This window comes from Eisenbergiella massiliensis (assembly GCF_003435485.1).
The window spans coordinates 131,543-310,723 of record NZ_QVLV01000007.1; the positions used below are offsets into that span (position 1 = coordinate 131,543).

General features: G+C 49.0%; 148 protein-coding genes, 4 tRNA genes, 1 other RNA gene, 2 pseudogenes, 1 CRISPR repeat array and 1 other annotated feature. Of the genes and pseudogenes, 25 read left to right on the plus strand and 130 right to left on the minus strand.

What is annotated here, in order from left to right:
* Positions 1 to 317 precede the first annotated feature (317 nt).
* From DXC51_RS12015 to DXC51_RS12035, 5 genes are all read right to left on the minus strand, one after another.
* Complete coding sequence (locus tag DXC51_RS12015) at positions 318 to 1,178, minus strand: hypothetical protein (protein ID WP_021639859.1); 861 nt, start codon at positions 1,176 to 1,178, stop codon at positions 318 to 320.
* A 101-nt stretch (positions 1,179 to 1,279) separates the two neighbouring features.
* Complete coding sequence (locus DXC51_RS12020) at positions 1,280 to 2,887, minus strand: ABC transporter substrate-binding protein (protein ID WP_117544668.1); 1,608 nt, start codon at positions 2,885 to 2,887, stop codon at positions 1,280 to 1,282.
* Positions 2,884 to 3,759 carry a carbohydrate ABC transporter permease gene (locus DXC51_RS12025; RefSeq protein ID WP_117544669.1) on the minus strand — a complete coding sequence of 292 codons (876 nt, stop codon included), beginning with the start codon at positions 3,757 to 3,759 and terminating at the stop codon, positions 2,884 to 2,886. The genes DXC51_RS12020 and DXC51_RS12025 overlap by 4 nt, the downstream gene beginning before the upstream one ends.
* Positions 3,760 to 3,772: 13 nt before the next feature.
* Entirely contained in the window at positions 3,773 to 4,663 is an 891-nt protein-coding gene (locus DXC51_RS12030; RefSeq protein ID WP_025491393.1) for a carbohydrate ABC transporter permease, read from the minus strand.
* A 12-nt stretch (positions 4,664 to 4,675) separates the two neighbouring features.
* Positions 4,676 to 5,779: an ABC transporter ATP-binding protein gene (locus DXC51_RS12035; protein ID WP_117544670.1), complete on the minus strand. Its 1,104-nt coding sequence runs from the start codon at positions 5,777 to 5,779 to the stop codon at positions 4,676 to 4,678.
* 225 nt (positions 5,780 to 6,004) lie between these two features.
* Between DXC51_RS12035 and DXC51_RS12040 the strand changes: the two genes are divergently transcribed.
* The gene (locus DXC51_RS12040) at positions 6,005 to 6,832 is read left to right on the plus strand and encodes a helix-turn-helix domain-containing protein (RefSeq protein ID WP_147332362.1); all 828 of its coding nucleotides are present in this window, start codon (positions 6,005 to 6,007) and stop codon (positions 6,830 to 6,832) included.
* Positions 6,833 to 6,852: 20 nt separating this feature from the next.
* On the opposite strand, the gene DXC51_RS12045 is transcribed toward DXC51_RS12040, so the two are convergent.
* The 10 genes from DXC51_RS12045 to rnpB all read right to left on the minus strand — a co-directional run bounded on the left by DXC51_RS12045 (position 6,853) and on the right by rnpB (position 16,269).
* Positions 6,853 to 7,671 carry a metal ABC transporter permease gene (locus DXC51_RS12045; protein WP_102289567.1) on the minus strand — a complete coding sequence of 273 codons (819 nt, stop codon included), beginning with the start codon at positions 7,669 to 7,671 and terminating at the stop codon, positions 6,853 to 6,855.
* Positions 7,664 to 8,374 carry a metal ABC transporter ATP-binding protein gene (locus DXC51_RS12050; protein ID WP_025491389.1) on the minus strand — a complete coding sequence of 237 codons (711 nt, stop codon included), beginning with the start codon at positions 8,372 to 8,374 and terminating at the stop codon, positions 7,664 to 7,666. The genes DXC51_RS12045 and DXC51_RS12050 overlap by 8 nt, the downstream gene beginning before the upstream one ends.
* Before the next feature lie 72 nt (positions 8,375 to 8,446).
* Entirely contained in the window at positions 8,447 to 9,514 is a 1,068-nt protein-coding gene (locus tag DXC51_RS12055) for a metal ABC transporter substrate-binding protein (RefSeq protein WP_117544672.1), read from the minus strand.
* Positions 9,515 to 9,551: 37 nt separating this feature from the next.
* On the minus strand, positions 9,552 to 10,469 hold the full coding sequence (locus DXC51_RS12060) for a putative ABC transporter permease (protein ID WP_117544673.1): 918 nt from the start codon (positions 10,467 to 10,469) through the stop codon (positions 9,552 to 9,554).
* Between the two features lie 30 nt (positions 10,470 to 10,499).
* A complete protein-coding gene (locus tag DXC51_RS12065) occupies positions 10,500 to 11,270 on the minus strand; it encodes a YlmH/Sll1252 family protein (protein ID WP_102289569.1) in 771 nt (256 codons plus the stop codon).
* Positions 11,271 to 11,282: 12 nt separating this feature from the next.
* Positions 11,283 to 12,212, minus strand: coding sequence for a TIGR03943 family putative permease subunit (locus DXC51_RS12070; RefSeq protein WP_021639848.1), 930 nt, complete (start codon positions 12,210 to 12,212; stop codon positions 11,283 to 11,285).
* A gap of 171 nt (positions 12,213 to 12,383) precedes the next feature.
* Positions 12,384 to 13,571: a CobW family GTP-binding protein gene (locus DXC51_RS12075; protein WP_117544674.1), complete on the minus strand. Its 1,188-nt coding sequence runs from the start codon at positions 13,569 to 13,571 to the stop codon at positions 12,384 to 12,386.
* Positions 13,572 to 13,828: 257 nt separating this feature from the next.
* Complete coding sequence (locus tag DXC51_RS12080; protein WP_117544675.1) at positions 13,829 to 14,692, minus strand: S1 family peptidase; 864 nt, start codon at positions 14,690 to 14,692, stop codon at positions 13,829 to 13,831.
* 632 nt (positions 14,693 to 15,324) lie between these two features.
* Positions 15,325 to 15,786 (minus strand): GNAT family N-acetyltransferase, encoded by a 462-nt coding sequence (locus tag DXC51_RS12085; protein ID WP_102289572.1) that lies wholly within the window; start codon positions 15,784 to 15,786, stop codon positions 15,325 to 15,327.
* 94 nt (positions 15,787 to 15,880) lie between these two features.
* An RNA gene (gene rnpB / locus DXC51_RS12090) (RNase P RNA component class A) lies at positions 15,881 to 16,269 on the minus strand.
* Between the two features lie 188 nt (positions 16,270 to 16,457).
* On the opposite strand from rnpB, the gene DXC51_RS12095 reads away from it, so the two are divergent.
* Positions 16,458 to 17,159, plus strand: coding sequence for a gamma-glutamyl-gamma-aminobutyrate hydrolase family protein (locus tag DXC51_RS12095; RefSeq protein ID WP_025491381.1), 702 nt, complete (start codon positions 16,458 to 16,460; stop codon positions 17,157 to 17,159).
* Positions 17,160 to 17,382: 223 nt separating this feature from the next.
* On the opposite strand, the gene DXC51_RS29285 is transcribed toward DXC51_RS12095, so the two are convergent.
* From DXC51_RS29285 to DXC51_RS12110, 4 genes are all read right to left on the minus strand, one after another.
* Positions 17,383 to 17,652, minus strand: a complete 270-nt coding sequence (locus DXC51_RS29285) for a DUF7010 family protein (RefSeq protein ID WP_408608864.1) — start codon at positions 17,650 to 17,652, stop codon at positions 17,383 to 17,385.
* 156 nt (positions 17,653 to 17,808) lie between these two features.
* Positions 17,809 to 19,029 carry a condensation domain-containing protein gene (locus DXC51_RS12100; RefSeq protein WP_025491380.1) on the minus strand — a complete coding sequence of 407 codons (1,221 nt, stop codon included), beginning with the start codon at positions 19,027 to 19,029 and terminating at the stop codon, positions 17,809 to 17,811.
* On the minus strand, positions 19,016 to 19,300 hold the full coding sequence (locus DXC51_RS12105) for a hypothetical protein (RefSeq protein WP_025491379.1): 285 nt from the start codon (positions 19,298 to 19,300) through the stop codon (positions 19,016 to 19,018). Before DXC51_RS12105 ends, DXC51_RS12100 begins: the two co-directional genes overlap by 14 nt.
* Positions 19,290 to 19,841 (minus strand): TetR/AcrR family transcriptional regulator, encoded by a 552-nt coding sequence (locus DXC51_RS12110; protein ID WP_025491378.1) that lies wholly within the window; start codon positions 19,839 to 19,841, stop codon positions 19,290 to 19,292. Before DXC51_RS12110 ends, DXC51_RS12105 begins: the two co-directional genes overlap by 11 nt.
* A gap of 228 nt (positions 19,842 to 20,069) precedes the next feature.
* Here DXC51_RS12110 and DXC51_RS12115 point away from each other — a divergent pair, with 228 nt between their 5' ends.
* Positions 20,070 to 20,756: a Dph6-related ATP pyrophosphatase gene (locus DXC51_RS12115; protein WP_044916422.1), complete on the plus strand. Its 687-nt coding sequence runs from the start codon at positions 20,070 to 20,072 to the stop codon at positions 20,754 to 20,756.
* Between the two features lie 82 nt (positions 20,757 to 20,838).
* On the opposite strand, the gene DXC51_RS12120 is transcribed toward DXC51_RS12115, so the two are convergent.
* The 13 genes from DXC51_RS12120 to DXC51_RS12180 all read right to left on the minus strand — a co-directional run bounded on the left by DXC51_RS12120 (position 20,839) and on the right by DXC51_RS12180 (position 35,369).
* Positions 20,839 to 21,600, minus strand: coding sequence for a WGR domain-containing protein (locus DXC51_RS12120; RefSeq protein ID WP_025491376.1), 762 nt, complete (start codon positions 21,598 to 21,600; stop codon positions 20,839 to 20,841).
* Between the two features lie 267 nt (positions 21,601 to 21,867).
* Complete coding sequence (locus DXC51_RS12125) at positions 21,868 to 22,752, minus strand: SPL family radical SAM protein (protein ID WP_025491375.1); 885 nt, start codon at positions 22,750 to 22,752, stop codon at positions 21,868 to 21,870.
* 57 nt (positions 22,753 to 22,809) lie between these two features.
* Complete coding sequence (locus DXC51_RS12130) at positions 22,810 to 24,504, minus strand: nucleoside kinase (RefSeq protein WP_021639832.1); 1,695 nt, start codon at positions 24,502 to 24,504, stop codon at positions 22,810 to 22,812.
* A 9-nt stretch (positions 24,505 to 24,513) separates the two neighbouring features.
* Positions 24,514 to 25,296 carry a Nif3-like dinuclear metal center hexameric protein gene (locus tag DXC51_RS12135; protein WP_025491374.1) on the minus strand — a complete coding sequence of 261 codons (783 nt, stop codon included), beginning with the start codon at positions 25,294 to 25,296 and terminating at the stop codon, positions 24,514 to 24,516.
* Positions 25,297 to 25,357: 61 nt separating this feature from the next.
* Entirely contained in the window at positions 25,358 to 26,173 is an 816-nt protein-coding gene (locus DXC51_RS12140; protein WP_025491373.1) for a class I SAM-dependent methyltransferase, read from the minus strand.
* Between the two features lie 12 nt (positions 26,174 to 26,185).
* Positions 26,186 to 27,379, minus strand: coding sequence for an RNA polymerase sigma factor RpoD (gene rpoD / locus DXC51_RS12145; RefSeq protein WP_025491372.1), 1,194 nt, complete (start codon positions 27,377 to 27,379; stop codon positions 26,186 to 26,188).
* Positions 27,380 to 27,419: 40 nt separating this feature from the next.
* Complete coding sequence (dnaG, locus tag DXC51_RS12150; RefSeq protein WP_025491371.1) at positions 27,420 to 29,192, minus strand: DNA primase; 1,773 nt, start codon at positions 29,190 to 29,192, stop codon at positions 27,420 to 27,422.
* A gap of 58 nt (positions 29,193 to 29,250) precedes the next feature.
* Positions 29,251 to 30,261, minus strand: coding sequence for a deoxyguanosinetriphosphate triphosphohydrolase (locus DXC51_RS12155; protein WP_021639827.1), 1,011 nt, complete (start codon positions 30,259 to 30,261; stop codon positions 29,251 to 29,253).
* A gap of 241 nt (positions 30,262 to 30,502) precedes the next feature.
* The gene (locus DXC51_RS12160; RefSeq protein ID WP_044916467.1) at positions 30,503 to 31,708 is read right to left on the minus strand and encodes an MFS transporter; all 1,206 of its coding nucleotides are present in this window, start codon (positions 31,706 to 31,708) and stop codon (positions 30,503 to 30,505) included.
* 324 nt (positions 31,709 to 32,032) lie between these two features.
* Complete coding sequence (locus DXC51_RS12165; RefSeq protein ID WP_025491369.1) at positions 32,033 to 33,064, minus strand: helix-turn-helix transcriptional regulator; 1,032 nt, start codon at positions 33,062 to 33,064, stop codon at positions 32,033 to 32,035.
* Positions 33,065 to 33,068: 4 nt separating this feature from the next.
* A complete protein-coding gene (locus tag DXC51_RS12170) occupies positions 33,069 to 33,578 on the minus strand; it encodes an NAD(+) diphosphatase (RefSeq protein WP_021639823.1) in 510 nt (169 codons plus the stop codon).
* 133 nt (positions 33,579 to 33,711) lie between these two features.
* Positions 33,712 to 34,809, minus strand: a complete 1,098-nt coding sequence (locus DXC51_RS12175) for a DUF4179 domain-containing protein (protein WP_025491368.1) — start codon at positions 34,807 to 34,809, stop codon at positions 33,712 to 33,714.
* 11 nt (positions 34,810 to 34,820) lie between these two features.
* The gene (locus DXC51_RS12180; protein WP_025491367.1) at positions 34,821 to 35,369 is read right to left on the minus strand and encodes a sigma-70 family RNA polymerase sigma factor; all 549 of its coding nucleotides are present in this window, start codon (positions 35,367 to 35,369) and stop codon (positions 34,821 to 34,823) included.
* Positions 35,370 to 35,792: 423 nt separating this feature from the next.
* Here DXC51_RS12180 and DXC51_RS12185 point away from each other — a divergent pair, with 423 nt between their 5' ends.
* Both DXC51_RS12185 and DXC51_RS12190 read left to right on the plus strand, forming a co-directional pair.
* Complete coding sequence (locus DXC51_RS12185) at positions 35,793 to 36,602, plus strand: LytTR family transcriptional regulator (RefSeq protein ID WP_025491366.1); 810 nt, start codon at positions 35,793 to 35,795, stop codon at positions 36,600 to 36,602.
* Positions 36,603 to 36,675: 73 nt separating this feature from the next.
* Positions 36,676 to 37,329: a hypothetical protein gene (locus tag DXC51_RS12190; protein WP_025491365.1), complete on the plus strand. Its 654-nt coding sequence runs from the start codon at positions 36,676 to 36,678 to the stop codon at positions 37,327 to 37,329.
* An 87-nt stretch (positions 37,330 to 37,416) separates the two neighbouring features.
* Here DXC51_RS12190 and DXC51_RS12195 read toward each other — a convergent pair whose 3' ends face one another.
* From DXC51_RS12195 to DXC51_RS12210, 4 genes are all read right to left on the minus strand, one after another.
* Positions 37,417 to 38,169, minus strand: a complete 753-nt coding sequence (locus DXC51_RS12195) for a helix-turn-helix domain-containing protein (RefSeq protein ID WP_025491364.1) — start codon at positions 38,167 to 38,169, stop codon at positions 37,417 to 37,419.
* Positions 38,170 to 38,365: 196 nt separating this feature from the next.
* Positions 38,366 to 39,249: direct repeats of the CRISPR family, unit length 32 nt; unit sequence ATTTCAATCCACGAGGCCACATAAGCCTCGAC.
* A gap of 273 nt (positions 39,250 to 39,522) precedes the next feature.
* Positions 39,523 to 40,245 (minus strand): class I SAM-dependent methyltransferase, encoded by a 723-nt coding sequence (locus DXC51_RS12200; RefSeq protein WP_025491363.1) that lies wholly within the window; start codon positions 40,243 to 40,245, stop codon positions 39,523 to 39,525.
* 270 nt (positions 40,246 to 40,515) lie between these two features.
* Complete coding sequence (locus tag DXC51_RS12205; RefSeq protein ID WP_025491362.1) at positions 40,516 to 41,391, minus strand: NAD-dependent epimerase/dehydratase family protein; 876 nt, start codon at positions 41,389 to 41,391, stop codon at positions 40,516 to 40,518.
* Positions 41,388 to 43,661 (minus strand): bifunctional diguanylate cyclase/phosphodiesterase, encoded by a 2,274-nt coding sequence (locus tag DXC51_RS12210; RefSeq protein ID WP_243003187.1) that lies wholly within the window; start codon positions 43,659 to 43,661, stop codon positions 41,388 to 41,390. The genes DXC51_RS12205 and DXC51_RS12210 overlap by 4 nt, the downstream gene beginning before the upstream one ends.
* A 179-nt stretch (positions 43,662 to 43,840) precedes the next feature.
* On the opposite strand from DXC51_RS12210, the gene DXC51_RS12215 reads away from it, so the two are divergent.
* Positions 43,841 to 45,328 carry a GntR family transcriptional regulator gene (locus DXC51_RS12215; protein WP_181970098.1) on the plus strand — a complete coding sequence of 496 codons (1,488 nt, stop codon included), beginning with the start codon at positions 43,841 to 43,843 and terminating at the stop codon, positions 45,326 to 45,328.
* Positions 45,329 to 45,377: 49 nt separating this feature from the next.
* On the opposite strand, the gene DXC51_RS12220 is transcribed toward DXC51_RS12215, so the two are convergent.
* The 9 genes from DXC51_RS12220 to DXC51_RS12260 all read right to left on the minus strand — a co-directional run bounded on the left by DXC51_RS12220 (position 45,378) and on the right by DXC51_RS12260 (position 52,781).
* Positions 45,378 to 45,833: a GNAT family N-acetyltransferase gene (locus tag DXC51_RS12220; protein WP_025491360.1), complete on the minus strand. Its 456-nt coding sequence runs from the start codon at positions 45,831 to 45,833 to the stop codon at positions 45,378 to 45,380.
* A 39-nt stretch (positions 45,834 to 45,872) separates the two neighbouring features.
* A complete protein-coding gene (locus DXC51_RS12225; RefSeq protein WP_117544677.1) occupies positions 45,873 to 46,631 on the minus strand; it encodes an alpha/beta fold hydrolase in 759 nt (252 codons plus the stop codon).
* A 51-nt stretch (positions 46,632 to 46,682) separates the two neighbouring features.
* The gene (locus tag DXC51_RS12230; RefSeq protein WP_117544734.1) at positions 46,683 to 47,480 is read right to left on the minus strand and encodes an alpha/beta fold hydrolase; all 798 of its coding nucleotides are present in this window, start codon (positions 47,478 to 47,480) and stop codon (positions 46,683 to 46,685) included.
* Positions 47,481 to 47,556: 76 nt separating this feature from the next.
* Positions 47,557 to 48,480, minus strand: a complete 924-nt coding sequence (locus DXC51_RS12235; protein WP_117544678.1) for a phosphotransferase family protein — start codon at positions 48,478 to 48,480, stop codon at positions 47,557 to 47,559.
* Entirely contained in the window at positions 48,477 to 48,833 is a 357-nt protein-coding gene (locus tag DXC51_RS12240) for a VOC family protein (RefSeq protein WP_117544679.1), read from the minus strand. The genes DXC51_RS12235 and DXC51_RS12240 overlap by 4 nt, the downstream gene beginning before the upstream one ends.
* A complete protein-coding gene (locus DXC51_RS12245; RefSeq protein WP_181970099.1) occupies positions 48,830 to 49,822 on the minus strand; it encodes a hypothetical protein in 993 nt (330 codons plus the stop codon). The genes DXC51_RS12240 and DXC51_RS12245 overlap by 4 nt, the downstream gene beginning before the upstream one ends.
* Before the next feature lie 2 nt (positions 49,823 to 49,824).
* Complete coding sequence (locus tag DXC51_RS12250; RefSeq protein WP_117544735.1) at positions 49,825 to 51,234, minus strand: radical SAM/SPASM domain-containing protein; 1,410 nt, start codon at positions 51,232 to 51,234, stop codon at positions 49,825 to 49,827.
* Between the two features lie 35 nt (positions 51,235 to 51,269).
* Positions 51,270 to 51,776 (minus strand): GNAT family N-acetyltransferase, encoded by a 507-nt coding sequence (locus DXC51_RS12255; RefSeq protein WP_117544736.1) that lies wholly within the window; start codon positions 51,774 to 51,776, stop codon positions 51,270 to 51,272.
* Between the two features lie 72 nt (positions 51,777 to 51,848).
* Positions 51,849 to 52,781, minus strand: coding sequence for an alpha/beta hydrolase (locus DXC51_RS12260; protein WP_051358488.1), 933 nt, complete (start codon positions 52,779 to 52,781; stop codon positions 51,849 to 51,851).
* A gap of 374 nt (positions 52,782 to 53,155) precedes the next feature.
* Here DXC51_RS12260 and DXC51_RS12270 point away from each other — a divergent pair, with 374 nt between their 5' ends.
* A complete protein-coding gene (locus tag DXC51_RS12270) occupies positions 53,156 to 54,496 on the plus strand; it encodes an alcohol acetyltransferase (protein WP_243003188.1) in 1,341 nt (446 codons plus the stop codon).
* A 126-nt stretch (positions 54,497 to 54,622) separates the two neighbouring features.
* Complete coding sequence (locus DXC51_RS12275; protein ID WP_021639797.1) at positions 54,623 to 55,327, plus strand: DUF6320 domain-containing protein; 705 nt, start codon at positions 54,623 to 54,625, stop codon at positions 55,325 to 55,327.
* A 49-nt stretch (positions 55,328 to 55,376) separates the two neighbouring features.
* Here the strand turns inward: DXC51_RS12275 and DXC51_RS12280 are convergent, their stop codons facing one another.
* The 4 genes from DXC51_RS12280 to DXC51_RS30270 form a co-directional block, all read right to left on the minus strand.
* Positions 55,377 to 55,931 (minus strand): GerMN domain-containing protein, encoded by a 555-nt coding sequence (locus DXC51_RS12280; protein WP_117544682.1) that lies wholly within the window; start codon positions 55,929 to 55,931, stop codon positions 55,377 to 55,379.
* A 305-nt stretch (positions 55,932 to 56,236) separates the two neighbouring features.
* Positions 56,237 to 57,109: an alpha/beta hydrolase gene (locus DXC51_RS12285; RefSeq protein ID WP_117544683.1), complete on the minus strand. Its 873-nt coding sequence runs from the start codon at positions 57,107 to 57,109 to the stop codon at positions 56,237 to 56,239.
* A 218-nt stretch (positions 57,110 to 57,327) separates the two neighbouring features.
* Positions 57,328 to 57,411, minus strand: a tRNA-Leu gene (locus DXC51_RS12290).
* A gap of 361 nt (positions 57,412 to 57,772) precedes the next feature.
* On the minus strand, positions 57,773 to 57,907 hold the full coding sequence (locus DXC51_RS30270; protein ID WP_270493536.1) for a hypothetical protein: 135 nt from the start codon (positions 57,905 to 57,907) through the stop codon (positions 57,773 to 57,775).
* A 503-nt stretch (positions 57,908 to 58,410) separates the two neighbouring features.
* On the opposite strand from DXC51_RS30270, the gene DXC51_RS12295 reads away from it, so the two are divergent.
* Positions 58,411 to 58,495, plus strand: a tRNA-Leu gene (locus DXC51_RS12295).
* 309 nt (positions 58,496 to 58,804) lie between these two features.
* Here DXC51_RS12295 and DXC51_RS12300 read toward each other — a convergent pair.
* From DXC51_RS12300 to DXC51_RS12345, 9 genes and pseudogenes are all read right to left on the minus strand, one after another.
* Positions 58,805 to 59,005 (minus strand): hypothetical protein, encoded by a 201-nt coding sequence (locus DXC51_RS12300; protein WP_117544684.1) that lies wholly within the window; start codon positions 59,003 to 59,005, stop codon positions 58,805 to 58,807.
* Positions 58,983 to 59,681, minus strand: coding sequence for a nucleotidyl transferase AbiEii/AbiGii toxin family protein (locus tag DXC51_RS12305; RefSeq protein WP_181970100.1), 699 nt, complete (start codon positions 59,679 to 59,681; stop codon positions 58,983 to 58,985). Before DXC51_RS12305 ends, DXC51_RS12300 begins: the two co-directional genes overlap by 23 nt.
* Complete coding sequence (locus DXC51_RS12310; protein WP_025491346.1) at positions 59,678 to 60,271, minus strand: type IV toxin-antitoxin system AbiEi family antitoxin domain-containing protein; 594 nt, start codon at positions 60,269 to 60,271, stop codon at positions 59,678 to 59,680. Before DXC51_RS12310 ends, DXC51_RS12305 begins: the two co-directional genes overlap by 4 nt.
* Positions 60,272 to 61,353: 1,082 nt before the next feature.
* Positions 61,354 to 61,677, minus strand: a complete 324-nt coding sequence (locus DXC51_RS12320) for a GNAT family N-acetyltransferase (RefSeq protein WP_117544687.1) — start codon at positions 61,675 to 61,677, stop codon at positions 61,354 to 61,356.
* Positions 61,678 to 61,715: 38 nt separating this feature from the next.
* Positions 61,716 to 62,558, minus strand: a complete 843-nt coding sequence (locus DXC51_RS12325) for a peptidoglycan-binding protein (RefSeq protein WP_117544688.1) — start codon at positions 62,556 to 62,558, stop codon at positions 61,716 to 61,718.
* 348 nt (positions 62,559 to 62,906) lie between these two features.
* Positions 62,907 to 64,019 carry a PD-(D/E)XK nuclease family transposase gene (locus DXC51_RS12330; RefSeq protein WP_117544689.1) on the minus strand — a complete coding sequence of 371 codons (1,113 nt, stop codon included), beginning with the start codon at positions 64,017 to 64,019 and terminating at the stop codon, positions 62,907 to 62,909.
* Between the two features lie 218 nt (positions 64,020 to 64,237).
* Positions 64,238 to 64,971 (minus strand): annotated as a pseudogene (locus tag DXC51_RS12335) (ABC transporter permease).
* A 1-nt stretch (position 64,972) separates the two neighbouring features.
* Positions 64,973 to 65,776: an ABC transporter permease gene (locus DXC51_RS12340; protein ID WP_117544690.1), complete on the minus strand. Its 804-nt coding sequence runs from the start codon at positions 65,774 to 65,776 to the stop codon at positions 64,973 to 64,975.
* Positions 65,769 to 66,692, minus strand: coding sequence for an ABC transporter ATP-binding protein (locus DXC51_RS12345; RefSeq protein ID WP_117544691.1), 924 nt, complete (start codon positions 66,690 to 66,692; stop codon positions 65,769 to 65,771). Before DXC51_RS12345 ends, DXC51_RS12340 begins: the two co-directional genes overlap by 8 nt.
* A 159-nt stretch (positions 66,693 to 66,851) precedes the next feature.
* On the opposite strand from DXC51_RS12345, the gene DXC51_RS12350 reads away from it, so the two are divergent.
* Positions 66,852 to 67,547, plus strand: coding sequence for a response regulator transcription factor (locus DXC51_RS12350; RefSeq protein ID WP_117544692.1), 696 nt, complete (start codon positions 66,852 to 66,854; stop codon positions 67,545 to 67,547).
* The gene (locus tag DXC51_RS12355; RefSeq protein WP_117544693.1) at positions 67,544 to 68,911 is read left to right on the plus strand and encodes a sensor histidine kinase; all 1,368 of its coding nucleotides are present in this window, start codon (positions 67,544 to 67,546) and stop codon (positions 68,909 to 68,911) included. Before DXC51_RS12350 ends, DXC51_RS12355 begins: the two co-directional genes overlap by 4 nt.
* 194 nt (positions 68,912 to 69,105) lie before the next feature.
* On the opposite strand, the gene DXC51_RS12360 is transcribed toward DXC51_RS12355, so the two are convergent.
* Positions 69,106 to 72,261: an alpha-mannosidase gene (locus DXC51_RS12360; protein WP_117544737.1), complete on the minus strand. Its 3,156-nt coding sequence runs from the start codon at positions 72,259 to 72,261 to the stop codon at positions 69,106 to 69,108.
* A 224-nt stretch (positions 72,262 to 72,485) separates the two neighbouring features.
* On the opposite strand from DXC51_RS12360, the gene DXC51_RS12365 reads away from it, so the two are divergent.
* A tRNA-Leu gene (locus DXC51_RS12365) sits at positions 72,486 to 72,569 on the plus strand.
* 118 nt (positions 72,570 to 72,687) lie between these two features.
* On the opposite strand, the gene DXC51_RS12370 is transcribed toward DXC51_RS12365, so the two are convergent.
* From DXC51_RS12370 to DXC51_RS12410, 9 genes are all read right to left on the minus strand, one after another.
* Positions 72,688 to 74,046 carry a metallophosphoesterase family protein gene (locus DXC51_RS12370; RefSeq protein ID WP_147332363.1) on the minus strand — a complete coding sequence of 453 codons (1,359 nt, stop codon included), beginning with the start codon at positions 74,044 to 74,046 and terminating at the stop codon, positions 72,688 to 72,690.
* 46 nt (positions 74,047 to 74,092) lie between these two features.
* Positions 74,093 to 75,367: a DNA polymerase Y family protein gene (locus tag DXC51_RS12375; protein ID WP_117544695.1), complete on the minus strand. Its 1,275-nt coding sequence runs from the start codon at positions 75,365 to 75,367 to the stop codon at positions 74,093 to 74,095.
* A 12-nt stretch (positions 75,368 to 75,379) separates the two neighbouring features.
* Positions 75,380 to 76,348: an alpha/beta hydrolase gene (locus DXC51_RS12380; protein WP_117544696.1), complete on the minus strand. Its 969-nt coding sequence runs from the start codon at positions 76,346 to 76,348 to the stop codon at positions 75,380 to 75,382.
* Positions 76,349 to 76,589: 241 nt separating this feature from the next.
* Positions 76,590 to 77,975 carry a TrpB-like pyridoxal phosphate-dependent enzyme gene (locus DXC51_RS12385; RefSeq protein ID WP_021639780.1) on the minus strand — a complete coding sequence of 462 codons (1,386 nt, stop codon included), beginning with the start codon at positions 77,973 to 77,975 and terminating at the stop codon, positions 76,590 to 76,592.
* A gap of 183 nt (positions 77,976 to 78,158) precedes the next feature.
* Positions 78,159 to 78,441: a binding site (T-box leader), on the minus strand.
* Between the two features lie 73 nt (positions 78,442 to 78,514).
* Positions 78,515 to 79,339, minus strand: coding sequence for an MBL fold metallo-hydrolase (locus DXC51_RS12390; RefSeq protein ID WP_117544697.1), 825 nt, complete (start codon positions 79,337 to 79,339; stop codon positions 78,515 to 78,517).
* Between the two features lie 68 nt (positions 79,340 to 79,407).
* A complete protein-coding gene (locus tag DXC51_RS12395) occupies positions 79,408 to 80,733 on the minus strand; it encodes a sodium-dependent transporter (protein WP_117544698.1) in 1,326 nt (441 codons plus the stop codon).
* Between the two features lie 203 nt (positions 80,734 to 80,936).
* A complete protein-coding gene (locus DXC51_RS12400) occupies positions 80,937 to 84,377 on the minus strand; it encodes an ATP-binding protein (protein WP_243003189.1) in 3,441 nt (1,146 codons plus the stop codon).
* Positions 84,378 to 84,393: 16 nt separating this feature from the next.
* A complete protein-coding gene (locus tag DXC51_RS12405; RefSeq protein ID WP_021639776.1) occupies positions 84,394 to 84,960 on the minus strand; it encodes a TetR/AcrR family transcriptional regulator in 567 nt (188 codons plus the stop codon).
* Positions 84,961 to 84,996: 36 nt separating this feature from the next.
* The gene (locus tag DXC51_RS12410; protein ID WP_021639775.1) at positions 84,997 to 85,413 is read right to left on the minus strand and encodes an RrF2 family transcriptional regulator; all 417 of its coding nucleotides are present in this window, start codon (positions 85,411 to 85,413) and stop codon (positions 84,997 to 84,999) included.
* A gap of 231 nt (positions 85,414 to 85,644) precedes the next feature.
* Between DXC51_RS12410 and DXC51_RS12415 the strand changes: the two genes are divergently transcribed.
* On the plus strand, positions 85,645 to 85,944 hold the full coding sequence (locus DXC51_RS12415) for a DUF3892 domain-containing protein (RefSeq protein WP_025491336.1): 300 nt from the start codon (positions 85,645 to 85,647) through the stop codon (positions 85,942 to 85,944).
* A 75-nt stretch (positions 85,945 to 86,019) separates the two neighbouring features.
* Here the strand turns inward: DXC51_RS12415 and DXC51_RS12420 are convergent, their stop codons facing one another.
* The 20 genes from DXC51_RS12420 to DXC51_RS12515 all read right to left on the minus strand — a co-directional run bounded on the left by DXC51_RS12420 (position 86,020) and on the right by DXC51_RS12515 (position 107,361).
* Positions 86,020 to 89,205 carry an EAL domain-containing protein gene (locus tag DXC51_RS12420; protein ID WP_117544699.1) on the minus strand — a complete coding sequence of 1,062 codons (3,186 nt, stop codon included), beginning with the start codon at positions 89,203 to 89,205 and terminating at the stop codon, positions 86,020 to 86,022.
* 293 nt (positions 89,206 to 89,498) lie between these two features.
* A complete protein-coding gene (locus DXC51_RS12425; RefSeq protein WP_117544700.1) occupies positions 89,499 to 89,954 on the minus strand; it encodes an 8-oxo-dGTP diphosphatase in 456 nt (151 codons plus the stop codon).
* A 64-nt stretch (positions 89,955 to 90,018) separates the two neighbouring features.
* Positions 90,019 to 90,855 carry an ATP-dependent sacrificial sulfur transferase LarE gene (gene larE / locus DXC51_RS12430; protein ID WP_117544701.1) on the minus strand — a complete coding sequence of 279 codons (837 nt, stop codon included), beginning with the start codon at positions 90,853 to 90,855 and terminating at the stop codon, positions 90,019 to 90,021.
* 89 nt (positions 90,856 to 90,944) lie between these two features.
* The gene (gene larC / locus DXC51_RS12435) at positions 90,945 to 92,324 is read right to left on the minus strand and encodes a nickel pincer cofactor biosynthesis protein LarC (protein WP_117544702.1); all 1,380 of its coding nucleotides are present in this window, start codon (positions 92,322 to 92,324) and stop codon (positions 90,945 to 90,947) included.
* Between the two features lie 56 nt (positions 92,325 to 92,380).
* The gene (gene larB / locus DXC51_RS12440) at positions 92,381 to 93,139 is read right to left on the minus strand and encodes a nickel pincer cofactor biosynthesis protein LarB (protein ID WP_117544703.1); all 759 of its coding nucleotides are present in this window, start codon (positions 93,137 to 93,139) and stop codon (positions 92,381 to 92,383) included.
* The gene (locus DXC51_RS12445) at positions 93,108 to 93,782 is read right to left on the minus strand and encodes an ABC transporter ATP-binding protein (RefSeq protein ID WP_117544704.1); all 675 of its coding nucleotides are present in this window, start codon (positions 93,780 to 93,782) and stop codon (positions 93,108 to 93,110) included. The genes larB and DXC51_RS12445 overlap by 32 nt, the downstream gene beginning before the upstream one ends.
* The gene (locus DXC51_RS12450) at positions 93,769 to 94,779 is read right to left on the minus strand and encodes an ABC transporter ATP-binding protein (protein WP_117544705.1); all 1,011 of its coding nucleotides are present in this window, start codon (positions 94,777 to 94,779) and stop codon (positions 93,769 to 93,771) included. Before DXC51_RS12450 ends, DXC51_RS12445 begins: the two co-directional genes overlap by 14 nt.
* 92 nt (positions 94,780 to 94,871) lie before the next feature.
* Positions 94,872 to 95,687: an ABC transporter permease gene (locus DXC51_RS12455; protein WP_117544706.1), complete on the minus strand. Its 816-nt coding sequence runs from the start codon at positions 95,685 to 95,687 to the stop codon at positions 94,872 to 94,874.
* The gene (locus DXC51_RS12460) at positions 95,684 to 96,634 is read right to left on the minus strand and encodes an ABC transporter permease (RefSeq protein ID WP_117544739.1); all 951 of its coding nucleotides are present in this window, start codon (positions 96,632 to 96,634) and stop codon (positions 95,684 to 95,686) included. The genes DXC51_RS12455 and DXC51_RS12460 overlap by 4 nt, the downstream gene beginning before the upstream one ends.
* Before the next feature lie 50 nt (positions 96,635 to 96,684).
* Entirely contained in the window at positions 96,685 to 98,394 is a 1,710-nt protein-coding gene (locus DXC51_RS12465; protein ID WP_117544707.1) for an ABC transporter substrate-binding protein, read from the minus strand.
* 556 nt (positions 98,395 to 98,950) lie between these two features.
* The gene (locus DXC51_RS12470; protein WP_117544708.1) at positions 98,951 to 99,847 is read right to left on the minus strand and encodes an alpha-hydroxy acid oxidase; all 897 of its coding nucleotides are present in this window, start codon (positions 99,845 to 99,847) and stop codon (positions 98,951 to 98,953) included.
* Between the two features lie 119 nt (positions 99,848 to 99,966).
* Complete coding sequence (locus tag DXC51_RS12475; RefSeq protein ID WP_117544709.1) at positions 99,967 to 100,683, minus strand: carbon-nitrogen hydrolase family protein; 717 nt, start codon at positions 100,681 to 100,683, stop codon at positions 99,967 to 99,969.
* 51 nt (positions 100,684 to 100,734) lie between these two features.
* On the minus strand, positions 100,735 to 101,148 hold the full coding sequence (locus DXC51_RS12480; protein WP_035324094.1) for a hypothetical protein: 414 nt from the start codon (positions 101,146 to 101,148) through the stop codon (positions 100,735 to 100,737).
* 41 nt (positions 101,149 to 101,189) lie between these two features.
* A complete protein-coding gene (locus DXC51_RS12485) occupies positions 101,190 to 101,735 on the minus strand; it encodes a methylated-DNA--[protein]-cysteine S-methyltransferase (protein ID WP_035324020.1) in 546 nt (181 codons plus the stop codon).
* Positions 101,736 to 101,775: 40 nt separating this feature from the next.
* Complete coding sequence (locus DXC51_RS12490; protein WP_117544710.1) at positions 101,776 to 102,366, minus strand: GNAT family N-acetyltransferase; 591 nt, start codon at positions 102,364 to 102,366, stop codon at positions 101,776 to 101,778.
* A gap of 108 nt (positions 102,367 to 102,474) precedes the next feature.
* Positions 102,475 to 103,659 carry a GGDEF domain-containing protein gene (locus DXC51_RS12495; protein WP_021639755.1) on the minus strand — a complete coding sequence of 395 codons (1,185 nt, stop codon included), beginning with the start codon at positions 103,657 to 103,659 and terminating at the stop codon, positions 102,475 to 102,477.
* Positions 103,660 to 103,968: 309 nt separating this feature from the next.
* Positions 103,969 to 104,670 carry an ABC transporter permease gene (locus tag DXC51_RS12500; RefSeq protein WP_025491323.1) on the minus strand — a complete coding sequence of 234 codons (702 nt, stop codon included), beginning with the start codon at positions 104,668 to 104,670 and terminating at the stop codon, positions 103,969 to 103,971.
* Complete coding sequence (locus DXC51_RS12505; protein ID WP_330413829.1) at positions 104,667 to 105,659, minus strand: ABC transporter ATP-binding protein; 993 nt, start codon at positions 105,657 to 105,659, stop codon at positions 104,667 to 104,669. Before DXC51_RS12505 ends, DXC51_RS12500 begins: the two co-directional genes overlap by 4 nt.
* A gap of 41 nt (positions 105,660 to 105,700) precedes the next feature.
* Positions 105,701 to 106,642 (minus strand): sensor histidine kinase, encoded by a 942-nt coding sequence (locus DXC51_RS12510; RefSeq protein WP_117544711.1) that lies wholly within the window; start codon positions 106,640 to 106,642, stop codon positions 105,701 to 105,703.
* Positions 106,639 to 107,361, minus strand: a complete 723-nt coding sequence (locus DXC51_RS12515) for a response regulator transcription factor (RefSeq protein WP_025491320.1) — start codon at positions 107,359 to 107,361, stop codon at positions 106,639 to 106,641. The genes DXC51_RS12510 and DXC51_RS12515 overlap by 4 nt, the downstream gene beginning before the upstream one ends.
* A 292-nt stretch (positions 107,362 to 107,653) precedes the next feature.
* On the opposite strand from DXC51_RS12515, the gene DXC51_RS12520 reads away from it, so the two are divergent.
* A complete protein-coding gene (locus DXC51_RS12520; RefSeq protein WP_021639748.1) occupies positions 107,654 to 110,494 on the plus strand; it encodes a transglycosylase domain-containing protein in 2,841 nt (946 codons plus the stop codon).
* Positions 110,495 to 110,623: 129 nt separating this feature from the next.
* On the opposite strand, the gene DXC51_RS12525 is transcribed toward DXC51_RS12520, so the two are convergent.
* The 5 genes and pseudogenes from DXC51_RS12525 to DXC51_RS30600 all read right to left on the minus strand — a co-directional run.
* Positions 110,624 to 112,096, minus strand: coding sequence for a glycoside hydrolase family 32 protein (locus DXC51_RS12525; protein ID WP_035324083.1), 1,473 nt, complete (start codon positions 112,094 to 112,096; stop codon positions 110,624 to 110,626).
* A gap of 67 nt (positions 112,097 to 112,163) precedes the next feature.
* A complete protein-coding gene (locus tag DXC51_RS12530; protein WP_021639746.1) occupies positions 112,164 to 113,264 on the minus strand; it encodes a glycoside hydrolase family 172 protein in 1,101 nt (366 codons plus the stop codon).
* 206 nt (positions 113,265 to 113,470) lie between these two features.
* Positions 113,471 to 113,932, minus strand: a complete 462-nt coding sequence (locus tag DXC51_RS12535; RefSeq protein WP_117544712.1) for a class I SAM-dependent methyltransferase — start codon at positions 113,930 to 113,932, stop codon at positions 113,471 to 113,473.
* A 914-nt stretch (positions 113,933 to 114,846) separates the two neighbouring features.
* Positions 114,847 to 115,590, minus strand: coding sequence for a flavin reductase family protein (locus tag DXC51_RS12540; RefSeq protein ID WP_330413830.1), 744 nt, complete (start codon positions 115,588 to 115,590; stop codon positions 114,847 to 114,849).
* Between the two features lie 3 nt (positions 115,591 to 115,593).
* Positions 115,594 to 115,881: pseudogene (locus DXC51_RS30600) on the minus strand (DUF3795 domain-containing protein); the annotation flags it as partial.
* A 143-nt stretch (positions 115,882 to 116,024) separates the two neighbouring features.
* On the opposite strand from DXC51_RS30600, the gene DXC51_RS12550 reads away from it, so the two are divergent.
* Positions 116,025 to 116,097: transfer RNA gene (locus DXC51_RS12550), tRNA-Thr, on the plus strand.
* 210 nt (positions 116,098 to 116,307) lie between these two features.
* Here the strand turns inward: DXC51_RS12550 and DXC51_RS12555 are convergent.
* The 4 genes from DXC51_RS12555 to DXC51_RS12570 form a co-directional block, all read right to left on the minus strand.
* Positions 116,308 to 118,185, minus strand: coding sequence for a hypothetical protein (locus DXC51_RS12555; RefSeq protein ID WP_147332364.1), 1,878 nt, complete (start codon positions 118,183 to 118,185; stop codon positions 116,308 to 116,310).
* A 189-nt stretch (positions 118,186 to 118,374) separates the two neighbouring features.
* A complete protein-coding gene (locus tag DXC51_RS12560; protein ID WP_243003190.1) occupies positions 118,375 to 120,258 on the minus strand; it encodes an ABC transporter ATP-binding protein in 1,884 nt (627 codons plus the stop codon).
* Entirely contained in the window at positions 120,255 to 121,991 is a 1,737-nt protein-coding gene (locus tag DXC51_RS12565) for an ABC transporter ATP-binding protein (protein WP_117544714.1), read from the minus strand. Before DXC51_RS12565 ends, DXC51_RS12560 begins: the two co-directional genes overlap by 4 nt.
* The gene (locus tag DXC51_RS12570; protein WP_021639735.1) at positions 121,988 to 122,452 is read right to left on the minus strand and encodes a MarR family winged helix-turn-helix transcriptional regulator; all 465 of its coding nucleotides are present in this window, start codon (positions 122,450 to 122,452) and stop codon (positions 121,988 to 121,990) included. Before DXC51_RS12570 ends, DXC51_RS12565 begins: the two co-directional genes overlap by 4 nt.
* Positions 122,453 to 122,877: 425 nt before the next feature.
* On the opposite strand from DXC51_RS12570, the gene DXC51_RS12575 reads away from it, so the two are divergent.
* Positions 122,878 to 125,394, plus strand: a complete 2,517-nt coding sequence (locus DXC51_RS12575) for a ribonucleoside-diphosphate reductase subunit alpha (RefSeq protein ID WP_117544715.1) — start codon at positions 122,878 to 122,880, stop codon at positions 125,392 to 125,394.
* A gap of 87 nt (positions 125,395 to 125,481) precedes the next feature.
* Positions 125,482 to 126,525, plus strand: a complete 1,044-nt coding sequence (locus tag DXC51_RS12580; RefSeq protein WP_025491314.1) for a ribonucleotide-diphosphate reductase subunit beta — start codon at positions 125,482 to 125,484, stop codon at positions 126,523 to 126,525.
* An 89-nt stretch (positions 126,526 to 126,614) separates the two neighbouring features.
* Here DXC51_RS12580 and DXC51_RS12585 read toward each other — a convergent pair whose 3' ends face one another.
* Genes DXC51_RS12585 through DXC51_RS12605 form a run of 5 tightly spaced genes read right to left on the minus strand, consistent with a single transcriptional unit; the run spans position 126,615 to position 132,589 of the window.
* Complete coding sequence (locus DXC51_RS12585) at positions 126,615 to 128,753, minus strand: beta-galactosidase (protein WP_243003191.1); 2,139 nt, start codon at positions 128,751 to 128,753, stop codon at positions 126,615 to 126,617.
* A gap of 8 nt (positions 128,754 to 128,761) precedes the next feature.
* Positions 128,762 to 130,453 (minus strand): extracellular solute-binding protein, encoded by a 1,692-nt coding sequence (locus DXC51_RS12590; RefSeq protein ID WP_025491312.1) that lies wholly within the window; start codon positions 130,451 to 130,453, stop codon positions 128,762 to 128,764.
* 33 nt (positions 130,454 to 130,486) lie between these two features.
* Positions 130,487 to 131,389 carry a carbohydrate ABC transporter permease gene (locus tag DXC51_RS12595; RefSeq protein WP_180998327.1) on the minus strand — a complete coding sequence of 301 codons (903 nt, stop codon included), beginning with the start codon at positions 131,387 to 131,389 and terminating at the stop codon, positions 130,487 to 130,489.
* 10 nt (positions 131,390 to 131,399) lie between these two features.
* Entirely contained in the window at positions 131,400 to 132,332 is a 933-nt protein-coding gene (locus DXC51_RS12600; protein WP_021639728.1) for an ABC transporter permease, read from the minus strand.
* Between the two features lie 41 nt (positions 132,333 to 132,373).
* Positions 132,374 to 132,589 carry a hypothetical protein gene (locus DXC51_RS12605; RefSeq protein ID WP_025491310.1) on the minus strand — a complete coding sequence of 72 codons (216 nt, stop codon included), beginning with the start codon at positions 132,587 to 132,589 and terminating at the stop codon, positions 132,374 to 132,376.
* Between the two features lie 148 nt (positions 132,590 to 132,737).
* Between DXC51_RS12605 and DXC51_RS12610 the strand changes: the two genes are divergently transcribed.
* Positions 132,738 to 133,070, plus strand: a complete 333-nt coding sequence (locus tag DXC51_RS12610; protein WP_021639726.1) for a helix-turn-helix transcriptional regulator — start codon at positions 132,738 to 132,740, stop codon at positions 133,068 to 133,070.
* Positions 133,071 to 133,336: 266 nt separating this feature from the next.
* Here the strand turns inward: DXC51_RS12610 and DXC51_RS12620 are convergent, their stop codons facing one another.
* On the minus strand, positions 133,337 to 134,041 hold the full coding sequence (locus DXC51_RS12620; RefSeq protein WP_117544717.1) for a metallophosphoesterase family protein: 705 nt from the start codon (positions 134,039 to 134,041) through the stop codon (positions 133,337 to 133,339).
* A gap of 41 nt (positions 134,042 to 134,082) precedes the next feature.
* Positions 134,083 to 134,217, minus strand: coding sequence for a hypothetical protein (locus tag DXC51_RS30275; RefSeq protein ID WP_278336975.1), 135 nt, complete (start codon positions 134,215 to 134,217; stop codon positions 134,083 to 134,085).
* A 168-nt stretch (positions 134,218 to 134,385) separates the two neighbouring features.
* On the opposite strand from DXC51_RS30275, the gene pdxS reads away from it, so the two are divergent.
* The 5 genes from pdxS (at position 134,386) to DXC51_RS12645 (ending at position 139,007) form a co-directional block, all read left to right on the plus strand.
* Positions 134,386 to 135,261, plus strand: a complete 876-nt coding sequence (gene pdxS / locus DXC51_RS12625) for a pyridoxal 5'-phosphate synthase lyase subunit PdxS (RefSeq protein WP_102289632.1) — start codon at positions 134,386 to 134,388, stop codon at positions 135,259 to 135,261.
* Between the two features lie 13 nt (positions 135,262 to 135,274).
* Positions 135,275 to 135,868: a pyridoxal 5'-phosphate synthase glutaminase subunit PdxT gene (gene pdxT / locus DXC51_RS12630; RefSeq protein ID WP_117544718.1), complete on the plus strand. Its 594-nt coding sequence runs from the start codon at positions 135,275 to 135,277 to the stop codon at positions 135,866 to 135,868.
* 18 nt (positions 135,869 to 135,886) lie between these two features.
* Positions 135,887 to 136,486, plus strand: coding sequence for an ECF transporter S component (locus DXC51_RS12635; RefSeq protein ID WP_025491307.1), 600 nt, complete (start codon positions 135,887 to 135,889; stop codon positions 136,484 to 136,486).
* 205 nt (positions 136,487 to 136,691) lie between these two features.
* A complete protein-coding gene (locus tag DXC51_RS12640; RefSeq protein ID WP_117544719.1) occupies positions 136,692 to 137,678 on the plus strand; it encodes a pyridoxamine kinase in 987 nt (328 codons plus the stop codon).
* 96 nt (positions 137,679 to 137,774) lie between these two features.
* Positions 137,775 to 139,007 (plus strand): DUF4317 domain-containing protein, encoded by a 1,233-nt coding sequence (locus DXC51_RS12645; protein WP_117544720.1) that lies wholly within the window; start codon positions 137,775 to 137,777, stop codon positions 139,005 to 139,007.
* 94 nt (positions 139,008 to 139,101) lie between these two features.
* Here DXC51_RS12645 and DXC51_RS12650 read toward each other — a convergent pair whose 3' ends face one another.
* The 10 genes from DXC51_RS12650 to DXC51_RS12700 all read right to left on the minus strand — a co-directional run bounded on the left by DXC51_RS12650 (position 139,102) and on the right by DXC51_RS12700 (position 155,576).
* Positions 139,102 to 139,827 (minus strand): response regulator, encoded by a 726-nt coding sequence (locus DXC51_RS12650; RefSeq protein ID WP_021639715.1) that lies wholly within the window; start codon positions 139,825 to 139,827, stop codon positions 139,102 to 139,104.
* Between the two features lie 51 nt (positions 139,828 to 139,878).
* Positions 139,879 to 141,000, minus strand: coding sequence for a sensor histidine kinase (locus DXC51_RS12655; RefSeq protein WP_025491304.1), 1,122 nt, complete (start codon positions 140,998 to 141,000; stop codon positions 139,879 to 139,881).
* A 184-nt stretch (positions 141,001 to 141,184) separates the two neighbouring features.
* The gene (locus tag DXC51_RS12660) at positions 141,185 to 141,691 is read right to left on the minus strand and encodes a flavin reductase family protein (protein ID WP_021639713.1); all 507 of its coding nucleotides are present in this window, start codon (positions 141,689 to 141,691) and stop codon (positions 141,185 to 141,187) included.
* A 22-nt stretch (positions 141,692 to 141,713) separates the two neighbouring features.
* Positions 141,714 to 142,127, minus strand: a complete 414-nt coding sequence (locus tag DXC51_RS30750) for a PspC domain-containing protein (protein WP_021639712.1) — start codon at positions 142,125 to 142,127, stop codon at positions 141,714 to 141,716.
* A gap of 57 nt (positions 142,128 to 142,184) precedes the next feature.
* The gene (locus DXC51_RS12670) at positions 142,185 to 143,210 is read right to left on the minus strand and encodes a DUF4097 family beta strand repeat-containing protein (protein ID WP_117544721.1); all 1,026 of its coding nucleotides are present in this window, start codon (positions 143,208 to 143,210) and stop codon (positions 142,185 to 142,187) included.
* Between the two features lie 141 nt (positions 143,211 to 143,351).
* The gene (locus DXC51_RS30015; RefSeq protein WP_243003192.1) at positions 143,352 to 144,905 is read right to left on the minus strand and encodes an HAAS signaling domain-containing protein; all 1,554 of its coding nucleotides are present in this window, start codon (positions 144,903 to 144,905) and stop codon (positions 143,352 to 143,354) included.
* Positions 144,902 to 145,225 carry a PadR family transcriptional regulator gene (locus tag DXC51_RS12685; RefSeq protein WP_021639709.1) on the minus strand — a complete coding sequence of 108 codons (324 nt, stop codon included), beginning with the start codon at positions 145,223 to 145,225 and terminating at the stop codon, positions 144,902 to 144,904. The genes DXC51_RS30015 and DXC51_RS12685 overlap by 4 nt, the downstream gene beginning before the upstream one ends.
* Positions 145,226 to 145,565: 340 nt before the next feature.
* Positions 145,566 to 153,530: an InlB B-repeat-containing protein gene (locus tag DXC51_RS12690; RefSeq protein ID WP_117544722.1), complete on the minus strand. Its 7,965-nt coding sequence runs from the start codon at positions 153,528 to 153,530 to the stop codon at positions 145,566 to 145,568.
* A gap of 47 nt (positions 153,531 to 153,577) precedes the next feature.
* Positions 153,578 to 154,039, minus strand: coding sequence for a hypothetical protein (locus tag DXC51_RS30020; protein WP_021639707.1), 462 nt, complete (start codon positions 154,037 to 154,039; stop codon positions 153,578 to 153,580).
* A gap of 286 nt (positions 154,040 to 154,325) precedes the next feature.
* Entirely contained in the window at positions 154,326 to 155,576 is a 1,251-nt protein-coding gene (locus tag DXC51_RS12700; protein WP_117544723.1) for an AfsR/SARP family transcriptional regulator, read from the minus strand.
* 223 nt (positions 155,577 to 155,799) lie between these two features.
* Between DXC51_RS12700 and gloA2 the strand changes: the two genes are divergently transcribed.
* Positions 155,800 to 156,180, plus strand: coding sequence for an SMU1112c/YaeR family gloxylase I-like metalloprotein (gene gloA2 / locus DXC51_RS12705; protein ID WP_021639705.1), 381 nt, complete (start codon positions 155,800 to 155,802; stop codon positions 156,178 to 156,180).
* A 25-nt stretch (positions 156,181 to 156,205) separates the two neighbouring features.
* Here the strand turns inward: gloA2 and DXC51_RS12710 are convergent, their stop codons facing one another.
* The 16 genes from DXC51_RS12710 to DXC51_RS12785 all read right to left on the minus strand — a co-directional run bounded on the left by DXC51_RS12710 (position 156,206) and on the right by DXC51_RS12785 (position 175,930).
* Positions 156,206 to 156,691, minus strand: a complete 486-nt coding sequence (locus tag DXC51_RS12710; RefSeq protein ID WP_117544724.1) for a DUF5680 domain-containing protein — start codon at positions 156,689 to 156,691, stop codon at positions 156,206 to 156,208.
* A gap of 122 nt (positions 156,692 to 156,813) precedes the next feature.
* Positions 156,814 to 158,823 carry a beta-galactosidase gene (locus DXC51_RS12715; RefSeq protein ID WP_117544725.1) on the minus strand — a complete coding sequence of 670 codons (2,010 nt, stop codon included), beginning with the start codon at positions 158,821 to 158,823 and terminating at the stop codon, positions 156,814 to 156,816.
* A 749-nt stretch (positions 158,824 to 159,572) separates the two neighbouring features.
* Complete coding sequence (gene rplT, locus DXC51_RS12720; RefSeq protein WP_021639701.1) at positions 159,573 to 159,929, minus strand: 50S ribosomal protein L20; 357 nt, start codon at positions 159,927 to 159,929, stop codon at positions 159,573 to 159,575.
* A gap of 22 nt (positions 159,930 to 159,951) precedes the next feature.
* Positions 159,952 to 160,149 carry a 50S ribosomal protein L35 gene (rpmI, locus tag DXC51_RS12725; RefSeq protein WP_021639700.1) on the minus strand — a complete coding sequence of 66 codons (198 nt, stop codon included), beginning with the start codon at positions 160,147 to 160,149 and terminating at the stop codon, positions 159,952 to 159,954.
* Positions 160,150 to 160,202: 53 nt separating this feature from the next.
* Positions 160,203 to 160,709, minus strand: coding sequence for a translation initiation factor IF-3 (infC, locus tag DXC51_RS12730; RefSeq protein ID WP_035324002.1), 507 nt, complete (start codon positions 160,707 to 160,709; stop codon positions 160,203 to 160,205).
* 353 nt (positions 160,710 to 161,062) lie between these two features.
* Positions 161,063 to 162,103: a galactose ABC transporter substrate-binding protein gene (locus tag DXC51_RS12735; protein WP_117544726.1), complete on the minus strand. Its 1,041-nt coding sequence runs from the start codon at positions 162,101 to 162,103 to the stop codon at positions 161,063 to 161,065.
* Between the two features lie 14 nt (positions 162,104 to 162,117).
* Positions 162,118 to 163,086 (minus strand): sugar ABC transporter substrate-binding protein, encoded by a 969-nt coding sequence (locus DXC51_RS12740; protein WP_102289643.1) that lies wholly within the window; start codon positions 163,084 to 163,086, stop codon positions 162,118 to 162,120.
* 34 nt (positions 163,087 to 163,120) lie between these two features.
* Positions 163,121 to 164,965, minus strand: coding sequence for a sensor histidine kinase family protein (locus DXC51_RS12745; protein WP_117544744.1), 1,845 nt, complete (start codon positions 164,963 to 164,965; stop codon positions 163,121 to 163,123).
* A complete protein-coding gene (locus DXC51_RS12750) occupies positions 164,955 to 166,565 on the minus strand; it encodes a response regulator (RefSeq protein WP_021639695.1) in 1,611 nt (536 codons plus the stop codon). The genes DXC51_RS12745 and DXC51_RS12750 overlap by 11 nt, the downstream gene beginning before the upstream one ends.
* A 139-nt stretch (positions 166,566 to 166,704) precedes the next feature.
* Positions 166,705 to 168,360 (minus strand): ABC transporter permease subunit, encoded by a 1,656-nt coding sequence (locus DXC51_RS12755; protein WP_021639693.1) that lies wholly within the window; start codon positions 168,358 to 168,360, stop codon positions 166,705 to 166,707.
* 15 nt (positions 168,361 to 168,375) lie between these two features.
* On the minus strand, positions 168,376 to 169,884 hold the full coding sequence (locus DXC51_RS12760) for a sugar ABC transporter ATP-binding protein (RefSeq protein ID WP_117544727.1): 1,509 nt from the start codon (positions 169,882 to 169,884) through the stop codon (positions 168,376 to 168,378).
* Positions 169,885 to 169,981: 97 nt separating this feature from the next.
* The gene (locus DXC51_RS12765; RefSeq protein WP_021639691.1) at positions 169,982 to 171,313 is read right to left on the minus strand and encodes a substrate-binding domain-containing protein; all 1,332 of its coding nucleotides are present in this window, start codon (positions 171,311 to 171,313) and stop codon (positions 169,982 to 169,984) included.
* Positions 171,314 to 171,659: 346 nt separating this feature from the next.
* Positions 171,660 to 171,971, minus strand: coding sequence for a DUF1540 domain-containing protein (locus tag DXC51_RS12770; protein WP_025491291.1), 312 nt, complete (start codon positions 171,969 to 171,971; stop codon positions 171,660 to 171,662).
* Between the two features lie 84 nt (positions 171,972 to 172,055).
* The gene (locus DXC51_RS12775; protein ID WP_117544728.1) at positions 172,056 to 173,582 is read right to left on the minus strand and encodes a hypothetical protein; all 1,527 of its coding nucleotides are present in this window, start codon (positions 173,580 to 173,582) and stop codon (positions 172,056 to 172,058) included.
* Positions 173,583 to 173,690: 108 nt separating this feature from the next.
* Complete coding sequence (thrS, locus tag DXC51_RS12780; RefSeq protein WP_102289645.1) at positions 173,691 to 175,661, minus strand: threonine--tRNA ligase; 1,971 nt, start codon at positions 175,659 to 175,661, stop codon at positions 173,691 to 173,693.
* Between the two features lie 2 nt (positions 175,662 to 175,663).
* Complete coding sequence (locus DXC51_RS12785) at positions 175,664 to 175,930, minus strand: hypothetical protein (RefSeq protein ID WP_021639686.1); 267 nt, start codon at positions 175,928 to 175,930, stop codon at positions 175,664 to 175,666.
* Between the two features lie 794 nt (positions 175,931 to 176,724).
* Between DXC51_RS12785 and ftsH the strand changes: the two genes are divergently transcribed.
* Positions 176,725 to 178,542 carry an ATP-dependent zinc metalloprotease FtsH gene (ftsH, locus tag DXC51_RS12795; RefSeq protein ID WP_021639684.1) on the plus strand — a complete coding sequence of 606 codons (1,818 nt, stop codon included), beginning with the start codon at positions 176,725 to 176,727 and terminating at the stop codon, positions 178,540 to 178,542.
* Positions 178,543 to 179,181 lie beyond the last annotated feature (639 nt).

The following is a 179,181-nucleotide window of genomic DNA, read 5'->3' on the forward strand; positions in this document are numbered from 1 at the left end:
CATCATATCATAAAGCGGGTATTTTTCTGCAACATTATTGGCAAAAACATTGCGTATCTTGACTTTATACTCTGACTATATATTTTTACTTTATATTCTGGCTTTATACTTTTACTTTATATTTACACTTTTATATTCACTTCGTACTTTGGCTTTGCAGCTTCAACCGCCTTCCCATTCATCCGCAGATTACCATCAGGGCTGCTCCTTCTCCCTGTTCCGGATCAAAAAACGCCTCCCGCCATATCCTTTCCGGCGAAAACCGGAAAATACGGCGGGAGGCGCATTATCTTACTGCTTAAGCCCCGGGCTTCTGTTTATTTAACTACAGTAAGGGAAGTGATATGGGGATTTACGCCCTCATACCAGTACAGGAAACCTTCCATGTCAACGGTCTGGCCGATTTCCAGAGACTGTACAGCCTTGTATACATCGGTTGTTTTGTCACACAGGTAGGATTCCACGGTGAAGGTGTAGGTTTCTCCGTTATAGGAAACGTTGAAATACAAGTCGTCGCCTTCTGTACCGGAACCGTCCCAGTTATACAGGTAAGCCACATCATTGCCGTCGGCATCCTGTCCGGCAGCCTCTACCGTCATGCCCTTAAAGGTAACAAACTGGTTCTGATGGTCGATCAGGCCGTCGGTTCCCAGCATATCGGTAACATCCAGCGCGTCGGCGATAAACTCATCCCCTTCCACGAATTCAAAGGTTGCATCCATCAGCTCGATTTCTCCGGACCATTCTGACTTGTAGCCTGTTACACGGATCTTGGTTCCCGGAACAAGACGCTCATAGTCTTCCTCTGAGCATGCCATATTGTACAGGAAATAAGCGCCGTCCTTATCCTGGCTATAAACGGTGGCCTTATCCTCCCACCAGGACTGCTTTGCCTGGACATAAGTCTCGATTACCACCTGGGAATCCAGATCGGCAGCCATATACTCTTCATAGGTCATAACCCCGGCAGCGGCGTCTGCGCTGTCTGTGGTGACCGTCTCAGCCACCGTTGTGGTTTCTTCCACTGCAGCCGCCGGCGTACTCTCTTCCTGAGCGGTCTCTGCTGTGGTGCTCACTGCTTCTGAAGCAGCGGTTGCCGCCGGCTCCCCTGTCTTTGCACAGCCGGCAACGGCCAGTGCCATGGAAAGCGCAAGCGCAAGAACGATAGTCTTTTTCATAATTCTCTCCTTTGTGAATAAAGTTTTAAAAGCTGCAGGAACTCAGGTTTTCCAAGCCCCTTCATGAGTTATTATAGCTTAAAAATAAAAGAAATCAATGGTCATGTCTCATTTTTTCTTCTCCATCCAACAATCAGATAGGCCAAAATCAGTATCCAGGCCGCCGCAAGGGAGGAAAGCAGCGCCACGGCAGTGCCCGGGAGCGGACCCAGATCGGTTTTTGCGGTGGTCTGTGAGGCGCGTTCATTTAAGTGGTAAAGGGCCGTCACGTCGGAAAAAAGCTTGTCCATGTAGGCATCGTTGATCTCTTCCTTCCTCCTGGCGGACTTTGCCACATTCTCAATCAGCTGTCCGGCAGCGTCCCGCAGGGAAGCGGAGCCGTTGAATACCGGCGTGGTGAAGGTATCGTCCGTATGGGAAAGCAAAAGCTGGGAAGCCTTGATTTTCACGTCATAATAATTATCATTGTCCTCACCGGCCCGGGACAGATAGTCCTGATACTCTTTGGATTCCCTCGCGGTTCTGGTAACCGGCACATACCCTTCCGTCTCCGCATAGGCCGTCTGTACCCCGTCGGAAAGCAGGTACTGGGCAAAAAGCCAGGACGCCAGGACCTCCTGGGGATCCTCCTTATTGAAGATACAGACGGAAGGCCCCTGGGAAATCATCTGCGGATTCGCGGGATCAAACTGCGGAATCATCATCACCTCGGTTTCAAAATCCACCAGGGCTTCTTCACTGATATCGGTAAGAGGCGCATCGGTCCCCATCCAGGTAGCGCCCGCAGTGGAATCTATGGCAAAAATGCACTGCCCGGCATTTAAGAAGTTAGCCGGATAGCTGGAAATTTTGAAGGTGGAAAAGGCGCCGCTTTTCACATGTCCCGCGATGGTATACAGAAGCTCTTTGGCCGTATCGTTAAACAGTTCAATCCGGCCGTCCTCCGTGGAATACCCCGCCCCCTTCTGTTTCAGCATCTGAATCATCATATTGTCCGTGGACTTATAGAGGAAGGGAATCATCACACTCTGTCCGTTGACGAGGAAATTCCCGTCCGCATCCTTTTTCGTGGCGGCCTCTGAAACCTCCCAGATGAAATCCCAGGTCAGCGTTTCCGGCAGGGTATAGCCCAGAGCCTCCACATAAGTCTTATTCACATAGCAGGCCTCGGTGGAGCGCATATAGGGAATGGCATAATGGCGGCCGCCAAAGGAACACTCCTCCAGGAACTGTGGTATCAGCTCCTCCTGCACTGGAGAATCAAACCTCACCTCACTGCCACCCAGCCCGTACTTTTCATCCGAAAACAGGCCGTCCAGGGGAACCACCACGTTGTCTCCGGTGAGATAGGTTGCAATGTGATCCGGGTAGCTGATGCAGACATTGGGGGTGGTCCCGGTGGAAATATTGGTTATGACATCGTTATATATTTTCCCGTAATCCGTGTACAGCCGCAGGTTTACCGTGATGTTGGGATAGAGCTCCTGAAAATCCTCAATCGCCTTTTTATAAATATCCGTCTGCCTCTTATTGGTATCGTTTTTCGCCCAAAAGGTAATCTCATGCTGCTTTGCGGCATCAAAGGCCTCCGGCACCGTAAAGTCCGTGTTTTCCCTGGAACCATGACAGCCGGTAAGCAGGAGCGCGGAGACTATCAGCACAGCCGCGGCAAGCGCACCCGCCCGGCCCTTCTTAAATAAGCGCTTCATCCCTTCAGCCCTCCCCGTGACACACCGGCCATAATTTTTTTCCGGAATACTAAAAACAGCAGGATCAGGGGAATGGAAACCACCACAACCGCCGCCATCATTGCCGGGATATTCTCGCGTCCGAAGCCGTTTTCCCGGATTTCCTGGATTCCGCCGCTGACCAGATAGTAAGCGGGATCGTCCGTAATCAGCCGCGGCCATACGTAGGAATTCCAGCACTCGATTACCTTCAGGATGATGATGGTTATCAGCGTCGGCCAGCACATGGGAATCATAACCTTCCAGAGGAACTTGAAATCCGAGGTGCCGTCCACCTTTGCCGCCCGGTACAGCTCATCGGGCACCTGCTCAAAATTTTCCTTCAGCAGATAGATGTAAAAAACCGACGTAACCGACGGCAGGATCAGTCCCATGAAAGTATTGCGCATCTCCCAGGAGGTGATGGTCGCAAAGTTGGTGATAACCACCAGCTCGCTGGGAATCATCATCAGGGAAAGAAAGAGCGTGAAAATTACGTTCTTCCCCCTGAATTCCAGCCGCGCGAAGGCGAAGGCCGCCAAAGTGATGACCACTACCATAAGCGCCGTAGTGATGACCGAAAAAATCACCGTATTCACGAGGTAGCCGCCCAGAGGCACCTGCGTAAATGCATCGGCGTAGTTTTCCATGGTCGGCGACAGGGTGAAAAAGGCGGGAATGCGCTCCGCATTATAGGAGCCATAGCTCTTCACTGAGGTCAGGAGCATCCAGTAAAAAGGAAACAGGACGATAACTCCCCACAGCGAAAGCAGTACATATGTCACGATCCGTCCGATCCGCGCCCGCCGTTCGGCCCTCAGTTCAATTTTTTCAAAATCAGTCTGATTATCCATAAATCCGGCCTCCTCAGTAATGAACGTGTTTTTTGCTCACCAGCAGATTGATGCAGGTAATGGTAAGGACGATGGCAAACAGAATAATGGCCGCCGCCGAGGCGTAGGAGGGGAAGCCGCCGCTGTCGCCATAGAGCATGTCGTAGACGTAGCCCACAATGGTATTCATGCCCGCCGCATTCAGATCCGTGCCGAACAGCGCCACCGCATCGCTGTACGCCTTGAACGCGCCGATGAAGCCGGTAATTACCAGATAAAAAACCATAGGGGAAATCATGGGCAGGGTTATCCGCGTAAAGGTACGCAGCTTTGAGGTGCCGTCCACCCGGGCCGCCTTATAATAATCCTGGTTTACGGAGGCCAGCGCGCTGGTCAGGATCAGGATTTTAAAGGGCATGACCACCCATATGGTATAAAAACACAGGACAAACATCTTGGCCCAGTAGGGGCCGTCGATAAAATCAACGGACGGGCCGCCGAACAAGCCAATCAGCAGGTTGATGAGCCCGTCGGTATATTCTGTCTTCTGGAACAGAATCATAAATACCAGGCCCACCGCCAGCGTATTGGTCACATAGGGCAGGAAAAAAACGGTCTGGTACAAATCCCGCAGCGCCCTGATGGAGCTTAAGCCCAGGGAAATCAGAAGAGCAAGCCCCGTGGAGAGGGGAACGGTGATGATAACCAGAAGGAAGGTGTTTTTTACGGCCTGCAGGAAATAAGGATCGTGCAGCACATAGGAATAATTATAAAGGCCTGTCCCGAAATAGGTCTGGGAGGCGAAATTATACCCCTCCTCCGCGGAATAGACGAACACGTCAATCAGCGGATAAATCATAAATATACTGAGAAATAAAAGCGCCGGCAGAAGATACAGCCAGGCTTTCATGCCATGTCGGTTCATAAGCGGCTCCTTTTATCTGACCTGAAAGGGAATACGTGCTTCCGTCTGCGGGTCGAATAAATATACTTTTTCAGGTTTCAGGGCAAAACGGACCTTCTCTGCATCCGGGTCAGCCAGCTGCGTGGCATCCACAATCGCACGGAAGGAAGCGGCTTCGCAGTCCGGGTGAGAAGCTACGACGCTGCTTTCACGGCCCATCACCTCCACGCCCGCAAGGCTGCAGCAAAGAGGCCCGTCCTCCCGGAGCAAAAAGCCCTCCGGACGGATTCCGGCCAGCACCTTACCATCCGCCGCCCCGGGCACTGAAAGCACCGGTATGCCGCCGATACAGAGCTTGCCGCTGCGGACTTCGCCCCGGAAAATACCGATGGGCGGTGTCCCCAGGAATTTTGCCACAAACAGGTTCTGCGGATTGTCATAGACCTCCTGGGGCTTTCCAATCTGCTGCAGAAGCCCGTCCTTCATGACCACTATCAGATCGGAAATGCTGATGGCCTCCTCCTGGTCATGGGTTACGAACACTGTGGTGATTTTCGTCGCTCTCTGTATTTTACGGATTTCCTCCCTGGTCTGCAGGCGCAGCCTGGCATCCAGGTTGGAAAGAGGTTCATCCAGCAAAAGCACCTGGGGCAGCTTTACCAGAGCCCTGGCGATGGCCACACGCTGCTGCTGGCCGCCGGACAGCTCCCCGGGCTTGCGGTCCATCAATTCGTCAATCTGCACCAGCCTGGCGGCATCCTCCGCCCTTTTGTTCATTTCAGCCTGGGGCAGCTTGTCCTTTCCCTTCAGATTTTCCAGGGGAAAAAGGATATTTTTCCGTACTGTCATATGGGGATAAAGCGCGTAATTCTGGAATACCATGCCCACGCCCCGCAGCTCCGGCGGCAGTGCGGTCACGTCCCGGCCGCCGAAGAATATCTTTCCGGCCGTAGGCTTTTCCAGGCCGCAGATCAGATTCAGCGTGGTGCTCTTCCCGCAGCCCGACGGTCCCAGCAGACCGATTAACTGTCCGTCGGGTATTTCAAAGGTAAAATCATTGACGGCGATGACCTCACCGGGATTTTTTCTGTTCCTGTTTGGAAATTTTTTAGTGAGATTCTGCAATTCGATTTTCATGCCTCTCCTCCCTTCACACATTCCGAAGATCATTATATCGCATCCTGCCAAACAATTCCAGTAACAGTTCCGCCATTTTCCCACCTGCTTGACTTTCATTTTCCCGTGTATCATACTGTTTTATTATAGCCGTGAAGCCGTCTGCGCCGGGAGGAGATATGCGTGTCCCTTTCGTTTTCCCTTGCAGCCAGGCGCGGCAGCCACTGCCGCAGGGAGGATATATGGATGGTCGATGAAATTATAACCGCATATTACCAGCTGGATTCCGAATTCGGCTATGATTTTGTATATAATATAGATAACACGCCGAAAAATGATGCGGAATTCAAGCTGCATAATCATGATAATCTGTATGAAATAAATCTGTTTCTTTCGGGGAATGCGGAATTCCATATAGAAGGGAATATTTACAGGGCGCATCCCCACGATATTTTTATTGCCAGGCCTTATGAAATGCACCATAACGTGTTTCTGTCTTCTGATAAATATGAAAGAATCGTTATTTTTATCAGCCTGGATTTTTTCCACAGGAACCGGTGCGGGGAGCTGGAGGCCTTCTTCCGGAATCGTTCCCTGGGCATGGGCTGCCAGATCCCTGCGGAAATTGTGGACAGGGAAATGTACCAGCTGCTTATGAAGGTCAACCGGTATCTTCAGGAGGGCGCCTTTGAAATTGCCAGATGTGTGCTGTTGGAATTCCTGTATCTGTTAAACCATATCGGTGAGCCGCTGACCCTCCCCACGGTTGAGGATGAGCGGGTAAAAAACATTCTGCTGCACATCAATGAAAACCTGACCGGGGATCTTTCCCTGGACTGCCTGGCGGAGACATTTTTTATCAATAAATATCATCTCTGCCGGATTTTCAAGACAATAACGGGCTACACCATCAACCAGTATGTGAACCACAAACGGCTGCTACTGGCAAACGAGCTGCACAAAAAAGGGCAGTCCCTGCTGGAAGCCAGCACCAACGCAGGCTTTAACAGTTATGCCCATTTCTACAGAATGCATAAAAAGGAATTCGGGACGAACCCGCGCTCCCAACGCTGAAAGGCGTCCGTAAAGCCCGATTATTTTCCCCGCACCGCGCCGGCCAGCCAGAAAATAAAGTACAGCACAATATCCACAATGACGATGCTCGCCCCCGCCGGCGTTGCCAGGAGGAAGGAGACGGTCATTCCCAGGATAAAGCTGACGACGGATACGGCCACCGCGCAAAGAATCACGCTGCGGTAGCGCTTGCACACCCGCATGGCGGTGAGCGCCGGGAAAATAATCAGGCTGGAAATCAGGAGCGCCCCCATCATCCGCATGCCCAGCACTACCGTCACCGAGGTGAGCACTGCCAGAAGCATGTTGTAAAGGCCGGTCCTGATTCCCGTAGCCCTGGCAAAAACCGCATCAAAGGTCACGGCAAAAATCTTATCGTAAAACAGCAGATAGAGCACCAGCACGATAACGGACAGCACTACGCTCAACACCACGTCGCTTTTGCTCATGGCAAGAATCGATCCGAACATATAGCTGTTCAAATCCGAATTCATTCCCGTGGTCACGGACACCACCATAACGCCCACCGCCAGCGCGCCCGTGGAAATCATCGCAATGGCGGCGTCTCCCTTCAGCCTTCCGTTGTCGCTTAAGCGAAGCAGGATAAAAGCGGCCAGGATTACCACCGGCACCGCCACAGCCAAAGGCGCCATATTCAGCGCGGAAGCCACGGCCAGCGCGCCGAAGCCCACATGGGACAGGCCGTCCCCAATCATGGAATAGCGCTTCAGCACCAGGCTGACTCCCAGAAGGGACGCGCACAACGACACCAGGATACCCACCAGGAACGCCCGCTGCATGAAAGGGTATGAGAACATTTCAACAATATATTCAAGCATCCGCCAGACCTCCCAGAAATTTTTTCCCGAAGCCGCTCTTCCCATAGTCCTGTGTGGTTCCGAAAAAGTAGCCGCCATGGGAAAGGTGCAGAATATGATCCGCATGCTCCACCGCTTCCCTGATATCATGGGAAACCATAATAATCGTAATATCGTGGTTTCCGTTCAGATCATCCAGCATGGCGTAAAATTCCTCCGTCGCCACCGGATCCAGCCCGGTAATCGGTTCGTCCAGTAAAAGCAGCCGCTTGGTGGCGCACAGAGAACGGGCCAGAAGCACTCGCTGCCGCTGGCCGCCGGAGAGATCCTGAAAGCTCTTGTTTTTCAAATCACCGATTTTCAGAAGCTCCATGTTATCAACCGCTCTTTTTTTCTCCGCCGCACCAAAGCCCGGCTTCATTCCACGGCTGTTCAGGCAGCCGGAAAGCACCACCTCATAGACGGATGCAGGAAAATCCTTCTGCACCGCGTCCTGCTGGGGCACATAGCCGATCTGCGTGGCCTTCAGCCCGTCTCCCGTGACAATTTCACCGCCCGCCGGTTTTTTCAATCCCAGAAGGCCCTTGATCAGCGTTGTTTTCCCGGTGCCGTTCTCTCCGATGATACACAGGTAATCTCCTGCGTTCACCTGAAAATCAAGGCCGGATACCACAATCTGGTTTTCATATGCAAATGATACATTTTTACAGGTTATATAAGACATTTTCATTCCTTTCGGCCGCCGCTTCAGGGCCGGCTGGCTGTCCTTCGCCGGATGCAGGCAGGGCCGCTACAATTATTCGTTAAGCGCCAGCTTAAGCTGCTCCAGATTCTGCCGCATCAGCGAAAGGTAATTTTCCCCCCGCTGCATTTCTTCCCTGGTAAGGGTATGGCAGGAGTGCAGCATGGCGGTCCTGGCTCCGGTTACCTCAGCTATGGCATCCGCCACCTTGGCATTGGAAAGCTCCAGATAAAATACCACCGGAATATGCTCCTCCTTCACCTCATCCGTAAGGAAGGCGATGGTCGCCGCACTCGGCTCCGTTTCAGAGCTGCAGCCGGGAAAAGCCGCATAATAATCCAGGCCATAGGTTTTCACCAGATAGAGAAAGGGGAAACGGTCCCCAAAGATTACCGTATGGCGCTTTGCCTCTCCTATTACCCGGCGGTAATCGCTGTCCAGACTGCGCAGCTGCTCCAGATAGGCCCTGGCATTCTCCTCATAAATTCCGGCGCGGTCAGGATCGATGGAAATGAGCGTATCCCGGATTTTTTCCACAATCAGAATGGCGTTGGCAGGGGAGGTCCATACATGCTCATCATATTCCCCTTCCTCCAGATGCACGCCTGCATCCTCTGCAAAAGCCTCTGTTCCGCCGGCTGTCTCTTCAGCCGCCCCATTTTTAAGCGCCTCTTCTTCATGGTCATGATCGTGCTCCCTGGACTGCATACCCTCCGCGGTTTCCTCTTCCAAAGGCTCCACCCATTCCAGAAGGCTGTGGGCGTGGACACGGGAATCATTGCCTTCCAGCAGCTCCTCCACCCATACGTCAGATTCTCCTCCGGCATACAGAAACAGATCACTCTCCGTTATCCTTATGATATCCCGGGGCGTAGGCTCATAGGAATGAGCCTCCATTCCCGGTTTGAGCAGCATATCCGCCTCCACATAATCCCCGCCTATCTGACGGACAAAGTCATATGGCGGAAATATAGTGGTAATTACCTGTATTTTGGGCCTGCCGTCGGGAGCCGTCCGGGCGTACTCCTTTTCCTGCCCTGCCGCGCCGCAGCCGGCCAGAGTCAGGACCGTAAGAAAACACAGAATCAGCGGGACTATTATCGCTGTCAGTCGTTTCTTCATTTTTTTCCTTTTCTGTAACTGTCCGTATTCTTTACAGTTACCGTTTTCTTCTATATTCAGAAGCAGATTTTTTCAGTTCCTCCAGTGTATCATGGAATTTATGGGAAGTCATGGTGGGGTTGCCCTTCAGCATGTTTCTCTTGATGAAGTTATGGATAAAGGACTGCTCCTTTTCCTCTCCCACCCGTTTGTTTCCGATAAATCTGTCACGCAGCTCCAGTATTTCTTCTCTCTTTTCCTTCAGCAGCTCGGAAGCAGGAAGCGCTTCACGAAGCTGGGCAAAGGCCTCTTCTATTGTCCCCACAAGCTCTTCCCTGCGCTCCAGGCGTTTTTCCTTCTTGGCTTCCCGTTCGTCGTTTGCCACGGCGATAAGTACGTCCAAACGCTTCTGCATCCGCTCCAGCTCCTGCTTGGCCTGTTCCGCCTTAACAAGGATATCACGCAGATCCATGGCAACCTGGAAGGAAGTAACGAAGTCGGCGATAAAGTATAGCGATATCACCGCAACAACAAGCAGCAGCACTTTATGCGGAATCAACATGGCGATATGCTCCACCGGCTTATGGATGAACTGTGTCATTAGAATCGTAAGAAGCCCCCAGCAAAGCGTGGATTCCAGGCATATCTGCCCCTGGAAATTTAATTTTTTATGGGAATAATCCCAGTAACGCACCTTAAACAGCGCCTCCATCACCACCCCTGTCACATATTCCAGTACGGTGGCGCCGATACAGCCGGCAATATATATCCCGACCAGATTTCCCTTCATGGGGCTGGATACCAGGAGCATCATAATCGCTCCTGAACCATACAGGGGAAGAAAAGGCCCGCGGATAAATCCCCGGTTCACCAGTTTTTTCTGACAGATAGATACATAGGTAGATTCAAAACACCATCCGAAAAAGCAGTAAAAATAAAAAAAGAAAAGCCACTGTGACAATGTATAGTGATACATGCTGTTTCCTCCCTCGTATTCTCAAGGCTTTCAGCGGTAAACTCCCGCCGCGGCATTCAGCCTGCCCTTTCTGGTTTCCCCGGCAGCACCATAGTAAAGGAACCGTCCGTAGCCTCTTGCGCTCACCATATCCCCGCTTTTGAGCTGGCAGCTGTTGTTTTCGCAAAGCCTTCCATTGATGTATACCTTTTTTGTCCGGAAGAGCTCCAGGCTCTGATTCCTGGACAGCTGGTACAGCTTGGCAAGAATGGCGTCCGCCCGTTCGCTGGAAATGATGAGGGAAACCCTTTCCGGCTCCCTCACCGGCGCTTCCATCCCCTCCGCCGCCGTCTCACAGCGCACATTGGTATGCTTTACCTTCGTCAGGTTCTCACAAAGCCAGGGCGCGATCCGCTGGGTGCAGTAAACCCACGCATGCCTGCCTTCCAAAAAAATATCGCCCACCGTACTTCTGTCAATTCCCAGGTTCATCACTGCGCCCAGGAAATCCCGGTGGGTAAAATTATCCGCAAATTTTTCCAATAACGGGCTGACCTTCAGTGTCTCTATGGGATATGGTTCCTCATATCCCAGCTCTTCCGGAGAGCCGAAGCGGGCCATCTGCCTTTCACAGCCTTCGCTGCCGCCCCACAGGCTGAAGGAATAGCCCTTCTGCGTATTCATCGCTTCAAATAAGGCTTCCTGCTCCGCCATGGACAGGAAGCCTGTAAAAGTAAAAATATTCTGTCTGTATGATTTTTCTGCCAGTTCCAGAAAACGTTTCTTTAACTGCTGCAGATCTTTTTCTGTTTCAGCCGACATTTGTCCCCCTGATTAAACAAAGCTGATGACTTTTTCCTTGGGCGCTTTGGCCTTCACCACGCTGGTGGCATGGAGCACAGGTCCCTCTCCGCCGTAATCAGCCCAGTATTCCTTTGAAACCTTCGCGGTCACCTTCACCCAGTCCTGTTCCTTAAAGCTGTCCGCATCCCTGGAAATGCAGACAAAGCCCAGGAAAGCCATATCTTCCGCACAGCAGGTCATCGCCATGCGGCCCGGCACGAAATGATCCTTGGGGAACCCGTCCGGCTTCATGACCATCGCCGTAAACTGCACATTTTTTCCCACATAACGGTCAAGATGATCCAGGGAATCAATATACCAGATTCCATATCCCATATCGTCCAGTACAATGGGATCGCTGTTTAAATCAAACGGAAGGTCTTCTTCGAAAATCTCGTCAATTTCACCATTGCTGTCTTCAAAAATAATGTCCGCCTGCTGGTTGATGGCCTTTACGTTGCGCTTATAGCTGTTCAGATCCTCCAGCCCGTCGCAGCGGTTGAAAATAATCATCTCCGAATTCCGGAGCATTTCCGCAAGCAGAGACTTCATGTTGGTAAAATACATGGAAAAGGTGGACGCGTCTATTGTGGTTATCTGCTGCTCCACACGCCAGTGCCAGGGAAGCTTCATATTTTTAAAGTTCCACATGCCGTTGTATTCTATGATGATGCGTTCCGGTTTGATTTTTTTCTCCAGGTTCAATAGGTTCTCCGGGGTAAAATCCTCCTCGTTTTCGATAAGCTCCATCACAGTGTTGCTGCGCTTTAACAGCGCCGGATCATATTCATTTTCGCCCTCTTCACAGAGAATGAGCAGCGTCTTTCCCTTGATCTGAAAATAAGACTGATCCAGCGTATACGTAATAAATTCTGTCTTTCCGCTTTCCAGAAAACCATTAATGATATATACAGGTTTCACAATTATCCCTCCTGCATACCGCAGGCCTGCCTGCGATACTGCATCAATCAGCAGGTTGAAGGGAACCCTTCAGGCCTGCCATTTTCTTATCTTAATTTTTTGTAACTGCCCGTTGCCTTCACAATTACTTTTTACAGCTGTTCCGTTCCTTCACAGTAATCGTACGTTGCTTTATTTTCTGTCAAAAAGCTCCGCCAGCGCCGCTTCGTTCAGCTTGGATCCGATTACGCAGAATTTTCCGGTTACGTCCGGCTTTCCTTCTCTTACATTGCTCTCGCCGGGCACATAATCAAAGTATACCCAGGTTCCGTCCCCTGCAGGTACCATGCCCTTTGCACGGAGTACGAAGCCGTATTTCTTCTCATCCTCCAACGCTTCCAGGATATCGGAAATCTCATCCCTCGTGTAGGATGCAGGCGTTTCGGTTCCCCAGCTGGTGAACACCTCGTCCGCATGATGGTGATCATGGTGGTCATGATCATGTCCGCAGCCGCAGCTGCAGCCTTCGCCGTGATCGTGATGGTGGCCGTGGTCATGGCCTTCGTGATCGTGGCCTTCATGACCATGCTCTTCATGATCGTGATCGCAATGCTCATGGCCTTCATGGTCATGTTCTTCATGCTCATGGCCTTCATGGTCATGCCCTTCATGATCGTGATCGCAATGCTCATGCTCTCCATGGCAGCACTCCCCGTCGTGATGATGGTGATGGCCGGACTCCTGTTCCTTCAGGACCGCCTCCATCAGCTCCTTTTCCAAATCCTCGCCGCCTTCAATTGTTTTGAGGATATCCTTTCCGTCCAGCTGCTCAATAGGAGTGGTAATAATCGTCGCTTTGCTGTTGTGCTCACGAATCAGCTCCACAGCCTGCTGTATCTTCGCTTCTGATGCCACATCCGTCCTGCTCAGGATAATGGTTCCCGCATGTTCTATCTGATTGATGAAAAATTCACCGAAGTTCTTAATATACAGCCTGCACTTGGAAGCATCCACCACTGCAACTGCGCTGTTGATTGTTACCTCGCTTCCCATGTCCACATTCTGTACCGCCTTCACCACATCGGAAAGCTTGCCCACACCGGAAGGCTCAATCAGGATCCGTTCCGGATGATACGTATCCATAACCTCCTTCAGGGATGTCCCAAAATCGCCTACCAGTGAACAGCAGATACATCCTGAATTCATCTCCTTGATTTCAATGCCGGATTCTTTCAGGAAACCGCCGTCAATGCCGATTTCACCAAATTCGTTTTCAATCAATACTACCTGGCTTCCTGCCAGGGCTTCCTTCAAAAGCTTCTTAATTAATGTAGTCTTTCCTGCTCCCAGAAAACCTGAGAAAATATCTATTTTTGTCATATTACACCTCTCTCTCCGCTGTGACGGCTCTTAAGCCTGCAAACACCTGGCCCGGGTCCCGGCCTGTATTACTCAGCTCAGCCTGCGGCTATTTTATATCATAAGGATGCCTTTGATCGCATCCTCTATATTTTGCCCCGTTTTCCTCAACTTGTCAACTCTCATGCATGCCCGAATTCGTGAACTGATAATAAAACGCAATAGTTCCACACATATTATAAAATTTATGTTAATTCCAGCTTTTCCCATCAGGCGGCTTAATATTCCTCAGTGTTCCTCATTCTTCCAAATACTTCCTCATATGCTTCATTTACCGTCTCCATAGAAAGCGCCGCCGCGTCATTTCCACTGCCGCCCCCCAGCATACCCACAAAATTTCCATTGCCATCAAAAACACCGCCCCCTGACATTCCGGGTTTTGCCTCACATTCCAGGACCATGATATCGCTTCCAAACTCCTCGCGGAACCATGCCTTATCCTTTAAAACAGCATGTCTGGCCTCATCTCCCACGCCGTCCTCAGAGCATCCCAGCACCACAAGGGGACTTTCCGCATCCAGAGTATCAAAAATCCTCTGATGCAGACTGACCACCAGCATTGTCTTTTCCGCTGCATCAGAGGAAGCTCCATTCACTTTTTCTTTTTCCGGTAAATCCTCCGGCACTACTACAAAACCAATATCCTTAACCTGACATAGGCCCTCCGTCTTCCCGGAAGTCTCCCTTCCGTCCGGAAGAACCACCCGGAGCAACTCCCCTTCTTCCAGCAAATGTCTGCTGGTCACAATAACTATCCCTTCCTCTGTAACATCCCAGATCACGCCGCTTCCGAAATACTCTGCACCGTTTCCCTGCACATCCAGCCGGACTACGCTTCGTTCCGCCTGTTCCTGTGCCTTTTCCACATTTTCACCATCCAGGCTTTTTGCAAACCCTACGTTGTTCAACCCGGCACCATCACCAACAATCGTGCCTTCAGCCGCTTCCTGACTCTCCACCATAGTTTCCTTTTCAGAATTATTTTCTTTTTTATTTGCACAGGCCCACGGAGTTACCATAGCCGCTGCTGCAGTGAAAGCCAGCAAAATCCAGAAAACTATAGTTTTTATTCGCTCCTTCATTAATTACCTGTTTCCTCCATTTTTATTATAGGTATGTGAGACTGTATATCTTAATGTATGAGGCTCTTGCAAGCCTCGACGTATTTACTTTTTCTCATGATTATCCATATAGTCCATTTCAATCCACGAGGCTCTTGCAAGCCTCGACTTTCAGGGGGAATGCGGTTAGGTGGTAGTATAAATTTCAATCCACGAGGCTCTTACAAGCCTCGACATAACTAACCTCGTAACAAACACAAATTTTGAGGGATTTCAATCCACGAGGCTCTTACAAGCCTCGACACTCTCGGCTTTCAACCGGATTTATTATATGTAATTTCAATCCACGAGGCTCTTACAAGCCTCGACAGCAATACTATACAACATCTATCTTATAAAGCCAAGTAATAACATCCTCATTATACAACTCTTCTAAAAAATTGTCATTATTATATTACTTTTTATTTGCATAAATCTCCATACTGCCAATTTTCAAGTGCGAATCTCCCGGCGAAATAATGTGCACTTATAATTCGCACCTTCCCAAATTTATAACCCCACTTAACACATGTAGGAATACACACAAATAATTATTTAATCTTTCTGCTCCCCCGGCCAACAGAAAAAAGATTATCAAACTTACCAAGGCTACCTCAGTTCAAATTTTTCCGGAACCTGTGCAGCACAAACCGCTGTACCGGATAATCAAATTCCATACACAGTTCCTCCGGCACAAAATTGAACCGCTGATATAATGCTCTTGGTGCAATTCCTTTTTCATCCCCTTCGCGGTATGTCGTAACGCTGATATCAACATCCGGCATAAGCCGGAGCATTTCCGAAATCAATGCGGATGCAACGCCCTGACGGCGGTATTGGGGATGGACCGCCATACAGGAAAGGCAGTGCTGGTTGGGCGAAAATAATAAAATACCAACAATATTTCCGTTGTCCTTTACGCAAAGAGCTGTCTGCCGGGCGATATTCTTAAGAAGTGTTTCCGTATAATCAGCAATTACAAGCCCCGGAAAGTCGTCAGCTACCATATTAACAAGTCCCAGCCAATCTGAAACACAGGCTTCATCGGCAAATTCTGCATGATATTGTTTCTTCATATATTTTACTTCCTCCTTTTAAACTCAGCCCATCCATACAAAAAAGAACAGAGCGTGGTGTACGTATATATCACCTGCCTGTTCTTCTGATAGGAAAATAAGCAAAACTGTAAGCCGGGTTATGTCGAGAATAATCATCTATCTAGTACTGCTGTTACCAGCAGTCTCAAGCGACCTACCTGAAAGCAGGCCGGGCAAGCCTGTTGCTCTCTGTTTGGTCTTGCTTCGGATGGGGTTTACATGTGCCCCGCCTGTTACCAGACGGGCGGTAGTCTCTTACACTGCCTTTCCACCCTTACCGGGGTCTGCACCCCAAAGGATTGCTCCTTTCCGCCAAAGGCGGGGCGGTATATTTCTGTTGCACTGGCCTTGGAGTCGCCTCCACCGGACGTTATCCGGCATCCTGCCCTGCGAAGCCCGGACTTTCCTCACCTGTCGCATCCCAAAAGGAATACGGACAGCCGCGATTATTCATCTTACTTATTTTCCTTTCAATACTATACCTTTTTTCTTCCACCTTGGCAAGTGCTAAATCAATGAAGAAAAGTCATTCCGCAGGGCAAATATAACCATTCTGCCAAAAAAGAAAGTTGACAGTCCAAAAAGCAGGGCTTAGGATGATAAAGGAACACATACCGCAAATCTAAAACTAAAAAAACACAGGAGGATTTATGAAACCTTTTATCGGACTGACTCCTTTATATGATGATGATAAAAAAAGCTACTGGATACTTCCTGGCTATATGGAAGAAATTGAACATGTCGGAGGAATCCCGGTAATGCTGCCTTTAACTGCGAACCGGGATATGCTGGAAAATATTTTATGCCGGATAGACGGGCTCGTCCTGACCGGCGGCCATGATGTGAACCCTGCGGTCTATGGGGAAAAGACAGAGGATTTCTGCGGAAGGCTCTGCCCGGAGCGGGATGAAATGGAGCTGGCCCTGATACAGCGGGCGCTTGAAAAGGATATGCCGGTGCTTGGGATCTGCAGGGGACTTCAGATCATGAATGCCGCGCTGGGAGGAACCCTGTATCAGGATTTAGGCGCTCAGAACGGTACCAAGACGGACCATGATATGAAAAAGCCCTATGACCGGGCCGCCCACAGCATAAACCTTGAAATGAAAGCGCCTCTTTTCGGACTGCTGGGACAGAAAAGTGTGGGTGTGAACAGCAGGCATCATCAGGCAATCAAGGATCTGGCGCCTTCTCTTAAGAGCATGGCGACCGCGGAAGACGGAATCATAGAAGCTGTTTATGTTCCTGATAAACGGTTTTTCTGGGGCCTCCAATGGCACCCGGAACATTGGGGCGACAACGAAACAAGCGTAAAAATATTACAGGCCTTTGTCAACGCCTGTAAAAACTGAGCATCCATAAAAAGGGGCAGGATAAAAGGGACGGCAGTTTCATATATATAGCAGATCCCATATGACAGCCATTTCATTAAAAACTATATATGGCAGAAAGTAAAAATATTACCATAAAAACAAGTCTGATAATATATGGTAAAAATATTGTGAAGCATTTTTTTCATTAACAATCCCAGTTTATCATACCAGCGAAACTGGGATTTGATAAAAAAGTGAACGTTTATTTACTTTGCGTTTCTTGCATAAGTTTTTTGTTTTCAATAAATAAACATCCTGTAAATACTATTTCATAAAGCAACATAAATAATGCAATAATATCAGGAGAGCATGTACATCCTATAATTAAAACACTGATTGTTACAATTATCGAAGAGTACATATAACTTTTGGATTTATAGAGCCAACCAAAAGGCAGTAAGTGACCGCCGAAAATCATTGCTAAAACCATAAGCATTTTCTCTGGTACTGCTGAATATACCAAGCAGACAATTAAATATAAAGTATTTCATTCAATTTAAAAAGGAAGCCTACTTTATTTAATGGATTGTCATTGCGCATATACTCAAACGCTTCTGTCATTTCCTTTAAAGACATCATTTTTACCTCCTGAATATTCACAACTGCAGACAATTTGTCACTTTGTTAATCAACTCCGCACAATTAAATTTGACACGCATACTTTCATACGGCTATTCACCGTTAGAACTCCCCAAGTTGTTTTATTGGCAGGCGAAGCAGGTGGTATAAAAATAGCTTCTTCAATTATATTGCTTTTGATTTTTCCTAAATTGGTTATGCTATAACCATTTTGGGAACCATATCCAAACATATTTCTTCCTACAAATGCTCCTGCTTTACTTCCAAACTCTCCTAATGTAGATATTGCAACAGCATCAATCAGCTCCGGGTGCATATGTATATAACAGGCAAGCACAAGCATTTCTTTCTGTGGGTGCTGACATATATTTGTGACAAGTGACGCTACGCGTTTTGCAAGAGAAATCACATTTTCCTCTTTCTTTTTCACAAAAATGCTAAAAGCAGTAGAATAATTTCCCATTGCCCCTTGTCTGTAACATTTTGTCTGATTACGAATATCGGCTGCAATAACCACCTTGTTTGTATTCTCTTCCAACATCATCTTTGCAATCAGCCAGTCATTTACAGTAACATTATGTTGTTTGCATAAAGTCAGTATTTTTTCTAACTCCTGATTGCAAACGGTGAAAATTTCCCGTTTCATTTTGTGTTTTTGAATATAGGCTCTTTCAAATGCGCTATATTTCTCATACATAACTTGTTGCCCCTCTTTTTTCCATCTTCTATTTGCGTCGCCTATTATCAATTTACTGATAAGAGGTAAATCGCTGTTTGAGGGAAGATCGTTTAAGCATTGAATTAAGCGTTCCGGGGCAAATTGCGGTATTACTCCGTTAGCATAATGCTCTGCAAATTCTTCTGCCAGTTGTAGAAGCCCTCTGCCGTCACACAAAAGATGGTGGGCGATAAAAAGTATTTGAAATTCATTTTCCTTTGGATAAACCACTACTTTTAGCAGACATTCATTCATGACATTCCACCCACGGACAGATATTTCCTCATAATCCTGTTGCCACAAAGCAGCTTCTTCTTTTATCATTACAGGAATATTCATATAATCTTGTATTTGATAATAAAATCTGCCAGTGTCCGTTTCCTCTGCAATTAAACTTTGCAGAAACGGGTGCGCTTTTTGAAGAGTGTCTATGCTTTGTTTTAGCCGCCCTTCATCATAATTGCTTTCTATTTTTGCCATAATCCCAAAGTGCATATTAGGACACATAAAATGCGCACGTTCTGTATACACATAATTTTTAACCGATTTCATATTTTTTCTCCAAGTCATTATTTTCCCGCATAGCAATATCATTCAACACCTTGTCCTGATGTGCTTCAATGGCTAACAAGATTAACAAAACAGCAAATACGGCTCCTGCCAAAAACAAAGTAATTGAAGAAAGCCAATGCCACCCTGCCACCCAAAATAAAATACCAGTTACAAATAATACGCCGATGAGTTTCATCATGGTAAGCCCCGGTTCAAGCATATTCAGTTTATATTTATAGCGGTTATCATAGTCCATATTCTTATGTTTCATTTGCCGAACCTCTCTTGTTTTCATTGTGGTATAATTTGAAACTGGCACATGCTTCTATAAGTAACTGCCTTATTTCTCCGGGCGCAATGTTCGTTGTGTTCGTAGAAACAATCGTTGCTATACCATGCGTAAATATCCATGTTTTCACAAACACTTCCGGTTCAATCGGAACAGGAACGTGCTTAGCCAAATCGTAAAGGCTTTCAAGTCTTGTTCCGCTATCTGACATACATAGTAGATGGAACAGATTTTTTTCATTTTGAGCCAGTTCCACATACTTTAGTCCCATGCTTAAAAAATAGGGGGTTTCGGTATCAAAAGGCTGTTGGAGCATGGTTTCTTCAAATAGTTTTTGCGTTCTTTTGTAAACTTCTTCCTTCAGTTCTTCCATGTTGCGAAAAGCATGAAACACTGGTTGAGTAGAGCATTTTAATTCACTGGCAAGCAAACGTGCGGTTACTTTTTCAAAGCCATATTCTTTTGTCAACTCAAATGCTTTTTCAATAATAGCTTCTCTGGGTATCTTAACTTTTGGCGGCATAATATTCTCCATAAAATAACTAAGTTATATATCAATGTTATTATACACTGCATAAAGATTCTTGTCAATTTATCTGGCTGATAGTTGACGCTTTGGTGCCAAAATGACGCCCGAATTTCCTATAGTGATATAAAACAATATGGGAAAATATTGAAAATGGTAGAAAAATTTATAATATGAGTGATACAATATAATCCAAATCGCTAAATCAATATTTGTGAGGGAATAATGAAGAAAGCATATTTTAACTGGAGCAGCGGGAAAGATTCCGCGTTAGCTCTTTATAAAGCCTTGCAATCGGGAATATATGATGTGCAAGCACTGTTCACCACAATAAAAAAAGATGGCTCTAAAATTGCTATGCACGAGATTGGTATAGAACTGCTCAAACAGCAAGCAGACTCTATCGGGATACCGTTAACGATTTTGGAGTTTGATTTAACTGCTCCATCAGACGAATATAAAAAGTCGATGGAAATGCACATAGAAAAACTCAAAGAGAAACAGCTCAACATCGCACTTTTTGGTGATTTATACCTGGAAAACTTGAGAAATCAAAGAATTGATAATTGTAGGCGACAGGGTATTCAAGCCGAGTTCCCATTGTGGAATAGTAAGCCGAGAGAATTGTTGCAGGAATTTATATCATTGGGCTTCAAAAGCATCGTAACTTGTGTAGATGGCTCTATGCTTGACGAATCTTTTGTTGGTAGAGTAATTGATGAATCCTTCCTGAATGATTTGCCCGACTATGTAGACATTTGTGGTGAAAACGGTGAGTATCATTCTTTTGTCTTTGATGGACCAATATTCAGGAAACCGGTTGAATTTGAAATAGTAAGCCGATACTACAGAGATTATCCAAATGAGACAAATACAATGCTGAACAGGTATTGGTATCTTGAGCTTAGATAATCTCCTCCGCCCAATTCCAATTTACCAAGCATGCCTTTTGCCAACATAGCGAATCGCACGGCGGCAAACGGTATATGTACAATCAACAATCACGATTTACAAATCGTTCTAAATCCCGTCTCATGATGGAAATATTATATGGTGGTTCCTCTTTATCCCAATTCCATAAGAGACGGTACATTCTTTCCATGCGCATAAGCGACCGGAACGCCAATACCTGTAATGCCCCGTCCAATTTTCCCATAATTTTAATCTGACCGAATACAGTCGCAAGGATAACCTGGTCTGTCTGCAAAAGTGTCTGATCACCTTTCAGTCCATGATAAGTTTGTGCTGCCTGTGTTTTCAGTTCGTCATCCGTCTGCTCCGGTTCAGGCGGCAAATAGGTTAAGTTCCACTCTTTTACGATTAATAATTCAGGGAAATCAGCAACACACATTTTGGGCCGTTTCCGTACAGATTCCTCTAAAAAATGCAATGTGTCATTCCCTTCATCACTGCCAAAAGGAGCTTCTTCATCGCCGCAGTCATAATACAGTTCTTCAGAAAAACAGGCCCGGAAAACAGGGTGGCTGGTCAGGGGATGTAAACCATATTCCTCTGTATCAAAGTAAAGGTGATGCACTGCGTCAAAGTCCTGCATGTCCGTGTAGCCCTTTTTTTCTTTAGACCGCACAAGCTTAAATGCCTGCTTCTCACATTCATCCTCTGTATCAAAATCTTTGATTTCGTAACGTCCTGTTGTGCCGGTTTTTCCCCAATTGATTACCAGTTCACAGCCTGCCGTTTCTATGCGCCAAAACTTGTCCGATTTTTCATCCGTATATCGTAATGCCTGCTGCATATCCTGCCCTCCAAATCTGTTCGCCTCCCCATCGGCTCATGGGGATTTGCTGCGTACGCTTTCTCCGCCTTAGATAGTCTTCAGACTCGCGGCAGAGTTCCCAAAAAACCTGTTGTTCATCCGCAATCTGCCCGAAGAAGATATTTTCCTCAGTGCAGACTCAGGTTCCTCATTTGCATATCATTATCTCTTCGTTGGAACCGGATGTATCGGTTATTTGCGATGACACCGGATACCCATTTTCATATCATTGCCACGACCACACTGTCAGGTAAAGTCAAACAACGACAGCTGCTCTCCCGCCAGCTTATCCTCAAAGCGGTTCATATAAGCAAAAATCCGATTCGTATTGTTTTCAATCCCGTGCTGCGCACAGGCTTTCCTGACCAGCCGCATAAGAGAGGCCTGGCTGGGGGAGGGTATCTCATAGGCATTCCCGTAGGTTTGTATGTATTTTTGCTTCATGCCCGGAAAATGCTCGTCCAGCTTGCGGTAAAAATACTGCCTGTCGCCGTCCCTGAGGGTCACTCCAATCCCGAAGGTCAGTATTCCATAGGTTTTTGCATGGATGCAGTAATCCAGTATGCCGTGGATATTTTCCTCCGTGTCATTGATAAAGGGAAGGATGGGCGTCATCCAGCAGACGGTGGGTATGCCTTCCTCCCGCAGGATATCAAGGACCTCCGCCCTCCGTTTTGTGGTGCACACATGAGGCTCCAGCTTCCGGCAAAGCGCCTCGTCATGGGTGGTAAGCGTTATCTGGACCACGCATTTTGTTTTTCGGTGAATGCTTTTGAGCAAATCCAGATCACGCAGTATGAGATCGGATTTTGTCTGGATGGCAAGGCCGAAGCCGTATTCGTCTATCAGCTCCAGACAGCGGCGGGTCAGTCCCAGCTCTTTTTCCAGAGGGATATAAGGATCGCTCATACCGCCTGTCCCAATCATACAGCGTTCCCTTTTCCTGCGCAGGGCAAGCTCTAAAAGCTGTGGCGCATTCTTTTTGATCTCGATATCCTCAAAAGGCCGGTCGGGATGAATCTGGTAACAGGTGCTCCTGGCATCGCAGTAAATACAGCCGTGGGAGCAGCCCCTGAACAGATTCATGCCGTTTCCGGCTGAAAGAATTGATTTTACATTCACTTCAAACATAACCGCTCCATTCCGGCCGCCTGTTTCTTCCCCGGGCAGGCAGCCCTCACGGCTTGTCTACACCCGGAAGCAGCTGCCTCCGACGAATTCACGTACAATGGAATTATTGGGAAGGTTTTCACTGCTCACGCCCAGGAAATATTCCAGGAATTTAAGCAGGCGCTTTGCTTCAAAATATTCCGGCTGATCCTTCCTCACGCTGTAAAGCAAAGGCTCTGCAAACTGCTTCAGCACCGCCAGTTCGTAAATCAGGGCAGAGTTGAACATGGCGTCAGCGCTTTCCTGGAATGGGAAAATATTTTCCTCCTCCCCTCTGCGCACGGAGGACCACATCCGCAGGGTATGGGTGGCGGAAGCGCCTCTTGTCCTGGCATCCCGCACCATGCGGCGGATCAGGCGGCTGTCCGTCGTTGCTATCCGGTTATGATCGTCCACATTCAGGCTGGTGAGGGCGCTGATATATATTTTATATTTGCTTTTCAGAGGAAGCGAATGGGAAAGCCTGTCGTTCAGGCCGTGGATGCCTTCAATAACCAGAATATCCTCCGGCCCGAGCTGCAGATAATCCCCTTTGTATTCACGAAGGCCTGTTTTAAAGTTAAAACGGGGCATTTCCACCCGTTTTCCCGCCAGCAGATCCGACATATCCTGATTGAATTTTTCCACATCAATGGCTTCCAGACATTCGAAATTATAGTTGCCCTCTTCGTCCAGCGGCGTCTTATCCCGGTCTACGAAATAATCGTCCACCGCGATGGGATGAGGTATCAGGCCATGGGTTTTCAGCTGGATGGCAAGACGATGGGAAAAGGTGGTCTTTCCTGAGGAGGAAGGCCCTGCAATCATGACGAATTTCACATTTCCGCGCCTGACGATATCTCCCGCAATTTCCGCAATCCTGCGCTCCTGCCGCGCTTCCTGGACCAGGATCATTTCCGCCAGATCGCCCTCGCAGATCTTGTCATTGAGATCCCCCACGGTTTCTATCTCCATCTTTTCTCCCCAGTCGTTGGAACGAAGAAGCGTATGGAACAGCTTTTCCCTGGGTTCAAAGGGAACCAGGGTTTCCGGTTCGCTCCTGTCGGGAAGCATCAGCATCAGCCCCGCTTTATAGGGGATCAGGTCAAAATATTGCAGATATCCGGTATCCGGCACCATATAGCCGTAGTTATAGTCATAATAACCGTCCAGACAATAGACATTGATATAGGAGCCGCGCCTGTAACGGAACAGCCTGACCTTATCCTCCATTCCCTGGGCATTGAAAATCTCGATTGCCTCGTCCGTGGGATAGGCTTTTTTACTGATGGGAAGCCTGCGTTCCACCAGCTCCCACATTCTTTTCCTGACCTGCTCCACGAAGCCGGCCTCTATCTGGCCGTCCTCTTCCCCGTCGGCGCAGATTACCTTTTCAGCCAGTTCTCCCCTGGGAATGCAGTAATAGCCCCTGCCGATGGAAAATTCCACGGAAACCTTGCCCGCCCTGGGGGAGCCGGCGATATCACTGATGGCCTTGATAAGAAGCATGATCGCACTGCGGATGTAGGTGTCGTGTCCCACCCTGTCCGCCAGCGTCTGAAAGGTAACGGCAGCATCACGGTCCACCGTTTTGTGAAGCTCTTTGATTTTTCCGTTGGCTATGGCAAGAATAATCCTGTGATCGTATTCTGCCTGATGCTCCTGTGCCAGTTTTTCATAGGTCACACCGTTTTCATATTCCCTGCATATCCCGTTTACCGTTACTTTTACCATAAATCGCTCCTATTCATACCAGAAGGGTTCCTGCTGCCTGGCTGTCAGCAAATGCAGCTGCGGCAGCTCCCTGCTTAAAAATTCCTTCATATAGGGGACAAAAATCTGTTCCAGCCCGTAATGTCCCGCATCTATGATAGTGATTCCCTGTTCCAGCGCATCTATACCATCATGATGACCGATATCCCCGCTGATAAAAACATCAGCGCCCGCGCGCACTGCCTGGGAGATATAATCCTTCCCGGAGCCAGGCACCACAGCCGCCTTCCTTATTTTCTGTTCCGCCTCTCCGAATACCCGGACAGTTTCCAGATCAAATATTTCCTTCACATAGGCCGCGCACTCGCGCAGCGTCATCTCCTCCGGGAAAATGCCCACCCGGCCGATTCCCTCCTTGGACAGCTCATCCTCAAAGGTAGTTTCCAACACCGTCCTGTCCGCCAGCGCCAGGCGGTCCGCCGCTTCGTCCGCCATTCCCATCACATCAAAATTGGTATGGCAGGCATAGTAGGATATATCATTTGCAATCAGCTTGATAATCCGCTTTCCCGTAAAATTCTCCGCCGTAATCCGCTTCATCGCAGAAAAAATCATGGGGTGATGGGTCAGAAGCATATCCGCTCCCGCCAGCACCGCCTGATCGATGACCGCGTCCGTGGCGTCCAGCGCAATCATAACCGATTCCACTTCTTTGTCCCTGCTCCCCACAAGCAGCCCCACATTATCCCAGCTTTCCGCAAAGGAACGCGGGGAAAGCTCTTCCAGCTTCGCCATTACCTCACTGCATTTCATGCGCCCTTCTCCTTATGTTTGCCGCCGCATCCCCCGATACGGCTTACCTGGCCGGGACGGTTCATTTCATTATGCCAATCAGCTGCTCCAGCAATTGCCCCTCCTTCGCAAGCTGTGCAAGGCGTCCCGCCGTTTTTTCTTTTTCCGGCGCCCCAGCCTCCCCGGCAGATGCGCTGTCTATCCCGGCACTTATCTGCCGGTTCTTCCTGAGGCTCTCCTTTAAATATTCCAGCAGCACAGGATTTTTCTCCAGAATCAGGCGGGAGCCGAAAATATCCGCCGCCCTTTCCCATTCATCCGATGAAAGCAGTCCCTGGGACTTACATTCCTCCAGAAAGCGTTTTTCCTGCGCCTCCAACGTTTTCTGGCAAAAACCTTCCGGCGGGTTCTGCAGGTTAACAGCCTTTATAACGGTATAGAATTTGCCCTCTTCCCAGATCATATTCTCTTCCGTAATAAAATATCCGTTCTTTTTCAAAGCCTCCCTTACCAGCCAGGCCTCCGACTGGGGCTGGAGAATGGCCCAGCGCATCTGTGCAAGCTTCTCGCGGCCCTCCTCCATGATCTTCACCATGAGGCGGCCGCCCATTCCCGCAGCCAGAAGCGTATCCGCTTCCGGCCTTCCCCCGCGACAGGGAAGGCCGGAAATTCCGTCGGAAAGCCTCACGTCTATGTATGCAGCAAGCCCGAATTCCTCCACGTGCTCCCTGGCCCTTTCCAGAGGGCCTTCATTAACATCCATGGCAAACACGCGGGGGCAGACGCCCTCCCGGATCAGGTATACCGCCACATACCCATGGTCACATCCCACATCCGCCGGGATACTTCCTTTTTCCACCATGGATGCGACCATATGAAGTCTTTTTGACAATTCCATATTCTTTTTTCCTTAATCCAGATAATCCTTCAGCTTGCGGCTGCGGCTGGGATGGCGGAGCTTGCGCAGCGCCTTGGCTTCAATCTGGCGGATACGCTCACGGGTTACGTTGAACTCCTTGCCTACCTCTTCCAGCGTCCTTGCACGGCCGTCGTCCAGGCCGAAACGCAGGCGCAGCACCTTCTGCTCTCTTTCCGTCAGGGTGCCCAGGACCTCATTCAGCTGTTCCTTCAGCAGGGAGAATGCTGCCGCATCCGCCGGTACCGGCACATTATCATCCTGGATGAAATCGCCCAGGTGGCTGTCTTCCTCCTCACCGATAGGGGTTTCCAGGGATACAGGCTCCTGGGAAATCTTGAGGATTTCACGCACTCTCTCCACCGGCATGCTCATTTCTTCAGCAATTTCCTCCGGAGTAGGTTCACGCCCCAGTTCCTGCAGCAGCTGTCTGCTCACGCGGATCAGCTTGTTGATCGTCTCTACCATATGGACCGGGATACGGATGGTTCTCGCCTGATCCGCAATGGCTCTTGTGATCGCCTGGCGGATCCACCAGGTAGCATAGGTGGAGAATTTATAACCCTTAGTATAATCGAATTTTTCCACAGCCTTAATCAGACCCAGATTTCCTTCCTGGATCAGATCCAGGAACAGCATGCCCCTTCCCACATATCTCTTGGCAATGCTGACCACCAGACGCAGGTTTGCTTCCGCCAGACGCTTTTTGGCTTCCTCATCCCCCACTTCCATCCTCTGGGCCAGGTCGATTTCCTCCTCCGCGGAAAGCAGGGGCACCTTGCCGATTTCCTTCAGGTACATACGCACCGGATCTTCAATGCTGATGCCATCGGGAACGGAGAGGTCGATACTCTCCATATCCACTTCTTCCTCTTCGGACAGGATAATTTCCTCATCGGGAATATCGTCATCATCCTCGGTGATACGCAGTACATCCACGTTGCTCTGCTCCAGCAGCTCCAGCAGCTTGTCAAACTGATCCTCATTCAGCTGCAGATCCGCAAAGTAATCGCTGATCTCCTGGTATTCCAGAATATTTTTTTTCTTTCTGGCAACGCCGATAAGTCCTCTTACTCTTTCCAGAAACTTCGCTTCCGCGGCCGCTCTTTCTTCCGGGGTCATTTCCGCTTCGTTCTGATTTGTTGTTTTTTTCGTCTCATCAGCTTTTTCCTGTGTCTTTTTGCCCATTCTTAGTCCATCCTTCCTGCGCATGTTAATATTGTTATCCTTAATTCAGGGAAATATGCGTTTTGCTAAGTTCTTCCAATGCCTTTTTTCCTTCAATGACGCGGTTTAATGCCTCCACATCAGTTCCCAGACGGCTCGTATTATATTCATAGCTGATTCTTTTTACAGAAACCAGGATATCGTGAAATGCTTTTTCTTTTTCCTGTATTGTCTCCGGTTCCATCAGCCTTGTGTTAAAAAGTGACGCCACCTCTCTCTGCTCCTCCTCATCGGGGAACAGGCTTATGATGGATGCCGCGTTGATTTCGCCCTTTTCAAGCCCTGCGAACAGCCTTTCGGCCACCCGCACATAAAGCTCTTCCGTAAAGTCCTCAGGTCCGATAAACCGCTCGATTTTTTTATATAACTGCGGTTCCTCCACCAGCCAGGTAAGCAGAAGCCTCTGGGTCTTTTTGCTGTTTTCCTCCGGGGTGGTTTTTTTATGGATTCCCGATTTGGGCCGTTCCACGGGTTTGGCAAGCCCTGTCTGGGCTGCAATGCTGCCCACCAGCTTCCTCAGGTTTTCGAAGCCGATATGGTATTTCTCCGCCACCGCTTCGATATAATTCTCCCGCTCCACCTCTTCGGAAAAATCACACAGCTTTCTGGCGATTTCCCTGTGGAACCTGGTCTTGTCCTCCGGATCAGAAAGGTTGTACTCCTTCTCCAGCATCCTGATCTCAAAAAGAAAGCTGTTTTCCGCGTGGTCGATGCGTTCCTGGAACGCTTCCTTCCCCAGATTTTTCATGAATTCATCCGGATCCTTGTACGGCTCCAGACTGATAATCTTCCCGGTAAGCCCCGCCTCCTTCAGTATGCCGATGGCCCGCAGCGCCGCTTTCACGCCCGCGCCGTCGCTGTCGTAGGAAAGCAGAACCTCCTTCGTATACCGCTTCAGCAGACTGGCCTGTCCCAGTGTAAACGCGGTGCCAAGAGACGCCACCGCCTGATCAAAGCCCGCCTGATGCATGGAAATAACGTCCATATAGCCCTCGCAGAGAATGATATTCCCCTTACGCGAGGTCCTTGCAAAATTCAGGCCGTAAAGATTCCTGCTTTTGTCAAAGATCGGCGTTTCGGGCGAGTTTAAGTACTTCGGGGTTCCATCCCCCATCACCCTGCCGCCGAAGCCGATAACCCGGTGGTTGATATCCTCAATAGGAAAAATCACCCGGTTCCAGAACTTGTCGTACATGCCGTGTTTTTCATCCACGTTGCACAGCCCGGCCTCCTTTATCAGCTCCGGGGGATACCCCTTGCTGCGCAGATACTGTACCAGGTCATTGCTGGTCTTATTGGCAAAGCCCAGCCCGAATTTCTTTATCGTCTCATCTGAGAGCTGCCTGTCCCTCAGATACCTGTACCCTATTTCACCCTGTCTGGCGCGAAGCTGAAAATAAAAATATTTCGCCGCCTCCTTATTGATTTCCAGCAGCTTGCTCCGCTTGCTTTCCGCCTTCTTCGCCTCTTCGGAATATTCGATTTCCGGCAGATTCACGCCGGCGCGGTCCGCCAGCATTTTCACCGCCTCCGGAAACGTGTAATTCTCATATTCCTGGATAAAGGTATATACATTCCCGCCCGCGCCGCAGCCGAAGCAATAATACATCTGCTTGCCGGGCGAAACGGAAAAGGAAGGCGACTTCTCATTGTGGAATGGGCACAGGCCGAAATAATTGGCGCCCTTTTTCTGAAGGCGCACATAGCCTGAAATCACATCCACAATATCATTTTTCATCCTGACTTCTTCTATCAGTTCATCCGGATAATACATGCCTTCTCTCACCTCAATCTGTAAGGCTCCCGGTTCCATCAGAACCGGAATCCGTTGATTACTTCACCGTCCAGCACTTGGGAATATAGATTTCCTCATACTGTGCAATGGCGAAACGGTCCGTCATTGCCCCTATATAGTCACAGCAAATCCTTTCCTTTGCTTCTCCCCTCTCCATCAAAACCAGCAGTTCGCCGGATATTTTATCAATATGATGGAGATAATAATCGTAGAGCGTTTCCACCAGCAGCTCGGCCTTGCCTTCCTCGCTTTTGGCCTGCTGGTTCGTGTAAACCCTCTCAAACATAAATGAACGCAGTTTTTTCATAGCGTCCTCCACCGGAGGGGACATGCATATGTCGTTCTTTCCGAAGCTGTTGGTCACAATATCATGGATAAAATGATCCAGCCGCTCGCCCGTGGTCCTGCCCGCCACCTCCTGCACCTGCTTCGGAATATCCTCCTCCCTCAGGATACCCGCCCGTATGGCGTCGTCGCAGTCATGGTGGATATAGGCGATTTTATCAGACAATCTGACGATTTTCCCTTCCAGCGTAGCCGGATTGCCTTTGGTCTGATGATTACGGATGCCGTCCCTGACCTCAAAGGTGAGATTCAGCCCCTGGCCGTCCTTCTCCAGGATATCCACGCAGCGCACGCTCTGTTCGCTGTGCTCAAAGCCATAGGGACAGACTTTGTCCAGCGCACGCTCTCCCGCATGGCCGAAGGGCGTGTGCCCCAAATCATGGCCCAGTGCAATAGCTTCCACCAGATCCTCGTTCAGCCTCAGCGCCTTGGCAATCGTCCTTGCATTCTGGGACACCTCCAGGGTATGGGTCAGCCTCGTCCTGTAATGATCTCCTTGCGGAGCGAGAAAGACCTGGGTCTTGTCCTTCAGTCTTCGGAAGGCTTTACAGTGCAGGATCCTGTCACGGTCCCGCTGGAACACGGGCCTGATATCACAGGGCTCCTCATCCCTCAGCCTTCCCAGGGAATTCTTGCTCAGAGAAGCATAGGGGCTTAAATAAACCTCCTCCCACTTCTCCAGATTCTCCCGAATTGTTGTCATCCGTCACCTTTCCGCCATACGGCAGCCACGAATATATGGCATTATAATGCCTGTTTCCGACACAGTACGTCAATCAAAAATATGCTCACTATCTTTATATTCTGCGCCGATTCCCGGAATCCTTTTATTTTTTTCAAAAAAATTATTTTTTGATGGCAAAAAAGGAAGAGAAGCGCTGGCCTGGCTCTCTTTTTATTCTGCGGGAACGCGAAATCAGACCGGACACTCTCCTTTTATCCTCTTATTTATGCCTGTGTGAATCCCGGTAAAACAATACTGTCATCACCAGCTGCAGCGCTCCCAGCAAAAGGAAGGTGCCAGACAGCCCAATCCGCTCCGCCGCCGCGCCTGCTGCCGGAAACAGCAGTATCATAATAACGGAAAACAGCATACTGCCCACAGAAATCAGCGTTGCCCTCTGGCCTGATGGGATCAGCCGGTTCAGGGAAATGGACTGTATCGGATACAGCAGGGCGTTGGAAAAGCATGCTGCCACAAACAAAACCACGGACACGGGCAGCCTGTGCAGGAAGAACCCGGCAAGCCCCGCCGCAATCACCAGCGCAGCCGCATACTGTGTCCTTTCCCCGGCTTTCCCGTATACCTTTTCACTGGCCAGCGCGCCAAGGCAGGAGGCCAGGCCGCCCAACAGCATGATCACGCTGATTTCCACCTTATTTAGTCCCATATCATAAAAATACTGCTGGCTGTAGAAAAACAGTACGGTATAAAAAGCAAAAACCATCTCAAAATACAGCATTATCCTGCGTATTTCCCTGTTTTCCGCCAGAATGCGGAAGCTTGTGACAAAATGCTGCTTTATCATGCCGCCGCTTTTTCTTATTTCCTGCGTTATTTCCGGCTCCTTCATCAGCACAGCCGGCAGCAAGGCCAGCAGGGCGATTATAACAGATGCGCCATAGCACCAGACATAGGATCTTTCTGCCAGGATACCGCCCGCCACCGTGGCAATGGACTGTGAGATTTCAATGAGCAGATTGATTCTGCCGTTCACCTTCAGGTACTCCGGCTCCCGCCCGCACTGCTTCATGCTGTCATAAACCAGAGCTTCCTCCGAACCGGAATTCAGGTTATTTCCCAGTGCCTGAATGACAAAGGACAGGGCAAAGCCCCAGAATTTACCTGAAAGCAGCATCAGGATACAGGAAATGGCCGTGCACAGCCGTCCCCAGACCACAGTCCTCTTGCGCCCCAGCAAATCCGCCGCCGCGCCGGAGGGAATTTCACAAATCATGCTTGTGATGTGGTACACTCCCTCCAGTATGCCTATCTGCCACAGGTTCATCCCCTTAAAGGCCAGATACAGCACCCAGACCGAGGTGGACATGTCAAGATTCTTAAGAAAGGTAAAAATATAATCCAAAGGGATATTTCTGTAAATATTCCAGCGTTCTGTATGCTTCTTCCCAGATTTATTACTGTTCATTTTCGTAACTCCTTTTTTATGGCAGCCATCGGTCCAATCCGAATCCGGACTGCTCTTTTTACTTAAAAACAGGCGCAAAAAAACCAGGAGCATGCTTCCACATGATTCCCGGTTCATATCGGAGTTACTGCTTAAACGGAACCGCCAGACGCAACAGTCCCTTAACTACAGACAGGCCCTGCCACAGTCTCTGTGTATGTCCGTTTCCCTGAAAAAGGGCGCAGTATCCCCGTAAAGCAAAAATAATCCTGCTTTCGTCCGACCGCTGCTGCTGTAAACCGGCACATATCCCAAACTGAACATGTCTGTCTCCTTCCTGAATAATTATGGTTCTAACTTATCACATACGTTCCCGGATGTCAAACTTGTTTCTTCCGGCTTTGTTTTCTCCGTCCCTGTTCCTTCCGGCTTTTCGGGATATTCCGTAACAGCCCGGTTATCCTCAACGTTACAATAGTTCTGAAGAATCCGGGCGGCCTCTCTTTTGATTTCCTCACGCAGCCGCTCCGGCGCAAGCACCTCCACGCTGCTGCCGAAGCTGAGCACCCATTCCAGCAAAACAGGATAGTTGGTAAAGCCCAGATTTTCCACCAAAAGTGTGCCGTCCTCCTGCTCCGTAAAGCTGGATGGTCCGTATTCCTCAATAAGACGGAACTTCACCTTCCCTGAAAATCTGGCCCGCAGCATGATTTCATCGGAAAACCAGTATTCGCTGTCCAGCTTTTCCTCCGGTACTTCCCGCGGCGCAAAGGCTTCCTCTTTTCCCGCAAGCTCCCACAGACGGTTCAGCTTGAACATGCGGAAATCCTCCCTCTGCCTGCAGTAGCCCAGCAGATACCAGGAAGACCACTGAAAAGCCACCCGGTAAGGCTCCACCAGACGGCGGCCCGTCCCTTTTCTGTAATAATAGGTAAATTCCACCAGCCTGCGCTCCTGGATTGCAGCCTTCAGGACCGCAATTTTTTCCGAAAGACTGTCCCTGTAATGGGAGGCCAGATTGATGGTTACCGCTTCTGCCGCAGCAGGCATATTTCCCTGCACGATGTGGAATTTCTCCTTCAGGCGCTCCTCCATGGGGTTTTTCATCACGCTGTCCATGCCGCGGATTCCTGCCAGCAGCGCTTCTCTCTCCTTTGCGGTTAAAAAGGAATTATCCATTTTAAAGCCCGGGGCCAGGGAAATCCCGCCGCCGAAGCCCTGTTCCGTAACGATTGGGATCCCCGCCTGGCACAGCGCCTCCAGATCCCTGCTGATGGTCCTCCTGGAAACCTCCAGCTTTTCAGAAAGCATTGGCGCTGTTACTTTATCCTGCTGCAGCAGGATGGTGAGAATGGCCATAAGCCGGTCTATTTTCATCCGGTCAATCCTTTCTATTCTTCTGTTCGTTCAGATAATATTCCACCAGCGTATGGGATACGCTTCCGGCCGGATGCACCATTTTGAGAGCCTGGGAAACAGGCACCCACACGGCCTCGTCTACTTCCCCGGACAGAACCAGCTCCCGCTTTTTCGCTTCTGCGATGAAGCCTATCATGAGCATGTCTTTCTTACCGAACCAATAGGTTCCCGTCATCCGAAGCCGTTCCACCGGAACGCCGATTTCCTCCTCTACCTCGCGCATAGCTGTGGTCTCCGCATTTTCACCGGGCTTCATGTAGCCGGAAACAAGATTATAATAGGTATCCGATATATATCCCTGGCGGAGCAGGGCCGCTTCGCCGTACTCGTTTACCACCAGCGCAATGATACAGGTGGAAAACATGTCAAACAGCGGCTTTTTGCAGCGGGTACAATAGGGCACCAGCCCTTCATCCCCGATTTCTTTTGGCGTCAGTGCGGTTCCACAGTCAGGGCAGTAGGTAAATTTCATAATATTTTTCCTTTCCAGAATAAAATGCAGGCAGCGCCGTTTTTCAGCGTCCGGCGCTGCCTGCGTGCTTTAGTAATTATAGCACTGGTTTTCCTGTAATGGAATTATATTTCTCAACTATTGTATTTCGCAGTTATTCGGCAGCTTCGGGCATTTGTCCGAAATCCACAAGGAAGCTTTCTCCAAGCTGCCGGAAATCATTGCTCATTTTTCCGCTCTGCTCAGGCATAGCGACCACATAGAACGTCATTTCCACCTGTCCCGCCGCTTCCGGCAGCATATCTCCCAAAAGGCGCATATACCCCTTTCTTGTGCTTCCGCCGCCGAAATAATTCATGTAGAAAGGATATTCCTTTCCGCTTTCATCCCTCGCAATCACCTTCATATCATACCGGGAGGCGTCTTTATCATCCGCCGAAAAATTAATCCGCTGCTCCAGGTCATTGCTTGTGAACTCATCCAATGTGACAGTTACGCCATTGGGAAGGGTAAACGTCCGGTTTAAAGCGATATGCCGTGTATCCTTCATCAGGGCGGAGGCGTCCGCTGTAAAAGAAAAATCCCATTTGCCCTTGATATTTTCCCATATATCCAGCTGACGGAATGAGATATCTATGGCTGTTTTTCCCACCAAATCAACGTTTTCACAGTTATAGCACATTTCTATGCCGACAATTGTCTGTTCCTCATCCAGATATTTTAAGCCTCCTCCGCCGCCCGCAAGCACACGTCTGCCGTTAACCTTTATGGAGGCAATGGGAGAAATTGCGCTGATGTCAAGCGGCTGCCCGTCCTCTCTGCGCACCGTCACATTGACCCACACTTCCGACTCTGTCACCACAACCTCATGCAGGGTCACCGCATAGCCGCCATCCATGGCTGTGGTGTTGACCACCTCTTTATAGTCCGCCAGATCCTCCTGCAGCCCCAGCGCATTTCCGATTGTCCACTGCAGCTGCTCCAGCGCCGCATGAACCTCACTGCTTGATGCGGCGATTCCTATCACAATTACAGCTGATGCCGCACAGACTGCCATTTTTAAGGAACGTCCTCTTTTTATGGATTTATTCCGGCATTTTCCTCTTCCGGCCGCTTCACTTTCCCTGGTCCTCAGCCTCTTTTGGAAGGCCGCCTCATACTTTTCAACCTCTTTCCGGGAAAGCTCCTGTTCCTCCGTTTTAGAAAAATCCGTAACAATATCATTTGCCATATCATATATTTTTTTATTCATATGCCTTCTCCTCATCTGCCGCTGCTTTCCGCAAAACGCCGCATTTTCCGTTTTCCCCTGGATACCTTGTTGTATACAGCTTCCCGCGGAATCCCCATCTGTGCGCTGACGGTTTCCACGTCCTGCTCCTGCAGGAACAGCCTTGTAAAAACTTCTCTGTCCTTCGGCTTCAGGCAGGCTAACAGAGCCTTTGTTTCTTCGGAAAGCTCCTGTTCCACCAGCTGCCGCAGGTTTTCATCCTCTTCGGCCAGCTCCACCTCTTCCAGCGCTGTCTGGTCAGGCTGTTTGCCGTATTTGCGCAGGTAGTCGATGGCGTGGAATCTGGCCACGCCCGCCGCCCAGCTTTTGAAGCTGCTCCTTTCCGGATCATAAGAGCCGATATTATTCCATATGCCGAAAAAAATATCATTCATGCACTCGTCTATCCTGTCCGGCATACAGTACAGTCTTTTTCCCACAATGGAAGCAAGCAGCCCTCCGTACCGTTCCATCACATATCTGATTCCCTCTTCCCGGCGCTTTTTTATCAGGGAAATAAAATTATCTTCATTTGCTTTCATACACCACTCCATCACAAACCGGAAATAAAGTCTGCAGCCTCTCTCCGGTTTTCTCCTTTCACTTATTAATTCGGAGGGAGGAGGGCAGGATCTATCCGTTTATGAAATTTTTTTAATATGCCCTGCTGCTGGTTTCTCTGGCAAAAAGGCCGCCTGGGAGTCAGGCAGAAAGGCATCAGTATTGTATCACGGGCAGGCGGCTTCGTCTATGGAGTTGGCGGCTGCATGGCGCCACCGGCGGTAGTGAACAGCGACGGACGGAATACATGCTGCGGCGGCTGAAGTCCAAGTTCGATATAAATCATAACGGATGCGGGAATGTGTTTTCACTGTTTTTACTAATAGTGCTTGTTGTTTTTTCATTCAACTGTTATACTGTTATGGATGGGGAGATATGGAATATTAATGTAAAGGGAGGGGCATATGAGAAGAGCCGGCATTACGGAAGCGGAAATAATTCAGCTGACGCTGGAAAATGTCCGCAGCTTTTATCACAGGAACCCGGAAGTTACCACCGCGCCTATGGCGGATAATTTCATGTGGATTGGTTCCAATGATTTTCAATGGTGTGAAGGGCTGGAGAATTTCCGGAGAACTATGGAAAAAGAATATGAAGAACCGCCTGTGTTGATATCGGATGAAGAATACCACCTGCTTTTTCATGACCGCAATGTATGGGTGGTCTGCGGCCGTTACAGGATCACCTCGGTCATGGAGGACGGCACCGCCATACATGCCCATGTACGGGGCACCTATGTATGGCGCATGATCAACGGGGAACTGAAGCTCGCCCATGTCCACGGATCCCATGCCCAGGACATTCCTTTAAACCGCATTGTCACGATGCCGGAACCGCTTACCGCGGACATGGATTATTTTGATTATCTGAAGCGCATGGACTCTATTACTTCAGATGTAAACAAAATTGCCTTCCGGGATACGAATAAGAATTACCGGTATCTGTTTCCCTCGGACATTCTTTACCTGAAAGCCGCCGCCCAGTGGTCCATTGTACATACCAAAACGGAAACCTTTCAGGTGTGGGGCCTTCTGGCTGACTATGAAAAAAGCCTTCCATATTCTTTCCGGCGCATTCATAAAAGCTATCTGGTCAACAGCCTTTACGTTGACAGCATTCACCGGTATAAGGCAGTTTTGAGGGACGGCCAGGAGCTGCCCATCGGCAAAGAACGCTACATGGATCTGAAGCATTATCTGCAGCATGCGGTTTAAGGCTTCCCCTGCGGCGAAGGCCTGGGCGCTGTCAGTCCAATTATCTTTAAGGTTATGAAAGAGGCTTCCTGGAATGGATGAAAAAATAGAAGAAATTGCGAGCAAGGCAAGGGAAATCCTCAGGAAAATACCTTTTGCCGAAAAAGAACAGATTGATTTTCAGACGGTGGAGTATGGAGATCCTACAGTCACTTATGAGAGCTCCGGCTGTGGCTTCGTGCAGGTGGTAAATGAACGGGGGCAGGAAAGACGCAGCGTCATAGCCGGCAGCTTTGAGGAAATGGTAAACTATTTCGTAGACAGTGCGATTACAGACTATGCATACCGCTATGAGCTTGCCCACCGCCGCCGCTTTGAATCAAACCTCCGTCAGACGGATGAAGTCCGTGAGGCCTGTTATCATTATATTGATCCCGGGAAAAAATGTATCCGCAGGGATTATGACGATACGCCCCATATTTATCTGGATCTTTTTGCTGCCTATCGCAGTATCTGTTTAAAATACAGGGAGGAAAACGTTATTTCCTGTCAGTCGCTTAAGGATGACATTGATTATATTGCCGACCGGAAATATACGGATACTCCCGGCGGCGGTATGTACAGTCTGAAGGCTTCCATGGAAAAGGTGAGGGAGCGGACAGAACGAATCAGCGCAAACAGCAGCGAGCTTAGGGAGGCTTTTTGGCAGTATGAAAAATATTACCGGCTTCTGAAGGAAATGAAATGAATGCAAATGCAGGAATGGTTGAAGGAAGCTTCAAATCAGCAGGCCGGCATCGAATATCATTTATTCTATTTCCTGCCGGCCGGATAGTTATCTGTTTAAAATCTGCTGCAGCATATCCCGGCTGACAAACGGGGCAAGGGGAATGATATCCTGCATGTTTTTTATGTTATGTTGGCAGGCTATTACCATTTTATCCACAATATCCCTGTTCACAAAGGGGGCTATGCTCACTATATCTTCCAGGGTGAGATTTTGATCTGCAAAAAGCTGTGCTGCCTGGCTTGCCGTTTTCCTGCTGATAAAGGGTACTATGGAAACGAGCTCCTGTATTGATGTGAATTTTCCCAGATTTTCCTCTACCAGCTCATCCATCAGCTTCCTTTCAATAAAGGGTGCAATTAAAATGAGCATTTCCACCTGGGTCAAAAGCTCTTTGTGGTTACCAGCCATTTCCGTTATCATTTCTCTTCCTACGAATGGCGCAAGATAAATGATATCTTCAAAACTTTCTATTTTAATCTTATATTTTCTTACATCGGATGGTTTTACAATCCCCTCCAGTTCCTGTAATTCCTTTACACTGATTTCCTGCTCCTGAGGATGCATCAGCATTTCTACGCACTTCGCCTTGTCCTGATAATCCAGCAGTTCATCAACGGTTATGTGAAAGAGTTCTGCAAGTTCTGTCATTCTGGATATATCCGGCATAGTTTCATTTCTTTCCCAACTACTGACAGCCTGGAAGCTGATACCCATTTTCTCCGCAAGCTCCATCTGCGTCATATCGGCGGCAATCCTGTATTTCTTAATCTGTTTTCCAACTCGGGCTAAGTCAAACATTTCTTGTCCTCCTGGACTTTTTCCTTTGATTATACTGTTTTTCGGGTGGGCGTGAAAGCAAGAAGTGCTTGAAAGGGATGCAGGGATGGGTTCAAGCGGCGCTTGAAAGGAGGAAGATGGATAGCGGGTTAAAAGATTATTTGAGGTGGTATGATCCTTGACCTGTTGTGGCCTATGAATATGTCACAAAGCAACTATTTCAATCCATAAGGCCGTATAAGCCTCGACGCGACGGATCCGGTGGTCATGTAGGACACTGCTATTATTTCAATCCACGAGGCCGTATAAGCCTCGACTGGAGGCGTTGAGCGCCTGTGGGCGAAAGTTAAAATTTCAATCCACGAGGCCGTATAAGCCTCGACCGCGGATCCAATCGCTGAAGCTTGGGAGGATGGATTTCAATCCACGAGGCCGTATAAGCCTCGACGTTTATAATGGAGTCATTGAAGGTGATTATCTCATTTCAATCCACGAGGCCACATAAGCCTCGACGCTGTTCATCCGTCTTTATCTGATGAATAAAGAATTTCAATCCACGAGGCCACATAAGCCTCGACTTTGGCTGGTGTTTGACATAGAGGATGTGGTCTATTTCAATCCACGAGGCCACATAAGCCTCGACAGGAAATTATGAATATATCGTCATATCGAATGATTTCAATCCACGAGGCCACATAAGCCTCGACCCGTTACAGCAGCAGAAGAAACAGTGTGTATAACATTTCAATCCACGAGGCCACATAAGCCTCGACTTTCCATCTTCTCCGCTCCCGTGGAAGATTTCATATTTCAATCCACGAGGCCACATAAGCCTCGACTGTGGTAACGTGTTCGCGTATCGGGACTATTCTGATTTCAATCCACGAGGCCACATAAGCCTCGACCGTCAGAAAGTACACCAATAGACAGATTAATAGCATTTCAATCCACGAGGCCACATAAGCCTCGACTTTTTCCTTCCTGCGGCCGGCCGTTGAGTTTGAATTTCAATCCACGAGGCCACATAAGCCTCGACGGATTCTTTTGCTACATTATCAACTTTGAAAGTATTTCAATCCACGAGGCCACATAAGCCTCGACAGCAAAAACATACAACAAATATTTTCAAACCACTATCTCAACGACACTATTATACAACTTCTCTAAAAATTTATCACTATATAATTACAATATATTTACCAAACCCATTACTATTTACAAAAAACTGGTGCGAATCCCCCGGTAAATTCATGTGCACTTCCGATTCGCACCCCCCTCCCCTTCCTTACTGCCGCATCCTTTCTCTCCTCCTCGCTGCTTCTTTCAACCATCAGCCGTACACTTCTCATTCCTCGTTACACATTTTTCATCCCATCACAGAATTTCTTTTTCCGCTCTGATAAACACTGCCCAATCAATGCATTCAATCATCTCAACCCGGGAAAAACCTGCATTTTCCAACAATTCCATTTCATGCTCTGCCGTAAGCGGCGTATCAAAATGCACGAACACCTCCTCTCCGATCCCCTCTTTTTCCCGCTTCGAATCACACAGCTCCATCAGAAGTTTTTCCTCGTCCTCACAGCATGCAATATAGTCAGCCTCTATGAAAATCCCTCCATTTTTCAGCGTATCATATATTTTCCGGTACAGCTCCAGCTTCTTCTCCGGTTTAAAATGATGAAGGGATTCAAAGGAAACAGCCATATCATAAGCTTCCTTACCGAAATCATACCTGAAGTAATCCGCCCTGATCGTATGTACCTGCGGATGCTTGGCGGACAGCCTGCCCAGCATATCCTCCGACAGATCTATCCCCGTCACCTCCAGTTTCGGACGCTTCTGCAGGATTTCATCCAGTTCAAGGCCTGTACCGCAGCCCAAATCCAAAAGCTTCTCCACATGCTCCGGAACCAATGTCCCCATATATTTATATGCCCTGCTCCACAAAGACATATGTTCCTCATATCCGTCCAGACGCGCCCTGAAAAAAGCAGCCATTTCCTCCAGCCCGGTGTCCTTCACCTCTTCCGTCCAGCTCCGAAGCTGCTGCATATACTCTGCCGTATTTTCTCTGATTACAATTTTCTTTTCCATAAATAAAAAACCTCCCAAACCTTTTATCCGCTGTCCGTCCACCCGATATTTCCATCAAAAAGGAGGAGGAAATCCTCTCTCCCCCTCCTCACACCGCTTCAGCAATGCAACCTACGACAAAAGGATGACAACCCCAACCAGTCTTTTTCGTATGAAGATAACCCGGAACAGCTTTCCTTTTCCATCATACCTGCCGCCCCGCAAAAAAGACACCTCATCCTCTGTTCATAAAAAAACCGGCGGAAATCCACCTGCATTTATTTTCACATTTTATAACGCTTCCTTCTCCGCCCTCTCCACATACCAATCCAACAATCCATAAAGCCAGCTACCAAGCTCCCTGCAGGAACAGCCTGCCTCCCTGGCTTTTTCCGTATTCAGGCTGTAGCTGTCCGCCCCATTATAGGGAGCCTCTTCCCCGTCATCCTCAAGCCGGGGCACCGCGCCAGTCTTTTTTCCCACATATTCTAAAATTTCCCTTACGGAAACCGTTCCCCCGCAGCAGGCATTCACCGGCCCGGTTACATCCTTATCCGCAAGGGACGCCAGGAAACGCCCGGCATCCTCCGAGCCTATAAAGCTCATCTGGCTATCTGGATTATCCACATACATGGGAATCCCTTTTACGGCATGCCGCACATAAAAATACAGCCGTTCCGTGTAATCATCCTTCCCTATGACGAAGGGGAAACGAACCATAACCGCATTCTGCCGGGGATAATTATGCACCAATGCGCACTCCGCGCTTCTTTTCCCCTCATCATAGGTAACATCAGTTCTGTTGCACCAAAGCAGCGCCTTCTGCTCCGGCCGGAAAGCCGTTTCCTGTATATCCGGGCAAAGCTCATATACCGAAGCAGAAGACACCATGACGTACCTTCCGCACCGAATGGCATCCAACGCTGTTTTTACATCCATAGAGCAATATGCCAAATCATCATAAACCACATCAAACCAAACATCCCGGAACGCCTCTTTCATAGCGTTCCCATCGGTCCGCTCCACAATAATACGTTCCACCCTGCTGCCGAAGGGATCCGCCGTCTGCCCCCTTGTTGCAATTGTTACCTCATGTCCGTCCTCCAGCAAAGCATTCACCAGATGGACGCCGAAAAAACGCGTTCCCCCAAGAACCAGTATTTTCATTGGTTTCCTTCTCCTTCCTGCCTCTTTTCCAGCCATTCCCAGAACTCCTCCACAGGCAGGGGCCTGGAATAAAAATAGCCCTGCACCATATCGCAGCGGACACGTTTCAGGAACGCAATCTGTTCCTGTTTTTCAATTCCCTCCGCCACAATCTGCACTCCCAGCCGCCGTCCAAGCTCAGTCAGGCATATCAGCACATCCTCTGCTTTTGGTTGGGATATATCCAGGAAAAAACGTCTGTCCAGCTTGATTGTATCCACGTCAAACTCACGCAGTAGCCCCAGCGAAGAATAGCCGGAGCCAAAATCGTCCAGAGAGCACTTAAAACCCAGCCTGTGCATTCTGCGGATGCATTTTCCCACAAATTCAATCCCCTGATCATCAAAAAATATCGATTCCGTCAGCTCCAGCTCCAGAATCCCGTCCGGGATATGGTATTTGTCCGCAATCTCAGAAAACTGCCGCAGGAAATCCGGATCCTTGAAATGCTGCCGCGACAGATTCACTGAAACAGGAAAAATCGCTTTCCCCTCCTGCATCCGACGCGCCAAAAGCTCACATACCTTTTCAAAAATATAACGGTCCAGCTTACAAATACTCCCGTTTTTCTCTAATACGGGAATAAAATCCGAGGGAAAAATCATACCTCTCTGCGGATTCCTCCAGCGCACCAGCGCTTCAGCGCCTGCCGTTTTACCATCCGAAAGCCTGACCTTAGGCTGAAGATATACCAGAAACTCGCCCCTGTCAAGCGCTCCCTGGAACAATGCGGTCAATTCATGCTCCTGACGCAGGCTCTGCATGAATCTGTTGTCATAAAATACACATTCTCCCAGCGTGTGATCCTGCTGCCAAAGACAGGCTGTCTTGGCACGATCCTGGATGATCGTAATATCCATCTGCGGCTCCTCAACCACATATGCCCCCTGACGGAAGGCCAGACAATAAGCCGTGTCCGCCTCTCTTTTTTTATTAAAAGAATTGATATCCTCCGTTATCCCCTCAAGCCGCGCCCTGACAGCAGACTCCTTGCTTTCCCTCAGGCACAGGTAGTAGCTGTCCTCCTCCCCTCTGCCTGCCAGCTCTCCCTGAAAAATATTCCGTTCCAGCACACGCATGCAATACCGAAGCGTATCGTCCCCCGCCCTGCTTCCAAAGCTTTCATTAATCAGCTTAAAATTCCGAATGTTGAGAAATACCACAGTATACCGGTCCGGCGGCGCATTTTCCAGCAGCGCCATCAGCCTGAGCCTGAAAGCCATACTGCTCATCCCTCCCGTCACCGCGTCCACAAACGCAATTTTTTCCAGTTGTTTCCGGTTGTTTTTCTGAATATAAAGCAGACAAAGCAGGAAAAAAAGAAACAAGACGATTGTCCCTGCCACAATGCAGAAGGTCTGCATAATATATTTATCCGTCTCATAGGATATGAGATCCGCAGGGACAAGGGTGAGCAGGACCCACCCATAAGATTTCAGTGTGTTATAGGAAAGAACCAGCTGCGTCCCGTCAACTGCGACAAATGAAAAAACACCGTCGCAGCCTATCTTCATATTTTCCTGCATCTGATAAATTTTCTGCGCCGTTTCACCTTCCGACTCTTTTTTGAAAATATCATCCAGCTGCAGAAAAGGCTCCAGCTCCGTAGGAGAAATAATGACTTTCCCGCCCTCATCCGCAATACAGGTGAGCCCCTGGCCGCCGAAGCTTTCAGCCTGTATCATCCTCTGCATATTTTCTTTTTCCCGGGAACCGGCCAGCGCCCCGACCACCTTTTCGCCCTCATAGAGAGGAACAGAGCACACTATTGTCTGACCGTCCAGAAAGGAAACACCTCTTCTGCCTGCAAGGGAATCCCTGATTCCCGGCAGCTCCCGCAGATTTTCCACAGCTTCCGAAGTTGAAACCACTGTTCCGTCCATACCGATGACCGCCATGAAATCAAGATCCAGGATGGCTGATTTTCTCTGCAGATAATCCCTCACTGCCTCATTTCCCCGGTCTTGCATCCGTATCAGGCTGTCTCCAACCAATTCCAGTTCATCGCTGTTGTTTTTCAGCCGCCCATCAATATCTGCCGCCAGCTGCGCCGCCACATCCTTTACATAGGACTGCGTGCTTCTGTCCATTGCCGCATGTAATCCCACTGCGCTGCCCACAGTTGCTGCCGCAATTACCCCAATAAGAACAGCCAGTATCAAAAACTGAATTCCCGTTTTCCTTTTCATGACGTATGCCGCCGGCCCTCCGGCGTTTTTTTCGTTTTTCATCTAAATAAAAAACTCCTTTTTCTCCGTTACAACACAGGAACATGTCAAAATACGCCTATTTTTCTATATTTTAATAGCAAATGTAACCATCGGCAATAATGAATCTGTGTACGTTTACATATAGCTTGAGAAAAAACTTTATGGTATGCTATCAATATAACCATGTGCCAGGAGAAAACATGCAGGAGAAGAAAACTTTATTCTATTTTTTATATGACAGTTTAAAACAGCAGATTCTTTCCGGCTGCCGTCAGTACGGCAGCCCGCTTCCCTCCCTTAGTCGGCTGTGCGAGACCTATCATGTGGGGCGGCGCACGGCCAGGGATGTTCTGGATGCACTCCGCCATGAGGGCCTGATCCATACGGAGGAACGCAAAACCGCGGTCGTCATCTATCGCCAGCCGGATTCCCCGGAAGAAAATACCGCTCTGCGTTTCGTTCTGCAGCGGAAATCCTCCCTTATCGAGGTTTATGAAACAATGGAGCTGCTGATACCCGCCCTGCTCACCTTTTCCGCAGTTCACTGCTGTACAGGTGAGCCGCACAGCCTCAGGGATCTGGAGCACTACAGCCTTTTCCAAAAATATGCGAAAAAAAAGAAACCCAACGATGATCTGGGAATCCCTTCTGTTTTTTTCCATGATTTGCTGAAGGAAACCGGAAGCCTGCTTTTGAACGACCTTTATGCAAGTCTTGAGGTTTATACCCGGGTTCCCCTGATTCTGATGAAGGAACAGTTCCCCGCATACAAAATCAGTTCAAATGACTATAAAATCCTTTCATCGATCCCTTTAATCCTGGAGAGCGGCCGGCAGGAAGATGTCGCATCCGTCTTTCGGGAGCTTTACAGCCATGCCACGGTCCTTGTGCGCCTTTATCTGGACAGCCTTTCTTCCCGTTTTCCGGATATCCCCGATGATCCTAAAGCCGTCTATACCTGGCAGGCACAAATGGGACGCGATCATTTTTACATGCAGCTTGCCAGGGCGCTCATAGATAAAATCGGCACCGGAGCCTGTCCGCCCGGGACACGCCTCCCCTCCGAAGCCGCCCTGTCAAAAAGCTGCCGGGTGTCCCTTTCCACGGTACGCAAGGCGCTTTCCACGCTAAATGACCTGGGCTTTGCCCGTACGGAAAACGGAAAAGGCACCGTAATATGCCTTCAGGATAACGAAACCGCCTTTCAGTGCATAAAAAACCCTTCCTACCGCCGAGACACCTTACTATATTTAAGCGCCGCACAGTTCATGGCCATTGCCGTCCGCCCCGCGGCACGCCTCGCCTTCCCCCGGCTGAACCGGGAAGTGCAGGCACAGCTTGGCCGGGAAATTTCCCTGCCCGACAGCAACCCACTGGCCTGTATTTTCCGCTGTATCATGGATAACCTCACTCTGCGGCCGCTGAAAAGCATCCTGGCTGAAACGGATCAGCTCCTGCTTTGGGGATATTATTTCGCCTTTTTTGAAAAAGGAACCGAAAGCAGTACGCCGCTGCATCAGCTTGCCGCGGAGGCCTTTCACCTCCTGCAGCAGGACGACGCAGAGGGCTTTTCCAGACAGCTCTCCCTTTGCTACTGCCATATCCTGCAGTTTGTACGCGACTTCATGATAAGCGGTGGGCTGACGGAAGCGAAGAAAATTATGGTTCCCTATCCTGAGGAAGGGTAAAATATCGTTCCTATTCTGAGAAAGATCGATGCCAGTCCTTCCTTCCCAGCTAAACAGTGCGGACCATCACGAGGCAGGGATTCCATTCATCCCAGTAAAGCGGGAAGCATTCCAGCTTGCAGAAGCCCAGGCTTTCATAAAACATCCGGGTCCTGTCATACACCTCAAAGTAACCTGCCTCCACCGTTTTCACCTGGATAAACCGATAGCCCTTTTCCTTCGCATATTTATGGAATTCGTCAAAAAGCTGATGTCCGATTCCTTTTCTATGATATTCCTTAAGAATCCCCATCACACAAATTTCAGCCGTATAAGGCCCTGTTTCCTTCAATGCAATAAATCCAACCGGCTTACCGTCCTCAATCGCCGCCCAGTAGGGCAGTTCCCGGCTGAGCCTGATATATTCATCCCTGCTTTCCTTGATGCCGAACCACTCCGGCAGGCTGCATAAAACATTTTCCGTAATCTTTTCTTTTTCATCCGCTTCCGTAATTACCTTAATCATTATCCCGTCCCTCTTCCATTAACAGTCCAGACGGGCGAACTATTCACACTTCGCCCTGCCCAGGAAATCAAATATCCTGTTATTAACCTCTATCGCTTTTTCCATAGGCATATGCGGCCTGTGCCCGCAGCCCTCCACAATCATTATCTCAGCCTGGGGACAGTGAGTCCGGATTGCCTCCAGATTCCGTTTTGTGGCAAAGCCATCGTTTTCTCCGGCAATAAGTAACATAGGCATGGTAATACGCCCCCACTCTTCGTCCGTCAGCGAAGGATGCAGGCGCCAATCCTTCACCTCCTGCCTGCAGTACTCCTGCCAGTTGCCCCTATGGGCCTGGGCGTGCAGGCATTTCACCTTTTCAATGAAATCGGTCTGTCCCCTTTCCTCCAGCGCCTCCGGCTCAAAATCCTCCGCTCCCGCATCGTCAACTATGCCGCCGTTTCCAATAGCTGTTACTGTTTTTATCCGCTCCGGATGCCGGGCCGCCATATAGTAGGCGACACCGCCGCCCGTGCTGTACCCGATAAGATGTATCCGCTCAATTCCGCAACGGTCAAGAAACCGTATCATATCCTCCGCTATCACCGCAGAATCCCATTCCAGACTTTCGCACATGGTCCTGCCATGCCCCCTGAAATCCGGATAAAAGCAGCGGTATCCCGCCGCATAAAAAGGCTGGAGCTGTCCGCTGAAGGCCAGAATCCCCCTGCTGTAGCCGCTGTGCAGAAACAGCACCGGCTCCCCATATCCTATCTCTTCATAAAATAACTGCAATTCTCCCAAATCAATATATGGCATTTCCCTTCCCCCGTTTCTTCCTTACTTCACGCCTTTGTCTCGTCCTGCTGCCTATAGCTGTTTTATAAACCCTTCTATCTCCGCGTTCACCTGTCCTGCGTTGTCCCCATTGGAAAAAAGCGCCGCATCCGCAATCATATGCAACGGATAGCCTGTCTTTTCCGCCCAGGCTCTGCAATAGGCCTTCACCTTACCCGTGGTGTCATATTCCCCTGCAAGGATGAGCACCGGACAGGAAAACCTCATGTCTTTATTTTCATCCAGAAATTTTCCGTAGGCGATATCCATCTGCTCTATTATCTGCGCCTTTGTCAGGGGCCGCAGCATTTCCAGTATTTTATTCCGGGAATAGGCCGTCCTGGAGACGGATTTTGCCATGCTGCTTCTGAGCAGGCCCTCAGGAAACCATTTTGCCATCGGCGCCGCCTGCTTCAGCCACCAGATATCCGATTTTGAATAATAACCGGTGCCGAAGGGCGTGGTGTCCAACGCGATAAAACCCTCCGTTTTTTCAGGATATCTGCAGGCAAATTCCTGGCTGGGATAGCCGCCCATAGACATGCCCACCAGAACCGCTTTCCCTATTTCCTCACGCTCCAGTATCTCATTCAGATCCTGCGCGCAATGCCCATAGGAAAAATCCCGGTATGGCCGGGAAATGCCATGCAGCGGGACATCCCAGGTAATCAGGGTACAGGCGCTCCGAAAATATTCCACCTGCTTTTCAAACATGGAATGATTGGCGGTCAGCCCATGGGTGAATACGATGCATTTTGCCCCGGGCGCTGCATTTTTTTCAATCCAGTAAAACACGCTCCCTCTCTCTGTTTTCAGCTCCTTCTTTTCCAACCCCCGTATCCTCCCATTTTTCCGGGCAGCCCCGGCTTCTTTTTTCCGCAGCCAAACCAGCCCGCGCCCTGCCGCCCTATCCGCATGCACCTTCCAGGTATTTTCCAATCCGCTCCACCGGATTGACGGCCTTTGGAAAATCACACAGCAGCTCCAGCTCATATACCAGGGAATACATGGCAATCCGAACATCGCTCTTGGGATAAGCGAACAGCTCGGGAGCATATTTCCTTACCCAGGTCATCAGAAAACGGTAATCCTCCGGCAGCGTCAGAGGATCGTCCTCCTCATTGGCATAGTTAAAAGGATGGATTTCCATCCGGTTCCACACATGCACCGCATAATCCGCAGGCGCCGCCTCCAGCATTTCAAAATCTATCATAAACAGCTTTCCGTCTTCTGCAACAATCAGGTTGTCAAAATGAAGATCCGGATTTACAAGGAACAATGCTTCCTCCTGCAAAAGTCCTGCATTCGCCCTGATAAATTCCGCAGCCCGCCTTCCCAGCTCCTCCGGAACACCCTGATTTAGGCGGAGCTTCCCCAACGCCGTCTCCATCCTCCCAAGAAGCTTTTTCCCCCAGTTTCTGCAGGGGTCAAACAAGGGCATCCCTTCCGGGAGCGCAGTCCGGTTCAGTTCCCTGTTGATTTCCGCAATGCAGCGGACCGTATCCTCCCTCTTCGCATCCGTCATATGCCTCCATGCGCGAAACAGACCTTCTCCTTTTATCCGTTCCAGAACCAGGTAATCCTCCCCGGCCCCCAACAGCTTCGGCGCATAGGAGGGGGCAATGTTCCCATAGAACCAGGATTCCTTTTGAAAGCCTGCGCCTCCCGGCTCCGTAAATATTTTGACCACTGCGTCTTCCGTGAGAAAAAGCGCATTGGTAAACCCGGACTTTGACTGCTGCAAACCGTCAGCCGAAAGCCCGTGCTTTCGCAAAATTTCCTCCGCCCCCATACTTTCCTCCGCCCTCATTCCTTCTCTCTTTCCTTTCATGTCGCCTCAGGTGGAAGGCTTCTTATATAAACCATATTTCCATCCGGATCATAGAAACTCATGTTTCTTGCGCCCCATGGCCGTGTCACCGGTTTTTCCAGAATCCTCACTCCCTGCTTTACAAGCCTGGCATATTCCCGGTCCACATCATCCGAGGTAAAAGCCAGGCTCATCTTCTGTACGCCATTCTCCCGGCTTTCCCCGTCATTGTAAACCGTAAGCATGGTTTCCCTGGAAAGAATGGTCTGATGAACCGTGTCCTCGCTCCCGTTATCCACGCCCAGAAGCATTTTGTAAAAATCCGCCAGCCTTACCACGTCATCCGTCAGCAGGCATACCTCACCCAAAGTCATTTTAACCCCTCCATGTTTTGCCGTAAGAAATGCGTTCCCCCTTCGGTCAGAGAAGGTTCTTCCGCCGTATAATAAAAATCCTTTTTGCTGCAGCCCGCTCTTCCGCCTCCTGCACAGGCGCAGGCACAGGCACACCCCGCACAGGCACAGGCGCATCCGCCATGTCCCCCATGTCCGCCGGGACGCCTTCCCCGGCCCCAGAATCCCCGGCCGTTAGCATACCAGTCCTTTCCCCAGGCCGCCTGATAGCCTATGTAGCCTGTACACAGGAGAATGAAAATAATTGCGGCGGGATCCAGGGATTTCTTTTCCCCGGGGCTGTCCGACACAGGCGCCCATTCCACCATATTGGCATCCCGGAATGTCTCCTTGTCGCAATAAACCTTCATATGCCGGCGCTCCCCTTCTTTTAACCCGCCCTCCCAGACGTAGAAGCCGCCTTCCTTTCTGTCCGCATTGGTTTCCATCACATAGGTCCCATCCTCCCAGACAAAAAGATAATGTTCCACCGCAATCTCATTAAACCATCCTGGCATAAAATCATAAAAGGGCAGGCCGCCGGCCTTTTTATTTCTGCAAAGCATATCCTCCTGGCGTATGGTGAAGCCAAACTCCGCCACCTCACCCTTTTTATAGGCCCTGTCCAGTTCAAACTCAATCAGCCCGTCCCCGTAAAATCCATTTTTCAGCCCACTGATCGCACCAGTATAGCCCAGCAGCTCACATCTGGAATTGGGAATTCCCAGGCTGACCCAGGTAAGAGGCCCCTCCTTGCTGTCATTAAGGACCTTCCACCGGTACTGATAGGTAATTACCAGAGCGCCGTCCTCCTGTGCCTTTACCTGGACGCGATAATCCAGAATTCTGTCCAGAGGCGTGAGAATATTTACGATATAGGCAATCAACACACAGATTCCCACCGCACATATACAGCTGAAAATCAACAGGCTTTTCTTCTTTTCCCCTGTTTCCGGAGTTTTCCCGTCCATCCTTAATCAGCCTCCCTTTCCGGCTCCGTTTTCGAAATTCTCAGAGGGCAGGACAAAGAGTCTTCTTCCTCCATTCCGCGTATGGCGCGGCAGGCAGGATGATTCCAGATACGCTTCCAGCTGTCCGTCAGCATATTTCCCAAAGGCGCGCTGCCGCTCAGCCAGCTCTGGCAGGGAACGACACTGCCGTCCGGAGCCACCGCCATATTGGAAAGACAGGCGCCGCACATGGGCACCGCCAGCCCAAGCTCCTTAAGCACCGCAGGATCAGCCCGGCCGGGCGAGGTAAAGCTCAGTTCCATCCCATGCTGGGAACAAAAAGCCATGGCCTCCCGCAGAAGCGCATTCATCTCCTCCACGGTCAGCTGGGAGGACAGGGAGGCTTCCGCCATAGCCTTGCCCGTTTCGATGAGTCCTGAACAGGTCACATACCGGACGCCGTTTTGATACAAAAAAGCCAGCGTCCTGATATACTCCCTGTTTTCCCTGCACAGGGGCGTATTGACGCTCACATTCAGCCCGGCCTCCAGAGCATTACGCAGTCCCAGAACCGTTTTCTTAAAGCTTCCTTCCGTATCGGGCAGATCCGCCCCGGTCAAATGGTTATGTATTTCCGCATTTTCAGAATAAAGGGTGATCTGCACGCTGTCCAGGCTGGCGTCATAGAGCTTTCTGCACAGCTCCCCCGTAAGCCTGGCCCCATTGGTATTCAGGCGGGTGACGAACCAGCGCGCATGCTCCACCAACTCCGGCAGATCCTCCCGCATGGTCGGCTCCCCTCCGGTAAAAGTAAGCTGGCAGATTCCGGCTCTGCGGCACCGGTCGATGATTTCAAACCATTCCTGGGCGGACAGCTCCTCTGTGCCTGCCGCTGGCTGTCCCGCCGCATAGCAGTGCCGGCATTTCAGGCTGCAGTTCCATTTTCCTTCCCTGTCGAGCATGGAGCTTACCATAAGATCCATCCGATGCGGCGCCGTCATATTCGCCGCATATTCCCGGAGGGAAAGAGGCCCGATATTGCCTGACGGCTCCCCTCCCCGCGCCACACCGTAAAGCAGGTCAAGCATCTCCTGAAGATCCTCCTGCAGCTCCTGCGTTTTTACATAATAAACCCTTTTCGTCCGGGACACTGCCTTATCCATAACCTGCTTCATCTGCGCCTCATTAATCGGCCGCCCGTCATAAACGTTTACCTCACGGATAAAATTCCTGAGGAGAATCGCCCAGGAATAGCCCAGCGGAAGGATATAATAGCCGTTTAATATCATCACATAGGGCGCATCCGAAAAAGGATGCCATTTGGGCGGAATCAGATGTATCCGCACCGCTCCCGGCCCCTTCGGATTCAGTGTGGTATGCACCACACCCTCCTTATAGGCCCTGTATTGGGCTGTTTTATGCAAAATTCCCATGATATTCCATTTCCTTCCCGGCTCCCCCGGCACTCCTATTCCCGGATACGCGCCATGGCGATTTCGTCCATATAAACCCCGTTCCTGACAGCCGCCTTCCGGCGGATGCCCTCACGTTCAAAGCCCAGGGACTCATACAGATGCACTGCTCTCTCGTTATCCGCAAAGACCGTCAGCTCCAGCCTTACCAACATCAGCCAGTTATCCGCCAGATCCAGAACCTTTTCCAGCATTGCCCGGCCTATCCCCTGATTCTGGAAATCCCGGCGGACCATCAGGCCGATTCCTGCCGCGTGGCGGGTTCTTGGGTTGGCGTTTACCTTCAGGCTGATGGAGCCAATCACCTTTTCCCCGCCCGCATCGTCGCAGGCTACCGCAACAAACATAAAATCGTTCGGTCCCAGCCCCGCGAGCATGTCCTCCGTCTTTTTCCTGCTTTCCCCGGGATTTCCCAGAATTGTCTCAAAAACGCCGGGCATCCGCCTTAACGCGCTGATATCCCCGGCATCCCGCGGCTCTACCGGCCGTATCGTATATTCCATAATTTTTTCTCCAATCATTTCAACTGGCAGCTGCCTGTTTCGCAGCTGCCGGCTTCCGGTTCCCGCCGCGCCTCAGCGGCAGATATCAAATATAAACTCCGCACACTTGTCCATGGCCTCATATGCCGTTTTAAAGGGGGACATCTGAAATACATGCCACATGCCCTTATAAACATCCAGCCGGGCCGGTACGTTGGCTTTAATCATTTTCTTGTGCAGCATGGTGGCATCGCTCAGGAGCACCTCATTGTCACCCACCTGGATATAGGTTGGGGGAAAATCCGTCACATCCGCAAAAAGCGGTGAAATCAACGGATTTTCATAGTCCTGCCCGGCAGCGTAGTTCTCGGTCATCTGCCTCAGGTATTCCTCATCCAGAACCGGATCCACCTCTGCTCTCGTCTCATGGGTTTTTCCTGACGCGGTCAGATCCGTCCAGGGGGACAGCAGCACAAGCCCTCTTGGCAGAAGACGCTCCTCCTCCTTCAGCTTAACCACCAGGGAAAGCGCCATATTTCCTCCTGCGGAATCCCCGATGACGATTACGTCCCTGGCGCCATAGCCCAGAACCATCAGGTAATTCCATGCTTTCATGGCATCCTCCATCGCCGCCGGATAAGGATATTCCGGGGCAAGGCGGTAGTCAAAGCAGAAAACATCCATGGAGGTGGAGCACGCCAACTTCGTGGTCAGCGTCCTTGCATAAACACAGCTTCCCGTGGAATAACCGCCGCCGTGACAATACAGGATTACGTACTTTTTCATATGCACCCGGTTGACCCGCACCCATTCGCCGTGCATCCCCTCCACATCCACGGAGGTGATGTCCATTTCCTTGCTGTTGCCCAGCAGCGCGCCGAAATAATCCTGGGACTGGCGGTGTTTCTCAATATCCGTATTTTCTACCACGCTGTGCACCCTTTTAATCAGCTTCATCAGGCTCTGGTTCTGCTCCTGCTCTTTGTTCTTTTTCAGTGCGTTTATGGATTTATCAAAAAGTGCCATATTTCCTCTCATTCCGCCGTATCCACAGCATGGTTTGCTTTTGTCCTGGTTGCCTGTCTTCATCCTATCATAGAAAGAAAATCACGTAAAGGGTTTACGGCACAGGTTTTCTTATTCCCCGCCGCTGCATAAAATGTGTATTTCTTGCATAAAGACGGGAATGATTCTATAATAGTATTTAGAAAGCGGCCGCGTTTCGGCAGGGCCTTCTGCATGGGAAATCCGCATTATGCCGCCCATGCCCAACCGCACGGACTGTAGGAAAGGAAACACTTCTCCGTTATAAATAAAAACAAACATTAGCTGTTCAGTATCCCTCACAGTTACAACAGACATTCTTTACTGACTTTATGCCAATCAGAACCGGGAAAGGAATGAAACCGATGACATCTCGTTTCCATATAAAAAAGGATGGCGTCAAACCGGCCGTCAGCAGCCCCAGGGACTGGTACCGGCTGGATCTGTCCGCCATCGTATATCCCACTCTGCAGAGACGGGATTTTTCGTCCGTATACAGACTGTCCGTCCTCCTCAAGGAGGATATCCGGCCGGAAGTGCTTCAGCAGGCGGTGGATATCGCGCTGAAACGCTTCCCCACCTATAAGGTATGTATCCACAAGGGACTTTTCTGGCGTTATCTGGAGCCTAACAACCGCCCCGGCCCTTTTGTCAGGCCGGATATCCACAACCCCTGTATGCCCATGCACTTTAAATCAGGCGGCCGTTATCTGCTGCGCGTTTATTATTATGGGAAAAGGATTTCCCTGGAATGCCACCACTGCCTTGGCGACGGTACCGGGGGCATGTGCGTGCTGCAGACAATTACCGCCGTATATCTGCGGCTCCTGGGCGCTGAAATATCCAACGGCTATTTTGTGCTGGATGTAAACGAAGCCCCCGATCCGGAAGAGCTGGAGGACGCCTACATGCGCTATGCAAACGCTCTTTACTGTCCGCCCAGGCCCGCGGAGAAGACCTACCGGGTGCGCGGAACCAAGGAACCGTTCCATACCTTCAACATCATTGACGGCATTATGTCCGTAAAGGAGGTAGCCGCCGTAGCCGCAAGGTACAACGCCACCATAACCGAATATCTGAATTCCGTGCTGCTGTACGCCCTGCTCAACAAGCAGAACATGGATTTTCATCTCAAGCTGTATCCGGTGAGAATCGCCATGCCGGTGAACCTGAGGCGTTTTTTTCCGTCCAAGACGCTGCGTAACTTTATCACCATGGTTTACCCCTCCATTGATCCCAGGCTGGGTAATTATACCTTTGAAGAAATCGTTGCCCAGGTGCACAATTACATGCGCTATTATATCAATGAAAAATTCCTTCGCGGCGACATCACCACAAACGCCGCCACCACCCGCAACCCTTTTATCCGCGTGGTGCCCCTCTTCCTGAAGGACATTGTGGTCAGGACCTTTTACAGGAAGGTGCAGGATAAAAATTCCTCGGCCGGCCTGACCAATATGGGAGCCATGAAGGTTCCCGAGGACATGAAGCCTTACATCGACCGGTTTGACATTTACATGGGCCAGCCCTTTTCCTCCCGCACCAACTGCGCCATCATCAGCTTTGACGATACGCTGACCATCAACTTTGCCAGCTGTATCATGGAGGCCGACGTGGAACGCCATTTTTTCCGTAAGCTGGTGGAGGACGGCATCCATGTAAAAATCGAAAGCAACCGTACCTTTGACGATGAGTAATTTTTCCTTCCTTTATAAAAAGAAAAGCCGGAGCCGCAAACAGCCGGCACCTCCGGCAGGTCCTTCCGGCAGATATCATTTTCCACAGTAAAAAAGCTGTATCCTTACAGCGGAATGGAGTTTAATATGTCATATTGTGTAAACTGCGGCGTAAAACTGGACGATACCCTGGAACGCTGTCCGCTCTGCAATACGCCGGTAATCAATCCGAATGAAATAACCTATACCCACTCCGTGCCCCCTTTTCCAAAGGAAAACGGTCAGGTGGAAACGGTAAAAAACAAGGATGTTGCCATTCTCTACTCTCTGGTGCTCATTGCTGCCGGAGCCGCCTGCGGGCTTCTGAACCTGCTGGTGTTCAACAGCAGCGCCTGGTCTTTGTATGTGATTGGGATATGCATTATCCTCTGGGTAGTGGCCATTCCTGTTTTTATCTATACCAAGCTTCCCATTTATGTTTCCCTGTTGTTTGACGGGCTTTCCATCGGACTTTACGAATACCTGATCACCTTTAACACTCCCAGCTCCCGCTGGTTCTACCAGCTGGCCCTGCCTATCACTGCGGTGGTCACGGTGCTAGCCATCCTGCTGGCCGCCCTGTGCAGAAAGGTTTCCTCTTCCTTCCTGGCATCGGCGCTCTATGTGTTCTCGGAAATCGCAGTCCTGTGTATTTCCATTGAACTGCTGATCCGTCGGTTCCTTTCCAGGCCGTTTCTGCTCACCTGGTCCGCCGTCGTCCTCACCGCCTGTGCAATCATTATTGTGGCGCTGATAACCATGCTTTCCAGAAAACGGCTGCGCGGCGCAGTAAGAAGAAGGCTGCATTTCTGAATTCAGAAATGCAGCCCTTTTTGTCCATATTACATTTTTATGGAAATTATTAATCCAGCATATCTACAAACCGGAGGCCTTCCTCATAAACCCGGTTCTTCGTCTCCAGGCGCTGGCCGTTGATCGTGACCACCATTTCCTGCGCGTCATATGCCGCCAGGAAGGAATTCGTCAGCGCCGCCATAATAACGGCTTCGCTTCCTTCCTCCATAGTCTTCAGATAGTCCCTGAAGCCTGCGGAAAGATCCAGCGTAAGCTTTTCCTTATCCTCTGATATTATAAAATCATTTACCCTGGTATCAACCGATACAATATTCTTCTTGCGCAGCTCGCCGATGATTGTCTCCGGCGTTTTCCGCGGAACCTCTACCTCCTCGGTGCTCAGCTCCTTACCCACGCTTGAACCATAATATATCGTCACTATCTCCGGCTCACCGGTTGCCGTAACCGATTCTGCCTCCAGCTCTTCCACCGTTTCCGCGCTGCCCGAAGAGGTGATTTCCAAAGCAGTGTAGTTTCCGGTTTCCGCAGTTCCTCCGCATGCCGCTAAAACGGCAGCTATACAGAGTATTCCTCCTAATATCGTAATGCTGCTCTTTTTCATGCCTGCTCCCTTCTGCGCATAGGCTTATCATGTTTCCGCAGAAACCTTCCCTGACGCCCTATGCTCCTCTGATTACAGTCTTCCTCCCCGAAAGTCCGCTCTTTCGTACAGCCGGCATGTCCGTTGTGCCGGTATATAAAAACCACGCTTCCTTCCTGCCGCCGATTAAAAGCAAGAAACAGCCCCTAACCTTAGTCGATTGTACTTTATTCCCTTCCCGCTGTCAAATACTTTTCCTGTCAGCCGCCGCGCTTTTATATATGACGCTGTTTTATAAATGTATCTCTTTTATAAACGCCTTTGTATTATAAACGTCTCTCTTTTATAAATGTCTCCATAATATCAAGTATCCGATCTGTCCAGAAGACCGCTCCTCCATGGCCGCCGCCCTCAATTTCATAATAAGCCGCATCCTTCCCGGCTCCTTTAAGCAGCGCAAACAGCTCCCGGCTGTGTTCCACAGAAACCTGCACGTCATCAATTCCATGAAATAACAGCACCGGCGGCAGTTCGGCAGCTTGGGAAATATATTTCCCGCAGGAAGCCGCTTCCGCCAGCTCCGGGCTTTCCAGGACCTCCTTCACTCCCAGCAGATCCCTGGTAGGCCTGAAGTTCTCCGGAAATCCGGGCGGCAGAGGCTCTTTGGCACATTTCATGATATTCGAAGGAGCCGACTGCGCAATCACACCCTTTATCCGACAGGGAGTCTCCTGATACAGGGGCGTATCAAATATCCCCTGCGATTCTGTAAAAGCCGTCATCAGGGCAATATGGCCGCCTGAAGAGTTTCCGGCAATAAAAATCCGTTCCGTATCTATATGGTAGTCCTCTGCCCTTGCCGCCAGAAACCGGAGCGCCGCCTTCGCGTCCTCCACCTGGGCGGGAAAAGGGGCAATCATTGACTCCCGAAACTGAAGTATAGCCGTAACTATACCTCTTTCCGCCAACCTGGAATAAGCAGGCAGGCTGTTATATACTTCCTGACGGTACCATGCGGAACCGGGTATGAATAAAACCAGCGGAAAGGTTTCTTCCGCCGCCAGGTTCTGTCGATAGGGTATAAAAAGCTGCAGACAGCGTTTGCAGCCGTCGTAATCCGCATATACCTCGTCAGGCACATAAAGCCATTCCAGATCATCACATTCTATCTTCAATTTCTGATACTGCTGATTCGCCATTGTTTTTCCCCCTGGCCTTACAATCAATTTACTATTTTCCAGCTAAAAGCATTCTCCGCCAAATGTATTGCCGCTTCAGAGAAGTTGATGCCGTATTACTGCAATACAGCCATAAATAGTGCCGGAGCATTGAAGCACCGATGTACAGCTCATCTGGCAGGAGTTTTAAACAAGAAAAAACGGAAAGTCTTCTTCAAACTTTCCGTTCTATCATTCAGTGCAGGAAAAGAGACTTGAACTCTCATGGTATTACTACCACACGGACCTGAACCGTGCGCGTCTGCCAATTCCGCCATTCCTGCGCGACAAAATGTATTTTATATGATCTGAGATAAAATGTCAATACATTAAAATAATTTTTTTGCATAAAAATTTTTTAAATTTTTTACGGTATTTTATCCTGATAATATTTCAAAAGGAACTCTAATAATCTATGGCACTTTTTCCCCTTTCCCAGCCCGTATAAATTGGCTGTGTGGCTACGAATGAGGCATTCCTCAAAGTACCCCAGCTACTCTCAGGGCTTTCTTACAAAAATACTGGCTGAATACGGACAGTGTTCGTTTACATCCATTTCCACAAATTCCTCTACTATAAATCCTGCGGCCTGCATTTCAGCAGTATAACCGTCTCGGTCGTTTGCCCTCGCGGGCACAAGAGGAATCAAGATTTCAGCTGTTGATTCAGGGCAGCAAAAAGGATTTCATCATCAGGAGTATGCCCCCAATGTTCAATGCCTGCTTCAAATATTTTCTGATATCTGTTTTCGTATGCATAATAGTATGGTTTGTTGTCCACTTTGCTTAACCTCCATAAACATTATTTCATGCCTGTATTGTTTTCTTGGGCCGAACAGTTTTTCACCAAAATCCCTAAATGCCTTTTATATTCATAAACCCATACTTTTCCGCTTGTATTGCTACCGCTTTTGCCAGTGCTATAGCTGCTTTGGCAACCACATAATTAAGTTATGAATTTACATGAATAATCTTTTATTGGAATATAAAGCAGCTTTAACAAATAAATACAACATTGATAAAATGATTTCACATATAGTTGAAAAAGATGGTTTCAACTTTATTATACTTCTTTGCTCCTTATAATCGCAATTAAACTTTGCGATGAAGCCGCATCAATTGCGGGGTGTGGACAATAAAAGATGTATGAAGCCCTGCCGTAAAATACCACTCCCAAAAATGTCTTACAAAAATATTTAAAAAAATGAAAAAAGTGTCTTGACGTATTCTTCTTAAGATGGTAATATATCTCTTGCAGCACGGAACACGTTCTGATGCAGGCATGCGGAAGTGTCGGAACTGGCAGACGAGCAAGACTAAGGATCTTGTGGGCAATGCGCTCGTGTGGGTTCAAGTCCCATCTTCCGCACTATAAAGTTGTTAATGAGAAACTTTGATAAAATCAAAGTTTCTCGTTTTTTTATTCAAAAAACAATTACATTAATCATATTACGATTTTTATTTGGTTCCCTATTTCTATGTTCTTATTGCCTGAAAGAGCAATCCGTACTAAATCATCTGTATCTTCATCGTTTTTAATATTATAAATATACTGACGCAAGTGGATTGCTCCATCGGCATGTCCCATGCATATCCTTAACAATGCTTATAATCACTCCGTTATGTAATAATGCTGATACATATGTTTTTCTTACCTTATGCATTGTCTTATACATTCTTATATTATTTTACCATGTATCTCGTTCCTGCTAATCTGTCGAATTTTTGTCCACAAAGAATGCACACTTATCATGACTTCTTCAAAATCTAACTCTCCAACATAAGGATTCTTTTTTCTATAGGAATTCCACAAATCTTTTAACTGGATATCTTTACAGACAGCATCCATATAACTATCACCATTTTTTAAAAAGTTCATGATATGTACTCCTTTTTTGGGCAGTTCCGGTAAAGGCCAAATTAAGCACTGGGATTTCAATACATGACTTCTTCAGATTTGACAGCAGCCATACATCGTAATAATCCCGCATACGTGTATTTACCACATTCCGAGACAAAATGGTTTCCAGTTTTTCTGCAAGCACTGTTTCCAGATTATAAGCCAGAACATTAATCTTTCTATCCTCAAACATCAGTTGGAATGGGTATTCAATCTCTGCCGGTGTAATCACATCACCTGTAGTAATATCAATTTTTATTGTCTGCTTCGTTTTATCCAATTGCGCACTAATAACGGCCCGCAGGCCAGGATAGTCAAAATCTTCATGTATATCATCAATTGAAATCAGATGCATTTCCACATTATCTTCTATATTACTTTCCATAATCTCCATCAATATGATATGCAGATTTTCTTTGGATAACGAGAATCCTGCTATTGTAGTATCGCAGTCCATCGTAGTCCTGTTATATAAGCCTGCGATGGAACCAATCAGCATGCCACCTTTCAGTATAAATTTGTCACGATACGGAGATACTGCAATTCTTTCCAGGAAACGCTCCAGGAAGAAATTACGCAGTATCACTTCAGGCTTTAATCCGTTTTGTACTGCCAGATTTCGGACTTTCGCCTTTAATTGTGTTGATGTTTTCAAATAAGTACCTCCATATAAAATCTCATCTGTTCTCCAACTTTTAACTTTCCTGCATACTCCATCAGATTTTTCAGATTTTTATCTTTTCTCTTTACATAACGTTTCAAAGCATCAGTTACAACCGCAATATCCTGATTTTTCTTATCCTTTACCATATCACAAAGTGTCCGTTCCATATCATAGACTTTTACAGGATTTCCCCACGTTGTTTTTAACTCTGTAATCCCCATGAACAACAGGTCTTTTCTGATGTTATGAACACAGATACTGTCTCTGAATAAAGTATGTGAATGATAACCTGTGGGAACCGTCACGCTAAGGACAAAGGGTTCTCTATCTGTCAAATCATGAAGATACAAGGCTGTCTCGTGGGAATAAATAACCTTATCTTTACGTCTCTGTAAAGTATATAATTCATCGTACAGCTCCTCCGAGAATGCATAAATACCATAAGCAACTTTTTCCAGCTCACCGCTTTTTACCATATTTGTTAAATATTCCGAATGAATTCCCGCCGCTCTTGCCTGTGCTGCTGTAAAAATACTATCTGGTGTCAGCGATAATTTTTCCATAATTTCTCTTTGTTCCATCCTTCTCTCCCTTATTTGTAACTTATACTAATATATTATTATATTTATGTATAAGTCACAATAAAGGTAGAACTTTAATTTTAGCTATTGATTATCATGTATTTTTCCCTGAAGGCCGATGTCTATTCCTTCCACACATTTTTTCAAATACGTATGTGAGGAATACCTTACTTTAACTGACTCCCGGAGCTGCTTCTTTCCAAAGCCTTTTCCTTTATAATCAATACGTATTCCATTATGTCCATTTTTAACATAGTCCGGGCGGTTTGTCGGATCCCAGGAAATAAATCCAACTGTTTTTCGTCAAGACAGGTAATAACACCATATTTCTTTTAAATCTCCGGCCAACTTCACTTATCCAGCATAATACGTACTGCAGGGAATTTCTGCTGACTTATTTAAAACAGCTTCTGGAACGTTTATATGGCACAAATAAGTTTTTTGAGGATTCTGCAGTGATTGCCAAAGAAAATGAGCGGGTACGGTCCATCCTTTCTGAAACAGAAGAATGTCTAATCTCCATGATGGAAAATTTCTTAAAAAAGCGGTATCCGGATAGACAGGAGGATTTTTATATCAGAGCCAGAATGCTTTACATGATTACCGACAGAGTTTCAAGGGACATACTCTGCGTCGGCACAGCACGGCAAAAGAAGGATTATATGGAGTTGCTTGCGGACGAAATTATGCATTATACTTTTGAGCTATAGGTATCCGGGCAGAGCCCCCAGTAATTTTGCTGCAGGTCTCATACATCGTTTTTATCCACTGTTTTGCGGTCGCCGGGACACCAATCAGACACAGAAAAAAATACAAAGAGACAGCCTTATAAGTCATAGACCGCAAGCACTGTCTCTTTTTTCTCCTGAACAATAACTTTTTTAAAGGCCTGGCCAGGAAAACACAGCACCTGGCTATGGCTATAGTTAATCTCAGTATTAACCTTTTTATAAGGTCCAATAATTAATACATAAAAATAGGATACTGACCATATCATTTTTTTGTTTCAGCTTGTTTATGTTTTTTCATTAGATATACACAACTTATTTCTAGCGAAAGCAGATATAATAAAGAGGTATAATTTACAGACAGTTTGTATTATTTGAAATTTCTTGATACATTTCTTTGCTAATAAAGAACAAAGGATCACCGTTCTCATCATAACAATCTTTAATCATACCTATTTTTTCCATCACCCGATATGATGCTATGTTATTCTTATCGCAACCTCCATTGACAAAGGGCACCTGTGCTACATCAAAAGCGTACGATAAGAGTTTTTCAGCACATTGTGTAGCATATCCCTTATTTCTGAAAGCTTTATCAATCGAGTAAAAAATGTGCAGCTTGCCTACAGTTTCTCCATCCAGACCACACCAACCTATAAAAGTATAATTTTCAACCACGCTCTAACTTCACACTACTTTGTATCTTTAAATTTTAACTATATTTGTATTCCCAACGCTGCGACAACTTGTTCATTAATAGTCCCATCGATTATAAGCCCATAAGCCGTTTGGAAATTAATTAATGCCTGCTGTGTTTCATTATCGAATATGCCATCTATTGCGCCTGTATAAAAACCCAGCTCATTTAATTTTGCCTGCGTTTGGGAAACCAATTTATAAAGCAGATCATCTTGGCTGGTATTTTCCTGTTGCAGTGCTGCTGGCGGTGTTTCCATCGTTTGCTGCTGTAATGCTGCTTGCGCTTGCTCCTGTGCAACCACCTGACTTAAAAATACCTCATATGCTCTCAGTACTATCAATCCATCGAAAATATCGGATTTTGCCTGGGTATTGAGCGGTAATAAATCTGTTTTTTCTTCAGAAGTCATTAAAGAAAGCATATATGCGTCGGCAGCATTTGGATCAGCAGCTATAAATTGATTTATAATAGCCAGCACATCATTCCTGAAATATCCACTTTTCTTTTTATTGCTGAAATCATCTGTGACACTTTTGTATTTTGCCCTAAGTGCGGCATCAGAATCCTGGACAGCCGTCTTCTGAATGTTCTTGCTTGATGAGGATGTCGCCGCAGAAGCGCCGGAATATGTACATACACCATTAGGATGTAAATGGGCAGGGTGCCCACCACAATGATAATGGTAAGAGCCAAGTCCACTTTTATTCTTGTAGTCATGATGCCCCCCACTGCCATCGGTTCTGCCGCTGTGTGCTTCTACAGTTAATACAGTATTGAACACCGGAACTAATGGAATACAAGTTGTAAGTATAAAAGTGGCCAATAAAATTGATATTACTTTCTTCATTTTCTTTTGCATGGTTAAATCCCCCTGTTAAATTATAATATTATAATTATGAATTAACTTTATCACAAAATAGTACCAGTCGAAACTATTATTTTTATAAAAGCTGATGTAACAGTTCAGCCTTCGGCCAAACTGTTACTGCTTCATTCCTTCAAAAGTAACATTCGCTTCCTCCATACTGTTCATTAACTGACTAAAAAAATAGCATCCCTACCCGCGTTGGCAGCATATCACGCAGAGTCTGGATGCTATTATTTACGTTTTTTCAACAAAAGAAAGAGGAATTCCATGTTCGACTGAGCATTTATAATATAAAATGCTCAGCAGCAAATATCAGGTTCCATCAAACATTTCTTCGGCTTATTCTGCAGGTTCAGAACCACTTTTCCTTTCCAGTTCTTCTATTCGCTTCAAAGCCTTCTCAAGTGAGACTGCCTGCGCAGCAATCAGCTCCTGCATTTCTTCCTCATGCCTTTTTTTCTCTTTCTCACGCCTTTTTTTCTCTTCCTCGTATCTTTTTTTCTCTTCCTCGTGCCTTTTTTTCTCTTCTTCCAATGCAGCAGCCTGTGCATCTATTGTTGCCTGCATCTCGTCAATCATATACTGCACTGTGTTCCGATCCAACTCTCTTAACTCTTCCGAAAACATTCCCATCACCTTCTCCACATTCCGGCAGACTTCATATACGTCTCCATACATCTGTATGAACATCGGGTATTTATTTATCAGCTCGATTATCCGTTCCGGATCCTGCGTGCTGTAAAACATCAGCCACGCCTCCAGCTCGTTATCTATACTTTTATTCTCCATGTTTTTTTGAAATATGTCAAGCGTTATAAAGATAAAATTTTGTAATAAATCCAGTTCCAGCCCCGTATCAAAGCTCCAGGCCGATTTATGCAGATATTCCTTCTCCATAGAATGGAATTCCACAGGGCTTTTCTCGAAAAGAACTATGACATATATATTCTTGATGTCTTTGTAACTGAACTTCCCCTTTTCCCTGTTTCTCTTATCCCGCGCCCTTTTATACTGTCTCAGCAGCAGATCCGCCGCATAACAGGCGCTGCGTTCTCCCGGGAAAGCGTAGCCCAGCTTCTGAATCTCCACATCCGCCAGGCTTCCGTCCTCGAATTCCACCAGGATATCCGTAACCAACAGCGTACTTTCGACTGCAATCCTTCCGCCCTCATTGGGCAGCACCTGACGGATTACCACCTTTTTCCCAAGCAGCAGGGACAGAAAACGGTTCAGCCTGTCAGGCGTATATTCCGGACTCATGATTTCCTTGAAAAAGGAATCATAGAGGATCTTTACGCCCTTCATACCTGTGCAGAAATCCAGAAATTCTTCCTGCCATTCAGGCGTCCAGTTCTGGTACAACGCCTGTAATCCGCTGTTCCCGCCGATTTCCTTCAACACCTCCTTTCTTTCCCTGATAAGCGGAAAATAATTTTTGAGCTTGTTTTCCATAAACATTCCTCCTGGTATTAAGTTTTTGCCATTTACGGATTGTTGCTTCGAAAGGGAAGCGCCGAAATGAAAGAACGGCCGGACGGCCGAATACTGCAGCAGCATAGATACTGCTGTGTGACGAAATAATAATAACATACTCATTTAATAATATCAACCAAAAACTTAACACTTACTGTTTTTATAAAAGCTGATATAAAATTACAGAGATGATGGCATCAAATTTCTTTTTCCTGCGGTTTTGATTTAATAAACATCAAAGCAATTCCGACAGCGCACATAGTAAGAACACTAATGAAGCATAATCCAATGTTCCAAGCAATGCCTTCTGCACCAGCCCGATAATTGATTATACCAAGGGCAGCAGTAACGGGATAAATAGATTGCAATGCTCCATTTGCAAACATTCCTATAAACCCATATACAAAAGCCACAATAACACCCACAAGGAAGCTGCCTTTCTGTCGGCTTGTCAGTACAATGATTGGAAGCATTGTTAAGTAGAGAAAAAAGCCTAATAATGTCATTTGCACAAGCCCGGTTATCGCAGGGAGTAATGCAAAGCCATTATATCCCATGATGAAGTTCGCAATGACTGTGAACGCAAAGCACACTGCTCCTAAAAAAGTGACAGGACTGCGGAGACAATCAATTTGCCCGCTAAAAGTTTCTGAAATGAAATTGGTAAGGTTTCAATATTTTTTAATGTGTCATCTGTATATTCGCGGGAAATCATATATCCGCTAATCAATGTGATACACATGGGAAAAATCATCGTTACAAAATTCTTAACTACCTGTTCAAAAAGAAACTGGAAATCCCATACCATTCCGTCATCGGCCATTGTGGTAAACAAAGTCAGCAAGACTGTAAGAAGCATAAGGGAAACGCCGATCCAGATAATAAAGTATCTTTTCAATTTTACAAACTCTGTCTTTATGATTGTCACCATTTCACTCACTCCTTTTCTTGTAAAGACAGACTGCCAGAAGAAGGGAAACAGCTCCAATTGCGCCCAGGGTTACAATCAGCTGAGGCGTGGAAGGAACCAGCTCCATTTGAACAAACTTTTGCAAATCCTCTGTGTCGCTGACTGTAATACGAGATGACATTTGCTCTGTTCCCCACATCATAATGCTCGGTGTAGGTAAAGTAAGCACAAGCCATTTCGGAAGCGCTGTCATAGAAAAAGCGGAAAGAAGATTGAATACACTATAAAACACACAAAGCATTATGGAAAAGATATAAGAGCGGCTGAAAAATATAATCAAAAGCACAAGCGGCAGCGCGCTAATTGCAATCAACAACCCATAAATGGCAGAAAACAGAAGCTTAAACAAAATATCTGTCACTCCGAAAAAGACAAAACCGCAAAGAATAGATGCTACAGTTGATGAAACACAAAATACGATACTGAGTAATAACTGTACAATACACTTTACGACAATCATCTGTAAACTCGTTATCGGAATTGTCCGCAGGTTCTTGAAGGTATCGTTGTCCCGTTCCATAAAAATAAGGATCGCTGCCACAATACCTAAGATACAAGGGAGAAGCAGCAGCATGCCCAAACCAATCACGGATTGCCAAAGAGCATCAAAGGCTGCCGCTTTCGTTACGTATTTATCCTGTGCCATGTTCAGATAATAGATAATGGCGGTCAATGGGATGGGAAACAAAAAAGAGGCTGCCAATACCAGCTGCACGAACTTTTTTCTCTTCAGTTTCCAAAACTCGCACCTTATCAAGTTAAGCAATTCCCTCACCTCCTGTTATTTCCTTGAAGTAATCCTCCAAAGTATTCTCACAAAGATGCGCTTCCTGAATATCAATGCCGGCCTCGATAAAAGAACGGTTTATCCTCGCTACCGGAAGAGCTGTATCATAGAGGTACAGATTATTGGCATCTGCAAGCTGAATGTCCTTGCTCCGAAATGCAGCGGCAATTACCTGCGCGGCTTTTTGCGCATCCGATACGCAGAAATGAATATATTTGGCGTTTTTAGCCTCCAATTCTTTCAGGCTTTCTTCCTCCAACAGCCTGCCGTGGCCGATAATCCCCACATCATCCGCCAGCAGGGAAATTTCTGAAAGAATGTGGCTGGAAATTAAAATGGTTTTACCGCCGGCATCACACAATTCCCGGATAAAATCGCGTACCTCTGCAATTCCGATGGGATCAAGGCCGTTAATCGGCTCGTCCAGAATCAGCAATTCCGGATTGTGCATGACTGCCAGCGCAATTGCCAACCGCTGTTTCATTCCGAGAGAATATTGTGAAAATAACTTTTTATCCCGGTAAGGCAGATTGACAAGTTCCAAAGCGCCTTTGATGCAATTGGGGTTCTTCAAGCCCCGTAACTCGGCAAATATTTTCAGATTTTCCGTGCCAGTCAAATTGGGATAAAAGCCCGGTGACTCGATCAGACTGCCAATGTGGGGAAGAATTTTCTTTTCGTTGCCTTTAAAGGGCATGCCCAAAACCACAGCTTCGCCGGAAGTGGGGGCCGTCAGCCCCACAAGCATCCGCATGGTGGTGGTTTTGCCTGCGCCATTGCGTCCCAGTAGGCCATAGATACGACCCTTTTTTACATGGATATTCAGCTGGGAAACGCTAGTCTGATTTCCGTATTTTTTCGTCAGATTATGCGTTTCAATAATGTAATCATTCATATAGCTTGCGCCTCCTTTTTGGTTTCGCAATCAGCATAGCACACCAACTTTGAGATAACTTTAAGCCAACCTTGAGTTTACTTTGAGATTTCAATGCCAGAATAGGCAATCAGCCTATCTTACGGTATAATTAGAGCAGTAAAGAAAAGGTGGTGCTTTATGAATGACAGAATGATTCTTATAGCGGACGATGAAGCCGAGCTATTGGAAATGGTGAAGTCCATTTTTGAGAGGGCAGGATTTACACAGGTGTTGACGGCAGTCTCTGGTGAAGCTGCATTAAAAATATGCAAAGAAAAACAACCGGATATGGTGATTCTTGATGTTATGATGCCGGGGATGGACGGTTTTACCACATTGAGGGAAATACGAAAGGTAAGCAAAGTCCCTGTCCTTATGCTAACCGCCCACGGTGAAGCAGAGGACAAATTTACAGGCTTTGAAAATGGTGCTGACGATTATCTCCTTAAACCATTCTTGCCTAAAGAATTGCTGCTTCGTGTACAGGCCATATTAAATCGGGTTTATCCTGAAAAAGAACGTAAGGTGTTTTTTGACACTGCTGTTGTTGATCTGGAAAAAGCAATAGTTCAGCGTAATGGGGGAGTTATTACATTGACTGCCAAAGAGTTTCAGCTTTTTGAAAAGTTGTATGAAAACGCAGGCCGGATAGTTACTGCCGGCGCATTATGTCAGGCCATTTGCGGCGACTTCTGGCAGGGATATGAAAGTACATTGGCAACTCACATCCGGCATTTGAGAGAAAAGATTGAAGAAAATCCCTCAAAGCCAGTTGCCCTTGTGACGATCAAAGGAATCGGATATCGTCTGAATATAAAGGGGGTACAGACTTGAACGTATCAGAACGGTTTTTCCGACGCTATGTCTTTTCTGCGATTGGCATTGTGGTCTTTTTTCTGGTTGTTAATATGCTTTTAATAGGCTCATATCTGGCAGTTGCTTATTTGGAGAATGTAGCAGACTCAAATTTTCCTATTGAAAATCTTTCAAATCATATTGTGTTGGAAGATGGGCAATTTGTGGGAGATGGGCAGGTAACAGAAATGCTAAATGAGGCAAATGCCTGGGCTATGATTTTAGACGGGGATGGCATGGTTGTTTGGGAGGAAAAACTGCCGGAAGAACTGCCGCGTCATTATTCATCTATGGACGTCGCCATGTTCAGCCGTTGGTATCTAAACGATTATCCGGTTAATATTTGGAACAGACAGGATAGCCTTTTGGTAGTTGGTTTTCCACAGGAAGACATAGTGAATTACTACATTTCAATCAAAGCTCAGTATGTTGGGCCGATAGCGTTTGGACTATTGGCCGCTATCAGTATTAACTTTTTTTTAATGCTGTATCTTTTTATCCGGAATGCTCATCGGGTGGAAAAAGCTATGGTGCCGATTTTGAACGGCATACGGCATCTCTCCGCCGGAAATCCTGTCTGCCTGGAAGAAAGCGGGGAGTTGGCAGAAATCAGTGCCAGTTTGAATAAAGCCGGGGATTACCTGCTGAAAAAGGACAACACACGTGCAGAGTGGATCCGGGGGATTTCCCATGATATACGAACACCTCTTTCCATTGTTTTAGGATATGCAAGTGAAATTGAGGACACGGTATCTTTACCGGAAGCTACCAGAAAGCAGGCAGGGATTATCCGAAGGTACAGTGAGAAATTAAAAAACCTGGTAGCAGATTTGAATTTGACAACAAAACTGGAATACTCAATACAGCCCCTGCAAAAACAAAAGATTGATCCGGTAGAGTTAGCCCGTCAGGTTGTGAGTGAAGTATTGAATGACGGAATATCAGAACTTTATGAATTGGAGTTGTCGGAAGATACTCCCGGTAAAAACCTCTCGCTTGTCGGGGATCAGGCTTTACTTAGTCGGATGCTGAATAATCTGATACGAAACTGTATCGTTCATAATCCTGATGGATGCACAATACAGGTGTCAGTGGGAAGTTGTGATGCAATGTGTACTTTTTCTGTGGCAGACAATGGATATGGGATAAGTGAGCCACAATTAAACGCATTGAACAGCGGCAAAGATATTTCCAGTACGCAAAAACAGACGGGAGAAACAGAACATGGGCTGGGGCTTAAAATCGTGATGCAAATTGTGAAAGCACATCAGGGAATAATCCAATTTGCAGATACAATTCCACATGGATTAAGTATTCATATTTCTTTGCCTATGAAGTTATAACATAATCATATTATCTATGCATTTAGGCCAGCGAAAAGCATGCTATTTCAGTTTTTCCACATGGCTGTCAAGCGGATGGGCCGGATATCAAATGTCCCACAGGACAGACTTCTGAATGCACAGAAAAACCACCAGTAGAAAGAACCGAGCGTGGGGCCAGCTGGCCGCCGCGTTCGGTTCTTCTCTATAGCACTTTATTTCCCTGCTCTTTTAAGTCTTACGGTCTTCACCTCAAAGGCCCTGAAATCCAGCAGCATGTCTCCGTTTTCCATCACAGCCTCTTCCTGCACATTTTCCAGCATATCGCACAGGTAAGCGCGGCAGCCTTCCAGTTCTACATGAACTCTTGCCGTAACCGCCGCTTTCTTGGATTCATAAAGTCTGAGGATAATATCGCCGCTTCCGTCCTCCGCAGGCTTCATGGTATCCAGAATAATGTTTTCCTTATCGATGGATGCCAGGCTGAAGCTCTCGCAGGCTCCGGGCATGGTCAGCGCGGGGACATTCAGCTCATAACCCTGGCGCACCACATCGCAGTCCGTAAAGGAACCTTCCCAGGCGGTAAACGCATAGGTAAACTGATGTACTCTGTTGTCCGCGCGCATTTCCGGCGCGGAAGGCGCACGCAGCAGCGTCAGCTCCAGGCTGTTTCCGTTCATGCTGATACCATACTTGCAGTCGTTCAGTACTGCCGCCCCGTGGGAGCCGTCACACAGCGCGCTGTAGCGGTGGTTGCACACTTCAAAACGATCCTTGTCATAGGCTTTGGAACGGTGGGCAGGTCTTTCCACGTAACCAAACTGCATTTCATTGATGCCATTTTCCGCATATACCTGTACGGGGAATGCGGTTTTCCACAGACGGTGAAGCTCCTTCCAGTCCACCTCGGTATCGAATACCAGCCTTCTGCTATCCGCAGCCAGGCGGATATACTGTGTATAAGAGGATTCGCTGATCCGGCCGGTCACCTTCAGGATGGCTTCCAGGCCCTGGGACTGGATTTCCACCTTCACGTCCACAGCTGCTTCCACTTCCTGTTCACGGTAGTTGGAATCAATATCCCAGGCGTCAAAAAGGCGGGGGACATCCTTATACAGGTGGAAACGGTTCATGGATTCTGCCGCAAACTCCCTGCCGGATTCCTTAAGGATAAAGGAGATCACCTCGCCGCACCTGTTTACGCAGGCCCTGATTTGCGTATTTTCCATCAGGAAGCCATCTTCTGTTTCCGTAACGGATGCCGCAGGGTTCTCTTCTGTTACAGCCGCTATGTATTCCGGTTCCGCAGGCTGCGTGGCTGGAATCAGGGCAACAGCGCCGCAGGAAGGAAGTTCAACCAGCGCCTTTACCGTTCCGTCCATCACCTGGACAGGCATCTTCCGGCCGTCTGCCGTTTCTGCACCCGTTGCAAAGGCCTCCGGAAGCGTTACCAGCGCTTTCCTGCCAAAGCTCAGGGAGTTGAATACCGTAACTGTGTCTTCGCTGCCGTCAAGAACTGCCTTCGCTGCATTTTGGGTAATGTCCGCCGCTCCCTTAAGTATCTCTGTAAAGGCCTCTTCCGCCTCCACATAAACCCTCGCGATGGAGGAGCCGGGAAGGATGTCGTGGAACTGATGCAGGAGCAGCTGTTTCCACAGCGCATCCGCTTTCTCAAGGGGATATTCCCAGCCCCTGGATGCCGCCAGGCAGCTCCACATTTCCATTTCACGCAATGCAAGCTCGCATCTTCTGTTGTTCTTCTTTACCATGGCCTGGGAGGTATAGGTTCCGCGGTGGGCGCTGAAATAAAGCTCTCCCACATAGGTGTTGGCGGGGCCTCCCTGCTCCTGCATTTCCTCGAAGAATTCCCTGGGGCCTTCCATTTTCACCTTCACGCCGCCCTCCAGGTCCTTCTGGCGCAGTGCATATTCCACGTAATCCCTGGACGGGCCGCCGCCTCCGTCCCCGTAGCCGAAGGGCAGGAGGAATGCATCCAGATCCTGGATCTGCGTCCTGTTTTTCCATACCTGGTTGATTTCTTTCGGGTCCGTGCGGTAGGTGTAGCTGGTGGGCAGGAAGGAATCCACGCGGGAGCCGTCCATGCCTTCCCATGTAAAATAGTGATAAGGGAACTGATCCCCTTCATTATAGGACCAGAATATCTTCTGGGTAACCAGGTATTTTACGCCGCAGCCGCGCAGGATCTGAGGAAGGGCCGCCGTGTAGCCAAAGGTATCCGGCAGCCAGAGAACCTGGCTGTCCACACCCAGCTCTTCCTTATAATAACGTTTTCCATGAATCAGCTGTCTGACCAGGGACTCGCCGCTGGTCATGTTGGTATCCGGCTCCACCCACATGGCGCCGTCCGCAATCCACTGTCCTGCGCGGATCGCTTCCTTAATCCGTTCAAACAGCTCCGGATAATATTTTCTGCACATTTCATAAGAGGCCGGCTGGCTCTGGATGAATTTATATTCCGGATATTCCTCCAGAAGACGGAGCTGTGCCGCAAAGGTACGCTCGGTTTTCCTGTGGGTTTCCGCCATGGGCCACAGCCATGCCAGATCCAGATGGGCGTTTCCCACCGCGTAAAAAACAGGCATGGTCGAACCGTTAACAGCTTCCATCGCCGGTTTCAGCGCTTCTCTGGCCGCCCGGTAGCTTTCCGTTCTTTTTTCCTTGTCCTGTTCAAAATCCACAATCAGGGTGAACTGCTCCAGCGCCTTAGCGATTTTTGCCGCGCGCAGGGAGGTCTCATCCAGAGTTTCCAGCAGCTTGACCAGTGTATCCACGTCCATGTACAGCTGGTAGGCATCCTCATCCCAGATGCCATAGGTGCATACTCCCAGCGTCCTTCTTGCCCCTTCCCTCAATGGATCCGCAAAGGAACCGGGAAGCACGGGGCCGGTTGCGCAGCCTCCGTCAGGGCATTCGGGATAATAATGCCCCGCATAGGTCTCCATGAGCACCTCATAGCTCTCTCCGGCTTTTCCCGACCGTGTCAGTGTATTGTCTTCCATGTAATGATGGGGTTCGGATACCCAGTCAGCCCTGTAGGTGCCGAAGGAACGTCCATTGACGAACAGGGTGGATTCCCCGCCCGGCTTCAGATTCATTACAATCCTTTTTCCCTCCGCCCGGCCAGGAAGCTCTATCCGGCTTCTGAACCAGCAGTATTCATAAGTATTCCCCCATGTGAATCCCGGCTGTACCTGCTCAAACGCAAGCCCCAGCGCCTGCTCAGGACTGATGTGCTCCATCGTCCTGTGTCCTTCCCACCGGAACTCTCCCAGCGGTTCGTAAAAATCGTCCTTCAGCGTCCTTATCCAATGCCGGATCCGGCCGCTCCATTCAGAATGCATGACTTTCATTTCTAAGCTCCTTTGCTTTCTCTGATAATTTTCCAGCTGCCGTCCTTTCATGACAGACAGCATTACCCCTCTCCCCTTTTCAGTGAAATAATCGGCAGGGTATGCTTTTGTTATATCAGGTTAAAGAGCTTATGACAATCTATAAAATTTTATTTTTTCTGTAAAAAAAATAAGAATTATGTATTGACATTTTATCTCAGATCATATAAAATACATTTTGTCGCGCAGGAATGGCGGAATTGGCAGACGCGCACGGTTCAGGTCCGTGTGGTAGCAATACCATGAGAGTTCAAGTCTCTTTTCCTGCACTGCTTAAAAACCGGAACGGTTATTCGTTCCGGTTTTTTTATTGCTTTTTAAAAGGCCCGGCAGGCGGCGCACTTACTGTGCCGGCCTTCCGGACCTTTTGCTCATTGTTGCGATGCATCATTGCAGGTAATCCGCAGCACTTTCCTCCTGCGCGGCAGGTTCCCGAATGGCTTCCGGCGCATCCCCGGTAACCGTAAGCAGAATTGCCTGCCCCAGATACCCCGGCGGCGCCGTATACTGGACAATTCCGCTGTTTTCCGCCACCACATCCGTCTCCCTCATATGGATATGTCCGGCCAGGACAGCCTTTACCGGGCTTGTGTCTCCCAGTACAAGCTTCATATATTCCAGGGATGCTTCATTCGGGTAAATGCCTCCCACCGCCCCCATTCCCAGCGAAACAGGATTCTTCCATACCTGGGCAGTCTCCCTCACCAGCTTCTCCGCGGCAAAAGGCACATGCTGGAGGATAATCACCGGCTTGCCCTTCTCCAACGCTTTTCTGACCGTCTCCAGCGCCGCGGGATCAATCTGGTTGCTGCTGTCATCCACTCCTAAAATTACAAGCTCCTCATTCTCCAGCACCTGCGCCGCAGGCGTACCCCGCATAAAGGGGGCCAGGGCCGTCAGATATTCGTTTTTGCCTTTTTCCGTCATATATTCCCAGGGATAGGTCCAGTCATGATTGCCCGGCACATAGAGCACGGGCATTTCCAGTTTCCCCAGGTTTTCTTCCAAAAAGTCCAGATTGGACTGAGACGGGAAATCAATGATGTCCCCGCCGAGCAGCACGCCGTCCACCTTCTGTTCATTGGCATATGCCATCCAGTCCGGAAAGGTTTCCTCAGGCTTTCTTCCCTGTGCATCCAGAAACAGCGTATCTCTTCTGGGAAGCGCATTTTCCAGCTGCTGCTGTGTCTCTTCCCCGTTCAGCGTAATGATATGGGTATCCGAAAGGAACAGATACCGGTAGGCGCCTTTCAGTCCGGGGACAATGATTGTCTGTTCCTCCACCTGCAGGGCGGCGGATTTTACTGAATCCTGCCTGTCTTCCTCCGGGCAGGGACCGTTTCCGGCTTCTTCCCTGTCCGTATCCTGCACATTTTCAGCTGCCGTCTCCCTGTTCCCGGCGTTTTCCTCATCCCCGGGCGCTTCCTCCGCAGGCTTTTCTTCCTTATCCGGCAGCAGCTTCTCTTCATTTCTTTCCTTTGCCGCCGGTTCCGCGGGAATCTCCTGCCTGGTTGAAATAATTTCCTCTCCGCCGATATCCTTCAGCTCCGGCTTTCTGTTCCCTGCTTTTTCAGGAGCAGACGTTACCTCTGCGTCAGACTGATTCTTCTTATTCCCCCGATCCGTCATTTCCGGCGCCGCCGCATTATTTCCGCAGCCCACCGTCAGCACCGCCAGCAAAACTGCCAGCAGTACCGCTGCCTGAGGCATTCCTCTCCTGAATTTTGATTTCATAAATCTTATCACTTTTTTTCTCCCCGGACGCTTCCTGCCGCCCGTTCTGCCTGACAGCTCATTCTTCCTTCTCCCAGTCCGTGCCTGAAATTGCCTCAGCCCGTTTCTCCTTATTCAGCCCGCGTCCCGTGTGGGCAACATTGCTTTTGAGAAAACTTGCCCTCATGACGGAATCCTCCCCGAATTTGGCGCGGATGCTGTCAATGGCGCGGTCACATTTTTCCAGCTTGTCGTATTTTTCCATATCGAACAGATTATACTGACGGTATTCCTCATGGGAAACCCGGGAGGTGGATACACCAATCAGCCGCAGCGGCCTTCCATCCCACAGCTCGTCATAAAGACGGCAGGCCGCCTCATAGATTTCCTCTGTCACATCCGTTGCGCTGCTCAGCTGCATCTGCCTGTTTCTGTTTTCAAAATTTGACGTACGAAGCGTGATGCTCACACAGCTTATTTTCACATGATCCGCCCGAAGGCGCATGCCCACGGTTTCACACAGGGATAAAAGGATCTGTCTGGCGTACTTCACATCCGTAACATTTACAGGCGTGGTCATGCTGTTTCCGTAGGCCTTATTGCCTTCCTTTGCTTCCAGTGTGTCCTCTTCCTCACGTCCCCATGCATAATTCCAGATAACCTCGCCATGCTTTTTCATGTGGGCCTTCAGAGCGTCCACATCCGAACGGGCCAGATCTCCTATCGTATAAATTCCCAGGCTGTGCAGCCGGTCCGCAGCTGCTTTTCCTACCAGAAACAGCCTTTCCACCGGGAGCGGCCACATTTTTTCTTCAATTTCCTCCGGGAACAGGGTATGTACCAAATCCGGTTTTTTGAAATCCCCGGCCATTTTGGCCAAAAGGCGGTTGCTGGACACACCGATGTTTACGGTGAAGCCCAGTTCCTCCCGGATCTGATCCTTCAGCTTCCAGGCAAATTCCACCGGATCCCCGTAAAGCATCTCATAGCCGGTAAAATCCGCCCAGGCTTCATCAATGCTGTACTGGACCACATGGTCGGAATAGCTTTTCAGCAGCGATATCAGAGCCTTCGAATTTTCCACATACAGATGGAAATCCGGAGGGATAATGATCAGGTTCGGGCATTTCTTCCGGGCTGCCACTATCGGCTCCCCTGTCTGAATCCCATATTTCTTGGCCGGCGTGCTCTTGGCAAGCACAATACCATGGCGAGCCTCCTGGTCGCCGCCCACAATGGACGGCACCGTCCTCAGGTCAGGCTCCTCTCCCAGCACATGGCGCCGGTATGCCGCGCTCCAGCTTAAAAAGGCGCTGTTAACATCTATATGGAAAATGATCGGTCGTGCACTCATATAACCACACTCTTATTTTTCGTATTTCTTCATAAATCTGAGAACCGTTTCACGATAACGCACCGGCTCCACAAAATTAGAGGTTCCATGGGCCGCTTCCGGCACAATAAGCAGTTCCTTCGGCCCTGCGCAGGCAGAATAATTATCCAGCGTCATCTGCGTGGGCACGAACTCATCCTTTCCTCCATGGATAAACAGAATCGGAATGCTGCAGTTTTTCAAAATATCCAACGTGGAAACATCCTTATAGCCAAAGCCCGCTTTCTTCCGGTTCACCGCCTCGGTCAGGTTCATCAGCGGAAACAGCGGCAGTTTAAACTGAAGCTGCATCACATGCCTGAAAATATCGTAAGGGCTGGTAAAGCCGCAGTCCGCAATTATGCCCCTCACATTCTCCGGCAGGCCCAGTCCCACGGCCATAAGCACCGTCGAACTGCCCATGGAAATTCCTGACATATACAGATTGCAGTCCTTTCCAAAACGGCGCACAGCGTATTCCGCCCACATCTTACAGTCAAACCGTTCCTTAACGCCAAAACAGATATATTTTCCTTCGCTGTCCGCATGGCTTCTCTGGTGGGGCACCAGAAGATGATACCCCTGGTCATGGTAAAATTTAAACAGCCCCGCAAAATCGGAATACCCGTCCGCCCGGTAGCCGTGCATAAGCAAAAGAACTTTATTGCTATCCATTTGTGCCGGAAGCAGATAGGCTGACAGCCTCAGCCCGTCATAGCTTGTGAGCGTGATTTTTTCCGGCTGCTGAGCCTTAAACCAGGCTATGCCTTCGTCTATCTTATCACGGAAGCAGTCAAAGGTCAGGCCCTGCCCGGCCTTAAGTTCAGGCACTTTTTTCTTTTTCTTCTTCTTTTTTTTCATTCTTACAACGGAATAATTGAAGAAAAAGGCCACGCCGCCGGCCATTACCGCCGCTGGCAGAGCTGCTGCCGCCGCTATCATCCCTGCTTTTTTCCTGTTCAATTAACTTGCCCTCCTTTTTTATGGCAGAATGTAACGGTTCCGTCCCTTCACAGCTGCTGCCAAAGGCCGGACCGCCGCAAACTGCGGTAATATTCTCCCGGCATTTCCGGTAGTCTTTGGTATTCAGTTTATCACTATGCTAAAATCCTTGCAAGCCATCCGTCCGGAATATAAACCACAAAAAAACGGCGCCGCCTCAATATTGACATGCTGCCAATATATGAGGGACGCCGTTTTTATATCAGATATTATTTCCCGGGAATCTGGGGATTCCGTCGAAACCAGCCTGCAGGTCGGCATCGGTGGGAATATAATCTTTCATTTCTCCATTATGGAATTTCTCATAGGCCACCATGTCAAAGTAGCCGGTTCCGGTAAGGCCGAATACGATGGTCTTTTCTTCCCCGGTTTCCTTGCACTTCATCGCCTCGTCAATAGCTACGCGGATCGCATGGCTGCTTTCCGGAGCGGGAAGGATACCTTCCACTCTTGCGAACTGCTCAGCCGCTTCGAATACCGCTGTCTGCTCCACGCTGCGGGCTTCGATATAGCCATCATCGTACAGCTGGGACAGGATAGAGCTCATGCCGTGGTAACGCAGGCCGCCTGCATGGTTGGCGGAAGGGATGAAACCGCTGCCCAGCGTATACATTTTAGCCAGGGGGCAGACCTTACCGGTATCACAGAAGTCATATACATATTTTCCTCTGGTAAGGCTGGGGCAGGAAGCAGGCTCTACTGCAATGAATTTATAATCCTTTTCCCCTCTGAGCACCTCTCCCACAAACGGGGAAATCAGGCCGCCCAGGTTGGAGCCGCCGCCGGCACATCCGATGATGATATCCGGCACGATATCGTATTTATCAAGCGCGGTCTTGGTTTCCAGACCGATAATCGTCTGATGAAGCAGTACCTGGGAGAGCACGCTTCCCAGTACGTAACGGTAGCCTTCCTGCTTGGTCGCCGCTTCCACCGCTTCGGAAATGGCACAGCCAAGGCTTCCTGAGGTTCCGGGATGCTCCATAAGAATCTTTCTTCCCACTTCGGTAAATTCGGAAGGGGAAGGGGTAACCTTTGCCCCATAGGTACGCATTACTTCACGGCGGAAGGGCTTCTGCTCATAGGATACCTTTACCATATATACCTGGCAGTCCAGTCCGAAATAGGAACAGGCCATGGAAAGCGCGGTGCCCCACTGTCCGGCTCCGGTTTCCGTGGTAACGCCCTTCAGTCCCTGCTGCTTTGCATAGTAGGCCTGGGCGATGGCGGAATTGAGCTTGTGGCTGCCGCTGGTGTTGTTTCCTTCAAATTTATAATAAATCTTGGCAGGCGTCTGCAGCTTCTCTTCCAGGCAGTACGCTCTTACCAGGGGTGACGGACGGTACATTTTATAAAATTTTCTGATTTCCTCCGGAATGTCGATGTAGGCATCCGTATCATTCAGCTCCTGCTTTACCAGCTCATCACAGAATACAGGACGCAGCTCCTCAAAGGTCATGGGCTGCAGGGTTGCTGGATTTAAAAGCGGCGCCGGCTTATTCTTCATGTCGGCTCTCACATTGTACCACTGCCTGGGCATCTCCGATTCTTCCAGATAGATTTTGTAGGGAATTTCTTTGTTTGCCATAGTTTTATCTCCTTTTCTTAAATAGACAGACAACCTGACAGGGGAAAGCGCCTTCTTCTTAAGGCGGGTTTTTGATAATGAAAGGGGCGGTATCATTCTGTACGCGAACCGGGTCTTGATTCCACAGGATCTGATTTCCTGTAAAAACAAAAAACCGCCTCAGGATCTCCCGACAAGGGAAATTCTTGAGGCGGTAATAATCCTATTATCGCGGTACCACTCAAATTGACGCTTCGTCCACTCTTTCCATACAGCCAGGACTGCAATCCTGCCATATGCATGCACAACTATGCACGCCGGTCTGATAACGGGTCCGGATTCCCGCCGGCGCCTACTGGGTAAATTACCATGTTCAGGCCGGCCTCAAAAGTCCATTCAGCATGAGTTCCTATACCGCATTTCCACCAGCTGCGGCTCTCTGGGATATTTCCTCTTGATGCTTACTACTCTTTCTCACAGGTTTTTTCTTTTCTGTTACTAATTAACTTATAGCAATTTCAGGAATATGTCAATAGGGAATTTATACTTATTGACTGTGCTTACAAAGAAAAATGCTTTCCCGCCTCCGCCATGAGGCAGCTCTTCCCGAATGCCATTTTCATCCGGGCAATGGCCAGCGTCCCGGTACAGTGCAGCGGTATCAGATACGTAAAGCCCGCTTCCTTTAAACCCGTAATGGTTTCCTCCACCCGTTCCTGCGGACAGCCGCGCAGATGCATCCCGGCAAGCAAAGAATAAAGCTTTTCTCCGGGAAAGGTCTTTTTTACCTTCTCCACACAGCTTAAAATCCCCGGATGGGCGCAGCCGGCAAAAACGGCCAGCCCCTGAGGCGTGCGGATCACAAGAAGCTGCTCATCTTCCATGGTATCCGGCAGATATCTGCCGTTCTGCAGGATACGGAAGGGCTTTTCTCCCATTTCCGAAGGCACTGTGGTGGAAATCTGTCCCAGCAGATAAATACCGGGAAAAATCTCCTCCTGTTCCCAGGTAAATATCAAAGGCAGCCGTTCCAGCTCCCGCGCATCCTCCCGCCAGGGCACGCCGATACAGCGGTTCCCTTTGCCATCCCCTGCCAGACACCATTTATCCTCCAGAGCCTTTCCGCTCAGATAGACCGGACAGCTGACCTCTCCGGGAAATTCCGGCAGGCCTCCCGTATGATCATAATGCCCGTGGCTTAATACGATGGCGTCAAGCCCCTCCAGGCTGATACCCAGCTGTTCTGCATTATGTATATAAACGCCGCTCTGCCCCGTGTCAAACAGGATGCGTTTCCCTCCCTCTTCCACCAGTACCGAAAGGCCATGCTCCGCGAGCAGGCCCCGGCGGCTTACCGTATTTTCCGTTAATACCGTAATTTCCATCCCCGCACCTTCTTTTTCTTTAAAATAATAAAGTTAAATTCTCACTTTACCTTATTTTTTAATAAAAATCATCCAATTCCCTTATATACATATCCAAGAATCAATACCAGTACTGTCAGCGGCACATAAATATACTTTGCCGTAAATCCAAAAGCTTCTGATAATTTTCCCTTATGTCCCTTTTCCAGTTCCTCCCGGATTTTCGGATAGCCCAGCACATAATAAACCGACACGGCCCCCAGGACGGCGCCCAGAGGCACGATGGCGATGGATACTGTATCCAGCCATTTTCCTGTCCTGCTTTCCTCCTCCAGAAATACTCCCACCAGAAAGGTAATGCCGCCGCACAGCAGTGTGGACAGGAACCTGGAAATCCGGAACTGTGTCTGCCAGCTTTCTATAACCGCCTCAAACATATTGATAAGGGAGGTGATTCCCGCAAAGCTGACGGAAAGGAAGAAAAAGGCCGCAAACAGCCTTCCCATGGGCATCTGCCGGAAAACGCCCGGAAGCGTGATAAAAATCAGGGACGGGCCGCTGCCCGCATCGATGCCGAAGGCAAACACCGCCGGCATTATAGCCAGCCCCGAAAGCAGCGCCGCCATCGTATCAAACAATGCCGTCCGCACCGAAGCCCCCGGAATATCCACCTTATCATCCAGATAAGCGCCGTATACAATCATGCCGGAGCCTGTAATCGAAAGGGAGAAAAAGGCCTGTCCCATGGCCATAACCCAGGTATCCACCTTCAGAAGCGCCTCCCATCTGGGCACAAACAGGAACTCATAGCCTTTGGCCGCCCCCGGCAGGAAGGCCACCCTCACCGCCAGTATCACAAATAATACAAAAAACAGGGGCATCATAACCTTGCTCACTTTTTCAATCCCTTTGGTCACTCCCGTCAGAAGAATCACGGAAACCACCGCCACAATGATAAAATGCCAGGGAACGCTTCCAAAGGCCCCCGTGGCCTGTGCAAAATACTCCGCAGCATCCGTTTCAAACAGGCTTCCCGTTACCGCCCCCGCAAGGGAACGCAGCACCCAGCCCAGTACAATGGAATAGCCGATGGCAATTCCAAGAGAGCCAAGCAGCGGGAACCAGCCCAGTACCTTTCCTGTCTTTTCCCTGTCCCTGGCCGCGAAACAATAGCCATAGGCCCCTATAGTCCCGGTCCGCGCTTTTCTGCCCACTGCAAACTCCGCCGACAGCCCGACCCAGCCGAACAACAGGATAAACAGCAGATAGGGTATCAGGAAGGCCGCCCCTCCGTACTGTCCCAGGCGGTAGGGAAACATCCAGATATTTCCCAGCCCTACTGCCGATCCCACACAGGCAATCACAAAGCCTAACGTTGATGTAAAATTCCCGTTTTTATGTTGTCCGTTACTCATAAATCCTCCGTATTTGAATAGTTGTAACTGTTCAGTACCCCTCACAGTTACTGCTAAAATCCATCCTAAATCGCCTTTGGCGATGGATTTTAGCACTCCTGAATCACTTTCTTACGGTCAGCGCAAAGCGCTGGCCTGCGCAGCTAAATGCGCTGACCTGCTGAACAGTTACGAATAGTTACAATATTTTTTCTGCAAGCTGCTTATTTTATGCATTTTTCCAGCAGCTTCCTCGTTTTCTCCACCTCGATGGGCTTCACAAGATGGCCGTTCATGCCGCTTTCCATGGACTTTTTCATATCCTCGCTGAAGGCATTGGCGCTCATGGCGATAATAGGGATGCTCACGCTGTCTTCCTTTTCCGACATGCGGATAAACCTTGTTGCCTGCAGGCCGTCCATAACCGGCATTTTGATGTCCATCAGAATACCGTCATAATAATATGGAGGAGCGTCCAGGAATTTTTCCACCGCTTCTTTTCCATTCACAGCTTCCTCGGCCATAAATCCCCATCCTTCCAGAAGGGTTACCGCAATCTCCCGGTTAATATCATTGTCCTCCACAACCAGAATTCGTTTTCCGGAAAAATCCGCAGCGGCGCCGGACTTTTCCATCCCTGCATCCCCTCCGCGTTCTCCGGCAAAGGGCATGGAAAGCGTAAAATAGAAGCAGGATCCTTTACCCGGCTCGCTTTCCACCTCCAGCTTGCCGCCCATCATCTGTACCAGACGGCTGGATATGGAAAGGCCCAGGCCCGTCCCTCCGTATTGTGAGGCCGTGCTGGCCTCTGCCTGTTCAAAAGCATTAAAAATGGATTTCTGCCGCTCCTTCTGGATGCCGATCCCATCGTCCGTCACACTGAAACGGAGCCGCAGCAGCTCTTCATCAGCATCTGTCTGCTCAACCCGCAGCGTCACATGGCCTCCCGGAGGCGTAAACTTCACCGCATTTCCCAGAATATTAATCAATATCTGGTTCAGGCGCAGATCGTCTGCCATAATCGGCCGTTTTTCCTCACAGCTTACTTCCGTACTGAAAATAATGCCTTTTGCTTCCGCCTGAGGCTCAATAAGAATTTTCAGGCTGTTTATGATTTCATGCAAATCGTTTCTCTGGATATTCAGCTCCACCTTGCCGCTTTCAATGCGGGACATATCAAGAATATCGTTGATAAGCTGCAGCAGATAGGTATTGGCCGTTTCTATTTTATGAAGGCATTCCGCCATCTTTTCCTTATCCTCCAGAACCGTCTTCGCAATCGCAGTCATCCCCATAATGGCATTCATGGGCGTACGGATCTCATGGGACATACGGGAAAGGAAATCCGTCTTAGCCTGGCTGACGGCATCCGCCCTCGCTTTCATGGTAAAGGAGCTGATAATCCGGGCCAGTTCCTTGATAAGCCGCTTCTCCTCATCCGTCCATTCATAGCCCTCTTCCTTCTTTTCCCAGCAGAAAGCGCCTGCATACGTCCCCTCATTCCAGAACGCGGCGTGCAGCACGCTGGGCATCATATGCTGATGGAAAATAAGCTTTTCCGTACTGGTTCCGTCTGCCGAGTAAACACTGAGGATATGCTCCAGATCCTCCCGGCTTAAGTAAAACGGCTCCGTCTCATGATACCCCACAGCCTTGTCCGCCCACTGGTAAATGCAGGAGACATTCCGGTATTCATGGTTGACTTCACTGATGCATACCCTGTCCAGCTTCATCCGTTTTCCAATCCGGACAAGCAGCAGGTTCATGGCGTCGGAGATGTTCCTGGCTTTTCCGAGAAGCTCCAGCGCAAAGGTGGTCAGTTCTTCATCAGCGCTCAGATTGCTGCTGCCGACACTGTTGATCAGCAGTTCGTCCGGGTACAGGCTGGTCAGCCAGCTGCCCAGCTCATTAGAGGTATCCAGATAACAGGCCGCCCGGCCCTTGCCGTTTTTCTTCAAATATTGAAGCGTGCTCTCCGCACAGCGGTAAAGCCCGCTGTAATCCTCTACAACAGAGGTGACGCACATGCCGATGCTGGCGGAAATGCCCGATTCCCCTTCCATATCGGGAAAAAGGCCGCGTATCCTTTCGGCAATTGCCTTTCCCTGCACCACTGCTTCCGCCTTGGTACAGTTTTCCACAAAAACCATGAACTCATCGCCGCCCAGCCGGATGAGGATATCCTCATCCTTCGTTTCCCGCCGCAATACATCCGCCGTTTCCTGAAGCAGCACATCCGCAAAAACGCTGCCGGAAACGTCGTTGATTTTCTGAAAGTTATCCATATCCAGAAGCATCAGGCCGCAGACCTGATCCGCCCTCTTATGCTCCAGCCGTTCCTTTACAAGCGCAATGCCTGCTTCCCTGGTATAAAGCCCGGTCAGGGGATCCTGCGTCCTGGCTTTTCTCAGGGCGATTTCCATCTCCTTTTCCTTGGTAATATCCTCTGTGATGCCCACCACGTAGCCAGGTTTCCCCGTACTGTCATACCGGAGGACGGAAAGCGTAATGCGCCGCCAGTTCTTCCGGTCCTGATCCATAAATTCGCCTGTGGCGGTCCGTTCCCCCCTGTCAATGGCCCGGAACATCTGAAGAAACGCATCATGATATTCCGGCGCCGCATATTCCCTGGCAAAGGTTTCCGCCATATTGATGCAAACCGGCGTTTCCCGCCCATAGAATTCTCTGGTGCGCTCAGGCAGCGTCCCTATACCGCTGACAGGATCATAATAAAACTCATATATGGATGTATGCTCCAGGGAAAGGCGGAGGAACTCATTCCCGGCCTCCAGCTGCTTCTCCAGCAGCCGATTCTTCTGCTCGATTTCCTTACGTCTGTTAATATCCAGAAATACGCTCTGCACCACCAGCTCATCGTCCAGATCCCGGATAAGCTCAGCGCTTCCGATAACCCAGCATTTTCTTCCGTCCCTGCACTTTACGCGGTATTCATAAAAGAACTTATCCCCGGCTTCCTTCAGTTCGTCAATCCCCTTAATGATCCGCTCCCTGTCTTCCTCACAAACGGTGGACGTAAGATCCCATTCCTGCTTCTCCCAGAATTCCTGTTCCTCATATCCCAGAATCCGTATGGCTTCTTTGTTGGCATTTTTAAACCGCGCCAGCCCGTTATCCATCATGGAATACTGGATAATGCCGCAGAGCACCGACTGAAAAAGATTGTTATACCGCTGCTTTTGCCTTTCTGTTTCCTTCAGCTGCTGTCCTTGCACAAGGTTTGTCTTTCTCAGCCGCACCAGTTCCGTGATATCCTGATGATACCCTCTGATACGGTAAATCTGCCCTTCCCTTTCATAGACCTTGCCGCTGCATCTGACAAAAATTTTTCCCATCTGCGGATGGTTCCAGTAGTACTCCACCTCCGCCAGTTCTCCCGTTTTCAGCATTCTGTCCGTGTAATCCTGGACCGCTTTCTCGTAGCCAGGCTCAATCCGCTCCTGGAAAAAGGCAAACTGCTCCTTTGGTGTAAGCTCCATATGCTCCGTTCCCAGCAGGACGTGCATCTGCTCATCCGGATACATCCGGAACTCTCCCGTCTCATTATCCACTTCCACGATCCACATGCCAATCCGGCCGGTCTGCAGTACTTCCTTCAGCCAGTCGGCCTTATAGAGCTGATTTTCCAACCCGTCCCTGTTATCCATTGCCCCTCACCTTTTCCTACCGTATCTGTCCTGCAACAAACTTTCTGATCCTCTCCGCTTTCTGGAGGCCGCTGATATCTTCACGGAATAATATCCCCAGCTGCCCGTAGACACAAAAGGAAGCTACCGTTTCCGGATCCTCCACCGCAGTGAGACGCCCCAGCTTCATCTCCTCCGTGATCGCATCCGTCACATGAGGCACCAGCCGCTCCGCCACCTTCAGTGAAAGCTTCTGATAGACGCCTTTTTTGTCCGGGCTGTTAAAAATTTTATAATAATAGCTGTCGTCATCCTCAATATGGATGAAAGACTGCGTACTCATAATCTTTTCCCGCAGCGTTGTCCGACCGTCCCTGATCGCTTCCCCCATCTGCTCAGCCAGCCGTCCGGCATAATTTTCCAACGCCCCGTCAAAAAGTGCCTCCTTTGATTTGAAATACCTGTAAATCAGCCCCTGCGCCACCCCCAGCTTCAACGCAATGTCACTGATGGACGTCTTTTCATACCCCTTCTCATAAAAAACCCGCATTGCCGCGTCCAGTATCTCCTGCCTTCTTTCCTCCGATGCCTTTGAAACGCGCATTTCCCCTTCCCTCCTTACAAGGTAAAGCCAGGCTCGTCACCCGGCTCCGAAAATTTTTCCGTTTATGTCTTCAATTGTCAGTTTTTCCAGCCTTTCATAGCAGCGGCGATCCAGCTGATCATAAATTCCGTCAAGAAGGCCGGCCATCCCCGAAGCCACAAGGCAGTCCATATCCTGGTTCCCGCTCTTCCAGGAGGAAGAAACAAACCTGGCCTCCACCGCCTGCGCAATCATGCTAAGCGTCACCTTATCCGCAGGCCCGTTGAATAAATAGCCTCCATCCAGCCCTTCCCTGGTGGTTACCAGCCCCGCTCTTTTCAGCTTCGCCATAACCTTGCGCACACGGGCCGGATTGGTACATATATTTTCCGCCAGCACCTCGCTGGAAACCATTTCCCCCTTATGGTTTAAAAAGGTAAGCGCATGAACCGCCATGCCAAACTCACTTGTCATATCTGCTCCCTCACATTTTTTAATATCTGGGATAACTGTTTTGTACCTTTACAGTTATTACCTGAAAACAATATCATATCACATTCCGCCGGTTATCTGAATAACTTTTTTTGCACTGCGGATACTAATTGTCACAGTTCATCCGGGACTGTATTGTAACTGCCGGCAACTGAGAAAAAACACCGCGGCCCCTATATGGCAGGCCGCCTTGGAAAGAAAGGACATTTGACCATGGATAATAACGAGATACCGGATTCTGCACTGGCAAAAAATGCGCTGGACAGCATTCCGCAGACCAAAAGTGATGCAAAGGATATCGTGGGTCTTGTAAAGGAAAGCGGCCGTATCACCGGCTATCAGCTCTCCGACGGCTCCACGGTTTCCAAGGAAGAAGGCGTTGCCCTGGCAAAGGACGGAGAAATCAGGGGAGTCGGCATCGCCCACCGAAAGGATACCGAATATCTGAAATCCATCCCTGACGAAACAGAAAACAACAACTTAAGCTCCCTTCCCTCCGTTACCCCGGAATAAAATACTTCCTGGCAGGACAACGCTTCACTGATTAAGGCGCGCGGGCTTTATGCCCGCCGCCGGGTTCCCGGCGTTTTACCTATCCGTCCTTGTTCCATACGGCCTGGAAAAGCAATAACAGTTTTTCCCTTTCCTTTTTGCCTCATACATGGCGCGATCCGCCGCATTAAACAGATCCACAAACTGACTCCCGTCCTCCGGGCACCTGGAAATCCCTATGCTCACGGATAATGGCGGTATCCCCTGCTCCATGCCCAGCTTCAGGTGCTGCATCAAAAGCTCTGCCTTCTTTCCTGCCAGTTCCCGGCTGTTCGTGGAATTAAGAAATACCATCCACTCATCCCCGCCGATGCGGCCGATCACATCATCGGCCCTGAACACCTTCTGCAGGCAGCTTCCCACAAAGCAGAGGGCTTCATCGCCTCCGGCATGCCCATAAGAATCATTCACCAGCTTGAAGTTATCCAAATCAATCATGAACAGCAGTCCGATGCATTCCTCCTGAAGCCGCCTGCGGATTTCAACCTCTGTGGCCAGCTTGTTGCGCAGACCGGTCAGGCCGTCTGTCTCCGACATTTCCAGAAGATACTCCTCATGCCTTTTTTGTTCCTCAATGTCCGTAATCTTACCAACTACGGAAGAAACGGTTCCCTTTTTGTAATCATAGCGGTACTGGATCAGCGTCCAGAAATAATTATCCCTGTCAGGATACATCAGCCTGACGCGGACTTCCTTTTTATCCTTCTTCAGCCGGCCGGAAAACAGCTGGCTGACTTCCTCAATATCACCGCCGTAAATATATCTGTTCCCCATATTTTTCAGGAAATCCTTCTGCACCAGGCCATGAATTCTGAAAAGCCTGTCCGCATTGGGAGTAAACCGGATAATATCACGCCGGATATCATAATCAAACAGCACCGTATCGGAAAACTGCTCCAGCAGCAAATACCGCCGTTCCTCCACACCGATATGCTTTGCCATTTTCAGGAAAAGCGAAAAGAGGAAAACGCAGAAGACGGCTACTGCCACCAGAAGAGCCACAGTTCCGCACATGGTACGGTAAACAATCCTTTCCATATGGATGTTGGCCATATCCGCCTGGAAGCATACCACATAATGCCAGTCGTTAATTCCCAGATCCACTACAGAAAAGTAAATCGGCACGCCTTCTCTTTCTCCCACACGGATGCTGGCGTTTTCCCCATTCTCCAGGTACTTCAGCATATCCCTGCAGATATCGCCGTCAATTCCTTCCTCGGCCATCCTGTCCGCCAGGCTGCCTTCCCATTCCCCGTCGCCTTTTTTCACCGGGATGATATTGCCCTGCCCATCGGTGATCAGACAGCGGAACACCTTTCCCTGTACCGCAGGGTAAAAAGATGTGGCCACAAGCATATCCGCATTGATAATGCCCCGAAGCGTCCCTGCAAACTTTCCGTTTTGATAAACCGGGACGCCGATAGTAATACAGTACAGGCCGCCAAGCCTGTCAGAATATGTAATATCGGAAATGACAGTCTCGCCTTCCTTCAGACGTTCCACTATCCGGGCGTCCTCCTCCCGCGCTTTCCCGGTCCTGATACTCTCTTCCAGCTTTTTCTCACTCGTATAGATATACCACTCATCCTCCCTGGCCTCGCTTAAAGCAGTCAGATATCCTTCCACAGCATACGTATCTTCCTGCTGTCCTATAAGAACCGCCAATGCATCCAGCATATTTTTCATCCTGTCCATTTCAGCCAGTATTTCTTCACGCTGGCCCGAGGTATAGGTATTCAGGTTCTCCGTCATGATCTGCGTAAATTCCGAACGCGCTGAATTATAAAAATAAGAAACGGCCAGAGCTACGGAAATACTCAGGAAAATCACCGCTGCCAGGCCTGCCGCCAGATACCATCTTCTGTCAAATCTATATTCCCCGTTCTTTGCGTTTTTCTTTTCCACAGTCTTTTTTTTCACAGGTTCGGCCTGCTGCACATTCCTTTCGGAAGGCACCTTGTAAAACCCGCCGGAGCTTTCATACCGGGCATAAAAATCCTCCGGCGGTATGGGCCTGGAAAAATAATACCCCTGTCCCGTCGGGCAGCCCAGCCGCTTCAGATAAAGGCACTGCTCTTCCGTTTCCACACCCTCGCACAGTACCTGCACATGAAGACGCTGCGCAATATTTATCATATTCGGTACAATCGCTTCATTCCTGTATACCAGTTCCTTTTTTGTGGAAAGGAACTTCTTGTCCAGCTTCAGGACATCAAAATTCAGTTCCTGCCATATATTGATTCCCGAATAGCCGGAGCCGAAATCATCTATGGACACCCGGTAGCCGTACGCCCTCAGCCGGTCAATCAGCTGCTTGGCTCCGGAAAATTCATCCAGCAGAATGGTTTCCGTCAGTTCAAACTCCAGAAGATCGGACGGGATTTCATAAGCCTGCGCGACAGAATGGATGATATCGGCGGTTTCCGGATTATGGATATGCAGGCGCGACAGGTTTACCGAAGTCTGCACCACCGGCAGCCCTTTTTCCCTTCTATCTGCCAGGAAGGCGCACACCTTCCTGTAAATCAGCATATCCAGCTCCACAATGCTCCCATTGGCTTCCATGACAGAAAGAAAAGCATCCGGATAAATAATGCTTCCATCACGGCCGACCCTTCTCGCCAGCGCCTCCGCCCCTATCGTCCTGCCTGTTTCCAGATCCACCTTGGGCTGGAGATAAAAAAGGAACCTTTCCTCCCGGAGGGAGTCATTGACAGCCCGCTCCAGCTCATACTGATCGGTCATCTGCTTCTGCATGGCGTCACTGTAGGGGAATGCCCTTAAGGAGCCGCGCCTCTTCGCCTCCTTGCGCGCCAGATTGGCGCCGTCCACCGCATATTTTAAGTTTCCTCCGGTTACTTTGCAGATACCGCAGGAAAGCTTTAATGTACATAAAGGGTAATTCGTTCCCTGTTCCTCAAGGAACAGACGGGAACGCTGCTGATAAGATATGATGATTTTTTCCACATCCACGTCTTTTTCTGTCTGTATCAGGCAGAGGAACTGATCAGAAAAAATATTTACACAGGTCCTGACCTGGGGATCCCTTTTCAAAGCCTCCTCCATTGCCCGAAGAAGGCTGTCCCCGGCTTCCATTCCATAGAAATGATTCACCATCTGAAAATCCGTAAAATCCAGATACAAAAGATAATACGCAAAATCATCTGATAAATTCTGGAGAATTTGATTTGATTCCTGCAGAAAACTTTCATATGGATACATGTACTTTCCCTCCGTTTTATTGTTCTGAATAGCAGGCAGAACTTTTTTCTAAACCGGATTCATTCTACCAGTTACACAATCCATTACAATTATAGCACTCTGCGACTATTTTTTAAATCATTTTACGGTCAATTCTGGTCTTAAACCGGTATTTTTACCAATTCACTGCTAAATTACCCGTCATATGCTGTTTAATATGGCTTTCCATGCCATGCTTCCAGGGCAAAAGAGGGGCATATCAACCAATCACAACTGAACGTACACCCACAGGGCGCGCAAAAACAAAAGCAGGCTCATTTCAGAACCTGCTTCCACTCCCCTTCATCTTCATATAAATAATGCTCATTTACCTTGTCCTTCAGGAACAGCTGGAACATCAGCTCCATTCCGGAGGCAAGCGGCTGGGCCATCAGCTCCGACCGTTTTACCCAGTATACCTCCCCTTCCTCCGAGGAACGAAGCTCGCCCTCAAAATGGCCGGTTTTATAACAGAGGACCACGTAGCGGACATCTTCCTCTTCCTGCCACTGCTTTACTCCGCAAAGGACGGGGTTTTTGATCTTAAGGCCGGTTTCCTCATAAACTTCCCGGATTACGGAATCCGTGAAGGATTCCTTTTTCTCCACATGGCCGCCGGGGAAGGTTATGCCGCCCCATTCTTTATCCTTTCTGTTCTGTACCAGAACGTTTCCGTTGTCATCATACACCATGCACATATTGGTAAAAATCGCTTTTTCACTTCTATCCATTTTATCATCCTGCTTTTTTACTTAATCAGCCGTAACAGTTCAACCGGGGACCGGGCTGTTACAATCAGTATTCAGCCGTTTCCGCATTAAGGCCCGTATCCATGCTGCCCGAACGGAATCCCTTCAAGTCAAGTGTAACATACAGAAAGCCCAGCGCTTCCAGTCTGGAAACCAGATCTTTTCTGTGTGCCAGTACCGCCGGCATGTCCTTTTCGTCCACTTCGATTCTGGCAACCTCCCCATGCACACGGATGCGCACGTTATAAAGTCCCAGGCTGCGCAGATAAGCTTCCCCCTGATCCACCTGTTTCATTTTATCCATATTCAGCCTGGTTCCATAGGGGAAACGGGTGGCCAGGCAGGGGGCCGAGGGCCGGTTGGAAACGGAAATCCCATATTCCCCGGCAAACTTACGCACCTCCTCCTTGGTGATGCCAAGAAGGGCCAGCGGGCTGGTAATGCCCAGCTCCCGGATCGCCCGGATGCCGGGACGGTACACCGTCAGGTCGTCTGCATTGGTTCCCTCCACAATCACCGGGACGCCAAGCTCCTGCGCCTTCTTCTTCATTTTCTGAAAAAGAAGTTTTTTGCAGCGGTAGCAGCGGTCAACCGGATTGTCTTCAATTCCGGCCTCCGCCAGCTCGTCTACGGACAGAATCACATGGACGGCCCCCATTTCCTTTGCCACACGTCCTGCCACCTCAATATCCTCCGTTGGGTGAAGGGCGGTCTGTATGGTAACCGCATATACTTTTTTCCCGGTCCGGCCTGCGCTGTCACAGGCGGCCTTCAGCAGGAGGCTGCTGTCCACGCCTCCTGAAAACGCCACCATGATATCCTCTCCGGCAAGCTTATCCATCATTTCCGTCAGTTTCTGTCTCTTTTCCTCTGTCCCTTCCATGAATACTCCTTTTAAAAGACTTCCTTTTTGCCGTGCAGCAAATACGACGGCATGTCTGCGCATCCCCTGTACGGAGCGTGTCCGGACATTTATTCCGCAGGCTGAATGTCCTGTTTTTCCGGACAGGCCGCCTTTATCATTTCATAAACCTCCATAAAGGGGCGTTTATGTTCCCTGCTCAGCCTGGCGGCATCCGCATATTCCGGATAGTATCTGTTTTCCCCCTCCAGCCTGCATACCTTTACGGATGCCTGGCCCAGAGGCGTGCCGACCTGTATTACCTCTCTTGGCAGCACAGTCCTTTCCATACATAGCCTGCGGATGCCGATGGTAGTGGTTTCCGCAAAAATAACCCGTTCCAGCCTGTCCGCATCCTCTTCGGAGCAGATAACATTCAGCTGGTAGGCAGGGCGGTTCTTCTTCATGAACACGGGAATGTAATGCACATCCCTCGCTCCTTCTTCAAACAGCCTGTCCATGACATATCCCAGCATCTCGCCGGTGCAGTCATCGATATTTGTTTCCAGCTTGCAGATGGTGTCCTTTCTGCTCTCCTCACCGCGGATCAGCATCGCCCGCAGTATGCTTGGGCGTTCGTAGCTGCGTTTGCCCGCTCCCATTCCTGTTTTCACTATGGTAAAGGCTTCCGGAAGCTTATCATCCGTCTTCACCGCAGCCACAATGGCCGCTCCGGTGGGTGTGACCAGCTCTCCCTGAATTTCCGTCAGCTTCAGCTTCAGCCCGTTGGCCCCGGCAATGTTTGCAACCGCGGGTACCGGTACGGGAATCATGCCGTGCTGGCATCTGACAAAGCCGCTGCCTTCGCAGAGCACGGGCACCACAGCCCTGGTGATATTCAGATTATCCAGGCACACCGCCGCCGCCACGATATCGACGATGGAGTCCACCGCGCCCACCTCATGAAAATGGACCTCCTCCATCGGGACGCCATGGGCGGCCGATTCCGCTTCCGCCAGTATCCGGAAAATGCGGCAGGCAGTTTCCTTTGCCCGGTCTGAAATTTCAGCATGATCTATGATATGAAGGATTTCCTTCAGGCCGCGATGCTCATGGTGGTGATGGTGATGTCCGTGATGTTCTCCGTGGCTGTACACTTCTTCGGTGATGCTGTGTTGTTCCCCATGAGAGTGCGCTTCCGGGATGTGGCTGTGCCCTTCATGCTCGTGTTCGCCATGGCTGTGCCCTTCATGGACATGCTCCCCTTTGCCGTAAAGATACTCCATATCATGATCATGGTTCTCATGCGCCTCATCCAGCACCACATTAAAATCACATACATCCAGCCCTGATTTCACAACTCTTTTGATTTCAACGGAAAAGCCGCTAAGCGGCAGGCTGGAAAGCGCCCTGCGCAGCACCTCCTCGTCAGCCCCCAAATCCAGCAGGGCCGCCACCGTCATATCACCGCTGATGCCGGAAAGGCATTCCAAATATAAAATTTCGTCCATTTATGCTCCTGTCCGCCTGCACCTGCAGGCTCCGTTTTTCTTTCCCCTGCCGTATATTATACACCATCACCCTGCCGTACCGCCAGCCTGTTGATCTGCGTCGCCATATAACCTGCGCCGTAGCCGTTGTCGATGTTGAGCACCGCAATCCCGTTGGCACAGGAATTGATCATGGTCAGAAGCGCGGACAGCCCGTGCATATTGGCGCCGTAGCCTACCGAGGTGGGCACGGCCAGCACCGGATTGCTCACCAGCCCGCCGATGACACTGGCCAGCGCCCCTTCCATCCCCGCCACCGCAACCACGCAGTTGGCGCTCTGTATCACATCCAGCCGGGACATCAGCCTGTGAATACCGCTCACTCCCACATCATAAATACGGTCCACATTTGAGCCGAAATATTCCGCCGTCTGCGCCGCTTCCTCCGCCACGGGAATATCCGCCGTACCTGCCGTGCACACGGCAATCCTGCCAATCCTCTTCTTCCCTTCTTTTTCAATCTTGAGGATGTGGGAAATCTCATCATACTGTACCTGGGGAAATTCCTTCTTAATCAGTTCGTACTGAGAAAGCGACGCCCTCGTTCCCAGCACCTCCCCTTCTTCCTCATACAAATGTCTGAAAATCTCCTTCAGATGGGCATCTGCCTTGCCGCTGCAGAAAATAACCTCCGCGAAACCGGAACGCAGCTTTCTGTGGGAATCCAGCTTGGCATATCCCATATCCTCAAAAGGCTGACGCTTCAGATAAGCCTCCGCTTCCTCCAGTGACATTTCCCCGTTTTTAAACTGCATTAAAATTTCCTGTGTATCCATTCGTCTTCTCCTGTCTGCCTGTTTTCAACAACTCCGTTCCCTGCAGCCCTTTCAGCTCCACCTGCCTGGTGCATACGTAATCCAGAAGCTCCCGGCTGTGGCTGACCACCAGCATGCCAATCTGCCGCCGCGCCGTCTCCTCCATGAGGAAATTCCATATCTGCCCCTGGGTAATCAGATCCAGCATGGTGCTGATTTCGTCCGCAATCAGATACCTGGTACGCCTTCCCAGCGCCCTGGCAATGCAGAAACGCTGCAGCTCCCCGCCGGACAGTTCCTGGGGAAAGCGGCCCTTCCAGTCCTCTTCAATCCCCAGCCCTTCTTCCAGCCTGCGGTCAATGCCGTCGCCCTCCGCCAGCGTTTTGCGCAGGGTGAGGCGGGGGTTCACCGCCCTTTCCGGGTGCTGCCAGACCATCTGCACCGGACAGTAGCCTTTTGCAGGAAGCGGTTTCCCATCCACAAGTACACGGCCTGCATCCGGCTGCAGATATCCTGCCAGTATTTTCATCAGCGTCGTTTTTCCATAACCGCTGGGCGCAAGCACACCCACCCGCTCCCCGGGGCCCACGCTGAGGCTGACGCCCTTGAGCACCGGCGGTTCTCCCTTTTGATAGGAGAAAAAAATATTTTCAGCTTCCAGCATGTCCGTTGGCCTCCTTTACCGCCGATTCCAATCCCTTTCCATGGTGGTGATGGGAATCATCCTCCCTGCATTTGATGCAGCGCACCGTACCGCAGCGCACCACCCGTTCCGGAATCTCCCCCAGACATTCCGAAGAGAAATCCGGACACCTCGGCCCGAATACACAGCCTTCCGGCAGATCCTTAACATAAGGCTGCACACCGTCAATGGGAGTAAAGCCGTTCCGGGGCATGGCCCTCCATAAAGCCCTGGTATAAGGGTGGCGCAGAAGCTCCTGGGAGGCAAAATCTCCCACCAACGCTTCCTCCACCGTTGTCCCCGCATAAAAAACGGCGATTCTGTCCGCCACCTCCAGCGCCAGTTCAATATCATGGGTAATCAGCAGCACGCCGTTTCCCGCATCCGCAAACCGCCGGAAATCCTCCATCGCTTTTTTTGCCAGCGCCAGTTCCATGCCCGGGGTCGGCTCGTCCGCTATGATCAGCCTTGGATTTTCCATCAGGGCCGTTGCCAGGAGAATCCGCCGGCTCATTCCGCCGGAACAGGCAAAAGGGTATTTTTCCGCCGTATCCTCCGGCAGGCCATACTGGGAAAAAAGCGCCTGCTGCCGCTTTCCGGCTTCCCGATCCTTCCTTCCTCCGCGCACCTGCTTTCCCACCTTCATCAAAGGATCCAGGTAAGTGACGCTCTGGGGCACCAGCGCAATCTCTTTTCCCCTGATATGCGCAAGCCTCTTTGGCGTCAGCGGCTCCTGAAGGAAATAAATATCCCCGCCGCACCGTGCATTGGAGGGAAGCAGCCCCATGACCGCGTGGGCAAGAAGGCTTTTCCCTGAGCCGCTGGAGCCTACCACCGCTACGATTTCCCCTTCATGCACCGCCACGTTCAGCCTGGATATGACCGGAAGATCCACCTGTCTCGTCCCCTTGTCATACTGCCGGAAGGAAACGGACAGATCCCTGATTTCCAATATATGAAATTTCTCCGAACAGCTCATGTTCCGCCTCGCTTATTTCTGAAAAAGTATTTTCTGAAAATGTTATTAATGAAAATGCAGCTTACCCTCACAGTTACCGCCAAAGCCTGCCCCTATTCCTGCACGCTGGACGGATCCAGCAACCTCCTGAGCGCATTCCCCGCCACGTCAAACAGCTCTACCGTCAATACCAGCATGACGCCCGGAAGCACGGCAAGCCACCATTTCCCCGTAATCAGGTACCTCATGCTTTCCGACAAAATGACGCCGATGGCAGGCTGCTCGGAGGTAAGGCCGAAGCCAAGGAAGGTGATGCTGGCCTCATGCAGTATGGCATGGGGAAACATCAGTATCAGCCCCACCGCGAACTGGGGAAAAAGATGGGGCAGCATATGCCTTACGGCAATGGTAAGCTTTCCCTGTCCCAGCCTGGCCGCCGCCTGAATGTATTCGCTGTCCTTAAGCTGCATGACCTCGCTTCGGATAACTCTGGCCAGGGACGGCCAGTGCGTCAGCGCCACACCTAACACCACGCCCTTAAAGCCCTTTCCAAAGGCAAAGGAAACCAGAATCAGCAAAAGGATATGGGGAATTCCCATAATGGTGTCAATCAGGAAGGAAATCACAGCGTCCACCCGGCTCCCCAGCACTGCGGACATGATACCCAGCACCAGGGCGATGCAGGCGCTGATTCCCGCAGTGCACAGTCCGATGCGGATGCTCATGGAAAGCCCTGTCAGAGTGCGGGCCAGCATATCCCGCCCCAGCCAGTCCGTACCGAACAGATACAATCCGCAGGGACGCAGGTTTTTTACGCTGAAATCCGCCTTTCGCGCTACATCATGGCAAAGCATTCCGGACAGCGTCACCGCCGCCAGGAAAAGAAGTGCCAGGCCGAAAATCAGCAGGGTTCTTTTTCTCCGGTTCATGAAGGCTCCCCTCCCTTCCTCATACGGGGATCGATCACACCGTAAAGCACATCGGCAATAAAATTACCAAGAAATACGATGCCCGCCGTCACCAGCGTAATTCCCATCAGCAGCGGCACATCGCTTCCCGTACCCGCCGTAACCGCCGCCTGCCCCAGGCCCGGATAGGAAAAAACCTGCTCCACCAGGACGGAGCCGCCGATGATTTCACTGACGGAAGCGAACTGGAGCGTCATTGCCGGAAGCAGGATGTTGCGCAGGCCATGCCTTTTTACCATGGTCCAGGTGCTTTCCCCCCTTGCCCGGGCAAAAAGCATGTAGTCGCTTTCCATGACATCTATCATTTTTTCCCGGGTATGCAGCGTAATTCCCGCAACGCCTGTAATGCTTAAGGTAATTGCAGGGAGCACGGCATGGCGCACCCTGTCAAAAAAGGTCACACCCGACGCCTCCACGCCGATGGGCACGCTTAAGCCGATAGGAAGCACCTTCAGCCACACGGCAAAGACAAGAAGCAGAAGAAGCGCCAGCCAGAACACAGGCGTACTGGAAATCAACAGGGAATAGCCTCTGATCACCCTGTCGATCCAGGTTCCCCGGAAGATACCGGCAAGCATCCCCAAAAGCAGTCCCAGGATACCGGAAATCAGCCAGGCAATCACCATAAGGAACAGGGAATTGGCCAGCTTCACGCCGATCACCCGGGAAACCGGCTGTCTGTAAAGCAGGGAGGTTCCCATATCCCCGGAAAGGAAAGCCTTTCCCCAGTTCAGATAGCGGCGTACTGGAGGGGTGTTCACCCCCCAGTACTCCTCCAGCCGGGCCTTCTGCTCCTGGCTCATGGCGCCCAGCGCCGCCTGTCCCACATTGGCCTGCAGCGGATCAATGGGCGACATGCTTACCAGGGTAAAGGTTACAATGCTCACCGTGACCAGAAGCAGAAGCATTCTTATGAATTTTTTCCCGATTCGTCTTACAAGACGGTTCTCTTTCACGTTTATTTCCACTCCCACTGATCCACATTATTGACGATTGACCATCCATGCCCATGAGGATGGATTTTCTGTCCGGCCACCTGCAGGCCGTCCCTTACATAATAAAGATGATCCACATTACACAGCCATACCCAGGGGATATCCCCCTCCTGGGTAACTCCGGTTTTCCCGTCCCACTGTGCCTTCTGCCACAGCTCATAGGTGGATTCCAGATCCCCTGCCTTCAATGCACCATCCATGTAATTATCCACTGCTTTATTGGAATAAGGAGAATATTCCGCACTTCCTGTGGCCGGAAGGGTATGGTAAATATTATAAAGCTCCATGGGGGTATGCGCCCCCCATCCCCATACCAGGGGCTGCGCCTGCGCCTTATCATAAGCCACATCCCAGCCTGCGCCCTCCGTTGTCACCTCAATGCCAAGCTCCCTTAACTGGTTTGCCAGCTCCTCGGCCAGGGCCTGGCGCACCGAATCCCCGGGGGTATACATCACCGAAAAGGCCGCCCTCACCCCGTCTTTTTCCCGGATGCCGTCACTGCCTTGCGTCCAGCCGGCTTCCTCAAGCAGCTGCTTCGCAGCGTCCGGATCATATACCACCTGCGCCGATGGATTATACCAGGGCATCTTGTCACATACGCTGTAGGCCGGCGTACCATAGCCATTGAGCACATTGTCAATCATTTCTTCACGGTCAATTCCTATATTAATGGCACGGCGTACCGCCGCATCGGAGGTTACCGCATTGCCAATGGGTTTACCGTCCCGCTCCTGCGGTGATACTGTGGGAAGGTTAATCCCCCTGTTATCCACGCTGGCCACCCGGAGCAGCTGATAACCGTCAATCACCTGATCCGCATAGGACGCCGCCGTATGCGCCACATCCGCCTGGCCGGCCATAGCTGCTGCCAGCGCCGCATCCTCATCCATGAACAAAACGGTAAGCTTTTTAATTTTGATTTTCTCGCCATAATAATCCGGGTTCGCTTCAAAAATCACCTGCTGCCCCTTATCCCACTGCTTCATAAGGTAACGGCCCGAGCCAATGGGGTTCTGCCCGTAATTCTCATCATAAGCATGCTCCGGCACAATTCCCACAATAGCCATGGTATAAGGCCAGATGGAAAAAGGCGTATTCATGTGGAATTCCACCGTGGTATCATCCAAAGCCACAGCTTCCTTCAGCATGGTAAAATCATTGACGCTGCTGTTTTGTACACAAAGGTTGTAGGTAAAAGCCACATCGGAGGCTGTCAGTGGCTCTCCGTCCGTAAATTTCACATCGTTCCGTATTGTTACCGTCCAGGTAAGCCCATCCTCGCTGACAGAGTAATCCGTGGCCAGATCTTTCCCTATTTTTAAATCTGCCGTAGTAGTCGTCAATGTGCTCTGGATCAGCGGCTCATGCACATGCTCACCCGCACCCCAGCCATAAACAGGATCAAAGCCCGCCTCCGGCTCCGAGGTGGACGGCATGGTTACAATTACGGAATCCTTTGCCTGCCCGGATTCCCCCTGGGCGCTCTCAGCCGCCGCGCCCTGCGCTTCTGCTGCCTGTCCTGACTGCGCCGGGTCCTGCTGCGCACTGCTGCCGTTTCCCGCACTGCCGCCGTTTCCCATGTTGCCGTTTTCAGCACTGCTGCCGCAGCCGGACAGCGCGGCTGCAACAAGGCTCACAGCTAAAATAAATGCTGCTATTGTTTTCTTTTTCATTTATCGTTGTCCTCCCATTTGTGTCAGATATTTCTTCCCGGAAGAGCTTCCCGGAAAAACATACGCCTGATTTTATACATGCTGTTTCATCCACACATCCGTTCGGGCGCCAAACAAAAACGGATGCCGTGAAGTATGCTTCCCTTAAGGAATCCAACGCCTTCATGGCATCCATAGTTCCATCATTAAAATTATTATAAAAATGCAGGAAGCACCGCTGCTTCCCAGACGTTCAGCGAATCGTACCTGTATATGCAGAAATGAGGGAACTGTACTTCGGTACATTTTATGCATTCTTGGAATGCCGCCCTCCTGCCAGCTACAGTTATTAAGTATAGATCCGCATCCTTCGGCAGTCAATATTTTCCTGCCCGGCCTGATGTAATTGAAAGATATACAGCCCTGTCTGAACTGTTACATGTAATTCATTTTATCACCTGGAGCAGGCTCCAATACAAATGAATTTTTTATGTCTGTTTTATGAACAAATTATGAATTACACATTTTGTTTATCCTGATAAATACTGTCCTTTTTCAGGACTTTAGTGCATGCTCTTTATCTGTTCCAGATAATCTCAGGGTCAATATGCGCCAGATCCTCACAGCCCGTATGTGCCATCATCCCTGCAAGCTCTTCCGTAATGGATTCGATCTTTTCCCGCACTCCCTCAGGACCTTTCTCTCCCAGGGGCCCCATGAGCGCTCTTCCCACACAGACCGCATCCGCGCCCAGCGCCAGCGCTTTCAGGACATCCGCGCCGCTCTCAATGCAGCAGTCCACGAAAACAGGAATCTGCTTCTGTATTACTTTTGCAATAGAAGGCAGGATTTTAAACGGAGGCACTGCGTAATCCATGATTCCATGGTGATGGGAAACCACGATTCCCTGCACTCCCGCCTCCAGGCATTTATATGCGTCCCGCTCACTCAATACGCCTTTTACAATAAACGGCAGCTTCGTCGCCTTTACGAATTCCTTCAGCTCCTCCAGGGATTTCGCCTTCATCTGCATGCCACAGACGTTATCATAGGTTCCCTTCCAGGAAAAAGCATGATCCATGTCCATTCCCACCGCCAGGACACCGCATTTTTCTGCATGTCTGATCCGGCTGATAATATAATCGTTGTCTTCATAGGGTTTGATAATCTTAATTGTCCGCGCCCCAGTGGCCGTGATTCTTTCCAGCTCTTCTTCATCACCCATGCCGGCCCAGTTTACGGCTCCGGCCAGATGCGCGCCTTCCGCCAGTCCGGCCATCCCTGTCTCATGTACATTATTCAGGTGGGACAGGGCGGCTGTCATTACCGGCGTGGCAAACGTTTCCCCGTAAAGCTCCATTTCCGTCACCGGCAGCTTTCCGTCCAGATGACGCATTTCCAGCAGCAGTGAGTCCATATATTCCCTTGTGATTCTGTTGGAATCTCCGGGGTTGGTTCTTTTTTCTTCTCCCATTTTTAACTCCTCCCTATGTATTTATTACTTTATAACGAATCCTTGTATACACCGAATCCACATAACCAGCCGTCTGATTTATATTATAATCTACAATAATATACATTCCAGTACTGCTGTCAAATCTCAACCGTCAGCATCCCTTCCTCTCCTGTTTCAAGCGACTGAACCGTACACCCATGACTGAATCGGCAACACCCGCCAAATACATTTTTTTCATCCCCCAGTGAATCAACTAAAAGTACTTCTTTACAAACACAGGCGGCTTGCTGCGCATATTCATTTTCCACGCCATTTTTCCACTCAGCTATAGGATAGTTAATAAATACAGGCCAAAACAAAACATCCTCTCCTCGTGCAAATTCGGAAGGATATTCCCAAAGATCGCCGCAAATCGCAATCATACACTGCTTACCACGATAACAAAATGGTTGAGGAATGCCACCTTCACAATAATGAAAATCTGCCCTGTCGTATTCCTTCCAGCCTTTTGATATTCTCCGGTAAAGGTGCAGCAAACCTCCGTCACCAACTAAGGCGCAGGAGGAAAACAACTTTTCGCCATCTCTTTCCAGGAAGCCAAACATCAGATCTATTTGAATATCTGAAGATAAATCAATCAGTATCTGAAAAACATCCGAATCAGTACTTATCGCCACCTCTCTGTCATGCTCATAAATCCAGGTCAAGGAATCAAATCCCTGCAAAAATGCTTCTCCGAAACAAACCAGTTTCGCCTCATGCTGCTTTGCCAGACGCATACCTTTTACCATTTCATTGATATTATGTTTTAAGTTGTTATTCACAAAATGAGCGGTCATAAGACTTATTTTCATCTTCTGTCCTCAACGTTTCCGATGTTATACCCTTCTATACATTTACTCCTGTTATTTTTCCTGTTTCGCCTTGCTGAATAACATGCAGGTCACAATCACCATACCAACGGATGCGAAAAGAAACACGAAATAAACCGTAGCCACCGGGGTGGTGCTGGTAATTCCCGCAACGTTCGCATACAGCTTGCCATCATGCAGATACGCTGTTGTCTCCCTGCCAGGCATGTAGGAATAACTGTTATAAACATTCTGCAGCTCGTATTCCCGGCCTTCGTACTCCACTACCACCTCGTAATACTTCTGGCTTTTTCCATATACACGCCTCACTCTTTCTTCAGAGCTTACGACGGTTGCCTTCACCTCCGTGTATTCCACGTCAACCTTGTCCATGGCAATCCGCAGAACCACTGCTGCTACGATACACAGTACAGTGATAATACTGCTGATAATTGCTTTCTTCTTCATTTTTTTATTCCCTTTCTTTTTTATTTTAACAGACACAGCGCTTATAACGCCGTGCCCCTCTTCGGCACAAATAACCGGGACATATCCACGCCTTCCAGTTCAAGCAGCTTTATTTTGGCAGGAATACCTCCCGCATACCCGGTCAGGCTGCCATTTGCCCCTACCACCCGGTGGCATGGAATAATAATGGAAACAGGGTTATGCCCCACCGCACCGCCGATTGCCTGGCCCGACATGCTTGTTCTTCCCATCTTTGCAGCCATTTTCTTTGCGATATCCCCATAGGTAATCACCTCGCCATATGGGATTTCACATAAAATACGCCATACCTCCTGACGGAATTTGCTGCCCACAGGCGCTAACGGCAGTTCGTCTGCCACGGGCTTTTTCCCGTCAAAATAGCGGTCCAGCCAGTCCTTTGTCCTGTCGAATACAGGCATGCCGCTTTTTTCCGTCATGCCGTCCATAATGGTATTCCCATGATATTTCTGCCCCTCCAGCCATACCCCCACAAGCTTGCTGCCGGTCAAATCACAGGCCAGGGTCAATAAGCCCACAGGAGAAGGATATGTTGTTGAATAATACATGCTGCTCCCCTTTTCTTCCTATTATAAATACTCTTCCCGCCTAAAAAGTCTTGTCAAACTCCTTTACCTCTTCACGGTGCAGATCATCATTGTAGATATCGGATTCATAATATCTCCCGCCCTTTGCCGGAAGTAAATAACCCGGAATCAGCTCCATTGCCATAAAAGCAGAAAAATTATATCCCTCACAATCCGAAATCCCATACACAGAAGCCTCCTTAAATCCAAACTGCGGATAATACTCCGGCCTGCCGAAAAATAGAATGGCTCCATGCCCCTCTGCTTTTGCTTTTTCCAGCATACCGTTTATAAGCGCCTTCCCAACACCCTTCCGTTGATATTCGGGCAAAACGCTGAGAGGGCCGAAATTCAGGACCGGCAGCGTTATTTCTTCTTTTCGGACCACCGCTTTGCTGCATATAATGTGCCCAACCACCTGCTGCTCCACTTCTGCAACCAGGCTTAAAGATAATATTCCATCCCTGCGGCGCAGCTCATTAACCATCCAATGCTCGTAGGGACAGCCTATTTTACCATTTTCAATCCTTCCAGGATAGGAAAATGCCTGCCTTGTCACCTCTTCCACACGGCGGTAATCCTTTTCTTCCTCCTGCCTTATAAAAATATTCATGTCTCATACCTCTTTCTGCCTGTTTTTCAGAAAAACTTAAGTGCGGCAAACAATATGAACAGAACAAATCCCGGCTCCCGCATACTCCGGGACCCGGAATCCTTTATCCTAACTTTGCATCTGTTCGTGATCAATGATGCCCTCATTCTCCTTTTTATTCCTGTACATACATGCGTCGGAACGTTTAAGGGTATCATTAAGCGTCTTATCCTGCGCCGCATCATAAAAAGCGTAGCCGGCCGAAATACTGATATCAAACCTTCTGCTCTGGCTCTCCTGCTCTGCCATAACGCGGATTTCCCGCAGCATATCCTCTACCTCTTCCTGCGTTACATCCTGGATCATTGCGATAAACTCATCTCCGCCGATCCGGTACAGCACACATTTGCCATAGATAGCATCCTGTATGATACCGCTGCTGACTCTCAGATAATCATCCCCGCACCCATGCCCGAAGGTATCATTCACATCCTTCAGCCGGTCCAAATCAAAGGAAAGTATGGCCAGCCCCTCTTTTTTCCCCTGCTGTTCCCGGTTGTGCAGATCCACCTCAAAGGCATTCCTGTTTTTCAGTCCGGTAAGCATGTCCGAATTGAATATATCCCTGTAGGAAGGATTGGAAATCCTCCGGAACAGAAGCACCGCAATCACAGCGGCCGCAATGCAGGACATCAAAATCACCACAGGCGTGGCTATTTTCATAAACCGGAAAGCCTGATATTCCGTCCCGGCATCGAATTCGATTCCCAGCACGCCGATAACCTGCTCCCCGTCATGCATCGGAAAATAGGAAATAAAAACAGGCCCCCATGTCGTCTTGTTAATCTGGCCGGGGAACACGGTCTCTCCCGCCATCGCCCGTTTCATGTCCGCAATGCACTCAGGCTCTATGGCATCCCCCACATAACGGAAATCAGGACTGTCTTCAGAAAGACCATCCACCAGATAAATATAATCACCGTCCTTTGTCACTTTGGCAGTATAAAGATAACGTACCCCCGTGGCCCTCCGCGCAGCTTCCAGAATTGTGTGGGAACTGTCGTAAACCGGCTGCTCCCCGTCCTCTTTTACATTCAGGTCATAAAACATGCTCACATCCAGATAATTTTCCAGGTATTTATGTATGTTTTCAGCCCGTTCCTTCAGCGCAGTAATCATACTGCCGTAGGAAAGACTGTAATTAACCAGGAAAATCAGCCCGCAGGCAAACACCACAATGACAGCCGTCATGAGGAAAACCTGCACATCCACCCGGTTGAACCGAATCTTATGTCCCTTGTTATTATTATTCAAAATTCGTACCCTCTCCTCTTATGTATACTCCAGCCCCTTCACTTTAAGCATTCTTACTGGAATTATAGCATACTGTGGTGAGAATTGGTAATGATACTTGACATTTTTTCATTCTTCTATCGCTCCGCAGGCATCAGTCCGCCCCCGCCTGAGGGATAAATTTCCAAACACGCCCAAAAGCAGCATCCCCGCATAATGGAAATGCCGCTTTTATATTTTTTCAAACAATCATGGAACTCCGCTTTTTCCAACTGACAGGCTGCCCTGCTATTTTCTATCCGGCCGGCATCTGCAAAGCTTATACATCAGCTATACATCCGTCCTGCAAACCCGCCTGCACGTATATACGGCGGCCACAATTCCCACAAGGCACAGCAGAACCGGAACTGCCGCTATGCTGTAAAGCCGTCCGTTTACGTTGTCCCCAAAGCCTCCGTTAAGCACCATGCTGATTATTGACGCCGCCACAATCGTCTGGGATACTGATTTTTTCCGCATACCGAAGGGCAGGGCAAGAAGGCTGATGCCGCAGAGCAGAACGCCCTCCAGAAGGATCCCCGGCACCGCTTCCGCAGCCATCTGCAGGGAAATATGCTGGGGGACCATGTTTTTCCAGTTGTTAATCAGGGTTACCGATACAATATAAACAAGATTAGACACCGTATACCCCACGAAGGTAATCAGGGAAACCAGCAGCAGCTTGCAGCCCAGCAGTTTTTTCCTGGGTATGGGATAGGTAAACAGGTTCCTGGCGTTACCTGTGTCAAATTCCCCTACCACAACCCTGGCGATGAGCACTCCGGCAAACACAATAAAACACACCCTGTAAAGAACATCGCCTATCAAAAACAGTTCCTGCACCGTGGTAAACGGAAAGGTTCCATCCTCCGCCAGCGTGGAATAACAAATCAACACGACAAATCCCAGGCAGAAAAGCATAATGGAAACCAGGGCTATCAGCGTGCCCGTAAACTTTTCTTTCATAAGTTCCAGCTTCATTAAGTGAATCATTCCCCATCCTCCCCTAACATACCGAAGAAATAATCCTCCAGCGTATCATTTTTGCTTCCCATGTTCAGAATTGCCACCCCTGCCTGCACCAGCAGCCTGCTGATTTCATCAAAGGGCAGATCCTGATAAATACGGAGCCCGGAATCGGAAATGATTTTATAGTTCAGCCGTCCGTATCGTTCCTCCAGCGCAATGGCCGCTTTTCTTACGTCATTCACATGGACCTCCAGATATTGGACCGCCTCTCTGCGGATTTCCTCCATCGGCATCTCTTTAAGCATCCTGCCTTTATTGATAACGCCCACAGTATCCGCCAGCTGTTCGATTTCAGAAATGATATGGCTGGAAATCAGAATTGTGGTTCCACAGGCCTCTTTCAGATGCACAAGCAAGTCCCTGGTCTGCCTTATGCCCACAGGATCCAGCCCGTTGATCGGCTCATCCAGCAAAAGCAGCTTTGGCTTTGCCAGCAGCGCCCTGGCGATTCCCAGGCGCTGCTTCATGCCCAGAGAAAATTTCCCCACGATTTTCTTCTCACAGCCCTGCAGCCCTACCTGCTCCAACGCCTGTTCAATTCTTCCATCCTCATAAATCCCCATGTACTCACAGTGCAGCCTGAGATTTCTTCCCGCGCTGAGTTTTTCATAAAAACAGGGCGTTTCAATAAGATTTCCCACATAACGCAGATACGTATAGGAATCCGGAAGCACCGGCTCCCCGAACACCCTGATATTGCCGCAGTCCGGCTTTGCCAGGTTCAGGATCAGCTTCATCATCGTGGTTTTACCGGCGCCGTTGGGCCCCAGGAAACCATAGATTTCCCCTTCCTTCACATGCATGGAAGCGTTCTTTACCACTTCTTCATTTCCGTACCTTTTGGTGACATCCTCCAGTACAATCACATCCGACATTTTCTTCTCACTTTCCTTTATCCGGCGATCTGCCGTTTTTTCTATCTGACTGATAACGATTATACTGTCCCCGGCCATTCAAAAGATAACAAATTCCTTACATTTTCCTGTCAGGCCTCTTACATCTGCACATCCTGCGGAAAAAACAGCGTAAAAACAGTCTCCCTGTAGGGCCTGCTCTTCACACGGATGCTGCCGCCCATGGCTTCCGTCAGCCGCTTGGTAATCGTCAGCCCCAGGCCGCTGCCTTGGTATTTCTTGTTTCTGGAATCCTCCAGCGTGGTCAGCCTCTCAAAAATTTTATCCTGGTTTTCCTCCACGATGCCTTTTCCCCGATCCGTCACCCTGATCGCAAGCCCGCGGTCCTCTCTGGCGACAGAAATCCCCAGATACCGGCCATCCGCGCCGTAACGGAGGGCATTCTGAATCAGGTTCCCCAGAATTCTCTTCATGGCCTGGGCGTCCCCGCTCATATACAGCTCCTCCTCCGGAATGGATGCTTCCACCGTAAAACCCGCATCCTGAAGCATTTCATAATACCCCGCCAGTTCGCTTCGGCAGATTTCACACACATCGATTTTCGCCTTCTCCATCTGCAGCTCGCCTGACTCCATTTTTGCCAAATCAAAAAAGAGCAGCAGCATATCCAACACATCCCTGGTTTTGGCATATATTTTTTCCACCTTTGTCCTGACGGCAGGCGCAAGGCTTTGCTCCGGGGCCAGCAGCATCTCCGCATATCCGTACACCACGGTGAGGGGCGTTTTCAGATCATGGGATATATTAACAAGCATCCGCCGTTCCCGCTCCTCCTGCAGGCGCGCCCTGGCCGTCAGGCTGCCCTGCAGCTCCAGCAGCCGGTTCACCCGGGCCGCCAGCTGACGTACGGCAGGCTCGTCCGAGTATACAAGCACGCTGTCCTCCCCTCCCTTTTTCAGGGATTCGTCCAGCTGGTTATTCAGATCCTCCAGCTGTCCCGACAGCTTCCTGTATTTATAAAAATACACAATAAACAACGCGGCAAACAGGCTCCCCGCCGCCAGACATATCACAAGCTTCACTCCGCTTCCCCCGTTCCCATTTTATAACCGATCCCCCAGACGGTCTTAATATAGACCGGCGCCGAGGGGTTATCTTCAATTTTCTCCCGCAGCCTCCGGATGGTGACGTTGATTACATTTTCATCCTTCAGGAAATTCTCATCCCATACCGATTCATAAATCTGGATTTTCGTATAAACCCTGGAGGGATTTCCGGCCAGGAGCCTCAGAATATCGAATTCCTTTGCAGTCAGGCTGATACCTTCCCCACGTTTTTGTACGGTCAGATTACCCGGATCGATGAGCAGATCCCCGATTCGTATCTGCGTCTGCCCGGCTTCGTTCTCCCTTTCCGGCATGCTCCTGGCGTATTCGTTGGCCCGCCGCAGGAAGGCCTTTACCCGGGCCTGCAGCTCAATCACGGAAAAAGGCTTGGTTATATAGTCATCCGCGCCGTATTCCAGTCCCAGCACCTTTTCATATTCCCCGTTTCTGGCCGACAGGATGAGCACCGGCACCGTGCTTTTTTCCCTGATTTTACGCAGTACGGTAAGACCGTCCACCTTCGGCAGCATCAGATCCAGGACTACCAGATCCCAGCCCTCTTTCTCCGAAAAAAGCTGCAACGCCTGCTGGCCGTCCTCCGCCGACGTGATACGGTAGCCGGGCAGCGATAATGCTTCCTCTATCATGAGCCGGATATCCGGTTCGTCTTCTATGATTAACAGTCTGAATTCCATGGATTCTCCTTTCCCCGCCGTCGCAGGTTCCTCCGGCTTTTTTATTATATCCTGTGCATCTGTTATCAGCAAGTGATTCAGCTCCCCCCTATGTTTAAAAATGTATATTATTGTGAACAATTCTTAATATGGAAGAAAAACCTTTATTTACCTGCCTATATTTGCTATAATCAGATAAGTAATGCCATTTTGGAGCTGTCGGAAAAAGCCCTGAAATGGGACATTACAGGTGGTTTTTTGTGGATACTGGTTCCATAAAACTTCCTGTTTTAACTTAAGGAGGCATAATTTCATGAATTATGGCAAAAGAGGTGCCGCAAAGAAAAAAAAGGCACTGCGTTCCAAATCAAAAAAATGGAGCAAGCGATTTGCTCTTACCTTTTTTAAAGCCATTCTTCTGCTCATTCTGGCCGTGGGAATTATCGGTGTCTGCGGCGGTCTGGGAGTTGTAAAGGGCATTCTGGCGTCAGCGCCGGATACGGATATCGATGTGTCGCCCAGCGGCTTTTCCACCTTTGTTTATGATGCGGAGGGCAATCAGATTGCCAAGCTGGATGCGGAAGGCTCCAACCGTGTGCCTGTAAGCATGGACAAGATTCCTGAGAATCTGGCGCATGCTTTCGTGGCAATTGAGGACGCACGTTTTTACGAACATAACGGAATTGATATCAAAGGTATTATCCGTGCCGGTTTCATTGGCCTGACTTCGGGACATTTTTCCGAGGGCGCCAGTACCATCACCCAGCAGCTGATTAAGAACAACGTTCTTACAAGCTGGACAAGTGAAAGTGAAAAAGGCTTTGCGGTCAAGGTAAAGCGTAAAATCCAGGAGCAGTACCTTGCCATCATGCTGGAAAAGCAGATGGATAAGGATAAAATCCTGGAAAACTACATGAACACCATCAACCTGGGGCAGAACACCCTGGGTGTGCAGGCGGCTTCCAAGCGTTATTTCGGTAAAAATGTATGGGAGCTGAATCTCTCCGAGTGCGCGGTAATTGCCGCCATTACCCAGAATCCTTCCAGATATAATCCCATCACCCATCCTGAGAAAAATGCGGAACGCCGGGAAAAGGTGCTGGGCGACATGCTGGAGCAGGGCTACATCAGCCAGTCCGAATTCGACGAAGCGCTGGGTGACGACGTTTATTCCCGCATACAGATTGTAAATGAGGAAACCGGCGAAACAGCCATCAACTCCTATTTTGTGGATGCATTAACGGAAATGGTCATGGAGGATCTGGAAGCTGCAGGCTATTCGGAAACCCAGGCTTTTTCCCTGCTTTACAGCGGCGGCCTGAAGATTTACAGCACGCAGGATCCCACCATCCAGGCTATCTGCGACGAAGTATGCTCCAATGAGGAGAACTATCCCGACGGCACTACCTGGTATCTGAATTACCAGCTGACAATCCAGCACGCCAACGGGGAAACCAATAACTACAGCAAGGAAATGCTGGAGGATTATCTGAAGCAGAATGGAAGCGATAAAAAATATCCCCTGCTTTTCTCCTCCCAGGACGATGCCTATGCGGCAGCCGAGAACTATAAAGCATCCCTTCTTCAGGATGGGGACGAGGTGCTTGCGGAGAAAATTTCCATGACGCCCCAGCCGCAGATTTCCATGACCATTGAGGATCAGTCCACCGGAAATGTGGTTGCCCTTGTAGGAGGCCGCGGCGCAAAGGAAGCCAACCGTACGTTAAACCGCGCCACCTCCACCACCAGACAGCCCGGTTCCACCTTTAAGATCGTATCCACCTACGCGCCGGCTCTTGACAGCGCGGGGCTGACCCTGGCGGATGTATTTGTGGACGCGCCGTTTAACTATGCCAACGGCAAGCCGGTATCCAACTGGTACAGCTCCGGCTACCGCGGAATCTGTTCCCTCCGGGATGGTATCCGCGACTCCCTGAACATTATAGCGGTTAAGACGCTGACCTCCATCAAGCCGCAGCTGGGATATGATTACCTTCAGAATTTCGGCTTTACCACCCTGGTGGAAAGCGAAGAACGTAACGGACAGATTTTTTCCGATATTCAGCAGTCACTTGCCCTGGGCGGCATCACCCATGGCGTTACCAACATGGAGCTGAATGCTTCCTATGCTACTATCGCAAACGGCGGCACCTATATTAAGCCCAAGCTTTATACCAAAATCGTGGATCACGACGGAAATATCCTGATTGACAACACCGCAGGGGAAAGCCGTCAGGTTATCAAGGAAAGCACTGCCTTCCTTCTGACGGACGCCATGGTGGATGTTGTTACCTCCGGTACCGGCACAAGCGTCAACTTCGGCGGCATGTCCATTGCAGGAAAAACAGGTACGACCTCCGATTACAACGATGTATGGTTTGCAGGCTACACGCCTTACTACACCTGCACCACCTGGACAGGCTATGACAATAACGCCAAGCTTTCCGGCAAGAACGGTGAAAGGAACCTGGCGAAAACCTTATGGCGCGCCACTATGAGCAAGATACATGAGAACCTGGAAAACAAGGCCTTTAATGTACCTGCGGATATCGTTACCGCCACCGTATGTTCCCAGTCCGGCAAGCTGCCGATTCCGGGTATGTGTGATGAGACTCTGAAAACGGAGTATTTTGCCAAGGGAACGGTGCCCACGGAAACCTGCGATGTACACTATCAGGGAATGGTATGCGAATATTCCGGCCTGCCCGCCACGGAATTCTGTCCTTTCGGCGTGCCCGGTACGGTAACCATGACCCCTGCGCTGGATGCGGCGCTCAGCGGCAATGTTAACCAGAACGCGGACGGTACGGCAGCCAACCAGTGTCCTCATAATGCCGCATTCTTCGCTGATCCCAATGCCAATGCGATAATCGCCCAGCAGCAGCTGGAGCTGGATGCAAGGCATATGCTGGCCAATTACGATGCACAGATGGCAAACCTGCAGGCAGCCCTGCAGAACGCGCAGGCAGTGCTTCTCAATGCCCAGCAGCAGGCAGCGGCGGCAACCGATCCTGACAGCCAGGCAGCGGCGCAGAACGCAATCACCCAGGCGCAGCAGGAAATCGACAACCTGAATTCTCAGATTATGGCCCTGCAGAATGCCCATGCGCTTCAGCAGCAACAGGACCAGCAGGCCGGAACACCCGGCCAGTAAATCAGTAAATGCAATTGGAAAAATAAAAAGTCCCGGGAGCTCCATGGCGGCCATCGCCAATCTCCCGGGACTTTTTTTACCTCTGTCATCCTGCTGTCCGGCAGCTGCATATGCAAACCGCTGCCTGATTTATACAATAATATCGTATTTTGTTATGTCAAACACGGCTTCTCCCGTACAGGAGAAGGCGATTCCATCCGCTTCAAGAGGCGTATACAGCAAAGAGGTCATCGCCTGCTCCCCATCATTCACGAAAAGCTCCAGCGCATATTTATCAAGTAGCACTCTCAGCCGGATACAACCATCCTTCTGGTCCACATACATGGTCCGGCTGCAGATCATGTCCTTACGCTGCCCGCTGTAGGTTCTGTCTGTGGTCAGCGTCCCCTGATTCACATCATAGCTTACTGTAGTCACATAATCTCCGTCTGAAGCCAGATGAACTGTAAAGGATGAGGCCCTGCGCACGTCTACGTCCAGCGTCATATCCAGGACTCTTCCGCTGATTCCGGGAAGCCTGCGCTGGCCGTCCGCCTCACACAGCCTCACATCCCTGCAGGCAACCTCATTCCTGCGGTAATTTTCCAGTTCCCTGACAGGATTCTGTATCAGTTTCCCACTCTTAAGCTTCAGTTCTCTGGGAACAGTCATCATTCCGGACCACTCAAACTCCTCCGGGGTAAGATAATTATCCCAGCTTTGCAGCCAGCCGACCATCACCCTTCTGCCGTCTGCAGTTTCCACCGTCTGCGGCGCATAAAAATCCATCCCGAAATCCAGGCTTTTTGCCTTGCCTCTATGGAATTTACCGTTTTCCTCATCAAAGCTTCCCACAAAATATATGGAATTATGCCCGTTATGGAATTCCAGCCCCTCCGCTCTCATGAACTGCGGCGAAACAATGAGCACATGGCTGCCGTCCAGCGGGAAGAAATCCGGGCACTCCCACATCTTTCCATATCTGCCGCCGTTGGCGTCAAGAATGCTTTTAAACTGCCATTTCACGGCATCCGCCGAAGAAAACAGGGCCAGCTGCCCGCTTCCATCCGCGTCCAGGCTTCCAATTACGGAATAAAAGGTATCTTTTTCCTTCCAGATTCTCGGATCGCGGAAATCCACCACAGAGCTTCCCTCAGGCAGGGCGTCACTTTTGATAACCGGATTGCAGGACAGCTTTTCGTAGTTGACGCCATCGCCTATGGCAATACTCTGGGTCTGCCTTATTTTATGTGTTCCGTCCTCCTGCAGCCTGTCATAGACGCTGGTATACATCAGGATATGTTTTCCGTCGTGCTCCACCGCGCTCCCTGAAAAACAGCCCTGCCCGTCATATTCCGTGTCAGGCGCCAGGGCGCAGGGAACCAGCTCCCATTTGATAAAATCCTTTGTTTTCTGATGCCCCCAGTGCATGGGGCCCCAGGAAGTGCCATAGGGATAGTACTGGTAAAACAAATGATATTCGCCCTGATACCTGGAAAATCCATTGGGATCGTTGATCCAGCCCACCGGCGGTGTCAGGTGAAATACACATTTCTGTTCCGACGGTATCTGCTCCTTCTTCCCGGCTTCATATTCTCTTGCTTTATCCAATTCTCTGCTCATCTGCGTTCTCCTTAATACTTGATAACCATTCTTTCTTTTGGCCGCTGCCTGTACTCTGGCCGCCATGCTATCTTGGCCACCGTTCTTTTCTTTCCATCAGTTTTCCGAAGGGCTGATGAGGCTCGGCCTGATACCAGTAGGCTACGGAAGCCACATCGTCCTGTCTCTCAAACAGGCCTCCGTGATACACCCCAATCTGCTGGACAGTCACCTTCAAATCCTCCTCAAACAGGACAGGATCCATGATGTGCCAACGGTAAAAGCTTCTCTGGGGCATTTGGTCGTCGTTGTGGTAATCATTATGCAGAAAGGTGTCATGGTGGGAATAGTACGGATAGCCCAGGAACGGAGTACAATAAGTATTCTCCACCGTACGCCCGTTCTCCTGCGTGGCAAAGCTCCATGCCCCGCCGAAATAATCCTCCGTCCCGGTTCCACATATCGTGGGATACTCTTCATCCCCGTCGATATAAAACTTCACCTCGCCTTCCCCATACCAGTAGCGTTCCAGCGTTGTCAGAGCCATATAGGTACCCACGTACTGCCCGCGTCCCTTAACGCCGTCCAGAATCACATAATCCTTTCCTTTTTCCGTCAGACGCGCTCTTCTCCAGCTGGCATGAAAATACCCGGTATCTTCCGGAAGTTCATCCAGAAGGCAATAATCCACCTGATAAAAGAAAGCATTTACTGTCTCATCACACTGGTTTTCAATAGTGATTTTAGCCTTTTTCCTGAAAGGCATGGGGAAATAACTGTTAAAGCCTCTGGTGGGATTCACCGCTATGGGCATGGAATTTACCGGATAGGACACGCCGAAGCCGCAGCAGAAAAAATCTCCCAGCGGGCTTTCCACAGAAGGGCTTTCTTCCCCGTCCCAATACATACGCAGCACAAGATCCCGGAGAATATAGCGGTTTCTGTCGCTTGTCCTGTCAGTCACCGTAATCCAGATATGCTGTATCACGCCGGGACCGTCTATTTCGGCCAGCGTCACGGTTTCTCCCGGCTCCAGTCCCGGAATACAGGGTGAGCCTTTCCTGGAAGGCCCCAAATCACTGGCCGCCATCCCTCCCTTTCCTTTTTCTCCCGTCCGGTTCTCCCAGTTAATGCTTCTGCTTTTTCCCTTTTTCAGCAGGGGCAGGCCGCTGAGGCTCCCATAAAACATACGCTTTCCCTCCTTAAAAAAGCAGGCAAATCGAACTGCCCGCTTATGTGGTTGAAATAGTTATGAAACGATTCATATTTAGTTGTATGGTATCATTAATGGATAGTGCTTGTCAACATGGAATCGATGACAAATAAGCTGATAACATCCTTAAGAGCATATTAGAGTTATATACCTGAAATTATCTGTATAAGGCAACATTATCATTACAGCTTTTTTATAACAATAACATCAAATTTCCCATTCTTAACTATGTAGCTATAATGCCGCTCATCTAAAAATGGCAGCAGGCTTTCTTCCATAATCACTTTGTCCAGCTTCCAGCTTGCGCAGATAAGCAAAACACCTTCTGGCTTAAGAACTCTCATACTCTCGGAAATAACCCGGGGCAGATTATCAAGATGCCCTACCGCGTTCCAGATTACGGCAGTATCAAACTTATCTTTATTAAATTCCATATTACAGGCATCCATTATCTTAAAATACACATTATCAATTTCATTCAGCACAGTCGGCACTCTTTTTCTTTCTATGTCAATACAATATACCTCTTTAGCAGTACGCGCCGCCAGAATAGTCAGTTCAGCACCTCCGCATGCTATCTCCAGAACGGATCTATCTGTAAAATAACCGCTTTCCTGAGCAAGCAGTTGTTCTATCATTTTCATGATTTTTCCGGTCCCTTTCTTCTCTTATCTTTGATGAATACATCATAGCATATTTAAAGGTAAATCACCGCCTGTTCTGTAAAATTCTCAAATACCACTCGTTTCATGCTCTAAATCTTCATACATCAAACCATCATACAGTTACTCTCTTCACCTGAGTCACCCGCCCCCCAGCTGCTAAATCCCGGAATGCACAGACAGACGGCGAACCGCTGTTGCACCGAAAGAAATAAAAGACATATCTTAACATTACTGCCTTTCTGTAAAATCTATCATCAATACAGTAAAAAAGGTAAAATCCGCCGATTTCAGCGGCATATATTTAAATGGAAGGGGTTCTAATGATAAATTCAGACGAGTTAAATCAGATTTTAGAAAACTTACCCTTTATCATAGAAAGAGACAACTCTGCAGACTATGATTTAAGTGAAGATGTTTCCAGTATTGTATATTATGTTGATATTTTGTAACTGTTCAGCAGGTCAGCGCATTTACTGCGTTGACCGTAAGAAAGTGATTCAAGAGTGCTAAAATCCATCGCCAAAGGCGATTTAGGATGGATTTTAGCAGTAACTGTGAGGGGTACTGAACAGTTACGATATTTTTAAATGCGGCAATTCAGACGTTGTCAGCAGACATATCGAATTTATATTCGGGGACTATTTTGAACTGCATGAAGAGGATGCTTTATCCCAATCTATTTCCACCCGGTGCAGTTTACAGACAATATCTGAAGAATCAGAAAATTGTCCCTGATTAATATTCCAGGATTGTTCCTGTGAATTGGTGCCATAAACGGACTGCCCCTGCATGGCCGCCCATTTATCCATCTGGTTCAGCAGCGCTTTATAACTTTCAGGCGCTGCTGCAATTTTATTTTTCCTATGTAATTCCGGAACCGCGGTTCTCTAATATCAATATTCACCCATATCCTTATACTTTGTCAGAACTGCAATCCAATCGTGTGATTTTCCGGTAAAATCCTCCGGATTTATAGGATAGTGAATATTATAAAGCAAACCGTTTCCGCCATATCGCCCCTGCTTCGTTTCGTCCAGATGCTGTTCATCCACACATACATTGACCACTTCCAGGCACATTAATACATGGGGGCTGTTTTCAGTTATTTCCCGTTCCCATAAATATTTACACTCCAAATTCATGAAGCACTCTTCTATAACCGGTGCATCAACCTTTGACGCTGGTTTTGCAGTAAGTCCTGATAATGCAATTTCGTCATCCTCAAACCCATTATGTTTTATGGTTGCCAGGCAAAGTTCATATACATCAGCAGACGGGAAATTAAGAACCACTTCGCTTTTTTCTTTTATAGTCTGATATAAATGCCCTTTTTTATTGACGCTTGACAATATCGCATAAAATCCCTTTGAATCACCGCTAAAACAAGCCCAGGACTGCAGGCATGCATTCGTTTTCCCATTTGATTTATATGATGTGGCTACAAATAAAGGAGAAGGAATTGCCGTTACAAAATCCATCCAGGAAAAGCCATAAGTTTCTGTTTGAGCCATTGACTGTGGGACAGATGAATATTCTTTTTTCATTTTGACTTGCTGTTGTGTCTGCCATTGCCTGCACTGCTCAATTCTTTTTCCATTGTCTCCCTCTTCCTCGGCATATGCAAACTGATTAAGCACTTCGCAGGGGAACTCCGGACAGCTGCCGCAATGCTCCTGTTTTCTCCCTTCACAGCATGATTTTAAAGGACAGGCATCGCCCCAGAAAGGCTTGTCTATATTTACACATCCTTTACATCCCATCTGTTCCCGGTACTTGCACTCACTGCACAGCAGGCCGCATCTTGATTCAATCATAATTTTATACCTCCTATCTGCACACAGAATAACACAAGTAACACGACAACAGTATGTCATGTTACTTGACAAAATTTTATGCCATATATATTTTTTCTGTTTGCCCGGGTTCATTCTGATTGCTATATGCTTTTTCCTTTGATAACTCTCCAAAAACAAAAAATAAAAAAAATGAAATTTATTGTTGACAAAACAGATTTTGTCATGCTATACTAGCTTTCGGTGACAGCGAGAAACACCTCGCAGGACACCGGAATGCTGCTGTGGCTCAGTCGGTAGAGCGTCGCATTGGTAGTGCGGAGGTCACGGGTCCGATTCCCGTCAGCAGCTTATGAAAAGCCCGTAGATTACGGGCTTTTTTCATGTCATCAAATAAAACCACCTGAATTCAGGTGGTTTTATTTGATGAGCATTTGAAAAACAAACATATTTAAGCTGCCATTATAAAGACAACGGCTTCCTGATAAATAAAGTGCATTTATTTACATTGCGCCTGAATCTGATCGATGTATGATTCCGTCAAGAAAATCCAGGCTATTCCTATTTCACCACCTGATATGCAATATAAGAATCGTCCTCAAAGACAACCTCCATATGCTCCTCTATCCATTCCCATGGAAAATCCTGCGTATTCATCTCATACGGCCACACCAGCGCCTCCCCTTCCGGCCCGGTCTGCACCTTATCCATGAGCACATAATCCGGCTGCTCATAATCCATAACCAGTTCCTTCCCTCTGCACCTCTGAATATGGAAATACAGATTCAGCCTGGCGTATACGTCGCCTACAAGAACCGTATCCACCTCCTGCTCATCAAGCTGTTTCAGGGCCGCATAAATATGATTATCCCTGCTGTCATAGCCCGCATTATATTCAGGCAGCCTGCAGCTGTATACCGAAAATAAAATACCAGCCGCCGCAAACACAAAGGCCGCCCATTTGCCCACACGCGCCGGGACTTGCGCCCCTTTTCCTTTTGCCGCAAGGCTGCGCACGATATCAGCCACAGCATACACCATCAGCACAAACAGCATTGCCAGAACGCTTCCCATATAGGTAAAAACCCGCAGATACGGGAACACACACTGTACCGTCAGAAAAACCGGCACCATAACGGTCAGAACCACCGTATAAAGAGCGAGGAAAAACACAGGCATATCCTTCCTCCAAAATGCCCTGACACACAACAGAAGCGCAAGAACCAGCCCTGCCGCTGTCAATACAAGTAAAATACGTCCGCCGTTTGGATACACCTGATTCGCAACCCGCTCCAGGTATTGGATAAATTCACTGTTAAAACGGCTTCTGTCAATGCTCTGAATATTCGGATCAGAAAGCATCGCCTGCATGCCCCTGGAAAAAGCGGCAAATGGATCGTGCAGCAGCACATAAAAATGCCCCTTCCCGAAAAACGGTCCTGCTTCCTCCTTTACAAGGAAATTGGAGCCAATAGCAAGCCAGATAATCGTATACAGCCCAAAGGTTGCCAAAGCTGCTGCCAAAGAAGCCCCTATCAGCCGGAACAACGTCTTGTATTTCCCTGAAAAAAGGAGATACAGCCCTCCTGCCATGCACACCGGAACCACCCAGTACAGATTGCTGGCAATCGTATAAAGCCCGCCCGTTAAGCATGCCGCAAATCCTACATAATACCAGAAGCGTCGGTCTATTTTCCGCCCTTTTATTTTCCGCCCTTTTATTTTCCGCCCTTTTATTTTCCTGCCTTTTATTTCCCTGCCGCTTATTTTCTGCAGTTCCTTTATCCTGCCTTCACCCTTCTGACCGCCTTTTTCATATTCCTGCCCTGTTCCTGCAAAAGCACCACTGATCCCGCCTGCATCAGGTACACAGATTTCATAAAGGCAATTCACCGCTGCCAGCAGGAAAAAACCGGAAAGCGCATAACCTCTCCCCTGGGCCGCCTGCTGCACCACATTATACATTGCCGCAAACAGCGCGGCGCCCGCCGCAGCCAGATTGGCAGGGACAGCCTTGCGCAGAATACGGTACAAAAGCAGCAAGCTGCCCATGGAGGCCAGGAAGGAAATTCCCCTGAGCCCGATATAAGGGCTTCCCAGCTTGTTCAGGACCGCCGACAACGCAGAGAAAAACACATGGTTATTCGGCAGCGGCCAATGAATCATGGAATAGATTACCCCTCTGTCAATAAAGTTTTCATAGGTATAAAGTTCATCGTACCAGGGCGGAATCGAGAACATGCGCCATAGGTAATAAATCCCCATCCCGCAAAAAAGCAGGCAGAACAGGGCATTCTCCCTGAAAAATCCCGCAGGGCCGCGTTTCCCGTCATCCTCGGAAGCCGTTGCAGCCTTGGAAGCATTTGCAGCCTCGGAAGCCGTTGCAGCCTTGGCGCCGTTGCCAGCTTCAGCGGCTTTGGTATTCTTTTTATTCTTCATTTCCAATCACCCAATCATTTTATTCTGCAGCCGTACCGCTTCCCCCGGCCGCTTTGTTTCTTTTTACAGTATGGACAGAAAAAACCGGCAGCCTCCTTTACGCTCCGGATAGCTGCCGGTTTTGTTTCCGCTTCCTGCGCTGTCCGGCACGGTCTGCCGCATGGCGCAATTATATCATATCTTTTTCCATTATTCCAGTTCGCTCTTTCCTGTATACAGCTCGTAATATCTGCCCTTCATGGCAAGCAGGTCGTCATGGCTTCCTCTTTCGATGATCTCGCCGTGCTCCAGCACCATAATGGCATCGGCATTGCGGACCGTGGAAAGACGATGGGCAATGACCAGGGTGGTACGCTCCGCCATCAGACGGTCCATCCCCTTTTCAATATGTTTTTCCGTCCTGGTATCCACGGAGCTGGTCGCTTCATCCAGGATGAGAATGGGCGCCCTGGAAATCGCCGCCCTGGCAATGTTCAGAAGCTGTCTCTGGCCCTGGCTTAAATTCGCCCCGTCACCCTCAATCATGGTATCGTACCCCTTATCCAGCCTCATGATAAAGGAATGGGCGCTGGCCGTCCTGGCCGCCTGCTCCACCTCCTCATCCGTGGCATCCAGCCTGCCGTAACGGATATTTTCACGGACCGTCCCTGTAAAAAGATGGGTGTCCTGAAGCACCATGGCAATGTTGCGGCGGAGGTCATCCCTCGAGATATTTTTGATATCCACATCGTCAATGGTGATTTTGCCCTTATCAATGTCATAAAAACGGTTGATAAGGTTGGTAATCGTTGTTTTTCCGGCCCCCGTAGAGCCTACGAAGGCAATTTTCTGGCCTGGCTTTGCATACAGGGAAATATCCTTCAGAATCGTTTTATCCGGGTTGTAGCCAAAGGTCACATCCTCCAGCCGCACATAGCCTCTGCAGTTCGTAAGCTGCACCGCCTCCGGTCCGTCCTCCGGCTCCGGCTTCTCATCCATAACGGAGAAAACCCGTTCCGCACCGGCCAGCGCGGAAAAAATGGTATTCATCTGCATGGAAAGCTCATTAATAGGTCTGCTGAACTGCCTGGAATAATTCACAAACACGGTAAGCCCGCCGATATCAAAGCCCCTGAGCACACAGAGGATGCCACCGATACAGGCTGTCAGTGAATAGCCTACCTGCCCCAGGTTTCCCATGACAGGCCCCATGATACCTCCGAAAAACTGCGCCATGATCTGCTTATCCCGCAGATCATAATTTAAATAAGAAAATTCCTCCTCCGCAATCTCCTCATGGCAGAATACCTTGACCACCTTCTGTCCCGTTACCGTTTCCTCAATATAGCCGTTCAGAGTTCCCAGCGCCGCCTGCTGCGCCTTGTAAAACCTGCGGCTGCGCATGGTGACAAAACGCGCCGCCTGCATCATCAGCGGCACCGTAACCACGGTAATCAGCGTCAGCCAGACATTGGTATACACCATCAGGCAGAAGGTGCCGATAACATTGATCATACTGGAAATGATCTGGACCACGGTATTGTTCAGCATTTCCCCCACCGCATCCACGTCGTTGGTAAAACGGCTCATAATATCACCGTGGTTGTTCGTATCATAAAACCGGACCGGCAGCTTTTGAATTTTTGCAAACAGCTCATTTCTTATTTTAAAAATAGCATGCTGGGATATCCCAATCATCACGCGGGACTGCAAATACTGGGCAACGATTCCCACCGCATAAATACACGCCATAATCACCAGGGAATGCAGCAGCTTATCCGCGCTCCCGTTTTCGGAAGTCAGGCTGTTTATGATGGGACGCAGCATATAGGAACCGGCCAGCATGGCAATGGTATTAATTATGACACATGTAAAAACCAGCGCAAGCTTGTATTTTTCCTCCTGGATATAGGAAAGCAGCCTTTTTATGGTTTTTCCCGCATTCTTCGGCTTGCCTCCGGGCATCCGCCCACGGCCTCTTCCCGGCCCGGGGCCTCCAGGCCTGGGTCCGCCGGGACCTTTTCCCTGTGCGCCGGCCTGCTGCGCCGCATAGGAATATTTTCTGATCAACGCTTCTTTTCTGGCCTCGTTCATGATGCGCTCACCTCCCTGTCCATCTGGGAATAGTAAATTTCCTGATAAGCCTCACAGCCGGCCAGCAGCTCCTCATGCCTGCCAAGCCCTACAATCCTTCCTTCATCCATAACCACGATCTGATCCGCATTCATGACGGAGGTGATGCGCTGCGCAATGATCAGCTTGGTGGTATCCTTCAGCGTCCCGGTAAAGCTTTCCCTGATTTTTGCCTCCGTTGCCGTGTCCACCGCGCTGGTGCTGTCGTCGAGAATCAGGATTTTCGGCTGCTTTAAAAGAGCCCTTGCGATACATAACCGCTGCTTCTGGCCGCCGGACACATTGACACCGCCCTGGCCCAGCTGGGTCTGATAGCCATCGGGGAAGGTTTGCAGGAAGGCATCCGCCTGTGCCGCTTCCGAAGCCGCACGTACCGCCTCCTGCGAAGCTTCCTCATCGCCCCACATCAGATTCTCCTCAATCGTACCTGAAAAAAGCACATTTTTCTGCAAAACCATTCCCACGCCATTTCTCAGGTTTTTCAGGGAATAATCTCTCACATCCACGCCGTCCACCAATATCCTTCCTTCATCCGCATCATAAAGCCGGGGGATCATGGAAACAAGCGTTGTCTTGCCACAGCCGGTGGAGCCGATGATCCCCACCGTCTGGCCAGGCTCTATGGTCAGGCTGACATCGTCAAGCACCTTCTCCTGGCTGTCCTTATAATACCGGAAGGAAACCTGCTGAAACTCAATCCGCCCCTCCTGCACCGTTTTTGATGTCTGTTTTGCATTCTCGTCCGTCAAATCGATTTCCGTATCAAGGATTTCGTTGATTCTCCTGGCGCTGGCAACCGCCCTGGAGCTTTGCAAAAAAACCATGGCCAGCATCATCAGCGACATGAGGACCTGCACGATATAGGTAGTAAAGGCCGTCAGGTTCCCTACCTGCATATCCCCCACAAGCACCTGCTTTCCGCCCATCCATACCACTGCCAGCGTGGTTGCGTTCATAAAAAAAGCCATGAGGGGCATCTGCAGGATAACCACCTTGAAGGCCCGCAGGCTGGAATCCTTTAAATCCTCATTGGAATCGGAAAAACGCTTTTCTTCATACTCCCCTCTGACAAAGGATTTAATAACCCGCACATTCTGCAGCGTTTCCTGGATATTGGAGTTAACCTTATCCAGCTTCTTCTGCATGATGGTAAACCTTGGGAAAGCCGTCCTCATAATGATTGTAATGGCAATGATCATGACCGGCATGATAATCAGAAATACCCTGGCCAGCCTTGCGTTCATGGAAAAAGCCATGATAATGGCTCCGATGAGCATTCCCGGGGCGCGCAGCATCATCCTTAATCCCATCATAATCAGGTTCTGTACCTGCGTGATATCATTGGTCAGCCTGGTCACAAGGGAACCGGTGGAAAAAGCATCAATATTTGCAAAGGAAAACTTCTGCACCTTTTTAAAACAGTCATTCCGCAGATCGGCGCCGAAGCTGATGGATGCCTTGGAAGCAAACCAGGCCCCGCCGATCCCGCCGCCCATCATAATGAAAGCAATGGCGATCATCGTCAGCCCCGTTCCGATAATATAGGGCACATCCCGGTTGGCCGCGCCCACATTGATAATCCTGGCCATATAGGCAGGCAGGATAACCTCACCGGCCACCTCTGTAATCATAAGAATCGGCCCTAAAATAAACGCATACCAGTAGGGCTTCACGTACTTCAGATACCGTTTCATTTACTGTCCTCCCCGTCCAGGCGGCTGTTCTCATCTGCCATATTTTTATAAGCCCGTTCCATAAAATCCAAAAACTGCGCCATTTCTTCATCCGTAAAGCCATCAAAAAAGCACCGGTCCGTCTCCTCAAAAATAAGAAAGCTTTTATGGATGACCTCCTTCCCCTTTTCCGTCACGCTTACCTGGTTGATTCGATTGTCGGCTTCATCCGCCAGCCGGGTAATATAGCCTCCCTTTTCCAGCTTCTTCAAAGACACTGCTATAGCGGCCGCCGAAACATCAAACTTCTCCGCCAATCCCACCTGGGAGCAGTTGGGATTCCTGTACAGCTCCATTAAAAGCCTGTGCTGCGTGGGATACACCCCCGTATGGCAGACCTTCCTGTCCAGATAACGCCGCAGCATGGTATCCACCCTGCGGAACATCCTTATTGAATTGTGCGCCAATTCCTTTCTTTCCATCTTTTTCCGGCCGCCGCTCCTGCACGGCCCCTCCTTTTCTCCATTAGTCTGCCAGTTTCTCCTGGCAAAGGTTAAAGTTAATGTGTTAACCCTTAAACTAATTAATAGTTATCTAGTTAATAATTTTAATTATAACTATAATAAAAGTCAAGCATATCTCCAATAATAACATGGAAAGAACAGATAGCTGCAGCCTGTGATAAACAATATTAGGAATCGTTCTTGTATTTGAACTAGATATAGTATATAATGGACTCAATTCGGCAAAGAAAACACTACTTTTAGTGCTGCAGCTATCTCAGTCCGCTATCTGCAGCAGCGGCCGGAGCCTGCCACACCAGATATGGTTTTAAGCAATCATACATAAAAAAACCGCCGGCCGCCGGAATTTTTTTACCAGGCGGTCCCGTTTAAAGGAGACAGAAATGGAAATCACAAAGCGCAACGGCCGCAGCGAAACCTATGACGGCCATAAAATCATTACCGCCATGAAAAAGGCATTTGAAAGTACCGGAAGTAATCCCGCCCCCTCCGTTATGGCGGATCTGCTTCATGCCGTAGAGGAAGGGCTTTCCGAACAGAATATCACCAGCGTGGAAGGCATCCAGGATCAGGTGGAGCGTACTCTGATGGAACAGGGCTTTTTTGCGGAAGCGAAAAATTATATTCTCTACCGCCAGAAGCGTTCCCTTCTCCGGGATGCCAGGGCCGCCCTCAGCCAGTCCGCCTCCGACAGGAAGCTGGAACAGGTTTTCAGAAAAATACAGAAGGATTTTCCCCAGGAGGAGTATTCCCTCCTGCATCTTTCCGCCAAGTACACCGCTTTTTCCAAACCTGACATGAAGCCGGAGGAAAAGCTGTCCGCTCTCATAAAAGCTGCCGTGGAGCTGACTACCCAGGAAGCCCCGCGCTGGGAGTTCATTGCCGCCAGGCTTCTCAATTACCAGAGCCGCCAGGCCATCGATGCACGCATGGAAGAGGCGCGCATTACCTGCTTTTATGAAAAGCTGCGCTATCTCACCGATCAGGGCTTGTATGGAAGCTATATTTTAGAACAGTACAGCCGGGAGGAAATTGAGGAAGCGGCGCTGTTTCTGGATGACAGCCGGGATGAGCTGTTCACCTACGCAGGTCTGGATCTGCTCCTCAAGCGGTACTGCATCCGCACGAAGCACCATATTCTTCTGGAAACGCCCCAGGAAATGTTCCTTGGCATCGCGCTCCACCTGGCCATGAAGGAAAAACAGAACCGGCTTATCTGGGTCAGAAAATTCTATGACTGCCTCAGCCGTATGGAGGTGACTATGGCAACTCCCACCCTCTCCAATGCGCGTAAGCCTTACCATCAGCTTTCCAGCTGCTTCATTGACACGGTGCCTGACAGCCTGGATGGAATTTACCGCAGTGTGGATAATTTTGCCCAGGTCAGCAAATTCGGGGGCGGTATGGGGCTGTACTTTGGAAAGGTGCGCGCCACCGGAAGCTCCATCCGCGGCTTTGTAGGTGCGGCAGGCGGCGTCATCCGCTGGATTAAGCTGGTAAACGATACCGCTGTGGCTGTGGATCAGCTGGGCATGAGACAGGGAGCGGCTGCGGTCTATCTGGACGCCTGGCACCGGGATCTGCCTGAATTCCTGCAGCTGCGCACCAATAATGGGGATGACCGTATGAAAGCCCATGATATTTTTCCCGCGGTCTGCTATCCCGACCTGTTCTGGAAAATGGCGAAGGAGGATCTGAATCAGGACTGGTATCTCATGTGTCCCCATGAGATACTCACCGTAAGGGGCTACTCCCTGGAAGACTATTATGGCGGGGAATGGGAAAAACGCTATCTGGAATGCATTCAGGACTCCCGTATTTCCAAACGCGTCATTTCCCTGAAGGAAATCGTCCGCCTGATTCTGAAATCAGCGGTAGAAACCGGAACTCCTTTTACGTTCAACCGGGATATCGTAAACCGCGCCAACCCCAACAGCCACCGGGGCATGATTTACTGCTCCAATCTGTGTACGGAAATAGCGCAGAACATGTCTCCCATCGAGACCGTCAGTACAGAAATCAAATCAGAAAACGGGGATACCGTCATCGTCACCACAACCCGCCCCGGGGATTTTGTTGTCTGCAACCTGGCAAGCCTCTCCCTGGGTAATCTTCCTGTGGAAAACGACGCCTGCCTTTCTGATGTGGTAGCCACCGCAGTGCGCGCCCTGGACAATGTGATCGATCTGAATTTTTATGCCCTGCCCTATGCCAAACTGACCAACCGCCGTTACCGCAGCATTGGCCTGGGCGTCAGCGGCTATCACCATATGCTGGCCAAGCGTCAGATTCCCTGGGAAAGTGAACAGCACCTATCCTTTGTGGATGATGTCTTTGAACGTATCAACCGCGCTGCAATCGCTGCCAGCTCTGCCATTGCCGCAGAAAAAGGCAGCTATGAATACTTTGAAGGAAGTGACTGGCAGACCGGCGCCTATTTTGACAAGAGAGGCTATACCTCCCCCGAATGGGAACAGGTACGGCAAAACGTGGCTGCCCATGGCATACGGAACGCCTATCTGCTGGCGGTGGCTCCCACCAGCAGCACCAGCATCCTTTCAGGTACCACTGCAGGTCTGGATCCGGTGATGAAACGTTTTTTTCTGGAAGAGAAAAAAGGCTTTATGCTGCCCCGTGTCGCTCCCGAGCTGTCCATGAAAACCTACTGGTATTATAAAAATGCCCATCTCATTGACCAGAGCATGAGTGTCCGCGCCTGCGGCGTGCGGCAGCGCCATATCGACCAGGCGCAGAGCATGAACCTATATATCACCAATGATTATACCCTCCGCCAGGTACTCTCCCTCTATGTGCAGGCCTGGGAATGCGGAGTAAAAACCATTTATTACGTACGCAGCAAATCTCTGGAGGTAGAGGAGTGCGAAAGCTGCTCCTCCTAAGTAAAAGGCCCCGGCGGCCAGACGGCTGATAAGCGGCTGAAGTAAACAGAACCGGCCATATCCCTGCCGGACAGAAAGGACAGAAGCATGAACGAATTAAGGAAAAAACCCCTTTTTAACCCGGAAGGAGATACGGATGTGCGTCTCCGCCGGATGATTAACGGCAATACCACAAACCTGAACGATTTCAATAATATGCGTTATCCCTGGGTCAGCGACTGGTACCGCCAGGCCATGAATAATTTCTGGATCCCCGAGGAAATCAACCTTTCCACAGATGTAAAGGACTATCCCCGCCTGTCCCCTGCGGAACGGACAGCCTATGATAAAATCCTGAGCTTCCTCGTCTTCCTGGACTCCATCCAGACCGCCAACCTGCCTCATATCGGCGAGTATATCACCGCCAATGAGGTGAATCTCTGCCTGTCCATCCAGACCTTCCAGGAATGCGTGCACAGCCAGAGCTACAGCTATATGCTCGACACCATCTGCAATCCCACGGAGCGCGATGCCATCCTCTATCAGTGGAAGGATGATGAACACCTTCTTCGCAGAAACACCTTTATCGGGAACTGCTATAATGAGTTCCAGGAGCACAGGGATTCCTTTACTCTCCTGAAGGTTATGATGGCCAATTTCATTCTGGAGGGCATCTATTTCTACAGCGGCTTCATGTTCTTCTATAACCTGAGCCGCAATGGCAAAATGCCCGGTTCCGCCCAGGAAATCCGCTATATTAACCGGGACGAGAATACCCATCTGTGGCTTTTCCGCAATATCATTCTGGAACTGCAGAAGGAAGAGCCTGAACTTTTTACGCCGGAAAATATCGCTGTCCTGAAAGAAATGCTGGAAGAAGGCGTCCGTCAGGAAATTGACTGGGGCCATTATTGTATCGGCAACGCCATACCCGGACTGACAAAGGATATGATAACAGACTATATCCATTATCTGGGCAATCTGCGATGGACCAGTCTCGGTTATGAACCGCTCTACCCCGGGCATACTGCCGAACCGGAAAGTATGGCCTGGGTCAGCCAATATTCCAATGCCAACATGGTCAAGACCGATTTCTTTGAGGCAAAAAGCACGGCCTACGCGAAAAGTACGGCTTTGGTGGATGATCTGTAAACTGGAGTCAGCACATCAGATAAGTACATGCGGGCAGAGGTTCCTTCCCGGAACCTCCGCCCTGTTTTATTCTCATTTCAATAATGCTTTTAAGCAAGCTGCAGCGGAATTCTGTATTCCTTCTCCGCCGTCAGGGTATTTACCACGGCTTCCCCGCCATCCGGTAAATCCGGCCATGTTTCAATGTAAACAGGCATATTTCTGTCGAGGCGGTGGATAACAAGCTCCACCTTCTCCGGAAAATCAAACCTTTTCAATCCAATCTCCCAAAGCTGTCCGGTGTAAAAATGATCCCCTTCTTTGGTTCCGTTGATAAAAAGCTCCAGGCTTTCCCCCGTATAATCCAGCTTCAGGAACACATCCTCCGGTATTCTTCCTCTGAAGATGCCCTGTTCCCGGTAAATGCCGTCATATTCTATCTCCACCTCATACCGGGTACTGTCTGCGTCCCTGTATTCAGTCATTTTACAACGCAGGGGCTGTGGCTTCGGGCTGTTTGACATTGTATAAATGGTATAAATTCCCTCCGTCCTGCTTTTCTCAAATCCTTCCGGACTCTGCGCCAGCTCCGGATAAGCTGCAAATTCCACTGTTTCATTGGCTTTCGGACGGTACAGGATATCGCAGCCCTGCTCCCTTTTAATCACGGGATGTCCGCATATGAGCAGATGCTCTTCCCCTCCGGACTCTATCTTCCAGGAATGCAGCGCCTCCTGCCTTGACAGGCACACAAGCTCGTTTTTCCCCGGTTCTCCCGTCACTTTGAAATCCGGATCCTTTCCGTAAAAGCAATAGCGGTTTCCATCGCCCCTGTGAAGAACGCACAGCGGTGTTGCATTTGCGCAAAGCAGCTCCGCGTTTTCTCCAATGGGAAAATGAAATGGATAGAAAAAGTAATCTCCGTCATGGATGTCCTGCGCTTCGAACTGAATGCACTCCCCGGGAAGCTCTGCCTTTAAGGTAACTGCGTTATGTTCCGCCAGCTTTTTTCTTCTCTGATAATTATTGACAAACAGATATCCGCTGCTGCCATTCCGCCTTATTGCTGTACGCAGGCGGGATACATCATTGGGATCCTCCGGATTTTCCTCCGTAAGATAAGTATCCATCCTGCAGAACTCTTCACCGAAATCATGCAGAAACATGGCATATAATTTCAGCTCCAGCGCAGTGTCGGATATTTGCCCGTATTCTCTGATCGGCGCATTAAAATCATAGGAATATTCCGGAAGGTCATTGGGATATCCCGTTTCCCGGGATTCCTGCAGCGTACTTCGCTTTCCATGGGGATTGGTGCCTCCATGATACATATAATATCCCAGCAGGTTCGCTCCACAGCCAAGCTTCGTCAAAGTCATTGCGCTGATATCCCGGTTAGAAGCCACCGGCCTTCTGTGTTTTGTTACCTGGATGCCGCCGCCCAGCTCCGCTGTCAGATACGGGAATTTATCACATGACCAGGTCAGGTCCTCCCCTTTTCTCTGATCGCTGCCGATATTGCGGTCATTGCGTTCCCGGGTAAATACATAGTTCACACTTGGCTCAATCTCTGTGATTCGCGGATCCCAGGGCGCATCGCAATAGCCTCCCAGCACCGGCAAAAGCCCACCGGTTGCCGCTCCGCCCCAGCCAGTCGCAGTATAATAGGGTACCTCAAAACCGGCCTTCACAGCCAGCTCTTTCAACCGGCGCATGTGCGCTTCTCCGTCTTCTGCCTGCAGCCCGCCGCAGTGCCCATATTCATTTTCAATCTGCACTCCGATGATCGGGCCGCCGTCCTTTAAAAGATATCCTTGCACCTCTTCAAAAACTCTATTATAATAAGCTTCTACACAGGCAAAATATCTCTCATCATTCGTACGCGGCTCATATTCTTTCTGCAGCAGCCAGTCTGGAAAGCCTCCATTGCGTACCTCTCCGTGGCACCACGGCCCGATTCTCAGGAAAATCAGAACCCCGCATTTATCCGCAGCCGCCAGAAATTTCCGAAGATTCCTGCATCCGGTAAAATCATATCTTCCTTCTTCCTCTTCATGATGTATCCAGATTACATAGGTTGATACCACATCCACGCCGCAGGCTTTCATTTTATACAGCGATTCCTCCCAGTAACGATCCGGGTATCTGCTGTAATGGAACTCTCCCATCACCGGAAACCATGGTCTGCCGTTTCTGGTTAAATACTCCGGAGTCCAGCCAAATACTTCTTTCGCATTCAAATGCTTCACCTTTCCTTCTACTGCAGCGACGGCCATGCAAAATCAATGCCCAGTTTTTGCTTATTTTTATGGAATTTTTCATTCTGGAACTCATACAGCTGGTCAAATCCCATACTCTTTATCTGATCGATTGCCTGCTGGTAAAGCTTCTCGCATTCTTCCTCACTGGAAGCCATAATCATCTGAGGCTCGGCTGATTTCCAATATTCATCAATCGATGCCTTAATCGCTGCCAGATCCGTTCCCGCCATCGGGTTAATGTCTGAAAAACACTTGTCATCATACAACTGCGCATCTTTATCGCGCTCCATATTGATACGGTCTTTTTCCAGCTCATTTTCAACATTCAGATTCTCATATTTCTGAATGATCGTATAATCCATGGCAAAACTCAGATTCATATTATATTTGTTATAAGCGGCGTTATAATCGTCTTCATATTCCTTCACCGCCTCTTCTTTCCTTATGGCTTTGCCGTCAACAATATCATAACAGCCGCAGCCATATTCCTCATCCAGAGCTGCTTCTTCCTGCGTCAGGTAGGAGAATAATGAAATAATCCTGTCCGGATGTTCCGCACTTTTTGTAATCATTGTGGTTGTCCAGCCTGCCGCATTAATGGATGACAGATAGTGCTGGTTGCCCGAATCACCGGTTGTAATAGAGCCGCAGTAAAGCATTTTCGCATTGGGATCGCTAGAATAGAGCGCGGATCTCGGCTGCTTAACCGTCATCCAGCCCTGCGCCATAAATACCTGGCCGCTGGCCACCTTCTGGTCACGCTGTGTCTGATCCTGGGTAAATTCATCTGTAGTAATCAGGCCTTCCCGGTACAGCCTGTTATAAAACTTCAGAGCTTCCAGGTATTCCGGCTGCAGCTTGATATCCTGAAGGTTCCCTTCCTTATCCTCCAGCTGCGCACCGAACTGCTGCGCCATATTTGTGGCATAAACTCCTGTCAGAGGTATTACATCCATACCGTCATACTGAAGCTTTTCGTCTTTCACTTTTTTCAGAGCCTCATAAAAGCCTTCCTTTGTTTTCAGATCCTCCATTGACATTCCGATCTGCTCCAGTAAATCCGTTCTTACGAAGTTACTGTTATGGGTAACAAGAAATCCTCCGAATTCATCAGTGCATCTTTCCGGCCCATAGTAAAAGCTGACCAGGGAATACCATTTTCCGTCATCATTGCGGTACCAGTCCTTCTGGGACTGCGGCACATTCAAATCAGGCGCATACTTTTCCGATAATTCTTCCAGATCCAGAACCATCCCGGAATCCTCCATCTGAAGCCTCTGTGAAGCCACTGCGTCAAAGGTAACCACATCGGGCAGTTCTCCCGATACAATCAGTGCATTCAGTTTGTCCGCATTACCGGTAATTACATTAATCGTAATTCCTGTTTCGGTCTGCAGCTTCTTATCCGCCATATTGTTTACAGGATCAAATACCTTACCATACCAGTCATATGCCACAAACCAGTCAATGGTGATGGGGCTGGTATCCTTTTTCCAGCTCGGTGTCTCTCCGGCCGCCTCTGCGGATTCCTCTACTGCCTTCTCCGTGCTTTCCTGTTCCCCCGTCTGCGCAGCTTCGGACGCAGCTGGCTCCGATGGCGCATTCTCTGTCTTCGCCCCGCAGCCTGCCAGCATGCTCACACACAGCATACCTGCCATGACGGCATTCCATAATTTCTTTCCTCTCATAGGAAACCTCCCTTTAAAAATTTATTGTTGTAGTTATCCCTTCACTGCTCCGATTGTCATACCCTTTACAAAGTATTTCTGCAGGAACGGATAAATAGCTACCACCGGAAGCGCCGTAACCGCCATAGCGGCCAGCTTCACCGACTGTGCGGTAATTTTGGCTGCCGCGTCAGGCACCACCCTGGCCGCCGTAGCCCCCATCCCCGCCGCAACGGACGGATCGGTAATTACCTTTTTCAGATACAGCTGAATCGTCTGCAGGGACACATCCGCAGTATACATCATGGAATCAAAATAGCTGTTCCAGTGCCCCACTATCGTAAAGAGAGCAATTGCCGCAATAACCGGCTTGCTCAAAGGCAGAATAATCTGCAGGAAAATTCGGTATTCCCCGGCTCCGTCCATTTTGGCCGATTCATTCAATGCCTCGGGCAGCTCCCGCATAAAAGACTGGATAATGATCATATTCCATACATTAAACAGGGACGGAATAATATACACCCAGAAGGTATTATACAAATGAAGGCTTCTGATCAGCAGAAAATAAGGAATCAGGCCTCCTCCGAAAAACATGGTGAACATAATAAACGGTACATATATTTTCTTGAATTTAAGATTCGGCCTGCACAGCCCGTAGGATACCAGGCAGGTAAACAGCACGCTGGTCACGGTTCCCACCGCACACTTCGCCACGGTAACTGCAAATGCTCCGATTATGCTTCTGTCCCGGAATACGGCCTTGAAATTATCCAGCGTCCACACCCTCGGCCACAGATAGACGCCGCCGCGCATATAGTCCTTTCCTTCATTAAAAGCCCCTACAATAATAAACCACAAAGGATAGGCCATAATAAAAATGAAAATTATCATTATAATAATATTAATCACATCAAATGGCTTAATCCTGCCAACCTTTCTTTCCTCGTCCACGCTCATCCCGCCTTCCTTAAAAAAGTCCTTTTCCGGTTATCTTATTGGAGCTCTTATTGGCTGCCCACAAAAGGATTACCGCAATTACTGATTTGAACAGGCCCACGGCCGTCGCATAGGAATACCGCTGCTGCGTCATGCCTATTTTGTAAACATAGGTGTCAATCGTCTCACTCGCGCTGATATTCAGCGAATTCTGCAGAATCAGCACCTGTTCAAACCCGGTATTAAGAATATTGCTTATCTGAAATATCAGCATGATGACAATCGTCCCCATAATGGCCGGGATCGTGATATATATAATTTTCTGAAACCTGTTTGCCCCGTCAATGTATGAAGCTTCGTACATGTCCTGATCTACAGAGGTAATGGCAGATATGTAAAGTATCGAGCCATATCCGATGCTTTTAATTACTGAAATAATGGTGAATATCATATAAAATTTACCCGGGTCAGCCATCAGGTTCAGACTGCCGTCCACCAGATGGAGCGTGTTCAGCATCTTATTGACAATCCCCCCGGAGGCCAGAAGCTCAAGCATGATGCCGCCGAATATAACCCAGGACAGGAAATGCGGAAGATAGGATACCGTCTGCGCCAGCTTCCGGAATCTTTTCCCTCTCAGCTCGGTAATTAAGATTGCAAGCAGCACCGGCGCGGGAAAGCCTATCAGCAGCCCCAGAAGATTTATCATAACCGTGTTCTTCAGAACCAGCGGCAGCTGAGGATCCGTAAGGAACTGACGGAAATATTTCAGTCCTACAAACTCCCCTCCGGCAAAGCCGGACATAATATTAAAATCCTTAAATGCAATAATGATCCCGTACATGGGAATATAGCTGAATATAAACAGGAAAATCAGCCCCGGCCAAACCATTGACTGAATTTCCAGCTGTCCCTTTAACCTGTCCTTATTCCAGGTATGTACTTTCCCTGCTTTACCACCCATTTTCTTTTCCTCCTGATTTCGTACTGTTCTTCCTGATGCCGTCAGGCCGCACCCTCCAGCAATGCCATCAGTGCCGCCTGTTCCACGCCCATTGCCCTGCAGATACAGAGCAGTTCACTTCCGCTGATAGTATCCTCCCCCAGGAAAATCATGAGAATCCTCTGGTAATCAATCCCGGTCAGATGCGCCAGCATGCTGCAGTTTATTTTCTTTTCCGTCATACAGTCCGTTAAAAACCGTATCAGCTTTTTGTTCATATTTCCTCCCCTCAAAATCGATTTTTTCGCTCTTTTACCATTATAAAATCGAATTATTCGTCTTGTCAACATATTTAATTCGAATTTTTCAACTAATAAATTGACTTGTTACAGGCAATCCTGTATTATGCAGTTGTGAGGTGACAATATGGCGAATAAACAGTTTGGCAATACTCTTCGTACTTTACGCAAGGCCAGAGGATATACACAGCAGCAAGCCGCCGATCTGCTCGGCCTGAAGAATAAAAGTACCCTGGCTTCCTGGGAGGTCGGCAAGTCTGAGCCTGACGGATACACGTTTTTAAAGCTGTGCAGGCTGTACGGCGTCAGCGATATTTACAGTGCTTTCAATGAAATGCCCCCGACAGCGCAGGTTACCAATGGAATTCTGGAAAGCTACACACTGCTGAGGGATGACTATAAAAAAATGATTGATAATATGATTTTCCAGCTGCTGGATATTCAGGAAAAGCTTAAATAACAGACTTCGCTTTCAGAAATCATGTTCCCGGAGCTGAGCTTTCAGGGAATCAGAGGCCGGGATTCCGGCAAAAAAAAAATGGAAATGAACAGAGCCTTCTCAGCGCCGCCAGCAGTGTACATCCCTGCCGGCCGAGCTGAGAAGGCTCTTGTTATTTTTTATGTTTCATTACTATTGCCGCAGGTTTATCACCTGCGGATTACCCGGGCCGTATATTTCTTCCAATGTAATTAATGTAACCCGGGCCCCGCTTCACTCCTCGTCCTTCACCGCCCCCGCAGCTCATTCACCTCCATTTTATTCACAATTCCTTCCGCAGTCACACCCGGATGCGTCACCCTTATCCGGCATACCTGCTCCACAAAATCCTGCGGCAGCTTCCATTTTAAGGACATTTCTGCAATTGTTTCCCCTTTGTCCATTCCCCTGAGAATCCTGCCGACCGCTTTTCTGCGATCCGCTTCCGGCGGCATGGTTTCCCTGCAGCCGGCTGCCGGGCTTATGTTTTTTCCGTATTCTGCGTTTTCCAGATCTATCCGTTCCACCGCAGCTATTTTCCCGTCCAGCAGGGTAACGGCCGCCATGGTAAGCGGAAGCCTGAATCTTCTTTTCCCGCAGCTGCCCGGATTCAGCCAGCATCTTCCTTCCGCCCATTCCTCACTGTATTTATGGGAATGGCCGAAAATCACAAGCTTCACATTCTCCCCTGTTCCCCGGATATCTTTTCTGTTATGGATCAGAAAAATGGGAACGCCCTCCAGTTCAAACCGCAGCGATTCCGGCAGCTGCCCGGCCCAGCCGCCGTCATTGTTCCCCCGCACCAGATAAAGGGGTTTTTGCCCCTTCAGCTTCTCATAAATGTCCGGCGTATCCACATCTCCCGCATGGATCACCGCATCACAGCCCTCAATCAAATCAACCGTCTCCTGCCTGAGCAGCCCATGGGTATCCGCTATCACCGCAACCCGCATTTCCTGCCACCTGCCTTCCCACCATCGATCCGGGGCAGTTTTCAAGCATGTACCAGCACCCGGTATTCCCTGTGAAATCCATAGTTCTCATTTTCCGCTTTCTGCAGGCCGCCCCTGTCCATGAGGACCTGCTCCACATAATTCTGACATCCTTCCGTCAATTCTTTTTCCATCATACCTCTTTCTGCATTTGGGAACAATAAGAATCACTTTATCATAAAAAAAATATTAAACACCTTCCCTTCCCCCAAACTGGCATGGTTAAAAAGTTGCAAAATGGCACTTTCTATCATGCCACTTTTATGTATAATAAAATGCAAGCAATTGCAACAGGAGGTAACCGCATGACTGAAAACAGATATGAACTGAATAAAGAACTCGCACAGATGCTCAAAGGCGGCGTTATCATGGATGTCACCACGCCGGAGCAGGCCAGGATCGCAGAAGCGGCAGGCGCCTGCGCCGTCATGGCCCTGGAGCGTATCCCCGCCGATATCCGGGCTGCCGGCGGCGTATCCCGTATGAGCGATCCCAAAATGATCCGCGGCATACAGGAGGCCGTATCCATCCCCGTCATGGCGAAATGCCGCATCGGCCATTTCGCGGAGGCGCAGATACTGGAAGCCATAGAAATAGATTATATTGATGAAAGCGAAGTCCTCTCCCCGGCAGATGACGTCTATCATATTGATAAAACGGCGTTTCGCGTCCCTTTTGTCTGCGGCGCCAGGGATTTGGGAGAAGCGCTGCGCCGTATCAGCGAGGGCGCATCCATGATCCGCACCAAAGGAGAGCCCGGCACCGGCGATATCGTTCAGGCAGTGCGCCATATGCGTAAAATGAACAGTGAGATCGCCCGCATCGCCTCACTCAGGCCAGACGAACTGTTTGAAGCCGCAAAAGAGCTTCAGGTTCCCTTCACGCTGCTTCAGTATGTCCATGAAAACCGCAGGCTCCCTGTGGTGAATTTTGCAGCGGGCGGCATCGCCACCCCTGCCGACGCGGCCCTGATGATGCAGCTGGGCGCAGAAGGCGTTTTCGTGGGCTCCGGCATTTTCAAATCCGGCAATCCCGCCAAACGCGCGGCGGCCATCGTCAAAGCCGTCACCAATTACCAGGATGCGGCGCTTCTTGCCTCCCTTTCCGAGGATTTGGGCGAAGCCATGGTCGGCATCAACGAGTCTGAAATTCAGCTCCTGATGGCAGAAAGAGGAAAGTAAAGGAGCCAGAGCCGTGAGAATAGGAATTCTTTCCGTACAGGGCGCTTTCCTGGAGCATGAGGCCATGCTGAAAAGCCTGGGCGCCCAATGCTTTCAAATCAGGCAAAGAAAAGACCTGGCGGACGGACCGCCGGATGGCCTTGTGCTTCCCGGAGGCGAAAGCACCGTTATGCACAAGCTTCTTCTGGAGCTGGAGCTTTATGAACCGCTTAAGGAAATGCTGGAGAACGGCCTGCCCGTCCTCGCAACCTGCGCCGGGCTGATTCTTCTCGCCCGCAAAAAAGAGGATGGCGGCCCCGTCTGCTTCGGCACACTCCCCGTCACTGTCCGCAGAAATGCCTACGGAAGACAGCTGGGAAGCTTTCGTACCGAAGGGGACTTTAAAGGAATCGGCCCCGTCCCCATGACCTTTATCCGCGCCCCGCTCATCCTGCGCGCTTCGCCGGAAACGGAAATTCTGGCCGCCATACAAAGGCCGGAGGGTGAACAGATCGCCGCCGTACGCTTTGGCAGCCAGCTGGCCATGTCCTTTCACCCGGAGCTTACGGATAACCCTGCCGTCCATGCTTTTTTCCTGGATATGATAAAAAAGTACCAAAACCGTTAATTTGAGGAGGAGACAGTTATGAGAAATGAAAAAGTACAGAAGCTGGTAATGACAGGCGTATTTGCCGCCCTGTCCTACGTGGTATTCACCTTTCTGCAGATTAAAATCACCCTGCCCGGCGGAGATGCCACATCCATCCATCTGGGTAACGCGGTATGCGTCCTTGGCGCCCTGATTCTGGGCGGGCTTTACGGAGGCATCGGCGGCGCTCTGGGAATGACCATCGGCGATATTTTTGACCCGGTATATGTGGTATATGCGCCGAAAACCTTCCTGCTGAAGCTGTGCATCGGCCTGATAACCGGCCTTATCGCACATAAATGCGGCAAAATCACACATATCAGCGATAAAAAGAAAATCTTCCAGTGGACGCTGTTTGCCGCAATCGGCGGCCTCGCCTTTAATATGGTAGCAGATCCCCTGGTGGGCTATTTCTATAAGCTGCTGATCCTTGGAAAACCCGCGGCGGACATCACCCTGGCCTGGAACATCGCTTCCACCTCCATCAATGCCGTACTTTCCACAATCGTAGCTGTTGCCGTTTATATGGCCCTGCGCCCGGCGCTTCAGAAGGCAGGCCTTTTCTTTAAAATCGGGAAAACAGAGGAAGCGAAATAATTTTCTGAACTAAAAAATAATTTCTTAAAACAACGACATTCCGGTAGCCGGAGTGCCGTTGTTTTTGTTATAATAGACTGGTTCAGGCAATAATCCACCCGCCTGCGGATCAATTGTAATGCCGCAGGCAGCTTACGGAAGACATTTCCCCTCCGCGCTGCCTGCATTATAATAACAATATTTTCAGAAAAGGAAGTATAATTCCATGACAGTTCAAAACATGACGGAGCAAGCACGAATCAGCTGCGGAATTCCGAAAAAAATAGCCATGATCAACGATATTGCAGGCTACGGCCGCTGCTCCACCACCGTCTCCCTGCCCATTATCAGCGCCATGGGAGTCCAGGTCTGCCCGGTTCCCACCTCAGTTTTTTCCAATCATACCGGCTTTCCGGTTCATTTTATGCACGACTGCACCCCTATCCTGCCGCAGTACCTGGAAAAATGGCAGGAGCTGGAGCTGACCTTTGACGGGATCTACTGCGGTTTTCTTGGCAGCGTGGAGCAAATCGGAATCGTCAGGGATTTTCTTGTTTCCCAGATAGAAATACAGGAGTCGAAAGCCTTGTCGGCACGGCCCGCAGTAATTCTCGATCCCGTCATGGGTGATCACGGAAAAGCCTACCGCACCGTCACCCCTGAGCACTGCGCACAGATGAAGGAGCTTCTTTCCCTGGCGGATATCATCACCCCCAATATTACGGAGGCCTGCCTTCTGGCGGACACCCCTTACCGGGAATCCGGCTGGACGGTGGAAGAACTGACAGCGCTCGCAGACAGGCTGCATGCCATGGGACCGGATCGGATTGTAATTACGGGCATGCAGGAGCAGGAAGATTTCATTAATTTTATCTCCTGCTACAGCGGCGCAGCCACAGCTGATGAAAATGCCGCAAAGGCCGGCCGCCTTCACAGCTGCTGCCGGATGCACGCCGCAGGGGAATCCCGGCCGGGAACCGGGGACATTTTTGCTTCCATCATAGCTGCCGACGCTGTAAACGGCGTACCTTTCCCCGCTTCTGTGGAAAAGGCCGCCGCCTTTGTCCGCACCTGCACCAAGGCATCCTCTGAACTGCATATTCCGCAGCCCCAGGGCGTCTGCTTTGAAAACTTCCTCTATCTGCTCACGCCGCCTGCCTGCCAAAACCTGCTGAAGCCGCCTGCCCAACATGACGGCGCCTGCCCAAATTGATTTTCAGTGAAAAATATGCTATCATAACAACTGCCCTGCCTTCCATGCAAACAGGATCGTCCCATAGGACGTTTCTTTATAAAAAGAGGTAAATGTATGAACAAAAAAGAAGTCCTTGAAATCAGAAAGCAGTATACCCACGAAAAATGTTCCATTTCCCGTATCTGCGGCTGCTACGTGGACGGAGAAAAAAACATCAAAACACAGATCAAGGAAGCCTTCCTTTCCCTTCCTGAAGAAGAAACCTTTAAATATTTTAATATTTTCAAGCAGACCCTTTCCGGCACTCTGGGAAAAAATCTGCTGAATTTGGAATTTCCCCTGGATGCTGAAAATCCGGGAGGCCCCCAGGAATTTTTGCTGAAGCTGCGTGACAGTAAGCTCCAGGATGATGTCCTGCTGGAGGAGTTTTACCAGAAAGTAATTGAAAACTACTATTTTCCGGAAAATTATTACATCATCCTCATCCATGTGGCTTACGATATCCCCGGAAAATCCACCGATGGTTCGGAAATGTTCGATGCCTCCGAGGATGTCTATGAGTACCTGCTCTGCAGCCTCTGTCCGGTCAAGCTCTCAAAGCCGGGCCTTTTCTACAACACGGAAACCAACAATATTGAAAACCGGATTCGTGACTGGATTGTTGACCCGCCGGCCAAGGGCTTTCTGTTCCCGGCCTTCAACGACCGTAATTCCGATATCCATTCCATGCTTTATTTTTCCAAGCAGGCGGAAGAACTGCAGCCGGAGTTCATAGAAAACATGTTTGGCTGCACGCTCATCCCTCTCACGGCAGAAAGCCAGAAGGAAACCTTTAATTATCTGATTGAGGACACGCTGGGTGAAGACTGTGATTATGAGGTCGTTAAGAATATCCATGAGCATCTGACGGAAATGGTGGAGGAGACCAAAGATTCTCCCGACCCTCTCGTGCTCACCAAGCCGGATGTAAAGCGTCTTTTCGAGTTGAGCGGCGTTCCTGAAGAAAAAATGGAAACCTTTGACCAGACCTTTGAAGCCGCTGCCGGGGAAAAGGCCTCCCTGCTTGCCACAAATATTGCCAGTGTCCGGAAATTTAACATCGAGACGCCGGATGTGGTGATTAAGGTCAATCCCGAACGCACGGATTTAATCGAGACAAGAATTATTGACGGCAAGGAATGCCTGGTGATCACGGTAAATGATCATATAGAAGTAAATGGCGTGAATGTACGGACCATTGCTCCCCAGAGGGATGAGGATTACGAGGAAGAATTTGAAGAAGCCATTCCGGCATCCGCTCCCGCCGCCCCCGACGCTCCTATTGATTTCGGAGCCACACAGGCATAGTTTTAATCAAACGAAAATCATACGCGTCCATAAATACATAAAAAGCGCCGGCAGGATATTTTCCTTTATCCTCCCGGCGCCTTTTAAATAAGCGCTACTCCGTATCGTTTTCCTGGTTTTCGTCCTCAGCCATCCGGTAGCCAACCCCGATTTCCGTCAGGATGAACTGGGGCTCCGCCGGATTTTTTTCCAGTTTTCTGCGGATGTTGGCCATATTCACTCTGAGAATCCGGTTGTTATCGTCTGCATACGGCCCCCATACATGGGAAATGAGAGTGTCATAGGTCATGACCCGGCCTGCATTCCTGGCGAGGAAGGACACGATTTTAAACTCCACCTGGGTAAGATGGACCGCTTCCCCCTCCACCGTCACCAGACGCCGGTCAAAATCAATAACCAGCCCCTTGGCCTTATAAGGGCGGTCAACCATTGCGCTCCCTCCTACCGGGCGGTTCCCGTGCCGCAACGCAGTGCGGATTCTTGCCAGAAGCTCGGAGGAGCCGAAGGGCTTGGTAATATAATCATCCGCCCCCAGATCCAGCGCCATTACTTTTTCTTTCTCCTGCGTTCTTGCGGATATGACGATTATGGGAATGGCCGAATAGGAACGGACCTGTCTTATAACCTCCATGCCGTCCACATCCGGCAGCCCCAGATCAAGCAGGATCACGTCCGGGCACTGGGAGGCTGTGAGGGAAATCCCCTCCCTGCCAAGGCCCGTTGTAATCGTTTTGTAGCCCTGCGCCTTCAGGGTAGTTGCTATGAAATCACATATATTTTTTTCATCCTCTATGATAAGAATGGTTACCTTTGCCTGCATTGTTTTTCTCCTTCGTCAGCCGTAGCTGTTCATATAACCAAACCGCTACCGTCAGTCTTCATTTGCTTCTCCCCTGGGCAGGGTAAAACCAAACTGCGCTCCCCGTTCCAGATTCCTGGCGCTTATGGTCCCTCCATGGGCAACTATGATCGTCTTGCAGATCGACAGTCCAATTCCCATTCCCTTGTGTCCGTCAGCGCTGCTGTTTTCCGTCTGCCCTGTTCCGTCAAAAATGGTTTCCAGCTTATCCTCGTCAATTCCCACGCCCTGATCCGTCACAAAAAAGGTAACCGTATCCCTGCCTATTTCGGCGCGGCATTCTATCGGCTCCGTACTTCCCGCATGAAAAACCGCATTTTCCATAAGATTTACCAGAACCTGCTCTATCAGCGTCGCATCCATGGGAATCATGACAAATTCCTCCGGCAGAAGCACCCTTATATTGGCATCCGGTATTCTCTTTTTCAGACGGAATACGGCTTCGGACATAACCTCCTCCACCGGCTCCAAGGATTTGTTCACGCTGGCGGAATCATTTCTGATACGGGTGACAGTCAGCAGATTTTCCACCATATTCAGCAGCCAGTTGGCATCCTCGCCGATATGGCTGACCAGCGCCCTTTTTTCATCCGTATCCAGCTTTTCCTCGTTTTCCAGATAGGAGCTGCTGGCGCCGATAATGCCGGTCAGCGGAGTGCGCAGGTCATGGGAAACCGCGCGAAGCAGATTGGCGCGCATTTTTTCCTTTTCAGCCTCAGCCAGCATTTTTTCACGCTCGGCCAGAATCCTGGACTGCTGCTTCATATGGGATGCGGATGCGCTGGTTATCACAGAGACCACAAGCATGCAGATAAAGGTAACCGGGTATCCGTCCAGCGTAAAATTCAGCTGCAAATAGGGATAGGTAAAAAGATAATTCACGCATACCACGCTCACCATCGCCGCTGCAATCCCCGGCAGATATCCGCTGGTCAGCCGCGAAATAAACAGCAGGGCCAGGGTATAAAACATCACTACATTAATATTGCTGGCCGATATTCTGTAATACACAAAAGCCGCAGCCGTGGCTATGAAAAGCACTCCAAAGGTAATTGCCGCATCCTTCCATGTACACTGCCACAGCTGGTTGAGAAACGCTGCCTTTCCCCTCCGCCAGCCGCCATTTTTATCCATTGCTTTTCCTCCGTCCTGTGTCATTGCATACGCAATTATTATACGTTCAGCCGCGCCGCTTTGTCAACGGCCGCAAAAAGCGTACCGGAAAAATGGATCTCAAAAGCGGACCACAAAAGCAGGCCGAAAAAAGCGGAAGGCCGGAGCTTATAGTTTCTCCCCGGTCTTCCGCTTCTTTATTGATTTACTGGTTCTGTACCAGAATCTTCTCTATTTCCACCACATACATGGTATGGAAGTCCTTCTGTGCATAATGCTGCGCTGCCAGCTCTTTATCCACAAAGCTTTCTTCCGTCATCGGCTGTTCATAAAGCTTCCGGCAGATAAGAGCCATGCGGCTTTCCTTAAATACCGGCGCGCTGTTGACCATTTCCACATGCAGGCCGCTTGCCGCGATCTTATCCTCATCCCTTCCGGATACGGTTCCCATATAATTCAGCATCTTACGCCAGCTGTCATCAAAAAAACTGAGCGAGAGCTTATCGCTTTTGTCTATAAATTCTTTGGTGTAGCGCTGAGGCCGTACAAATACGAAGGCTACCTTCTTGCCCCATAAAATACCTACGCCTCCCCAGCTCGCCGTCATGGCATTCGTCCTGCCGCCATCCTCGGCCGCTACCAGCATCCAGTCATCATTGATGAGATGGAAAACATTCTCCGTCAGTTCTTCAGGTTTGATCTTATCCCACATGCTTCATTACCTCCTGTCAGTCTCAGCCCTCCGGCATGATAACGGCTACGATGAAGTAAGCAATCAGTCCCAGGAAGCCTGCTCCCAGGAAAATACTGGCCGCTATCCATATAATTCTTATTATCGTCGGGTCCCAGTTAAAATATTCCGCGATTCCCGCGCACACACCGCATACCATTTTATTGGTAGTGGATTTGCTCAGGCGTCTTCCGGGCTGGCGTCCGCTGTTGCTGTAGCCGCCGTTATAACCGCCGTTTCCGTTAAAACTACTGCCGCCATTATAACCGCTGTTCCCATAGCCGCCGTTCTGCCAGTCATTCCCTTGCTGATAAGAGCCGTTATTATTATAGGAATTAAAATTTCCATTGCTGCCATATTGATCCGTGTTCTGGTTCTGTCCCTGGTTCATATTTTCATTATTATTGTATTCGTCCATAATTTCCTCCAAGTTCCGCCGTTCAAATCGGCTGCCGCTTTCTTATATTATCGTTCATCATTCCGGATTTGTAAAGTAAATTTCTATCTTTCCCATGGAACTGGATAAGTCAAAATAACTGTCAGCTCCGTAATTCAGGCTTTTCTCGGAAGACATCCCGCCGAATTCATTATCTCCGATAATTACGGTTCCCATAGATGCTTCCACTTCGTAATTATGATCCTTTTCATATCCGTCCAGCCGCATTGACATACTTCCCATTCCGCAGCTGCCGTATACGTCCCCGGTTACGCTTCCTTCATATTCCATGCTGCCCATACCGATGTCAAAATTCATATTTTCCAAAGCAGCTTCTTTAAGGACAAGCTTACCCATTCCCAGTTCGAAATAGGTATCCGTCGCTTTTAAATCGTCGAAGGTCAGGCTGCCGGCGCCTACCGAACATGTGAGACTTTCCGTATCCATCACGGACACTTCCGCTTCCCCCGCGCCTATTTCCATAACCGCATCCACAAAAGCGCAGGTATCAGGCAGGTAAAGGTATACTTTGGTGGCCGTATCGCTGATTTTGTCCATATGCTCCATGTTGTGCCTGTCAAGCGCCTTGATATAGAGCGTACCGTCTTCCAGGAAATACTGAACTTTTTTAACATTTATGCCTTCCAGATGAATATTGCTGTCCGGGGATTTTTTTACATAAAATCCGACGCCGCCCATATCCACATCCAGGTAAGCTGCTGTCTGAGATGCTGCCGAATAAGGAATCGTATCCTTAAAATCAGCCTTGTGTATCGGATAGCTGCTGTCAAAATCCACGCTGTCGCCTACCGTAAATCCATTGTAATCCTCATAGTCATCATAATCATAGTCACCTGAATATTCATAATCCACATATTCATCATTATAATATCCGCCGTGCCAGCCATAGGGCATGTTCACAAAGGGAAGATCCAGTTCCCCGTTTTTGTACATTTCATCCACCTGCGCCCTGCCGCCGGCCGCTCTTCCCGTCATCGCCAGGACAGCTCCCAGAACCACCATTACCAGCGCAGCGAGTAAGGATATTTTTAAAAATTTATTCATTTTATACCTCCCGCATATCGCAGGTCTGCCTGCGATACTGCATCAATTCCCATCCGCCCGCTTCCGCGGACATATGATTAAAGTCACTCCTGAATCAGGATGGCCGAAAGCGCTTTCCCTTCAGCCATTGCTTCCTTAAATTTATGCTGCATTTCTTCTGGTAAAAGGCCATCTGCACAGATTTACAAAGCCTCTGCACATTACCGGCACCACTTTGACTACCAGCCATATCATTCCTGCTGTCATAGCCAGGCCAATTCCGGTACATGCCAGTCCGCCGCCCAACAGATAAAGCGCTGCCGCCGGCATAAGGAAGAGCTTAAGAAACGCGGTGATGACAAGTGCGATTCCCACGATAAGAATGACCACTCCTGCAACCACCAGGGAACCAAGAACCGCAATGACCGATACCAACAGGCTGAATACCACCGCTACTGCCGCGATGCCCAGCGGCAGGATGACCGGAAGGGCGAAGATGCACAGCAGAACAATTAATGCGATTCTGCCGGCACTGCTTTTCTTCTTAGGCGGCTGATGGCAGCCGTTTCCGTACTGGTTCTGGTATTGATACTGATTCTGGTATTGATTGCTGTACTGATTCTGATATCCGTTGGGACCGCCCTGATTCTGATAGCCGTTGGGATTCGGGGCTCCGTTAGGATTTTGATACTGGTAGCTGTTCTGGTTTTGATATCCGTCAGGGCCGCTCTGGTACTGGCCGCCATTCTGATTATGATATCCGTTCTGGTATCCGTTGTAATTCTGATACCCGTTCTGGTTCTGATACCCGCCCTGATTCTGATATCCGGCAAAGTTGGGGCCGCCATTGGGATTGTGATATCCATTCATGTCCTGGCCGCCTGCCTGATTCTGATAGCTTTCAGGCTTCGGTCCGGCGTTTTGGTTCTGGCCGCCGTACTGATTTCCATAACTGTTCTGATTATTCCGGCCGCCACTTGCCTGGCCCTGGCCGCTGCCCTGGTACCCCTGGCCTGCCTGCGCAGAATCCATATTCTGCTCTTTGCCGTGAATCTGGCAGGAATCGATATCCTTGTAAAGGCCGCGGAACGGATCGGGATTGATATCCACAAAGCCTTCCTGAGCCTTCTTCGGCTCTGAGCTGTTTGCCGGAGCTGTATTTTCTTTTTTTGCAATGTCTGTATTTGCGCTATTGCTAACCACGCCATTACTGTCAGCTCCATTGCTATCCGCGCTGTCACTGTCGGCCGTCACCACATCCAAATCCATTGCATCCGTATTCACTACAGCCGCATCTACAACCTCAGCCTTCATGATTTCTGCGTCTACCGTCTCAATATCCGCATTGGCTCCGCCGGAGCTTAATATGGCGTCAAACACACCATCCGTATTTCCGTCTGCGAACCTGGTTTCTTCCGCAGCCTTATCGTCTTCTGAAGAAGCTTCGCCGGGAAGAATCATCATATCCTTTTCTTCATTATTCATATGGAAGCCGTTTTCCATAAATTCCCCGGCTTCATTTCCCTCTTTCAGGCCTTCCTTAATATTGGCAGCTACCTGTATGGGTGAACCCAGTGCCCGGATGGCAGACTCTTCATTTTCAATTCCCGCGTCATCCAGATAATCATTATAGTATTGCAGCGCCTCATCCCGTTCTGCCTGGGAAATGTCCGAAAGGAGCATTTCCAGCTGATTCATAAATTCCTGTCTGTTCATTGATTAATACCTCCCTCGAACATTCCTGTTATCTTGGCGGAATATTTTTTCCATTCCTCTTCATATAATGCAAGCTGTGCCATTCCTTTTTCCGTAACTTTATAGTAACGGCGGTTCCTGCCGGCACATTCCATATCATAAACTGCAAGGCAGTCATCCTTCTGCAGTCTTCTTAATACCGGATACAAGGTGGACTCCGACAGCTCTATTACCTGCCGTACTTCCTGGGTTATCTTGTATCCATAGGTTCCTTCCGGTTCCTTGGAGACAACAGCGAGCACAATTGCATCCAACAATGCCGCTCCTGTATTAAAAACCATATTGTACACTCCCTTCCATTGGGACTTATGATATTATATGAGATATAATATTGTTCTTTAGGTATACTATATTCTATATACTATAAACAGTCAAGGAATAAGCAGGGAAGAAACAGCGAAAAATTGTGGATAAAAAACGAAAGAAATTCTTAAGAGGGAAAATGCCTGTTTTCCGCGCAGGAAGTGTATTGGTAACGAATTCCATGGCTTTCCTGGCGTATTAACAAGTATCCTTTGCATAAAAAAAGCACCCGCCGGGTTATTTCCGACGGGCGCCAATTCTTTGTGGTACTTTCTGGTATTATGTCTTAAATTTCAGTACTTGTTTTTGAAAGGGAAATTATTTTTCGTCCTTTTTCCGTCTCTTGGCGGTAATTCCCAGGGTAAGAACTGCACCCATAATCAGGAATGACCAGCCTGCGATTGGAGCTGTATCTCCGGTTCCAGGTCCCTTGCTTTCGCCAAGAACTCCTACCTCCGGTCCTGCCGCTTCACCAAGGACTCCTACTTCAGGCTGTGCGGGAGGAAGTGCCTCGCCGAGTACTCCTGTTGTAGACGGTGTCGTGTCAGGGGTCGGATTCGGGTTAGGGTTAGGATCGGGATTCTCAGGAGTAGGAGCAGAGTTGGCTGCCCACTGTGCATATACTGACAGTCCGCCTTCCACCATACTCAGCGTGTTGCCCGGCTGATATACAGCAGAACCCTGCGCATCAATTCCCCAGCCTGTAAAATGATTTCCATCCTTGCTGAATCCGTTTGCAAGCAATGTCACATCATAATCTACAGGATAAATATTGGTATCTGTTACACTGCCGCTTCCTCCATTGCCATAATAGGTAATCGGATATTCTTTATAATCAGGCGTATCATCAGGGCCGCCATCCGGACCATTTTCATCGATAGCCCATACCGCATATACTGTGATATTTGTCTCACCCATCCTGATTGTACTTCCAAGAATATTTGCCGCAGCTTCTGCTTCCTGGCTTTCAACAAGCGCTGTCGGAGCTTCACTCCATCCCAGGAAAACTGCATTGTCACGATATAACTCTCCTGCGCCCATTAAGGTAATATCCGCATCATAATCGTACTGATTACTGTCTTCAGGCACGTTTCCGGAACCGCCATTTTCATTGTAGGTTATACTACCTGTTACCTTTAAAGTACCGTCGGCTGTAATAACCGTATAGTAATCCGTTACGTCCTCCGTACCATTCATGATGGAGACATTTTGAACCTTATTTGCGCTGCTTCCTACTATTGTCTGACTTCCTTCTACTGTAAACAGCAGCGTATCAGTGTCTGCCAGAAGCTGATCCTCTACATCGGCGGAGGCCTTTGTTAAAGCAGTTCCATCATACGGCTTTGTATCGCTTGCTGCAGTGATTGTAATAATACGTTTCTCTGCTTCATTATTTGTTACTTCCAGATTCCCAAATACAGTCGTTACTTCATAATTATCTGCCTTTGTATTATCTTTTAATGCGTAAGTAAATGTATTTTCAGAAGTTCCTGCAAAGGTCTGGCTTCCGGTTACATCATAAGCTGCACCTTCACCCTTTACAAAATCATCTCCACTTACCGTAACCAAGTCATTAGTCAGCGGTGTTCCGTCATATTCCTTGCTGTCACTTGCTGAGGTTAAAATCACTTCGCGTTTTGTTACTTCAAGTTTTCCGTTTGCTGTAATAATATTGCCATAGCTGTCGGTCACATCTTTGGAACCACGCATTACTTTTACGCTGGTCACTGTATTTTTAACAGTTCCCACATCCGTAATCTGTCCTTCAACCATAACCACAAGGCTGTCGCCGTCTGCCAATGTACCCGTACTGAAATAAGTATTGCTTAACAGCGGTGCTCCATTATATTTTTCCTTCGCACTTCCTGCTGTAACACTTATTTCTGTCATATTTCTTGTTACTTCCAGCACACCTTCTTTGGGAACAATAACATAGTTGCCTTCCTTTGTGCCTTTATTCAGCTTGTAGGTGAAGGTGTTGTCAGACTTTCCAGCCTCTGTCTGGCTTCCCGTCACATTATAGGAAGCTCCTTCTCCTTCTGCAAAGCCATCACCACTAACTGTAACCATACTGTTGGTCAATGCAGTTCCATCATAAGCTTTGCTGTCACTTGCTGAAGTCAGAATAACTTCACGTTTTGTAACTGTAAGTGTTCCTTTTTCAAATACAATATTACCATAGCTGGAGGTTACATCCTCAGAACCACGCATTACTTTCACACCGGTTACTATATTATCCGTGCTTCCTGCATCCGTAATACTGCCGGCAACCATTACTTCCAGCGTATCGCCTTCAACAAGTTCGCCGATTCTGCTGTATGCATTCCTGCTCAGCGGTGTTCCGTCATACATCTTGTCAGCATCAGATGCTTTGATTCTGATTTCTGTAAGATTCGGCGTTACTGTCAATGTACCATCGTTCTTAATGATATTGTAGTTATTTTCCTTTGTGCCTTCATTCAATACATAACTGAAGGTATTCGGTGAACTGCCTGCTTCTGTCTGGCTTCCGGTTACATCATAGCTTGCGCCTTCACCAGCTGCAAAACCATCTCCGCCAGCTGTAACATTGCTGTTTGTCAGCGGCGTTCCATCATATGCCTTGCTGTCATCTGCGGACCTTAATATTACATTACGCTTTGTTACCGTCAGGGTTCCGGATACTTTGTCGATATGGCTGTAACTGTCTGTTACCTCCTCTGTTCCGCGCATAATCCTGACTTGGGTAACCTTATTTTCCTGTGTTCCGGCATCCGTAATGCTTCCTTCCACTGTAGCAACAACCTTGTCATCACCTGCAAGCTCTCCGGTGTAGGCGTAGCCAGCATCCGTCAGCGGCGTTCCGTCATATGTTTTGTCTGCACTGGCTGCTGTAACTATAATTACATTTTCCGAAGCTGTCACCGTAAGCTTACCTACTGCCTTTGTAATGTCATAATTGCCTTCCAAAGTCCCCTTATTCAAGGTATAGGTAAAGGTATTATCTGATGTTCCCGCAACCGTCTGGCTTCCGGTTACATCATAGGCTGCACCTTCTCCTTCTGCAAAACCATCTCCTCCGACAGTAATATTACTGTTGGTAAGCGGTGTTCCGTCATAGGCCTTGCTGTCAGTAGCTGAGGTGAGAATCACATTCCTCTTGGTAACCGTAAGGGTACCGGATACCTTTACTATATTTTCGTAATTGGAGGTTACCTCTTTCTCTCCGCGCATTACCTTAACACTGGCTACTTTGTTTTCTGTGGAACCAACATTGGTAATGCTTCCTTCTACCATAACAAGAAGGGTTTCACCGTCTGCAAGCTTTCCGGTGCTGGAATAGGTATTACTCCTTAATTCAGTACCATCATATTTCTTGCTGTCGTTTCCTGCTGTTACAGTAATTGTTGCAAGCCTCTTAGTTACATTCAGGGTACCTTCTGCCTTCGTTATATTATAGTTATCCTTCTTTGTTCCATCATTCAGCTGATAAGTAAATGCATTTGCAGAGCTTCCTGCTTCAGTCTGGCTTCCGGTTACATCATAGACTGCTCCTTCACCGGCTGCAAAGCCCGAGCCGCTTACTGTTACCGTAGCATTTGTCAGAGGTGTTCCATCATACTCTTTTTCTGCTGAGCCTGATGTCAGGATAACTGTGCGGGGAGTAACTGTAAGCTTACCATTAATCGTACTAATCTTAGGATAACTTGCTGTAACATCTACAGTGCCATTCATAACCTTTACACTGGTTATTTTATTTTCTGTATCTCCTACATCTGTGAGTTGTCCTTCTATGGTTACTACAAGCTTATCACCAGATACTAAAGTTCCCTCCACTAAATTATATACATTGTAGGAAAAAGGTGTTCCGTCATACATACGTGAGCTTGTGCCGGCTACTACTTTAAATTCACCACTTACCGGATCAACCACCAACTTTCCTAACTGTATATGAATATCATAGTTTACAGCCTTTGTACCTTCATTCAAAGTATAGGCAAAGGTATTCTCAGATTCTCCTGCCACCAACTGGCTTCCGGTTACATTAAAGGAAACTCCTTCACCATCTGCAAAGCCATCTCCACTTATTACCACGTTGCTGTTAGTCAGGGCTGTTCCATCATATACCTTATAACCGTCTCCGGATGTAAAAATCACACTGCGCTTATTTACTTTAAGTTCTCCGGGAGCAGTCGTAATATTATACTTTGATGTTACATCAATGGTTCCATCACTGGTGGTACGCGTTACTTTATAGCTTTCTACTTCATTCACACCTGTTTTGTCTGCATCTGTCTGCGATCCGACAACTACAGCCGTCAATTTATCTCCAGGATGCAAAATTCCCTGAGTGTAGGTATAGCCATTATTTGTTAAAGGCGTTCCGTCATACATCTTCTCATCAGATGCTGCAGTAATGGTTATCGTTTCCGTAGGGAATACTTCTTCCCATGTTGCCGTAAATACGAGATCTCCATAGGAACCTGTGGATATAACAGTATGCATCGGATCATGCGGCTCTCCGTCAGTATCTTCAACGCTGCAGGTCCATCCGGTAAACTCAAAATAAGGCTTGCTTGGATTAACGAGAGTTATATCCGCATCTGTTGTTTTGTAGGTGGAGGGATTGGGATTCGTGCCTGCCCCATTCCAGGTTGTTCCCTCTACATTAACATATGTGATGTTATAACTCTTTGCAGTACAGTTAAATACAAACTCAGTAACTTCCCCGACTGCCATATTTTTTGTTATTCTTGTAGGCGTAATAATATAGCCAGGGGCTTTTTTTGCATCTGCTGCCACTGTTAAAATATTGTCCTTTGTTGTTAAATTCCCGGAAGAATAAATTACGTTGTTATTATCATCCACATATTTGGTAACATACTGGAATTCAACAGAACCTATCTTATAATAGTTGAAAACAATTACATTATTTTCCGCTTCTGCAGACAATACGATGGATTTCGATTTTGCATCCACAAAATACCCATCTACATTAATCGCCTTCGCTACTACATTGCTTCCAACCTTGCCGCTGATTGGAGCTGTTTCCGGATAAACAGGATTTCCGGTATTCTTATCCAGATAACGGACAATATAGGTTGTTTCTGTATTTGCTTTCCAATGTGCATAGATGTTTGTATTTTTTGTAATAGGCTTTGCGAAGTCAAATAGCTTTGCATCGGGTGATGTTGACTCATACCAGCCTATGAAGGAGTAGCCGTTTCTTACAGGATCTGTATAGGGATTAACTGTATTGCCTTTCTCGACTTTATCTGTATGTAATGTTTTGCCTTCTGAAATGAAGTTTACATCGTATTCAGGGGCAATCCACTTTGCATATAAGGCCAGATTGGCTTTGGGCATTGTCATATTTGTCAAATCTATTCTGGCGCCTTCGCATGCACTGTTATCATACCAACCGCCAAAGGTATAGTCGTTCTTTCCTGTAGGCGCATTAGGTGTATAATTATAGTTTGTTAACGGGTAGCCATATTTTAGGGTTTCCTGTCTTACAGGACTTGTGGAGTCATTATAGAAATATAGTTTATAGCTCTGACGCTTATATTTAAAATAATAATTCCATGCACCATTTTTATATTCAGGGTCTTTATACTCATCAGCTTTTATATATCCTTCAATTTCCTTTTGGCTTAAACCATCTGCATAAACCGTAGATTTATAAACCGGATCCTCTACATAGCCACTGCCATCCACTTTCTCAAAGAAATAATGACCTACGACCATAGTATCTTGACCAGTCCATGTAGCCTTAAAAGTCCTAGATGCTCCATCGACATGTTCATCCGGCACTTCAGCGTCTCCTATAATCAAACGCTTAGTAGCAATACTATCTCCCCATGTAGCAAAATAACACTTTTTATTGTTGCTATAGGTTCCGGTAACACTTTGTGCAGCCGGCCATACACTAGATACATTCTGTCCATATTTCGCCTGAAATCTATATTGGCTTCCTGTATAAGTATCTTTTCCAAATGTAATTTTGCCAGCAACAGTATATGATGAGTTCCAGCTTGGCGAATATTTTGTTGCTACATTAAAAATAAAATTATATACATTCAAGTCATAATACACTCTAACCTCAGACGTTCCATCTGCTTTAGCTATCACGTTTGTATTATAGCCTGCTTGATGATAATGCTCCTCTCCAAGTGAACTATTTTGAAGATACCAATCCGGAATTACAATTTTATCTCCAGCCTTAGTAGTATTCCGCCTATTCGTGGCTTCTATATATACTGTTTTAATATACCTGTCGTGGTTTCCTTCCGCCCCATTAACATCTTCAGCCAGATAAACAATAGAATAACCAACCTTCTTGGCTTCCCACTTAGCATAAAGTACTGTATCTTCCTTCAATTCAATGGTCCTGCCAACTTCTTTTGTAAACTCTTTATCAAGATACCATCCATCAAAGGTATATCCAACACGCGTAGTTGCATCATTTCCCTTTACAGTCATTACCTGCTCATACTTACCGGATTCACGGGCCACATAGGTACCGCCATTGGCATCATAGGTCAGCCAGTAAGTATTTCTGTCATACTTAATCGTTATGACAATACCATCCTGCGTAAGAACTTCATTAGCAATCTCTTCCGGTGTAAAACCATCCACTGCAACTGCTTTCGCTTCGGTTAACTCACCATAATCGCCGCTGAAGGTTTCCGTCAGACTATCATCAACCGTATACTCGGTTCCATCTGCCTTTTCAAACGCATGCTTTACCGTATACTGAAGCTGTTTTACCTTATAAACAACAGTGATTTCCCTGCTTCCTTTTTCACTGTAGCTACCGTTCAGGCTGGTTCCGTCTGCGGATAATGTTACATCCGTATCAGAGATGGTAGGATAATAGCCTTCCTGCTTCGGTACAGATATCGTATATGTATTCTTGGAAGAATCTTCATCAATCAGATATTTTGCCGTAAAATCATTTGCCACGGAGGAACCGTCCTCAAAAGAGAACTTCACTTTCAGTGTAAAATAATCTCCTTCCGGTACGATATCCGGATTATCTTCATCAAGATTTCCCAGATATATGGTACGGTAAGAAGGCCTGTTATCAACGATCTTCCATCCGTCTGCTACTTTGTAATGAATTTCAGCATATCCCTTACCATCCTTATCAAAATCTTCTTTTGTAAGGGTTTCGGCGGATACTAATACCATACCGGTACGCTTAAATTCATATTTACTTACATCTATCTTCCCGTCTTTGAAATCTGCTTCTGTTAATTCAACCGGTGCATCTACTCTGTGATACCTTCCTCTATTTGTATCAAGAAAATGTTCTACATACAGAGTATATGCAATTTCTTCTTTTTCAGGCTCTTCGATATTGACATTAACTGCCGTATCGGACTTGCCCTGTACCGTATACACTCCATCTGCTGCCGTCAGTTCTTTGTCATCCATTTTAACTGTAACCTTGCTGTCGGCATTCTCCGCTTCTACCTTAAAGCGAAGTTCTTCATTGATTTTTCCGGTCAAGCTATTGATTTCCGTTCCTTCCGTATCCGTAACTTTACCATTACCGGTTATCTGGAATGTAATTGTATATTTTTCTTCTTTTACTTCTGACTCTGTTTCAGCAAATGTTACCGTAATCTTCTTATCTGCATCAAAGGCTACTTCATAGGAACCGTTCGATGTCCCGATTTCATTTCCGTCTACTAATATGGAAACATCAGTACCTTCTGCTTCAACATTGAACTTATAGACGCTTCCGGTCTCACCGGTTACAGTACTTCCCACATTATTGCCTTCTTCATCTGTTACACTGCCTTTACCGCTTATATCAAAGGTAAATGTGAAGGTTTCAGCTTTTGCTCCTTCTGTTTCGGTAAATGTCTCTGTTTCAGTCTCAGTAGTCACTTCCGTAGTTACCTCTGTCGAAGTTTCTTCTGTTCCTTCTTCAGTTGTAACAATATCTTCTGTACTAACCGATTCCCCACTTGTTCCTGTTTCCGTACTGGATTCCGATTCCACAACACTTTCTTCGGTTGAGCTCTCACTGCTGCCGCCAGAGGTGTTTCCGCCTGTCTTAGAACCTTCCTCTACCTGAGGTGTTTCCCCCTGCTGTTCAGTCTCGGCCGTAAAAGCTGATCCTCCCTTATTGGATGTCTGTTCCGCTGTTTTTGGATCGCTTACAGTCTGTTCTGTCGTAGTTTCGCCCTCAGCCGCAACGATACTCATACCGTCACTGGCTATAGTCGTACTGACAAGAACAAAAGCCAGTAGAAACGCCCAAAATCTTTGCAAATGCTTTGCCTTCTTCATTTTTTGTTTCTCCTCTCCATTTTTTATAACTCACTAAACAAAATTAATTAATCATCTTTCATTGTTTCATCTCCCAGGGCACTGTCCATGAGCTTCAGCAGCTCAAGGGCGCTCCGGAAATGCTTTGTGACCCCCTTTTCCGTCCAGGATATGGAGCCCTGCCATGTTGCATTCTGCCTGCTGTTTACCCGGACAATGAAGGAAGCTTTACGTCCGACCTGGTTCTTTACGTCCTGTTCATCCCTCATTGCTTCCGCCTCCTCGCCTTTTGCCGACTGTACCTTTCTCGATTTCAGTGTTCTGTCCCGGGTTGATGCCTGAGGAAAATTCAGCCTGTCATATAACGTTTCCATTTCCGTTATCAGCTGCAGCTGATTGGAAAATAAAACGGGGGATTCAGAATAACAGTGATACATTCTGCCCGCTACAAGCTCTTCATTTATCTCATCTATGCAGACACTGACAATGTTTTTGGGTTTTGGTCCGGCCCGTAATGGAGTATTCTGCATAAAGCACCTCCCTTTCGCTGTTAATTTGAGTATAGCGAACCACCTGTAACACCAAGCGTTACATCAGAGGGAATTATGAATTTTTTTTAAAGAGTTTTTAATTTTTTGATTTAACCAGAGAAAATAACAGATAATCAGAATAAAAAGAGCACGGGCATTATACCCTATTCTTTCTCCTGTTTGATATCAGCCGCTTCCACGCTGCATCCACAAAAAAACCGCCCGGATGTTCTCCGGACGGTTATGCCTTTTCCATATCTCTTTATGTATATGCAATTGTTTCCTGTCAGTTCCAAATGGAACCGGCCTGTCTGAACGACAGTTCTTCTCCCGGCCTGTCTTCCTCTACCGCAGGCTGTACCTTATACTCAATAGCAGCACGGGCCTTCAGTCCAAAGCTGAGGAAACGGCTGTCTATCCTGTTCTGGATGACAGAGCTGTCTTCCAGGTGCAGGCCAATCAGCAGAATCAGAAACTGATTGGCTCCGTAACGGGTATAAAAGTCCCCCCTGCGCAGTGAGGAGCCAATTGCCTGTTTCAGCTTTTCCATATATTTTTCCAGCTTGTTCTCATCTGTCAGAGGCTGTCCCTCCCGGTCTACCATGGTGCACAGCATCAGGAAGGCCGCCTGACCGTTCCTTTCCAGCATACGGCATACGATATGATAACAGTCCGTAAAGCCGGGATAGGTGCAGAAATACGCGCCGTATTTCTCCTTTTCCTCCTGCAGCCCATCCTTGATATCCGCTACCACTGCCGCCCTGAACTGAACCTTATCGCTCATGGCATGGAAGCGTTCCATCATCTCTTCCGACGGAGTCAGCCCAAGTTCTTCAAAATAGAAGGAGGTGGCCTTTTCATAAACATCCATGGCTTCCTTGAAACGCTCCATAGACATCAGGCAGTCTATCTGGCCCAGATAAAATTCCTCATACGGATAAATACTGCAGGCCCGGGTACTCAAATCCAGCAGTTCTTCAAACCGCCCTCTGCTTTTCAGAAGCGCCTCCGCTTCCCTGAGACAGTCAAAATACAATTTCTGATATTCCATGCCGGATACGGCTACCCATTCTTCCCCCGCAAGCTCAGGAAGGAACTCTCCCTGATAAATATGGCAGGCTTTTATCAGCAGGGCAATTTTCTCATCCTCGTCCATTTCCTTAAGAGCCAAACCGGCCGTCTCAAGAAAAACTTCCGTATCCAAAACAACGGGCTGTTCCTCCCGATCCCAGAAATAGCTTCCCGCTTTGATTTTAATACAATCTGCATCACCGAAGCATTCCTTCGTTTTCAGATATTTACGGAGCCTGTGAGCATTGACCCGGAGAGTCACGGTCGGATCCTCCAGCTCATCATGTCCGTAAAGCCGGCTGATGAGTTCTTTTCTGGGAATTCCTTCTTTGCCGGCAGCAAGCACACAGATGAGAAGATGTATCATCTTCGTAGTGTTTGCGTAATCCAGAACAACAGGCGTCCCTCCGCAGGAAACTGAAAAACCACCGAACATGTTAATACTGACAGTCCTTTTCTCTTTCATAGATCCTCTTCTTCCATGTCGCAGCTAAATCCATTCAACTGTTTCTAAGTTAAGTATAGAAACAATATTCCGCTTTGTCAACGAAAAGGATGTTGGTAAAAAATACAGAAGCATAGTATAATATACTTAAATTCGGCTATTTCCCGCACTTTCCCTCTGCTGGAAGGCTCCGGATATAACGTGTAAAATCTTTGCCCGATCATAATTATAAAAGGAGAAGCTTATGAAACTGGATACCATACACCATGTTGCGCTGATTTGTTCCGACTATCAGGCTTCCCGGCATTTTTACGTGGATTTGCTGGGTTTTGAAATTATCCGGGAGAATTACCGGGAGGCCAGAGGTGATTATAAGCTGGACCTGAGGCTGGGAGACTGTGAGCTTGAGCTTTTTGCCATCCCCGGCAGCCCGGCGCGTCCAAGCTATCCGGAGGCCTGCGGTTTGAGGCATCTTGCCTTCCATGTTTCCTGCATTGAGGACACAATAAGGGAATTAAACGGGCTGGGGATTGAGACGGAGCCTGTAAGGATCGATGAATTTACCCGAAAAAAAATGACCTTTTTTAAGGATCCTGACGGCCTGCCCCTGGAACTGCACGAATAACCAACATATTGTAAAAAAAGAAGGGCTATGCAACAGCCCCTCCATGAAAAATGCACTCATAAATTTTAACGGTACCATAATAAATTTCTTCCTGTCCCTGAAACCATTCCAAACTGCCGCAGGAAGAACAGTGGTACAGGTATTCGCCTTTCCGGTAAAGCGCAGGGCCCCGGAAAGGCTTTTTTTCATCCACAAGGCCCAGCGCTTCCTTCAGAAAGCCTGTATCGAAGCTGTCGGCCAGCGTGCGGCCGGAATAATTCATTGACCAAATCGGTACCGCTGCCTTTTCCTGCTTTTGCCAGACCGCTTCCTCTCCGGTGAAGAGCCGTCCTCCCAGATACGTGTCCATATAAAAAATAATCTTCTTCCTCATAACGGAAATCATGGGCGCCCGGCCTGCAGGGTTCTTTTTCCTCCCCGCCATTCCCGGCATAGGTCTGCCGCTTCGCCCGAAGCAGGGAATCCACCGCCTGCCATTCTGACAACCTGAGGTTCCCTTTTCATAAAGCATGGGATAGCTCCATAAAGCATGGAATAACGCCTGCACTCTGTCATACCAGAAGCCTTTCTCCGTCCTTACACATAGCTTTCCCGGCCGCCTGATAACAGGCCGCCGGGAAGTTAATGAAAATATTACGCTTCCACAATAAGCAGATCCCAAGGTGCAACGGTCAGGATTTCTCCCTCCGTTACCGCTTTTTGGGAAAACAGCTCCCTGCCGCTTCCTCCGCAGGCACACGCCTTCGCTTCGCCGGAATAGTTCAGATAGTAGGTAATCCGCTTTCCCTTGCCATTCGTTCCTTCTCTGATAACCAGCGGGGATGGGATTTCCTGCTTCCAGGTCCACCAGCCCTTTTCCTTCCATAAAGAAGCCAGCAGAGCCTTCAGATATGCCGGAGAAGTCATACAGCCAAAATAAATCCCCAGCCCCTTACCGAAGTCCTTCCTGGTAACCGCCGCATATTTTTTCCAGGCATAATGATCGTACCCGGAAACCACCTGCGCATCCTCCGTTTCCAGCAGTTCCATGAACAGCTCCGCATTTCTCTCCTCTTCCGTAAGCGCAAAGGAATCTCCCGCCAGCTTCACTCCCGAAGGCGCCGTGAACTGGTGGTACTTCACCCCGAAGCAGTCCCTCAGCAGATACGGCTGCACCTGGGTACGCACCTTCACATTTTCATCGGTAAAAGCGGTTTTAAAGGTGGCTATCACACAGCCTCCCTGTTCGGCGAAATCCCTTATCCTCTTAAGGCAGTCTTCCTGTGCAGAATAAAGTGCTGGCACAAAAAGGACGTCATAGCGCGAAAGCTCTTCCTCCTGCGTGCTCACAAAATCACATTCTATATTCATTTCATACAGCGCATCATAAATCCATCTTACCACATCATTATAATCTGTCCTGTTTGCGCCGTTTCCGGGGAACGGGAACCATTTCAGGGCGGTCAGCGCTTCATTGCTCACCATAATTGCCGCTTTATTTTCCTTTTTCAGATGCAGCAGGCTGGGGCTCAGCTCACGGAACTGCCCACCAATCCGGCAGGCCTCACGGTACACCGCATTTTCCTCAAAATCATGGCTGAGCAGGCCCTTCCAATAGGTTTCGCAGGCATTGTGGATGGAATGCCAGTGCCAGTACATCACAGAATCCGCTCCGCTGGCAAGGTGGCTGAAGGCCTGCAGACGAAGCTGCCCTTCATAAGGCGTCCACTCCGGGAAGCCCTGCGCCTCCGTTTCAATCAGGAAATAATTGTTCTTTTTCAGGGATCTGGTCAGATCGCCGCCAAAGGCAATCTCCTTTCCGGTCAGCTTGTCCTGGCTGGGATGATAGATGTCACAGCCTGCAATGGTCACCGCCTCTGCCGCCTTAAAATGATCCACATCCGGCTGCACCCCATAGGAATAGCCCTTCCAGGCAAAGTCAAAATTATGGGTGATAAACTGGTCCGCCCTTTTGTACTCCCCGACAATCTCTGCCTGGCGTTTCAGGAAATCAGTAACCAGCTGTCTCTGGAACTTCTCAAACTCACAGCCCAGGCTGCCGTTGATGGTTCCCGCCACGCTGGGAAATTCCTCCCAGGAATTAATCCGGTTGCTCCAGTAATCCAGGCCGAAATCATGGTTAAAACGATCCAGGTCTCCCTCGTATTTTTTCCGCATATGACGAACAAACATCTGCTGCACATTTTCACTGCTCGTACCGAAATGCTTTGTCTCATTATCCAGCTGAAAACCGATGACACACCGGTAACCCGCCACAGCCTCCATCAGCCTGCGGATAATCCGTTCCGCAAAAAAACGGTAGGCCGGGTGCGTGATATCCATAATCTGCCTGGCGCCATAAGGCCTTCTGCCGCTCCTGTCCGTAACCATGACCTCCGGATAGGCCTTGGCCATCCATGCCGGAATCGCATAGGTCGGGGTGCCAACGATCACATAAAGCCCCTCCCGTTCGCAGGCATCCAGAACCTTTGTCACATGGGAAAAATCAAACACTCCCTCCTCCGGCTCCTCCGTACTCCAGGTTGACTCCGCGATCCTGATTACATTAATCCCCGCTTTTTTCATCATGCTGATATCCTTATCCAGCCGTTCATAGGGCATATACTCATCGTAATATGCCGCCCCGTATAACAATTCCTCCATAACACAAACCTCCTGTAAATTTTCTGGGCAGTTATTCTGCTTCCATCATATAAAGCTTCCTCCCCGACTGCAAGACGGATATATGTGGTCACCTGTCCACATTTGGGCAAATGCCTTTACCTGCTGGATACGGAAATGGCCACCAGAGTCTATGCGCCGCCTGCGACGCCCCTGTAAAAAGCCTTAGCAATATCTTAACCATCTTTTTTATCTATTTACCCATATACGTGTTATAATATAAATAGAAAGCATACATTTTCCACAAAGAAAGAGGTGTTAATATGGCAGCAGCAATCATTATCGGCTCCATTATAGCTATTGTATGCGGAAAATACCTTCTTACTTTTATTACAATTTACAAAAACTCCGTATCTCCGCACAAACCTGGCTGACAATTCATCTGTACGAAAAAAGCAGACGGCGAAAACCATCTGCTTTTTACTGTATTCTTCGTAACTTTTCCTTCTTAAAATTCTTCTTCGTCTTCGCTTGCAGCCACAGCCGAAACAACGGAAGAAACCGCTGCAACAACAACAGCAACAATAATAATCAATAACATACCGCCCATCAAAAGCAATACTTCCATCTCCCGACGTCCTCCATTTCTCCTTTCGGCCAGGGCCCGGCATTATCTTTCATCGGAGCCTGTCCGCTTTTTTCATTATAACATAACGCAACCTATCCTACAAGAAAAAAAGACTCCGGTTTTCACTCCGGAGCCCTGCAATTTTCTCAGCGAGAAATTACTGTTATGCAATTTTGGACTTTGCCAGCTCTGCAAGCGTAGCGAATCCTTCTGCATCGTTTACTGCCATTTCAGCCAGCATCTTTCTGTTCATATCGATACCAGCCAGCTTCAGGCCGTACATAAATTTGCTGTAAGATAAACCGTTCATTCTTGCTGCTGCATTGATACGGGCAATCCACAGCTGTCTGAACTGACGCTTTCTTTCTTTACGTCCTGCGTAAGAAGAAGTGAGAGCTCTCATAACAGACTGTTTTGCTACTCTGTACTGTTTGGATCTTGCTCCTCTGTAACCTTTCGCAAGTTTTAATACTTTGTTATGTTTTCTTCTGGCACTCATGCCGCCTTTAATTCTTGCCATCTCTTAATTTCCTCCTTACGACTTATAAATACGGTAAAATCTTTTTCATATTCTTAACATTGGTTGCATCCGTAATAGCCGGTTTCCTAAGATTTCTCTTTCTCTTTGTGGATTTCTTAGTTAAGATATGGCTCTTGTAAGCTTTGGATCTTTTTAATTTTCCGGTTCCGGTAACTTTAAAACGTTTTGCAGCTGCTCTGCTTGTCTTCATTTTGGGCATAACAAAATCCTCCTATACTCATTATCCTGAAAAATCTATTTTAACTGTACGTATTAACGCTTTTCAGTTAAAAACATAGTCATTGTACGGCCCTCCACCTTGGGAGCCTTCTCAACTACCGCCACATCCGACAACATCTGTGCAAAATCTTCCAGAATATGTCTGCTTGCCTGCATATGGGCCATTTCACGTCCGCGGAACCGCAGTGTCACTTTAACCTTATTTCCTTTGGTAATGAATTTCTTCGCCGCGGTAACCTTGGTATTCATATCATTGGTATCGATATTGGGAGACATACGGATCTCCTTAATCTCGATTATTCTCTGCTTCTTCTTAGCTTCCTTCTCTTTACGTGCAAGCTCGTATCTGTACTTGCCATAATCCACAATCTTACAAACAGGCGGTTTTGCCGTAGGTGCAATCTTGACCAGGTCAAGCCCCGCTTCCTCTGCCATTTTCATAGCTTCTTTGACAGACATAACTCCTAACTGGGAACCGTCTTCCCCGACCAAACGTATCTCCCTGTCTCTGATCTGTTCGTTAATTAATAATTCGCTAATAGTCTTTCCCTCCTAAGAAACAAAGGATCCGCACCCTCCGTGCGTCCTCAATCTAAAAATAAGCAACTTTCTCCGGCACAGCCGCCGGATAGATAAACCGGAATCACCCGGTTCACCAGCCTTATCCGCCGCATCTGCATAACACACAAAAAAAGCGGATAGTCAGACTATCCACTTGAATTCCCTCAATCCCTGCAGTTTCCTGCCGGTTTCCTGAACCTGTAAACACCTATGAGCCCAATCGCTATAGGGTGAGAGCGGATACTCTGCTTGCCAGTTCTGTACTCACGTACTTGTTTACTTTATCACATACAGACTCTAATGTCAACGCATTTCATTTTATTTTTTATATTTTATTTTCCGGCCTTATTAAGGAACTCCTCCGCATTATCTATGGTAACTTTATAATAAGGAAGATAGATATATTTCCCGTTCTCAAACTCCATTTCCTCCAGCCCTCTCCCGTATACAAGGGAAAACGCCAGCTTTGCCATAGCCGCCGCCTGTCCTTCCTTATCATTATATACGGTCCCGGCCAGCTTTGCATCCATAACCGCCTTCAGCCCCGCGTCCGTGCCGTCAATCCCGAAAAAAACAGGGATAGCGGATTCCGTGATATTCAGCTTCGCATAAGCGTCAATGGCTCCCAGCGCCATATCATCATTATTTGCAAGAACCAGTTCAATTTCATTGGAATGCTGTCCAATCATCTGCATCATCCGGTTCTGGGCCTGCGCCCGGTTCCAGTTGGCGATGCCGTAGCTGAGCTTTTCCAGCTCTATCCCGTTATTTTTCAGCGTGTCCACCGCATTTTCCGTACGGATGATGGAATCCTGGTGCCCAGGCTCCCCTTCCAGCACCACATACTGGATCTTCCCGTCACGGTTGCGGTCCACCCTTCTGTCCGAATGTATCAGCTCAGCCGCAAGCTCCCCCTGCATCACCCCCGACTGTTTCGCTTTTGCCCCTACATAATAAAGCTTCTCCCATTGCATCATATCCTCAGCAACCGGCTCCCTGTTAAAAAATATGACAGGCACATCATTCTCCCTTGCCAGATCAATGATCTCCGATGGATCGGCACGATCCACCAGATTGACACACAGGACATTGCTCCCTTCATCGATCAGCGCCTTCACCTGATCGTTCTGGGTACGCTGGGAACCGGCCGCATCCCGGATCGTCACCGTTGTTTCCGCACCTTCCTCAGACAGCTCATTCAGCTGTTCCTTCAGGCAGTCAAGCAATTCCCCGATAAATACATCGCTTTCATTATAGCATGCCACGCCCACATAAACCTTATCCGGCACGGCCGCCTGCCTGCCGCAGGCTCCCAAAAGCAGCGTCGCCATGAGAATTGGCAGCAATCCCGCACAATATTTCCTAACCTTCATCTAATCCCCTCATTCTACTGGCTCATCGTAAAAATGATTTCCTGATTTTCTTTGGAAAACAGCGTATCCCTGCGAAGGACGGTGTAGGAAACCGTCCGGTCATGCATTTTGTGGAAATAATGTGTAAGAATCTCCGCCGCCTCCGTCAGGCTCTGATAGCCCACATTGAATTCATCGGGCACCACCAGGCAGCCCGCAATCCCCGTATCCAGATAATAGACCGCCTCCGTGGAATTCCCGATTCCATACACCAACGCCCCATGCAGATCATTCGCGGCGGCATATTCTCCGGCCATGGTAAAGCTGTTGTCATCCAGGGCAATCACAAAATCCACAGCCGGCTGATCCTCCAGTAACGCTTCCCCTTCTTCCGAAAATGGGGCTGCAACAGACCAGCTGATACTTGCCTCCGTGTTTTTCAGGGCCTCCAGGAATCCCCTTTTTCTCTCAAGAGCCGCCTGTGAATCCCCTGTTTTAGAGAAAATCCCCAGGACTTTCCCGTCCAGGCTGCCGCTGTAATCCTTCAGCAGCTCCTCCGCCAAAGCGGCTCCCATGGCATATTGGTTCGGCTCTACAACAGGCAGCCGGGAATCCCCTCCGCTCTCAGCCGCCGTCTGCTCTGTCAGCAGCACGGGAATCCGGTTTGCCATTTTCCTCAGCATTTCTTCAGCGCCCGGTACAGGCTGCACGATGACCGCAGCCGCCCCGTTATCTATTTCCCTCTCTATCAGGCTCTTTTCCTCTTCCACTGTTAATGCGCCGCCGGTGCTGACAACAGACATCCTGACCTCCAGATCCTGCTCCGCCATTTTCAGTCCGTATTGGAAGGCCGCCCACTGATTGTCCTCAGAATCCTGGATGATCACAGAAATCCGGTCCAGCTCTTTCCCGTTTTTCTCCCGCACCATGATAAAGGCCACGGCAATCACCATGACGGTCAAAAGGGCTTCAGCCATAATAAACATCTTTTTGCTGTTCTTCATCTCCACCTGCCCCAGAGCGTATTGGCACTCTGCCCTACATCTCCTTGTTCATCATTTCATCCCGGTTGAATATATGCCCCTTCTCCAGAATCTTCCTGTTTTCTTCCGTATACGGAACTGCCGGAAGGCAGACAGAGACAGTGGTGCCCTCATCCGGCTCGCTTTCCACCGAAATACCATACTCTTTTCCAAAAAGGATCTGAATCCGGTTATTTACATTTACAAGGCCGACCCCGGAGCCATGTTTACGGACCCTGCCGCTGTCCGTAAGAAGGAAGCGCACCTCCTCCTCCGACATCCCGATTCCGTTATCCTTCACCGACAGGATGACACTGCCTTCCTGTATCCGTCCTGTCACCCGGATTTCCCCGCAGTCGTCCATGCCGCTGACTCCATAAGCTATGGCATTTTCCAGGATCGGCTGTAAAATCAGCTTTACCGTGCAGCAGGAACATACATCGGGGTCGATGTCAAATACAATGGAAAAGGAATTTTTATACCGCACCTTCTGGATGTTCATATAGCTTTCCGCATGCTGCAGCTCATCCTTTATACTGATTACCGTGCATCCCTGGGAAAGGCTGATCCGGAAGAATTTTGCCAGCTGGGAAATCATGAATACAGCCTCGTCATTCCGTCCGCCTTCCACCATCCACGTAATGGAATCCAGGGTGTTATACAGAAAATGGGGATTAATCTGGCTCTGCAGCGCATCCAGCTCACTTTTCCTTCTTTCATTCTGTTCCTGGACGCTCCTCTTCATGAGCGTTTCTATTTTTTCATAGGAGCTTTGTATGGAATGTCCCAGGTATCTGATTTCCGAAGAGCCGCCTATATAGATTTCCGGCTTTCCTCCCGCCTCATAGCCCATAACCGAATCATTCAGCCTGCATATCGGGCTGGATATCCTGACCGAAACCACCCGGTAAATAATTACAAGGGTCATTACCATCAGCAGCATAAGCATGACGATAAAATACCGGACATTAATCATGCCGTGGGTAAATGTGGAATCGGGAATCACACCGACCAGCTTCCAGCCGGTATAGCTTATGGTATTTACAATTACCGTCCTGCGCTCCCCTTCAAAGGTTTCCTCGCAGACGCCATCCCTGTATTTTGCAGCCGCCGCGCTGTTTTCGCTCGCAATCCCGTCGCTTATCTGAATCTGGCGCGGATGGTAGATAATCTGCCCGTTGCTGTCGCACAGATAATAATACTGCCCGTTATTTAACGTATTGATCTGCCTCATCATACGGGAAATGCTGAAATAATCCATATCCACAAGCAATACGCCTATCTGCGGATCCCCGTGTATGGTAAACTCCGCAACCCGGCTCAGGGAAATCACCCAATAATAACGGAGCGTGCCATCGTCAAACAGGTTCTGGATATGAGGCGTGGAAAAATGCATGTTTTCCATTTTCTCCATGGCCTGTATATACCAGCCCTGCCTGGTGACGTTGGGATCCTCCTTCTGGCTGGCAACCGGCTCCGCCGCAATCAGGCTCCCGCTGCCATTGTACACGGCAATGCTGCGCAGATTCCCCTTGTTGGCCTCGTATAAAAGATCCATTCCCTGCTGAATCACATCGCTCTGATCGGAAAAGTCATTCTCTTTTATGACATTATAATAGACCGCATCCGAAATCTGCCGCATGCTGACCAGGTAATCCTCCAGATTTTCCCCTGCCTGCTCCATCAGCTTTTCTGTACTCTGTATCGTTTTCCCCCGGGACAGGGTAGAAAACCTGAAGTACATCACAATTCCCAGGATCAGCATAATTGAAATGGATATTACGGAAAACACCAGCATAATTGTGGATTGAATCCCTCTGGACTTATTTTTTTTCATACGCCGGAAATATTTATTTCTCACATGAGCCATGCTCCATTCTGTACTTTGAAGGGGATACGCCGAACCTCCGTTTAAACACATAGCTGAAATAATTGGGATCGGTATAACCTACGTTCTTTGCAATGATATAGCTTTTTTCATTTGTTTCAATCAGCATCCTTGACGCCCGATCCATCCGGTATTCCGTCAGATAGCCAATAAAGGAGTTTCCCGTCTCCTTCTTAAAAACAGTGGAAAAATAGGAATTGGACACGCCCAGAATCTCGCAGATATTATCCAGTGAAAATTCTTCATCCGAATAATGGCTGCCCACATATTCCTTTGCCTTAAATACAAAGGACTGGGTTGATTTGCTCCGCGCGCTGATTAAAGTTTCCCGAAACAAAAGACAGATGCCGATAAGCCATGCCAGCAGCGCCTCCGGTTCCAAATCCAGAAGCCGCAGGTACAGATTCCTGATATTCCCGGCAAAATCCGGGACATCAATATCATTATTCACCGCAAATCTGTACAGGGCGCTTATCAGATCCATCAGGGCAATATGATACTGCTGCAGGGATTGGGCCGGGCAGGATATATGCTTCATATAGCGCTTGACCGCTCCCACGATATCCTCCTTGGAATTCAGGCGGATCATGCCGAACAGGCTAAACAGCTCCGTATCAGGCGTGCCGTCCGGTTTGCTTATTTCGTGAGGCGCAATCTCCTTCATATTGATGGCCCTGGAAACGCCGTAGATAACCCGGTAAGAAACAGCTTCCCTCGCGCTGCTGTAGGACTGGGATAAACCGGTGAGACGCTCACAGACCTGTCCGATCCCCACAGTGACAACCGCGCCAATGATACGCCGTGCATATCTGCAGAACCTGTCGCATTCATCCGTCAGCTCCGGCACTTCATTTTTACTCTGAAGCTGCGCAATTAAAACTGTGTTTTCCAGATAGGAAAAGCATTTTGCCTGCCATTTTTCTCCCAGATGCTCCCTGGCCTGCTTCTGGACGGAAGCGGCCAGCAGCAGCGGATTCATGTTCTCCGGCACCTGGCTGGAGGATGTGTGCACCACAAGACAGCAGTAAAAAGGTCCCTCAAAGGAAATCTGATAATTGGACAGATATCTGGGGATTTCCTCCTCGCGCAGCCTGCCCTCAATCAGCGTGGAATAGAAGTTTGCCTGCAGGAACGGAAGCGAATCCATATAGTACTTCTGCAGGACCGCCGCGTTGCGCTTTTCACTGATTTCCTGATCCAGCTTTATTTTCAGCTGGGTGAAAACATTGATGAGCTCCGTAGAGTTTACAGGCTTGAGAATATATTCCTCCACCTCCAGATGGACGGCCTCTTTTGCATATTCAAACTCATCAAAGCCTGTGAGGAAAAGGATTTTGGTGGTGGTAAACTCCGCCTTAATGCGTTTTGCCAGCTCCATGCCGTCCATATAAGGCATTTTGATATCCGTCAAAACCACATCCGGCTGAAACTCCTCCACCATTTCCAGCGCCTTGACACCATTGTTGGCAAATCCGATGACGGAGAAGCCCAGTCCCTCCCAATTAATTTTCCTTCTGATGGCCTTGATGACCTCTTCCTCATCGTCCGCCAGAAGCACCGTATATGTATCCATATTTATTCTCCATATGCATGTATCCGGGCGCCGCATTTTTCCTTACTATGATTATAACAAATGCCAAAAGGTATGTAAATGCGGGAGCCATGCACAAAAGAGCCAGAACTGCTTCCGGCTCTCTTTGCAATATCAGGCACTATTTTTTCTGTACATACTTCAGGCAGTCAAGGGTGACTGCAGTAATGATGATGATACCTTCAAATACGAACTGAAGGTTTGTATCAATTCCAAGGATGGTAAGGGAGTAAATGAGCACTGTAAAAATAAGCACGCCGACTACCACGCCCGAAATCTTGCCGATGCCGCCGGTAAAGGATACGCCGCCGACCACGCAGGCCGCGATGGCATCCATTTCCCAGCCCTGGCCATAGGCTGCCGAGCCGGAACCCACCATTCTTGCACATTCAAGCCATGAACCGAAGCCGTAAAGGATACCGGCCAGGATGAATGCCCCCATAGTCACGCCGAACACCGAAATGCCGGAAACTGCCGCCGCTTCCGGATTTCCGCCCACTGCATACAGATTTTTGCCGAAGGTGGTCTTATTCCAGATAAACCATACGATGGCAATGGCCGCCACCGCCCATAAAATAATTGTGGGGAAGCCATTGAGCCTGGGAATGATCACCTTGGGAATGGAAGGTTCGATGGCGCCGAAGGACACGCCCTTTGTGGCATATGTAACAAGGCCGAAAATCACAAGCATATTTGACATCGTGGAAATAAAAGGATGCATTTTGAATTTGGCGGTAAAGAAGCCGCCGATGGCTGTAAAAAATGTGCAAAGAAGAATACACATTATCAGCGCAAAAATCACTCTCAGGCCCAGGGGAACGCCCGTAAAGTCAAATACATGGCCGAACACCGCGCCTGTGTTGATTCCCTGATGCATGATGATGGTTGCCGTCGTCATCCCCATGCCAACCATACGCCCGATGGAAAGATCCGTCCCGGTCAGCAGGATCAGGCCGGCAACGCCCAGGGCAAGGAACATTCTGGGAGAAGCCTGCTGGAGAATGTTCAAAACATTGTTATAGGTAAGCAGGGGAACATGCTTTACAAAGGGCGTAACTATACACAGGCCGATAAAAATCAGGATAATCGCGATATACAGGCCGTTCTGCAGCAGGAATGTCCTTCGGTTAAAGGTATATTTGTAATTCTCCCATTTCTGCGCCCGCATCTGCATAAAAGTAAATTTAGACATTCGCAGCATATCGATCAGATGATATTTCCAGACAATTGCCGCATGCCTTCTGTCCTTGATCTGCGCAAGCTCTTTTTCCAGCTCCATTTTAGCATCGAATCGGAGATTTTTATAAACATACTTTTCGTTTTTTATTTCCTTATGATCGGTAAGCTTTGCCAGGGTTTTTTTATGCTCCTGCTCAAGCTTTGCAATATTATCGGCATATTTTTTCTGCGCGGCCACATATTCCTGTGAGCAGCTTTCTTTCACCGCCTGATAATAGTCCTTGTTAAAATGGGCCTTCAGATATCCTTCCGCATCGGCAATTAACTTGGAGATTTCTTCCTTATTCTTTGCTTCCACCGCTTTTGCTTTTAACATCTCAGACTTGATTTCTTCAGTCTGTGCTGTTTTTTCTTCCTTCGTAAGGCCATGATCTCTCTTTATTGCGTCAATTTCACTCTGAAGGGAAACCACCCTGTTTGATCCATCCACTCTGAGACTGTCAATCTTTTCCTGGATTTCACCCACATAATCCTCAATTGGCTTACGCAGCTGCATTTCCTGTTCCGCCGTAAGGGTTTTATTATTTTCATTATCCATATCACAATCTCCCCTTTATAGGTATTTTGCACTGAGTCTCAACAGCTCTTCCTGGTTTGTCTCTTTTGTATTCACAATTCCTGAAAGACGTCCGTTCGACATAACGCCGATACGGTTGGTGATTCCCAATATCTCCGGCATTTCAGAAGAAACAACAATAATTGTCTTTCCCTGCTTCGCCATATTGATGATCAGCTCGTATATTTCGTATTTCGCACCCACATCGATTCCTCTTGTAGGTTCATCCATCATGAACACCTTGGGTTCCCGCTCCAGCCATTTCCCAAAGATAACCTTCTGCTGGTTGCCGCCGGAAAGGCTGGAGATCATGTCATCCGGCCCCATACATTTGGTATGCATGATTCTGATTTCATTTCCGGTGGCCTTTATCATCTTCGCATTGGAAAGAGCCACACCGCTTTTATATTGTTCCAGGTTTGCAATCGTGGTATTAAAGGTCAGATCCCCCTTCAGGAAAAGCCCGTTGGCCTTTCGTTCCTCGGTAATCATGGCAAACCCATGCTCCATGGCCTCTTTTGCGCTGCTGAAATTCATAAGGCGGTTATTGAAATATACCCGGCCCGCCGCCCTGGTGCGGACCCCGAAAATCGTTTCCAGCAGCTCCGTACGCCCTGCGCCCACCAGCCCGTACAGGCCGAAAATCTCTCCTTCCCTTACGTCAAAGGAAACATCCTGCAGATGCGGTTCGAATTTAGTGGACAGGTTCCGGATGGATAAAACCACCCCTTTGGGGACATTGTCCACCGGCGGAAAACGATTATCAAGCGAACGGCCTACCATGGCCGCAATCAGCTCGTTCATATTGGCATCGCTGGTTTTCTTCGTCATAACCAGGTTGCCGTCACGCAGTACCGATATCTCGTCACAGATCTCAAAAACCTCATCCATTTTATGAGAAATATAAATCAACGCGATCCCCTGTTTTTTTAACATCCTCATCATCCCGAAAAGCTTATCGACTTCCTGCACAGTCAGGGAGGATGTAGGCTCGTCAAGAACAATCACTCTGGAATTATAGGAAATAGCCTTGGCAATTTCACACATCTGACGCTGCGACACGGACATATTCCGCATGGGCTGCGTAAGATTTACGGTCATACCCAGCTTCCGGAAAAGATCGGAAGCCTCTTTTTTCATTCTGCCTTCATCAATTACACCCATGGAATTCACCGGATAACGTCCGAGAAACAGATTATCAACCACATTCCGTTCCAGGCACTGGTTCAGTTCCTGATGAACCATGGCAATCCCGTTCTCAAGCGCATCCTTGGGACCGGAAAAGCTCACTTCCTTCCCATTCAGGAAAATGGTCCCCTCATCCTTCTGGTAGGTACCGAACAGGCACTTCATCATGGTTGACTTTCCGGCGCCGTTCTCACCCATAAGGCCCATGACGGTCCCGTTCCTTACATCCAGGCTGATGCGGTCCAGAACCCTGTTCCGGCCGAAGGACTTGCTCATACCGCGTATTGATAAGACGATATCATCTTTCTTATCTGCCATATTTTTTACTCCTCTGCTATAACTTCCCAAAAGAGGTTATTAGGGAGAATTTCTTCTCCCTAATAACCTGCCTGCACGGCTTTCATTTCCATGAGTTTTACTGATCGAGCAGGCTTGTATAAGACGCCGCGTTGTCTGTTTTAACCATATTGATGGCAAATGCATCATACTGGCTGGGATTGCCCAGACGGTTGGTAATATTGGATTCTGTCTGTCCGTCACCGCCGATGTAATCAACATCCAGGTTGAGGAGCTTATCATACTTCTGAAGAAGCGGCTGATAGGTGGATCCAAGGAAGTTATCGGAAGAATTATAAATATTCAGCCATACCTTCTTTACAGGGCTTGTAGCCTCATCCAGCTGATTGGATACCGGCGCATAAACCATGGTGGAATCCATATAATCCTTATAATTGTCAGCAGTAACAGCCACGTTCAATGCATAATAGGAACGCTCATCTTCCCTGTATACATATACGTCATCACTGAGCACATTTCCCGCCGCATCCGCTGTGGCGATGCCTGTGTTAATATCCACTCCGTCAAGCGCATTACGCAGGACACGAAGCGTCAGATAAGCCTGAACATCCGCATGCTGGCTGATGGTTCCGCCGTAGCCCTCTGCGATAGCGGCCACTGCGTCGCTGTTTGCATCATAACCAAAGGTAGGAACCTTGTTGTCCTTAGACCAGGCGTTAAACATTGACATGCCCATTCCGTCATTATTGGAAACAACGATATCAATCTGATCGCCGAAGGAAGAAGACCAGGTGCCGATGCCGTTGCCGGCTGTTGCTGCATCCCATGTCGCTCCTGCGGAATTCTTCATTTCCTGGGAAGCCAGTTCGCGGACAACGTAAGTCTTGCCGTTCACTTCCAGGGTTCCATCCTGTACGGCCGACGCCGTGCCGTCTGTATTGGTTCCCACCGGTTCGCTGTTGATGTTGCCGTCTTTGTCAACAGCTGTGCCAAGAGCCTTGCGGACGCCTCTTGTACGTGCGATGGAGTCATTATGTCCGATATCGCCGATGGCCAGCACATAGCCGATGGTTCCGTCGCCGTTACGGTCAATAGTATCAATGTTCTTTTCGATATAATCTTTTACCATGGTACCCTGAAGCTCCGCACCCTGGTTGGCGTCAAAGCCTACATAATAAGTATCTTTGTTGTAATTCAACGCTGTCATGTCAAGCTGGCCTGTGGCGCTGCTGGAAGGCTGGCGGTTAAACCATACCAGCGGCTTGTCCTTGTTCGCCATCGTCCCTGTGTCGGCCGGCGCCGCTTCTGCCGGTGTTGTTGCCGCAGCAGCTGTCGTTTCCTTTCCCGCAGCCGGTGTATCAGCCGCCGCAGGTGTTTTGCTGGCACCGCATGCGGCCAAAGACAGCCCCATCAGTATTGCCATTGTCATGCACCCCAATTTTCTCTTCATATTTTTCTCCCTTCTGTTTGACACGCTTCTTTGTATTTGTCAATATGGATAGTTTATATGATATTTATCCAGTATTATATAGAATATTTTTCGATTATCATTGAAATTTCTATTTTTATTCAACGCATATGCTGCAAATATAACATTTTTATTCATTTTTTATAAGCATTATCTATAATGTAACAATTCTGATTAAAGCAACAAAAAAAGCGGGAAAACGCACAATGATACGTTTTCCCGCTTCTGCTTTTATATCCTGCAAAAACCGGTGAAAATAAATGCTGCCGCCTCAGTCGGCATTAATCAGCTCCCTCCATGTAAGCGCAGGGATAATATCAGTTACAGCTTATCTTTCCTTAAAGGTAGCACAGGCTGTCTCACCGCAGTCACAGGCGCCGCAGCCCTTGATGTCTACATGCTCCGCATAGCACTTGTAATTTGTGTTATACACACATTTTACAGCTTCGCAGTCGATGCTGATAGTCCTGCAGGGATTCATGGCGTTGGATGCGGACTCGCCGGTCCTGTCCTTGAAGCTTTCGCAGCAGGTATCGTTTTCCTTCTGCGCTTCCTTGCCTCCTACCATAATATCGCCCTTGCAGCAGCACTTGTCATTATTATAGGTACAATTTTCTACTACACATTTCAATTCTGCCATTTTTGGTTGCCTCCTGAAAAATCATATCAAAATAAACCTGTTTTATGGTTTCAGAATTATTTTGTCTTTTTTTCAGGATTTTATTCATGGCTGCCGGCCCAGACGGTATATATTGAACCAGTAGCGTTCCAGCAGGCAGCTGTCCGCAGTCTCCACGGACTTAATTCCCCGTTTCTGCCATTCCTTAAGGATTCCGTCCCTGGCAAGGCCGCTGCCGATGAACCACACAGTTTTTCCGCTCTCCAGCTGCTGATCTATCCATTCCTCCCCGGACACGGCATATACTCCCGGGAACATCTCCCTTATCAGCGTTTCCGGCGTTCCTCCGTACAGATAGCTTTCCCTGGGAAGATACCAGCCGGTTACGGCCTGCACCTGGTCAAAATTAAACAGGACGATATCCTCCGCCCCTATTTTGGCCAGCTCCTCTTCGGTTCTCGTCATCTGTTCTTTTTTCATCACCTCTCCCTGCACAAAGGCGGAATAATCAGCCGCCCCTACAAAGAGAAGCACCAGCAGCGAAGGCACCAGCACCAGAGCCTTCTTCTGCCTGCTCAGGAAATAGGAAAAACAGAACCAGTAGCAGCCCGCCGCAGGAAGCATATAGCGGTAAATGAAAACCGGCCTCATCAGGAAAGACACCGCAATCCCGAAAAGCGCAGTCCCCGCCAGCACGCAGAGTCCCAAAAAAGCATATCCGTCCCGTCCCGGATTTCGTTCCCTGTCCTTACGCTTTAAAAACGCATGGATAAGAAAAGCCGCCAGCAAAGCAAAAAGGACCACCGCCAGGCCGTAATCCAAAAGCTGATACCCGGTGGAGGGCTTCAGCATGAATTTTACGCAGCCGCCGAAGCAGCTTAAGGTCAGCGGAAGAATCCAGTAGCTTTCCCGCACCTGGGACACCTGGGAAACGGCCGCGGGCAGCCAGGGCAGATATGCCAGTACGGAGATTCCCGCACAGAACAGCCATACCAGCAGATACTTCACCCGTTCTTCCTTCTTCTTAACGGACAAAAGCACAGCCACGCCCACATACAGCGCCGCCGCCGCAACCGCTGCAAAATAATGGGTATAGGCCGCTGCGATCCCATAAACAGTGAAGGCGGCCAAATGCCTTTTCCCGCCTCCCTCCAGAAGCTCTCCCGCATGCAGGAATGCCGCCGTAATAAAAAACAGGGCAAAGCCGTACATCCTGATTTCCGTCGTATAGTTAGCCATCTGCGGCATCGCCAGGATGCAGAAGGAAAAAAGCCCTGAACAAAGCCAACCGTATTTCTTCCTTATAAGAGTCAGGGAATACCCCAGCAGCGCCAGATAAGGCAGCACGGAAACCACCTTGCAGATAATTACGGCATCCGCCCCCGGCGCAAATAAATGCACCAGCTCCACAGCAGCCTTTACCATCAGATAATAAAGCGGTGGGTGAACGTCCCTGGCCGCAAGCGAAATCATCCGCCCCACCGGCTGGGAAACGAAGCCCACCGTAAAAAGCTCATCATACCAGATATCGCTGCTGAAGCATAAAAACAGACTGCAGCAGGCCATTCCCAGGGCGCACACAGACAGCAGGATACCTGCTGTCTGCCGCCATGTCTTTTTTTCATTACTCATCTATCCGTCTCCGTCATACCAGGAACCAGCCGGGAAAAAACCGCCGCAGATGCGCCGTGCGGATTTTTCCCGGCTGTAAAAATCACTGCCGTTGCCAAAAGGGATGGCTTATTTTGCAGGCTTTCCGTCCTCTGTCACCGTTATTTTACGGATTTCCTTCGTCCTGATTTCCCTGCAGATATCATTGATAAAGGTATCCAGAGGCTTCACGCCCTCATCGCCGGCAAAACGGCTTCTTACGGAAACCGTGCCGTCTTCCTCTTCCTTCTGTCCCACCACAAGCATATAAGGCAGCTTGTCCAGTCTCGCCTGGCGGATCTTATAACCGATTTTCTCGGAACGGCTGTCCACCGTGCTTAAAATACCGTTATCCTTCAGCGCTGCGTTCACCTTCTGCGCGTATTCCTCATATTTTTCAGAAATAGGAAGCACACGCACCTGCTCCGGGCACAGCCAGGTGGGGAACTTGCCTTCGTATTTTTCAATCAGCCAGGCCAGCGTTCTTTCATAGCAGCCCATGGAGGTTCTGTGAATGATATAAGGACGCTTCTTCTCCCCATTGGCATCAATATAAGTCATATCAAAACGCTCTGCCAGGAACATATCCAGCTGGATGGTGATCATGGTATCTTCCTTGCCATACACGTTCTTTGCCTGGATATCCAGCTTCGGTCCGTAGAAGGCCGCTTCGCCGTCTTCTTCCGTAAACTCAATGCCGATATGATGGAGAATATCACGCATCATATTCTGCACATAATCCCAGGTTTCCTCATCGCCCAGATATTTATCCTTATTATTGGGATCCCACTTGGAAAGACGATAGGTCACATCCTCCTCCAGGCCCAGCGTGGTCAGGCAGTATTTTGCCAGATCCACACAGCCGCGGAACTCTTCCTCAATCTGATCCGGCCTTACGATCAGATGGCCCTCGGAAATGGTGAACTGACGCACACGGGTAAGCCCGTGCATCTCTCCTGAATCCTCATTCCTGAACAATGTGGAAGTCTCTCCGTAGCGGCAGGGCAGATCACGGTAGGATTTCTGGCTCTGCTTGTATACATAATACTGGAAAGGACAGGTCATGGGGCGGAGGGCGAATACTTCATCCTCCTTTTCCTCATCTCCCAGCACAAACATGCCTTCTTTATAATGATTCCAGTGGTCGGAAATAATATACAGATCCTTTTTTGCCATCAGAGGAGTCTTGGTCCTCATATAGCCTCTCTTCTCCTCTTCATCCTCGATCCAACGCTGCAGCGTCTGAATCATCTTGGCCCCCTTGGGCATCAGAAGCGGAAGTCCCTGTCCGATAACGTCAACCGTTGCGAACAGCTCCATATCCCGTCCCAGCTTATTATGGTCACGGTTCTTGATATTATCCAGATATTCCAGATACTCGGCCAGCTCCTCCTTGGTATTGAAGGCTGTTCCGTAAATTCTCTGAAGCATGGTTCTGTTGGAATCCCCTCTCCAGTAAGCGCCTGAAGAAGAGGTCAGCTTAAAGGCCTTGATCCCCTTGGTGCTCATCAGATGCGGCCCTGCGCACAGATCCGTGAAATCCCCCTGCTTATAAAAGGAAATCTCCGCATCCTCAGGAAGATCCTGGATCAGCTCCACCTTATAAGGCTCGCCCTTCTCTTCCATAAAAGCAATGGCTTCCTGTCTGGGAAGGGTGAAACGCTCCAGCTTCTCACCCTGCTTGATGATTTTCTTCATCTCAGCTTCCAGCTTATCCAGATCCTCCCTGGAAAAAGGCTCGTGCTCAAAATCATAATAAAAGCCGGTATCAATACTTGGCCCGATAGCAAGCTTGGCTTCAGGGAACACATGCTTCATCGCCTGAGCAAGCACATGGGAAGCCGTATGGCGGACCACAGTCAGCCCTTCCTTATCCCTGGCCGTCAGGATCGCCAGCTCGCAATCCCCGTCAAGCACCGTGCGCAGATCCTCCACCTTCCCGTTCACCAGCCCCGCGCAGGCCGCCCTTGCCAGACCCTCGCTGATATCAGCCGCAATCTCAATAATACTTTTGCTCTCCGCATATTCCTTTACGGAACCGTCTTTTAATGTGATTTTCATTTTTACGCATTTTCTCCTTTGTTCTCTTTCTCATCCTCCCCGGTAATCACATCATTACCGGCAATAATCAGGCCCCTCTTAATCGGCGCCCAGATAAAACCTATGATAACCCCTGCCATCAGAAAAACCGCCAAAAGCAGAGACATCTCTGTTTTCGTCAGCCCTGAAGGCTCCTTCATCAGCTTCTTCACAGAATCCGCGCCCTCACGCACCGACTCCTTCACCTCAGCCAGATTCAGATACTCAGAAATCCCGCTCAAATTACTCATACAAAATCTCCTTTCCTACACAGCCGGCCCCGCACCTGCGCTTTCCCGCGCCGGCACTGTCCGCCGGCAACTCCACCGGCACCCCGCTGGCAACTCCGCCAACAAAAACAGAACCGCCTCCCGGCGGCCCCTCTCCAATCCCAAGACCGGACGCTCCTGCAACGAAAAAACAAAACCAATACCTAGCTGTATTGTATGCTACTTCCCCCCGGATGTAAAGTACTTTTTCCCCACCATGCAACTGTTCACTCCATGACCAGTAACCTCACATTTACCGCCCTATTCCATCCCCCGCCTACCCTCCAATGCCCTCAAGTCCTTAATGCCCTTATTAAGTCCTTAACGCCCTTATTGCCCTTTCTCCCTCACTACACTGCCAGGGAAGCAGTAGAGGCGGACAGGGGTTTGGGGCGGAGGTTTTTGCGGGAGGGAGAGGGACGGGCGGATGCCTTTTTTCAGCTTCCGTTTTCAGTCCATGGAGATGAGACTTAAAATTATGGAAGGCACACCTGACATAATTTTTGCCCAAGGCTCATCGCAATGCCCGGACTGACCGGAAGCAGAAAAAAGGCATCCGCCCGCCCCTCTCCCTCCCGCAAAAACCTCCGCCCCCCAAAACCCCTGTCCGCCTCTCCTGCTTCCCGTCCCCCCTTCATGAAAAGACTCTAAAATTTATGAAATAATGCTATCTTTGGTTGACTTCCGCAAAATCCGGTATATATAATTACTGTTATAAGGATAAGAGTAACTAAAGAGAACCGGAACAAGTTACTGATAAAAAGGAGCGCAAAATTATGCAAGAAGCCAAATCACCAAAGAAACCACTACTCTACTATTACTGTATTGCCATGCTTGTCCTTCTGGTCCTGAACGCCTTTCTTTTTCCCAGGCTCATGTCTGCCCAGGTAGAAGAGGTCGGCTACAACACCTTTCTTGAAATGATGGAAAAGAAAGAAATCGCCCAGGTACAGATTGAAAGCAACCAAATTGTATTTGCGGACAAAAATTCACCCACCGGTTTCTATAAAACAGGCCCTATGGAAGATCCTTCCCTTGTGGACCGGCTTTATGCATCCGGAGCCACCTTCGGCACGGAAATTGTAAAACAGCAGTCCTTCCTCGTCACCTTCCTGCTGACCTGGGTTCTGCCCCTCGTTGTAATGATAGCCATCGGCCAGTTCCTGATGCGCAAAATCATGAACAGCGGAGGCGGCGTCAATTCCATGGCCTTCGGAAAAAGCAACGCCAAGGTATACGTCCAGTCCGAAACAGGCATCAAATTCGCAGACGTGGCCGGCGAGGACGAAGCCAAAGAGGTGCTCTCCGAACTGGTAGACTACCTCCATGATCCCAAAAAATATCAGGAAATCGGCGCATCCATGCCCAAAGGCGCCCTCCTTGTAGGCCCTCCCGGAACCGGAAAAACCCTGCTCGCCAAGGCGGTGGCCGGCGAAGCCAACGTTCCCTTCTTCTCCATTTCAGGCTCTGAATTCGTGGAAATGTTCGTAGGCGCCGGCGCGGCCAAGGTCAGGGACCTGTTCAAGCAGGCCAACGAAAAAGCCCCCTGTATCGTCTTCATCGATGAAATTGATACCATCGGCAAAAAACGTGACGGCGGCGGCTTTTCAGGAAATGACGAACGGGAACAGACACTGAACCAGCTCCTTACAGAAATGGACGGCTTCTCCAGCAACAATGGTGTCCTCATCCTGGCCGCCACCAACCGTCCCGAATCCCTGGATCCCGCGCTCCTGCGCCCCGGCCGTTTCGACAGGCGTGTGCCGGTGGAGCTTCCCGATTTGAACGGCAGGATTGCCATACTGAAGGTTCACGCCCAGAAAGTAAAGCTGGGTGACAATGTAGATTTTGCCGCCATCGCCAGAATGGCCGCAGGCGCTTCCGGCGCCGAACTGGCCAACATGGTCAACGAAGCCGCCCTGAGCGCAGTCCGCGCAGGACGCCGCTTCGTCACCCAGACTGATTTGGAAGAAAGCGTGGAAGTAGTCATTGCCGGCTACCAGAAAAAAGACCGTATCTTAAGCGATCGGGAAAAAATGATCGTTTCCTATCACGAAATCGGCCACGCCCTCGTTGCCGCCAGACAGACCAACTCCGCCCCTGTCACCAAAATCACCATTATCCCCAGGACCTCCGGCGCGCTGGGCTACACCATGCAGGTGGATCAGGGCGAACACAACCTGCTGAGTAAGGAAGAACTGGAAAATAAAATCGCCACCTTCTGCGGCGGCCGCGCTGCGGAAGAAATCATCTTCAACAGCATCACCACCGGAGCCTCCAACGACATCGAACAGGCCACCAAGCTGGCCCGCGCCTGCATCACCCGCTACGGCATGTCAGAAGACTTCGACATGGTGGCCCTGGAAACCGTCACCAACCAATACCTGGGCGGTGACACCTCCCTGGCTTGCTCAGAACATACCGCAGCAGAAATCGACAGGCTCGTCGTAGCCATGGTCAAAAAAGAACACGCCAAGGCCTGCGACATCCTCCGCAGCAATATAGGGAAACTCCATGAACTGGCCAAGTTCCTCTACGAAAAAGAAACCATCACGGGGGATGAATTCATGGCTATCCTGGATGGGGATGTGTAAGGAATAATTTTGTTTGTTGGCAGCCCTCCCAGCCCCGCAGCGTCAGCTAACCGGGCCGTGTCCTGGCTCCCGGGATGAGAAGGCTCTGGCGGGGGATGGGGAGGGTATTTTTCATTTACCAGTCAGACCGGGCATTGCGATGAGCCTTGGGCGAAAAATTATGTCAGGTGAGCCTTCCATAATTTTTAAGTCTCATCTCCATGGTCTGAAAAGGTAAATGAAAAATACCCTCCCCATCCCCCGCCAGAGCCTTCTCATCCCGGGAGCCAGGACACGGCCCGGTTAGCTGACGCTGCGGGGCTGGGTGTATTGTAACAAATATAATTATTTTTATATATCCAGGATATGCAATGAAGACAGAACAGCTTATTGGTTGCTGCAAATTATTTTTAGTTTTTATGAAGGGCTATGCCGTCATTAGGAAGGGTAACTGGCCTCGAAAATTTTTGCGGCTATTCATTTACAGTTATACGCAGCGAAAGGGGATTCTGAGTTCGCCTTTCCGGTTGTAATAGAGAAAGGGGTAAGCTGGCCTTTCAAGCTTTTGTTATTGCTCATCCACAGTCGTATGCAGCGATAGGGGAACCTGAGCGTGGCTTTCCGGCTTAGGCAGAGGGGGAGGGGCTGTGGTTTTGGCCC

Bases quoted from the DNA above. Each gene is read 5' to 3' on its own strand.
- DXC51_RS12015 (WP_021639859.1), bottom strand. From the start codon at position 1,178: ATGAAAAAGACTATCGTTCTTGCGCTTGCGCTTTCCATGGCACTGGCC.
- DXC51_RS12020 (WP_117544668.1), bottom strand. From the start codon at position 2,887: ATGAAGCGCTTATTTAAGAAGGGCCGGGCGGGTGCGCTTGCCGCGGCT.
- DXC51_RS12025 (WP_117544669.1), bottom strand. From the start codon at position 3,759: ATGGATAATCAGACTGATTTTGAAAAAATTGAACTGAGGGCCGAACGG.
- DXC51_RS12030 (WP_025491393.1), bottom strand. From the start codon at position 4,663: ATGAACCGACATGGCATGAAAGCCTGGCTGTATCTTCTGCCGGCGCTT.
- DXC51_RS12035 (WP_117544670.1), bottom strand. From the start codon at position 5,779: ATGAAAATCGAATTGCAGAATCTCACTAAAAAATTTCCAAACAGGAAC.
- DXC51_RS12040 (WP_147332362.1), top strand. From the start codon at position 6,005: ATGGTCGATGAAATTATAACCGCATATTACCAGCTGGATTCCGAATTC.
- DXC51_RS12045 (WP_102289567.1), bottom strand. From the start codon at position 7,671: ATGCTTGAATATATTGTTGAAATGTTCTCATACCCTTTCATGCAGCGG.
- DXC51_RS12050 (WP_025491389.1), bottom strand. From the start codon at position 8,374: ATGTCTTATATAACCTGTAAAAATGTATCATTTGCATATGAAAACCAG.
- DXC51_RS12055 (WP_117544672.1), bottom strand. From the start codon at position 9,514: ATGAAGAAACGACTGACAGCGATAATAGTCCCGCTGATTCTGTGTTTT.
- DXC51_RS12060 (WP_117544673.1), bottom strand. From the start codon at position 10,469: ATGTATCACTATACATTGTCACAGTGGCTTTTCTTTTTTTATTTTTAC.
- DXC51_RS12065 (WP_102289569.1), bottom strand. From the start codon at position 11,270: ATGTCGGCTGAAACAGAAAAAGATCTGCAGCAGTTAAAGAAACGTTTT.
- DXC51_RS12075 (WP_117544674.1), bottom strand. From the start codon at position 13,571: ATGACAAAAATAGATATTTTCTCAGGTTTTCTGGGAGCAGGAAAGACT.
- DXC51_RS12080 (WP_117544675.1), bottom strand. From the start codon at position 14,692: ATGAAGGAGCGAATAAAAACTATAGTTTTCTGGATTTTGCTGGCTTTC.
- DXC51_RS12085 (WP_102289572.1), bottom strand. From the start codon at position 15,786: ATGAAGAAACAATATCATGCAGAATTTGCCGATGAAGCCTGTGTTTCA.
- DXC51_RS12095 (WP_025491381.1), top strand. From the start codon at position 16,458: ATGAAACCTTTTATCGGACTGACTCCTTTATATGATGATGATAAAAAA.
- DXC51_RS12100 (WP_025491380.1), bottom strand. From the start codon at position 19,029: ATGAAATCGGTTAAAAATTATGTGTATACAGAACGTGCGCATTTTATG.
- DXC51_RS12105 (WP_025491379.1), bottom strand. From the start codon at position 19,300: ATGAAACATAAGAATATGGACTATGATAACCGCTATAAATATAAACTG.
- DXC51_RS12110 (WP_025491378.1), bottom strand. From the start codon at position 19,841: ATGCCGCCAAAAGTTAAGATACCCAGAGAAGCTATTATTGAAAAAGCA.
- DXC51_RS12115 (WP_044916422.1), top strand. From the start codon at position 20,070: ATGAAGAAAGCATATTTTAACTGGAGCAGCGGGAAAGATTCCGCGTTA.
- DXC51_RS12120 (WP_025491376.1), bottom strand. From the start codon at position 21,600: ATGCAGCAGGCATTACGATATACGGATGAAAAATCGGACAAGTTTTGG.
- DXC51_RS12125 (WP_025491375.1), bottom strand. From the start codon at position 22,752: ATGTTTGAAGTGAATGTAAAATCAATTCTTTCAGCCGGAAACGGCATG.
- DXC51_RS12130 (WP_021639832.1), bottom strand. From the start codon at position 24,504: ATGGTAAAAGTAACGGTAAACGGGATATGCAGGGAATATGAAAACGGT.
- DXC51_RS12135 (WP_025491374.1), bottom strand. From the start codon at position 25,296: ATGAAATGCAGTGAGGTAATGGCGAAGCTGGAAGAGCTTTCCCCGCGT.
- DXC51_RS12140 (WP_025491373.1), bottom strand. From the start codon at position 26,173: ATGGAATTGTCAAAAAGACTTCATATGGTCGCATCCATGGTGGAAAAA.
- rpoD (WP_025491372.1), bottom strand. From the start codon at position 27,379: ATGGGCAAAAAGACACAGGAAAAAGCTGATGAGACGAAAAAAACAACA.
- dnaG (WP_025491371.1), bottom strand. From the start codon at position 29,192: ATGTATTATCCGGATGAACTGATAGAAGAAGTCAGGATGAAAAATGAT.
- DXC51_RS12155 (WP_021639827.1), bottom strand. From the start codon at position 30,261: ATGACAACAATTCGGGAGAATCTGGAGAAGTGGGAGGAGGTTTATTTA.
- DXC51_RS12160 (WP_044916467.1), bottom strand. From the start codon at position 31,708: ATGAACAGTAATAAATCTGGGAAGAAGCATACAGAACGCTGGAATATT.
- DXC51_RS12165 (WP_025491369.1), bottom strand. From the start codon at position 33,064: ATGAAAATAGACCGGCTTATGGCCATTCTCACCATCCTGCTGCAGCAG.
- DXC51_RS12170 (WP_021639823.1), bottom strand. From the start codon at position 33,578: ATGAAATTTACCTACTGCCCTGACTGTGGAACCGCACTGACGCCAAAA.
- DXC51_RS12175 (WP_025491368.1), bottom strand. From the start codon at position 34,809: ATGAATAAAAAAATATATGATATGGCAAATGATATTGTTACGGATTTT.
- DXC51_RS12180 (WP_025491367.1), bottom strand. From the start codon at position 35,369: ATGAAAGCAAATGAAGATAATTTTATTTCCCTGATAAAAAAGCGCCGG.
- DXC51_RS12185 (WP_025491366.1), top strand. From the start codon at position 35,793: ATGAGAAGAGCCGGCATTACGGAAGCGGAAATAATTCAGCTGACGCTG.
- DXC51_RS12190 (WP_025491365.1), top strand. From the start codon at position 36,676: ATGGATGAAAAAATAGAAGAAATTGCGAGCAAGGCAAGGGAAATCCTC.
- DXC51_RS12195 (WP_025491364.1), bottom strand. From the start codon at position 38,169: ATGTTTGACTTAGCCCGAGTTGGAAAACAGATTAAGAAATACAGGATT.
- DXC51_RS12200 (WP_025491363.1), bottom strand. From the start codon at position 40,245: ATGGAAAAGAAAATTGTAATCAGAGAAAATACGGCAGAGTATATGCAG.
- DXC51_RS12205 (WP_025491362.1), bottom strand. From the start codon at position 41,391: ATGAAAATACTGGTTCTTGGGGGAACGCGTTTTTTCGGCGTCCATCTG.
- DXC51_RS12210 (WP_243003187.1), bottom strand. From the start codon at position 43,661: ATGAAAAACGAAAAAAACGCCGGAGGGCCGGCGGCATACGTCATGAAA.
- DXC51_RS12215 (WP_181970098.1), top strand. From the start codon at position 43,841: ATGCAGGAGAAGAAAACTTTATTCTATTTTTTATATGACAGTTTAAAA.
- DXC51_RS12220 (WP_025491360.1), bottom strand. From the start codon at position 45,833: ATGATTAAGGTAATTACGGAAGCGGATGAAAAAGAAAAGATTACGGAA.
- DXC51_RS12225 (WP_117544677.1), bottom strand. From the start codon at position 46,631: ATGCCATATATTGATTTGGGAGAATTGCAGTTATTTTATGAAGAGATA.
- DXC51_RS12235 (WP_117544678.1), bottom strand. From the start codon at position 48,480: ATGAAAGGAAAGAGAGAAGGAATGAGGGCGGAGGAAAGTATGGGGGCG.
- DXC51_RS12240 (WP_117544679.1), bottom strand. From the start codon at position 48,833: ATGACTTTGGGTGAGGTATGCCTGCTGACGGATGACGTGGTAAGGCTG.
- DXC51_RS12245 (WP_181970099.1), bottom strand. From the start codon at position 49,822: ATGGACGGGAAAACTCCGGAAACAGGGGAAAAGAAGAAAAGCCTGTTG.
- DXC51_RS12250 (WP_117544735.1), bottom strand. From the start codon at position 51,234: ATGGGAATTTTGCATAAAACAGCCCAATACAGGGCCTATAAGGAGGGT.
- DXC51_RS12255 (WP_117544736.1), bottom strand. From the start codon at position 51,776: ATGGAATATACGATACGGCCGGTAGAGCCGCGGGATGCCGGGGATATC.
- DXC51_RS12260 (WP_051358488.1), bottom strand. From the start codon at position 52,781: ATGGCACTTTTTGATAAATCCATAAACGCACTGAAAAAGAACAAAGAG.
- DXC51_RS12270 (WP_243003188.1), top strand. From the start codon at position 53,156: ATGAAACCGATGACATCTCGTTTCCATATAAAAAAGGATGGCGTCAAA.
- DXC51_RS12275 (WP_021639797.1), top strand. From the start codon at position 54,623: ATGTCATATTGTGTAAACTGCGGCGTAAAACTGGACGATACCCTGGAA.
- DXC51_RS12280 (WP_117544682.1), bottom strand. From the start codon at position 55,931: ATGAAAAAGAGCAGCATTACGATATTAGGAGGAATACTCTGTATAGCT.
- DXC51_RS12285 (WP_117544683.1), bottom strand. From the start codon at position 57,109: ATGGCGAATCAGCAGTATCAGAAATTGAAGATAGAATGTGATGATCTG.
- DXC51_RS12300 (WP_117544684.1), bottom strand. From the start codon at position 59,005: ATGAACTTTTTAAAAAATGGTGATAGTTATATGGATGCTGTCTGTAAA.
- DXC51_RS12310 (WP_025491346.1), bottom strand. From the start codon at position 60,271: ATGGAACAAAGAGAAATTATGGAAAAATTATCGCTGACACCAGATAGT.
- DXC51_RS12325 (WP_117544688.1), bottom strand. From the start codon at position 62,558: ATGCAAAAGAAAATGAAGAAAGTAATATCAATTTTATTGGCCACTTTT.
- DXC51_RS12330 (WP_117544689.1), bottom strand. From the start codon at position 64,019: ATGGAAAACAAGCTCAAAAATTATTTTCCGCTTATCAGGGAAAGAAAG.
- DXC51_RS12345 (WP_117544691.1), bottom strand. From the start codon at position 66,692: ATGAATGATTACATTATTGAAACGCATAATCTGACGAAAAAATACGGA.
- DXC51_RS12350 (WP_117544692.1), top strand. From the start codon at position 66,852: ATGAATGACAGAATGATTCTTATAGCGGACGATGAAGCCGAGCTATTG.
- DXC51_RS12360 (WP_117544737.1), bottom strand. From the start codon at position 72,261: ATGAAAGTCATGCATTCTGAATGGAGCGGCCGGATCCGGCATTGGATA.
- DXC51_RS12375 (WP_117544695.1), bottom strand. From the start codon at position 75,367: ATGAGTGCACGACCGATCATTTTCCATATAGATGTTAACAGCGCCTTT.
- DXC51_RS12385 (WP_021639780.1), bottom strand. From the start codon at position 77,975: ATGGCAAACAAAGAAATTCCCTACAAAATCTATCTGGAAGAATCGGAG.
- DXC51_RS12390 (WP_117544697.1), bottom strand. From the start codon at position 79,339: ATGGAAATTACGGTATTAACGGAAAATACGGTAAGCCGCCGGGGCCTG.
- DXC51_RS12395 (WP_117544698.1), bottom strand. From the start codon at position 80,733: ATGAGTAACGGACAACATAAAAACGGGAATTTTACATCAACGTTAGGC.
- DXC51_RS12400 (WP_243003189.1), bottom strand. From the start codon at position 84,377: ATGGATAACAGGGACGGGTTGGAAAATCAGCTCTATAAGGCCGACTGG.
- DXC51_RS12405 (WP_021639776.1), bottom strand. From the start codon at position 84,960: ATGCGCGTTTCAAAGGCATCGGAGGAAAGAAGGCAGGAGATACTGGAC.
- DXC51_RS12410 (WP_021639775.1), bottom strand. From the start codon at position 85,413: ATGACAAGTGAGTTTGGCATGGCGGTTCATGCGCTTACCTTTTTAAAC.
- DXC51_RS12415 (WP_025491336.1), top strand. From the start codon at position 85,645: ATGGATAATAACGAGATACCGGATTCTGCACTGGCAAAAAATGCGCTG.
- DXC51_RS12420 (WP_117544699.1), bottom strand. From the start codon at position 89,205: ATGTATCCATATGAAAGTTTTCTGCAGGAATCAAATCAAATTCTCCAG.
- DXC51_RS12425 (WP_117544700.1), bottom strand. From the start codon at position 89,954: ATGGATAGAAGTGAAAAAGCGATTTTTACCAATATGTGCATGGTGTAT.
- larE (WP_117544701.1), bottom strand. From the start codon at position 90,855: ATGGAAGGGACAGAGGAAAAGAGACAGAAACTGACGGAAATGATGGAT.
- larC (WP_117544702.1), bottom strand. From the start codon at position 92,324: ATGGACGAAATTTTATATTTGGAATGCCTTTCCGGCATCAGCGGTGAT.
- larB (WP_117544703.1), bottom strand. From the start codon at position 93,139: ATGGATACACAGGAAATTTTAATGCAGTTTAAAAACGGGGAAATGTCA.
- DXC51_RS12445 (WP_117544704.1), bottom strand. From the start codon at position 93,782: ATGCTGGAAGCTGAAAATATTTTTTTCTCCTATCAAAAGGGAGAACCG.
- DXC51_RS12450 (WP_117544705.1), bottom strand. From the start codon at position 94,779: ATGAGCTGTTCGGAGAAATTTCATATATTGGAAATCAGGGATCTGTCC.
- DXC51_RS12455 (WP_117544706.1), bottom strand. From the start codon at position 95,687: ATGAACCGGAGAAAAAGAACCCTGCTGATTTTCGGCCTGGCACTTCTT.
- DXC51_RS12460 (WP_117544739.1), bottom strand. From the start codon at position 96,634: ATGCTTCTGCTTCTGGTCACGGTGAGCATTGTAACCTTTACCCTGGTA.
- DXC51_RS12465 (WP_117544707.1), bottom strand. From the start codon at position 98,394: ATGAAAAAGAAAACAATAGCAGCATTTATTTTAGCTGTGAGCCTTGTT.
- DXC51_RS12470 (WP_117544708.1), bottom strand. From the start codon at position 99,847: ATGGGAGAAGAAAAAAGAACCAACCCCGGAGATTCCAACAGAATCACA.
- DXC51_RS12475 (WP_117544709.1), bottom strand. From the start codon at position 100,683: ATGAAAATAAGTCTTATGACCGCTCATTTTGTGAATAACAACTTAAAA.
- DXC51_RS12480 (WP_035324094.1), bottom strand. From the start codon at position 101,148: ATGAAGAAGAAAGCAATTATCAGCAGTATTATCACTGTACTGTGTATC.
- DXC51_RS12485 (WP_035324020.1), bottom strand. From the start codon at position 101,735: ATGTATTATTCAACAACATATCCTTCTCCTGTGGGCTTATTGACCCTG.
- DXC51_RS12490 (WP_117544710.1), bottom strand. From the start codon at position 102,366: ATGAATATTTTTATAAGGCAGGAGGAAGAAAAGGATTACCGCCGTGTG.
- DXC51_RS12500 (WP_025491323.1), bottom strand. From the start codon at position 104,670: ATGATTCACTTAATGAAGCTGGAACTTATGAAAGAAAAGTTTACGGGC.
- DXC51_RS12505 (WP_330413829.1), bottom strand. From the start codon at position 105,659: ATGGCCGGGGACAGTATAATCGTTATCAGTCAGATAGAAAAAACGGCA.
- DXC51_RS12515 (WP_025491320.1), bottom strand. From the start codon at position 107,361: ATGGAATTCAGACTGTTAATCATAGAAGACGAACCGGATATCCGGCTC.
- DXC51_RS12520 (WP_021639748.1), top strand. From the start codon at position 107,654: ATGAATTATGGCAAAAGAGGTGCCGCAAAGAAAAAAAAGGCACTGCGT.
- DXC51_RS12525 (WP_035324083.1), bottom strand. From the start codon at position 112,096: ATGAGCAGAGAATTGGATAAAGCAAGAGAATATGAAGCCGGGAAGAAG.
- DXC51_RS12530 (WP_021639746.1), bottom strand. From the start codon at position 113,264: ATGTTTTATGGGAGCCTCAGCGGCCTGCCCCTGCTGAAAAAGGGAAAA.
- DXC51_RS12535 (WP_117544712.1), bottom strand. From the start codon at position 113,932: ATGAAAATGATAGAACAACTGCTTGCTCAGGAAAGCGGTTATTTTACA.
- DXC51_RS12555 (WP_147332364.1), bottom strand. From the start codon at position 118,185: ATGAAGAATAAAAAGAATACCAAAGCCGCTGAAGCTGGCAACGGCGCC.
- DXC51_RS12560 (WP_243003190.1), bottom strand. From the start codon at position 120,258: ATGAACGAGGCCAGAAAAGAAGCGTTGATCAGAAAATATTCCTATGCG.
- DXC51_RS12565 (WP_117544714.1), bottom strand. From the start codon at position 121,991: ATGAAACGGTATCTGAAGTACGTGAAGCCCTACTGGTATGCGTTTATT.
- DXC51_RS12570 (WP_021639735.1), bottom strand. From the start codon at position 122,452: ATGGAAAGAAAGGAATTGGCGCACAATTCAATAAGGATGTTCCGCAGG.
- DXC51_RS12575 (WP_117544715.1), top strand. From the start codon at position 122,878: ATGGAAATCACAAAGCGCAACGGCCGCAGCGAAACCTATGACGGCCAT.
- DXC51_RS12580 (WP_025491314.1), top strand. From the start codon at position 125,482: ATGAACGAATTAAGGAAAAAACCCCTTTTTAACCCGGAAGGAGATACG.
- DXC51_RS12590 (WP_025491312.1), bottom strand. From the start codon at position 130,453: ATGAGAGGAAAGAAATTATGGAATGCCGTCATGGCAGGTATGCTGTGT.
- DXC51_RS12595 (WP_180998327.1), bottom strand. From the start codon at position 131,389: ATGAGCGTGGACGAGGAAAGAAAGGTTGGCAGGATTAAGCCATTTGAT.
- DXC51_RS12600 (WP_021639728.1), bottom strand. From the start codon at position 132,332: ATGGGTGGTAAAGCAGGGAAAGTACATACCTGGAATAAGGACAGGTTA.
- DXC51_RS12605 (WP_025491310.1), bottom strand. From the start codon at position 132,589: ATGAACAAAAAGCTGATACGGTTTTTAACGGACTGTATGACGGAAAAG.
- DXC51_RS12610 (WP_021639726.1), top strand. From the start codon at position 132,738: ATGGCGAATAAACAGTTTGGCAATACTCTTCGTACTTTACGCAAGGCC.
- DXC51_RS12620 (WP_117544717.1), bottom strand. From the start codon at position 134,041: ATGCGGGTTGCGGTGATAGCGGATACCCATGGGCTGCTCAGGCAGGAG.
- DXC51_RS30275 (WP_278336975.1), bottom strand. From the start codon at position 134,217: ATGATGGAAAAAGAATTGACGGAAGGATGTCAGAATTATGTGGAGCAG.
- pdxS (WP_102289632.1), top strand. From the start codon at position 134,386: ATGACTGAAAACAGATATGAACTGAATAAAGAACTCGCACAGATGCTC.
- DXC51_RS12635 (WP_025491307.1), top strand. From the start codon at position 135,887: ATGAGAAATGAAAAAGTACAGAAGCTGGTAATGACAGGCGTATTTGCC.
- DXC51_RS12640 (WP_117544719.1), top strand. From the start codon at position 136,692: ATGACAGTTCAAAACATGACGGAGCAAGCACGAATCAGCTGCGGAATT.
- DXC51_RS12645 (WP_117544720.1), top strand. From the start codon at position 137,775: ATGAACAAAAAAGAAGTCCTTGAAATCAGAAAGCAGTATACCCACGAA.
- DXC51_RS12650 (WP_021639715.1), bottom strand. From the start codon at position 139,827: ATGCAGGCAAAGGTAACCATTCTTATCATAGAGGATGAAAAAAATATA.
- DXC51_RS12655 (WP_025491304.1), bottom strand. From the start codon at position 141,000: ATGGATAAAAATGGCGGCTGGCGGAGGGGAAAGGCAGCGTTTCTCAAC.
- DXC51_RS12660 (WP_021639713.1), bottom strand. From the start codon at position 141,691: ATGTGGGATAAGATCAAACCTGAAGAACTGACGGAGAATGTTTTCCAT.
- DXC51_RS30750 (WP_021639712.1), bottom strand. From the start codon at position 142,127: ATGGACGAATACAATAATAATGAAAATATGAACCAGGGACAGAACCAG.
- DXC51_RS12670 (WP_117544721.1), bottom strand. From the start codon at position 143,210: ATGAATAAATTTTTAAAAATATCCTTACTCGCTGCGCTGGTAATGGTG.
- DXC51_RS30015 (WP_243003192.1), bottom strand. From the start codon at position 144,905: ATGAACAGACAGGAATTTATGAATCAGCTGGAAATGCTCCTTTCGGAC.
- DXC51_RS12685 (WP_021639709.1), bottom strand. From the start codon at position 145,225: ATGGTTTTTAATACAGGAGCGGCATTGTTGGATGCAATTGTGCTCGCT.
- DXC51_RS12690 (WP_117544722.1), bottom strand. From the start codon at position 153,530: ATGAAGAAGGCAAAGCATTTGCAAAGATTTTGGGCGTTTCTACTGGCT.
- DXC51_RS30020 (WP_021639707.1), bottom strand. From the start codon at position 154,039: ATGCAGAATACTCCATTACGGGCCGGACCAAAACCCAAAAACATTGTC.
- DXC51_RS12700 (WP_117544723.1), bottom strand. From the start codon at position 155,576: ATGAAAGAGAAAAGGACTGTCAGTATTAACATGTTCGGTGGTTTTTCA.
- gloA2 (WP_021639705.1), top strand. From the start codon at position 155,800: ATGAAACTGGATACCATACACCATGTTGCGCTGATTTGTTCCGACTAT.
- DXC51_RS12710 (WP_117544724.1), bottom strand. From the start codon at position 156,691: ATGCTTTATGAAAAGGGAACCTCAGGTTGTCAGAATGGCAGGCGGTGG.
- DXC51_RS12715 (WP_117544725.1), bottom strand. From the start codon at position 158,823: ATGGAGGAATTGTTATACGGGGCGGCATATTACGATGAGTATATGCCC.
- rplT (WP_021639701.1), bottom strand. From the start codon at position 159,929: ATGGCAAGAATTAAAGGCGGCATGAGTGCCAGAAGAAAACATAACAAA.
- rpmI (WP_021639700.1), bottom strand. From the start codon at position 160,149: ATGCCCAAAATGAAGACAAGCAGAGCAGCTGCAAAACGTTTTAAAGTT.
- DXC51_RS12735 (WP_117544726.1), bottom strand. From the start codon at position 162,103: ATGAAGGTTAGGAAATATTGTGCGGGATTGCTGCCAATTCTCATGGCG.
- DXC51_RS12740 (WP_102289643.1), bottom strand. From the start codon at position 163,086: ATGAAGAACAGCAAAAAGATGTTTATTATGGCTGAAGCCCTTTTGACC.
- DXC51_RS12750 (WP_021639695.1), bottom strand. From the start codon at position 166,565: ATGGATACATATACGGTGCTTCTGGCGGACGATGAGGAAGAGGTCATC.
- DXC51_RS12755 (WP_021639693.1), bottom strand. From the start codon at position 168,360: ATGGATAATGAAAATAATAAAACCCTTACGGCGGAACAGGAAATGCAG.
- DXC51_RS12760 (WP_117544727.1), bottom strand. From the start codon at position 169,884: ATGGCAGATAAGAAAGATGATATCGTCTTATCAATACGCGGTATGAGC.
- DXC51_RS12765 (WP_021639691.1), bottom strand. From the start codon at position 171,313: ATGAAGAGAAAATTGGGGTGCATGACAATGGCAATACTGATGGGGCTG.
- DXC51_RS12770 (WP_025491291.1), bottom strand. From the start codon at position 171,971: ATGGCAGAATTGAAATGTGTAGTAGAAAATTGTACCTATAATAATGAC.
- DXC51_RS12775 (WP_117544728.1), bottom strand. From the start codon at position 173,582: ATGAGTAATGAAAAAAAGACATGGCGGCAGACAGCAGGTATCCTGCTG.
- thrS (WP_102289645.1), bottom strand. From the start codon at position 175,661: ATGAAAATCACATTAAAAGACGGTTCCGTAAAGGAATATGCGGAGAGC.
- DXC51_RS12785 (WP_021639686.1), bottom strand. From the start codon at position 175,930: ATGAGTAATTTGAGCGGGATTTCTGAGTATCTGAATCTGGCTGAGGTG.
- ftsH (WP_021639684.1), top strand. From the start codon at position 176,725: ATGCAAGAAGCCAAATCACCAAAGAAACCACTACTCTACTATTACTGT.